The 227,116-nt window shown below is 70.6% G+C and carries 212 protein-coding genes and 2 pseudogenes (2 of these 214 running past the window's edge); 106 read left to right on the top strand and 108 right to left on the bottom strand.

What is annotated here, in order from left to right:
* From JKJ07_RS36550 to JKJ07_RS36585, 8 genes are all read right to left on the bottom strand, one after another.
* A protein-coding gene (locus JKJ07_RS36550) for a tetratricopeptide repeat protein (protein ID WP_202996544.1) crosses the window boundary here: on the bottom strand, positions 1-760 show its 5' end (the start). Its footprint begins 1,775 nt before the window's first position; only the first 760 of its 2,535 coding nucleotides appear in the window; its start codon is at positions 758-760; its stop codon lies off the left edge, out of view.
* Positions 761-902: 142 nt separating this feature from the next.
* The gene (locus JKJ07_RS36555) at positions 903-1,721 is read right to left on the bottom strand and encodes a MetQ/NlpA family ABC transporter substrate-binding protein (RefSeq protein ID WP_202996545.1); all 819 of its coding nucleotides are present in this window, start codon (positions 1,719-1,721) and stop codon (positions 903-905) included.
* Between the two features lie 12 nt (positions 1,722-1,733).
* Positions 1,734-2,390 (bottom strand): methionine ABC transporter permease, encoded by a 657-nt coding sequence (locus JKJ07_RS36560; RefSeq protein ID WP_202996546.1) that lies wholly within the window; start codon positions 2,388-2,390, stop codon positions 1,734-1,736.
* Positions 2,387-3,379 carry a methionine ABC transporter ATP-binding protein gene (locus JKJ07_RS36565; protein WP_307834589.1) on the bottom strand — a complete coding sequence of 331 codons (993 nt, stop codon included), beginning with the start codon at positions 3,377-3,379 and terminating at the stop codon, positions 2,387-2,389. The genes JKJ07_RS36560 and JKJ07_RS36565 overlap by 4 nt, the downstream gene beginning before the upstream one ends.
* 184 nt (positions 3,380-3,563) lie before the next feature.
* Entirely contained in the window at positions 3,564-5,159 is a 1,596-nt protein-coding gene (locus JKJ07_RS36570; RefSeq protein ID WP_202996547.1) for an SLC13 family permease, read from the bottom strand.
* Positions 5,160-5,212: 53 nt separating this feature from the next.
* The gene (locus JKJ07_RS36575; protein ID WP_307834590.1) at positions 5,213-6,184 is read right to left on the bottom strand and encodes an ArsR/SmtB family transcription factor; all 972 of its coding nucleotides are present in this window, start codon (positions 6,182-6,184) and stop codon (positions 5,213-5,215) included.
* A gap of 517 nt (positions 6,185-6,701) precedes the next feature.
* Positions 6,702-7,022, bottom strand: a complete 321-nt coding sequence (locus JKJ07_RS36580; protein ID WP_202996548.1) for a DUF3817 domain-containing protein — start codon at positions 7,020-7,022, stop codon at positions 6,702-6,704.
* A 125-nt stretch (positions 7,023-7,147) separates the two neighbouring features.
* Positions 7,148-8,242, bottom strand: a complete 1,095-nt coding sequence (locus tag JKJ07_RS36585; protein ID WP_202996549.1) for a ScyD/ScyE family protein — start codon at positions 8,240-8,242, stop codon at positions 7,148-7,150.
* A 233-nt stretch (positions 8,243-8,475) separates the two neighbouring features.
* Here JKJ07_RS36585 and JKJ07_RS36590 point away from each other — a divergent pair, with 233 nt between their 5' ends.
* Positions 8,476-8,901: a hypothetical protein gene (locus tag JKJ07_RS36590; protein WP_202996550.1), complete on the top strand. Its 426-nt coding sequence runs from the start codon at positions 8,476-8,478 to the stop codon at positions 8,899-8,901.
* On the opposite strand, the gene JKJ07_RS36595 is transcribed toward JKJ07_RS36590, so the two are convergent.
* A complete protein-coding gene (locus JKJ07_RS36595) occupies positions 8,898-9,578 on the bottom strand; it encodes an MBL fold metallo-hydrolase (protein WP_307834591.1) in 681 nt (226 codons plus the stop codon). The genes JKJ07_RS36590 and JKJ07_RS36595 overlap by 4 nt on opposite strands.
* Positions 9,579-9,875: 297 nt before the next feature.
* Between JKJ07_RS36595 and JKJ07_RS36600 the strand changes: the two genes are divergently transcribed.
* From JKJ07_RS36600 to JKJ07_RS36610, 3 genes are all read left to right on the top strand, one after another.
* Positions 9,876-10,751, top strand: a complete 876-nt coding sequence (locus tag JKJ07_RS36600) for a Sco1979 family transcriptional regulator (protein ID WP_236030501.1) — start codon at positions 9,876-9,878, stop codon at positions 10,749-10,751.
* A gap of 53 nt (positions 10,752-10,804) precedes the next feature.
* Positions 10,805-11,596 carry an SAM-dependent methyltransferase gene (locus JKJ07_RS36605; protein ID WP_202996553.1) on the top strand — a complete coding sequence of 264 codons (792 nt, stop codon included), beginning with the start codon at positions 10,805-10,807 and terminating at the stop codon, positions 11,594-11,596.
* A 140-nt stretch (positions 11,597-11,736) separates the two neighbouring features.
* Positions 11,737-12,471, top strand: coding sequence for a hypothetical protein (locus JKJ07_RS36610; RefSeq protein WP_202996554.1), 735 nt, complete (start codon positions 11,737-11,739; stop codon positions 12,469-12,471).
* 153 nt (positions 12,472-12,624) lie between these two features.
* On the opposite strand, the gene JKJ07_RS36615 is transcribed toward JKJ07_RS36610, so the two are convergent.
* Positions 12,625-13,374: an SAM-dependent methyltransferase gene (locus tag JKJ07_RS36615; protein ID WP_202996555.1), complete on the bottom strand. Its 750-nt coding sequence runs from the start codon at positions 13,372-13,374 to the stop codon at positions 12,625-12,627.
* Positions 13,375-13,435: 61 nt separating this feature from the next.
* Here JKJ07_RS36615 and JKJ07_RS36620 point away from each other — a divergent pair, with 61 nt between their 5' ends.
* Both JKJ07_RS36620 and JKJ07_RS36625 read left to right on the top strand, forming a co-directional pair.
* Positions 13,436-14,071, top strand: coding sequence for a TetR/AcrR family transcriptional regulator (locus JKJ07_RS36620; RefSeq protein ID WP_202996556.1), 636 nt, complete (start codon positions 13,436-13,438; stop codon positions 14,069-14,071).
* Positions 14,068-14,508, top strand: a complete 441-nt coding sequence (locus JKJ07_RS36625) for an acyl-CoA thioesterase (protein ID WP_202996557.1) — start codon at positions 14,068-14,070, stop codon at positions 14,506-14,508. Before JKJ07_RS36620 ends, JKJ07_RS36625 begins: the two co-directional genes overlap by 4 nt.
* Before the next feature lie 99 nt (positions 14,509-14,607).
* Here the strand turns inward: JKJ07_RS36625 and JKJ07_RS36630 are convergent, their stop codons facing one another.
* The 3 genes from JKJ07_RS36630 to JKJ07_RS51335 are packed head-to-tail and all read right to left on the bottom strand — an operon-like array spanning position 14,608 to position 18,010.
* Complete coding sequence (locus JKJ07_RS36630) at positions 14,608-15,483, bottom strand: phosphotransferase enzyme family protein (protein WP_202996558.1); 876 nt, start codon at positions 15,481-15,483, stop codon at positions 14,608-14,610.
* A gap of 25 nt (positions 15,484-15,508) precedes the next feature.
* Positions 15,509-17,824 carry a putative bifunctional diguanylate cyclase/phosphodiesterase gene (locus JKJ07_RS51985; protein ID WP_202996559.1) on the bottom strand — a complete coding sequence of 772 codons (2,316 nt, stop codon included), beginning with the start codon at positions 17,822-17,824 and terminating at the stop codon, positions 15,509-15,511.
* Positions 17,825-17,881: 57 nt separating this feature from the next.
* Positions 17,882-18,010 carry a hypothetical protein gene (locus JKJ07_RS51335; protein ID WP_268919353.1) on the bottom strand — a complete coding sequence of 43 codons (129 nt, stop codon included), beginning with the start codon at positions 18,008-18,010 and terminating at the stop codon, positions 17,882-17,884.
* Between the two features lie 90 nt (positions 18,011-18,100).
* Here JKJ07_RS51335 and JKJ07_RS36640 point away from each other — a divergent pair, with 90 nt between their 5' ends.
* Positions 18,101-19,741 carry a glycoside hydrolase family 43 protein gene (locus tag JKJ07_RS36640; RefSeq protein ID WP_202996560.1) on the top strand — a complete coding sequence of 547 codons (1,641 nt, stop codon included), beginning with the start codon at positions 18,101-18,103 and terminating at the stop codon, positions 19,739-19,741.
* Here JKJ07_RS36640 and JKJ07_RS36645 read toward each other — a convergent pair.
* A complete protein-coding gene (locus JKJ07_RS36645; RefSeq protein WP_202996561.1) occupies positions 19,717-20,319 on the bottom strand; it encodes a TetR/AcrR family transcriptional regulator in 603 nt (200 codons plus the stop codon). The two genes, JKJ07_RS36640 and JKJ07_RS36645, sit on opposite strands and share 25 nt — an antisense overlap.
* Positions 20,320-21,007: 688 nt before the next feature.
* Here JKJ07_RS36645 and JKJ07_RS36650 point away from each other — a divergent pair.
* A complete protein-coding gene (locus JKJ07_RS36650) occupies positions 21,008-22,888 on the top strand; it encodes an MMPL family transporter (RefSeq protein WP_202996562.1) in 1,881 nt (626 codons plus the stop codon).
* On the opposite strand, the gene JKJ07_RS36655 is transcribed toward JKJ07_RS36650, so the two are convergent.
* The 5 genes from JKJ07_RS36655 to JKJ07_RS36675 all read right to left on the bottom strand — a co-directional run bounded on the left by JKJ07_RS36655 (position 22,872) and on the right by JKJ07_RS36675 (position 27,551).
* Positions 22,872-23,921: a hypothetical protein gene (locus tag JKJ07_RS36655; protein WP_202996563.1), complete on the bottom strand. Its 1,050-nt coding sequence runs from the start codon at positions 23,919-23,921 to the stop codon at positions 22,872-22,874. The genes JKJ07_RS36650 and JKJ07_RS36655 overlap by 17 nt on opposite strands.
* Positions 23,922-23,923: 2 nt before the next feature.
* Complete coding sequence (locus tag JKJ07_RS36660; protein WP_202996564.1) at positions 23,924-24,415, bottom strand: RNA polymerase sigma factor; 492 nt, start codon at positions 24,413-24,415, stop codon at positions 23,924-23,926.
* A 501-nt stretch (positions 24,416-24,916) separates the two neighbouring features.
* A complete protein-coding gene (locus JKJ07_RS36665; protein WP_202996565.1) occupies positions 24,917-26,632 on the bottom strand; it encodes a sodium:solute symporter family protein in 1,716 nt (571 codons plus the stop codon).
* Positions 26,629-26,829, bottom strand: coding sequence for a DUF3311 domain-containing protein (locus JKJ07_RS36670; protein ID WP_307834612.1), 201 nt, complete (start codon positions 26,827-26,829; stop codon positions 26,629-26,631). Before JKJ07_RS36670 ends, JKJ07_RS36665 begins: the two co-directional genes overlap by 4 nt.
* A 236-nt stretch (positions 26,830-27,065) precedes the next feature.
* Positions 27,066-27,551: a hypothetical protein gene (locus JKJ07_RS36675; protein WP_202996567.1), complete on the bottom strand. Its 486-nt coding sequence runs from the start codon at positions 27,549-27,551 to the stop codon at positions 27,066-27,068.
* A 1,084-nt stretch (positions 27,552-28,635) separates the two neighbouring features.
* Between JKJ07_RS36675 and JKJ07_RS36680 the strand changes: the two genes are divergently transcribed.
* A complete protein-coding gene (locus JKJ07_RS36680) occupies positions 28,636-29,850 on the top strand; it encodes a CobW family GTP-binding protein (protein WP_202996568.1) in 1,215 nt (404 codons plus the stop codon).
* A 13-nt stretch (positions 29,851-29,863) separates the two neighbouring features.
* Here the strand turns inward: JKJ07_RS36680 and JKJ07_RS36685 are convergent, their stop codons facing one another.
* Positions 29,864-30,628, bottom strand: a complete 765-nt coding sequence (locus JKJ07_RS36685) for an ElyC/SanA/YdcF family protein (protein WP_307834592.1) — start codon at positions 30,626-30,628, stop codon at positions 29,864-29,866.
* Between the two features lie 241 nt (positions 30,629-30,869).
* Between JKJ07_RS36685 and JKJ07_RS36690 the strand changes: the two genes are divergently transcribed.
* Positions 30,870-32,237, top strand: a complete 1,368-nt coding sequence (locus JKJ07_RS36690) for a cellulase family glycosylhydrolase (protein WP_202996569.1) — start codon at positions 30,870-30,872, stop codon at positions 32,235-32,237.
* 45 nt (positions 32,238-32,282) lie between these two features.
* Here JKJ07_RS36690 and JKJ07_RS36695 read toward each other — a convergent pair whose 3' ends face one another.
* Positions 32,283-33,044, bottom strand: coding sequence for an SDR family oxidoreductase (locus JKJ07_RS36695; RefSeq protein WP_202996570.1), 762 nt, complete (start codon positions 33,042-33,044; stop codon positions 32,283-32,285).
* 104 nt (positions 33,045-33,148) lie between these two features.
* Here JKJ07_RS36695 and JKJ07_RS36700 point away from each other — a divergent pair, with 104 nt between their 5' ends.
* Positions 33,149-33,574: a ribonuclease FAU-1 family protein gene (locus JKJ07_RS36700; protein ID WP_202996571.1), complete on the top strand. Its 426-nt coding sequence runs from the start codon at positions 33,149-33,151 to the stop codon at positions 33,572-33,574.
* Between the two features lie 21 nt (positions 33,575-33,595).
* On the opposite strand, the gene JKJ07_RS36705 is transcribed toward JKJ07_RS36700, so the two are convergent.
* The 3 genes from JKJ07_RS36705 to JKJ07_RS36715 all read right to left on the bottom strand — a co-directional run bounded on the left by JKJ07_RS36705 (position 33,596) and on the right by JKJ07_RS36715 (position 37,171).
* Positions 33,596-34,966: a glycoside hydrolase family 43 protein gene (locus JKJ07_RS36705; RefSeq protein WP_202996572.1), complete on the bottom strand. Its 1,371-nt coding sequence runs from the start codon at positions 34,964-34,966 to the stop codon at positions 33,596-33,598.
* A gap of 14 nt (positions 34,967-34,980) precedes the next feature.
* A complete protein-coding gene (locus tag JKJ07_RS36710; protein WP_202996573.1) occupies positions 34,981-35,850 on the bottom strand; it encodes a family 43 glycosylhydrolase in 870 nt (289 codons plus the stop codon).
* A gap of 169 nt (positions 35,851-36,019) precedes the next feature.
* Complete coding sequence (locus JKJ07_RS36715) at positions 36,020-37,171, bottom strand: AI-2E family transporter (protein ID WP_202996574.1); 1,152 nt, start codon at positions 37,169-37,171, stop codon at positions 36,020-36,022.
* An 81-nt stretch (positions 37,172-37,252) separates the two neighbouring features.
* Here JKJ07_RS36715 and JKJ07_RS36720 point away from each other — a divergent pair, with 81 nt between their 5' ends.
* The 6 genes from JKJ07_RS36720 (at position 37,253) to JKJ07_RS36745 (ending at position 45,782) form a co-directional block, all read left to right on the top strand.
* Complete coding sequence (locus tag JKJ07_RS36720) at positions 37,253-37,963, top strand: siderophore-interacting protein (protein WP_202996575.1); 711 nt, start codon at positions 37,253-37,255, stop codon at positions 37,961-37,963.
* Positions 37,964-37,975: 12 nt separating this feature from the next.
* Positions 37,976-40,807, top strand: a complete 2,832-nt coding sequence (locus JKJ07_RS36725) for an ATP-binding protein (RefSeq protein ID WP_202996576.1) — start codon at positions 37,976-37,978, stop codon at positions 40,805-40,807.
* Positions 40,808-40,816: 9 nt separating this feature from the next.
* Positions 40,817-43,258, top strand: a complete 2,442-nt coding sequence (locus tag JKJ07_RS36730) for an excinuclease ABC subunit UvrA (RefSeq protein WP_202996577.1) — start codon at positions 40,817-40,819, stop codon at positions 43,256-43,258.
* A 187-nt stretch (positions 43,259-43,445) separates the two neighbouring features.
* Positions 43,446-43,916: a hypothetical protein gene (locus tag JKJ07_RS36735; RefSeq protein ID WP_202996578.1), complete on the top strand. Its 471-nt coding sequence runs from the start codon at positions 43,446-43,448 to the stop codon at positions 43,914-43,916.
* A gap of 82 nt (positions 43,917-43,998) precedes the next feature.
* Positions 43,999-45,003 carry an ATP-binding cassette domain-containing protein gene (locus JKJ07_RS36740; protein WP_202996579.1) on the top strand — a complete coding sequence of 335 codons (1,005 nt, stop codon included), beginning with the start codon at positions 43,999-44,001 and terminating at the stop codon, positions 45,001-45,003.
* A complete protein-coding gene (locus JKJ07_RS36745) occupies positions 45,000-45,782 on the top strand; it encodes an ABC transporter permease (protein ID WP_202996580.1) in 783 nt (260 codons plus the stop codon). Before JKJ07_RS36740 ends, JKJ07_RS36745 begins: the two co-directional genes overlap by 4 nt.
* Positions 45,783-45,948: 166 nt before the next feature.
* Here JKJ07_RS36745 and JKJ07_RS36750 read toward each other — a convergent pair whose 3' ends face one another.
* Positions 45,949-46,293 carry an MmcQ/YjbR family DNA-binding protein gene (locus JKJ07_RS36750; protein WP_202996581.1) on the bottom strand — a complete coding sequence of 115 codons (345 nt, stop codon included), beginning with the start codon at positions 46,291-46,293 and terminating at the stop codon, positions 45,949-45,951.
* Positions 46,294-46,416: 123 nt separating this feature from the next.
* Here JKJ07_RS36750 and JKJ07_RS51990 point away from each other — a divergent pair, with 123 nt between their 5' ends.
* Positions 46,417-47,109 carry a DivIVA domain-containing protein gene (locus JKJ07_RS51990; RefSeq protein WP_202996582.1) on the top strand — a complete coding sequence of 231 codons (693 nt, stop codon included), beginning with the start codon at positions 46,417-46,419 and terminating at the stop codon, positions 47,107-47,109.
* Positions 47,110-47,334: 225 nt separating this feature from the next.
* Positions 47,335-48,048 (top strand): hypothetical protein, encoded by a 714-nt coding sequence (locus tag JKJ07_RS36760; RefSeq protein WP_307834593.1) that lies wholly within the window; start codon positions 47,335-47,337, stop codon positions 48,046-48,048.
* Here JKJ07_RS36760 and JKJ07_RS36765 read toward each other — a convergent pair.
* Positions 48,045-49,481 carry an aldehyde dehydrogenase family protein gene (locus JKJ07_RS36765; RefSeq protein ID WP_202996584.1) on the bottom strand — a complete coding sequence of 479 codons (1,437 nt, stop codon included), beginning with the start codon at positions 49,479-49,481 and terminating at the stop codon, positions 48,045-48,047. The genes JKJ07_RS36760 and JKJ07_RS36765 overlap by 4 nt on opposite strands.
* Before the next feature lie 148 nt (positions 49,482-49,629).
* On the opposite strand from JKJ07_RS36765, the gene JKJ07_RS36770 reads away from it, so the two are divergent.
* On the top strand, positions 49,630-50,316 hold the full coding sequence (locus JKJ07_RS36770; RefSeq protein WP_202996585.1) for a S1 family peptidase: 687 nt from the start codon (positions 49,630-49,632) through the stop codon (positions 50,314-50,316).
* Between the two features lie 9 nt (positions 50,317-50,325).
* On the opposite strand, the gene JKJ07_RS36775 is transcribed toward JKJ07_RS36770, so the two are convergent.
* Positions 50,326-50,991, bottom strand: a complete 666-nt coding sequence (locus JKJ07_RS36775; RefSeq protein WP_202996586.1) for a class I SAM-dependent methyltransferase — start codon at positions 50,989-50,991, stop codon at positions 50,326-50,328.
* A gap of 384 nt (positions 50,992-51,375) precedes the next feature.
* On the opposite strand from JKJ07_RS36775, the gene JKJ07_RS36780 reads away from it, so the two are divergent.
* Positions 51,376-52,614 (top strand): LCP family protein, encoded by a 1,239-nt coding sequence (locus tag JKJ07_RS36780; RefSeq protein WP_202996587.1) that lies wholly within the window; start codon positions 51,376-51,378, stop codon positions 52,612-52,614.
* On the opposite strand, the gene JKJ07_RS36785 is transcribed toward JKJ07_RS36780, so the two are convergent.
* Entirely contained in the window at positions 52,586-53,383 is a 798-nt protein-coding gene (locus JKJ07_RS36785; protein ID WP_202996588.1) for a methyltransferase domain-containing protein, read from the bottom strand. The genes JKJ07_RS36780 and JKJ07_RS36785 overlap by 29 nt on opposite strands.
* 156 nt (positions 53,384-53,539) lie before the next feature.
* On the opposite strand from JKJ07_RS36785, the gene JKJ07_RS36790 reads away from it, so the two are divergent.
* Positions 53,540-54,037: a hypothetical protein gene (locus JKJ07_RS36790; protein WP_202996589.1), complete on the top strand. Its 498-nt coding sequence runs from the start codon at positions 53,540-53,542 to the stop codon at positions 54,035-54,037.
* On the opposite strand, the gene JKJ07_RS36795 is transcribed toward JKJ07_RS36790, so the two are convergent.
* On the bottom strand, positions 54,034-54,990 hold the full coding sequence (locus JKJ07_RS36795; RefSeq protein ID WP_202996590.1) for a TIGR03885 family FMN-dependent LLM class oxidoreductase: 957 nt from the start codon (positions 54,988-54,990) through the stop codon (positions 54,034-54,036). The two genes, JKJ07_RS36790 and JKJ07_RS36795, sit on opposite strands and share 4 nt — an antisense overlap.
* Positions 54,991-55,120: 130 nt before the next feature.
* On the opposite strand from JKJ07_RS36795, the gene JKJ07_RS36800 reads away from it, so the two are divergent.
* The 3 genes from JKJ07_RS36800 to JKJ07_RS36810 all read left to right on the top strand — a co-directional run bounded on the left by JKJ07_RS36800 (position 55,121) and on the right by JKJ07_RS36810 (position 57,601).
* Positions 55,121-55,852 (top strand): MBL fold metallo-hydrolase, encoded by a 732-nt coding sequence (locus JKJ07_RS36800; RefSeq protein WP_202996591.1) that lies wholly within the window; start codon positions 55,121-55,123, stop codon positions 55,850-55,852.
* 216 nt (positions 55,853-56,068) lie between these two features.
* The gene (locus JKJ07_RS36805; protein ID WP_202996592.1) at positions 56,069-56,527 is read left to right on the top strand and encodes a hypothetical protein; all 459 of its coding nucleotides are present in this window, start codon (positions 56,069-56,071) and stop codon (positions 56,525-56,527) included.
* Positions 56,528-56,641: 114 nt separating this feature from the next.
* A complete protein-coding gene (locus tag JKJ07_RS36810; RefSeq protein ID WP_202996593.1) occupies positions 56,642-57,601 on the top strand; it encodes an ABC transporter substrate-binding protein in 960 nt (319 codons plus the stop codon).
* On the opposite strand, the gene JKJ07_RS36815 is transcribed toward JKJ07_RS36810, so the two are convergent.
* On the bottom strand, positions 57,602-58,591 hold the full coding sequence (locus JKJ07_RS36815; RefSeq protein ID WP_202996594.1) for an AraC family transcriptional regulator: 990 nt from the start codon (positions 58,589-58,591) through the stop codon (positions 57,602-57,604).
* Positions 58,592-58,699: 108 nt separating this feature from the next.
* On the opposite strand from JKJ07_RS36815, the gene JKJ07_RS36820 reads away from it, so the two are divergent.
* Positions 58,700-59,464 carry an esterase/lipase family protein gene (locus JKJ07_RS36820; RefSeq protein WP_307834594.1) on the top strand — a complete coding sequence of 255 codons (765 nt, stop codon included), beginning with the start codon at positions 58,700-58,702 and terminating at the stop codon, positions 59,462-59,464.
* On the opposite strand, the gene JKJ07_RS36825 is transcribed toward JKJ07_RS36820, so the two are convergent.
* Positions 59,403-60,431, bottom strand: a complete 1,029-nt coding sequence (locus tag JKJ07_RS36825; protein ID WP_202996595.1) for a LacI family DNA-binding transcriptional regulator — start codon at positions 60,429-60,431, stop codon at positions 59,403-59,405. The two genes, JKJ07_RS36820 and JKJ07_RS36825, sit on opposite strands and share 62 nt — an antisense overlap.
* Positions 60,432-60,579: 148 nt before the next feature.
* Between JKJ07_RS36825 and JKJ07_RS36830 the strand changes: the two genes are divergently transcribed.
* From JKJ07_RS36830 to JKJ07_RS36850, 5 genes are read left to right on the top strand one after another with little or no spacing between them, the layout of a single operon-like run.
* On the top strand, positions 60,580-61,872 hold the full coding sequence (locus tag JKJ07_RS36830) for an extracellular solute-binding protein (RefSeq protein ID WP_202996596.1): 1,293 nt from the start codon (positions 60,580-60,582) through the stop codon (positions 61,870-61,872).
* A 9-nt stretch (positions 61,873-61,881) separates the two neighbouring features.
* Positions 61,882-62,835 (top strand): carbohydrate ABC transporter permease, encoded by a 954-nt coding sequence (locus JKJ07_RS36835; protein WP_202996597.1) that lies wholly within the window; start codon positions 61,882-61,884, stop codon positions 62,833-62,835.
* Positions 62,832-63,662: a carbohydrate ABC transporter permease gene (locus tag JKJ07_RS36840; protein ID WP_307834595.1), complete on the top strand. Its 831-nt coding sequence runs from the start codon at positions 62,832-62,834 to the stop codon at positions 63,660-63,662. Before JKJ07_RS36835 ends, JKJ07_RS36840 begins: the two co-directional genes overlap by 4 nt.
* Before the next feature lie 12 nt (positions 63,663-63,674).
* Positions 63,675-64,901 (top strand): ABC transporter ATP-binding protein, encoded by a 1,227-nt coding sequence (locus JKJ07_RS36845; protein WP_202996598.1) that lies wholly within the window; start codon positions 63,675-63,677, stop codon positions 64,899-64,901.
* Positions 64,898-66,430 carry a glycoside hydrolase family 13 protein gene (locus JKJ07_RS36850; RefSeq protein WP_202996599.1) on the top strand — a complete coding sequence of 511 codons (1,533 nt, stop codon included), beginning with the start codon at positions 64,898-64,900 and terminating at the stop codon, positions 66,428-66,430. Before JKJ07_RS36845 ends, JKJ07_RS36850 begins: the two co-directional genes overlap by 4 nt.
* Positions 66,431-66,439: 9 nt before the next feature.
* Here JKJ07_RS36850 and JKJ07_RS36855 read toward each other — a convergent pair whose 3' ends face one another.
* Positions 66,440-66,997 (bottom strand): hypothetical protein, encoded by a 558-nt coding sequence (locus JKJ07_RS36855; protein ID WP_202996600.1) that lies wholly within the window; start codon positions 66,995-66,997, stop codon positions 66,440-66,442.
* 71 nt (positions 66,998-67,068) lie between these two features.
* Here JKJ07_RS36855 and JKJ07_RS36860 point away from each other — a divergent pair, with 71 nt between their 5' ends.
* The gene (locus tag JKJ07_RS36860; RefSeq protein WP_202996601.1) at positions 67,069-68,706 is read left to right on the top strand and encodes a calcium-binding protein; all 1,638 of its coding nucleotides are present in this window, start codon (positions 67,069-67,071) and stop codon (positions 68,704-68,706) included.
* 5 nt (positions 68,707-68,711) lie between these two features.
* On the opposite strand, the gene JKJ07_RS36865 is transcribed toward JKJ07_RS36860, so the two are convergent.
* Complete coding sequence (locus JKJ07_RS36865; RefSeq protein WP_202996602.1) at positions 68,712-69,347, bottom strand: TetR/AcrR family transcriptional regulator; 636 nt, start codon at positions 69,345-69,347, stop codon at positions 68,712-68,714.
* Positions 69,348-69,437: 90 nt separating this feature from the next.
* On the opposite strand from JKJ07_RS36865, the gene JKJ07_RS36870 reads away from it, so the two are divergent.
* Positions 69,438-70,127, top strand: coding sequence for an SDR family NAD(P)-dependent oxidoreductase (locus JKJ07_RS36870; protein ID WP_202996603.1), 690 nt, complete (start codon positions 69,438-69,440; stop codon positions 70,125-70,127).
* Positions 70,128-70,310: 183 nt separating this feature from the next.
* On the top strand, positions 70,311-70,757 hold the full coding sequence (locus JKJ07_RS36875; protein ID WP_202996604.1) for a DUF6918 family protein: 447 nt from the start codon (positions 70,311-70,313) through the stop codon (positions 70,755-70,757).
* A gap of 42 nt (positions 70,758-70,799) precedes the next feature.
* Here JKJ07_RS36875 and JKJ07_RS36880 read toward each other — a convergent pair whose 3' ends face one another.
* The 3 genes from JKJ07_RS36880 to JKJ07_RS36890 are packed head-to-tail and all read right to left on the bottom strand — an operon-like array spanning position 70,800 to position 74,996.
* Positions 70,800-72,164, bottom strand: coding sequence for a sensor histidine kinase (locus tag JKJ07_RS36880; protein WP_202996605.1), 1,365 nt, complete (start codon positions 72,162-72,164; stop codon positions 70,800-70,802).
* On the bottom strand, positions 72,161-72,847 hold the full coding sequence (locus JKJ07_RS36885) for a response regulator transcription factor (protein ID WP_202996606.1): 687 nt from the start codon (positions 72,845-72,847) through the stop codon (positions 72,161-72,163). The genes JKJ07_RS36880 and JKJ07_RS36885 overlap by 4 nt, the downstream gene beginning before the upstream one ends.
* A gap of 13 nt (positions 72,848-72,860) precedes the next feature.
* Entirely contained in the window at positions 72,861-74,996 is a 2,136-nt protein-coding gene (locus JKJ07_RS36890; RefSeq protein WP_202996607.1) for an MMPL family transporter, read from the bottom strand.
* 128 nt (positions 74,997-75,124) lie between these two features.
* On the opposite strand from JKJ07_RS36890, the gene JKJ07_RS36895 reads away from it, so the two are divergent.
* Positions 75,125-75,724, top strand: coding sequence for a TetR/AcrR family transcriptional regulator (locus tag JKJ07_RS36895; protein WP_202996608.1), 600 nt, complete (start codon positions 75,125-75,127; stop codon positions 75,722-75,724).
* Here JKJ07_RS36895 and JKJ07_RS36900 read toward each other — a convergent pair.
* The 3 genes from JKJ07_RS36900 to JKJ07_RS36910 all read right to left on the bottom strand — a co-directional run bounded on the left by JKJ07_RS36900 (position 75,711) and on the right by JKJ07_RS36910 (position 81,769).
* Positions 75,711-77,258, bottom strand: coding sequence for an ABC-F family ATP-binding cassette domain-containing protein (locus JKJ07_RS36900; protein ID WP_202996609.1), 1,548 nt, complete (start codon positions 77,256-77,258; stop codon positions 75,711-75,713). The genes JKJ07_RS36895 and JKJ07_RS36900 overlap by 14 nt on opposite strands.
* 114 nt (positions 77,259-77,372) lie before the next feature.
* Positions 77,373-78,068 carry a GNAT family N-acetyltransferase gene (locus JKJ07_RS36905; RefSeq protein WP_202996610.1) on the bottom strand — a complete coding sequence of 232 codons (696 nt, stop codon included), beginning with the start codon at positions 78,066-78,068 and terminating at the stop codon, positions 77,373-77,375.
* A gap of 971 nt (positions 78,069-79,039) precedes the next feature.
* Positions 79,040-81,769, bottom strand: coding sequence for a DNRLRE domain-containing protein (locus JKJ07_RS36910; RefSeq protein WP_202996611.1), 2,730 nt, complete (start codon positions 81,767-81,769; stop codon positions 79,040-79,042).
* Between the two features lie 1,146 nt (positions 81,770-82,915).
* Here JKJ07_RS36910 and JKJ07_RS36915 point away from each other — a divergent pair.
* The 3 genes from JKJ07_RS36915 to JKJ07_RS36925 all read left to right on the top strand — a co-directional run bounded on the left by JKJ07_RS36915 (position 82,916) and on the right by JKJ07_RS36925 (position 85,192).
* The gene (locus tag JKJ07_RS36915; protein ID WP_202996612.1) at positions 82,916-83,314 is read left to right on the top strand and encodes a VOC family protein; all 399 of its coding nucleotides are present in this window, start codon (positions 82,916-82,918) and stop codon (positions 83,312-83,314) included.
* Positions 83,315-83,406: 92 nt separating this feature from the next.
* Entirely contained in the window at positions 83,407-84,432 is a 1,026-nt protein-coding gene (locus JKJ07_RS36920; RefSeq protein ID WP_202996613.1) for a hypothetical protein, read from the top strand.
* A 118-nt stretch (positions 84,433-84,550) separates the two neighbouring features.
* Positions 84,551-85,192 (top strand): hypothetical protein, encoded by a 642-nt coding sequence (locus JKJ07_RS36925; protein WP_202996614.1) that lies wholly within the window; start codon positions 84,551-84,553, stop codon positions 85,190-85,192.
* Here JKJ07_RS36925 and JKJ07_RS36930 read toward each other — a convergent pair.
* The 3 genes from JKJ07_RS36930 to JKJ07_RS36940 all read right to left on the bottom strand — a co-directional run bounded on the left by JKJ07_RS36930 (position 85,189) and on the right by JKJ07_RS36940 (position 87,409).
* A complete protein-coding gene (locus JKJ07_RS36930) occupies positions 85,189-85,692 on the bottom strand; it encodes a cupin domain-containing protein (protein ID WP_202996615.1) in 504 nt (167 codons plus the stop codon). The genes JKJ07_RS36925 and JKJ07_RS36930 overlap by 4 nt on opposite strands.
* A 104-nt stretch (positions 85,693-85,796) precedes the next feature.
* Positions 85,797-86,741 (bottom strand): S-adenosylmethionine:tRNA ribosyltransferase-isomerase, encoded by a 945-nt coding sequence (locus tag JKJ07_RS36935; RefSeq protein ID WP_202996616.1) that lies wholly within the window; start codon positions 86,739-86,741, stop codon positions 85,797-85,799.
* Positions 86,738-87,409, bottom strand: coding sequence for an SDR family NAD(P)-dependent oxidoreductase (locus JKJ07_RS36940; RefSeq protein WP_236030505.1), 672 nt, complete (start codon positions 87,407-87,409; stop codon positions 86,738-86,740). The genes JKJ07_RS36935 and JKJ07_RS36940 overlap by 4 nt, the downstream gene beginning before the upstream one ends.
* 123 nt (positions 87,410-87,532) lie before the next feature.
* Here JKJ07_RS36940 and JKJ07_RS36945 point away from each other — a divergent pair, with 123 nt between their 5' ends.
* Positions 87,533-88,636, top strand: coding sequence for a GAF domain-containing sensor histidine kinase (locus JKJ07_RS36945; protein WP_202996617.1), 1,104 nt, complete (start codon positions 87,533-87,535; stop codon positions 88,634-88,636).
* On the top strand, positions 88,629-89,255 hold the full coding sequence (locus JKJ07_RS36950; RefSeq protein ID WP_307834596.1) for a response regulator: 627 nt from the start codon (positions 88,629-88,631) through the stop codon (positions 89,253-89,255). The genes JKJ07_RS36945 and JKJ07_RS36950 overlap by 8 nt, the downstream gene beginning before the upstream one ends.
* On the opposite strand, the gene JKJ07_RS36955 is transcribed toward JKJ07_RS36950, so the two are convergent.
* On the bottom strand, positions 89,246-89,908 hold the full coding sequence (locus JKJ07_RS36955) for an SDR family NAD(P)-dependent oxidoreductase (RefSeq protein WP_202996618.1): 663 nt from the start codon (positions 89,906-89,908) through the stop codon (positions 89,246-89,248). The genes JKJ07_RS36950 and JKJ07_RS36955 overlap by 10 nt on opposite strands.
* A 58-nt stretch (positions 89,909-89,966) precedes the next feature.
* Between JKJ07_RS36955 and JKJ07_RS36960 the strand changes: the two genes are divergently transcribed.
* Both JKJ07_RS36960 and JKJ07_RS36965 read left to right on the top strand, forming a co-directional pair.
* Positions 89,967-90,824, top strand: a complete 858-nt coding sequence (locus JKJ07_RS36960) for an MmyB family transcriptional regulator (protein ID WP_202996619.1) — start codon at positions 89,967-89,969, stop codon at positions 90,822-90,824.
* Positions 90,788-91,600: a phosphotransferase gene (locus JKJ07_RS36965; protein WP_202996620.1), complete on the top strand. Its 813-nt coding sequence runs from the start codon at positions 90,788-90,790 to the stop codon at positions 91,598-91,600. The genes JKJ07_RS36960 and JKJ07_RS36965 overlap by 37 nt, the downstream gene beginning before the upstream one ends.
* Here the strand turns inward: JKJ07_RS36965 and JKJ07_RS36970 are convergent.
* Entirely contained in the window at positions 91,593-92,009 is a 417-nt protein-coding gene (locus JKJ07_RS36970) for an SMI1/KNR4 family protein (RefSeq protein ID WP_202996621.1), read from the bottom strand. The genes JKJ07_RS36965 and JKJ07_RS36970 overlap by 8 nt on opposite strands.
* 160 nt (positions 92,010-92,169) lie before the next feature.
* On the opposite strand from JKJ07_RS36970, the gene JKJ07_RS36975 reads away from it, so the two are divergent.
* Positions 92,170-92,598 (top strand): SMI1/KNR4 family protein, encoded by a 429-nt coding sequence (locus tag JKJ07_RS36975; RefSeq protein WP_202996622.1) that lies wholly within the window; start codon positions 92,170-92,172, stop codon positions 92,596-92,598.
* Positions 92,599-92,613: 15 nt separating this feature from the next.
* Here the strand turns inward: JKJ07_RS36975 and JKJ07_RS36980 are convergent, their stop codons facing one another.
* Positions 92,614-93,162, bottom strand: coding sequence for a hypothetical protein (locus tag JKJ07_RS36980; protein WP_202996623.1), 549 nt, complete (start codon positions 93,160-93,162; stop codon positions 92,614-92,616).
* A 245-nt stretch (positions 93,163-93,407) separates the two neighbouring features.
* On the opposite strand from JKJ07_RS36980, the gene JKJ07_RS36985 reads away from it, so the two are divergent.
* Positions 93,408-93,704 (top strand): hypothetical protein, encoded by a 297-nt coding sequence (locus JKJ07_RS36985; RefSeq protein ID WP_202996624.1) that lies wholly within the window; start codon positions 93,408-93,410, stop codon positions 93,702-93,704.
* Positions 93,705-93,767: 63 nt separating this feature from the next.
* On the opposite strand, the gene JKJ07_RS36990 is transcribed toward JKJ07_RS36985, so the two are convergent.
* Positions 93,768-95,201: an LVIVD repeat-containing protein gene (locus JKJ07_RS36990; RefSeq protein ID WP_202996625.1), complete on the bottom strand. Its 1,434-nt coding sequence runs from the start codon at positions 95,199-95,201 to the stop codon at positions 93,768-93,770.
* A 143-nt stretch (positions 95,202-95,344) separates the two neighbouring features.
* Between JKJ07_RS36990 and JKJ07_RS36995 the strand changes: the two genes are divergently transcribed.
* From JKJ07_RS36995 to JKJ07_RS37010, 4 genes are all read left to right on the top strand, one after another.
* Positions 95,345-96,007 carry a DUF305 domain-containing protein gene (locus JKJ07_RS36995; RefSeq protein WP_307834597.1) on the top strand — a complete coding sequence of 221 codons (663 nt, stop codon included), beginning with the start codon at positions 95,345-95,347 and terminating at the stop codon, positions 96,005-96,007.
* A gap of 9 nt (positions 96,008-96,016) precedes the next feature.
* On the top strand, positions 96,017-97,129 hold the full coding sequence (locus tag JKJ07_RS37000; RefSeq protein WP_202996626.1) for an NAD(P)H-dependent flavin oxidoreductase: 1,113 nt from the start codon (positions 96,017-96,019) through the stop codon (positions 97,127-97,129).
* Positions 97,130-98,638 carry a TLP1 C-terminal extension domain-containing protein gene (locus tag JKJ07_RS37005; RefSeq protein ID WP_202996627.1) on the top strand — a complete coding sequence of 503 codons (1,509 nt, stop codon included), beginning with the start codon at positions 97,130-97,132 and terminating at the stop codon, positions 98,636-98,638. It abuts the gene before it with no gap.
* A 146-nt stretch (positions 98,639-98,784) separates the two neighbouring features.
* Positions 98,785-100,860, top strand: coding sequence for an MMPL family transporter (locus JKJ07_RS37010; RefSeq protein WP_202996628.1), 2,076 nt, complete (start codon positions 98,785-98,787; stop codon positions 100,858-100,860).
* Here the strand turns inward: JKJ07_RS37010 and eno are convergent.
* Positions 100,857-102,119 carry a phosphopyruvate hydratase gene (gene eno, locus JKJ07_RS37015; RefSeq protein WP_202996629.1) on the bottom strand — a complete coding sequence of 421 codons (1,263 nt, stop codon included), beginning with the start codon at positions 102,117-102,119 and terminating at the stop codon, positions 100,857-100,859. The genes JKJ07_RS37010 and eno overlap by 4 nt on opposite strands.
* Before the next feature lie 126 nt (positions 102,120-102,245).
* Positions 102,246-102,671, bottom strand: coding sequence for a TOBE domain-containing protein (locus JKJ07_RS37020; protein ID WP_236030506.1), 426 nt, complete (start codon positions 102,669-102,671; stop codon positions 102,246-102,248).
* A gap of 48 nt (positions 102,672-102,719) precedes the next feature.
* Between JKJ07_RS37020 and JKJ07_RS37025 the strand changes: the two genes are divergently transcribed.
* Positions 102,720-103,118 (top strand): NUDIX hydrolase, encoded by a 399-nt coding sequence (locus tag JKJ07_RS37025; protein WP_202996630.1) that lies wholly within the window; start codon positions 102,720-102,722, stop codon positions 103,116-103,118.
* Here the strand turns inward: JKJ07_RS37025 and JKJ07_RS37030 are convergent.
* A complete protein-coding gene (locus tag JKJ07_RS37030; protein ID WP_307834598.1) occupies positions 103,088-103,555 on the bottom strand; it encodes a hypothetical protein in 468 nt (155 codons plus the stop codon). The two genes, JKJ07_RS37025 and JKJ07_RS37030, sit on opposite strands and share 31 nt — an antisense overlap.
* Positions 103,556-103,641: 86 nt before the next feature.
* On the opposite strand from JKJ07_RS37030, the gene JKJ07_RS37035 reads away from it, so the two are divergent.
* Positions 103,642-104,559, top strand: a complete 918-nt coding sequence (locus JKJ07_RS37035; RefSeq protein ID WP_202996631.1) for an RNA polymerase subunit sigma-70 — start codon at positions 103,642-103,644, stop codon at positions 104,557-104,559.
* Positions 104,556-104,933 carry a DUF6069 family protein gene (locus JKJ07_RS50495; protein ID WP_236030507.1) on the top strand — a complete coding sequence of 126 codons (378 nt, stop codon included), beginning with the start codon at positions 104,556-104,558 and terminating at the stop codon, positions 104,931-104,933. Before JKJ07_RS37035 ends, JKJ07_RS50495 begins: the two co-directional genes overlap by 4 nt.
* Positions 104,934-105,115: 182 nt before the next feature.
* Here the strand turns inward: JKJ07_RS50495 and JKJ07_RS52320 are convergent.
* A pseudogene (locus JKJ07_RS52320) lies at positions 105,116-105,337 on the bottom strand (CPCC family cysteine-rich protein); the annotation flags it as partial.
* 85 nt (positions 105,338-105,422) lie between these two features.
* Between JKJ07_RS52320 and JKJ07_RS37045 the strand changes: the two are divergent.
* Both JKJ07_RS37045 and JKJ07_RS37050 read left to right on the top strand, forming a co-directional pair.
* A complete protein-coding gene (locus JKJ07_RS37045) occupies positions 105,423-106,856 on the top strand; it encodes a hypothetical protein (RefSeq protein ID WP_202996633.1) in 1,434 nt (477 codons plus the stop codon).
* 181 nt (positions 106,857-107,037) lie between these two features.
* Positions 107,038-107,796 carry a phosphotransferase gene (locus tag JKJ07_RS37050; RefSeq protein WP_202996634.1) on the top strand — a complete coding sequence of 253 codons (759 nt, stop codon included), beginning with the start codon at positions 107,038-107,040 and terminating at the stop codon, positions 107,794-107,796.
* 3 nt (positions 107,797-107,799) lie between these two features.
* Here JKJ07_RS37050 and JKJ07_RS37055 read toward each other — a convergent pair whose 3' ends face one another.
* Positions 107,800-109,926: a beta-glucosidase gene (locus JKJ07_RS37055; RefSeq protein ID WP_202996635.1), complete on the bottom strand. Its 2,127-nt coding sequence runs from the start codon at positions 109,924-109,926 to the stop codon at positions 107,800-107,802.
* Positions 109,927-110,173: 247 nt separating this feature from the next.
* Here JKJ07_RS37055 and JKJ07_RS37060 point away from each other — a divergent pair, with 247 nt between their 5' ends.
* From JKJ07_RS37060 to JKJ07_RS37075, 4 genes are all read left to right on the top strand, one after another.
* The gene (locus JKJ07_RS37060; protein WP_307834599.1) at positions 110,174-111,340 is read left to right on the top strand and encodes a zinc-dependent alcohol dehydrogenase; all 1,167 of its coding nucleotides are present in this window, start codon (positions 110,174-110,176) and stop codon (positions 111,338-111,340) included.
* Positions 111,341-111,392: 52 nt separating this feature from the next.
* Positions 111,393-111,779 (top strand): DUF6394 family protein, encoded by a 387-nt coding sequence (locus tag JKJ07_RS37065; protein ID WP_202996636.1) that lies wholly within the window; start codon positions 111,393-111,395, stop codon positions 111,777-111,779.
* Positions 111,780-111,787: 8 nt separating this feature from the next.
* Entirely contained in the window at positions 111,788-113,539 is a 1,752-nt protein-coding gene (locus JKJ07_RS37070; protein WP_202996637.1) for a potassium channel family protein, read from the top strand.
* Between the two features lie 164 nt (positions 113,540-113,703).
* Positions 113,704-113,940 (top strand): hypothetical protein, encoded by a 237-nt coding sequence (locus JKJ07_RS37075; RefSeq protein WP_202996638.1) that lies wholly within the window; start codon positions 113,704-113,706, stop codon positions 113,938-113,940.
* Here the strand turns inward: JKJ07_RS37075 and JKJ07_RS37080 are convergent, their stop codons facing one another.
* On the bottom strand, positions 113,941-114,933 hold the full coding sequence (locus JKJ07_RS37080) for a chemotaxis protein CheB (RefSeq protein ID WP_202996639.1): 993 nt from the start codon (positions 114,931-114,933) through the stop codon (positions 113,941-113,943).
* 118 nt (positions 114,934-115,051) lie between these two features.
* Between JKJ07_RS37080 and JKJ07_RS37085 the strand changes: the two genes are divergently transcribed.
* Positions 115,052-115,258, top strand: coding sequence for a hypothetical protein (locus tag JKJ07_RS37085; RefSeq protein ID WP_202996640.1), 207 nt, complete (start codon positions 115,052-115,054; stop codon positions 115,256-115,258).
* A gap of 51 nt (positions 115,259-115,309) precedes the next feature.
* Here the strand turns inward: JKJ07_RS37085 and JKJ07_RS37090 are convergent, their stop codons facing one another.
* Entirely contained in the window at positions 115,310-115,939 is a 630-nt protein-coding gene (locus JKJ07_RS37090; protein ID WP_202996641.1) for a DedA family protein, read from the bottom strand.
* A 69-nt stretch (positions 115,940-116,008) separates the two neighbouring features.
* The gene (locus tag JKJ07_RS37095; RefSeq protein WP_202996642.1) at positions 116,009-116,803 is read right to left on the bottom strand and encodes a CPBP family intramembrane glutamic endopeptidase; all 795 of its coding nucleotides are present in this window, start codon (positions 116,801-116,803) and stop codon (positions 116,009-116,011) included.
* A gap of 72 nt (positions 116,804-116,875) precedes the next feature.
* Here JKJ07_RS37095 and JKJ07_RS37100 point away from each other — a divergent pair, with 72 nt between their 5' ends.
* From JKJ07_RS37100 to JKJ07_RS37110, 3 genes are read left to right on the top strand one after another with little or no spacing between them, the layout of a single operon-like run.
* A complete protein-coding gene (locus tag JKJ07_RS37100; RefSeq protein WP_202996643.1) occupies positions 116,876-118,600 on the top strand; it encodes a sensor histidine kinase in 1,725 nt (574 codons plus the stop codon).
* The gene (locus JKJ07_RS37105) at positions 118,591-119,256 is read left to right on the top strand and encodes a response regulator transcription factor (protein ID WP_202996644.1); all 666 of its coding nucleotides are present in this window, start codon (positions 118,591-118,593) and stop codon (positions 119,254-119,256) included. The genes JKJ07_RS37100 and JKJ07_RS37105 overlap by 10 nt, the downstream gene beginning before the upstream one ends.
* Before the next feature lie 9 nt (positions 119,257-119,265).
* Positions 119,266-120,393, top strand: coding sequence for a winged helix DNA-binding domain-containing protein (locus tag JKJ07_RS37110; protein WP_236030508.1), 1,128 nt, complete (start codon positions 119,266-119,268; stop codon positions 120,391-120,393).
* A 165-nt stretch (positions 120,394-120,558) separates the two neighbouring features.
* Here the strand turns inward: JKJ07_RS37110 and JKJ07_RS37115 are convergent, their stop codons facing one another.
* Together JKJ07_RS37115 and JKJ07_RS37120 are read right to left on the bottom strand one after the other, a co-directional pair.
* Entirely contained in the window at positions 120,559-120,972 is a 414-nt protein-coding gene (locus tag JKJ07_RS37115; protein ID WP_202996645.1) for an RICIN domain-containing protein, read from the bottom strand.
* Positions 120,973-121,049: 77 nt separating this feature from the next.
* Complete coding sequence (locus JKJ07_RS37120) at positions 121,050-122,090, bottom strand: EamA family transporter (RefSeq protein ID WP_202996646.1); 1,041 nt, start codon at positions 122,088-122,090, stop codon at positions 121,050-121,052.
* A gap of 86 nt (positions 122,091-122,176) precedes the next feature.
* Between JKJ07_RS37120 and JKJ07_RS37125 the strand changes: the two genes are divergently transcribed.
* Both JKJ07_RS37125 and JKJ07_RS37130 read left to right on the top strand, forming a co-directional pair.
* On the top strand, positions 122,177-122,758 hold the full coding sequence (locus JKJ07_RS37125) for a CGNR zinc finger domain-containing protein (RefSeq protein ID WP_202996647.1): 582 nt from the start codon (positions 122,177-122,179) through the stop codon (positions 122,756-122,758).
* Positions 122,759-122,767: 9 nt separating this feature from the next.
* The gene (locus JKJ07_RS37130) at positions 122,768-123,133 is read left to right on the top strand and encodes a helix-turn-helix domain-containing protein (protein ID WP_202996648.1); all 366 of its coding nucleotides are present in this window, start codon (positions 122,768-122,770) and stop codon (positions 123,131-123,133) included.
* A 28-nt stretch (positions 123,134-123,161) separates the two neighbouring features.
* Here the strand turns inward: JKJ07_RS37130 and JKJ07_RS37135 are convergent, their stop codons facing one another.
* Both JKJ07_RS37135 and JKJ07_RS37140 read right to left on the bottom strand, forming a co-directional pair.
* Positions 123,162-123,857: a response regulator gene (locus tag JKJ07_RS37135; protein ID WP_202996649.1), complete on the bottom strand. Its 696-nt coding sequence runs from the start codon at positions 123,855-123,857 to the stop codon at positions 123,162-123,164.
* Complete coding sequence (locus JKJ07_RS37140) at positions 123,854-124,690, bottom strand: sensor histidine kinase (protein WP_202996650.1); 837 nt, start codon at positions 124,688-124,690, stop codon at positions 123,854-123,856. The genes JKJ07_RS37135 and JKJ07_RS37140 overlap by 4 nt, the downstream gene beginning before the upstream one ends.
* Before the next feature lie 100 nt (positions 124,691-124,790).
* Here JKJ07_RS37140 and JKJ07_RS37145 point away from each other — a divergent pair, with 100 nt between their 5' ends.
* The 3 genes from JKJ07_RS37145 (at position 124,791) to JKJ07_RS37155 (ending at position 127,194) form a co-directional block, all read left to right on the top strand.
* Entirely contained in the window at positions 124,791-125,492 is a 702-nt protein-coding gene (locus tag JKJ07_RS37145; RefSeq protein ID WP_202996651.1) for an ABC transporter ATP-binding protein, read from the top strand.
* Entirely contained in the window at positions 125,489-126,244 is a 756-nt protein-coding gene (locus JKJ07_RS37150) for a hypothetical protein (RefSeq protein WP_202996652.1), read from the top strand. The genes JKJ07_RS37145 and JKJ07_RS37150 overlap by 4 nt, the downstream gene beginning before the upstream one ends.
* Before the next feature lie 347 nt (positions 126,245-126,591).
* Positions 126,592-127,194, top strand: a complete 603-nt coding sequence (locus JKJ07_RS37155; RefSeq protein ID WP_202996653.1) for a hypothetical protein — start codon at positions 126,592-126,594, stop codon at positions 127,192-127,194.
* 605 nt (positions 127,195-127,799) lie between these two features.
* On the opposite strand, the gene JKJ07_RS51995 is transcribed toward JKJ07_RS37155, so the two are convergent.
* Positions 127,800-128,573 carry a class I SAM-dependent methyltransferase gene (locus JKJ07_RS51995; RefSeq protein WP_202996654.1) on the bottom strand — a complete coding sequence of 258 codons (774 nt, stop codon included), beginning with the start codon at positions 128,571-128,573 and terminating at the stop codon, positions 127,800-127,802.
* Between the two features lie 78 nt (positions 128,574-128,651).
* Here JKJ07_RS51995 and JKJ07_RS52000 point away from each other — a divergent pair, with 78 nt between their 5' ends.
* Positions 128,652-129,218, top strand: a complete 567-nt coding sequence (locus JKJ07_RS52000) for a hypothetical protein (RefSeq protein ID WP_202996655.1) — start codon at positions 128,652-128,654, stop codon at positions 129,216-129,218.
* On the opposite strand, the gene JKJ07_RS37170 is transcribed toward JKJ07_RS52000, so the two are convergent.
* Positions 129,215-130,147: an alpha/beta fold hydrolase gene (locus tag JKJ07_RS37170; RefSeq protein ID WP_236030511.1), complete on the bottom strand. Its 933-nt coding sequence runs from the start codon at positions 130,145-130,147 to the stop codon at positions 129,215-129,217. The genes JKJ07_RS52000 and JKJ07_RS37170 overlap by 4 nt on opposite strands.
* 63 nt (positions 130,148-130,210) lie before the next feature.
* Between JKJ07_RS37170 and JKJ07_RS37175 the strand changes: the two genes are divergently transcribed.
* Entirely contained in the window at positions 130,211-131,185 is a 975-nt protein-coding gene (locus JKJ07_RS37175) for a helix-turn-helix transcriptional regulator (RefSeq protein ID WP_202996656.1), read from the top strand.
* 34 nt (positions 131,186-131,219) lie between these two features.
* Positions 131,220-133,109: pseudogene (locus JKJ07_RS37180) on the top strand (endo-1,4-beta-xylanase); the annotation flags it as partial.
* A gap of 158 nt (positions 133,110-133,267) precedes the next feature.
* On the opposite strand, the gene JKJ07_RS37185 reads toward JKJ07_RS37180, so the two are convergent.
* Genes JKJ07_RS37185 through JKJ07_RS37210 form a run of 6 tightly spaced genes read right to left on the bottom strand, consistent with a single transcriptional unit; the run spans position 133,268 to position 140,873 of the window.
* Positions 133,268-134,542 (bottom strand): LLM class flavin-dependent oxidoreductase, encoded by a 1,275-nt coding sequence (locus JKJ07_RS37185; protein ID WP_236030512.1) that lies wholly within the window; start codon positions 134,540-134,542, stop codon positions 133,268-133,270.
* The gene (locus JKJ07_RS37190; protein ID WP_202996657.1) at positions 134,539-135,618 is read right to left on the bottom strand and encodes an LLM class flavin-dependent oxidoreductase; all 1,080 of its coding nucleotides are present in this window, start codon (positions 135,616-135,618) and stop codon (positions 134,539-134,541) included. The genes JKJ07_RS37185 and JKJ07_RS37190 overlap by 4 nt, the downstream gene beginning before the upstream one ends.
* Positions 135,615-137,498, bottom strand: a complete 1,884-nt coding sequence (gene nikE / locus JKJ07_RS37195) for a nickel ABC transporter ATP-binding protein NikE (RefSeq protein WP_202996658.1) — start codon at positions 137,496-137,498, stop codon at positions 135,615-135,617. The genes JKJ07_RS37190 and nikE overlap by 4 nt, the downstream gene beginning before the upstream one ends.
* A complete protein-coding gene (locus JKJ07_RS37200; RefSeq protein WP_202996659.1) occupies positions 137,495-138,340 on the bottom strand; it encodes an ABC transporter permease in 846 nt (281 codons plus the stop codon). The genes nikE and JKJ07_RS37200 overlap by 4 nt, the downstream gene beginning before the upstream one ends.
* A 2-nt stretch (positions 138,341-138,342) precedes the next feature.
* Entirely contained in the window at positions 138,343-139,272 is a 930-nt protein-coding gene (locus tag JKJ07_RS37205) for an ABC transporter permease (protein ID WP_202996660.1), read from the bottom strand.
* Complete coding sequence (locus tag JKJ07_RS37210; RefSeq protein WP_202996661.1) at positions 139,269-140,873, bottom strand: ABC transporter substrate-binding protein; 1,605 nt, start codon at positions 140,871-140,873, stop codon at positions 139,269-139,271. Before JKJ07_RS37210 ends, JKJ07_RS37205 begins: the two co-directional genes overlap by 4 nt.
* A 114-nt stretch (positions 140,874-140,987) precedes the next feature.
* On the opposite strand from JKJ07_RS37210, the gene JKJ07_RS37215 reads away from it, so the two are divergent.
* The 7 genes from JKJ07_RS37215 to JKJ07_RS37245 are packed head-to-tail and all read left to right on the top strand — an operon-like array spanning position 140,988 to position 148,109.
* Positions 140,988-142,358, top strand: a complete 1,371-nt coding sequence (locus JKJ07_RS37215) for an MFS transporter (RefSeq protein WP_202996662.1) — start codon at positions 140,988-140,990, stop codon at positions 142,356-142,358.
* Between the two features lie 40 nt (positions 142,359-142,398).
* Entirely contained in the window at positions 142,399-143,280 is an 882-nt protein-coding gene (locus tag JKJ07_RS37220; protein ID WP_202996663.1) for an amino acid ABC transporter permease, read from the top strand.
* The gene (locus JKJ07_RS37225; protein WP_202996664.1) at positions 143,277-143,993 is read left to right on the top strand and encodes an amino acid ABC transporter ATP-binding protein; all 717 of its coding nucleotides are present in this window, start codon (positions 143,277-143,279) and stop codon (positions 143,991-143,993) included. Before JKJ07_RS37220 ends, JKJ07_RS37225 begins: the two co-directional genes overlap by 4 nt.
* Positions 143,994-144,009: 16 nt before the next feature.
* The gene (locus JKJ07_RS37230; protein ID WP_202996665.1) at positions 144,010-144,981 is read left to right on the top strand and encodes an ABC transporter substrate-binding protein; all 972 of its coding nucleotides are present in this window, start codon (positions 144,010-144,012) and stop codon (positions 144,979-144,981) included.
* Positions 144,982-144,983: 2 nt separating this feature from the next.
* Complete coding sequence (locus JKJ07_RS37235) at positions 144,984-146,096, top strand: LLM class flavin-dependent oxidoreductase (protein ID WP_202996666.1); 1,113 nt, start codon at positions 144,984-144,986, stop codon at positions 146,094-146,096.
* On the top strand, positions 146,089-147,423 hold the full coding sequence (locus JKJ07_RS37240) for an NtaA/DmoA family FMN-dependent monooxygenase (protein WP_202996667.1): 1,335 nt from the start codon (positions 146,089-146,091) through the stop codon (positions 147,421-147,423). Before JKJ07_RS37235 ends, JKJ07_RS37240 begins: the two co-directional genes overlap by 8 nt.
* Positions 147,420-148,109 (top strand): GNAT family N-acetyltransferase, encoded by a 690-nt coding sequence (locus tag JKJ07_RS37245; protein ID WP_202996668.1) that lies wholly within the window; start codon positions 147,420-147,422, stop codon positions 148,107-148,109. Before JKJ07_RS37240 ends, JKJ07_RS37245 begins: the two co-directional genes overlap by 4 nt.
* Here the strand turns inward: JKJ07_RS37245 and JKJ07_RS37250 are convergent.
* Genes JKJ07_RS37250 through JKJ07_RS37285 form a run of 9 tightly spaced genes read right to left on the bottom strand, consistent with a single transcriptional unit; the run spans position 148,098 to position 158,526 of the window.
* Positions 148,098-148,796: an endo alpha-1,4 polygalactosaminidase gene (locus tag JKJ07_RS37250; RefSeq protein WP_202996669.1), complete on the bottom strand. Its 699-nt coding sequence runs from the start codon at positions 148,794-148,796 to the stop codon at positions 148,098-148,100. The genes JKJ07_RS37245 and JKJ07_RS37250 overlap by 12 nt on opposite strands.
* The gene (locus JKJ07_RS37255) at positions 148,793-149,749 is read right to left on the bottom strand and encodes an NAD-dependent epimerase/dehydratase family protein (RefSeq protein ID WP_202996670.1); all 957 of its coding nucleotides are present in this window, start codon (positions 149,747-149,749) and stop codon (positions 148,793-148,795) included. Before JKJ07_RS37255 ends, JKJ07_RS37250 begins: the two co-directional genes overlap by 4 nt.
* A complete protein-coding gene (locus JKJ07_RS37260; protein ID WP_202996671.1) occupies positions 149,746-151,041 on the bottom strand; it encodes a nucleotide sugar dehydrogenase in 1,296 nt (431 codons plus the stop codon). The genes JKJ07_RS37255 and JKJ07_RS37260 overlap by 4 nt, the downstream gene beginning before the upstream one ends.
* Positions 151,042-151,053: 12 nt before the next feature.
* Positions 151,054-151,920 (bottom strand): glycoside hydrolase family 191 protein, encoded by an 867-nt coding sequence (locus tag JKJ07_RS37265; RefSeq protein WP_307834600.1) that lies wholly within the window; start codon positions 151,918-151,920, stop codon positions 151,054-151,056.
* Between the two features lie 8 nt (positions 151,921-151,928).
* Positions 151,929-152,765 (bottom strand): NAD-dependent epimerase/dehydratase family protein, encoded by an 837-nt coding sequence (locus tag JKJ07_RS50510; RefSeq protein WP_236030513.1) that lies wholly within the window; start codon positions 152,763-152,765, stop codon positions 151,929-151,931.
* Positions 152,762-153,490 carry a sugar phosphate nucleotidyltransferase gene (locus JKJ07_RS50515; RefSeq protein ID WP_236030514.1) on the bottom strand — a complete coding sequence of 243 codons (729 nt, stop codon included), beginning with the start codon at positions 153,488-153,490 and terminating at the stop codon, positions 152,762-152,764. Before JKJ07_RS50515 ends, JKJ07_RS50510 begins: the two co-directional genes overlap by 4 nt.
* 26 nt (positions 153,491-153,516) lie before the next feature.
* Positions 153,517-154,920 (bottom strand): hypothetical protein, encoded by a 1,404-nt coding sequence (locus JKJ07_RS37275; RefSeq protein WP_202996672.1) that lies wholly within the window; start codon positions 154,918-154,920, stop codon positions 153,517-153,519.
* Positions 154,917-156,407, bottom strand: coding sequence for a GT4 family glycosyltransferase PelF (gene pelF / locus JKJ07_RS37280; protein WP_202996673.1), 1,491 nt, complete (start codon positions 156,405-156,407; stop codon positions 154,917-154,919). The genes JKJ07_RS37275 and pelF overlap by 4 nt, the downstream gene beginning before the upstream one ends.
* A gap of 7 nt (positions 156,408-156,414) precedes the next feature.
* Positions 156,415-158,526, bottom strand: coding sequence for an Agd3-related carbohydrate-binding protein (locus JKJ07_RS37285; protein WP_202996674.1), 2,112 nt, complete (start codon positions 158,524-158,526; stop codon positions 156,415-156,417).
* 644 nt (positions 158,527-159,170) lie between these two features.
* Between JKJ07_RS37285 and JKJ07_RS37290 the strand changes: the two genes are divergently transcribed.
* From JKJ07_RS37290 to JKJ07_RS37300, 3 genes are read left to right on the top strand one after another with little or no spacing between them, the layout of a single operon-like run.
* Positions 159,171-160,400, top strand: coding sequence for an alpha/beta hydrolase family protein (locus JKJ07_RS37290; protein WP_202996675.1), 1,230 nt, complete (start codon positions 159,171-159,173; stop codon positions 160,398-160,400).
* A 9-nt stretch (positions 160,401-160,409) separates the two neighbouring features.
* Positions 160,410-161,729: a sensor histidine kinase gene (locus JKJ07_RS37295; protein WP_202996676.1), complete on the top strand. Its 1,320-nt coding sequence runs from the start codon at positions 160,410-160,412 to the stop codon at positions 161,727-161,729.
* A 6-nt stretch (positions 161,730-161,735) separates the two neighbouring features.
* On the top strand, positions 161,736-162,341 hold the full coding sequence (locus tag JKJ07_RS37300; RefSeq protein WP_202996677.1) for a response regulator transcription factor: 606 nt from the start codon (positions 161,736-161,738) through the stop codon (positions 162,339-162,341).
* 10 nt (positions 162,342-162,351) lie between these two features.
* On the opposite strand, the gene JKJ07_RS37305 is transcribed toward JKJ07_RS37300, so the two are convergent.
* From JKJ07_RS37305 to JKJ07_RS37335, 7 genes are all read right to left on the bottom strand, one after another.
* Complete coding sequence (locus JKJ07_RS37305; RefSeq protein ID WP_202996678.1) at positions 162,352-163,104, bottom strand: hypothetical protein; 753 nt, start codon at positions 163,102-163,104, stop codon at positions 162,352-162,354.
* Between the two features lie 20 nt (positions 163,105-163,124).
* Positions 163,125-163,445, bottom strand: a complete 321-nt coding sequence (locus JKJ07_RS37310) for a cold-shock protein (protein WP_202996679.1) — start codon at positions 163,443-163,445, stop codon at positions 163,125-163,127.
* A gap of 29 nt (positions 163,446-163,474) precedes the next feature.
* Positions 163,475-163,930: a GNAT family N-acetyltransferase gene (locus JKJ07_RS37315; protein WP_202996680.1), complete on the bottom strand. Its 456-nt coding sequence runs from the start codon at positions 163,928-163,930 to the stop codon at positions 163,475-163,477.
* 28 nt (positions 163,931-163,958) lie between these two features.
* Positions 163,959-164,552 carry a DUF8108 domain-containing protein gene (locus JKJ07_RS37320; protein WP_202996681.1) on the bottom strand — a complete coding sequence of 198 codons (594 nt, stop codon included), beginning with the start codon at positions 164,550-164,552 and terminating at the stop codon, positions 163,959-163,961.
* A gap of 123 nt (positions 164,553-164,675) precedes the next feature.
* Positions 164,676-165,047, bottom strand: a complete 372-nt coding sequence (locus JKJ07_RS37325) for a hypothetical protein (protein ID WP_236030515.1) — start codon at positions 165,045-165,047, stop codon at positions 164,676-164,678.
* Between the two features lie 1,382 nt (positions 165,048-166,429).
* Complete coding sequence (locus JKJ07_RS37330) at positions 166,430-168,094, bottom strand: serine/threonine-protein kinase (protein ID WP_202996682.1); 1,665 nt, start codon at positions 168,092-168,094, stop codon at positions 166,430-166,432.
* Positions 168,095-168,184: 90 nt separating this feature from the next.
* Entirely contained in the window at positions 168,185-169,252 is a 1,068-nt protein-coding gene (locus tag JKJ07_RS37335; RefSeq protein WP_202996683.1) for an FAD-dependent monooxygenase, read from the bottom strand.
* Positions 169,253-169,310: 58 nt separating this feature from the next.
* On the opposite strand from JKJ07_RS37335, the gene JKJ07_RS37340 reads away from it, so the two are divergent.
* The 5 genes from JKJ07_RS37340 (at position 169,311) to JKJ07_RS37360 (ending at position 174,883) form a co-directional block, all read left to right on the top strand.
* Positions 169,311-169,910, top strand: a complete 600-nt coding sequence (locus JKJ07_RS37340) for a TetR/AcrR family transcriptional regulator (protein WP_202996684.1) — start codon at positions 169,311-169,313, stop codon at positions 169,908-169,910.
* A 30-nt stretch (positions 169,911-169,940) separates the two neighbouring features.
* Positions 169,941-171,155 carry an FAD-binding oxidoreductase gene (locus JKJ07_RS37345; protein ID WP_202996685.1) on the top strand — a complete coding sequence of 405 codons (1,215 nt, stop codon included), beginning with the start codon at positions 169,941-169,943 and terminating at the stop codon, positions 171,153-171,155.
* A 101-nt stretch (positions 171,156-171,256) separates the two neighbouring features.
* A complete protein-coding gene (locus JKJ07_RS37350; RefSeq protein WP_307834601.1) occupies positions 171,257-171,856 on the top strand; it encodes an ArsR/SmtB family transcription factor in 600 nt (199 codons plus the stop codon).
* Positions 171,853-173,091 (top strand): MFS transporter, encoded by a 1,239-nt coding sequence (locus JKJ07_RS37355; RefSeq protein WP_202996686.1) that lies wholly within the window; start codon positions 171,853-171,855, stop codon positions 173,089-173,091. The genes JKJ07_RS37350 and JKJ07_RS37355 overlap by 4 nt, the downstream gene beginning before the upstream one ends.
* 61 nt (positions 173,092-173,152) lie before the next feature.
* On the top strand, positions 173,153-174,883 hold the full coding sequence (locus JKJ07_RS37360) for a sugar phosphate isomerase/epimerase and 4-hydroxyphenylpyruvate domain-containing protein (protein WP_202996687.1): 1,731 nt from the start codon (positions 173,153-173,155) through the stop codon (positions 174,881-174,883).
* On the opposite strand, the gene JKJ07_RS37365 is transcribed toward JKJ07_RS37360, so the two are convergent.
* Entirely contained in the window at positions 174,850-175,773 is a 924-nt protein-coding gene (locus JKJ07_RS37365; RefSeq protein WP_202996688.1) for a CPBP family intramembrane glutamic endopeptidase, read from the bottom strand. The two genes, JKJ07_RS37360 and JKJ07_RS37365, sit on opposite strands and share 34 nt — an antisense overlap.
* A 92-nt stretch (positions 175,774-175,865) precedes the next feature.
* Between JKJ07_RS37365 and JKJ07_RS37370 the strand changes: the two genes are divergently transcribed.
* The 4 genes from JKJ07_RS37370 to JKJ07_RS37385 are packed head-to-tail and all read left to right on the top strand — an operon-like array spanning position 175,866 to position 179,639.
* Complete coding sequence (locus tag JKJ07_RS37370) at positions 175,866-177,758, top strand: histidine kinase (RefSeq protein WP_202996689.1); 1,893 nt, start codon at positions 175,866-175,868, stop codon at positions 177,756-177,758.
* Positions 177,758-178,405: a response regulator gene (locus tag JKJ07_RS37375; RefSeq protein WP_236030516.1), complete on the top strand. Its 648-nt coding sequence runs from the start codon at positions 177,758-177,760 to the stop codon at positions 178,403-178,405. The genes JKJ07_RS37370 and JKJ07_RS37375 overlap by 1 nt, the downstream gene beginning before the upstream one ends.
* A 30-nt stretch (positions 178,406-178,435) precedes the next feature.
* Positions 178,436-178,699, top strand: a complete 264-nt coding sequence (locus JKJ07_RS37380; protein ID WP_202996690.1) for an STAS domain-containing protein — start codon at positions 178,436-178,438, stop codon at positions 178,697-178,699.
* A 22-nt stretch (positions 178,700-178,721) separates the two neighbouring features.
* Positions 178,722-179,639, top strand: coding sequence for an endonuclease/exonuclease/phosphatase family protein (locus JKJ07_RS37385; protein WP_202996691.1), 918 nt, complete (start codon positions 178,722-178,724; stop codon positions 179,637-179,639).
* Here JKJ07_RS37385 and JKJ07_RS37390 read toward each other — a convergent pair.
* The gene (locus JKJ07_RS37390; protein ID WP_202996692.1) at positions 179,626-180,594 is read right to left on the bottom strand and encodes a HEAT repeat domain-containing protein; all 969 of its coding nucleotides are present in this window, start codon (positions 180,592-180,594) and stop codon (positions 179,626-179,628) included. The two genes, JKJ07_RS37385 and JKJ07_RS37390, sit on opposite strands and share 14 nt — an antisense overlap.
* A gap of 71 nt (positions 180,595-180,665) precedes the next feature.
* Here JKJ07_RS37390 and ligA point away from each other — a divergent pair, with 71 nt between their 5' ends.
* From ligA to JKJ07_RS37410, 4 genes are all read left to right on the top strand, one after another.
* Complete coding sequence (gene ligA, locus JKJ07_RS37395; protein WP_202996693.1) at positions 180,666-182,636, top strand: NAD-dependent DNA ligase LigA; 1,971 nt, start codon at positions 180,666-180,668, stop codon at positions 182,634-182,636.
* A gap of 19 nt (positions 182,637-182,655) precedes the next feature.
* Positions 182,656-182,847, top strand: coding sequence for a hypothetical protein (locus tag JKJ07_RS37400; protein ID WP_202996694.1), 192 nt, complete (start codon positions 182,656-182,658; stop codon positions 182,845-182,847).
* Positions 182,848-183,004: 157 nt separating this feature from the next.
* Positions 183,005-184,006, top strand: a complete 1,002-nt coding sequence (locus tag JKJ07_RS37405; protein ID WP_202996695.1) for a hypothetical protein — start codon at positions 183,005-183,007, stop codon at positions 184,004-184,006.
* Positions 184,007-184,149: 143 nt separating this feature from the next.
* A complete protein-coding gene (locus tag JKJ07_RS37410; protein WP_202996696.1) occupies positions 184,150-185,553 on the top strand; it encodes a hypothetical protein in 1,404 nt (467 codons plus the stop codon).
* Positions 185,554-185,592: 39 nt separating this feature from the next.
* On the opposite strand, the gene JKJ07_RS37415 is transcribed toward JKJ07_RS37410, so the two are convergent.
* Positions 185,593-188,535, bottom strand: coding sequence for a TIM-barrel domain-containing protein (locus JKJ07_RS37415; RefSeq protein ID WP_202996697.1), 2,943 nt, complete (start codon positions 188,533-188,535; stop codon positions 185,593-185,595).
* Between the two features lie 57 nt (positions 188,536-188,592).
* Entirely contained in the window at positions 188,593-189,315 is a 723-nt protein-coding gene (locus tag JKJ07_RS37420; RefSeq protein ID WP_202996698.1) for an SDR family oxidoreductase, read from the bottom strand.
* A 92-nt stretch (positions 189,316-189,407) separates the two neighbouring features.
* Between JKJ07_RS37420 and JKJ07_RS37425 the strand changes: the two genes are divergently transcribed.
* Positions 189,408-189,938 carry a TetR/AcrR family transcriptional regulator gene (locus tag JKJ07_RS37425; RefSeq protein WP_202996699.1) on the top strand — a complete coding sequence of 177 codons (531 nt, stop codon included), beginning with the start codon at positions 189,408-189,410 and terminating at the stop codon, positions 189,936-189,938.
* 74 nt (positions 189,939-190,012) lie between these two features.
* Positions 190,013-190,399: an HPF/RaiA family ribosome-associated protein gene (locus JKJ07_RS37430; protein WP_202996700.1), complete on the top strand. Its 387-nt coding sequence runs from the start codon at positions 190,013-190,015 to the stop codon at positions 190,397-190,399.
* A gap of 43 nt (positions 190,400-190,442) precedes the next feature.
* On the opposite strand, the gene JKJ07_RS37435 is transcribed toward JKJ07_RS37430, so the two are convergent.
* A complete protein-coding gene (locus JKJ07_RS37435) occupies positions 190,443-190,649 on the bottom strand; it encodes a hypothetical protein (RefSeq protein WP_202996701.1) in 207 nt (68 codons plus the stop codon).
* A gap of 107 nt (positions 190,650-190,756) precedes the next feature.
* Here JKJ07_RS37435 and JKJ07_RS37440 point away from each other — a divergent pair, with 107 nt between their 5' ends.
* Complete coding sequence (locus JKJ07_RS37440) at positions 190,757-191,443, top strand: DUF6928 family protein (protein ID WP_202996702.1); 687 nt, start codon at positions 190,757-190,759, stop codon at positions 191,441-191,443.
* A gap of 3 nt (positions 191,444-191,446) precedes the next feature.
* On the opposite strand, the gene JKJ07_RS37445 is transcribed toward JKJ07_RS37440, so the two are convergent.
* Together JKJ07_RS37445 and JKJ07_RS37450 are read right to left on the bottom strand one after the other, a co-directional pair.
* Positions 191,447-191,920 carry a hypothetical protein gene (locus JKJ07_RS37445; RefSeq protein WP_202996703.1) on the bottom strand — a complete coding sequence of 158 codons (474 nt, stop codon included), beginning with the start codon at positions 191,918-191,920 and terminating at the stop codon, positions 191,447-191,449.
* Between the two features lie 233 nt (positions 191,921-192,153).
* Positions 192,154-193,410: a hypothetical protein gene (locus JKJ07_RS37450; protein ID WP_202996704.1), complete on the bottom strand. Its 1,257-nt coding sequence runs from the start codon at positions 193,408-193,410 to the stop codon at positions 192,154-192,156.
* A gap of 127 nt (positions 193,411-193,537) precedes the next feature.
* Here JKJ07_RS37450 and JKJ07_RS37455 point away from each other — a divergent pair, with 127 nt between their 5' ends.
* From JKJ07_RS37455 to JKJ07_RS37465, 3 genes are all read left to right on the top strand, one after another.
* Entirely contained in the window at positions 193,538-193,936 is a 399-nt protein-coding gene (locus JKJ07_RS37455; RefSeq protein WP_202996705.1) for a hypothetical protein, read from the top strand.
* 89 nt (positions 193,937-194,025) lie between these two features.
* Positions 194,026-194,808 carry an RNA ligase family protein gene (locus JKJ07_RS37460; RefSeq protein ID WP_202996706.1) on the top strand — a complete coding sequence of 261 codons (783 nt, stop codon included), beginning with the start codon at positions 194,026-194,028 and terminating at the stop codon, positions 194,806-194,808.
* On the top strand, positions 194,798-195,925 hold the full coding sequence (locus JKJ07_RS37465) for an AAA family ATPase (RefSeq protein ID WP_202996707.1): 1,128 nt from the start codon (positions 194,798-194,800) through the stop codon (positions 195,923-195,925). The genes JKJ07_RS37460 and JKJ07_RS37465 overlap by 11 nt, the downstream gene beginning before the upstream one ends.
* Here the strand turns inward: JKJ07_RS37465 and JKJ07_RS37470 are convergent, their stop codons facing one another.
* Positions 195,926-197,008, bottom strand: coding sequence for a hypothetical protein (locus JKJ07_RS37470; protein ID WP_202996708.1), 1,083 nt, complete (start codon positions 197,006-197,008; stop codon positions 195,926-195,928).
* Positions 197,005-197,544, bottom strand: coding sequence for an RNA polymerase sigma factor (locus JKJ07_RS37475; protein ID WP_307834602.1), 540 nt, complete (start codon positions 197,542-197,544; stop codon positions 197,005-197,007). The genes JKJ07_RS37470 and JKJ07_RS37475 overlap by 4 nt, the downstream gene beginning before the upstream one ends.
* 216 nt (positions 197,545-197,760) lie before the next feature.
* On the opposite strand from JKJ07_RS37475, the gene JKJ07_RS37480 reads away from it, so the two are divergent.
* Entirely contained in the window at positions 197,761-198,726 is a 966-nt protein-coding gene (locus JKJ07_RS37480) for a pectate lyase family protein (RefSeq protein ID WP_202996710.1), read from the top strand.
* Between the two features lie 43 nt (positions 198,727-198,769).
* Here the strand turns inward: JKJ07_RS37480 and JKJ07_RS37485 are convergent, their stop codons facing one another.
* The 4 genes from JKJ07_RS37485 to JKJ07_RS37500 form a co-directional block, all read right to left on the bottom strand.
* Positions 198,770-199,609 carry a patatin-like phospholipase family protein gene (locus JKJ07_RS37485; protein WP_202996711.1) on the bottom strand — a complete coding sequence of 280 codons (840 nt, stop codon included), beginning with the start codon at positions 199,607-199,609 and terminating at the stop codon, positions 198,770-198,772.
* Between the two features lie 27 nt (positions 199,610-199,636).
* Positions 199,637-200,860, bottom strand: a complete 1,224-nt coding sequence (locus JKJ07_RS37490; protein WP_202996712.1) for an FAD-binding oxidoreductase — start codon at positions 200,858-200,860, stop codon at positions 199,637-199,639.
* A 69-nt stretch (positions 200,861-200,929) separates the two neighbouring features.
* Complete coding sequence (locus JKJ07_RS37495) at positions 200,930-201,748, bottom strand: helix-turn-helix transcriptional regulator (RefSeq protein WP_202996713.1); 819 nt, start codon at positions 201,746-201,748, stop codon at positions 200,930-200,932.
* A gap of 11 nt (positions 201,749-201,759) precedes the next feature.
* Positions 201,760-203,358, bottom strand: coding sequence for a methyl-accepting chemotaxis protein (locus tag JKJ07_RS37500; RefSeq protein WP_202996714.1), 1,599 nt, complete (start codon positions 203,356-203,358; stop codon positions 201,760-201,762).
* A gap of 129 nt (positions 203,359-203,487) precedes the next feature.
* On the opposite strand from JKJ07_RS37500, the gene JKJ07_RS37505 reads away from it, so the two are divergent.
* The 5 genes from JKJ07_RS37505 to JKJ07_RS37525 are packed head-to-tail and all read left to right on the top strand — an operon-like array spanning position 203,488 to position 208,048.
* Positions 203,488-204,489, top strand: coding sequence for an efflux RND transporter periplasmic adaptor subunit (locus tag JKJ07_RS37505; RefSeq protein WP_307834603.1), 1,002 nt, complete (start codon positions 203,488-203,490; stop codon positions 204,487-204,489).
* Entirely contained in the window at positions 204,486-205,178 is a 693-nt protein-coding gene (locus tag JKJ07_RS37510) for an ABC transporter ATP-binding protein (protein WP_202996715.1), read from the top strand. Before JKJ07_RS37505 ends, JKJ07_RS37510 begins: the two co-directional genes overlap by 4 nt.
* A complete protein-coding gene (locus tag JKJ07_RS37515; RefSeq protein ID WP_202996716.1) occupies positions 205,175-206,449 on the top strand; it encodes an ABC transporter permease in 1,275 nt (424 codons plus the stop codon). The genes JKJ07_RS37510 and JKJ07_RS37515 overlap by 4 nt, the downstream gene beginning before the upstream one ends.
* Positions 206,450-206,459: 10 nt before the next feature.
* Positions 206,460-207,224, top strand: a complete 765-nt coding sequence (locus JKJ07_RS37520; protein ID WP_202996717.1) for an arylamine N-acetyltransferase family protein — start codon at positions 206,460-206,462, stop codon at positions 207,222-207,224.
* Complete coding sequence (locus tag JKJ07_RS37525) at positions 207,221-208,048, top strand: glycosyltransferase family 2 protein (RefSeq protein WP_202996718.1); 828 nt, start codon at positions 207,221-207,223, stop codon at positions 208,046-208,048. The genes JKJ07_RS37520 and JKJ07_RS37525 overlap by 4 nt, the downstream gene beginning before the upstream one ends.
* A gap of 228 nt (positions 208,049-208,276) precedes the next feature.
* Here JKJ07_RS37525 and JKJ07_RS37530 read toward each other — a convergent pair whose 3' ends face one another.
* Positions 208,277-209,098: a DUF998 domain-containing protein gene (locus JKJ07_RS37530; protein ID WP_202996719.1), complete on the bottom strand. Its 822-nt coding sequence runs from the start codon at positions 209,096-209,098 to the stop codon at positions 208,277-208,279.
* Positions 209,099-209,152: 54 nt separating this feature from the next.
* Between JKJ07_RS37530 and JKJ07_RS37535 the strand changes: the two genes are divergently transcribed.
* A complete protein-coding gene (locus JKJ07_RS37535; protein ID WP_202996720.1) occupies positions 209,153-209,923 on the top strand; it encodes an SAM-dependent methyltransferase in 771 nt (256 codons plus the stop codon).
* An 846-nt stretch (positions 209,924-210,769) separates the two neighbouring features.
* Here JKJ07_RS37535 and JKJ07_RS37540 read toward each other — a convergent pair.
* The 5 genes from JKJ07_RS37540 to JKJ07_RS37560 all read right to left on the bottom strand — a co-directional run bounded on the left by JKJ07_RS37540 (position 210,770) and on the right by JKJ07_RS37560 (position 219,252).
* Positions 210,770-212,167, bottom strand: coding sequence for a M28 family peptidase (locus JKJ07_RS37540; protein WP_236030517.1), 1,398 nt, complete (start codon positions 212,165-212,167; stop codon positions 210,770-210,772).
* A gap of 190 nt (positions 212,168-212,357) precedes the next feature.
* Positions 212,358-213,128 (bottom strand): NmrA family NAD(P)-binding protein, encoded by a 771-nt coding sequence (locus tag JKJ07_RS37545; RefSeq protein WP_202996721.1) that lies wholly within the window; start codon positions 213,126-213,128, stop codon positions 212,358-212,360.
* Positions 213,125-214,465, bottom strand: a complete 1,341-nt coding sequence (locus tag JKJ07_RS37550; protein WP_202996722.1) for an FAD-binding oxidoreductase — start codon at positions 214,463-214,465, stop codon at positions 213,125-213,127. Before JKJ07_RS37550 ends, JKJ07_RS37545 begins: the two co-directional genes overlap by 4 nt.
* A 41-nt stretch (positions 214,466-214,506) precedes the next feature.
* Complete coding sequence (locus JKJ07_RS37555) at positions 214,507-217,383, bottom strand: ATP-binding protein (RefSeq protein ID WP_202996723.1); 2,877 nt, start codon at positions 217,381-217,383, stop codon at positions 214,507-214,509.
* A 546-nt stretch (positions 217,384-217,929) separates the two neighbouring features.
* Positions 217,930-219,252 (bottom strand): AI-2E family transporter, encoded by a 1,323-nt coding sequence (locus JKJ07_RS37560; RefSeq protein ID WP_236030518.1) that lies wholly within the window; start codon positions 219,250-219,252, stop codon positions 217,930-217,932.
* 260 nt (positions 219,253-219,512) lie between these two features.
* On the opposite strand from JKJ07_RS37560, the gene JKJ07_RS37565 reads away from it, so the two are divergent.
* Positions 219,513-220,247, top strand: a complete 735-nt coding sequence (locus JKJ07_RS37565; protein ID WP_202996724.1) for a hypothetical protein — start codon at positions 219,513-219,515, stop codon at positions 220,245-220,247.
* 82 nt (positions 220,248-220,329) lie between these two features.
* Here JKJ07_RS37565 and JKJ07_RS37570 read toward each other — a convergent pair whose 3' ends face one another.
* The 7 genes from JKJ07_RS37570 to JKJ07_RS37600 form a co-directional block, all read right to left on the bottom strand.
* A complete protein-coding gene (locus JKJ07_RS37570) occupies positions 220,330-222,384 on the bottom strand; it encodes a PQQ-dependent sugar dehydrogenase (RefSeq protein WP_202996725.1) in 2,055 nt (684 codons plus the stop codon).
* A 9-nt stretch (positions 222,385-222,393) separates the two neighbouring features.
* Entirely contained in the window at positions 222,394-223,275 is an 882-nt protein-coding gene (locus JKJ07_RS37575; protein WP_307834604.1) for a LamG-like jellyroll fold domain-containing protein, read from the bottom strand.
* Positions 223,276-223,341: 66 nt separating this feature from the next.
* Positions 223,342-224,082: an ABC transporter ATP-binding protein gene (locus tag JKJ07_RS37580; RefSeq protein ID WP_307834605.1), complete on the bottom strand. Its 741-nt coding sequence runs from the start codon at positions 224,080-224,082 to the stop codon at positions 223,342-223,344.
* Positions 224,075-224,803 carry an ABC transporter ATP-binding protein gene (locus JKJ07_RS37585; RefSeq protein WP_307834606.1) on the bottom strand — a complete coding sequence of 243 codons (729 nt, stop codon included), beginning with the start codon at positions 224,801-224,803 and terminating at the stop codon, positions 224,075-224,077. Before JKJ07_RS37585 ends, JKJ07_RS37580 begins: the two co-directional genes overlap by 8 nt.
* The gene (locus JKJ07_RS37590; protein WP_307834607.1) at positions 224,800-225,786 is read right to left on the bottom strand and encodes a branched-chain amino acid ABC transporter permease; all 987 of its coding nucleotides are present in this window, start codon (positions 225,784-225,786) and stop codon (positions 224,800-224,802) included. The genes JKJ07_RS37585 and JKJ07_RS37590 overlap by 4 nt, the downstream gene beginning before the upstream one ends.
* 40 nt (positions 225,787-225,826) lie before the next feature.
* A complete protein-coding gene (locus tag JKJ07_RS37595; RefSeq protein ID WP_202996729.1) occupies positions 225,827-226,702 on the bottom strand; it encodes a branched-chain amino acid ABC transporter permease in 876 nt (291 codons plus the stop codon).
* Positions 226,703-226,709: 7 nt separating this feature from the next.
* A protein-coding gene (locus JKJ07_RS37600) for an amino acid ABC transporter substrate-binding protein (RefSeq protein ID WP_202996730.1) crosses the window boundary here: on the bottom strand, positions 226,710-227,116 show its 3' end. Its footprint extends 823 nt past the window's final position; the window shows 407 of its 1,230 coding nt (coding positions 824-1,230); the start codon falls outside the window, past its right edge; the stop codon is at positions 226,710-226,712.

The following is a 227,116-nucleotide window of genomic DNA, read 5'->3' on the forward strand; positions in this document are numbered from 1 at the left end:
GGGTGGCGGGCAGCAGCGGGCGCACCTGGTCGGCGGTCGCCGCGTTGTCGAGCACCACCAGCGCGCGGATGCCGGCCAGCTGTTCGCGGTAGAGCTCGGCCCGGCCCGCCAGGTCGTGCGGGATCTGCTGGCCGGGCACGCCGAGCAGGCGCAGGAAGCCGTCGAGCACGGCGGCCGAGTCGGCGGGGGGCTGGGCCGGGTCGGGGTGGAAGCCGCGCAGGTTGACGAAGAGCACCCGCTCGAACGGCTCCTCGCGGTGCAGCAGATGTCCGGCGTGCACGGCCAGCTGGGTCTTGCCCACGCCGGCCATGCCCTCGATCGCGGAGATCACGACGGCGTCGCCGCGCCGCAGGGCCCGGCGCAGGCGGTCGAGCTCGCCGGTGCGGCCGGTGAACGCGGACGACTCGTCGGGCAGGCTCGAGCGCACCCGCACCTGACCGGCCGCCGCGCTCTCGCCGATGACCACGCGCAGGGCCTGGCGCCACTGGCCGACGTAGCCGGGATCGGGGTGCAGCGTCTGGACGACCGCGGCGATCAGGTCGGCGTTGAGCCGGCGCCGGCCGGTGCGGAAGCAGTCGGCCACCGTCGACTTGCGGGTCAGCTCGGCGGCCGGCCAGCCGGCCTCGGTCCAGGCCGCGTTGACCCGGGTCTTGATGGTCTCGTACGACGGGTCGCCCGCCCAGATCTTGAGCTGTCGCAGCGCCTCGACCAGGTCGTCGAGGCTGCCGGCGCCGGCCGGATCGGGAGGCGTAGTGCTCACCGTCAATTTATACCGGGGCCGCGCACGGCATCGGGTGCACCACCGCAGCCGTACGGGCGAGCGGCTGGTATCGGCTGGAGCTGCGCTGGTGCCTGCCGGGCAGCGGCGGCGGGATCGCCTGACCCCGCCGCCGGCTGCCGGATCAGAACGCGGCGAGCACCGAGCCCTGGTACTTGTCCTCGATGAACTTCTTGACCTCGGCCGAGTGCAGCAGCTTCTCCAGCTTCACGACCCGCTCGTCACCCTCGTCGCCGGTGCGGACCACGACCAGGTTCGCGTACGGGTTGCCCTCGCCCTTCTCCAGGGCCAGCGAGTCGGTGGCCGGCTTGAGACCGGTCTCGATCGCGTAGTTGCCGTTGATCACCGAGACCGCCGTGTCCTCGAGGCTGCGCGGCAGCTGGGCCGCCTCGAGCGCCTTGAACGTCAGGTTCTTGGGGTTGGCCGTGATGTCCTTCTCGGTGGCCTTGACCCCGACGCCGTCCTTCAGCGTGAGCAGCCCGTTGGCGGCGAGCAGGTTGAGCGCGCGGCCCGAGTTCGACGGGTCGTTCGGGATGCCGACGACACCCCCGGCCGGTACGTCGTTCAGGCTCTTGACCGTCTTGGAGTACACGCCGAGCGGCTCGATGTGCACGGGCTTGAGCGCCGTGAACTTGTAGCCCTTGGACGCGACTTCCTCGTCCAGATAAGGGATGTGCTGGAAGTAGTTCGCGTCGAGCTGCTTCTCCTGGAGGGCGACGTTGGGCTGGATGTAGTCGTTGAACTCGACGATCTCCAGCTTGAGGCCCTCGGCGGAGGCCAGGTTGTCGGCGACGTACTTGAGGATCTCACCGTGCGGCACGGGGCTGACCCCGACCTTGAGGGTGTCGTCCGCGCCCGCGGCGTCGGAGGAGGACCCGCCGCACGCCGCAAGCCCGAGCAGCAGGGTCGTGGAGGTGAGGACGGCGGCAAGGGAGCGGCGCATGGTCGACCTTTCCTATTTGTGGGAGAGCCGGCGGACGAGGACGTCGCCCGCCATCTGGATCAGTTGGACGAAGACCACGAGGACCACGACGGTGGCCACCATGACCTCGGTCTCGAAGCGCTGGTAGCCGTACCGGATCGCCAGGTCGCCGAGACCGCCGCCGCCGACCACGCCGGCCATGGCCGAATAGCCGACCAGCGCGATGACGGTGATGGTCAGGCCGGCCACGAGACCGGGCCGGGCCTCGCGCAGCAGCACCTTGCCGACGATCTGGGTGCGGGTGGCCCCCATGGCGGTGGCCGCGGCGACCACGTCGGGCGGCACCTCGCGCAGGGCGGCCTCGACGATGCGGGCGAAGAACGGGATGGCCCCGATGGTCAGCGGCACGATCGCGGCGTCGGTGCCGATCGTCGTGCCGACCACGGCCCGGGTGAACGGGATGACCGCGACCAGCAGGATGATGAACGGCAGCGAGCGGGCCACGTTGACGACGAAGCCGAGCACCGACGAGACGACCGGGGCGGCGAGCAGGCCGCCGGGCGCGGTCAGCACGAGCAGGACGCCCAGCAGCAGCCCGCCGATCGCGGTGAGCACGGTGGAGACGCCGACCATCCAGGCCGTCTCCTGCAGCCCCACGAGCAGCAGATCGGACAGTTCGGACCAGGTCACGACGACGCCTCCGCGACTGCGACGACCGCGCCCCGCGAGCGCAGGTGATGGATGACCGCCGCGCCGTCGCCGGGCACCGCGAGCCGCCAGCGACCGGCGCGGCCCGCGGCCAGGGTCTCGACCGAGCCGCTGAGCACGCGCACGTCCACGTCGAGGGTGCGGGCGACCTCGGTCAGCAGCGGAATGTCCGCGTCCTCGCCGCTGACCGACACGTCGACCACGGTCTGGCCGGGGAGCTCGGCGAAGGGGTCGAGCGGGAACAGGTCGCGGGCGAGCTCGGACTCGGGCCGGTGCAGCAGGTCGGTGACCGCGCCCGACTCGACGAACCGCCCGTCGCGCATCACGGCGGCGGACCGGCAGATCCGCTTGACGACGGTCATCTCGTGGGTGATGAGCAGGATGGTGAGGCCGAGCCGACGGTTGAGGTCGAGCAGCAGCCGCAGGATCGAGTCGGTCGTCTCGGGGTCGAGCGCCGAGGTGGCCTCGTCGGAGAGCAGCACCTTGGGCCGGGCGGCGAGCGCACGGGCGATGCCGACGCGCTGCTTCTGACCGCCGGAGAGCTGGCCCGGATAGGCCCCGGCGCGCTCGCTCAGCCCGACGAGGTCGAGCAGCTCGGCGACCCGGGTGCGGCGCTCGGCCCGGGGCACGCCCGTGACTTCCAGGGCAAAGGCGACATTCCCAGCCACCGTACGGGAGGAGAGCAGCGCGAAATGCTGGTGGATCATCCCAATCCCGTGGCGGGCCGCGCGCAGCCGCCGCCCGTTGAGCGTGGTGAGCTCGACCCCGCCGACCGAGACCGTGCCGGCGTCGGGCCGCTCGAGCATGTTGACGCAGCGCAGCAGGGTGCTCTTGCCCGCGCCGCTGCGCCCGAGCACGCCGAACACGTCGCCCTCGCCGACGCTCAGGTCGACGCCGTCGACCGCCACGACCTGCGGGTCGCGCCGCCCCTTGGCCCCGTACGTCTTGCGGAGGCCCTTGATCTCGATCACACCGCTCCCGATCCCTTAAAACCCATAAGTCCTATAGGTTTAAGACATCGACACGCTAGCGCGTCCGAGGCTCAGGCTCCACCCGCTGTAACGACCGTCACCGCTGTCGGCCCTGACCGGCGGCTCCCGCCCAACGTTAGCTACCGCGGCGCCGATCCGGTCGTGACACCGCTCACCAGGAACGTCAGCCCAGGCCCACCGCCGCGACCATCAGGGGCAGGAGCAGCAGGATGATGATGGCCCCGAGTACGTCGAACGAGATGCCCGAGCGGATCATCGTGGTGATCGGCACGACGCCCGAGCCGTAGACCACCGCGTTCTGCGGCGTGGAGACCGGCAGCATGAAGCCGAACGACGCCGCGAACGTGGCGGCCAGGGCCGGCACCAGCGGGTTGATCCCGGCCGCGACCGCGATCGGGATGATGATGGGCACGACGACGGCCGCCGACGCCGTGTTGCTGGTCGTCTCGGAGACCACGATCGCCAGCACCACGGCGAACGCGGTGATGGCGAACGTCCCGCCCAGGCCGAGGGCGTCCGCGCTGGACGTGCCGATCGTCTCGGCCAGCCCGGTGTCGGCCAGCAGCGAGCCGAAGATGATGCCCGTGCCGAACAGCACGATCGTGCCCCAGTCGATGCGGGCGGCGTCGCTCCAGTTGAGTGTGAACTCGCGCGCCCGCCACGACGTCGGCAGCAGGAACAGCAGCGACGCGCCCAGCACGGCCACGACGCCCTCGTTCAGCCGCGCGCTGACCGTGTCGTAGACCGCCGACTCCGTGCCGGCCACCACGGCCACGATGCCCGGGAAGATCCACAGGCTGACCGTGACGACGAAGGCGATCAGCGTGTTGCGCTCGGCGGCCGAGAACTTGCCCAGGCGCCCCCGCTCGGCCGCCACGTACTCCTCGACGCCCTCGATGCGGCGGATCTCCGGCTTGTTCAACAGCAGCAGGACGACCGCCAGGACGACGAACATGAGCAGGCAGATCGGCGCGGCGATGCCCATCCATTGCGCGAACGAGATGCGCTCGCCGGTGGCCTCCTCGATCAGCCCGCGGCCGATCAGGTTGGGCGGGGTGCCGACCGGGGTGAGCAGCCCGCCGACCGACGCGCCGTAGGCCAGCATCAGCATCAGCGCCGCCCCCACCCGCAGCCGGGTCGGGTCGAAGCCGGGCTCGACCAGGCCCCGGTCCTGCAGCAGCTTGGCGATGACGGACAGGATGCCCAGCGCCGTGGGCAGCAGCATCGCGACCGTGGCGGTGTTCGACACGAATGCCGACAGCGCGCACGTCACGACGCCGAACGCGATGATGACCCGCGCGGTGGACCGGCCGACGCCGGGCAGCGACAGGATGCGGAACGCGAACCGGCGCGCGAGCCCGTGCTTGAGCATGGCCTGCGCGAGGATGAAGGCGCCGATGAAGGTGAACACCGTGGACGAGCCGAACGGCGCGAGCACGTCGCTCGCCTCGGCCACCCCGAACACGACGATCAGGGCCACGCCGATCAGCCCGCCGACGGGGATGGGCACCGCCTCGGTGACCCACAGGACGATCACCCCGAGCAGCAGGCCGCCGAGCACCTGCTGGCTGGGCGGGATGCTGAGCGGCAGGGCGAGGAAGACGAGCACGACGGCCGGGGCCAGGAACAGGCCGGCCGTGCGGCGGCCCCGCTCGAAGCGCTCCTCGGCCGGGGAGAGTTGCTGCTCGCCCAGGCTGCGATAGGTAGCGCCACCGAGCAGGCGATTCTCGACATCGGTCTTGGCGGGTGCATCGGTCATGACGATCTTGCCCCCTCGATCGAGTGATCTACATCACTCGATGGTAAGGGTCGTCAGGGCGAATCACCCAGAAGGGCCTTGCCGAGCGGGGTCAGCGTGTGCACGACGGCCTTGCCGGCCCGGCTCGTCTGGATGAGCTGGGCCTCCCGCAGCACCGCGGTGTGCTGGCTGACCGACGCCGCGCTGACCCCGACCCGGCGGGCGAGCTCGGAGGTGGTGCGCCCGTCGCCCAGCGACTCGAGCAGTGACGTGCGCGTGCGGCCGATCAGCGCGGCCAGCGAGGCGCCGTCGGCCGGGCGCACGCCGGGCCGCAGCGTCAGGTCGTGCTCGATCGGATAGACCAGCACCGGCGGCAGGGTCGTGTCGCGCAGCGTGTCAGGCGTGCCCCACGACAGGTAGGACGGCACCAGCAGCAGGCCCCGGCCGTCGAGCTGCAGCGTCTGCTCGAACGGCGTGTCCACCTCGAGCACCGGGCGCTCCCAGCGCATCATCGGCCGGAAGCTGTCGAGCAGGCCCTCGGCGCCCTGGTCGAGCAGCACCCGCGCCCGCCGCGACCGCTCGGCCTCGATGTGTGCCCGCGCCTCACCCCAGAACGGCGAGATCGCGCTCTCGTACTGCGACTGCAGCGCCCCGGCCAGCCGCTCCAGGATCTCGGTGTCGCCCGCGGCGAGCAGGCTCATCCACGACGGCTTGGGCCCGGCGTAGCGGACCAGCTCCTCCAGCTCCTCGCGGAGCCGGGTGGCCGGCGTCGACTTGATCGCCTCGATCGCGGCCTGCAGCCCCGACGAGCCCTCGGCCGGCGTCAGGAAGTCGGGGTAATAGGCACCGCGGACCAGCGGCAGCAGCAGCTCGAGGTCGTCGCGGCGGCTCGCCTTGATCGCGTGCTCGCGCCAGCGCCCGTAGATCAGCTCGGGCCCGGGGCGGCGCAGGCGCCACACGCTGAAGATGGTCTCCCACATCGGGTCGGGTTCACCCGCGATCCGCACGCGGCCGATGTCCTCCGGCGTGAAGTGGATGCGCAACACGTCGGCCCCCTGGTTGCCATCTAGCAAGCATTCACGGCGGGGAGTCTATCCGGCGGGCGCGACACCGGGAAATCAGATCACGACAAAGGTCCGTACGGCCACATTTGCCGTACGGATGGGCGGGCGTCGCCACGAGCAGCGTCCACGATTCGAGCAGCGAAGGATATGCACCCCCGATAACGGCATATCCGACAAGGACTGACTCACGTCGACCCGGCTCGTGGCCGACCCGGCCCGAAGACAATCCCTGCCGGGCGGGGGCACCGACAAGACGTTTAATCTGTCCCTGAAATGATGTCCCCGGGTTCACCCGAACGGCGGAGGCGCGGATCGCCGATCAGCCCGATAAGGACAAAAATGCAAATTCCCGGAATGTACGACGCCACGGGGCTGAGCAAATTCCCGAGGGGCCCCCGCAACTGACGTCCAAGAAGCGCCGAAATGCGACCTCGGCCCGTACGTGCTCGCAACTGACCACCGAGCTCGCCGTCGACGCGACCGACGGCTCCGCAAGACCTCAGCTAGCGGTCGTAGGCTCCGCAACCGCCTCAGCCGGCCGCCGCCGCGCCACCCACCGCTCGAAGATCAGCGACGTGAACGGCGGAATCGACGCTGCCAGCCCGACCAGCGTGCGCAGCAACGACCACCGCTCGGCCCGCGCCACCCAGATGGCGGCCACGACGTAGGCCACGAAGAGCGCCCCGTGCAGCCGCCCGAACAGCCACACGCCCATATCGGTGACCTCGGCGACCCGCTTCAGATACATGCCGACGAGCAGGCCCGCCCACGAGAACGCCTCGGCCACGGCCGTGATGCGGAAGATGCGATACGGCTGCACGATGTCGACGCCCCCTGGTGATCCTTATCAGACGAGGCGTCCGATCGTACAAAAGGCCTGAACTGCCCGGACAGGCGCGATCGCCGGGATGAGAAGCAGCTCACCCCGGCGACCGCTGGGAACCGCTAGCGGAATGCCGACGGATTCACCTGGACCAGGCGCCCGGCGTGCTTGACGCCGAAGTTCCCGGCGATACTGCCCGACGTGGAGTAGAGCTTGCCGCCGGCGAACTCGATGCCGGTCGGGGTCGGGACCGCGGCGTGCGTGACCCGGCGCCCGTCGATCCGGGTCAGGCGGCCCACCTTCGACGGGTCGCTGGCCTGAGGAGGGCCGGCGGGCGCGCCGAAGAGCACCTCGGAGGCGAACAGCGTGCCCCACGGGCTGACCGCGACGCCGGTGAGCGACGTGAACCCGCCGTACTTCTTGAGCACCCTGCCCGTACGGCCGTCGAGCTTGTAGATCGCCGCCGCGCCCGGCTGCTCGGCGCCGAGCGTCGACACGTAGACGTGCCGCCCCTGCACCGCGATCCCGGTCGGCACCGAGTCGCACCCCTTCGTGCCCGGGTTGGCCTGCGCCCCCTTGGCCAGGCACTCCTTGGTCCGCGGGTTCGGCGGCACGAAGAACGTGGACACCTTGCCGGTGCGCGGGTCGACCCGCAGCACGTCGTTGGCCCCGCCGTCCGCGACCAGCAGGCCCCACCGGGTGGCGGTCAGGCTGAACGGGTTGGACAGCGCGTCGTACGGCTTTCCGGCCTTGTCGAACTGCTTCTGGCCATCCGGATTGTGCTTCAACTCGTATTTCAGAAGATCGGCCAGAACGCGAACGTGCTTACCATTCCGGTCGGCCACCAGCACCGAGGCCGGCGGATATTTCGAAGGTGGCGGCGGGGGGCCTTCCGGGTTGGGCCCGCCGAGCACGGCAAAGATCTTTCCCCGGTCCGCGGCGACCCCCGCCACGCCCGGCAATTTCGAGATCAATGTGGTGCGGGCTCCGGTTCTGAGATTGACCGCCGTGACTTCGCCGCTCTCCGACTCCGCGACCAGCGCGGCGTGCGGCGAGAGCACGTCGAGACCGAACGGCCCGTCGAGCCTCGTAGTGATCGTCCTGATCGGCGCCGGGCTGGAGTGGCCGCCGCCGGCGTGGGCCGGAGCGCTCGCGACCACCGTGAACGCGCCCGTCCCCACGGCCGCGACCACTTTCAGCGCATGCGTGAATTTCATCCTGTCCCCCTCGACAGATGCGCTAGATCGTTAATTCCCAAACGGAATCAGCAAACTCAACCTAGGAACGTCAATGGCGCCCGGCAACCATCCGTTCGGCCGAGCCCGGCAGAAAAAGGGTTCACCGATTCGGGGGTCTGTTAATCTGACTTTATTGCTGATCACTTCCGGTCGAATGTGCCAGATTTCAGCATCTGCTCGTCCGCCCCCACCCGCGGTTCTACAGTCGACTCATGGAGTTGCGGTGGTGGTCGATCGAGGTCCTGGACGGGCCCCGGGGCACTGCGCGCGCTTGGCGCGAGTCGCTCGGCAACAACCTGGTCGAGGCGGCCGTGACCAACGGTGCGTATCGCTGGGAGTGGACCGTCCATCAGTGGGGCGTGCTGTTCGAGATCGCCTTCCACACCGACGAGGCCTGGTCGGCCTATCGTGCGCTTCCCGTCGTCTCGGCCGCGCTCGACGCGGTGCCCGACGCGGCCCACGGGCTCTACGTCTATCCCGGTCGCGGCGGCAGCGGCGGCCGCACCGAGCCGCGCACCACCCGCCCGATCTCCGGGGGCGGCGCCGCCGAGATGCCCCTGCCCGAGATCCGCGAGCTGCTGACCCTGCGCGACGGCCGCCGCCCGGCGTTCACACTGGGCATCCACCAGCTGGTCTAGCCGTGGTCGGCGGCGTATTCCCGGAAGCGCTCCACCGCGTGCCCCGAGACGGCCTTGCCGTGCCCGAAGACGGCGTGGTCGAAGTCGAAGGTCGCCAGCTTGGCCAGGCTGCGCCCCTGCTCGGCCGGGTCGGCGGAGACCTGGGTCGGCCCGAGCGTGACCTTGCCGTCCTTCGTCCCCGAGGCCGTGTCGCCCGCGAACAGGATGCCGCCGGCCCGGTCGAGCAGGAACGACACGTGGCCGCGGGTGTGCCCGGGCGTGTGCAGCGCCGTGAAGCCGGCCAGCGGCTCCGACTGCTCCCCCGTGATCAGCTGGTCGAGCTTGGTCGGCTCGGCCCGGCCGATCAGCCGGGTCGCCAGCTTGGCCAGCCCCTTGGGCTCGGGCCCGGTGATGCCCCCGGTGATGATCGCCGCATCGGCCGCGTGGGCGAAGACGCGCGCACCCGAGCGGCGGCGGACGTCCGCGACGTTGCCGACGTGGTCGAAGTGGTGGTGGGTGAGCAGCACCGCGGTCACGTCGCCGATCTGCTTGCGCAGCCCGGCCAGCGCGCGGTCGATCCGCTTGGCGTTGCGCGGCAGCCCGGTGTCGACCAGCACGACCCCGTCGTCGGTCACCACCAGGTGCATGTTGACAAAGCCCAGGCTCAACTCGAAGACGCCGTCCACTACTTCTCGCACGGGAGCCATTCTGCTGCATCACCCGGAGGAAGTTCGGGCAGAAGGCCACGCTAGGCGTTTTGTCCGATCGGGGCGGGAACCGCCGATGCATCATGCGGCCGTGGCCCGGCGCCACCTGCTCCCACACGGATAGTCGCAGCTTACCAGCGGCCGTTGAGCCGGAAGAAACAACCGGAGAGTAGGCGCGGAGCGACGCGGGGTGCGGTACTGTCCCACCCCGGCGACGTTATGATCGCGATCGCCGTTCGTAGCGGATCCACACTGGACGCTGGGGTCCACCGAGGTGAGGATGTTCGCTTGACCGGGCGTGGGGACATCGGTGGGTCGACCGTGCGTCGGCTCCAGCTGGGTGCCCGCCTGCGCGAGTTGCGCCTCGCCGCCGGGGTGAGCCGCGAGGCCGCCGGTTATCGCATCCGCGCGTCCGAATCCAAGATCAGCCGGATGGAGCTGGGCCGCGTCGGCTTCAAGGCACGCGACGTGACCGACCTGCTCCTGCTCTACGGCGTCGAGAGCCCCGAGGAGCACGACCGCCTGCTCGAGCTGACCAAGGCGGCGAACTCGCCCAGCTGGTGGCACACGTACGGCGATGTGCTGGAGAACTGGTTCCACAGCTATCTCGACCTCGAGCAGGCGGCCGAGCTGATCCGCACGTACGAGATCCAGTTCGTGCCGGGCCTGCTGCAGACCGAGGGGTATGCGAGCGCGGTCATCCGCCTGGCCCACACGAACCCGAGCAAGGCCGAGGTCGAGCGGCGGGCCAAGCTCCGCATGACCCGTAAGGAGACCCTCGAGCGGCCCGACGCGCCGACGTTCTGGGCGGTGCTCGACGAGGCCGTGCTGCGGCGGCTGATCGGCGGCAAGGAGGTGCTGCGCGAGCAGATCGTCGCGCTCCTCGAGGCCTGCGACAACCCGAACATCCGGCTCCAGGTGATCCCGTTCGACTCGGGCGGGCACGCTGCGGCCGGCGGCGCGTTCAGCATCCTGCGCTTCCCGCACTCCGAGCTCGACGACGTCGTCTACATCGAGCACCTGACCAGCGCCCTCTATCTGGACAAACGCGAGGACGTGGACGACTACGCGGCGGCCTTCGGGCGGCTCATCATCGAGGCCGCGCCCCCGGCGCGCACCCCCGACATATTGAAGGCCGTCATCGCCAATCTGGACGCTTCCTGAAGATCCACAATGGGCGCTTGCGCAACGCATGCCGGGCCGATAGAAACTTCCCCATGACGGACCAAGAGGCCCCCGCCGAGCTGCAGCCCGACGTGCCCCACGCGGCGCGCATGTGGAACTACTGGATGGGCGGCAAGGACAACTTCGCCGCCGACCGTGCCGCCGGCGACGCCGTGGCCCAGGTCTATCCCGAGATCGTGGTGATGGCGCGGCAGTCGCGCAAGTTCCTGATCCGGGTCGTCCGCGCGCTGACCGCCGAGCTGGGCGTGCGCCAGTTCCTCGACATCGGCACCGGCCTGCCCACGATGCAGAACACGCACGAGGTGGCCCAGGGCATCGCCCCCGAGTCCAAGATCGTCTACGTCGACAACGACCCGATGGTGCTGGCCTACGCTCGGGCCCTGCTGGTCGGCACGACGGCCGACGGCACGACGACCTATGTCCACGCCGACTATCACGACCCCGACAAGATCCTGGTCGGGGCGGAGGAGGCGCTCGACTTCACCCAGCCGGTGGCCGTCATGTTCATGGGCGTGATGGGTTACGAGCCCGACCTCGCCGAGATCCGCCGCATCGTCGACACGGTCATGGCCCGCGTCCCCTCGGGCAGCTATCTGGTCTTCTGGGACGGCACCGACACCTCGCAGGCGGTCGTCGAGGGTGCGGAGCGGCTGGCCCAGGCCGGCGGCGTGCCCTACATCCTGCGCAGCCCCGAGGAGCTGGCCACCGTCTTCGAGGGCCTCGAGCTGGTCGAGCCCGGCCTCACCCAGATCAGCGAGTGGCGCCCCGACGGCGACGGCATCGAGCCCATCGAGGCCTACGGCGCGGTCGGCCGCAAGCCCTGAGCGTCATGGGTGGGGCCGCGCCCCACCCATGATCGCCTTCTCCCCCGTTGATGCCACAGACCCGCCGGCGCCGCCCCGAGCGCCGCCGGGTCCGCGAAGCTTCTCCTCAGCAAGGCAACCCCCACCTTGAGGAGATTCTCGTGCGTAACGTTTCCCGGCTCGTGCCCACCGCCGCCGTCCTGTCCGGGCTGCTGCTGACCTCGGCCTGCGCCGGCGGCGACGACACGAACGCGGCCGCGCCCGGCGCCTCCTCCCCCGCCGCCGCCTCGCCCAGCGCATCGGCCGACGGCTCCTCGCCCTCCCCGTCCTCCTCGCCCACCACCGAGGCGACCAAGAGCGCGACCAAGCCCCCGTCGAAGGGCAGTGGCGGCGGCGACGGCGGCGTCTTCAGCGGCACCCGCCAGGTCCTGCTGCTCCCCAAGAACAGCGAGTCGACCCTGGGCGTGGTGCAGAAGGGCAAGATCGGGCTCTCCGAGAAGTTCGGCGACAACGAGCTGTTCGTCATCAAGCCGCTGACCCCCGGCGGCGACCAGTACTGGATCCAGACCGCCAAGCTCCGCAGCGGCCCCGCGCCCTACTGCCTCTCGGCCAAGCTCGGCCCCGGTGGCAAGCCCGCCGCCGTGACGACCACGGACTGCGACGCCGCCAAGTCCGACCAGAAGTTCCGCTTCCGCAAGGTCGGCGAGTCCAACGGCAAGCCCACGTACACCATCTACACCGGCGCGGACACGTTCATCATCCGCGACGAGACCGGCGAGATCGCGCACACGGGCACCGGCGTGGCCGCCGTCCAGATCGGCGAGGGCACCCCGGACATCGACACCCCGTTCGTGCTGGCCGACAAGGGCAGGGCCACCGTGCCCGCCCTCGACTGACCCGCTGAAGATCAAAACCTCACAGCAAACGTACGCGGTGTGGCCGTCCACAACCGCACCAAGCCCGAACCCGCCGCTCCTCGCGACCACAGCGGCCGGCCAGGCCGTAGCGCGAGCATCCGGCCGTGGCGGGTGGTCAAGCCCCGCAAAAGATCAGCGCGGCTCACGGCGGAGGACCAGGGTGGCGAAGCCGAGGATGCCCCGGTAGCCGCGCAACCAGTTGCTGCGACGGGTTCGGGCCGTGTGCATCAGGTCGGCGGCGTCCGGGTGGCCCGGGTTGTCGAGGGCCCACTCGAGCAGCGAGCCGGTCCTCGACCACTCGTAGTCGTCCCACTCGGCGGGGTCGCTCACGTGGGCGTAGATCGGGTGCCAGCCCGCGTCGGCCGCCGTGTCGAGCAGGCCGGCCAGGTCGGTGAGGTCGGTTGGCTTGACGTCGAGCGCGGTCAGGGCGTCGGCGGCCGGCGGGGCGTCCCAGAACCGCTCGCCGACGATCAGGATGCCGTGCGCGTTCGCGTGGCGGCCGGCCAAGTCGAGCGTCTGCGCGAAGCCGCCGAACACGGGGGTGGACCCGACGCAGAGCACCAGGTCGTAGTCGCCGTCGGGAACGTACGTGCGGGCGTCGCGTTCGTGCAGCGTCAGGCGGTCGGCCAGCTCGCGCATGGTCGCGGCCGCCTCGGCGCGTTCCAGCGCGTACGGGTTGGTGTCGACCGCATCGGCGTGACCGTCGGGGCAGTGCGCGAGAGCCTGCATCGCCCACGCGGCCTGCCCGCAGCCCAGGTCGAGGATGCGCGCGGCCGGTCCGCGGCCCGCCCGGCGCAGGAGCTTGTTCACGTTGACGCCGGCGACCGGGGCGGCGATCGGGTGATGCGTATGGGCGATGGCGGTGACACGGTGCGGATCCACGTGGTCCAGTCAACACGAGAACTATATTTACGAACGGTCGGTCGTTTTGTAGGGTCGGGGCATGACTCAGGACGGCAGGCTGATCCGGGGTGAGCGGACGCGCGTCGCCGTGCTCGACCGGGCCCTGCAGCTGGCCACCACGGCCGGGCTCGACGGGCTCTCGCTCAGCCAGGTCGCCGATTCGCTCGGCGTGAGCAAGTCGGGCCTGTTCGCGCACTGGCGGTCCAAGGAGGCCCTGCAGCTCGCCGTGATCGAGCACGCCCGCGCCCAGTGGACCGACCAGGTGATCCGGCCCGCCCTGCGCGAGCCGCGCGGCGTACGCCGGCTGTGGGCGCTGCACGATCGCCGGCTCGGCTTCTATCAGGCCGAGATCCTGCCCGGCCGCTGCTTCTTCGCCAACGCGCATTTCGAGTTCAACGCCCGCCCCGGGGCGGTGCACGACCGGCTGGCCGCCGAACTCCGGGAGTGGATGGAATTCCTGACCAGCCTGGCGACCGACGCCGTGGCCACGGGCGAGGTGCGCGAGGGCACCGATCCGGGCGATCTCGCGTACGAGGTCGAGTCTCTGGGGGTGTGCGCCGTGATGCAGGCGCCCGTCCTGGGGGCCGAGGCCACCTTCCGGCATGCCCGCCGAGCCTTGCACGACCGGCTGCGCGCCGTAGTCACCGACCCGACGACCCTTCCGGAGCTGACATGACCACCACCGCCGTCCACAGCCAGGGCGCCGCAGTCCCCCAGCCTGTGCACTTCGACGATCTGGACGCCATGGGCATCCTGCACAACTCGCGTTACGCCGTGCTCGTCGAGCGGGCCATCGTCACTTGGTGGACCGAGCGCGGAGTCTCGTTCTCGGGCGGGCGCCCCACCACGCCCGACGCGTTCAACGTCGTCCGCGAATACCAGATCACGTTCCACCACCCGGTCCGCGGCACCGGCGCGGTCGAGGTCCGCTTCTGGCTCGACCGCATGGGCACGACCAGCGCCGACTACGCCTTCCAGGTCACCTCCCCCGACGGCGCGACGGTCCACGCCGAGGGCCGCCGCGTCAACATCCGCCTCGACCCGGCCACCATGCGCCCGGCGCCCTGGACCGACCACGGCCGCGCCATCGCCGCCACCCTGCTGCGCAGCTGACCCACCACAGCCCGGCCACGCCAAGCCGAAGACACCAGGCCCGGCCCCGCCAAAACCCAGCCCCGCCAGGCCGACCCCACCAAAACCCCACCCCACCGATCACAGCCAGGCGAAGGCGTCGGCCAGGCCTTTCTCGTTCTCCGCCGCACTGGCGACGCCAGTCAGGTCGTTGGTGACGATGCGGCGCGCGAAGTAGTCGGCCTGCACCGCCCATCGGAAGCGGAGCATCACCCCCAGCGCCCGCTCAGCCTCGGCCCTCGGCATGACGCCCTCGTCCAGATAGGCCTCGACCAGGGCGCCACTGCGGTCGAGGCCACCGGCGTACATCACGGCCGACGCCACGTCGTACAAGAGCGGCCCGATCATGGCGGTGCTCCAGTCGATCATGCCGCAGACTCCCCGCGCCCGGTCCATCCGGAACGCGTCGAAGGCGGGATCGGTGTGCAGCAGCCCCCACGACAGTGTCTGCGGGTCGAGCTCGTCGTACGCCGCCACAGCTCGCGCCACGGCGGGACGCACCCACGGCCGTACGTCGAGGTGTTCGCTTTGCGGGTCGACCCAGTGGAACCGCTCCGCATCGGGAACCGCCACGCCGGCCAGCGCCCGGTGCACCCGCGCGAGAACTGCGCCGATCAGCCGCTGGTCGCCGGGGTCGGTGCTCGTCAGCTCCTCGCCGGGAACCCAGGTCAGCAGGGCCAGGGGTGTTCCGTCGACGTCGACGACGCGTTCTCCCTGGCGGGTCGCCATCGGCGCGCCGGCCGGAACCCCGGCGTGCTGGAGCGCGGCCGCGACCGCGAGGCCGGACGTGAAGGATCGGCGCGCGGCCGGATCGACCGCTTTCGCCACCCAGCGCTCGCCCCGATCGGTGACGAACCACGTGCTGGAATTCATCCCGCCGTCGTGCCGCTCGACGACGGGTTCCGGCAGCCCCCACAGGTCCATCAAGCCTTGACGAAGTCGCTCGACGCCGATCATGCCTCGCAGTCAAGCAGCCGCTGGGCTAACCGGCCACCGAGTTGTCCACCCGGCCGCTCAGCCAGGCCGAGCCGATCTCGGCCGGGGGCAACGGGCGGGCGAACAGGTAGCCCTGGCCGAAGTGGTAGCCCAGATCCTCCAGCAGGGCCCGCTGCTCGACGGTCTCGATGCCCTCGGCCACCGACGCCAGCTCGAGCGAGGCGGCCATCTGGCTGACCGCGTTGGCCACCGCGGCCTGCCGCCCGACGGTCGTGATCGACTCGACGAACGAGCGGTCGAGCTTGAGCGAGGTGACCGGGGTGGTCAGCAGCAGGCCGAGCGACGACGCGGCGGTGCCGAAGTCGTCCAGCGACAGGCGCACGCCGTGGCCGCGCAGGTCGAACAGCACCTCGGTCGACTCCTCGTCGTCGAACACGGCCGTCTCGGTGACCTCGATGTTCAGGCAGGACGCGGGCAGGCCGGTCTCGGCCAGCACGGCGTCGACCTCGTCGACGAAGCCCGGTTCGCGCAGCTGGCGGCCGGCCACGTTCACCCCGACGACCAGGTGCTGCGCGGCCGGGTGGGCCCGCCGCCACTCCGCGGCCTGGCGGCAGGCCTCGCGCAGCGCCCAGCGGCCGATGGCGACGATCTGGCCCGTACGCTCGGCGACCGGGATGAACTCGCTCGGCGCGATCAGCCCGCGGGTCGGATGGTTCCACCGGATGAGCGATTCGACACCGGTCAGCGCGCCGTCGCCGAGGCGCACGATCGGCTGGTAGAGCAACGTGAACTCGCCCCGCTCGACGGCCTGGGCCATCTCGCGGCTGAGCAACGCCTCGGCGCTGATCCGCGCGCCCATCGCGTCGGTGTATTCGACCCACATGCTCTTGCCGCGCCGCTTCGCCTCGTACATGGCGATGTCGGCGTTGCTGAGCAGCACTGACGGGTCGTCGCCGGGTCGCGGGCGGGCCACGCCGACGCTGGCCCGGGTGACCAGCACGTGCTGGCCGACGTCCATGGGCTCGGAGAGCCGGCGCTGGATGTCGTCGGCGACCCGGCCCGCCGCGGCGGCGTCGGCCCCGAGCAGCAGGATGGCGAACTCGTCGCCGCCGAGCCGCGCGACCACGTCGTCCGTACGCACGGCTTCGCGCAACCGCGCGGAAACGCTCACCAGCAGCGCGTCGCCCGCGGCGTGCCCGAGGGTGTCGTTGACCGTCTTGAAGTCGTCCAGGTCGATCAGCAGCACGGCCACGCCGTCCGGGTCGGCCAGGCCGTCGGCCAGCAGGGCCGAGAAGCGGGTGCGGTTGGCCAGGCCGGTCAGCCCGTCGGTGGACGCTTGTGCGCGCAGTTGCGCCTCGTGCCCGCGCACCTCGTCGAGCGCCACGTCGAGGCGGTCGATCAGCTGCATGTTGTCGTGGAACGCGACGAGCTGGCGCCCGGCGACCAGGCAGCTGGTCACGACGACACCGATGGCCGCGCCCCAGAGCTGGGACGAGGCGTGATCGGGCAGCATCGCGAAGAAGATCACGAACGTCAGCCCGATCATCCCGTACGGGAGCAGGCTGTAGGGACGGCGCTTGACGGCGCCGGCCGTCCGACCGCTGCGCACCACGATCGCCTGGATCCACGGCCCGGCCGCGATGAGCAGCGACGGGGCGAGCCGGATCGTGAAGACGTACGGGTGGCCGGTCTCTTGGAAGTCGCCGGGCAGGAACGTGGTGATGCCCTGGATGCCGGCGGCGGCCACCATCGGCCAGGCGGCGATCCGGGCCATCGGCGGCACCTTGATGAGGGCGACCTTGGTGGCCGCGAACGCGGCGACGACGACGAGCGCCGCGGTCAGGCCGGCCGTCACGCCGTCGGTGTGGGCGCTGCCGAGCGGGTTGACCGCGAAACACCACGCGGTGACGCCGCCGCCGACGATGACGGTGGTCGCGTCGAGCCAGAAGATCGACTTCTCACGCCGCGTTGTCAGGCCCTGCGGGAAGATCAAACAGGCGATGACGTTGCTGCTCATGCCGACCGCGAAGAACGCCGTCTGCACCAGCCCGCCGTTCATCGACGGAATGCCCGGCGCGAGCAGGCTGAGGATCGTCTGGGTCGTGTCGCCGACGGTGAAGCAAAGGCCGGCGAACGTCAGCATCGACCAGAACCGCCGGAACCGCTCGGGCGCGATCGCGCGCAGGCGCCAGGAACCGAGCGCGAGCGCGGCGTCCAGCGGGACCTGGAACGCCCAGTACGCCTGCACCTGGCGTACGGGATCGCCGTCGAGCAGGAAGAAGAGCGCACAACCGAGCAGGGTGATGCCCGTGAGAACGCGAAGGGTGGTGTCACGCCACAACAGGCGGGCCGCAGTCTCCACCTGACCTCCCGTCTTCATCGGGAGGAAAGATCGGACGATCGGCGGCCGACTTCAGGATTACCGGGGTGCGGCCTTCGGCATGAGACGCTTCTCGCCGGTGTCGGCCATCGAGTGCAGCACGCCCGCGGTGACCGGGATCAGCCGGGCGCCCGCGGCCCGCCAGGCGGCGACTGCATCGTGATCCATCTCTACAGGGTGGCATCGCGGCGCCACCCCGTACGGCCGGAACTTGCGATAGAGTCCGGAAGTTGCGGCCCAGCGTCGAGGGGACCATTCATGACCATCGCCAGGACGGCGCTGCGCCAGATCAGCAACCCGGTGCTGCCGGGATTCCACCCCGACCCGTCGATCCTGCGCGTGGGCACCGACTACTACATCGCCACCTCGACGTTCGAGTGGTTCCCGGGCGTACGGGTGCATCACTCGGCCAACCTGGTCGACTGGACGCCGCTCGGGGGCGCGCTCAACGAGAAGCGGCTGCTCGACCTGACCGGCACCGGCGACTCGAACGGCGTGTGGGCACCCAACCTCTCGTACGCGCACGGCGAGTTCCACCTGCTCTACTCCGACGTGGCGACGTTTGCGGGCGGCTATTGGGACCCGCAGAACTACCTGGTCACCGGGCCCACGCCGACCGGGCCGTGGTCCGACCCGGTGGTGCTGCACGGCCGCGGCTTCGACGCGTCGCTGTTCCACGACGACGACGGCACGACGTGGATGCTGTCGATGGTGGCCGACTGGCGGCCCGGCCGGAACCGCTTCGCGGGCATCTCGATCCAGCAGTACGACCGGGCGGCCCGCAGGCTCGTCGGCCCCGAACACCTGATCTTCACCGGCACGTCGGCCGCCGTGACCGAGGCGCCCAACCTCTATCGCAAGGACGGCTGGTATTACCTGGTCACCGCCGAGGGCGGCACGAGCTGGGCGCATCAGGTCACGGTCGCGCGCTCGAGCCACCTGCTCGGGCCCTATCTGGCCGACCCGTCCGGCCCGATGCTCAGCTCGGCCGGCGACCCGTCGCTCGAGCTGCAGAAGGCCGGGCACGGCAGCCTCGTCGACACCCCCGACGGCCAGTGGTATCTGGCGCATCTGGTCGCCCGGCCGTATTCGCCGCTCGGCCGGTGCGTGCTCGGCCGCGAATCGGCCATCCAGGAGGTGACCTGGACCGCCGACGGCTGGCCATGCATCGCCGACCAGGTGCCGGCCACGTCGGTGCCCGCGCCGCGCGGGGTCGAGGTGCCCGAGACCCGGCCGGTGTCGTCGGAGCAGCACGAGGACGACCCCTTCGACGACCCCACGCTGGGCGTCAACTGGTCGACGCTGCGCCGCCCGGCCACGCCCGACTGGGTGACGCTGACCGAGCGCCCGTCGCATCTGCGCATATACGGCGGCTTCTCGCCGATGGGCCGGCACAAGCCGAGCCTGGTCGCCCGGCGGGTGGTCGCCACCGACTGCGCGTTCGAGGCGACCATGCAGTTCGAGCCGCGCAACTATCGCCAGCTGGCCGGGATCACCGCCTACTACAACTCCCGCAACTGGTATTACCTGCACGTCACGGCCGACGACGACGGCACCCCGGTGCTCGACCTGCTCGCCTGCGACAGCGGCAACGTGACGATCGTGCCCGGCGTGCGGGCCCCGATCCCCGCGCCCGGCCCGGTGCACCTGCGCCTGCACCTCGAGGGCCCGGCCCTGACGTTCGCGTACGCCCTGCCCGGCGCCCCATGGCAGGCAACCGGCCCGATCCTCGACGCCACAACCCTGTCCGACGAGTATGCGGCCCGAGTCATCGACGGCGAGCCCGCCGCCTGGGGGTTCACCGGCGCCTTCGTGGGGCTGTGGGTGCAGGATCTCGGTCGCGAGGGCGCATACGCCGACTTCGACCAGGCCTCCTACCGCTCCGCCGACTCGAGGTAGCCGACCAGGGCCCGCTTGAGCTCGGCGATCAGGGCCGCGCGCTCGTCGCCCTCGGCGGCCACGATCGGGCCCATCAGGGCGGCCACGATCTGCACCGCGACCATCGCCGTACGCTCGGCGTCGGGCAGCGGCAGCTCCGGTGAGCGAGCGCGGATGATCGCCGCCACCCGCCCGGTGACGGCCGACTGCAGCGGACGGCTCCCGGCGGCCAGCGCGGCCGGCATCGCGGCGTTGCCGAAGAGCGCCTTGGCCCCCGGGTGGGCCACGTTGAAGGCGACCAGCGGGTCGACCACGCGCGAGATCAGCTCGGCCAGCGGCAGGCCGGTCACGTCGGCCTCGCCGAACGCCGTCGTGTGAGCGGCCCGCAACTCCTCGACCAGACGCTGCGACAAGGCCTCGGCGATGGCCTCCTTGTTCGGGAAGTACTGATAGAGCGAGCCCGGCGACATCCCGGCCCGGGCGGCGATCGCATTGGTCGAGGTCTTCTCATAGCCGACCTCGGCGAACAGAGCCAGCGTCGCATCCAGAACGTCGGCGATGCGGCGCTCACCGCGAGCCTGGCGGCGGACAGGCGGCATCTCACCCCCTTGACGAATACGAGCGATCACTCGTAATCTCCGGAACACGAACAGTCGCTCGTATTTTCGTAGCCCCGGAGAGGCTAACATGCCGATCTTCCGCCACCGCCGCTTGATTCTCGCCCTCGGCCTGCTCATCACCGTTGTGTGCGCGGTTGTGGCCGCAGGCGCTCTGAGCTCTTTCGTACTGAGCCGCTGGGAGGCCCCCGGCACCGAATCCGTTCGCGCCCAAGAGCTGCTCGCCCGCAACTTCACCACCGGCAACGCCAACCTCATCCTGTTGGTTACTACCGACTCCACGGCTCCCACCACCCCTGGCACATCCCTCGCTCCGACCGCCCCCGGCCCTACCACCGCGCCGGCCACTCCCGGCGCCTCCGGCGCCTCCGCCGCCCCCGCACCCGGCACTGCCGGCGTTCCCCCTGCTTCCGCCGCCCCCGCCCCCGCCGACCCTGCACCCCCGACACCCTCCGATTCCGGCGCTCCCCGCTCTCCCGCCCCTGTTGCTTCTGGCGCTTCCACGCCTGACCCTTCGGCTAGCCACACTTCCCCCGCACCAGGCACTGCCGCCGCTCCCCCTGCTTCCGCCGCCTCCGCAACCGGCGTCCCCGCATTCAGCGCCCCCGCCCCCGCAACCGGCGCACCCGCACCCGCACCCGGTGACTCCGCCGCTACCGATGCTTCCCCTGTGGACGGCCCGGACGTGCGTGCGGCGGCCGCACGGGTCGAGGCCCGGCTGGCCGCGGAGGACCGAGTCGCCGATGTCTGGTCGTACTGGTCGCGCGGCAACGACCCGACGATGCGCAGCCCCGATGGTCAGTACGCGGTCATCCTCGCGCACGTCGAGGGCGACGCCACCACCGCGCGCACCTGGATCCGCGAGCACGTCCTGCCCGCGTACACGACAAGCGAGGGCCCGATCGCGGTGCGCGTAGGGGGCAGCGAGGCCGTCTCGAGTCAGGTGAGCGAACGTGCGGCTTCGGACTTCCTGCGCGCGGAGGCGTTGATCGTACCGCTCATGTTCGTGCTCTTGATCTTGCTCTATCGACGGGTGCGGCTCGCCCTGCTGACGCTCGGGGTCGGCCTGTTCGCGGTGTTCGGGACGCTCGCCCTGTTGCGCGTTCTTGCGCGTTTCACCGAGGTGTCGACGTTCGCCGCGAACATCACGCTGGTCATGGGGGTGGGCCTGGGCATCGATTACGGGCTGTTCGTGATTGCGCGTTTCCGCGAGGAGCTGACCCGGGGCGCGGCCGTCGATGAGGCCACCGCGATCACCGTACGCACGGCGGGCCGGACAGTCGTGTTCAGCGGGCTCACGGTCGCGGCCTCGCTGTCCGCGCTGCTCGTCTTCCCGTTCGCGTTCCTGTGCTCGTTCGCCTACGCCGGCGTCCTGGTCGTGATCATGGCCGTGCTCGGCGCGCTCACGATCCTGCCCGCCGCGCTCGCAGTGCTCGGTCCGCGCGCCCTGCGCCGCAATCCGCCACCGGTGGACAACAACGGCTTCTGGTATCGGCTCGGCGCCCGCGTGATGCGCCGCCCGATCCTGTTCGCCGCGGCCGGCCTGGTGCTGGTCGGCGTGCTCGGCGCCCCCGCCCTGGGCCTGCGGATCGGCCTGCCCGACGACCGCGTGCTGCCGCCGACCGCCTCGACCCGGCAGACCTACGACCTGCTGCGAGCCCACCTCCCCACCGAGCCGAACGACGCCCTCCAAGTGATCGCCCCCATCGGCACCGACCCGGCCCAGCTGGCCTCGTCGCTGTCCCGGATCCCGGGGATCGCGCAGGTCAACTCCCCCGCGGGCGTGTTCACCGCCGGCGCCTACCGACGCGCGTTCAGCGATCCGGCCGCGCTGACCAGCCCTTCCGCCGTACGGCTGGAGGCAGTGCCAACCCGGGAGGCGCTCGCCGGCACCGACGTTCCCGAGCTAGTCGCCGCCGTACGGGCATTGGCGCCCGGCGCGACAGTGGGCGGCTTCCCGGCCGAACTGAGCGATTTTCGCGCATCTTTGACCAGCCGCATCCCGATCGTGGCGGTGCTGATCCTGGCCATTTCGTTCGCCGTGTTGTTCGCGATGTCGCGCAGTTTGCTCATCCCGGTCAAAGCGACGGTGCTCAACCTGCTCAGCCTGGCCGTCATGTACGGGGTGCTGGTGACCGTCTTCCAGAACGGCGCGTTCGCGAACCTGCTCGGGTTCACCCCGATCGGCACGCTCGACCCCGCGTTCCCGATTCTGATGTTCTGTGTCGCGTACGGGTTGTCGATGGACTACGAGGTCTTCCTGCTCTCGCGCATCAAGGAACGCTACGAGCGGACGGGCGACAACACCCGCGCGGTGCTCGAGGGACTGCAGCGCAGCGCCCCGCTGGTCACCGCGGCCGCCGCGATCCTGGCCGTCTCATTTTCCCTGTACGCGACCGGCGAGGTCATGTATCTGCAGATGATCGGGGTGGGCACCGCCGTGGCGATCATCGTGGACGCGACGATCATCCGCGGGGTGCTCGTGCCGTCGCTCATGCGTCTCGCCGGCCGCGCGAACTGGTGGACGCCGTCGTTCAGGTGGGGATCGTGAACGGCTTCAGGACGTGCAGTCCGGGTCCGCTCGGGACGGCCACCACGCTCAGATTGCGCTCGTCCAGCCACGCGGCGTCGACGGTCACCGGCTTGGCCTTGCCACCGATCGTTGCCGCCGCACGATCGGCCAGGATCTTCCCGTCCTCGGTGCTGAGCACGGCGACCCGTACGGCGTTGCTTGTCCGGTATGTCACGGCGACGCGCCCGGTCGACGGCGACAAGCGCAGCGCGTCGAGACTCCGGCAGCCCCGCGGGAGGGGCAGGACCCGCTGGGCCGACAGCGACACCAGGTCGAAGGTCATCGGGCGGCAGGGCCCGGCCGACTCGGCGGCGACGAGTTTGTCCCCCACCACGTCGGACGCGGCGATCGACTCGGACAAGGAGTGGATAACCAGCCTTTCCAGGCCGCTGGTGAGGTCGAACGCGACGAGGCCCTGCGGCCGCCACAGGTAGGCCGTGGTGCCGGTCGCCGCGACCAGGCTGACCTCTTCGCCCGCGCGCCGGATGTCGCGCTGCACTCCATCCCCGCCGGGCAACTCGACCTCGAGGAGCGTCTGGCCCTGGGCGGCGTTCTCGCCGAGCGCGACCATCCGCCCGTCGGGCAGCACGATCGCCTTGTCGTAGTCGTCGACGCCGCTGACCTGGTGCGGGACGATCCGGCCGTCGGGGGTCAGCTCGCCAACGACCAGGCCGCCGCCGAGCTCGATCGGGTCGCTCTGCTGCGCGGTGACGTACTGGCCGGCGGCTCCGGAGAGGACGAGCCGCTGGGCCGGGCCGCTGGGCGTGGGCTCGACGGGAGGCCGGTGGGCGGGCTGGAGAGCGGGTGTGACCTGGCTGTGCTGCCGCACGGCGAGGCCACCGCCGACGAGCCCGGCCACCACGGCGACCGCGCTGAAGGCGGCCGCGGCCCGGCGCTTGGCGCGACGACGGCGAGCGCGGCGGTAGACGGCGGGCAGCTCCCCCGCGTACGGGCGGCTGTTCTCCCCCGCGGCGCGCACGGCGACCTCGACGTCGGACGGGATCCGGTCCATGCTCACTCCTCGATGCTCAGCTCGGTGCGGAGGGCGGCCAGGCCACGGGAGAGCCGGCTCTTGACCGTCCCCTCGGTCAGCCCGAGGGCCTCGGCCGTCTCGGCGGTGGACAGGTCGAGCAGGATGCGACACGTTATGACCGCGCGTTGCGGCAACGGCAGCGCGGCCAGGGCCAGCAACGTGCCGTCGGGTGCCGCATCCGCGACCGGGTGGTCCACGCCGTCGATCGGCGGGGTCTCCCGGCGGAGTTTGCGCCACCACGAAGTCGCCCAGTTCAGCCCGACCCGGAAGACCCAGCCGGCCGGATTGTCGAGCGTGGCGACCGTGGACCACTTCGCGTAGGCCCGGGCCATGGCCTCGTCGACGGCCTCCTGCGCCAACTCGTCGCGCCGCAACGTCACCGCCAGCGCACGATACACCCGGTCGACGTTCGCCCGATAGAACGCCTCGAACTCGCGAATCTCACCGGCCGCGAGCGGCTCTGCCGGGGACATCGTCGGAACCACCATGCCCGATACACGCACCCGCACCGTGCGAGGTTCCCAGAGATCCTAACTTTTCCCAGCCGCCCGCTTTGCAGGCCGCTCGCCCCCGCCGGACTCACTTCCGGCCCGCACGCCCTCAATCACCCCCACGCCCTCGCTCATCCGATCGCCACCCGCGCAACCTCGCTCAACGCCTGCGCACACCCCACCGCCACGGCGCACCCTCGCCCATCACGCGCGCACGCCCGACCGCCACCCGCGCAACCTCGCTCAACGCCCGCGCACACCCCACCGCCACCGCGCACCCTTACGCATCACGCGCGCACACTCGACCGCCACCGCGCAACCTCGCCCAACGCCCGCGCACACCCGACCGCCATCCGCGCAACCTCGCTCAACACCCGCGCAACCTCGCTCAACACCCGCGCAACCTCGCTCTACACCCGCTCACCCTTGCTCAACGAATTGCGCATCCTCGCTCGTCAGCTGCGCACCCCGCATCTCGGGTTTTCACAGGCGGGGATAGGCCCTGCGCGACGGATCGTCATCCTGCGCCGACGGCGTCCCCCGGCGTGGGCCGACCGGGGTGAAGAACGACGTCGGCTTCTCCTCGGGGACCGGCTCGCCGTCGATGATCTCGGTCATTCGCCGTACGGTCGGATCGCCCTCGTCGGCGACGTAGTCGTGCTCCCTCGTCAGGTCGCGGCCGTCCGCAACACCCAGGCCGCGCAGCACTGGGGTAGCAGCAACCGCGACGAGCAGGTTGACCGCGAGCGCGACGATGCCGACGTAGATGGCCGCCTGGGTGTCGAAGCCGAGGTTGTCCAGCGGCCAGGCCGAGCCGCCGAAATGCTCGCGGACGACCTGACGACCGTCGGCGCCGCCGAGCTTGGGCACCTGCCAGAGCATGAACAAACCGAGCACCAGCCCGGCGCCCATCCCGAGACCGAGCGCCCACCGGTGGAACCAGTTCGTGTAGAGGCCGAGCGCCACCGCGGGCAACGTCTGCATGATCACGACCCCGCCGATGAGCTGCAGGTCGATCGCGAACTGCGTGTTCAGCAACAGCAGAATGAGCAGCGCACCGAACTTGACCGTCAAAGAGACAGACTTGCTCACGTACGTCTCCTCGCGTGCTGATGCGTACGGGCGCAGATAGACGCGGTAGATGTCGCGCGTGAACAGGTTGGCCGCCGCGATCGACATAATCGCGGCGGGCACCATGGCCCCCACCCCGATCGCCGCGAAGGCCAGGCCCGCGCTCCAGGCGGGTGCGTTCTCGTTGAACCATTGCGGCACGACGGTGTTCGCATTGCCGCCGACCGGTTGGACGCCGCTGTAGAGGGCGGCGAACCCGACCAGCATCAGCACGCCGAGAGTGAGCGTATAGATCGGCAGGACGGCCAAGTTGCGCCGCAAAGTGCTCCGATTGCGCGAAGCGAGCACTCCGGTGAGCGTATGCGGGTAAAGAAACAACGCGACCGCCGAACCGAGCGCCAGGGTGACGTAATTCAACTGGCTCTGGACGGGCAACACCAAACCGTCATCCGTACGCGGGGTGATCGCGTACCGGTTCTCCGCGATCCGGAAAATGGTGTCCCACTGCCCCGGCGTCATCGCGACGATCATGAGCACCGCCAGCACGGCCCACAGGATCAGCGCGTCCTTCACGATGGAGACGAGCGCCGGACCGCGCAGCCCCGAGTTGAACGTGTAGAGCGCCAGCACGACAAAGGCGAGTGTGAGCGGCCAGCCCTTGGGCAGGCCCATGACCTCGAAGACGGCCTCCATGCCGATCAACTGCAGGGCGATGTACGGCATGGTCGCGACGATGCCGAGCAGGGCGACCGCCGTCCCGATGCCCCGCGAGCCGAACCGCGCCCGGACGAACTCGGCCGGCGTGACAAAACCGTGCACGTGGCAGACCGACCAGAAACGCGCAAGAACCACGAACAGCATCGGATAGACGATCACGAGGAACGGCACCGGGAAGAACCCCGCCGCCCCCATCCCGTAGACGAGGGTCGGCACGGCCACGAAGGTGTAGGCCGTGTAGACGTCCCCGCTGAGCAGGAAGAACGTCACCCAGTTGCCGAACGCGCGGCCGCCCAGTCCCCACTCCTCGAGCGTGTGAATCGAATCGGGCCGCCGCCACCGCGCCGCCGCGAACCCCATCACCGCTACGGCACCGAACACCACCACGAAGACGGTCAGCTGGGTGCTCATCCGACCCTCTCACCGGCCGTGGCGACCGTCTTGCCGCCCTGCTTCCTCGCCGCGGTGACCTTCTTGTGCACGAAAGCGATCACTCCACTGGCCAGAAACGCGAAGCCGAGCTGACACCAGTAGAAGAACGGCATCCCCAACAACGTCGGATCGACCCGGTTGTAGATGACCGGCATGAGCGGCAACACGATCGGCACCAGCAACAACCAATGCCACCGGCTCTTGTCCTGCCTCCCCTCACCGAACGCAGCCCTCCGCTCCCGCCGATCACGCACGGTAGGCCACTCCCCACTACGGTGCCGGGCAATGGTCCGCTCCACCGGCAGAACCCGCGCCCCGGTCGCAGCCGTCCCCCGCACCCATTCCCCACCCCGAAGCCCGGAGACCCGCGCGGCGGCCCCACCCACGACCGGGGCCGCCGAGCCTTCCGCCCTCACGGGGATTCCGCCTCCGAACCGGCCCGCCGGACTCCCTGCGCTGATAGAGGCGGCGCTTCCAGGACGGACCGCCGGACCCCCTGCCCCAGCAGAGGCGCCGCCTCCAGGCCGCACCGCCGAACCGCGTCCGAGCTGATCGGCCGAGCCGTCCGCGAGCCGAGCCGCCCCTTCCGCGAAGCGAGCCGCAGCCCCACCCGCCAGCCGCGCCGCCACCCCTCCCCCGGCCGCCACGCCTCCCCGCGCCGCCACGCCTGGCTGCGCCGCCACGCCCGGTTGCGCCGCCACGCCTGGCTGTGTCGCGACGCGTGGTTGCGCCGCCACGCCTGATTGCGCCGCCACACCTGATTGCGCCGCCACGCCTGATTGCGCCGCAACGCCTGATTGCGCCGCCACGCCTGATTGCGCCGCCACGCGTGGTTGCGCCGCAACGCCTGGCTGCGCCGCAACGCCTGGCTGCGCCGCAACGCCTGATTGCGCCGCAACGCCGCCCTCCGGCGCCAGGTGGCGTCGGCTGCTTGTGGTCGCCGCCTGCCCGCCCGCCGCTCCCATCACAGGGGCGGCCGGCCCACCCCGAACCCGGGACTCATCCACCGGTTCCTGCTGCGAAGCTGCCGGATCTGCCTGCATCCCGGCGATCCAAGCCGCTCTGACGCCGGCGAGCCGTGACGGTCGCGGCCCCGCCAGCCGATCCTCGGGCGGATAGGGCGGATCGCTATCGGGCCGCCGGGCCCAAGCCGGCAGCGGCGGTTCGTGCAGGGGCATGGTCGGTCGGCGACCGAGCGGCACATCCGGGCGAACACCCGGCGGCGGCCACTGCGCGGATCCCGCGTCTACCGGCGGGTCAGCGCCGGGCCGTTTCCACGGAAGACCCTGACGTGGCATTCGGTCATCGACGGTCCATGGTGGAGCCGCCTGCGATGCCCCGGGGGCAAGCGAAGCATCGGTAGCGGGCGCGACCTCCCCAGCACCCGAAGCATCGGTGGCGGGCGCGACCTCCCCAGCACCCGGAGCATCGGCGCTGAGCGGGCGGTCGGCGGGTGAGCGTGATGGGTGCCAATCGGGCGGTACGTACCGAGGGTGCGCCATAGCTGCCTCCGGAGCGTGATCACGCGGTCGCTGCGCACTTTGACACGTGATCCAGATCACTCGCATCGGCCATTCGGGTGAATAGATCTCCTTCACATCAGATCGCGCGGGACGCCTCCCATCACGACGGGGCGCGGAGGGCGCGGGGGCGCGGAGGCGCGGGAGGCGCGGAGGGCGCGGAGGGCGCGGAGGGCGCGGAGGGCGCGGAGGGCGCGGAGGGCGCGGAGGACGCGGAGGACGCGGAGGACGCGGAGGACGCGGAGGGCGCGGAGGACGCGGAGGGCGCGGAGGACGCGGAGGGCGCGGCGGTTCTACCGAACAGACAGCGGTCATCGATGCGCGCGCCGACGTCGGCTGGGGATGCTCGCCGAGGCCACCAACCAGGGACGCCACAACGGACAGCGGTGCTGCGCCACGCCGTACGGGCATGGCGGGGGTTGATGACTTGCTAATGGGAATCATTTCCAACAAGATGAGGGCATGACCGATCCACGTCCTCGAGTGACTGTTCTTGCTGGGTTCTCGTCGGCCGCCACGGCTGCGGCCGCTCGGGTGTTGCTGCTGGCCGATCCGGCGCTGTTGCTGCTGGCTCACGACCTTTCCGGCGTACGGGAAGGGGTTGTTCGGCGCAGTGTGCGCGATGCTGCGCGAGTGCTCGAGAACGCGCAAACCCGGCTGGTGCACGGTTGTGTGTCGTGCACGCTGCGCGAGGATGTGCTGCCCGCTCTCGTGCGACTCGCGCGGGAACGGCCCGGTCGCGACATCGTGCTGGCGCTCCCGTCCGTGGTCGAGCCCGAGGCGCTGGCCGCGGCCTGTGCCGCGTCGACCGAGGTGAGCGAAGCTGTTCGTTTCGATTCGTTCGTGACCGTCGTCGAGGCGGCCACCTTCCTCGACGACCTGTCCAGCATTGAGCGTTTGCGCGATCGTGGCCTGCATTCGTCAGCGAACGATCGTCGCCGGGTGGCCGATGTGGTCAGCCGGCAGGTCGAGTTCGCGGACACGCTGCTGGTGTGGGATCGGCCGGGCAACGACGCGTTCGCGGCCGGGCGGGTCGACTCGCTGCTGCACCGGCTCGCGCCCTGGGCGGTGCACGTCCGGGTCGGTTCGACACCTTCGATCAACGTGACGGCGCTGGCGGCCTCGCTGCGCCACCGCGGACGGCACGATCCGGGCGTGCCGGGCATCCTCGCCCGCGCGATGTGCGGCTTCCCGATCGGCATTCACGACCCCGAGGGCGAGTACGGCGTCAACGCCATGCTGTTCCGCAGCCGCCGCCCGTTCCACCCCGAACGGCTGCACGACGCCCTGGCATCCGTCGCCGGCGAGGCGCTGCGCGGTCGTGGCCAGGCCTGGATCGCGAGCCAACCCGACACCGTGATCGGCTGGGAGTCGGCCGGCGGTGGCATCGTGCTCGGCGGGCTCGGACGCTGGCTGGCCGCGCTGTCCGAGGACCGCCGGCACGAGGCGAGCGGTCTGCGCCGGCTGGCCGCCGACGTCGACTGGGACCCGTACTACGGCGACCGCCAGACGGTCCTCTCCCTGGTCGGCCTCGGCCTCGACGTCCCGCGAACGACCCGCCTCCTGACGGCCTGCCTGCTGGACGACGGCGAGCTCTCCACCGGCGAAGAGGCCTGGCGCCACCTGCCCGACCCGTTCGCCGGCCTCCTCGCCCCGGCAACCGCCGAATCCGACTGACACATTCCAGCGGTCAGGTGTCGGCCCAGCGTTTGTCGGCGGTGCGCGGGGTGGCGATGTCCGCTGCCCGCAGCGCGTCGTAGGCGCTGGTCACTGCGGCGGGGATGTCGACGTGGGCGATGAAGCCGTGGCCGGCCGGGCCGTAGCCGGACTCGTTGTCGGCCAGGCGGGGGATCTCGCCCATCAGCAGGGAGAGGTAGCGGGCCGGCGGCCACATGCCGATCGGCGGGGACGAATAGTCGAGCTCACCGTCGGCCTGGGTGACGTGGGTGCGGTGGGCGGCGTAGTTGACGATGTGCGCGTCGGGAGCGTGCAGGCGGAAGCCGGCGTCCATGCGGCGCTGCATCGAGGCGTCCTGGATGATCAGGATCCGTCGGTGCGGTATGCGCGCGGCAGCCAGAACGGCCAGGGCGTTGCGGACGTTGCTGCCGCAGTTCGTCGACTCTTGTTCGAGCAGGTCGACGCGGATGCCGTGGCGGTCGCGCAGGTATCGGTCGAAGAGTGCCGCCTCGGTCCGGCCTTCGAGGTCGGTCCAGCCGAGCTCTTGCCGCAGGGCGTCGCGCAGGGCGTCGGTGGAGTGGCCCACGCCCCCGACGATCATGTAATGGTTGGCCACGTTGGCTGCGACCGCCTGGGCCAGCACGTCACCACCGGCGAGGATGCTGCCGCCGAAGAGGATGGCCATGTCGACGGATTCGCGGGTCACGGTGTCGACGTCGCGCAGCGCGCAGAAGTCCACCAGCGTGTTGATGTCGGTCACGGCCGCCGGATCGATCACGACAGCGAGCGTATCCGGGTGCTCGGAGGCGACCGCAAAGCATTGATTGATTGCGATGGAGTGCGGCGGGCATTACGGTGTTGTCACCGCAACCGTGCCGCAGACCGTACCGGGCCGGGCAGGGTGGCGGTGAACGGCGCGATGCGCTGCACCGGCCGGGGCACAACCCCGTCAGAGCTGGTCAGGCCGCATAAGTGGGCGCGCTGACGGTAGGTCACGTCCCCCCACTTTGAGGTAGGTCATGAAGAGGCAACTCACCGTCCTCGCCAGCGCACTGCTCACCGCCGCCGCCGCGGTTCTGTTCTTCACCGGCCCCGCCTACGCGGCCACCGGCCTGCACGTCGTCGGCCGCAACATCGTCGAGGCCAACGGGTCGACGTTCGTCATGCGGGGCGTCAACCACGCCCACACCTGGTACACGAACCGCACCGGCTCGTTCGCCGACATCAAGGCGGCCGGGGCCAACACCGTACGGGTGGTGCTGAGCGGTGGACGCTGGACGGCGAACACGGCGGCCGACGTCACGAACGTGATCGCGCTGTGCAAGCAGAACAAGATGATCTGCGTCCTGGAGAATCACGACACCACCGGGTACGGCGAGGACGGCGCCGCGTACACGCTCGATCAGGCGGTGAACTACTGGATCGGCCTCAAGAGCGTGCTGGTCGGCCAGGAGGACTATGTCGTCATCAACATCGGTAACGAGCCGATCGGCAACACCAACCCGGGCCAGTGGACGGCGGCGACGGTGGCCGCCATTCAGAAGATGCGCACGAACGGATTCGAGCATCTGCTGATGATCGACGCGCCCAACTGGGGCCAGGACTGGACGTACGTAATGCGCGACAACGGCCAGACGATCCTCGACGCGGACACGAGGAAGAACACGGTGCTGTCGATCCACATGTACGCGGTGTTCAACACGGCCAGTTCGATCGTGAACTACCTTGACACGTTCCAGAGCAAGGGCTGGCCGCTGGTCATCGGCGAGTTCGGCTGGCAGTTCGCGTCGGGAGAGGTGGACGACGCGACGATCCTGTCCGAGGCGGTCAAGCGCAACCTGGGCTATCTGGGCTGGTCGTGGTCGGGCAACACCGACCCGATCCTGGACATGACGACGAACTTCGACGCCACTCAGCTCACCACGTGGGGTCAGCGGATCGTGAACGGCCCGAACGGGCTCAAGGCGACCGCCAAGCAGGCCACGATCTTCGGCAGCACCCCGCCGACGACGCCGCCCACCACCTCGCCGACGACGCCACCGACCACTCCGCCCACGACGCCACCGACCACCACGCCCCCGCCGACCGGCGCCTGCTCGGCGACGTACGCGGTGACCGGGCAGTGGGGCGGCGGCTTCCAGGCGGACGTCAAGGTGACCGCCGGCAGCAGCGCGATCAAGGGCTGGACGGTCAGTTGGACGTACGGGAATGGGCAGACCGTGTCGCAGGCCTGGAACGCGACCGTGACCAGCAGCGGGTCGGCCGTGACGGCGCGCAACGTCAGCTACAACGGCAGCCTGTCCGCGGGCGGCTCCACGCAGTTCGGCTTCCTCGGCTCGTGGAACGGGACGAACAGCGTGCCGACGCTTTCGTGCAGCGCGAGCTGAGCCTTGGTTGAAGGGCGGGTCCCGTACGGGGCCCGCCCGGCACCCTCAATTGATCGGCGAGATCATGCCGCCGTTGCAGTAGATCGTCTGCGCGGTGACCCAGCGCGTCTCGGGCGCGACCAGGAACCGCATCACCGGCACGATGTCCTGCGGTTCGCCCAGGTCGCCGTTGATCGTCATGCTCTTGAGCCAGGCGATCGTCTCGTCGTTCTCGACCTCGTAGAAGAAGTTCGTCTTCTGCGGTCCCGGCGCGATGCAGTTGACTGTCACGCCGCGCGGCCCGACCTCCTTCGCGAACGCCTTGGTGAAGTGCTCGACCGGAGCCTTGCTGCCCGCGTACGCCGAATAGGTCGCGGCCGTGACTGCCACCTGCGTCGTGACCAGGTTGACGATCCGGCCGTCGTCGGCCATCCGCCGCCCGGCCTCGGCCATCAGGAAGAACGGGATCTTCGCGTTGATGGCGAACGACGCGTCGTACTCCTGCTCGGTCGTCTCGGCGAGCGGCTTGCGCACGATGATGCCCGCCGTGTTCACGAGGATGTCCCACTGGCCGAACCGCGCGATCGTGGCGTCCACGAGCGCGCCGATCTGCCCCGGGGCGGTGAGGTCGCCCTGATGCGCGATCGCCTCGACGCCGCGCTGCTCGAGGCCGGCCACGACCGCCTCGGCCTCGGCCTTGCGGCGCGGACTGTTGTAGTGCACGACGATGTTCGCCCCGTCGTCGGCCAGCGCCTCGCCGAACAACTTCCCGATGTTGGCCGAGCCGCCCGTGACGACGGCGACCTTCCCACTCAGCTTTCCTGTCATGCTTCTTGTCTTGCCCGCAAGATCGCGGCCCGCTGACCCCGGAATTGCGGTTGGCGCGCCCGTTATTGCTGTTCGAACTCGCCCATGGCGGCTACTGTCACGCCATGCCGTTCACTTTCGGTCAAATTGTCGTGCGCAGATATTGGCGGGACGGGCGCAACACGTACGCCAAGCCGATGTTCGTGGTCGCCGACGACGACGCGGGGCTGTTGCTGTGGATGGCCGCCGGGAGCGAGGTCGCGATCCTGCACGATGCGGACGGGCGGACCCTGCACGATGTCGCGCTCGACGAGATGCGCGATCCCCGGCTCGTGCGTGACCACTTCCGCGACAACGACATCCTGGTGCTGATGCCGGCCGGGGCCGCCCACTCGGTGTGGTGGTTCTTTCGCCACGGTACGTTCCACGGCTGGTACGTGAACCTCGAGGCACCCTTCACCCGGCGTGACGACGGCGTCGACACCACCGATCACGTGCTCGACGTGGTGGTGGCGGCCGATCGCGGGGGACCACTCACCCTTCGATCGTGATCTGGGCAGGAAGCGCCGGGGTCAGTAGCCGATGCGGAAGGTGGCGTCCTGCTTGTCGGTGGTGGCGGAACTGCTGGTGATGGGGTCGATCCGCAGGACGTAGCCGGAGTGGCGCAGGTAGCGGTCCGGGAAGTTGTACGAGCGGAACGACGTCCACGACGAGTCGGCGAACCCGGCCGACTGGTAGAAGGTGGCGTCGGCGCGGAAGGTGGCGGTGCCGTCGTTCGCGGCCAGCACCATGGCGTAGTTGGCGTGGCGCAGGTAGCGGTCGGGGAAGTTGACCGAGCGGAATGACACCCCGGCCGAGTCGGCCAGGCCGGGCACCAGGGTCCAGAGCTGGTCCTGATACGGGTCGAAGGGGTAGACGTCGATGCGGGCCACGTTGCTGGCGTGGCGGACATAGCGGTCGGGGAAGTTGTACGACTTGATCCGGCGCCACGACGGGGTCCCGTACGTGGAAGTCAGGCCGGAAAGCTCGGTCGCGGTGATCGGCGTGATCCCGAGGTGCTTGGAGTTGAGCGGTTGCGTGTAGGAGCGATCGTTCAGCAACGACCAGGAACCGCCGGCCACGTTGGTGGTCTGCCAGCAGAAGAAGCGGCCGTTCGGGCTCCACGTGTCGCCCCACATGTGCCACGTGTTGGCCGTGTTCGACTTGACGATCTGCGGGGCCTCGACGCCGCGGCCGGGGCCGATCGCGCCGGTGTAGACGCTGAAGCTGCCGGGGTTGAACGACGACGAGCGGGTGCCCAGCAGTGTGCTGTTGGTGTTGTTCTTGTAGTACATGTAGTTCACCCCGCTGACGGTGACGAAGTTGCCGTCGATCGCGTCGTAGCCCGGGTCGAAGAAGACCTGGCCGGTGGTCGCGGTGACGAAATCGCTCGTGTAGCTGACCATCAGGACGTTGTGGCCGCCGACGACCGCGGAGTAGACGACCGCGTACTGGCCGCGGGCCGGGTCCCAGACCGCCTCGGGCGCCCAGGCGTGGGTGGCCAGCGAGTGCACCTTGAGCAGCCGGTAGTTGCGGAACGAGCGCAGGTCGGCCGAGTCCCAGACGTGCAGATACTGACTTTGGTACGCCCAGTCGGTGCCGTTCAGGTCGGTCGCGATCACGACGAACGTGCCGTCCTGCTTGCGCAGGATGAACGGGTCGCGCAGGCCGCCGCTGCCCTGGGTGGGGTCGGCGACCGGGTTGTTCTGGTTGAGCGGGTTCCAGTTGAGGCCGTCCGAGCTGACCGCGAGGTGCAGGTTGTAGCTGGCGGCGGCCATGGTGGGCGATTCGGTGAAGTAGGCCATCGCGTAGCCGGTATAGGTGGCGGCCTGCGCGGCGCCGGGACGCAGGAGCGCTCCTACGCCGGCGGCGCCGGCCGCGGTTAACAAGGTGCGACGCTTCATGTGCTCTCCCGGGTTTACTTGGGGATGGCCGTGCCGTGGCGGCAGCCGGAGCAGCCCACGGAGGTCAGGCCGGTCCACGTGTTGAGGTCGGTGCTGGTGGCCGTGTAGATGCCGCCGCCGGTGCTGTAACGGTCGACGTAGATGCGCCAGCTGCCGTTGTCGAGCCGGACCAGGGACGGGCCCTCGTAGCCGGACGACCACAGGCGCCCGCGGTTGACCCAGCCCTCGGTCAGGTTGGCGGTGGTGGTCCAGTGCTCGATGTACTTGCCGGTCTCGTCCTTCGTGAACGCGTGCCACGTGCTGCCGGACTTCACGACGTACGTGTCGATGTGGTTGGTGCCGAGGCCCCACATCTGCGCCGGCCCGCTCCAGGACGTGAGCGCGGCGTTCTGGGCGGTGTACACGTACGGGCGGAAGCAGTTGGAGCACGTGGTGGCGGCGACGCTCGCGATGACGCGGACGGTGCCGCCCTCGACGTAGAACTCAGGCGCCCACGTGAAGCGGGTGTTGGCGATGCCCGACGGGATGCTCGCGATATTCGTCCAGGTCGTCAGGTTCGTGCTGCTGGCGATGTTGAAGTAGGTCGAGTTCGTCGTCCAGGACTGCACCGTGTACGCGATGTAGTAGCGCCCGTTGTGCTTGAGGATGCTCGGATCGCGCAGGACGCCGGTCGGGCCGTGGAAGTTGGTGTCGGCGAGCACGCTGTAGCTCGTCCCGCCGTTCGTCGACTGGTAGAGCCAGAGCTCCTCGTCGGCCTGGGCATCGCCCTTGAAGGTGGCGTAGACGAGGGTGGTGGCGGCGCTCGCCGGGGTGGGGACGACCAGAACGGCGGCCGCGCCGAGAAGGGCGGCCAGCCAGCGGGTGAGCCGTTGCCGAATCTTCATGGCACTCCTCGCGTTTGTTATCGTTAACACGCGAACTCAAAGCCTGATAAACATGATGATGCTCGGAAGACAGCGAAGTTGCTGAATGATTGCGTTAACGTTGCCAGGCTGTCAAGACGGCACGAGAAAGGGGCACGCCGTGGTGGCGTGCCCCTTGCCGGGAAGCTGGTCAGACCATCGAGGGCTGTTCGCCGTCGGGGGCCGGATCCGTCGGATGGTCCGGCTCGGGCTCGGGCTCGGGGTCGGGCGGCGGGGGCTCGTCGCTCAGTTGTTCGCGGACGTAGCGGTAGATCACCGAGACCAGGGCCGCCACCGGGACGGCCAGGAGGCTGCCGATGATGCCGGCCAGGCCGCCGCCCAGGGTCACCGCCAGCAGCACCACGGCGGCGTGCAGGCCCAGGCCCCGGCTCTGCACCATGGGCTGGAAGACGTTGCCCTCGAGCTGCTGCACGGCCACGATGATGGCCAGCACGATCAGCGCGTCGACCCAGCCCTGGGTGACCAGCGCGATCAGCACGGCCACGAAGCCGGCGAAGAGCGCGCCCACGATCGGGATGAACGCGGTGATGAAGGTCAGCACGGCCAGCGGCAGGACGAGCGGCACGCCGACGATCCACAGGCCGAGGCCGATGAAGACCGCGTCGAGCAGGCCCACGAACGCCTGCGAGCGGACGAACGCGCCGAGCGTGTCCCAGCTGCGGGTCATCACCGTGGGGACGTCGGTCGCGAGGCGGCCGGGGAGCTGGCGGCCCAGCCACGGCAGGAAGCGCGGGCCGTCCTTGAGGAAGAAGAACATCAGGAACAGCGCCAGGACCGTGGTGACCACGCCGCTGACCACCGTGTTGAGGCCGGTCAGCGTGTAGTTGACGATGCTGCTGGCGCGGCTCTGCAGCTCGGCCACGACCGTGTCGAGGGTCTGACTGATGTCGTCGTCGCCGAAATTCAGGGGCGGGCCGGACGCCCACTCGCGCACCTGCTGGATGCCGTTGACCACGCCGTCGGCGAGTTCGCCGGACTGGTTGGCCACCGGCACGATGATGACGACCAGGACGCCCGCCATGATCACGAGGAAGAGCACGGTGACGACGCCGGCGGCCAGGGCGGGCTTCCAGTGCCAGCGGTTGCGCAGGAAGCGGGCGACGGGCCAGGTCAGCGTGGTGATCAGCAGCGCGATCACCAGCGGCCAGATCACCGACCAGGCCGCGCCGATCACCCGCAGCAGCACGTACGCCATGGCCAGCACGACCAACGTCTGCGCCGACAGCACGGCCGTAGTGCGTAACGCGGACTTGGTCTTGTCCGCATTCAGAGAGGCAGGCATGCCGATCACCTTAGAGAGGGCAGGCCCGCCGCGCCGGGCGACTCCCCCATGATCACGCGAGTTGGGACAGGACTGTGACGGGTGACGCTGACCGGTGACGAGCTCGACCGGTTCGAATACCTGGCGCCCGATCACCTGGTGCGCATCTTTCTGCCGCGCGACGGCGTGCTCGAGCTGCCCGATTCCGAGCAGTGGTGGCCGGCTCTGCAGGCGATCCCCGAGGAGCGGCGGCCGTTCTGCCGCAACTACACGGTCCGGCGCATCGATCACGCGCGCAAGGAGCTGGACATCGACTTCGTGCTGCACGGCGACGGCGGCCCGGCCAGCGCGTGGGCCCTGAAGGTGGCCGCGGGCGACCGGATCGGCGTGCTCAGCGACAGCGCCGACTACGACCCGCCCGCCGACACGACGTGGCAGCTGCTGATCGCCGACGAGACCGGGCTGCCCGCGATCACCGCGACGCTGGAGGCGCTGCCCCCGGGCATGCCCGCGATCGCGCTGCTCGAGGTCGACTCCTCCGCCGACGAGATCCCGGTGCGGGTGCCCGAGGGCTCGACGCTCACGTGGCTGCACCGTCGAGGGGACGCTCCGGGAATGAGTGACGTCGTCATCCGTACGGTGAAGGATCTTGATCTGCCCGCCGGAACGCCGTACGCCTTCGTCGCGGGCGAGTCCGGCATGGTCACGACCGTGCGCCGGCATCTGGTCAAGGAACGCGGCCTCGACAAGGAGCGCGTGTACTTCTGCGGCTACTGGAAGCTGGCCGCCTCACTCATGGAGACGAGCACCTAGAACAATGACCTCATGCCGTACGGGGTCCTGGGTCCGACGCTGGCCGGCCGGTCCGCGGCGACCGGCGGTGCGCGGCAGCGTGCGCTTCTCGCGCGTTTGCTGCTCGATGCCGGCCGGATCGTGCCGCTCCCCCGGCTCATCGACGACGTCTACGGCGACGATCCGCCGGCCGGTGCGGTCAACGCGGTGCAGTCGGGCGTCTCCCGGTTGCGGCGTGACATTCCCATCTCGTACGACGGTTCCGGGTATCGCCTCGACGTCGAGCCGGACGAGGTCGACGTGCACCGGTTCGCCCGGCTGGCCGCGGCCGGGCGCGAGGCCCTGCGCCGGTCCGACTTCGCCGCCGCGAGCCCGCTGCTGACCGACGCGCTCGCGCTGTGGCGGGGCGAGGCCCTGGCCGACGTGCGGTCGGCGCCCTTCGCGGCCGAGGCGGCCGACCGGCTCGAGGAGTCGCGGCGGCAGGCCGTCGAGGACAGGGCCGAGGCCGAGCTGGGCCTGCGGCCGTCCGGCGACGCCATCGACGAGTTGCGCACTTTGCTCGCCGCGGCGCCGTTGCGCGAACATGCGTGGGCGTTGCTCATGCGCGCACTCGTCGCCGGTGGCCGGCCGGCCGAGGCGCTCGCGGTGTTCGAGGAGGCGCGCCGCACCCTGGCCGAGGAGCTCGGTGCCGACCCCTCCCCCGAGCTGACCGCCGTGCACGCCTCGGTGCTGCGCGGCGGCGTTGCCGCCAAGACCCGCCTGCCCGCCCAGCTGACCAGTTTCGTGGGTCGCGACGACGAGCTCTCGCTGGCGATGAGCTCACTCCGCACGGCCCGGCTCGTGACCCTGCTCGGGCCGGGCGGCGCGGGCAAGACCCGGCTGTCGCTCGAGGTGGCGGGCCGGCACCCCGACGCCTTCCTGGTCGAACTGGCGGCGACCGGCCCGGCCGACGTGCCGCGGGCCGTGTTCGACGCGCTCGGGCTGCGCGAGACCGGCCTGCGCGACCGGAGCAGCGACGGCCCCGACACCGTCGAACGGCTGCTGGCCGCGCTCTCCACCCGCGACGTGCTGCTCGTGCTGGACAACTGCGAACACGTCATCACTGCCGCGGCCGCCCTGGCCGGCCGGTTGCTCGCGGGGTGTCCGAGGTTGCGCGTTCTGGCCACCAGCCGCGAGCCGCTGGGCCTGACCGGCGAGGCGCGGGTGCCCGTCTCGGGGCTGCCGGCCGACCCGGCCGTACGGCTGTTCGCCGATCGCGCGGCCGCGGTGGCGCCCGGGTTCACGCTGGACGCGAGCACCGAGCCGGCCGTGCGCGACATCGTGCGTACGGTGGACGGTTTGCCCCTGGCCGTGGAGCTGGCCGCCGCCCGGTTGCCCGTCATGGGAGTCCACGAGCTGGCCCGGCGGGTCGACGACCGGTTCCGCGTGTTGTCGCGTGGCAGCAGCACGGCCGCCGAACGCCATCGCACGCTGCGCGCTGTTGTCGCCTGGAGCTGGGATTTGCTGACCGAGCAGGAACGAACACTCGCCGCGCGGTTCACGGTGTTCCGGGGCGGCGGCGGGCTCGACGCGATCGAGCACGTCTGCGGGCTGGGCCCCGACACGCTCGACGTGCTCGACGGCCTGGTCGGCAAGTCGCTGATTGAACGTGACGGCTCGCGCTATCGCATGCTGTCCACCATTCGCGCGTTCTGCGCGGAACAGGTGAGCGAACCGAGCATGGTCGTGCGGGCCCACGTTGCGTACTTCCGTTCGTTCGCGCAGACCGCCGATGCTCATTTGCGCGGTCCCGAGCAACTCGAGTGGCTCGACCGGCTCGACGCCGACCGCGACAACCTGCACGCCGCCGTGCGCCACGGCGGCGTGAGCGACGGTCTGCGGCTGGTGGCGGCGCTGTCGTTCTACTGGTGGCTGCGCGGCGCCCGCGGCGAGGCGTCGGCGCTGGCCCGCGAGCTGCTCGACCGGGTCGGGCCGGTCGCGCCGGGCGGGCTGGCCGAGGAATACGTGCTGTGCACGCTCAACGCCGGGCTGGCCGGCCCGGCCGTCCCCGGCGAGCATCCCGCGCTCTACCTGGCCGGCCTGGACCGCCCGCCGGCCCAGCCGTTCCTGCTCTACCTGTCGGCCGTCGCGGCCGGACCGCCCGCCGAGTTTCGCGACAACCTGTTCGAGGTGCAGGACGCCCTGATCGCCCGGCTCCGCGCGTCGCCGTGGAGCGAGGCCCTGGCCGGGATCGGCGGCGGCTGGCTGGCCCTGTTCGACGGACATCCCGAACGGTCGACGCCCGAGTTCGAGAAGGCACTGGCCGGTTTCCGGTCGCTCGGTGAGCGGTGGGGCATGATGCTGGCCCAGTCCGGGATCGCCGAGATGGCCGTGATCCGCGGTGACCACGCCGCCGCCCGCGCGCCCATGGACGAGGCGCTCCGCCTGGCGGCCGAGCTGCGCTCGTCGGTCGACCTGGCCGACCTGCTGCGCTCGCGGGGCGACGCCCGCATGCTGACCGGCGACGACGACGGCGCGGCGGCCGACTTCGCGCGGGCGATGGCCCTGGCCGCCGAGTGCGGCGCGACCGAGATGGTGGCGGCGGCCCGGGTGGCCGAGGGCCGGCTGGCCCTGCGTGGCGGCGACGCGGCCCGGGCCCGCGAGCTCTGCCTGACCGCGCTGGCCGAATGCCCGTCGGGCTGGTATTCGGCCGACGGCACCCGGCTGACGATCTATCTCGCGCTGGGCCGGGTCGCCGAGGCGCTGGGCGACCCCGCGGAGGCGGCCGGCTGGTATCGCCGGGTGGCCGCGGACGCGGGCGGGCCCGACGAGGCGAACGCTGTGGCCGAGGCCACGAAGGCCCTGGCGGCGCTCGACTTGGGCTAGAAAAGAATCATGGAGCTGCCCCCGACACTGCCCCGTTTCATCGAGGCCCGCGGCGTGCGGCACAACACGCTGCGCGATCTCGACGTCGACGTACCCCTGTGGCGCACGGTCGTGATCGCGGGTGTGTCCGGGTCGGGCAAGACGTCGCTGGCCATGGGCACCCTGTACGCCGAGGGCCTGCACCGGTTCCTCGAGGGCCTGAGCACGTACAGCAGGCGGCGGCTGACCCAGGCCCAGCGGCCCGACGCCGACCGGATCGACCACCTGCCGCCGGCCCTCGCGCTGCGGCAACGACCGCCCGTGCCGGGGCCGCGCAGCACGGTCGGCACGATGAGCGAGGTGCTCAACGTGCTGCGGCTGACCATGTCGCGGCTCGGCACGCACCGCTGCCCCAACGGGCACGACGTGCCGCCGTCGATCGCGACGCAGGCGATGGAGATCGCGTGCCCGACCTGCGGCGTGCGCTTCGAGGCGCCGGGGGCCGAGTCGTTCGCCTTCAACTCGTACGGGGCCTGTCCGCGCTGTGAGGGCCTGGGGACTGTGCACGAGGTCGACCCGGCGACGCTCGTGCCGGATCCGGGCAAGACGATCGCCGAGGGGGCGGTGCTGCCCTGGAACGTGGGCGGGCGGCGGTTGAGCATGTTCGCGGCGGGTGAGCTGGGCGTCCGGCTCGACGTGCCGTACGGGGAGCTCTCCCGGCGGGAGAAAGAGCTCGTCATGGGCGGCGAGGCGGTGAAACAGCTGGTTGTCGTCTCGGGGCGCGACGGGCGGCCGGTGCAGCTGAATGTCACGTACGACAATGCTGTTGTCGCCGCCGCCAAGTCAGACAAGTCCTCCTATTTGAGTTCACATGTCTGCCCGGTGTGCCATGGCTCTCGACTCAATCCGGCCGCTCTGGCCTCCCGGCTCGACGGGCGCGACCTTGCTTTCATCTCCGCCATGCGCCTCGGCGATCTACTCGGCTTTGTCGGCGAGCTGCCGTCACTGATGCCGGCGTCGTTGGATCGGCTGACGACCGGACTGGTCGGCGAACTGACGGGCGCGATCCGGCCGCTGCTCGACCTCGGGCTCGGCTATTTGTCGCTGGATCGGGCCGGCAGCACCCTGTCGACCGGCGAGCGGCAGCGGATCGAGCTCACCTCGACAGTCCGCGCCAACACGACCGGCATGCTCTATGTGCTCGACGAGCCCTCGGTCGGGCTGCACCCGAGCAACGTGGACGGGCTGCGCAAGACGATCGGGGCGCTCGCCGCCAACGGGAACTCGGTGGTGATCGTCGAGCACGACCTGGACGTCATCAGGACCGCCGACTGGATCATCGAGATGGGCCCCGGAGCCGGTCGGCTGGGCGGGACCGTCGTCGCCACCGGCACGCCGGCCGCCATTATGTCGTCACGTGAGTCGATCATCGGGCCGTTCCTGGCCGGTCGAGCCGGGGTCTCGCGAGTTCTACGTGGTTCTTCCGATTCGGCCGCCAAGATCACCGTCAAGAGCCTCTATAACCTCCGCGACGTCACCGCCGGCTTCCCGATCAACCGGCTGACCGGGGTCGCCGGGCCGTCCGGGGCGGGCAAAACCGCGCTCGTGCTCGACAGCCTGATCCCCGCCGCCCGGGCGCGACTCTCCGGTTCGGTGCTGCCCGCCCACGTGAAATCGCTCGACCTGGGCCCGCTGCGCCAAGTGGTGGAGATCGACGCGACCCCGATCGGCCTCAACGCGCGCTCGACGCCGTCGACGTACTCCGGCGCGTTCGACGCGATTCGCGCGCACTTCGCCGCCCACTCGAGCCTGGGGGCCGGGCACTTCTCGTTCAACACCAAGGACGGGCAGTGCCCCACCTGCAAGGGCCTCGGCTCGATCGACCTCGACGTGCAATACCTGCCCGACATCAACGTGGACTGCCCCACCTGCCACGGCGCCAGATTCAACGACCAGACCATGGCCGTACGGGTGGACGACCTGACCATCGCCGAGGTGCTCAACCTGACCGTCCGGGAGGCGCTCGACCTGTATTCCGAGGTGCCCGCGATCGCCCGCCCGCTGCGCCCGATCGTCGACGTGGGCCTCGACTACCTGCGCCTGGGCGAACCGACCCCGTCGCTGTCGGGCGGCGAATCCCAGCGGCTGCGCATCGCCGCACGGTTGCGCAGCAGCCAGCGGGATGTGCTTTACGTGCTGGACGAGCCCTCGACCGGTCTGCATCCGGTCGACATCCGCACGCTGGTCGGGGTCTTCGACCGGCTGCTGGACGACGGGGCCACCATCGTCGTGATCGACCACGACCTGGACGTGCTGGCCGCGGCGGACCACGTGATCGACATGGGCCCGACCGGCGGCCCCGACGGCGGCCGCATCGTGGCCGAAGGAACCCCGCACGCGGTAGCCACCAACCCGAACAGCGTCACAGGCCCCTACCTGGCCCGGCACCTACCCCCAGTGGATCACCCCTAACTTCACAACCCACCCTCCCTTGGGGGCCCCCAGCCAGGGCCAATTCTACCGTTCGGGGGCGATCTTCACGGGTGCCCCTGTGGACAACCCGGGATTGTGGATAACCCAGAGGATCTTCGCGAAGTCGGTACCGTGGCGGCCATCCAGCAGACGGGAGCGACCGATGAGCTCAGAGCACGAAACCGCAGTGAAAGCCTTGGTACGCAAGCCTTTCCCGGAGGGCGCGTACGGGCGCCGGGCCGCTTTCGGCAACGTGGACCATCACGTGGTGCGGCTGTCGGCGAGTCAGGAGTTCTGGGAGGACCGGAGCGAGGAGGTGGTCGGGCCGGCCCGGGCGGCGATCGAACGGGAGCACGATCTGCTGGCGCGAGCTCTCAGCCAGCGGTGGGGGCCGGCCGAGACCGTGCAGCTGGACGACGACGGGGGTGCGGTGGCCGCGTTCTTCGGCGACGGAGCGGAAACGATGCTGGCGTGGTCGTGCCCCGAGTTCGACCGGTGGGTGGGGCTCGCGGTCGTCCAGGCCGATGCGGAACTGCCGTACGAGTTGTTCGCCGGGGTGAGCCGCGGAGTGGACTGGCCGGGACGTGGCGCCGAACCCGGGAGCGGGGGCGGGAACGAGGACGGTGGGGCCGGCGACGGCGAGGGCGGCGGGCCGTGAGCACCGCCGGCTGACGGTCGTGCACCAGGGCGGTCAGCGGTTCGTGCGTGGGTGGTCAGCGGACGGCGGCAAGCTCGGCGGCATGACAGAGACCGCGATCGTGGCCGAGGGGCTGCGCAAGACGTACAAGGGCGTGGCCGCGCTCGACGGGTTCGGGCTGAGCGTGCCCGCGGGGACGGTGTGCGGGCTGCTCGGGCCCAACGGCGCGGGCAAGACCACCGCCGTACGGATTCTGGCCACGCTGCTGCGATTCGATGCGGGCCGGGTCGAGGTGGCCGGGGCGGATGTGTCCCGGCAGCCGGAACTCGTACGCGATCGGATCGCCCTGACCGGGCAGTATTCGGCCGTGGACGGGTCGCTCAGCGGGCGGCAGAATCTCGTGCTCTTCGGCCGGCTGCAGCATCTCGGGCGACGGGCCGCGAAGGAGCGGGCCGAGGAGTTGCTGGAGCAGTTCGACCTGACCGGGGTGGCCGACCGGTCGGCGACCGAATACTCCGGGGGCATGCAGCGGCGGCTCGATCTGGCGGCCAGCCTGATCCGGGCGCCGCAGGTGTTGTTCCTCGACGAGCCGACCACCGGGCTGGATCCGCGCAGCCGCAACCAGGTGTGGGACACCGTACGGAAGCTGGTCGCGGACGGCACCACCGTGCTGTTGACCACGCAATACCTGGACGAGGCGGATCACCTGGCCGACCGGATCTCGGTGGTCGACACCGGGCGGGTCGTCGCCGAGGGGACGCCGGACGAGCTCAAGGCGCGGATCGGCGCCGACCGGCTGGAGGTCGTGATCCGCGATCAGGGCCGGCTGGCGGAGACGGCCGCGCTGCTGAGCCGGGTGGCGGGGGCGCCGGCCGACGCCGACCCGGACACACGGCGGCTGCGGGTGGCGGTCACCGACCGGGTGGACGCGCTGGTGGAGTCGGCCCGGGCGTTGCGTGACGCCGGGATCGCCGTCGACGACCTGGGCATCCGGCGGCCGACGCTCGACGAGGCCTTCCTGCGCCTGACCGGCCACCGAGCCGACGAGAAGGAACTGACCGGTCACCGAGCCGACGACGACACGATCGTGAACGGGGAGATCCGATGACTACCGCTTTGGCCGACGGGTGGGTCATGACCGGCCGCTACCTGCGGCACGTCGTGCGCGAACCCGAGCAAATCATCCTCTACTTCTCGTTGCCGATCATGTTCACGCTTGTCTTCGGGTATGTGTTCGGCAGCGGCATGGCCGTGGGCGGGGTCAGCTACCGCGAGTTCCTGCTCCCGGGCGTGTTCGTGATGACCCAGCTGTACGGGCTGGGCGCCACCGCGACGGCCATCTCGCTCGACATCAACCGGGGTGTGGTCGACCGGTTCCGTTCGATGCCCACGGCCCGGTCGGCGCTCATGGTCGGCCGGAGCACTGCCGATCTCGTACGGGCCCTGATCGAGATGGCCGTGCTGCTGACCTGTGGCGTGCTCGTCGGGTGGCAGGCGCACCGAGGGATCGGGATGGCGCTCGCCGCGATCGGGCTGATCCTGCTGCTGCGCCTGGCCCTGACCTGGGTCGGCATGTATCTCGGCAGCGTCGTGCCCAACCCGGACACGGTCAGCCTGATCGTCTTTCCGCTGGCGTTCCCGCTGACCGCGCTGTCCAACGTCTTCGTGGCGCCGGAGCAGATGCCGGCGTGGCTGGGCGCGATCTCGCAGTGGAACCCGATCTCGGCCACCGTGGCTGCGGCCCGGGAGCTGTTCGGCAATCCGGGGCTGGGCAGTGACGCCTGGCCGGCCGAGAACGCGATCCTGCTCGCCGTCGTGTGGCCGCTGGCGCTCATCGCGATCTTCGCACCGCTCGCGGTCCGCCGCTACCGCCTGCTCGGCAAGTAGCCCCCGCCTGAGGGTGCAGAGACGCCGCCGGGCACGGGGCCGGCGGCGCTTCGGCTTGGGCGGGGACGACGACGTGAGGGCCGGGTGGAGGACGACGACGTGAGGGGCGGGCGGAGGACGACGTGAGGGGCGGGGCGGCGATGCGAGAGTGGTCAGCGGTTGCGAACTATTCGGGTGGGCGTCTCATGTCCCAGGCGTCTGTGATCAGTTCCTCCAGCCGCGCCACGGTTACTTCGGGGAGCCGGCACATCACCAGGGGTAGGCCGTCGTAGGAGGGGACCGTGAAGAAAAGGTCGGGTTCGCCGAGCACCAGCGCCTGTTTCTCAGCCTCGTCGCCGACGTACAGGACGGCCACGTCGACCCGGATGACGCGGGGCTTACCCGGCTCACGCTGCGGATATGACCAGACGAAGCCCTTGTTGGCGACCCGGAAGTCGAAGCCGTCGCTGTCGATCTCGACCGTGCCCGGCAGGGCCAGGGCCAGTCGGCGTACGTCGTCGGCGTCGGCCACCGCAAGATCCTCCTGTGCCTGTCTGCTCGGCGACTGATGTTATGGCACCGGAGGCGCGACCCCAGGATCTGTGCGTACTATGCGGCGGCACAGTTGTAACAGTAGGGAAAGCCGAGGAGCACGATGCCGCTAACGCCAGCCGACGTCCACAACGTGGCTTTCAAGAAGCCGGCGATCGGCAAGCGCGGGTATGACGAGGAGGACGTCGACGCGTTCCTGGACGAGGTCGAGCAGGAGCTGATCCGCCTCCTCGAGGAGAACCGCGCCCTTCAGGACCAGGCGCAGCGTCCGGGTCCGGCCGGTCCGGCCGCGTCGGGGCCGAACAACCGCGCGCTCGAGGCCGAGCTGAACGACCTGACCGCGCAGCTGGGCCGCCTGCAGGAGGCGCGGGCCCGCGCCGAGCAGAACGCCCGCAGCATGCAGACGCAGCTCGAGCGGGCGCGGCGCGAGACCCCGTCGGCCCCGCCGCCCTCGGTGAGCGACGGCGCCGACTCGCCGGTGCTGATGATGGCCCGCCGCACGGCCGACGACCACATGCGCGACGCGCGGGCCGAGGCCGAGACGTTGATAGAGAATGCCCAGTCCGAGTCCGACAAGGTCACCAGCGACGCGCAGCTGACCGCCAGCACGATCGAGAGCGACGCCCGCCGCAAGCACACCGAGGCCATGAACGGCCTGGTCGACAAGCGGAATGCGGTGCTCGACGAGATCGACAAGCTGGGCCGGCTGGCGCAGACCTACCAGCAGGCCCTGGGCGACCACGTCCAGCGCCAGCTGCAGGAGCTGGACAGCGCGTCGGGGCGTGACCTGGACTGACGCGCCGCGTCGCCAACGGCGGCCACCGCCCCCGGCCAGGTATGTTTTACGGCCATGAGGACGGTGAGCCGCCGCCTTGCGCTCTGGCGGTCAGATCTCGAGGGCGGCGTGTGCGCGGCCCCGGAAGAGGCCGCCTCCGAAAAGCCCGGAAAGCCCAGAAAGCGCGGAGAGCCCGGAGAGCCCAGTAAGCCCGGGGAGCCGGAGGATCCGGAAACGCGCGTACGGGTGGCGATCGAGCACCGCGGCGACCGTACGGAGTTCGACAGCCCCCTGCGGCAGGACGTCGAGTGGCAGTTCACCGACCTGACGTGGCCCGCCGACATCCCGCCGGGCACGTTCGTCACCGTCGAGTGGCACGAGCGCAAGGGCGAGGCGATCATCCGCACCACGCCGCTCGAGGAGCCCCTGCGCGTCGACGGCGTCGAGTATTGGCACGAGTACGACCCCAAGGTCGTCACCCGTGACTCCCGGCCCGACAAGTCGAACCGGGGCGCGGTGCTGCACACCGTACGGAAGCTGGGCCGGGTCTTCGACGACGGCAGCGCGGTGCTGACCGAGGAACTGCTGGCCAAGCGTTCCGGGCTGGGCCGGGGCCAGAAGGGCGCGTTCCTGCTCAAGAACGCGATCGACCAGCTGATCCGCGAGGGTTTCCTGACCCGGGTCACCGGCAGCGTCGACTCGGCCGGCCACCCCTCCTATCCCCCGGCCGACGGTCAGGCCACGGCCGACATGGTGTTCTACGCCCCGATGGTCGAGCCGATCCCCACCGAGTCGCATCGCAACGAGCATTGGGTGACCGGCTTCATCCGCAAGCTGCCCCGCGGCTCGCAGCCCACCCAGAAGCAGCTCGACCTCTATCACCAGGCGTCCCAGTTCCAAGACATCGGCCCGCTCAAGCCCGGCTACACGTTCGTCCAGAAGCATCACCGCAACAGCTAGCCGATGATCACCGTCTGCAGCTCGGTGAGCGCCTCCATGGCGTGGCTGCCGCCGACCCGCCCCAGCCCGCTGCCGGAACCGGAGCGCCCGCCGAAGGGCAGCTGACTCTCCCAGTAGTTGGTCGACTCGTTGATGTTGACCCACCCCGTACGGACGGAGTCGGCGAACTCGAGCCCCACTCCCAGATCGCGGGTGTAAATGGCGGCGAGGAGCCCGTACGGGGATGAATTGGTCAAATCGATGGCCGCGGCCAGCGAGTCGATCTCCACAATCGGCGCGACCGGCCCGAATGTCTCCTCCACAGCCACCAGCGAGTCGGGCGAAACACCGTCCAGCACGGTCGGCTGCCAGTACAAATCGGTCGAAAGCCCCGACGAGCGAGCGCCACCGGTCAACAGAGTCGCTCCCCGCCGCAAGGCGTCAGAAACGTGAGCGTCCATCTTGTCGGCGACCCCGGCATTGTTCAGCGGCCCCATGGTCGTCGCGTCGTCGAACGGATCACCGAGCCGCACCCGATCCCGCACCGCGGCGGTCAAAAGAGCAGCAAATTCCTCCCGTACGGCGTGATGCACGAGCAATCGCTCCCCCGCGGTGCAGCTCTGCCCCGCGCACAGGAAGCAAGCAGTCAGCGCCCCCTCGACCGCCCGCTCGAGATCCGCATCGGCCAGCACCACCAACGGCCCGTTCCCGCCCATCTCGAGCAGCGTCGCCTTCCCCGCGGCGGCCGACGCGACCAGCCGCCCGGTCGCCGTCGAGCCGATGAACGCGACCGCGTCCGTCCCCGGGTTGCGCGCGATCTCGTCGCCCACCACCGGCCCGGGCCCGGTCACCAGGTTGAGCACCCCCGGCGGCAGGTCGGCCTCGGCCACGCACCCGGCCAGCGCGACCGCGGCGACCGACGTGGACGGCGCGGGCGTCCACACCACCGTGTTGCCGGCCGCCAGCGCCGGGGCGATCAGCTCGGCCGGCATCGTGTACGGCCAGTTCCACGGGGTGATCACGCCGACCACGCCGCGCGGCCGCCGGATCAGCAGGGCCCGCTTGCCCGCCGAGACCGAGTTGGCCAGCTGCCCGCCGAGCCGCTTGCCGTCCTCGGCCGCCATCCGCCAGTGCGTGACCAGCTCGTCCACTTCGTCGTAGGCCTCGGCCCGCAGCGGCTTGCCCTGGTCGAGCGTAAGCGTGCGGGCCAGCTCGTCGCGCCGCGACTCGATCACGTCGGCCACCCGGTGCAGCAGGGCGGCCCGGTCGAAGGCGGACAGCCGCGCCCAGCCGTCGGTGGCCCGCCGCGCGGCCTCGATCGCGGCCCGCGCGTCGTCACGATCACCTTCCGGTACGCGGCCCAGCGTCTCGCCGGTGGCCGGGCTGGTCGCCGTGGTGGTCTCGTGCGAGCGGGCGGGCGTCCAGGCCCCGCCGACGAACATCAGGTGGTCCACGCGTCCACGCTATCGGCGGTCATCACACGGTGATAGGTACGAACTGAGGTTGCGCCGAGCGCGCCGGGCCGTCGTACCGTACTTCGACAGCCTTCGATCCGGCGCCGCACCGGGGCCCCGGCCGAACGACCCCCCGAAAGGAGTCGGCGTGCGCATCCGCATCGTCGTCGCTTCCCTTGCCACCGCCCTCACCGGAGCCCTCGCCATCCCCTCGGCCGCGCTGGCCGCCGCCGAGGACCCGGGCACCAACATCATCGGCGGCGGCACGGTCTCGTCCGCGCCGTGGGCCGCGGCCGTGCTCAGCAACGGCAGCTTCACCTGCTCCGGCACGATCATCTCGGCCAACTACGTGCTGACCGCGCGCCACTGCATCTCGGGCACGATGTCGGTGCGGGTGGGCAGCGTGAACCGCACGTCGGGCGGCACGACCCGCGCGGTCAGCAGCACGTCGACCCGCTACGACCTGGCCCTCATGCGGCTCGCGTCGCCGATCACCACGTCGTACATGCCGCTGTCGAGCGCGTACCCGCCGGTCGGCTCGACCAACAACATCTACGGCTGGGGCATGACCTGCTACAGCGGCTGCAGCGCGTCGACGACGCTGAAGACCGCGACCGTGCAGGTGACCTCGACCAACCAGACCGACGCGTACGGCGGCCGCGCGATCGGCAGCACCCGGATCAACGGCAACGCGTGGCGGGGCGACTCGGGCGGCCCCCAGGTCTACAACGGCGCGCAGGTCGGCGTGGCCTCCACGGCGGACGGCACCGCCCGCCAGTACTACGGCAGCGTCGCCTACAACCGCTCCTGGATCACCTCGGTCGCGGGCGTCTGACGGCTTCACCTACCCTGGTGGCGCGCCAGGAGCAGATCGGCGCGCCACCAGGTAGCCCTGTGGCACCGTCTCGGTGCCCTCGGGCGGCCGGCCACCCTGGAACACCAGTGAGAAGCCGGACGCGTCCAGACGTTCCATCATCTCCGCGGCCGACATCCAATACGCGTCGAACTCGATACCGATGTTCAGCGAGAGCCCGCCCCGGCGCCGCTCGCCGTCACCGTCCTTGAAGGCGCACACGAAGTAGCCGCCCGGCCTGACGACACGGGCCAGCTCGCCGAATGCCGCCCCGCGGGACTCGGGCGGCAGGAAGATCAGCGAGTACCAGCAGACAACACCGGCCAGTGACGCGTCCTCGAAGGGCAGGGCCCGCACGTCCCCCACCTCGTACGGGAAACCGGGGTTGTCCCGGCGGGCCACCTCGATCATCCCCGGCGCCAGGTCGACCCCGCGGGGCGTGACGCCTCGACCGGCCAGATAGGGCAGCAGCCGGCCCGTCCCGCAGCCGATATCGGCCACGTCGCCGCCGAGGTCCGCCGCCAGGGTCAGCTCGCAGAACAGGTCGAGCACGGCCCGCTCGATCGGCATGCTCTCCAGCAAGCCGACGAGCCGTTCGGAGTACCACTCGGCCAGTTTGTCGTGCGCGTCCCGCAACTCGTCGGTCTGTGCATCCATGCCGGAACCGTACCGGCCCCCATTCGCTGCAGCGCGCCCAGCCAATTCCCAGAAATGGCTACGAAAGCCATTTGGCATCGCCCTCCGCGAATGGCCTCCAGGATGAGCGCGGAAACCGAAAGCGGCCGAAATCGGGCAGCGGGCAGGCAGTTGTTCGATCTCTGTCGAAGAATGGACGGGACCGCCCGACGCGATCGGATCGCTACCCTGCGTACGGAAATTGGGGCTTTTGAATCCGAAACGTCGTCGTGTGGTCACCGCTTGTCCAGCGGGGTTGACTAACAGATCTCGAACATATATCTGTTCTCACGGTGTTGAGCCCGGCGCGGGCGGCCTCCGTACCAAGGAGTGCCGAACGCCCGTGTCACGAGGGAGCTTTTACGTATGCCGCCACAGACCGCCATGCAAGGCGATCGGGTAGTCCGTCAGGGCCGCAGCAATACCTATGGTGGCGGTGGCGGCGGTGGCAGTTACACATCCGGCAACAAGGGCGGCGCGGGCAAGAAGAAGTCCAAGCGCCACAAATCGCCTATGTGGGCCAAGGTGCTGACCACATTCGGCGTGATCCTGGCCCTGGTCGGCGTCGGCGGCATCGTCGTCGTGAAGTACTTCCTCAACCAGCTGACGTCGAACATTCAGACGACGTCGAGCGTGCTCGACAACGAGGGGCTGGGCAACAAGACGGTCGCGGCGGGCAAGCTCCCCGACGGCGCGATGAACCTGCTGATGCTCGGTCTCGACACCCGCACCGGCTGGGGCGACGGCGAGTCCCGGTCCGACACGATCCTGATCCTGCACATCACCGCCTCGCACGACCAGGCCTACATGATCTCGATCCCGCGCGACACGGTGGCCAAGATCCCGGGCGACGACGAGATGGGCATCCGCGAGCAGACCACCAAGATCAACGCCGCCTACCTTTTCGGCTCGCAGGGCGGCCGAGGCTGGCAGGGCGGCGCCAAGCTGGCCACCAAGGCCATCCATGAGCTGACCGGCATCGAGTTCGACGGCGTCATGGTCATCGACTTCAACGGCTTCAAGGGCATCCTCGAGGCGATGGGCGGCGTGCACCTCTGCGTCGACAAGCGCATGTGGTCGAGCCACTACGTCGTCAACAACGGCAAGGTCGAATACGCGCACGGCGCCGACCCCAAGTCGCCGCCGCGCAACGCGCTCTGGTTCGAGAAGGGCTGCCGCAACATGCAGCCGTGGGAGGCGCTCGAGTTCTCCCGGCTGCGCCACTCGACCAACGGCGACTACGACCGCCAGCGCCACCAGCAGCAGCTGCTGCGCGCGATGGCCAAGAAGGCCAGCAGCTCGGGCGTGATGGGCAACCCGCAGAAGGTGTCCAAGATCCTGGCCGCGGCCGGCAAGTCGCTCAAGATGGACACGCACGGCGTGCCGGTCGACAGCTTCATCTTCGGCCTCAAGGGCCTGGCCGCGGGCGACCTGATCCCGATCAAGACCAACGGCGGCACGTTCGCGGCCGGCGAGAGCGGCGGCGAGGGCATCACCGACGACACGCGCAAGCTGTTCGAGGCGACCTCGGCCGACCGGCTGCCCGAGTTCCTGGGCCGCCACCCCGAGATGCTCATCAACGACTCGACCGCCGCCTCCTCCTGATCACCGCACGCCACGCGGGAATCCGCTGGACCGGCCCGCCAGGCTCCAGCGGAACCCCGTAGACCTCGGTCGGGCCCTGCTCGACGATCTCCCACGCGTCCCGGGGGAACACCGCGGCGGTCTCCCCGGCCCCGAACCGCCGCGGCGCCCGCACCCCGGCCCGGATCAGCCGATCCACCAGCGGCGGCAGCCGGGTCGGCCGGGCACCCTGGTCGAGCAGCAGGTCGAGCGGGTCGCCGGCGTGATCGGTCTCGGTGAAGCAGAGCGTCCCCCGTGCGCCGAGCAGCGCCGCCACGTTGCGGGCGACCGCCTGCCGGGACGCGTCGTCGAGCAGGTGCAGCACGCCGCGGATGTGCACGTTGGCGTCGCCCAGCTCGTCGTGCAGCCGCTCCCCCAGCCCGGCCGAGCCGATGTCGGCCACCCGGAACGTGATCCGGCCGTCCTCGGCGCCGGACGCGCGGGCGATCGCGGCGGCCGATCCGTCCACCCCGATCACCCGCGGGGCGAAGCCGGCGAGCTCGTGAGTGCGGCGACCGGACCCGCAGCCGAAGTCGACCATGGGCAGCTCGAGGGCGGCGTGCTGCCGCAGGGCCGCGGCCAGGCGCTCGTGCTCGGCCGGCTCGTCGGCCTCCCACAACACATCACCGCCGGGACCCGTACGGGTGATGGAGGTCCAATAGCGATCCCAGGCGCGGGTCTGGTCGCGGGGCGCGCCGAGCGCGGTGAGGGTCAGGCGGGGAATCAGCAGATATTTGCGCCATGAGGTCACCCCCGTCATCCTTCCCGGCGTCGGCGGGCCGGGGAAGGCGCCGGAAACGGTGCTTGATCGATCTCTCTGCGAGTGAATCCGTTGTTGCGGAGGGCTATGAGAGATGATTACGCACCGAGATCAGACCGTAACAATGCGGGGGTACGGTCCCGTCCCATGATTCGGCGGAGTGGCCTGGCCACGGTCGGTATGGCGATAACGCTCACCCTGACGGGCTGCGGCTCGGACAGTGACAACGAGATGGTGTTCGGTGGCGACCCGGTGACGCAGTGTGTGCGCCTGCCGCAGGACGCCTCCATGGTCATCGGCGAGGTGGTGCGCGCGCCGGCCGGCGCCGATCTCGTCGTCAAGAAGATCGGCCTGGTCGACGCCAAGAACGTCGACACCGACAAGGCCTTCATCGTGCCGCTCGGCAGCGGCCGGCGTCCCCTCTCGAGCGCCGCCTATCCCCCGGCGGCCAACTCGACCTGGGCGGCCCGGATGCCCGCCGAGAACGCGACGATCCGGGCCGGCGAGGAGGCCAACCTGCTGCTCGTGGTGAGCCGCAAGAGCGCCCTCGACGGCTCGGCGGCGGGCATGCAGATCGACTGGCTCGGCGGTTCCAAGGCCAACACGACCACGTACGAGTTCCGGGCCGACTGCGCCGGGGCCTAACGCAGCGCCGGCAGGACCTTGGCCCCGAACGTCTCGATGAACGGGGTCAGGTCCTGCCCGACGTGGTGCAGGTAGATGCGGTCGAAGCCCAGTGCGGCGTATCCGCGCAGCTTCTCGATGTGCTCCTCGATGTCGGCCGAGATGTTGACGACCTTGCCGACCTGCTCGACGGTCACGTTCTCGGAGACGACGTCGAAGTGGTCGACGGTCTCGAGGTCCCAGCACACCGGCGGGGCGAAGATGTTGCTGCGCCACTGGTCGTGCGCGATCGCCTCGGCCTCGTGCTGCGTCGGCGCCCAGCTCAGGTGCACCTGCAGGCAGACCGGCCCGCGCCCGCCCGAGCCGCGGTACTGCTCGATCATCGCGCGCAGGTGGTCGTCGGGCGCGTTGACCGTGACCAGGCCGTCGGCCCAGCGCGCGCACCAGGCCGCGGTCTTGGTGCTCACCGCGGCGCCGATCAGCGGGGGCGCCGTCTCGGGCCGGGTCCACAGCCGGGCCCGGTCGACCTTGATCAGACCGTCGCGGGTGACCTCCTCCCCGGCCAGCAGGTCGCGGATGACGCCGACGCTTTCCAGCAGCCGAGCCTCCCGTACGTCCTTGCGCGGCCACGGTTCCCCGGTGATGTGCTCGTTGCTGTATTCACCGCTGCCCAGGGCGGCCCAGAACCGGCCCGGATACATGGCGCCGAGCGTCCCGATGGCCTGCGCGATGATCGCCGGGTGGTAGCGCTGACCGGGCGCGTTGACGACCCCGAACGACAGGTTGGTCGCCTGCAGCGCGGCACCCAGCCACGACCAGGCGAACGCCGACTCGCCCTGCCGGCGGCTCCACGGCGAGAAGTGATCGGAGCACATCGCCGCGTCGAAGCCGGCGCGTTCCGCGGCCACCATGGCGGCCAGCAACTCGGCGGGCGGGATCTGCTCGTGCGAGGCGTGAATGCCGTACTCCGTCATTTCTTGGCCTTACCCCGCATCCCCGCCGGGAAAGCCTGCAAACTTCCTGGGAACCGGCGAGACGGACTCGAATCGGATACGAACGGCGCAACCGGTGGCGATCATCCGCGGCGCCGGACCAGCATCGGGTATGCGTGACGTGCGGTTCACCCGAAGGCTTCTGTTCACCGCCGGCTCCGGAGTGCTGGGCGTGGCGATCCTCAACGCCTGCTCCTCCTCGTCGTCGGAGGACAGCCCGCCGGCGGCGAGCACGTCCCCCTCAGCGCCGAGTGCGGGCACCGGCGGCTGGGAGCGGGTCAACCTCTCCTTCGTGTCGGCCTATCTGCTCGTCCGGGGCAACGACGCGGCGATCGTCGACCTCGGCACGGGCGGCTCGGCCGACGCCATCGGGCAGGGGCTCACCGCGGCCGGCAGCAGCTTCTCGGCCGTACGGCATGTGATCCTCACCCACAAGCACGAGGACCACGCGGGCGGGCTGGCCGGGGTCTCCGCCGAGACGCCCAACGCCAAGATCTACGTCGGTCAGGCCGACCTCGCCGAGGTCATCGCGGAGAAGCAACTGACCTCGATCAAGGACGGCGACGAGGTGTTCGGGCTGCGGATCGTCGGCACGCCGGGCCACACCGCCGGGCACATCTCCGTCTTCGACCCGTCGACCGGCACCCTCGTCGCGGGCGACGCCCTCAACAACAACAGCGGGCTGGCCGGCTCCGACCCGCAGTACACCGCGGACGAGACCCAGGCCGCCGCGTCGGTCAAGAAGCTGGCCGGGCTCGACGTCAAGGCGATCCTGCCCGGCCACGGCGACCCGATCACCTCCGGCGCCGCCGACGCCCTGCGCAAGCTGGCCGAGTCGCTGTAAGGCCTGTTTTTCAACTGGGGTGGGTGCGAGGAGCGGTCCAGATTTCGTCTGGTGGTGGCCCGTGGAAGCCCGGCTCCCGGGGTTGGAACCGGGTTTTCGCGGGACGCCGCCAGGCGGGATCTGGGCCCCTCCGCAGCCCCGGCTCAGTTGAAAAACAGGCCTTACGTTCATGTGGCGGTTGCGTGGGCGCCGCTCGGCAAAACGTAGTGTCGGCGCGTGACGACATTGACCGAGGAGCGGGTCTCCGACATACGCCGCCGGGTGACCTTCGCCGAGCAGGACGCCGCCGCCCGCCACGCCGGATTCGCCGAGGCCATCCATCAATCGTTCGACCAGCTGCGGGTCGGGCTGGAACGGGCGCACGCGACCTGCGGCCGGGTCGACGAGACGGACTGGGCCTCCTATGTGACCGGGCTCGACCGGGGTCTCGACGAGCTCCAGCTGGAGCTGACCCACGCGGCCGACGTCCCCACGGCCGAGGGGCGGCTGCTGGTCAAGGCGTCCAAGCTGGAGCTGGCCGGCTGGCGCCTGCGGTTCAGCCTGCCCGGCGCCGGCGACGCGGAGGGCGTACGGGAAAGGCTCTCCGCGGCCGAGTCCGAGGTCGACGCGTACGCCGCCGGCTCGTCGACGCCCGAGGCGGTGCGGGGCCACCTGGAGACGCTGCACCGGCACTGAGGCGGAGCCGTCCGGGCAGACATTGAAATTTCCCTTTACGCCCGACCCCGGAGCGCTATTGATCGTGTACTTTTCGCGGGCGGCAGTTGCGCCGCGTAGCCCGAGGAGCACACCATGCGCCGGATTCTGGCCGCCGCGACCGCCGTCGTCCTGTTGATCAGCACGGCGGCCTGCACCGACAAGACCGACGACGAGGCGGTCGCGGCCGGCGCGGCCACCAAGGTCACCGTCGGGGTGATCCCGATCATCGACGTCGCGCCCATCTATCTCGGCAAGCACAAGGGATTCTTCGCCCGGCGCGGCATCGATCTGACGCTCTCGCCCGAGCAGGGCGGCGCCCCGATCGTCGAGGGGGTGCTCGGCGGCAAATACCAGTTCGGCTTCAGCAACGTGACCTCGTTGCTGGCGGCGCAGGCCGGCGGCGCGCCGCTGAAGGCCGTGGCCGCGGGCGTCTCCTCCAACGGCCGGCCCGGCCGCGACTTCTCGGCCATCGTGGTGGCCGACAACAGCCCGATCCGCTCGGCGCGCGAGCTCGGCGGCAAGAGCATCGCCGTGAACACGCTGAAGAACCTGGGCGACACGACCGTGCGGCAGTCGGTGCGCCGGGCCGGCGGCCAGGCCGACGGGCTGCGGTTCAAGGCGATGCCGTTCCCCGACATGCCGGGCGCGCTGCAGGGCGGCAAGGTGGACGCGGCCTGGGTGGTCGAGCCGACGCTGAGCGCCGTGCTGACCCAGGGCGGCCGGGTGCTGGCGTCGAACTTCGTGGACACCGCGCCCGACCTCACCGTGGCCCTCTATTTCACCAGCCAGGGCACCATCACGGCGAAGTCGAAGCTGGTGGCCGACTTCACCGAGGCGATCCGGGAGTCCCTGCGCTACGCCGGGTCGCACCCCGAGGAGGTGCGCGACATCGTGGGCACGTACACCCAGATCAACGACACCGTACGGATCGCGATGATCCTGCCGACGTGGCCCGAGGAGATCAACCGCAACTCGATCGCGCGGGTGGCGGCGCTGGGCGAGCGGGACGGCATCTTCAAGAAGCCGCCGGTGCTCGACCAGCTCCTGCCCTGATCAGCCGACCCGGGGCGGCTCGCCGAACGCGTCCCGGTAGGCGGCGGCGAAACGGTCCGCTCGATGGAAACCCCAGCGGCCGGCGATCGCGGCCACAGTAGTGCCGTCGCCGGGGCTGGCGTCGCGCAGGTCGGCGCGGGCCCGTTCGAGCCGGACCCGGCGCAGGTAGGCCAGCGGGGCGACCATGGCGTGGCGGCGGAACGCGGCCTGCAGCGCCCGCGGGCCGACCTCGGCCGCGGCGGCGATCTCGGCCACGGTCAGGGGACGCCCGGCGTTGGCGTCCATGAAGTCGGTGGCCCGCCGCACCACGGCGGGGCTGCTGCGGCCCCCGGACGGCACCCGGGCCACGGTCATGGTGGTGTTCGGGAACACTCGCAGCAGCGCGGTCGCGGTCAGCCGCATCATCTGCTCGGCCAGCAGCGGCGGGATCTCGCGCCCGGGATCGTGCAGGTGGTCGGCGAGAAACTCGCTCGTGGCCGACCAGTTGGCCCGCTTGCTCTCGGTCAGCGGCCGGGCCGAGAGGAAGTGCAGGTCGGCGGCGGGCAACCCGGTCAGCTCCTCGGCGACCCCGGCGACATAGGCGGGCGGGAGGCGGACGAGGGTCTTGTCCGGCTCGACGTTGTCGAAATGCAGCGTGCGACCGATCGGATAGATGAAGGCGTCACCGGCGCCCATGGCGACCTCCTCCGGGCCCATCCGGAGCACCCCGTGCCCGCCGCGCCACACGCCCGCGATCAGCGACGAGGACGGCTCCAGCACCGAGCCGTAGCGGATGCCGGTGAAGGTGACCCGCTCGGTGCCCCACTCCGGCAGGCCGGCCGAGCGCACGGAGAAGCCCACGGCCGCGGGGTCGATCACCTGGACGCGTGGCCGGTGCACGGCGATCCGCATCATCGCCTCGACCGCGGCGTCCTGGTCGGTGGTCAGTACCTCGCTGCGCACCGGGCCGTCCGGCATCGCGATCCCCTCCCGGGTTCGGGGTCCCGTCATAACGTTTCACCCACCGCTCCGGTATTCAAACGATTGCCCCTGTCGACAAGAAGCACGATTGTCGAGAGATTGCCCGAGCGGGCGGCGGCGGTGCGGCATGCTGACCTCGTGCGGTTTTGGCTGCTCGGCGGGGCCGGGCTGGTGGCCGTGGCGCTGCTCGTGCTCGTCGGCGTCCGGCTTCTCGGCGGCGATCAGGACGACGGGCCCCGGCCCGATCAGGCCCGGCCCGGGACGATCTTGCTGGTTCCGGGTTACGGCGGCAACCGCGCGGCGCTGACCGAGCTGGCCGGGCGGCTCACCGCCGAGGGGCGTACGGCTCAGGTGCTGACCCTGCCCGGCGAGGGCACCGGAGCCCTGGAGGAGCAGGCCGGCGTGCTCGACGCCGCGGTCACCGACGCCCTGGCGGGCGGGGCGCCCAGCGTCGACGTGATCGGGTATTCGGCGGGCGGGGTCGTCACGCGGATCTGGGTCAAGGATCACCGCGGCGCCGAGAAGGCCCGCCGGGTGGTGTCGCTGGGCTCGCCGCTGCACGGCACCCGGCTGGCCGGGCTGGGCGCGTCCTTCGCCCGCGCGCAGTGCCCGGCGGCCTGCCAGGAGCTGGTGCCGGGCAGCGACCTGCTCGACAGCATCGACGACCGGCTGCCCGCGGGGCTGCCCTGGCTGTCGATCTGGACCACGAACGACGAAACCGTGCAGCCGCCCGACTCGGCCCGGCTGGACGGCGCGATCAACCTGCCGCTGCAGACGCTCTGCCCGGCCGCCCGCACCACCCACAGCGGGCTGCCGACCGACCCGTACGTGACGGCGCTGGTCATCGAGGCGCTCGGCGACGACCCGCTGACCGAGCCGGCGAGCTGCCCGGCGGTGCGGTAGAGCCCCGCACGACCAGGCGCGTCGGCACGATGCCACCCGGGGCGTCCCCACCGGCCAGCAGCGCCAGCACCACTCGGCCGGCGGCCACCCCCTGATCCCGTACGGGCTGGGCCACCGTCGTCAGGTCGGCCAGCTCGGCCATCGGGTGGTCGTCGATGCCCACGATCGAGATGTCCTCGGGGATGCGCAGCCCGGTGCGCCGCAGCGTGCGCATCGCGCCGAACGCCACCTCGTCGGAGTGGGCGTAGACGGCCGTCGGCGGCTCGCGCAGGCTGAGCAGCCGGCCCATCGCGTCGGCGCCGTTGAGCCCGCCCCAGGGCACGGTGACCACCAGGCCGGGGTCGACGGGCAGGCCGGCCTCGGCCAGCGCCTCGTGATAGGCGCGGGCGCGGCCCGGGTTGGCCGGCCAGCCGGGCTCGGTCGGGTCGACGGCGGCGATCATGCCGATCCGGCGGTGGCCGAGGAAGAGCAGGTGGTCGACGGCCTGACGGCCGGCGGCGGCGTCGTCGATCGAGACGAAGGGGTAATTCTCCACCTGGCCGCCCGCGGCCACGATGTGCACGCCCATCGACTCGAGCCGGTCGCGCTCGCCGTCGGCGATCGGCATGCCGAGCACCACGACCGCGTCGACCTTGCGCCGGGCGGGCAGCCGCTGGAAGAAGTCGCGCCGGTCGGCCTCGTCGCCGACGTGATAGAGCAGCACGTCGAGGTCGGCGTCGCGCAGCACCGACTCGAGCCCCTCGAGCAGCGACGCGAAGAACCAGCGGGAGATGTGCGGCACGACCACGGCGACGCGGTCGGTGGCCCCGCCGGCCAGCCGGGACGCCTCGGGCGAGATCACATAGGACAGCTGCTCGGCGGCGGCCAGCACCCGGGCCCGGGTCTCCTCGGCGACGTGCGGGTGGTTGCTCAGCGCACGTGAGGCGGTCGCCATCGACACACCGGCGCGGCGTGCGACATCGGCCATGTTGACCCTCGTGTGGGGCGGCACAGCGATGAGCGTAGCAACGTATGGAAGCGTTTCCGAACACGCAGAGCATGCACATAGTGACTCTTGACATGAGACGCAGATCACAAACAGGGTGAAGTCTGCAAGCGGTTCCAAAGGAGGCGCCGTGTTCAGAAAGACATGTGTAGCCAGCTCCGCCCTCGTCCTGCTCGCCGCCGGCCTGTCCGGGTGCGGCGGCGACAGCGGCGGGTCCACCACCCTGACCTACTACATCGCCGACGCCGCCCAGGAGGACGTGGCCACCCGCTGCGCGTCCGAGTCCGGCGGCGCCTACGCGTTCAACATCCAGCGATTGCCCAACACGGCCGCCGGCGGACGCGAGCAGCTGCTGCGCCGGCTGGCCGCCGAGGATCGCTCGATGGACATCGTGAGCGTCGACCCGCCGTTCATGGCCGAGTTCGCGAACGCCGAGTTCCTGCGGCCGTTCACCGACAGCGAGCGGCAGGAGTTCTCGCGGGGCGTGCTCGAGGGCCCGCTCCTGCAGTCCACGTTCCGCGACACGCTCTACTCGGCGCCGCTCTACGGCAACACCCAGCTGCTCTGGTATCGCAAGTCGGTGCTGGCCAAGGCGGGCGTCGACCCGTCGAAGGGCCCGGTCACCTGGGATCAGCTGATCAAGGGCGCGACCCAGGCCGGGGTCACCCTGGCCGCGCAGGGCCGGCGCAACGAGAGCCTGATGGTCTGGGTCAACGCGCTCGTCTCGTCCAGCGGCGGCTCGATCCTGCAGGCCGGCTCCGAGAACCTGCCGGCCGCCGAGGTCAAGGGCGGGCTCGACAGCCCGGCCGGCGCCGCGGCCGCCCGCATCATGCACGACCTCGCGGTCTCCCCGGCCGCCCCGGCCGGCTTCAGCACTGCCGGCGAGGAGGACTCCCGGGCCGCGTTCCAGGCCGGCAACGGCGGCTACATGGTCAACTGGCCCTACGTCTGGGCTGCCTTCGACTCGGCGATCGAGGAGGGCACGCTCCCGGCGAACTTCAAGGACGACGTCGGCTGGGCCGCCTATCCCCGCGTCGAGGCGGGCACCGAGAGCGCGGCGCCGTCCGGCGGCCTCGGCCTGTCGGTCAGCGCCTTCAGCCGCCGGCAGGATCTGGCGGTCGAGGCGATCCGCTGCCTCGTCTCGGCGCAGAGCCAGAAGGAATTCATGATCAAGGCGGGCAACCCGGCCGCCCTGGCCGCGATCTTCGACGACCCCGAGATCCGCGAGAAGTTCCCGATGGCCGACGAGATCCGCACCGGCCTCGACGCGGCCACACCCCGCCCGGTCAGCCCGTACTACGGCGACGTCACCGGCTCGATCCAGACCGCGTTCCACCCGCCGGACGCGCTGTCGCCCGGCACCACCCCGCGGGAGGCCAACCAGCTTCTCGAGGACGTCCTGTCCAACAAGCGACTGATCTAGGGAGCGGCCATGAGCACAACCACCTCCGCCGCGCCTCCCCGAGCGCCCAAGGAGACCCGCGCGGCCCGCCGAGTCCGGCTGACCGACCGTACGCGCAAGGAACGCAACCTCGGGTGGATGCTGGCCGGGCCGGCGTTCATCGCGATGGTGGCGGTCACCGGCTACCCGATCCTCAACGCGATCTGGTTGTCCCTGTTCGACTTCCGCCTGACCGACCCGTCCGGGCGCGAGTTCGTCTTCCTGGGCAACTACCTGACGATCCTGACCGACGGGCTGTTCTGGCAGCAGTTCGGCATCACCTCGCTGATCACGATCGTCACCGTGTCGGTCGAGCTGGTGCTCGGGTTCGGGCTGGCGATGGTCATGCACCGGGCGCTGTATCTGCGCACCGCGTTGCGCACGGCGATCCTCATCCCGTACGGGATCATCACGGTCGTCTCGTCGTACGCGTGGGCCTACGCGTTCAGCAACACGTACGGCTTCGTCAACGGCGTCTTCGGCCTCGGCGAGTACGACTGGTTCGGCGGCACCTGGTCGGCCCTGTTCACCGTGTGCGTGGCCGAGATCTGGAAGACCACGCCGTTCATGTCGCTGCTGCTGCTGGCCGGCCTGGCCCAGATCCCCGACGACTATCTGGAGGCGGCCAAGGTCGACGGGGCCACCGCCTGGCAGCGCGTCAAGCGGGTGATCCTGCCCAACATGAAGGCCGCCATCATGGTCGCCCTGCTGTTCCGCACGCTCGACGCGTTCCGGATCTTCGACAGCATCTTCATCATGACCGCCGGCGCGCAGAACACCGAGACGCTGTCGTTCCTGGCCTACCGGCAGACGATCAGCCGGGTCATGGTCGGCCTCGGCTCGGCCGTCAGCGTCATCCTGGCCATCCTGGTCGTGCTGATCGCGGTGATGTTCGTCAAGGTCTTCAAGACCGACCTGTCCCAGCAGAGGGGGGACAAGAAGTGAAGGTCAGCCGCAGGACCCAGGCGTTCTGGATCGCCGGCGCGATCCTGATCATCGCGTACGCGATCATCCCGGTGCTCTGGATCATCTCGCTCTCGTTCAAGGAGGGCGACGACATCACCAACAAGTCGTTCCTGCCGAGCACGTGGAGCTGGGAGAACTACAAGACGGTCTTCGCCTCCGACCTGTTCACCACGGCGCTGCGCAACTCGGTCGGAATGTCGCTGATCGCCACCACGATCTCGGTCATCCTGGCCACCCTGGCCGCGTACGCCATCTCGCGGCTCGACTTCCCGGGCAAGCGCCTCGTGCTCGGGGTGGCCCTGGCCATCACGGTCTTCCCGGTCATCGCGATCGCCACCCCGCTGTTCGACCTGTGGCGCAACATCGGGCTCTACGACACCTGGCTGGGCCTGATCATCCCGTACCTGTCGTACTCGCTGCCGCTGTCGGTCTACGTGCTGGCCGCGTTCTTCCGCGAGATCCCGTGGGAGATGGAGCAGGCCGCCCAGGTCGACGGGGCCACGGCCTGGCAGGCGTTCCGCCGGGTGATCGTGCCGCTGGCCACCCCCGGCGTCTTCACCGCGGCCATCCTGACCTTTTTCGCGGTGTGGAACGACTTCGTCTTCGGCATCACGCTGACCTCCAGCGAGGCGGCCCGCCCGGTGCCCGCCGCGCTCGCGTTCTTCCAGGGCGCCTCGCAGTTCTCGCAGCCGACCGCCCCGATCGCGGCCGCCGCCGTGGTCGTCACCATCCCGGTCGTCATCCTCGTGCTGCTCTTCCAACGCAAGATCGTCGCCGGTCTCACCAACGGCGCCGTCAAGGGCTGAAAGGACGTTTCCATGGCAGCCATCGAGATGCGCAACATTGTCAAGGAGTACGGCGACGGCTTCAAGGCCGTCAACGACATCAGCCTGAGCATCGCCGACGGCGAGTTCATGATCCTGGTCGGGCCCTCCGGCTGCGGCAAGTCGACGCTGCTCCGCATGATCGTCGGGCTCGAGGACATCACGTCGGGCGACATGGTGATCGGCGACGACCGGGTCAACGAGAAGGCGCCGCGCGACCGCAACCTGTCCATGGTGTTCCAGAACTACGCGCTCTATCCGCACCTGACCGTGTTCGAGAACATCGCCTTCCCGCTGCGGCTCAACAAGAAGATCGGCGAGGACGAGATCAAGCGGCGGGTCAACGAGGCGGCCGACATGCTCGAGCTGCACGAGCACCTGGAACGCAAGCCGGCCAACCTCTCCGGCGGGCAGCGGCAGCGGGTCGCGATGGGCCGGGCGATCGTCCGCCAGGTCAACGCGTTCCTGTTCGACGAGCCGCTGTCCAACCTGGACGCCAAGCTGCGCGGCCAGATGCGTACGGAGATCTCGCGGATGCAACGCCGGCTGGGCACCACGACCGTCTACGTCACCCACGACCAGACCGAGGCGATGACGCTGGGCGACCGGGTGGCCGTGCTCCGCCGCGGCTTCCTGCAGCAGGTCGCCTCGCCCCGCGAGCTGTACGAGCAGCCGGTCAACATGTTCGTGGCCGGGTTCATCGGGTCGCCGCCGATGAACTTCCTGCCCGCCGTCGTCAGCGGGCAGCGGCTCAAGCTGCCGTTCCTCGAGACCGACCTGCCGGCGATCGCCTCCGGCAAGGTCACCGACGGGCAGCTGCTGATCGCGGGCATCCGGCCCGAGCACTTCGAGGACGCCCGCCTGCTCGACCCGTCGAAGCGGGACCGCGGGGTGACGTTCCGGGCCAAGGTCGACGTGACCGAGTGGCTCGGCGACTCGCAGTACGCGTACATCCCGTTCGAGGCCAACGAGGAGGTCACCAAGCAGCTGGCCGACCTGGCGGCCGAGCTCGACAGCGAGGCGCTGCGGACCCAGCTGATCATCTCGATCGACGCGATGAGCCGGCTCCGCGAGAACCACGAGGGCGAGTTCTGGGCCGACACCAGCCGGATGCACCTGTTCGACCCGCGTACGGGCGAGAACCTGACCCGCGACGAGGCGGCCGCGGCCGACCTGGCCAGCTACGAGGAGGAGGAGTTGCGCGAACGGACCGCTCAATGAGCTGGTGGCGCCGCGCGGTGTTCTACCAGGTGTACGTGTGGAGCTTCGCCGACTCCGACGGCGACGGGATCGGCGACCTCCCCGGCGTCCGGTCCCGCCTGCCGTATCTGCGCGACCTCGGGGTCGACGCGGTCTGGCTCAACCCGTTCTATCCGTCCCCGCAGGCCGACAACGGCTACGACGTGGCCGACTATCGCGACGTCGACCCCCGGTTCGGCACGCTGGCCGACGCCGACACGCTGATCCGCGACGCGCACGCGCTGGGGCTGCGGATCATCATCGACCTGGTGCCCAACCACACCTCGGCCGAGCATCCGTGGTTCCGGGCGGCGCTGGCCGACGGCCCGGGCAGCCCGGCACGCGGGCGCTACCTGTTCCGCGAGGGCCGGGGCCCCGGCGGCACGCAGCCGCCCAACAACTGGACCAGCAACTTCGGCGGCCGGGCGTGGACCCGAGTGCCGGACGGCCAGTGGTATCTGCACCTGTTCGCGCCGGCCCAGCCCGACCTGGACTGGACGTCGGCCGAGGTGCGCGAGGAGTTCCACTCGATCCTGCGGTTCTGGCTCGACCGCGGGGTGGACGGCTTCCGCATCGACGTCGCGCACGGCTTGGCCAAGGACCCGCAGATGCCCGACCTGGGCGCGGACCTCAACCGGACGGGCGCCTGTCACCCGCACTGGGACGTCGACGAGGTGCACGACGTCTATCGGGGCTGGCGGCGGGTGCTCGACACCTACCCCGGCGACCGGATGTTCGTGGGCGAGGTCGTGGTGCAGAGCGTCGAGCGGCTGGCGCTCTACCTGCGCCCCGACGAGCTGCACACGGCGTTCAACTTCGCCCTGCTGATGGCCCCGTGGGCGGCGGCCGCGCTGCGCCGGGCGATCGACGACAGCCTGACCGCGCTGGCGCCGGTCGGGGCCCCGCCGACGTGGGTGCTGTCCAACCACGACGAGACCCGGCACGTGACCCGCTACGGCGGCGGCACCCTGGGCGCCCGCCGGGCCCGCGCGGCCATCCTGCTGATGCTCGCCCTGCCCGGCGGCGTCTACCTCTATCAGGGCGAGGAGCTGGGCCTGCCCGAGGTGGAGAACCTGCCCGACCGCGTACGCCGGGACCCCGTCTTCTTCCGTACGGGCGGCGGGCAGCGGGGCCGTGACGGCTGCCGGGTGCCTTTGCCCTGGTCGGGCACGACCCCGTCGTTCGGTTTCGGGCCCGGGCACGAGACGTGGCTCCCCCAGCCCCCGACGTGGCGGGCCATGACCGTCGAACGCCAGAACACCGACCCCGCCTCGATGCTCAACCTCTATCGCGCCGCCCTGACCCTGCGCCGGCAGATCCCGCCGACGGCCCCGCTGACCTGGCTCCCCGCCGGCGACCAGGTGCTGGCCCTGAGCCGCGGCCCCGATTTCACCTGCATCGTCAACTTCGGCGACACCCCGGCCCCCTTGCCCGCCGGCGCCACGGTCGTGCTCGCCAGCGGCCCGCACACCGACACCCTGCCCGCCGACACCGCGGTCTGGCTCGGCTAGGCCCCAGCTTCACGTCGCTTCCAGGTCGAGCAGATAGCCGAGCGTCATCCGGCGCAGATCGTCGAACCGCATGGCCGCCACCTCCCGCCCGCGCTCCGCCGACGGCGGCCCGGGTGCGTCCAGGCGCACGATCCGGTGGACCCGCCAACGCCGTACGGCTCGATTCAAGAGCTCGTCCGCGGGCTCGAACATCCCGGTCTCGTAGTCCTCGGCGATGCCGAGCCGGCCACGGACCCGCACCCAGGCGCCGGACCGCGGAACGGGAATCGGCGGATCCGACCCGGGTTCCCGGCTCTCGGGGCTGATCCGCGGGCTTTCGGTGCCCACCTCGCTGACATAGATGCCGAGCCCGCCGACATCGAGCATCCAGCCGTCCGGCCAGCTGCTCCGGACCTCGACCACCTGACCCACCAGATCATGACCCGATCCGGGCGCCTCCTGCGCGCTCGCCGGGACCCGATATCGGCAGCTCAACGCCAGCGGCATCACAACCGTGCCGCCGACCTCGGCGGTCAGCCCGTCGCTGCCCACAACACTGCTCGACACGAAGACGTCACGCCACAGCATGCCCCTGATCATCGCCTGAGCTCAGTTCGCCGCGTCCGCAACCGACTGGATACGTGGAGGGAGGGCCTCTCATGCGGCTGCGCTTCTTGATGCCGGTGGTGGCCGGTGGTCTGGCCGTGGCGCTGACCGGCCCGGTTCCGGCTGCGGCGGCGGTGCCGACCACTACCGTCGGCGGGGTGCGCCGGACCTGCACGGTGGTCGGCACCGACCGCAACGACCGCCTCCGCGGCACCGCCGGCAACGACGTGATCTGCGGCCGAGGCGGCAACGACATCATCGAGGGCGCCGGCGGCAACGACGTCATCGACGGCGGCCCGGGCAGTGACTCCATCACCGGCGGCGCGGGCAACGACGTGGTCGCGGGCGGGACGGGCAACGACACCATCAACGGTGGCTCGGGCAACGACGTGGTGGCCGGCAGCGCCGGCAACGACCGGATCAGCCTCGAGACCGGCAACGACCGCGCGACCGGCGACGCGGGCGACGACCGCATCGACGGTGGCCCCGGCGACGACCGGCTCGAGGGCGGGGCCGGCGCCGACTATCTCGAGGGCGGCACCGGCATCAACACCTGCCTGCGCGACGCGGCCGACACCTCGCCGGCGACCTCGTGCTCGGACCTGCAGGCGCCGGTGCTGCACGCCGGCACGGCCCGCTGGGACGGCCCGGCCACCCTCGACAACTCGGCCGCCCGGACCCTGCGCCTGCTGATGCGGGTCACCGACGACCGGGCCGGTCTGCGTTACGCGATGCTGCACTACCGTAACGGCCCGATCGAGGTCCGGTTCATCAGCCAGAATCTGCTCTCCGGCACCGGCAACGACGGTGTCCACGAGTTCCGCGCCACCGTGCCCGCGTACGCGCCGACCGGCGAGTATCGCGCGATCGGCGCGGCGGCCGAGGACCGGGTCAACCGGCAGACGTCGACGATCGACCTGACCGCGCTGCCCTCGTTCACCGTGACCGGGGTGTCCGACCTGACCGGCCCGGTGCTCGACGTGCCGTCGGCACAGTGGGCCACGCCGACCACCCTCGACAACGGCACGGCACACCCCGTACGCCTGCGGATGCACCTGACCGACGACCGGTCGGGCGTCGCCTCGGGCTACGTCATCCTGAGCAACAACCAGGGCGGGCCGTCGATCTATCTGCGGCAGTACCGGCTGATCTCCGGCACCGCCACGGACGGCGTCGGGGAATTCTTCGGTGACATGCCCGCGCACGCCACGACCGGCGAATGGCTGGTCAACTCGGTCGTGCTGGTCGACCGGGCGGGCCGCGAGTCGTCGGGCGGGACGGTGGACGCCCCGCTCACGGTGACCGGCGTCGCCGACACCGCCGACCCGGTGGCCGACCTCGGCAGCGCCCGCTGGATGACGCCGCGGACCTTCGACAACGGCGCCGACCGGGCCGTACGGCTGCGCCTGCGCCTCACCGACGACCTCTCCGGAATCCCCACCCCGAACATGTGGACGCTCGCGCTCTCCCCGGTCGGTGACCCCGGCTCCAGCGCGTACATGTCGAGCATGCGGCTGGTGTCCGGCACGGCCACCGACGGCGTCTGGGAGTTCGCCGGCTTCATCGAGGCGTCGTCACCGGCCGGGGTCTGGCACGTGCGCTGGCTCTCGTTCCGCGACGGGGCCGGCCACGCCGTGGTCCTGACCGACGTAGACGAGATTCCGACGCTCACCATCACCGACGCCCGCTGATCCGCCTAGCGCGCTCTGCGAGGGCCCAGTCCGATCATGGCCAGTTTCACCTGCTCGTCGGTCATCGCGGCCACGGGCAGCGGGTGTGCGGCGCCGGGGCGCAGGCCGTCGAGGGCGAGCGCCAGCGACCGTCGCCATGCCAGGGGGGCGATGCCCGCGGTGGCCCGGACGATCGCCGCCGTCGACCAGAGCAGGAACGCCATGTCCTGCACGGCGAAATCGGCCCGCAGCGACCCGGCCGCCTGCGCCCGGTCGATCAGGCCCCGGGCCCGGCCCATCTGGGCGTCACAGATCTCGGTGAGGCGGGCCGCATCGGGGAAGCGGCGGCTCACCGCGTCGTTGAGCGCCGGGTCGGTCGCCTGCATCTCGCACAGCGACGTCACGTAGGCCGCGAAACCGTCCCACGGATCGGGCACGGCCAGCGCCCGCTCCATCATCTCCTGGATGCGGGCCTCGATCAGCTCGGGCATGACCGCGTCGATCAGCGCGTCACGGCCGCCGAAGCGGTTGTAGACCGTGCCCGGGCTGACCCCGGCCCGCTGGGCGATCTGCTCGAGCGGCACCTCGAGCCCGTGCTCGCGGAACGCGGACACGGCGGCCTCGCGCAGCCGCTCGATGTTGCGCTGGGCGTCCTTCCGCATGCCGGCGATCCTATCCCGCCCGGCCGACATCTTGATGCTGCCTCAAGTTCCACGTAACTTGATGGCACCTTCAATTTCTGGGAGACCCGCATGAGCAAGACGATCGCGATCCTCGGGACCGGCACCGGCCTGGGCACGTCGGTGGCCCGCCGCTTCGGCCGCGAGGGCTACCGGGTGGCGCTGGTCGCCCGCACCCGCGAGCGGCTGGAGGCCCTGGCCGCTCAGCTGACGGCCGAAGGCGTCGAGGCCGCCGCCTTTCCGGCCGACCTGAGCCGGCCGGCGGACGTCCGGGCGGCGCTAGCGGCGATCGGCCACGTCGACGTCCTCGAATACGCGCCGATCACCACGGAGGGTTTCACCGCGGCCGCCGAGCTGACCGTCGAGAAACTCCGCCCGTACGCCGACACGTACTTGTTCGGCCTGGTCGAGGCGGTACAGGCGGTGCTGCCGGCCATGCTCGAGCGCGGCGACGGGGCGATCCTGGTCGGTCAGGGCGTCTCGGCCGTGCACCCGCGGCCCTACCTGAGCGGCCTGGGCCCGGTCATGGCGGCGGCCCGCAACTACGTGCACTCGCTGCACGCCGAGCTCGCCGACCGGGGCGTCTACGCGGGTGTCGTCCACGTCGCCGCATTGATCAAGCGCAGCGCCGGGGAGGCCAGCCTGCCGGCCGGTATCGATCCGGCGACGATCCCGTCCATCGACCCCGATGACATCGCCGACGCGCTCTGGTCGATGGCTACGAAGCGTGACGAGATCGAACGACTTCTGCCCGAGGCCTAGCAGACCTGCTCGGCGGGCGCGACCCCGAAACGCCGCCCGGACGGACCATCCGCATCGACGATCAGGCGGAAGATCCTAGCCACGGCGGGGCATCTCACGTGACGGGAGAGGCAGGAGTTGAAAGTGTTTCCTCATTGAGTAGTCTGCGTGCCGTCGTCTTGTTGATGAGGAGCGCGCACACCCATGGTTTCCAACCTTCTTGACCTTTCCGCGAACCCGGCCACGAAGGAGGCCATCGTCAAGGACGCCCAGGCGCTGGTCGAGTCGGAACTCGCCAACAAGTCGGGCATCTCGGCCGGTGCCGTCAAGCTCGCCTACAAGGCGGTCACCTCGTTCGCGCCGGGCTACTACACCGAGACCCTGAACATCCTGGTCCCCTCGATGCTCGAGGCGCTCCAGCCGTTCTGGGCCGACTTCCAGCTGGCCGGCGGCGGCTCGTTCGGTGACTACCTGGTCAAGCGCCAGGACGAGGTCACCCCGGCCCTGCTCAAGGTCACCGACGACATGGCTCACTCCTCGGAGAAGGCCGTCGTCGTCAAGGCCTACAACACCGTTCGCGGTGGCGCGTCGAAGCACATCGAGGCCGCCCTGCCGGCCCTCGGTGGCCTGGTGGAGAAGTACGCCGCCTGATCGGCTCGTAAGAAGGGCCGCCCTGATAAGGGCGGCCCTTTTTCATGGCAGGTGCAGGCTGACCGTGGTGCCCTCCCCCGGTGCCGACCGCACGGTCACCCGGCCGCCGTGGGCGCGGACGATGGCCTGCACGATGGCCAGGCCCAGGCCCGACCCGCCGTAGTCGCGGCTGCGGCTGGCCTCGGCCCGCCAGAACCGGTCGAACAGCCGCGGCAGGTCGCCGGCCGGGATCCCCGAGCCGTCGTCGGTGACGTCGACACGGGCCTCCTCACCGTCGCGGGCCAGCGTCAGTCGGACCCGGGTGCCCGGCGGGTTGTGCTGCACGGCGTTGCCGACCAGATTGCGCAGCACCTGCTGCAGGCGGGCGGCGTCGCCGAGCGCGGGCAGGCCGTCCGGCGGGGCGGTCAGCGCGATGTCGAGCCGGGCGTAGATCACCTGCGCGTCCTCGACCACGCTCGCGGCCAGCGTGGCCAGGTCGAGCGGCCGCCGGTCGAGCGGCCGGCCGGTGTCCAGGCGGGCCAGCAGCCCCAGCTCCTCGACCAGCAGCCGGATCCGGCCCACCTCGTCCTCGATCCGGGCCACGGCCTGCTCGACGTCGTCGCCGCCGATCCCGCCCTGCCGATAGAGCTCGAGCCAGCCCGAGATCGTGGCCAGCGGGGTCCGCAGCTCGTGCGAGGCGTCGGCGGCGAACGTCCGCGCCCTGTCCTCGGCGCGGGCCTGTGCGTCGAAAGCCCGGTTGACCGCGGCCGCCAGCACGTCGGTCTCGGCACGCGGACGCGAGACCGGCAACCGCTCCTCGCGGGAGCCCTCCGCGATGGCGTCGGCGGCCTGCGCCATCTCGGCCAGCGGCCGCAGGCCGAAGCGCAGGACGAGCACGGCCAGCCCCATGAAGGCGACCACCGCGGCCAGCCCGACCAGCACCAGGCTCCGGATGAAGCCGGCCGTGGCCGTCCGGTCGATGTTCGGATCGTTGACCAGGATCAGGTGGGCGACGTCGTCCACGGGACGGTCCGCGTAGACCATCCGCATGCCCGGGGTCGGCACGCGCACGGCCACGACGTCGTCCCCGGTCTCCAGGATCGCGCCCGGGGCGGCCCGGCCGGCCAGCCGGGCCAGCTCGTACTCCCGGCCCGCGCTGGATCCGATGGCGAAGAGGATGTCGCCGCCCGCGTCCTGCCCCATGATGCCCAGCGGCGGGCCGAGCATCGTCTCGAACTGCTCCGCGTTGATCGTCTGCGGGCCCGACGCGACCAGCTCGACGATCCGGCGCTCGTCGTCGCGCAGCTTGGTCACCGAGCGGTCGGAGACGTAGTCGTGGACGAGCCAGGCGGTGATCGCGCCGCTGACCCCGAGGGCGAGAACGAACAGCACGAGAAACCCGGCCAGCAACCGGCCCCGGATGCTCATCGGTCCCCGGCCCGCAGGGTGTAGCCGACGCCCCGGACGGTGTGGATCAGCGGGTCGTGCCCGTCGTCGATCTTGCGGCGCAGGTTGGAGATGAACCGCTCGACGACGACCGAGTCCCCGCCGAAGTCGTACTGCCAGACCGCCTCGAGGATCTGCGCCTTGGACAGCACCTGCCCGGGCCGCGTGATGAGCAGGTGCAGCAGCTTGAACTCGGTCGGCGACAACGACACCGTACGGTCGGCGCGCCGGACCTCGTGCCGCCGCGGATCCACCGACAGGTCGCGGAAGGTCAGGGCCGCGTCCTCGGGCACCGCGGCGCCACGCGAGCGCCGCAGCAACGCCTCGATCCGGGCCCCGACCTCCACCACGCTGAACGGCTTGACCACGTAGTCGTCGCCGCCCAGTTGCAGGCCGCGCACCCTGTCCTCGACGGCGTCGCGGGCGGTCAGGAACAGCACCGGCACCGCGATCGAGCGGGCCCGGAGCATCGTCAGGACGTCGAACCCGGTGCCGCCGGGCAGCATCACGTCGAGCACGATGACGTCGGGCGGCGAGGCCAGCACCCGGTCGAGCGCCTGGGGGATGTCGGCGGCCACGTCGACCTCGTAGCCGGCGAAGCGCAGCGCCGAGGTCAGCAGCCCCCGGAGGCCGGGGTCGTCGTCGACTACGAGGACGCGGTCCATCTCGTTCTCCTACCTATCCGACCAGCTCGGGGACCCGTACGGGGGTCTCGGGCTCTTGCATCTCGTGGCCCTCGACGTCGACCTTGGGCACCACCCGGTCGAGCCAGCGCGGGAGCCGCCAGGACCGGTCGCCGAGCAGCTTGAGCACGGCGGGCACCAGGGTCAGGCGTACGAGGAAGGCATCGACCAGCACCCCGAAGGCCAGCGCGAAGGCGATCGGCATGACGTTGGGGTCGTGCGAGAACAGGAAGCTGACGAAGACCGTGATCATGATGACCGCCGCGGCTACCACGACCCGCCCGGCGTTGCGGCTGCCGGCCCGGATCGCCTCGTGCGCGTCGCCGTGCCGGCTATAGTGCTCACGCATGGCCGAGACCAGGAAGACCTCGTAGTCCATGGCCAGGCCGAACAGCACGGCCATCACGATGATCGGTGCGAAGCTGGGCACCGGGCCGACCAGCGGCACCCCGAGCAGGCCGGCCAGCCAGCCCCACTGGAAGACGGCGACCATCGCGCCGAACGACGCGCCGAGCGAGAGCAGGAAGCCGGCGGTGGCCTTGAGCGGGACGGTCCAGGAGCGGAAGGCGATCAGCAGGAGCAGCAGGGAGAGGCCGACCACGACGACGCCGAACGGGAGCAGGGCGCCGTTGAGCTTGTCGACCGCGTCCAGGCCGACCACGGTCAGGCCGGTCACCGCCACTGACGCCCCGTACGGCTCCAGCGCCGTACGCAGGTCGGTGACCAACTCGATCGTGGCGCTGTCGCGGGGGCCCGTGGCCGGGACGATCGCCACCAGCGCGGCCTGCTTGTCCTGAGCGAGGATCGGGCCGTTGACTCCGGCGATTCCGGGCATCGCCTCGACGGTGCCGATGACCCGTTCGGCCGTGGCAGTGGGGTTCGGCCCCTCGACCAGCACCGCCAGCGTGCCGTTGGCGCCGGGACCGAAGGCGCCGGCGATCAGGTCGTACGCCTGCCGGGGCTCGGAGCCCGGGGCCGCGGAGCCGTTGTCGTTGAGGGCAAGTTGCAGCTGCGTGGCCGGGACGGCCAGCACGGCCAGGCCGAGCACCATGGCCACGACCACCTTGCGGGGGTGCCGGATGACGAGGTCGATCCAGCGGGTCGCGAGGTTGGTCGGCCGGGCCGGGCGAACCCTCGTACGGGGGCGCAGTTTTTCGCCGGACAGGGACAGCAGAGCGGGCAGGGCGGTCAGGGCGAGCACAACGGCGACGGCGACCGCCCCGGCCGCGGACAGGCCCATCGAGGTCAGCATGGGCACGCCGGCCAGGGTGAGACCGGCCAGCGCGATGATCACGGTCAGCCCGGCGAACAGCACCGAGCTGCCCGCGGTGGCGGTGGCCAGGGCGATCGACTCGGCCACCCCCATGCCCCGGGAGAGCTGGGCCCGATGCCGCGAGACGATCAGCAACGCGTAGTCGATGCCGACGGCCAGGCCGAGCATGAGGGCCAGGGTCAGCGCGTTCTGCGAGACGTCGAACAGGTTGGTCGCGAGCAGGATGCCACCGGCCGTGCCGCCCACGCCGAGCGCCGCGGTCAGCATCGGGATGCCGGCCGCCAGCATCGAGCCGAAGGTGACCAGCATGACGAGCAGGGCGACGGCGATGCCGATCGTCTCGGGGACGCCGAACGGCTCGAGCTCCTCCTCGAAGGCGTCACCGCCGAACAGCACCCGGCCGCCGTAACCCTCCCCCGCCGCCCGTACGGCCTCTTGCAGGGCCGGCTCGACCTCGGTGCCCGCGGGCAGGTCGAACCCGATCGAGGCGACCGCGATCCGGCCGTCGTCCGAGACCTGGTCGAGCGGATCGCCGACCTCGGCCACGTGCTCGACGGTCCGCACCCGCTCGAGCACGGCGGTCATCTGCGTCTTGACCGAGTCGTCGTCGATTCGGGCGCCGTTCGGGGCGACGAACACGACGTCACCCTCGACGCCGCTGCCGCCCGGGAAGTGCCGGTCCAGCTTCTCGAGCGCGACCTGGCCCGGGGAGCCGGGGATGGCGTGACCGGGCGAGAACGAGCCGGCGAAGCCGAACGCCAGGATCAGGGTGGCGGCGAGGACGGCCAGCGAGGTGGCGAGAAAGAGGAGCCGGCGACGGGCCGCGAGGGCGCCGAGCCGGTAGAGGACCTTGGCCACTGGACTGCCTTTCGTAACGGGGTGCTGAGTCCCGTTCAGCCTCGGTTCCACGGTTGACGGGCGGCCCGCTCCGAACTTGACGACTTCTTGATGATCTGGACAGTGTGAGTATGCCAGGATCATGGCCCATGAAGCGCGCGACGTATCACCACGGCGATCTGCGGGCCGCGCTGCTCGAGGCCGGGCTCACCCTGGCCCGTACGGGCGGGCCGCAGGCGATCGTGCTGCGCGAGGTGACCCGGGCCGTCGGCGTCGCCCCGAACTCGGCGTACGGCCACTTCGCCACCCTGACCGCGCTGAAGTCGGCGGTCGCCGAGCGGGCCCGCGTCGAGATGGCCACGGCGATGGACGGCGGGATCGAAGCGGCCGACCCCGTCGCCCGCCTGCGCGAGGTCGGCCGCGCCTACGTCCGCTACGCCCTGACCGAGCCGGGGCTGTTCCGCACCGCGATGGGCGGCGACCCGGCCGGGCTGCGCGAGCCCGCGGCGTTCGAGGACGACGACCTGCCCCGCCCGCGCCGGCATCTGCAACGCGCGCTGGCCGGGCTGGTCGAGGCCGGTCTGCTGCGGCCGGAGGACACGCCCCGGGCCGCCCTGGCCTGCTGGGCCACCGTGCACGGGCTGTCGATCATGCTGCTGGACCTGCTGCCGCAGCTGACCGCCGACGAGCAGGACGCCGCCGTCGACGACGCCCTCACCGTCCTGATCGCCGGGCTCAGGGCAGCCTGATCGTCCTCTCGATCCCGATCTCGTCGAGGAACCGCTGGTCGTGGCTGACAACCACAAAAGCGCCCCGGTACGCGATCAGGGCCGACTCGAGTTGGGCCACGCTGTCGAGGTCGAGGTTGTTGGTCGGCTCGTCGAGCAGCAGCAACTGCGGCGCGGGCTCGGCGAACAGCACACAGGCCAGGGTGGCCCGCAGACGCTCGCCGCCGGACAGCACCCGTACGGGCAAATGGGCTCTTGACCCTCGGAACAGGAACCGGGCGAGCAGGTTCATCCGCTCGGCGTCGGGCAGCGAGGGCGCGAAGCGGGCCAGACTCTCGGCCACCGTCGCGTCGTCGTCGAGCAGGTCGAGCCGCTGCGACAACAGGGCCACCCGCTGCGCGCCCCGCACGATCAGCCGCAGCAGGCTCGACTTGCCGGCGCCGTTCGGGCCGAGCAGCGCGATCCGCTCCGGCCCCCGGATGATCAGCTCGTCCATCAGCGGGCGGTCCAGGTAGGGCACCTTCAGATCGCGGCCCGAGAAGACGGTGCGGCCGGCGGGCACGGTCGTCTGCGGCAGGTCGATGACGATCCGGTCGTCCTGCTTGGCGGCCCAGCTCGCCTCGTCGTAGCGGGCCTGCGCGCCGGCCACTCGCGACGCCTGCACCTCGCCGCCGCGGGCCGCCGACACCTGCGCGTTGTTCTTCAGGTTGCCGGCGTGGATGCGCGACAGCCCCGCGCTGCCCAGGTTGCGCGCGGCGGTCGACATGCGCCGGGCCGACCGCTCCCGCGCCTGCTGCGCCTCACGTTTCTGCCGCTTGAGATCCTGCTCGGCGTTGCGCACCTGCCGATCGGCCACTTCTCGCTCGGCCTTCATCGCTTCCCCGTACGCCGTGAAGTTGCCCCCGAACCAGCGGATCTCGCCGTCGTCGAGGGCCGCGATCCGGTCCATCTCGTCCAGCAGCGCGCGATCGTGACTGACGACAATCAAACAGCCCCCGTACGTTTTGAGGACCGCGCTCAGCTTCTCCCGGGCGCCGGCGTCGAGGTTGTTGGTCGGCTCGTCGAGCAGCAACACGTCGGGCCGTTTGAGCAGCTGGGCGGCGAGCCCGAGCGAGACGACCTGGCCGCCGCTGAGCGTGCCGAGCCGCCGCTCGAGCCCCACATCGTCGAGGCCGAGCCGGTCGAGCTCGGCCCGGCTGCGCTCCTCGACGTCCCAGTCGTTGCCGACCACGGCGAAATGCTCCTCGGCCGGATCGCCCGACTCGATGGCGTGCAGCGCGGCCACGATCCGGTCGACGCCGAGCACCTCGGCCACGGTTTGATCGCTGACGAAGGGCAGGTGCTGCGGGAGGTAGCCCAGCGGGCCGCCCAGGGTGATCGAGCCGCCGGCCGGGGTGAGGTCGCCCGCGATCAGGCGCAAGAGAGTCGTCTTGCCCGTGCCGTTAGCGGCGACGAGGCCGTTGCGCCCCGGCGGGAACGAGACGGTCAGCTCGTCGAAGACCGGGGTGTCATCGGGCCAGGAAAAGGACAGAGTGGTGCACACGACAGAAGACATGGGAAAGCTCCGCAGGAGTGCGTCGGGGTAGGAAACGGCTTCTCACGGGCTTTCACCCTGAGATGTCGTCGTCTCCCAACACCGGTCTCTCCTCTGCCCTTGCTTTGGGGAATCTTAGCGCGTCGCTATCCGATACGCATGGAAGTTAATGTCGCGCCGATGCCGGAACCCCATGGCCAGATAGAGCCGGATCGCGTTGTCGTTGTTGCCGGCCGCGTGCAGGAACGGTCGCTCGCCACGCTCCTGGATGCCCGCCGCTACGGCCCGCACGAGCCGGTTGGCCAGCCCTCGACCACGGAAGGCGGGGTCGGTGCAGACGGCACTGATTTCGGCCCAGCCCGGCGGTCGCACTCGCTCACCGGCCATGGCCACGAGCTTGCCGTCGTGGCGAATGCCCCGGTAGCCACCCAGCTCGAGCGTGCGCGGACCGAAGGGGCCGGGCTTGGTGCGGGCCACCAGGTCGAGCATCTCGGGCACATCGACCGCACCGAGGGTGACCACTTCGGGGTCGGGGGCGGCGACCAGATCCTCGCCTGTGAGCTGCACCCCCTTGCCCCCGCCGACCAGCTCCCAGCCGACGGCCGGGCCCTCGTCCGGCGCGCCGGGCATCAGGACCGTGGTGCCCGGCTCGACCAGCTCGGCGAGGTCGGCCCAGGCGGCGGGGTCGGCCGCATCGGCAAGAGCCACGAACGGGGACACCTCGGGCTGATAACGCGCGGCCTGCCCTTTACTGATGGCGAACCTTCGCTGCGGGCCGGTCAGGGCGCACCACACGGGATTGTCGAGCACCACCCGATCCACGGTCGTCATGGGGACCCCTTCCGCCGCCTGCAGTCCTTCCTACCGCCCCCACGCGCCGAACGAGCACCGGAAGCCTCGGAGTGTGACCGGAGGCATAAGACAAACCCGGCCCATCCCAACCGGTCCCACTTAACGCAGTGCACTCTCATGCCGAGATGAGGATGTCGCGGCTCGAAACTCCTAGAACCAAACAAGACGCCCCTGCGCCCAACGAGAGCCGTGGAGCCGACACCCTAGACGTTCACAAGGTATGGGCAGGCCGGAGTTGAGTCGGATCAAATGTTAACGCCTCCGCCCGACGGTTGACCATGCGCCTTCTAAACGGCGAGCCGTCATCGTTGCGCGGCGATCACATCTGTACCGGAGCGTACCGAACTGCCGACACATCGCTTTCCCGAGGCCACCGTAGACTGCTCAGCCGCCTTGAGAAATTCGAGCGCCTGTGCAACATCTGGTGCCGTCCAAAAAGTCTCAAACTAACGACGACTCACCGGCCGAGGAATACGCTCATCGGTCGTACCTAGGATTCGCTACCAAACACGAGCGTCAATCAATGGGACGCCGGAACTAGGGATCCGACTCTCGCGGAGTCGGATCCCTAGCTCGAGCAGAAACGACGGGCCTATTTCCCCACCTGCGGCGTCAACTAGAACGGACTGGGACAACACCGTGGGGCTCAATTACGAAAATCAATTCCTCAGGTTGGCGAACAGCGATGGCTTCATCCAAATGTTCATAAAACAGCCACCACCCACGTTCTCGTATGATCGTCTTCTTCTTTCCGAAGGCGCGGACTGCAGCAGCGGCATCCGCGTCTATGGTCGAACTGAGCTCGTCAGGCGTCGTGTACAAAGTCAGCGGGGGGACGAAGGTCTCGTCACCCCACCTTCTGATGAGAACGCCATCAATAGAGCGCTCCAGCTGACCTGAGCCGGCGAACCGATCCAGGAGTTCGTCGATTGAATCCACTGCACCGCCAGTCACTTAGTTTTGCGCTTATTCGTAGGTAGCGCGGTGATGATGTTCTTGGACTGGTGAGCGACGCTGACGAAACCGTACATAACCTTAACCGTCTTCCCAGTCTTTTTGTCAATCAAGTACAGAGAGCATGTAAATCCCCAAGTATTGTTGTCGGCACGGTAGAAGCTGGTTTCTGGGAACCATAGGGTATTCCAGATTCCCCAATCTGCCGCGTCTCGCCAATTCCGACCAACAAAATTTGAGATGTATTGCCAGTCGGCCAGATGCCTGTCCTTAATGTGACGATATCCCCATTTTCGGTCCCCGCATTTCAGGCGCGATATTCCGCCACCGAAATTATATACACCTGAGCGGTCGTAAGACCTGACGACCTTCTGATCATCTGTGAACATGCCGCAGGCCGCCCAGACAATGGGGGGCCAAGGCTGGGTTGTATTTATGCTGGAAGCTGATACCCCAGCGTTCGGGTTTGAGACAGTTCCACCCGTTTCTGAAACGATATCTGAGTCGATGTTCGCTGATTGCTCGACGACCGTGTTCATCTCAATCGAGAAGTCCGAGTTCGGTTCCCCTAACTCAGATAGCGCTTGCTCATCTTCTGCGTCGCTGCTTGGTGTCGGAGCGTTTTCTGGCGATCCAACATTGAAAGTATATATAGTTGTTGGTGATTCATTTCCGGCTCGATCTAGGGAGCGAACATAGAGTGCGTGAGGTCCGTCGGCGGCGGGCGCGATGTTGACGTTCGCGGTGCCACCGAGGCTCGAGGCCGCGACTCGAGTGCGCGGATCGTCATCATCCAATCCGTAAACGTAAGCGGCAATATCAGATATTCCGCCGGCTGCGAAGCTGAAGCTTCCCGCCAACCCTGCGCTGCCGTTCCATCCGCTTTCGGGGTAAGCCATAGATATTACCGGTGGGGCAGTTGCTGGGGCGGAGGTATCGACCGTGAACTCGCAGGGGTCTGACCATGGTCCCCAGACAGTCGAATCGAAGGCCCGGGCACGCCAAGAATACGTGCCCCCATTCACAAGAGAACTCGCTGGAACTCGCGCTCCAAAGTAAGTCCCTGGCGCTTGTCCAGGCAAAGGCGTTGCGCTGCCGATGCGGGATCCAGAGCTGCTGTTCCATTCAATCTCTGGGCGTACTGATGTCCCATCGATGTCGTCCACCTTGACACGGAGGACCGGAGTCGCCGTGTTGATGTACGGTCGACTGGAGCCGACCGTACACATGGCGGCAGGCGAAGTATCTCTGCCGCCGATAGTAGGAAAGGCGGTATAGCTGATTGAGACGTACGGGTTGTTACTCAATTCCTTGTAAGATCGCAGTCCACTCTCATCCGGAGAGCGCAAGCCATAAGTCAAGTTTCCCCAAGAGCCGTCGGCCGCCGTTTGAACGTGAGATGTCACGTCAAAACTAATACTGGCAGCCGGATTACTGCTATTGCAGCCCGCGAGCGAGGTAACGGTACCCTGCTGAGTAGACCAGGTTGGCTGATTGTTCCATGTAGTGGACCCACCGGCATAGCTAGTCGACCACAGCTCGATCGCGCGCGCTTCGCAGTAGAGAGAGTAATTCTGTTGAACTACGAACCTAGCCTCGTTGATGTGCTTCTTGGCGATTTGAGCCGATCCCGCATCCAGATTGAAGAACGATCTGTACTTATTGTTCGAAATATTTGTCCCGCCCACCTGCGCCGCTCCGGTTGAATTCCAATACGACGTAGTTGGATTGAGCGAATTTACTTTTGTCCAGCTAGACCGAGCGGCCGTAACACCTGGATCGATATAGACTGGATATCTCGTCTTCGGATCTTCCAGCATCCTCCTGTCAGGTGTGACCAACAGCCTTTTTCCAGACAAGAGTGTCTCCATTCTTTTAATTCTGCCGGAAGAGCCTCTATCGGAAAATGGTTGTGTCGAGTTCACAGTCCGCTGCGAGGCATCCCACATTTCTGGAGCGTTACCGGCGAATCGGGGCTTGCCAGTCAAGTCTATCGCGCGCAGATTACCTTCACCGTCGGAGGTTACATTCAAGCCATTTGTGCTTATGGGAAATTCTAGCCTTGAGATCCGGGGATTACTTGCAGCCGCACGATCCTTCACGATTAACACTTGAGAGAAGCCGTCGACGTCAGCTTGCAACCGGACATCAACTCCGGGTAGGACCTCTCGATAGGTTGCAGTGCTGCCGTCAAGGACGGGAACCGGCAAGCCCCCGAGCGGAGACCCTAACCGCATCGTTTTACGGTCCTCAGTGATGGCGACCATTGGCCCTAAACCTCCGCCGGAAAACTCTAAATCGACCGCGGCAGCAATAGGTTTCACCGTGCCGTTCGGCTGTAAAGTGAGCGTAGTATCGACGGGAATCCAATTATCGACGCGCTTTACTCGTACAGGTCTGTAATGATGATCCCATCGCACCTGGCCGTCTGGCAGCGCCACGGCCCAGTCATATTCGTTAGTTCGGGAGGAAATTTCTATCTCTACACCACACCTCCGAGCCATATCTAGCGCCGCCGCTTCCTCAGGTTGAACGTTCGGGCAAGACCATTCATTGTTAGTTGATGGTGATGCGAAGGTTGGCTTTGCGGAAAATTGAACTAGAGTACCCACCGCAGCTATGACAGTAAGGCCGGCAACGATCCTTGAAGGTCGAACTTCGGCAATCATTTGCGGAGGCTTCGGACTTCTTTTCAAACCTTCTTGTGTTCGCATTCCATCTCTCATCCTATAGCTCCAATTGACTAGCTTCTCTACGGGCGGTTGGCAATCTTGGCGAACCCTCAGTGGACGCTTACCTCAGCCGTATCGTGTTCGCGAGCACGAAAAGCTGCGAGTGCCCAACCGAAGCCATGGTTTTGTCCGCTTGAGGATTGCTGGCTAGATTTCTAGCAGTATTATTGAGCACTCTCACAAAGCCTTCGGGCTCGTCCTGTGAGCGATTAGAGTAGTTCGTGGCTACCAAATCTCGGACATCTGATGCGGCTCGCCTTGCCTTTCTATCGACTCCTAAGCCCAGAGCAGAGTTACGCTCCGCCTGAAGTCTAATGCGCATGCTTGCTGCGCCGTTGTGAATTTGCTTCAAGCGGTTGGATTGCAGTTACGCAATAGAATCCGTGATATTTAAGAGGCTACTGTGGCGTTTGCGGCGGAGGGTTCGAATCAGCATGCTCTCCGGCCGCGGCGGCGATTTTTCGAGACTCATGTTCGGTGTCTGCACCAGGTTAGTTACTTGTTTCGCTAAGGTTTAACGTGGTCTCGCTTGTAGTCGAATTAGTCGAGCGTAAAAAGAGCGAGATATGCAACTTGCCGGCCAGTGAATCCGTCACCTTCAAGGATTCCGCTACCGTCAGCTTCGTCTCCTGGACGGCTGTGGCATCCTGCTTCGGGGTGCATCTTCCGGGATGCTTCGATCCTGTCGGTGAGTTCGCCCTATATCAACCACAGGAGTTCCGGCAATCGCTGATGCCTGCGATTGCCGCCGGAAATACGTGTTCGCGATTGGCATGATGTTCATCAGGCATCCTCACCCCCTTAGGAATCTGCAGCTCGGGCGTCTCGAGCATCCGGATCTGCCGCGATCCGTGCTTGCCGGGTCCTTTAGCGGCCCGTTCGACCAAGTGCGCTGATCCGTTGAGACCAGGGCGTTCCTGGCGCCGGGTGACAGCCGCTTCGAATGTGGTCTCGGACTTGACTATCGAGTTTGCTGTGGATGGCGGACAGTAGGCGAGGCGGCGCGCGACGCGCGTGTCGGAGGAGGGGCTTGGCCGGCTTCATGGCGGTCGAGGTGACAGCCGTCATCGGTGCGTTGGCGGTAGTTCGTCGTGGTCGGGCGGTGGAGTAGCGGGTCGGTGGCGGGGGTAACGGGGACTCGTGTCCTTGAACAGGTTTCCGCTGAGAGCGTCGATCGCCGTCTCTGACATTGGGGCTGCGGTGGAGTTTTACGAAGGCAAGCTGGGATTGCAGGCGTTGCAGTCCGGGCCTAGCGCCACCATCGTCGACGGTGGGCGCGTCTATGGCTCGGCGGGCCGGCCGGCGCTGAACGTCTACCAGTCGGCCACGGCCGGTAAGTCGCCGGCGACGCTGGTCACCTGGTATGTCGACGATTTGGATCAGGTCGTCGACGAGCTCACCGCGGCCGGGGTCGAGATCGTTCGCTATGACGGGCTCGAGCATGACGCGAGGGGCATCACCCCGCGCGCCGGCGGCGGCCGCATCGCGTGGTTGCGGGATCCGGACGGCAACATCTTGGCTGTCGAGTCCGACTTCTGACCGGGCTGGTGGCGTGGTCTCGCTCGTCGGTCGTTGAAGTTAGGTGTTCGTTGCCGATGCGGGGCTGGTTCGGCGGTGGGCAGGGTCGGCGTATGGCTTTGAACATTCGTCGTGCTCATCTGGTGGGGAGTTTGCCTGCGGGCGATGCGGCCGAGGCGATGCGGTTCGCGCTCGACCATCTGGGGCCGCACCTGGATCATCTGCCGGACGGGGAGACCGGGGAGCGCCGCCAGTGGATTATGAACGTGCTCGACGGGTTTCGTCGGCATCCCGCGTTGGAGACAGCCAGGGATGGGGACTTCTCCGGGTATGACACGGTGCCGCGCTATCGGGTGCGGCGCGGCGAGCGGCTCTACGGCGCGACGCTGGACCTGGGGATCGCGGCCGCGGCCGAGGTAGCGTTGCCGATCTATCGCGCCGCCCGAGAGGCGGCCGGCAAGCCGTTCCCCACGTTCCAGGTCGGCATTCCCGGCTCACTTGATCTGGCGTTGTTCGCGTTCGGGCCGGGCGGCGTGCTGCGGTACGAGAAGCCGTTCGCCGAGGCCTTGTCGGCCGCCATGCACCAGGTGGCCGGCGCGGACGTCTTGTTCCAGATGGAGATTCCGGCGGAGTTGGTGCTGACCGCGCGGACGCCCAAGCCCGCGCGCAAGGCGATTGCCGGGTGGCTGGCGAGCCGCGTCACGGCGCTCGCGCTCGGGGCTCCGGCGGGTGCCCGGTTCGGCGTACATCTGTGCCTGGGGGATCTTCATCATCGGGCCTTGGGGCGGATGGCTGATGCCGAGCCACTTGTCAGGCTGGCCAATGCGCTGACCCAGCGCTGGCCGGGAACGCGGCCGCTGCAGTATGTGCATGTTCCGCTGGCCGCGGGCGCGGAACCGCCGGTGGTGGATCCGGCGTTCTATCGGCCGCTGAGCGAGTTGCGGCTGCGGGGCGCTCGGTTGGTCGCCGGGTACGCGCACGAGCGGCAGGACCTGCAAGCCCAGTTGCGGATCCGGGGTCACGTCGAGGAGGCGGTCGGCGCGCCGGCCGATGTGTCGACGAGTTGCGGGCTCGGGCGCCGCGACCGGGCCGGTGCCGCCGCGGCTATGGAACGCATCAAGACCCTGGTCGAGGATTGACGATCGCACCCGAGTTGCACCCGGATGGGAGACGACCTGGATCTCAGCGCGGCCCGGGAAAGGCCGAAGAGGCAGGTCGAGCCTGGATCGCGGGCCCACCTCGGGGGAGGAACCACGGATGTCGCACTACGACTACGGCTATGGAACGCCGGCGCCGAAGCGCTCGAAGCTTCCGTACGTCCTGGGCACCGTGGGCGCCCTCATCGTCTTCATGGTGGGCGGCACCGCCGTCGTCGGGATCGCCGCCGGCACGATCGGTGGTCCGGTGATCGAGATCGTGGCGGCGCGTCCCGCCGAGGCCGTGCCCACGACCGCGCCGTCCGCGCCCGCAACCGAGGAGCCCGTCGAAGTCGTGGACGTGAAGGTGAAGGAGCCGGCCGCTACCCCGACTACCACGACGCCGAAGCCCAAGAAGACCACCAAGTACGAGACCTTGACCCGCCGGACCTGGATGAAGATCACCAAGAATCCCGACGCGTACGCCGGCGAGCGCGTGCTCGTCTACGGCCGCGTCGGCCAGTACGACGAGTTCACCGGCCGGGACCGGCTGCTGGCCAACACCAACTACATGCCGTTCCAAAACGCCGCGGCCACCGCCGTCTTCTTCAGCGGCGACGCCAAGCTGCTGGCCGACTACAAGGAGGACGACCTGTTCCTGGCGAAGGCCGTCGTCGTCGGCACCTTCACCTACGACCTCGAGAAGGGCGGCACCGCCACCATCCCCGAGCTGCGCGTCACGTCGATGCAGAAGATCGCCTAGGTGGTCAGCCCGAAGCGCTCGACGATGCCGGGCAGCCACTCCGGGTCGCCGAAGCGCAGGCCGTAGCGCTCCGCGAGGTCGCCGCCCTGACCGGCCGCCGCCGGGCCGGCCGCGATCAGCTCGGCCACCTCGCGGAAGAAGTGCTCGAAGCCGGCCGGGCTGATGATCTCGATCATGCGGGCGGGACTCGTGCCCGCGTTCCACATGGCGTGCAGCTCCCCGCGCGGTTTGACGATGTAGCCACCCGGCCCGAGCACCGCCTCCCGGTTGCCCGAGCGGAAACCGATCTCGCCCTCGGTGACGATCGAGATCTCGTCCTCGCGGGTGTGCAGGTGCGGCGCCACCAGCGCGCCCACCGGGAACGGATGCTCGACGATCGCCAGCGCGCCGCCGGTGTCCTCGCCCCACACCTTGAACTGCACGCCGATGTCGCCGAGTTCTCCTACGCGCCCGCCGCCCGGCTGCACCACGGTCAGCGGCGGGGGTTCCGATGTACTCATGCGACGTGCATACCGTATCGCTTACCTGGCGGTCAGGTGTTTTTGTCCAGGGGCGCCATCCGGCAGAGCGGGTCGATCACCGCGCGGGGCCGGGTCTTTATCGATCAGCGCAGAAGCAAATGGACGTCGCCGAATTCGTGCCATAGGTAGTGTTCGCGGAGGGCCTCGGTGTAGCTTTCGCGCAGGGCGTCCTCGCCGGCGACGGCCGTGAGCATCATCAGGTGTGAGGCTCGTGGCTCGTGCAGGCCGGTGAGCAGGCCGTCGACGACGCGAATCGGGTGGTCCGGCGAGATCACCAGGTCGGTCCAGCCCTCGCCGGTCCCGGTCTCGAGGGCCCGCACCACGGTCGTCCCCACGGCGATCACCCGGCCGCCCGAAGCGCGCACATGCGAGATCAGGCCGGCCGTCGACGGAGGAATCCGGAACCACTCCGGGTAGGGCGGCTCGTCCACCTCGGCCGAGGCCACGCCCGTGTGCAGCGTGATCGGGGCGACCAGCACGCCCTGGCCGGCCAGCGCGGCGAGAACCGCCCCCGTCAACGGCCTCCCCGCGCTGGGCATCTCGGCGCTGCCGGGCACCGTGGCGTACACGTTCTGGTAGGTCTCGATCGGCCAGTCGCGATCCGTGTAGCTGTACCGGATCGCGCGACCGTGCCGGGTCAGATACGACACCCGATCGCCCGGCACGTCGGCCGCGGCCACCCACAGTCGCGACGTGAACGGGCGCAGCAGGGTCAGCGAGCCCTCGGGCACCCGCAGGCGCAGACCCGTACGGGCGATGTCGGTGTCGCGCAACTCGACTAGCCAGGAGCCGTCGGGCTGCGAGGTCGAGACGTGAACCAGTACGCCGTCAAGGGTTTGCAAGGCGGCCGGCAGCGTGCCCGAGTTGTTGACCACGAGCAGGTCACCCGGGTCGAGCAAGTGAGGCAGCTCCGTGAACCGGTGGTGGCTGACCGACGTGCCCCGGCTCACCATCAGCCGTACGCCGTCACGGGGTTCGGCCGGAGTGCGAGCCTCGAGGGCCGGCGGTAAAGAAAACGTCACGGTCATCGGGCCACGTACCTTCCCGACTCCCGCTGCGAGGCGATCAGATCCAAAAAGAACGGAACTACCGTCGAGGGCAGCGGCCGGTCCGAGATGTCCTCCCCGGGGTAGGCCTGCTGCTGCAACCGCGTCCGCAGGTCACCCGGATCCACCGACCACACCCGCAGGTCCGGTTCCTCCTTGGCCAGCACCCGGCTCGCGTGATCCAGCGCGGCCTTCGCGGCGCCATACCCACCCCACCCCTCGTACGCCTCCACGGCCGCGTCCGAGCTGAGGTTGAGCACCGCGCCGCGGGCCGATTGCCGCAGCTGGGGCAGCACGAGCTGGGTCAGCGCGATCGGGGCGAGCACGTTGACCTCGAACGTGTCGAGCAGCGCGGGCAGCGGGAAGTCGCCCAGCGCCGGTGGTGGGCTGCCGCCGAGCGTGGACGCGTTGTTGACCAGCAGGTCGGCCCCGCCGAGTTTGTCCGCGGCCGCCGCCAGCTCGGCCCGGTGCTCGTCGTCGACGACGTCGCCCGCGATCGCCACGACGTTGGACAAGGAGGCCGCGACCAGTTCAAGATCCTTCCCCGTACGGGCGTCGAGAACGAGATTCCACCCGGCGCTCGACAATCCCCGGGCCAGGGCGGCGCCGAGCCCCTGGGAGGCTCCGGTGATCACTGCTGTCTGTGTCATGCCTCGACCCTGCTCGCCGCCACCCCTCGCCGGCCTCGGGCCAGGGTCGCCTTCCCCGCGGGACCTTGGTCCTAGGACCATCGGCTCAGGCCGCCTCGCCGGCCCGCGATTATCGTGGGGCGCGTGGAGCCCCTGCACACCGCGCGCCGGCTGTCGGCGGCCGTGCTGGCGGTGAGCAACCAGCTCACCGTCCCCGAGGTGCTGCAGACGATCGTCGACACCGCCCGCGAGCTGGCCGCGGCCGAGTACGCCGCGCTGGGGGTGCCCGACGACGACGGCTCGTTCGCCCAGTTCCTCGTCTCGGGGGTCTCGGCCGAGCAGCAGGCGGCGATCGGCCCGCTGCCCCGCCAGCACGGTTTCCTGGCCGTGATGCTGACCGAGCCCGTGACCCAGCGCCTCGACGACATCCGGGCCGACCCGCGCTTCGACTGGTGGCCGGCCGCTCATCCGGTGCTCAAGGCGTTCCTGGGCGTGCCGATCACCAGCGGCGACGAGATCCTGGGCGCGCTCTACCTGGCCAACAAGCCGGGCGGTTTCACCGACGAGGACACCGAGCTCGTACGGGTCCTGGCCGCGCACGCCGCGATCGCGCTGACCCACGCCCGCCTGTACGCGCGCAACCGCGAGCTCACGATCGCCGAGGAGCGGGCCCGCATCGCCCACGATCTGCACGACGCGGTGGCCCAGCGGCTGTTCGGGTTGCGCCTCACCGCGCAGGCGGCCGACCTGCTGATCGACCGTGATCCGGCCGCCGCCCGGGCCCGGCTGGCCGAGGTGTCGGCGCTGGCCCGCGAGGCCACGGAGGAGCTGCACGCCGCTGTGCTCGAGCTGCGACCGGCCCGGCTGGCGGAGGACGGCCTGCCCGACGTGCTGCGCAAGCAGGTGCAGATCCTGGACCGCGCGTCCGGCCCTGCGCTGGTCTTCCACGAGGACAACCCGGTGGTGCTGCCCCCGGCTCAGCAGGCGGTGATGCTGCGCGTGGCCCAGGAGGCACTGCACAACGCCGTACGGCACTCGGGCGCGAGCCGGATCGAGGTGCGCCTGGCGGGCACGGTCTTGGAGGTGGCCGACGACGGGACGGGCTTCGACGTCGACGCGACCATCAAGGCGGGCCGCAGCCTGGGTCTGCGCTCGATGCGTGACCGGGCCTGCCAGGTGCGCGGCAAAGCCACGATCACGTCGTCGCCGGGCGGCACGACCGTACGGCTGGAGGTGCCCGGTGCCTGAGATCCGCGTGCTGATCGTCGACGACCATCCCGCCGTACGGCGTGGTCTGCGCACTTTCTTGGAGCTGGCCGGGGACATCACCGTGGCCGGGGAGGCGGCGGACGGCCCGGCGGCCCTCGAGCTGGTTTCCAGCTTGGCACCCGACGTGGTCCTGCTTGACATGGTGCTGCCCGGCCTGGACGGTGTCGCGGTGCTGCAAGAACTGCGCCAACGCGGTCTGCCGGCCAAGGTGCTGGTGGTCACCAGCTTCACCGACCGTTTGCGACCGGCGATGCAGGCGGGCGCCCGCGGCTACCTGTCCAAGGACGTCGACCCGCATGCACTGGTGGCCGCCGTCCGCTCGGTGCACGCCGGCCACCTGCTGCTCGAGCCGGACGTGGCCGCCACCCTGCTCGGCACGCCCGCCGGCGCTCCGGTGCTGACCGCCCGCGAGCGCGACGTGCTGGCCCTGATCGCCGAGGGCCGCTCCAACCGCGAGATCGCGCGGGCCCTGGTCGTGGCCGAGAAGACGGTCAAGACCCACGTGTCCAGCATCCTGATGAAGCTCGGGCTGGCCGACCGCACCCAGGCCGCACTGCACGCCGTACGCTCGGGGCTGGTCGCTGACGATCACCAGTGATGCGGCGTCAGCCCGTCCTGGAAGAACCCGGCCGTGGGTCCGTACGGTCCGAGGGTGGCCAGTTCGACGGCGATCGCGGCCGCCTCCTCGACCGGGCGGCCGACGTTGCCCGACAACTCGGTCGCGGTCAGGCCCGGGTCGGCCGCGTTGACCTTGAACCCGTCGTTGAGCAGCTCCTTGGCCAGCTTGACCGTGAACATGTTGAGGGCCGTCTTCGACGCGCAGTAGCCGGCGTGCCCCACGTTCCAGTTCTCGCTGCGCAGGTCGACGGTCTCGGTCAGCGACCCCAGGCCGCTGCTCATCATCACGATCCGCGGCGCTTCGGAGTGGCGCAACAAAGGCAGAAACGCCTGCGTCACCCGTACGGGACCCAAGAAGTTGATCTCGAAGGTGGCCCGCATGTCGTCGACGGACTCGCCGCTGGGACCCTGCTCGGGCCTGAAGTTGACGCCGGCGTTGTTGATCAGGATGTCCAGTTGCTTGATTGTTTGTGCCGCCTTGTCGACGCTTCCTTGGTCACTGACATCGAGCTGGATCTCGTTCTGCCCGCTTTTGCGGCTTCCCCGCCATACCTTGATGCCGCGCGCTTCGAGCTGCCGCGCGATCTCCGCTCCGATTCCCCGGTTCGCCCCGGTGACAAGTGCCGTAGTCATTCGCCGAGTCTGGTTGCGCGCCCCGGCGGCCGGGTAGGAACGCCAGTACCATTCAGGCGTGCCCGAGCTCGCCGAACTGCTGCGTGCCTGGCGCCTGCGCCTGACCCCCGCCGACGTCGGCCTGCCACCCGGCGCGGGGCGCCGTCTCACGGGCCTGCGCCGCTCCGAGGTGGCCGTGCTGGCCGACCTCTCCACTGATTACGTGGTGCGTCTCGAACAGGGCCGCTCCGACAGCCCGTCCGCCCCCGCCGTGGCCGCCCTGGCCGAGGCGTTGCGGCTCACCCCGCAGGAAAGCGGGCAGCTGCACGCGGCCGCCGGCCTGCCCGCGCCCCGGCCCGCCCGGGTGCCGACCTATGTGCCGCCCGTAGTGCGCGGCCTGCTCGACAACATGCCCGGCGTGGCCGTCGGTGTCTACACGCTGCCCTGGACGATGCTCGCCGCCAACCCGGCCTGGGTCTCGCTGTTCGGCCCGGTCACGCCCGGCAACCTGGTGTACGAGCAGTTCACCGGCACCGCCCCCACCCCGCTCCGCCCGGAGGCCGACACTCGCCGTTTCGAGCGCGCCCTGGTCACCGACGTGCGCGCCGCCCTGCTTCGCTACCCCGACGACCCGTCGCTGCAGGCGCTGATCGCGTCTTTGCGCCGCGAGAGCCCCCGCTTCGACACCATGTGGTCCGAGGGCGTGGTCACCTCCCACCGCAAGGGTCCCAAGACGTCACCTCCCACCGCAAGGGTCCCAAGACGTTTCCCCGGTCCGGGGCCGCCCCGATCACCGTCATGTGCGACACGTTCACGGTCGCCGACGCCGACCTCCAGGTGGTCACCTACACGCCCGCTTAATCGGCTGCCGCGTCGGGCCGGCTCGGCTACGGTACCCCGATGCACGCGGACGCGACCCAAGCCGCCGTTGCGGTAGCCGAATCACTCGGCCTGACCGTGCACGCGGCCGTCACCCTGCACAACTCGAACAAACTCACCCTGCGCCTGCAGCCCTGCGACGTGCTGGCCCGAGTGGCCACGGTGACGGACAAGAGCCCCCAGTTCGAGGTGGACATCGCCCGGCGGCTGGCGGAGGCCGGAAGCCCGGTCGCCACGCTGATCAGCCCCGAGGTCTTCGCCCGCGACGACTACGTGGTCACCCTGTGGACCTACTACGAACCGGCGACCACTCAACCGATCCGACCCGCCGATTACGCCGCAGCGCTCGCGCAGCTGCATGCCGGGATGCGCCAGGTCGACCTGCCGACCCCGCGCTTCACCGACCGCATCGCCGAAGCGCAAGCATTGGTGGCCGACCCCGCCCGCACCCCGAAACTGCCCGACGCCGACCGGACCTTCCTCGCCGCGACGCTCGAACGCCTGGGTCGAGCAGTCAGCAGCAGCGGCCGCCCCGAACAACTCCTGCACGGCGAACCCCACCCAGGCAACCTGCTCGCCACATCGACAGGCCCGCTGTTCATCGACTTCGAGACGTGCTGCCGAGGCCCCCTCGAATTCGACGTGGCCCACGCCCCCGAGGAGGTCGCCGACCACTACCCGGACCTCGACCGCGACCTGCTCCGGGACTGCCGAACCCTCGTGCTGGCGATAATCACGACGTGGCGCTGGGACCGCGACGACCAATTCCCCAACGGCCCCCAACTCGGCATCGAATGGCTGAACGACCTTCGCCAGGCGACCACCGTCAGGTGAGCTTCTTCGATTCGTTGAGCAGCAGCGACTCGAGGAAGCTTTTGAGATCGCTCGCCACCATGTAGTCCAGCTCGCCGTCGTCCATCGCGTCGACGAAGAAGACCGCGCCCGCGTCCAGCACATACGTGTTGCCGTTCCCGTCGCCGGCCACCGGGATCCAGCCGCGCCCGGCCCATTCGGGATGAAACCCCGACACGGCCAGCACCATCTCGACGCCGAACAGACCCCCCGGCCCCGCGACGGATCCGTTGCAGACGCGCAGCCATTGGACGAATTCGCCGGGCAGCGGAAGGTGGCGCAGCCGCTCGATCTCGGCGTCGTCGGCGCCCCGGATCGTCTCGCCCTCCGGCGGCAATGGCACCTGCTTGAGCAGTCGGAGCACGCCGGAGAAGTCGGTCTCAGCGGTCACGCCAGCTCCTCTTCACGAACTCATTGTGAGCGAGACTCGTGAGGTCACCGCGATCGGCACGGGAGGGCCCGCGTACGGACCAGATCCACGAGCACATCTTGGTGCAGAATGACCGGCGTGGCCTCTCTGACGCCGCCGCTGTAGGACAAGGAGCGACACCATGGTGAACTGGGTTGACGGGGCACTCGATGACCCGCGGCCGGCGTCGGACACGGCGGCGCGAGAGGCGCAGGACGAACTCGAGGTCGAGCTGCCTTCGGAATTCCTGGCCGTCGCCAAGGCTCATCAGGGCGCCACTCCGGTTCCCGCCGGGATCGACCTGCCCAACGGTTTCGGCACCGCGGTCGATCACCTGCTGCATTTCGCCGATTCGCCGTTCACCAGCAACATCGTCGCCGCCATCTTTCCCCTGCTCGACGTGCTGGACGAGGGAATCATCCCGTTCGCCGCCGACGTGGGCGGCGACTTCTTCTGCTTCGACTACCGCACGGACGTCAAACACCCGTCGGTCGTCTTCTGGAGCGTGGACTGGGGCGTCGTGCCGCTGGCGCCAGACTTCGCCGGCTTCCTGACCATGCTGCGCCCCTAGGTCGGCCGGCTTAGATCAGGCGAAACGTTCCACGATCACCGGGATCAGCCCGAGGCCCTTGGCGTCCGCGGTCAACTCGTGCAGCAGCGCGCCAACGGCGTCGTCCGCGCCGGTCAGGAGCACCGTGACGTCGAGGGCCCAGGCCACGCCGCCGCCGACTCGGTGCAGGTGCCAGACGAATTCATCGCCCGCCCCGCTTATGAACTGATCGGTGGCGGGCTCACCCGCGAACAGGACGCGATAGACGCGCCGTTCCCGGAAACCGTCCGGCACCGGTTCGTCCCTCAGCCGCAGGACCGGGGCGCCACCGATTGCCACATACTCCCCGGGCAGCTGCCTCTCATCCGGCCACTCCCCCGGGTAGGCCGCCGCGGCCGCGTCTCGATCGACCGGCGTCACCGCGGCCAGCAGCTCCGGGTCGTTCCGCCACTGCGGCCCTGAGATGCCACGCCACTCCCCGTCACGCCACAACGAGCTCCGCAGCCCCACCGTCGTGTGATCGCCCGCGAGCTCGAACGCCTCGACGATCACCCCACCACCCTCGATCAGGTAGTAATCGATCATGGTCTCCTGCTCAAGCTCGAGGACCGGCAGCCCGGCCAAACTCCGCCCGTCAATGTCCTCATGAACACGCGCGACATCCACGAACGAATACCGAACCAGCTCGATATCGGCGAACACACCTTACGCACAGCCTCGAACAACTCTGCTGAGGCCGCCCCCACGGTAGCGGCGTTCACATATTGCCCCGGCCTCCTCCACTTGCAGCACCTTTGGGCCGCCGAACTGATGCATGCGAATAACGGTTGTTGTCACGCGGACTGCCGCTGTTCGACGCGGCTGGGACGCGCTACGTCGACGGACCGGGCGCTTTCCCCTTCGCGGCCGTCGCGCAGCCCACGGCGTACGAGGTCGCCGAGTCCTATCTGCGCGAGGCCGTGCTGACCTACACCTGCCCCGGCCTCCCGAAGGACTGCATGACCGTGCAGGGCGGGTTGACGTGCGGCGCGGAGGCCGAGTCGGTGCAGGCGGGCGGCGGATTCACGCGCGACGACCTGATTCGCTTCGTCGACCAGGCCCTGCTGCTGTGGCCGAGCCGGCCCTGAGGTCGTTCGCGCGCGGGAAGCCGGTGCCCGCCCGGGAAGCCGGGCGGGCACCGGGTCACTGCCTTACCAGCGCAGGAAGTTGTCCTGGGTCTGGGCGTTGAACGTGTCAGTGCGGAAGAACTTGGCGATCGCTGTGCGGTAGTCCTTCAGCTCCAGCACGTCGATGCCCTTGGTGATGTCGTTCGAGTAGATGTAGCCGTTGTACCAGTACGCGGACCAGGAACCGCCGCCCATCAGCTGGGTTGTGGAGAGCGGGCCCCGCTCCCAGAAGGCGATCTCCTTGGGCCGGCGGGAGTCGGTGAAGTCCCACACCGAGACGCCGCCGAGATACCACGCCTGGACCATGATGTCGCGGCCCGGCACCGGGATGAGCGAGCCGTTGTGGGCCACGCAGACCTCGGTGTCCGCGTTGTAGCGCGGGATCTTGAAGTAGCTGCGGAACTCCAGCTTCTTCTTGCCCTTCTTGGTCACGATGTCGTAGATGGCGTCGGCGCCACGGTTCGGGCCGACCTCCTCGTTGCAGGTGGCCGCGCCGCCGCCGCCGAGCTCGTCGGTGAAGACGACCTTGGTGCCGCTGTTGTTGAACGTGGCCGAGTGCCAGAAAGCGAAGTTGACCTCGTCGCGGACCGACGTGATGACTGTCGGCTTCTCGCGGTTCTTGATGTCGAACAGCACGCCGTCGCCCATGCAGGCGCCCGCGGCCAGGTCCTTCTCGGCGTACACGGTGATGTCGTGGCAGCCGGTGGTCTCGATCTGCTCCGGGTTGTCGCTGCCCGGGAAGCCGCCGTCGGGGAACACGACCGGGGTCGCGACCACGGCCGCGGCCGTCGGGTTGCGCAGCGGCACCTTGACGACCGAGATCTTGTCGTGCGGGAGCGCGCAGTTCGGCACGTCCGCGCCGGCCAGGTTGTACGACGACACGTACAGGTAGACGTTCTTGTCGCCGCGCTTGCCGGGCACCAGGGTCTGCGTGTGCGAGCCGCAGTCCGTCTTGACCGACTTCAGATACTTCGGCGTCAGCGGGTTGCTGATGTCGAAGACCTTGATGCCTTCCCAGCGGTCGCCCGGCACCGCGGTCGTCGACGCCGCGTTGTCGCAGGTGTCGTTCGTGCGCTGCGAGTCGGTGCCGAGGAACAGCAGGTTGCCGGTGACGGAGATGTCGTTCTGCGAGCCCGGGCAGAGCACCTGCGCCGCGACCTTCGGCTCCTTCGGCTTGCTCACGTCGTAGACGTAGAAGCCGTTGTAGTTTCCACCGTATGCGTACTTGCCCTGGAACGCCCAGTCCGTGTTGGTGCCCGTGAGCGGGCCGGACTTGTCCAGGTGGGCGACCTGCTTGAGGTTCGGGCTGCTGACGATCTCGTCGACGCCCGGAATGGTGCCCGGATCGGCGGGTGCCGCGCTGCTCGCCGGGGCCGTCATCAGACCGACGACCAGCGTGGCCGCGCTGATCGCGGCCAGGCGCTTCAGCATCCGCCCTCGTGGGACAGTGTGCTTCATGGGGCTCCCTTCCATTGACGCATCCCCCGCGGTGTGAAGGTGAGCGCGCAACGATGCGTATTCATCTTTGTCGCTACAGTAGTGGCCGGATCGCGTTCCGGGAACATACCGACTGATCTATATAGGAGGTGCCGGTGGGCCGGGTGAGGACATCGACGCTCGTGGCGGCCTCAGTGGTCGTGGCGGGAGCGGTCACCGTGGCGGTCGCGGCCCGGATGGGGTCCGACGAGTCCGCGGCGGCGCCCCGGCCGAGCGTGAGCGCGCCTCCGCCGCAGCGTGTGGTGCTTCCGGGCGGCCCCGGCGACGAGGCCGTGGTCAGCGACACCGACCAGGTCAAGGCGCCCGACGGGTCCACCTTCAACGGCATCGACACCACCTTCGTCCAGATGATGATCGCGCATCACGAGCAGGCCATCACGATGGCAAATCTGGCGCCCGCCCGCGCCCGGAACGAGAAACTGGCCGCGCTGGCCGAGCGGATCAGCGCCGCCCAGCCCTTCGAGATCAACTTTCTCAAGGGGTGGCTGAAGGAGCGTGGGCTGCCCGAGAACGACCCGAGCCACAACCACGCCACGATGCCGGGCATGCAGACCGAGGCCGACCTGGCCGCGCTGACCGCCGCCCAGGGGGCCGCCTTCGACACCAAGTTCGCGGCCATGATGACCGCCCACCACCGCGGCGCCCTGCAGATGGCGGGCGACGTGATCAAGGGCGGCAGCGACGAGAAGCTGCGTGAGGTGGCCAACGAGATGGCCGTCGAACAGGGCAGCGAGATCCGGCGCCTGCGGCAAGTGACCGGCGGGTAACGTGTCGGCATGCGTACGGCTCTGACCGAACTGCTCGGCGTCGAGCACCCCATCGTCGGATTCAACCGATCGCCGGCCGTCGTCGCCGCGGTCACCAACGCGGGCGGGTTCGGCGTGCTCGCCGCCTCCGTCTACGGCGCCGAGGAGCTCGACGCCCAGCTCACCTGGATCGAGGAGCAGGTCGGCGGGAAGCCGTACGGCGTGGATCTGCTCGTCCCCGAGAAGTTCGTGCCCGGCGACCCGGCCGACCTGGTGGCCAGCATGCGGGCCCAGATCCCCGAGGAGCATCTGGCGTTCGTGCGCGGGCTGCTCGAGAAGTACGACATCCCGCCCGCCCCCACCGTCGACCACCAGCACGTCGCCGCGTCGCTGACCACGCCGGGCGCGGTCGCGCTGCTCGACGTCGCGTTCAAGCACCGCATCTCGCTGATCGCCAGCGCGCTCGGCGCCCCGCCGCCCGAGCTGGTGGCGCGGGCTAAGGCCCAGGGCATCGTCACGGCCGCGCTGGTCGGGCAGGGCCGGCACGCCGAACGGCAGCTCGCGGCCGGGGTCGACGTGCTGGTCGCGCAGGGCACCGAGGCCGGCGGGCACACCGGCACGATCGCCACGATGGTGCTCACGCCCGAGATCGTCGACATCGCCGGTGACCGTCCGGTGCTGGCGGCCGGGGGCATCGCGGACGGCCGGCAGATGGCCGCGGCCCTGGCGCTCGGTGCGGCCGGGGTGTGGTGCGGCTCGGTCTGGCTGTCCAGCGCGGAGGATGTCGCGGTGGCGGCCATCAAAAACAAGTTCCTCGCCGCGAGCAGTGCCGACACGTTGCGCTCCCCCACCCGTACGGGCAAACCGGCGCGACAGCTGCGAACGGCTTGGCACGACGAGTGGGACGCGGCGGGCAGCCCGAAGCCGTTGCCGCTGCCCCTGCAGCCCATGCTGGTCGACGACGCGTGGCAGCGGATCGACGCCGCCGCCGAGGCCGGGCACGAGGGCGCGCTCAAGCTCGAGTCGTTCTTCGTCGGGCAGGTCGTCGGGTCGTTCCGCGACATCCGGCCCGCGGGCGAGATCACCCGGCAGATGGCGGCCGACTGCGAGCAGCGCATCCGTGAGCTGGCGGGGCGTCTCTAAATGACCATTCCTTCCCGTACGCCGGTGCTGGTCGGAGTGGGTGAGGTGAGTGAGCGCCTCGGCGAGCCGGGTTATCGGCGGCGCTCGCCCGTCGACCTGGCCGCCGACGCCGCCCGTGAGGCGCTGCGGGACGCCGGAATCGACGCGTCCACGGTGGACACCGTGGCCGGCGTGCCGCAGTTCGAGATCTCCCTGCCCTGGGCCACTCCCCTGCTCGGCGCGTCGGACAACTTCCCGCGCTCGGTGGCCGGCCGGCTCGGTGCCGATCCGCGGCGCGCAGTGCTCGAGACCGGCGGCGGTCAGGCCCCGCAGCGGCTGGTCAACGAGTTCGCCGCCACCATCGCGGCCGGCGACGCCGATGTGGTGCTGTTGTTCGGTTCCGAGGCCATTTCGACGATCACGGCATTGGCCGGGTCGGACGATCGCCCGGATTTCACGGAGAGCCCCGGCGGCTCCCTCGAAGCGCGCGGCTCCGGGCTCGACGGCATCGTGTCGATGCATCACGTGGCGCACGGGCTGTCCGACACGCCGTCGCAGTATTCGCTCATCGACAACGCGCGCCGGGCCCGGCTGAAAATGTCGCGGGCCGAATACGCGTCGGCCATCGGACGGCTTTTCGAGCCGTTCACGGCGGTGGCCGCGGCCAATCCGCATGCGGCCGCCCCGGTTATCCGTGACGCCGCCGAGCTGATGACCCCGACCAGCGCCAACCGCCCGATCGCCGACCCGTACACGCGTTTGGTGGTGGCGCGGGAGAAGGTGAATCAGGGTGCCGCGGTCGTGCTGATGTCGGCCGAGGCGGCGCGGCGGCACGGCGTACGGGAAGAGCAGTGGATTTATCTGGCCGGGCACGCCGACCTCGACGAGCGCACGATGGTGGAAAGGGCCGACTACGGCAACTCCCCCGCGGCGGTGCGGGCCGCGCAGCACGCGCTCGAAATAGCCGGCATCACGTCGGCAGAACTGTCCACGATCGACCTCTACAGTTGTTTCGCCGCGCCCGTGTTCATCGTGGCCGAGGCGTTGGGCCTGGCCACGGACGACCCGCGCGGGCTGACGGCGACCGGTGGGCTGCCGTTCTTCGGCGGGCCGGGCAACAACTATTCGATGCACGCGATCGCCTCGGTCGTCCGGCAATTGCGCGCGGCGCCCGGCACCTACGGCTTCGTCGGGGCCAACGGCGGCATCATGAGCAAGCATTCCACGGGCACTTACACCACGATCCCGTACGAGTTCAAGCCGTCGGACAGCGAGCGGATCCAGGCCGATCTGGACGCCGTTCCCGCGCCGGAGGAAGCGATCACCGCCGACGGTCAGGGCGTCGTGGAGACGTACGCGGTCAAGCATCTGCGCGCCGGCGAACGAGAGGGAATAGTGCTCGGCCGCCTCGACGACGGCCGCCGTTTCGTGGCCCGCGCCAACGCCGTCCTCGACCTGCTGACCGACGGCGAACCGGTCGGCGAACGCGTCACCGTGCGCTCCTCACCGGACGGGAACGTCATCGCGTAGCTGAGCCTCAGCGGGCTCTCGGACGCGGTTCCGCAGACTCATCGGCGTCAAGAAAGTGCGCTTGCAACGGGCTTTAGGCCGATCGCAAGTGGGTCGCAAGCGGGGCACGTGAGGGTTTCCTCCGAAACACTACGGAGGAGAAACTCATGTCCCGCTTGCTCGGCCGGCTCGGAGGCGCGGCCGCCGCCCACCCCTGGCGAACCATCGGCGCCTGGCTGCTTGTTCTGGTTGCGCTCACCGGGGTGTCCGTCGCTTTCGGTGGTACGCCGCAGGACGACTACAACGTGCCCGGCACCGAGTCGCAGGCCGGAACCGAATTCCTGCGCGAGCACATGCCGCAGCTGTCGGGGACCGAGGCCCGGGTGGTCGTGCACTCGGACCGGCCGATCGACCCGGCCGCGCTCGACACGCTGAACGCCCGGCTCGTGCAAGTCGAAGGGGCCGCCGTCGTCGCGCCGCCGCGGATGTCGGCCGACGGGGACACGGCGCTCGTCGTGGTGCAGTACGACGTCCCGGTCACCGACTTCCACGGCACCGAGGGTGTCGACGCGCTGAAGCGGGCCATCGGACCGCTCGTCGAGCAGGGCCTGCAGGTCGAACTGGGCGGGCAGGTGGCCGAGAACGTACAGGCGCCCAGCGGCACGGCCGAGCTCGCCGGCATCGTCGCGGCGCTGCTGATCCTGGCGTTCGCGCTGCGCTCGGTGGTCGCGGCCGGGCTGCCGATCGGGGTCGCCGTGGCCGGGCTCGCGGCCGGCGCGGCCTGCGTCGCGCTGCTGGCCCGGGTGACCGACGTCAGCGGGATCGCGCCGACGATCGCCACCATGGTCGGGCTGGGCGTCGGCATCGACTACGCGCTGCTGCTGGTCGCCCGGCACGTCGAGGGGCTGCGGGCCGGGCTGTCCCCGGTGGCGGCGGCCGCCCACGCGAACGCCACGGCCGGTCAGTCGGTGGTGATGGCCGGGCTGACCGTGCTCGTGTCGCTGTTCGGGCTCAAGCTGTCGACCCTGCCCGCGTACTCGTCGTTCGGGTACGCCACGTTCTTCGCGGTCACGTCGGTGATGGCGGCGGCGCTCACTCTGGTGCCGGCGCTGTGCGGGCTGGCCGGCGGGCGGGTCCTCCCGCGATCGCGACGGCCGGTCGATGTCTCGCTCGCCGAGCGCTCCGGCCGCGCGCACAAAGCCACCATGACCGCCCGCTGGGCCGCGCGGGTGTGCCGTCGCCCGGTGCTCGCCACGGTCGGGGCGCTGCTGGTGCTGGCCGTGCTGGCGGCGCCGATGCTGGGCATGCGCACCTGGCCTCAGGACGCGGGCAGCCAGCCCGAATCGAACACCACCCGGCAGGCGTACGACCTGGTGGCCGCGGAATTCGGGCCGGGCGCGAACGGTCCGCTGGTGCTGGCCGTGGACCGCACCCGCGCGCCCGACCTGGGGGCGGTGACCTCCGCCGTACGGGCTGAACCGGGTGTGGCGGCCGTGGCCCAGCCGATCGTCGAGGGCGACGCCGCCGTGATCCTGGTCGAGCCGGCGACCGGCCCGCAGGACGAGGCGACCACCGAGTTGCTGCACCGACTGCGCGACGACGTGCTGCCCGACGGGGTGCTGGTGACGGGCCTGGTGGCGGTGTTCGCGGACATCTCCGACCGGCTCGCCGAACGCTTGTGGATCGTGGTGGTGTTCGTCGTCGCCCTCTCCCTGGTGCTGCTGACCGTGCTGTTCCGCGCCCCGGTCGTGGCGGTGAAGGCGGCCGCCATGAACCTGCTCTCGGTCGGGGCCGCGTACGGGATGCTGACGTTGATCTTCCAGAACGACGGCACCGCCCGGCTGGTCGGGCTGCCGCACGCGGTCGCGGTGTCCAGCTGGGTGCCGGTGCTGCTGTTCACCGTACTGTTCGGCCTGTCGATGGACTACGAGGTGTTCCTGCTCTCCCGCGTCCGCGAGGACTGGCTGCGCACCGGCGACGCCCACGGCAGCGTGATCCGCGGCCTCGCCGCCAGCGGCCGGGTCATCACCAGCGCGGCCGCCATCATGGTCGCGGTCTTCACGGGTTTCGCCCTCGACCCCGACGTCACCGTCAAAATGATCGGTCTCGGCATGGCCACCGCGGTCCTCGTCGACGCCACCGTCATCCGCCTGATCCTGGTCCCCGCCACAATGACCCTGCTCGGCCGCCACAACTGGTGGACACCCCGCCTCCGCTCGCGCACGCACGAGCTGGTCGGCTAGCTACCGGCGTAGCGGGCCTGGTTGCCCAGTTCTTCCTCGATGCGGATGAGCTGGTTGTATTTGGCGGTGCGGTCGGAGCGGGACAGCGAACCTGTCTTGATCTGGCCGCAGCCCAGGCCCACGGCCAGGTCGGCGATCGTCGTGTCCTCGGTCTCGCCGGAGCGGTGGGAGATGACGACCTGGTAGCCGGCCTTGTGGGCGGTGTCGACCGTACGCAGGGTCTCGGTCAGCGTGCCGATCTGGTTGACCTTGACCAGGATCGCGTTGGCGTAGCCGCCCTCGACGCCGTCGAGCAGCCGGTCGGCGTCGGTGCAGAAGACGTCGTCGCCGACCAGTTGCAGGGCGGGGGCGGCGGCCGCGGTGAGCTTCTTCCAGCCGGTGATGTCGTTCTCGGCCATCGGGTCCTCGATCGACGTGATGGGGTAGCGCGCGGCCAGGTCGAGCAGATAGGCGATGTGCTCGTCGACAGACCGATCAACCCCTTCCCCGCCGTACGAGTAAAGGCCGTCCCGGAAGAACTCGGAGCTCGCGGGGTCGAGGCAGATCGTGATGTCCGTGCCGGGGCGGTAACCCGTCTCCTCGATGGCCCGCACGACGAATTCCAGAGCCTGGTCGGCAGTGGCGAAGGTCGGGGCGAAGCCGCCCTCGTCGCCGACGTTGACGCTGTGCCCGGCCGCGGCCAGCGAGCGGCGCAGCGTGTGAAAGACCTCCGACCCCATCCGTACGGCCTCGAAGAAGCTCGCCGCCCCGACCGGCGCGATCATGAACTCCTGGAAGTCGAGCGGGTTGTCGGCGTGGGCGCCCCCGTTGACGATGTTCATCATGGGCACCGGCAGCAGGCGGGCGCCGACCCCACCGACGTACCGGAAAAGGGGTTGATCGTGCGCCACGGCGGCGGCCTTGACGGTGGCCAGCGAGACCCCGAGCAGCGCGTTGGCCCCGAGGCGGCCCTTTTCCTTGGTGCCGTCGAGCGCGATCATCGTCTCGTCGACGCGGGCCTGATCCTCGGCGTCGAGCCCGGCCACCGCGTCCGCGATCTCCCCGTTCACCGCGGCGACGGCCTTGCTCACCCCCTTGCCGTGAAAGCGGGCCGGATCCCCGTCACGCAACTCGACCGCCTCGGCGGCCCCGGTGGACGCCCCGGACGGCACCGCGGCCCGCCCCCGCGACCCGTCGACGAGCGTCACATCAACCTCGACACTCGGATTCCCCCGGCTGTCAAGAATCTGCCGCCCGATCACCCGGCTGATGGCCGTCATGGTCGTGCCCCTGTCTCTCGGCGTTGATAGCCGGGCCAGACTGGCACAACTCGAGGGCCCCGAACGGCCCCGAAAGCCGCGACAAGGAACACCTTGACCCACCCCCTGAGGTGCGGGTTTAGGGTGTCAGCCCACCGCTAGGCTGACCTCGGTCGCCTTGACCAGAGCGGTCACCTCGGCCCCCGGCTCGAGCTTGAGCTCCTCGGCCGCGTCCCGGGTGATCGCGGCGGTGATGGTCTCGCCGCCGGGGGTCTCGATCCGCACCGTGCTCATGGCGGCGCCGGAGCTGACGCTGGTGACGACCCCGGGCAGCCGGTTGCGGATACTCAGACCCTCCACCGCACCCGTGGCCACGGCGACCTCGGTCGACTTGACCATCGCGCGCACCGGGGTGCCCTCGGCCAGCTTCAGCTCACGGGCCGAATCGGTGGTGATGGCCGAGGTGACCTCCTGGCCGCTGTCGAGGCGCACGGTGACCGCGCTCATCGCCTCGCCGGACGCCACGGAGACGACCCGGCCCGGAAACTGGTTGCGCGTGCTCAGCTGCATCATTCAACCCACGCTACTGCGCTCCGGGCCGCTGGCATTACGGTTCGCGGGATGGAGATCGCGGCCACGAGCAGCACTGTTGTGTATCGGAATCGGTGGATGACGGTCCGGGAGGATCGGACCGTGCGGGTGGACGCCGACCCGATCGAGCTGGCGCGGGGTGAGCTGGCCGAGGAGACCGGGCTGCGGGCCGCCACGATGACGCCGCTGGGGCACCTGTTCGAGGCGTACGGATATTGCGACCAAGGCTTTCACGTCATCTTGGCCACCGGGCTCGAGGCCGGGGAGCAGCGGCTCGACGACGAGGAGGCGGGGCTGATCACGCGCTGGTTCGCCGAGGACGAGCTGTGGGGGCTGGTCGAGGCGGGGCGGTTCAAGGATGCGCCCTCGCTGGCGGCGTTGGCGCTCTTCGGGCGGTATCAGGGCAGGCGGCCGACTGCCTCGGCGTAGTAGAGCGACTCCTCGAGGTGGAAGGCGACCTGGCGGATGGACCAGGCGTCGGAGTCGCGGTGGTCGAGTTCGACTTCGGAGAGCAGGCGTAGGCGGACCTCGAAGATCTGGCTGAGCCGGGTCAGGCGGCTGCGGGCCTCGTCGAGGTCGAGCGGGGTGAATTCGGCCAGGTCGGCGGCGGTGGTCGTGGCGGAGGCGTGCCAGCGGTCGGGGATCGTCGGGACGCCGGCCAGCCGGGCCTCGATCTCGGCCAAGTGGTCGATGAGGTGGTCGGTGACGCGGCGGATCGCCTTGTGCGGGGTGTAGACGCGGTCGTCGGCGGGCAGCGGCACCCCGTTCCACCGCGGCCACGTCTGGGCCAGGTCGAGCACCTGGGCGATCATGCCGGTCACTACGGCGGCGGGGTCACGGTCGTCGGTTACCGGGGTGTCGGACACCGCGCGAGGGTAACGCGGGTGATGAGTTTTCGCGGTCCTGCCCGTCATATCTACGACCGGACACGACGAGGATCGAGGATGACGTGATGACCGCGGACACCCAGCTGGACTTCGAGCGGCACCGGCGGGAGCTGCACGTGCACTGCTACCGGATGCTCGGCTCGTTCGAGGACGCCGAGGACACGGTGCAGGAGACGTTCCTGCGGGCCTGGCGCAAACGGGAGACGTTCGAGGGGCGGTCGACCGTACGGGCCTGGCTGTATCGGATCGCCACCAACGCCTGCCTGGACCGGCTGGCCCGCACCCGGCCGGAACCGGCGACCGGCGGCGAGGTGCTGTGGTTGCAGCCCTACCCGGACCGGCTGCTCGACGAGCTGCCGGCGGGTGACGCGGACGGGCCGGAGGCGATGGCGGTCGCGCGGGAGACGATCGAGCTGGCGTATCTGGTGGCGGTCCAGCATCTCGCGCCGCGCCCGCGGGCCGTGCTGATCCTGCGGGACGTGCTCGGCTGGGCCGCGAAGGACGTGGCCGAGCTGCTCGGGGATTCGGTCAACTCGGTGAACAGCGCGCTGCAGCGGGCCCGGGCCGGCATGCGGGAACATCTGCCCGCCGAGCGGCAGGACTGGACGGGCGGCGAGGAGGACGCTTCGACTCGCGAGCTGGTGCGGCGCTTCACCGAGGCCAGCGTGGCCACTGACGTTCCGGCGCTCGCGGCGATGCTGCGCGAGGACGTCCGGTGTTCAATGCCGCCGACGCCGGGGCTGTTCGTGGGCCGCGACGCTGTTGTCCGGGATTGGACGGAGGGCGGCTTCGCCGAGATGCAGGGCCTGCGCGGCATCCCGGCCGCGGTGAACCGGCAGCCGGCCGTCGCCTTCTATCACTGGGGCAAGCCGTTGACCCTCGACGTGCTGCGGATCAGCGACGGGGTGATCACCGAGATCACCACGTTCCCGGCCGATCGGTTCGCCGGGCTCGGGCTGCCTGAGCGGCTGGATGCGGAATGAGGCGCATCATCTTGGCCGTCGTCGGGGCCACGGCGGCCACCGCTGCGGGTGCCGCGCTGGCCGGCGCGGCCGGGATCGACTTCGAGGTGGTCGACGGCGAGGCCATCCCGGTGGCCGGGTTCGCCGTGGTGACCGCGTTCTTCTGCCTTGTCGGCGTGGTGATTGCCGCGGGTTTCCGGCGGTGGAGTGCTCGGCCGGTCGAGCGATTTGGGTGGACGGCGGTGGGGCTGACCGGGGTCTCGCTGATTCCGCCGCTCCTCTGCGGGGCGGCGGCAGCGACCGTGGCCGCCCTGATCGCGTTGCACGTGATCGCGGCGGCGGTGATGATTCCGGCTTTGGTGCGAAGCCTGCAAGCTCGGGGGCCGCTGCCGTGATCAGAAGTCGGGTGGTCGCGGTTCAGCCCCCCCCCCTCGAACCAGGCGACCGATCTGTTGCGCCACCAGTAGAGGACCGTCCGGTTCTCGGGCCAGGGGCGTAACTGCAGGCTGGTGGGCTCGAAGCGGTCCCGGCGGGGGTCGATGGGGCGCCAGCCGGGGATCACCGCCTCGCTGTCCTCGGGGGCGCGGACGAACTGGCTTCCGTGCTCGTCGCAGGCGCCCAGGGAGCGGAAGTTCTGTTGGGCCTCGATCAGTGAGACGCGGTTGGCCCCGGAGGGCAGGTTCGGCCACCTGAGCTGGGTTACGTCGTCCTCCCAGAAGCAGATGGGGCAGATCGCCCACGAGCCGGGTGGTTCCGCCATGGTTTGGTGGCCGCAGCAGACGCAGGGATAGGCGATCACCCGTGCACGATATTCGGTCGACGGGGTGGGGCGGGCGGGTCGATACTGGTCGGCTGGTCACCCCGATCGGCGGACGGGGATCGACATGTCGGAGATGGACGTGCTGGTGCGGCTGCACCGGGGGTTGAAGGAGCGGCGGGCGCCGCAGGCGGTGGCGGTCGATCTGCTGGAGCTGGGGGCCGAGAAGTGGCTCAGCGCGGTCGGCGTACGGGATCTCTATCGGATCGTGCGATACGAGCAGGCCCACCCGAAGGAGCTGCGGATGCCGGAAAACTGGCGGCGGCATCCGGGGCTGAGCCGCGCGTACGAGGCTGCGGCGGGAGCGGTGGCCGGGATAACAACTATCAAACCAGCCGACCCGGACGACCCGGAGTCGCTGCGGCGGTGGCTGGACGGCGCGCTCGAGCTGCTCGGGCTTCCGCGTGACGAGCCCCCGGCGGCGCGGGCGACCATCCCTCGCCGGGCGCGCGGCCCCTATCGGCGGCTGCCCAAGCCGCGTGGCGCCCGCGGTGACCACGGCGGGCACGCCGACGCGAGGGAACGCATGGACGCCGCGACCCGCCGGGAGCGGCTGCCCGGCGTTTCCGTGCGGACGTACCGGCGCGCGGTCCGGGCCGTGCTGCATCTGCAGCAGCGCACCGAGGTTCTCGCCCAGGAGCGGGATCGGGAGGCGTCGATCGCGTTCGGCAAGGCCCGGCTCGCGCATCTGGTGTCCGAGGCGGAGTTTGCCGCGTGCCCGGCGACGGCCGCGTTCACCGCGTACTACGTGGCCCGGCTGAACATGCGGACCCAGTTCACCAGCGGGAGCCAGACCCGGCCCATGGACACGCTCGCCGAGGAGTTGCTGGCGGGTGCGCTGGCCGCGCGCACCTGCCGGCCGGCCGTGCTGGCGTCGGTGCTGACCCGGTGGAGTGTGCTCGATCGGCTCAGCGACGTGCAGTGCGGCGAGCTGCTGGGCCGCTACTACGAGCAGCTCGCGGCGTCGGCCCGGGCGTTGCAGCGCAGCTATGACATCCGGCGCGACCCGGCACACATGGTGGTGCGGGCGGGGGACGACTCGTCGACGTGGAACGCGGCCAGCCGTGCGTTCAACCAGGCCCGTACGGGATGGCTGAATGCGACTCTGGCCCTGGGTTACGACGACGTGGTCGAGGCGAGCTGCCCGGGCAAGGTGCCGGCCCTCGTCGCGTCCGACGTCGCGGCGTGGCATCAGTTCGACGGCGGCGAGCAGCACACCGACGTACGGGTGTGGGCCGCCCTGCCGCTGCCGTGGGAGGTCGTGCTGGGCGAGGACGACTGCCCGGCCGAGCTCGTGCGCGAGGTGTGCCGGCATTTCGGGATCGACGCCGAGGCCACGGGCTGGACGCAGCCCTACCGGCAGGACAAGACCGAGCGGCCCGAGCCGGCGCCCGAGCTGGTGCACGGCGTGACCGTGTCCTCTCCCCTGCTGGCGCATGTGCTGCGCAGCAACGGGATCTTCTCGGGACAGAGCCAAAATTACGTTGTGGGCGAGGCGTAAAGTGAGATCCGTACGGCGATAGCTCAGAGAGCCGGAGGAGGCTCCGGCCAGGCAGAGCGGGCGGCTCACTGACCTTCCGCCCCGACCCCGTTTCGACCACGGGTCGCCGCACATGCGTCCGAGCCGGGTGCCGTCGAGATATCGGCGGCATCCGGCGACGATAGCGGTTACCGTCGCGGCCATGGTCGATCATGAGATGTTGCAGGACAAGCCGCATCGCAACGTGGTTCGCATCGGCGACACCGTGCGGCGGCCGTTGCAGCCGTGGTCGTCCAGCGTGCACGAGTTGCTGCTGCATCTCGAGCGGATCGGCTTTCCGTATTCGCCGCGGTTCAAGGGCATCGACGACGAGGGGCGCGAGGTCGTCACGTTCCTCGACGGCGACTCCGGTCCCGACGGGTGGGCCCGGGTGGTCGACGAGCGCGGCCTGGTCAACATGGCTCGCCTGCTGCGGGAGTATCACGACGCCGTACGGGGATTTCGCCCGATCGCCGAGGCGGGATGGGCCGGTTATGACGGGGACGGCGAAATCGTGCTGCACGGCGATTTCGGGCCGTGGAACCTCGTCTGGCACGGGGTGCAGCCGGTCGGGATCCTCGACTGGGACTACGCGTGGCCGGGGCGGCCGGTGCACGACGTCGCGTACGCGCTGGAATATGTGGCGCCGTTCCGCGACGACGCCATGTGCCTGGAGTGGCTGGCCTATCCGGAGCCGCCGGACCGGCGCCGTCGCTTGGAGACCTTCGCCACGGCGTACGGGATCGAAGTGGAGGGTCTGGTCGACGAGGTGATCGCCCAGCAGGAGGCGGTGTGGCAGCGGGCGCGACGGCTGGCCGGCCAGGGCATGCAGCCGCAAGCCGAGTGGCGGGAAACCGGCTTTCTCGACCGGACGGCCGAGCGGATCGCGTGGAGCCGGGAGAACCGCCACCTGCTGGAGTGAGCATCAGAGGCGGAAGTCGGCGCGCCGGCCGCCCACCTCCACCCGATACGTGCCCTTCGCCGTCTTCCAGCCGCCCGACCAGTACTGCAGCAGGTGCAGGTCGGACAAGTCGGAGCGCGAAAGCGTCAAATCGACCGTACGGCTCTGGCCCGCCCCGAGGGTGACCCGCTCGAAGCCCACGAGACGCCGCGGCGGCTCCCCGGTCGAGGCGGGCAGGGTCGCGTACGCCTGGGCGACCTCGGTGCCGGCCCGCTTGCCGGTGTTGGTCAGCCGCACCTTGATCCGTACGTCTCCGTGCGCCGACGAGACCTGCAGGTTCGAGTATTTGAAGGTCGTGTAGGACAGGCCGTGCCCGAACGGGAAGAGCGGCTCGATGCCCTCGCTGTCGTACCAGCGGTAGCCGACCTTGAGCCCCTCGTTGTAGTCGACCTGGCGGATCCCGTCGGCGACCACGCCCGGATATTGCGCCGCGCTGCGGGCCGTGGGGGTGTCGGCGAGCGACTTCGGGAACGTCATCGGCAGCTTGCCCGACGGGTTGGTGTCGCCGAACAGCAGCGACGCGATCGCCGGGCCCATCTGCTCCCCGGCATACCAGGTCTCGAGCACGGCCGGCACCTGCGACAGCCAGGGCATCTCGACCGCGCTTCCGGTCTGCAGAACCACCACCGTACGGGGGTTGGCCGCGGCCACCGCCGAGACGAGCGCGTCGCCGTTGCCCTGCAGCCTCAGGTCGGTCAGGTCGTTGAACTCGCCCATTAGCACGTACGCGAAGACCACTGCCACGTCGGCCGCCCTCGCCGCCGCCGCGGCCGCCGCCACGTCACTGCCGTTGTCGAAGCTGACGGTCGCGCCGTTCTTCGCGGCCCGGGTGCGCAGCCCCTCCTCGGGTGTCACCAGATCTTCGCACTGCAGCGTGGCCGGGTTGCCGAAGCGCCAGGGCAGGCTGCACACCGACGAGGCGCTGACGCCGTCGGTGGGCGTACGGGAAGCTGTGGCTCCGATGACCGCGATGTCGTCACCCTTGCGCGGCTTGAGCGGCAGCAGGCCGGTGTTCTTGAGCAGCACCGACCCCTGCTCGGCCGTGGCCCGCGCGATCGCCTTGTGCGCCGGCGTCGACGCGTCCTCGACCGGCGTGGCGGGCAACGCACGATCGAAAAGACCCCCACGTACGTACGACCGGACGACCTTGAAGGCGGCCGCGTCGATCTGCTTCTGGGTGATCTGCCCGGCCGCCAGCGCCTCGTCGAGCCGGGCCGGGGTGAACCAGATCGGCCGGTTGAGCTCCTGATCGAGACCGTTGACCAGGCTGGGCGCGGTCGAGTGGACCGAGCCGAAGTCGCTCATCACATAGCCGTCGAAGCCGATGTCGTCCTTGAGCACCCGGTTGAGGCGCTCGTTCTCGCAGGCGTACACGTGGTTGATCTGGTTGTACGAGCACATGACGCTCTCCGGGCCGCCGCGCTTGACGGCGATCTCGAAGGGCAGGTCGTAGATCTGGCGCAGCGTGCGCTCGGTGGCGTTGGACGAGCTGGTCTGCCGGTCCAGCTCCTGCTCGTTGGCGACATAGTGCTTGAGCGTGGCCAGCACCCCGCGGCTCTGGATGCCCTTGACGCCGGCGGCCGCCATCACCCCGGTGAGCAGCGGATCCTCGCCCAAGTATTCGGGCGTGCGCCCCGACAGCGGCGTGCGGCCACTGGCCAGGCCCGGCGCCAGCAGCACGTTCTTGCCCTTGTCGAACGCCTCGCTCGCCTGGGCCGCGCCCTTCGCGTACGCCAGGGGCTGGTTGAAGGTGGCCGCAGTCGCGATCGTGGCCGGGAAGGCGGTCACGCCCGGGGTGAACCGCACGCCGTCGGGCCCGTCGGAGTAGACAACCGTCGGCGTGCACGGCACCTGCACGGGATAGACGACGCCCCCGGTCCACTCTGTCTGCTGCGGGCTGTTGGCGGGCTGCTCGACGAGCCAGCGGTACTTCTGGTGCTGGGTGCTGGCCGCAAGCAGCGCCTGAGCCCGCCTCTCGGGCGACTTGCGAGTGTCCATCCACGGGTAGGACTTGCAGTCGGCGGCGGCTTTGTCTGTGGCCGCGGTCAGGGCGAGCGGGGCCAGCAAGGCGAGGACGAGGAGTCGCTTCATCGACGATCCCTTCTTTGATACGTTTCATTCTTGTGGCGAGAACGTTTCGGGCTTGGTCCACATCGTGCGATCGCATTGACGGACGCCGCTAGGACGAGGTGCACGGCAACTAGCACAGAACACACCTGAGCCCGGGTGTGGTTGGATCGCGACTGATGGAACTCCTCTCGCTGACCGGCCCCGGCAGCCACCGGCTGAAGCGCGAACCCGCCGACTCCTGGTTCGACACGGCCCGGGACTTCTAGCCGTGCGCGCGGTCGTGGCCAATCTGTCCGTGCCGCGCTATCTGCTGACCGCCGCCCATCAGCGGCTCGGGGGCATGCTTTCGCTGCGGGACGACTGGCCCGAGCCCGCGCTGCCCCAGGCGCCCGGCTGGGTGCGGCTGCGGCCCGAGCTCGCCGGCATCTGCGGCAGCGACGTCGGGGTCGCCCGGGCCAAGTCGTCGCTGGTGCTCAGCGCCTTCTACGCCGCCCGCCACCAGATCCTCGGGCACGAGATCGTCGCCGTCACCGAGGCCGGCGAGCGGGTCGTCGTCGACCCCATCGTGTCCTGCTTCCACCGCGGGTTCCCGCCGTGCCGCTCCTGCCGGGACGGTTTCCCGTACGTCTGTGAGCGCTTCGACCAGCCCGGTGTCACCGGTTGCCACGCCCCGTCGCTCGGTTTCGACGCCACGCTGGGCGGCGGCTGGGGCGAGGTGCTGGTCGCCCACGAGTCGCAGCTGCACCCGGTCGGCGACCTGCCGTCGCGCCGGGCGGTGCTGGCCGAGCCGGCCTCGATCGCGCTGCACGCCGCCCTGCACTGGCCGCGCCGCGGCGACCGGGCCGTGGTCATCGGCCCGGGCACGATCGGCCGGCTCGTCATCGCCGCCCTGCGCCGCCTGCACCCCGGCCTGGACATCACCGCCGTGGGGCCGGGTCCGACCGAGGCCGACCGCACCCTGCCGCCCGGCCCGGGGGTGGTCGAGACCCTGGCCGAGCTGCACGGCGGCCGGGTCATCCGCCCCCGCCTGACCAAGGTCCCGCTGCTCGAGCAGGGCGTCGACGTCGTCTTCGACTGCGTGGGCCTCGCCTCCACGATCGACCTGGGCCTGCACCTGCTGCGCCCGAGCGGCATGCTCGTGCTGGTCGGCGGGGCCGGCAAGCAGCCGGTCGACTGGTCGCTGGTCTGGAACCGCCAGCTCACCGTGCAGGGCAGCGTCAACTTCGGCCCCGAGCCCGCGCTCGACGGCCGGCACACCATGGCCCAGGTCGTCGAGTGGCTGCACGATCCCGCCTACCCGGTCGACGACCTGGTCACCCACACGTTCGGCCTGCCCGAGTGGCGCACCGCGCTCGCCACGGCCGCCGCCGGTCCGCGGGCCGGGGCGGTGAAGGTCACTCTGCGGCCCGACCCCCGTTTACCGTTGATCCACTAGGAAACAAGACAGGAGTTGGTCGCTGCACTAGCGTGTGTGCCGAGGTGAGCGCGTGAGTCTGGAAAAAGTGATCTTCGGCTTCTTCGTCCTGCTGGCCGCGACGCTCAACTTCGGGTTCTTCATCGGGGACATCTCCGACGCGGCCCTGCACAACGAGTACGAGCTGTTCGCGGCCGTGGTGGTCAATCTGATCGCCACCGTCCTCAAGTTCGGCGACCGCACCCAGATCGGGGCGGTGCACCTCGCGACCAGTCTCGTGGCCGACCTGCAGCTGATCGCGGCCACCATCACCTGGGTCTACGCCACCCAGATCTCCGGCGCGGGCATGACCCCGGAGAACACGGCGAGCGTGGTGTCGCTCTCGGGCGGCGCGCTGCTGGCCAACCTCGTCTCGGTCGCCCTGCTGGTGATCGAGACGACCACGTTCCGCCGCCGTTAGGCCGCACCATGAAAAAGCACAGACCCCACCGCCGTACGAGGATCGCCCGCCCCACCGAGAACTCGTCGACCGTCTTCCTGGTGCTGCGGCGGATGCGCGCGCCGCTGATCGTGCTCATCCTCATCTTCGCGATCAGCGTGTTCGGCCTGACCCTGATCCCCGGCCAGGACGCCGACGGCAACCCCGTACGGATGGGGTTCTTCGACGCGTTCTACTTCATGAGCTACACGGCCACCACGATCGGGTACGGCGAGATCCCGCATCCGTTCACCGGGGCGCAGCGACTCTGGGTGACGCTGACCATTTATCTGACGGTGATCGGCTGGGCGTACGCGATCGGTTCACTGCTGGCCACCCTGCGCGACCGGGCGTTCCGCGAGGCGCTGGCCCTGCGCCGCTTCACCGGCACCGTCCGGCGCCTGCGCGAGCCGTTCCTGCTGGTCGTCGGGTACGGCCAGACCGGTCAGATGCTCGGGCAGGCCCTCGACGCGCTGGGCCGGCGGTTCGTCGTGGTCGACAACTCGGCCGAGCACGTCGACACGCTCGACATCGACCCGTACGTCGCGGACGTGCCGGGCCTGGTCGCCGACGCGGCCAACCCGCACACCCTGGGCGTGGCCGGGATCGAGCACCCGGCCTGCGAGGGTGTCGTCGCGCTGACCGACAACGACGAGGTCAACCTGATCGTGGCGATGACCGCCGCGCTGATCCGCCCGGGGCTGCCGGTCATCGCCCGTACGGTGTCGCCGGCGATCGAGCACCGCATGCACGCGTTCGGCTCGCCCACCGTGGTCAACCCCTTCGACCGGTACGGCGATCACCTGCGCCTGGCGCTGCACGCTCCCTCGGCGTACCTGCTGATGTCGTGGCTGGTGCGCGGCGAGGGCGCCGAGATGCCAGCCCCGGGCCGCCCGCCGGCGACGGGCCGCTGGGTGGTGTGCGGCTTCGGCCGGTTCGGGCACAAGCTGATCGAGGATCTGCGGGCCGACCACCTCGAGGTAACCGTCATCGACCTCAACCCGGAGGCCGAGCCGGGGCTGACCATGATCGAGGGGGACGCGTCCGAGCCGTCGGTGCTGGCCGAGGCCGACCTCGCGACCGCGGCCGGCTTCGTGGCCGGCACCGACAACGACGCCACCAATCTCTCGCTGGTCGCGGCGGCCCGCAAGGAGAACCCGGCGCTGTTCATCGGCGCCCGGCAGAACCGGCCGCCCAGCGCGCCGCTGTTCGCGGCGATGGAGATCGACTGGCTGCTGGTGCCGAGCGAGATGGCCGCCCGCGAGATCTACGCGCGGCTGAGCACGCCGCTGCTGTGGCGGTTCCTGCAGGAGATGCCCGAGCTGGGCGAGGAGTGGGCGGCCGACACGCTCGAGCGGATGCAGGCGTACTGCGGCATGCGGCTCGGCCCGGTGTGGAAGGTCAACCTGACCGAGCAGGAGGCTCCCGGGGTGCGGCCGTGGCTGGGCGCCGGCATCACGCTCGGCGATCTGCTGCGCTCGCCCGGCGACCGGGAGCGGCGGCTGGACGCCGTGCCGCTGATGCTGCTGCGCGACGGCGAGACGACGCTGCGGCCGGACGACGACGTGACGGTGACGACCGGTGATCAGCTCCTGCTGGTCGGCCGTGGACGCACGCCACGCGCGCTGCTCGACACGCTGACGAACCGGGTCGTGGCCGAATACGTCCTGACCGGACGGCACATCCCGGCGGGCTGGGTCGCGCAGCGGGTGACCGGCCGGATCCCCGCCTCCCCGGACTGACCGGGGCGTTCGTCGAGCGATTCTGGACGATCGTCCAGATTTTCACTTGCAAGCGCACTTGCACGTGCAGATGCCCTTGTGCAGCTGCAATGGACAGCGCAGGATGGACGCCAGCGTTCCAGATCCCGTCGCCCATGACCAAGGGCCCGGCCCGGTGAGGTGAGATGACCATCGACGACAGACCCGTGGGGACCGTCTGGACCTTCGCCGAGGAGGACTACCGCTACGGCATCGGCCCGCTGCGCATCCGCCTCGACCGGGTGCTGGCCGGCTCGCCGCTGCAGCACGACGGCGACCTCTGGTACGAGGTGGAGGGAGTCGAGATGAGCGACCAGGGGCTGGTGGTCGGGCCCCGGCGGGTCACCGTCCGGGCGTCCCGCCTGCCCACGATCCGCCGCTAGCTAGTTCTCGAGGACGATGTCGGGGAAGTGCTTGCGGATCACGTCGGCCGCCCCGCGGATCTCGTCGGCGGCGGCCCGCTGGTGGTTCACGCTGATCCCGCCGGCGCCGCGCGCGGCCAGGTCGTCGTAGACGCGGGCCTGCTCCTCGAGGATGCTCAGCGCGGTCCACAGCCCCTGCTCGATCTTGTCCTGCTGGGCGGCCACCAGGCTCTGCGGTGACCAGATGTGCCCGATGTGGCAGGTGTAGTGCACCGCCGCTCCGGACTCGACGATGTTCATGCCGCCGGAGCAGTCGGGGCAGCTCAGCGCGGCCGGCCGGCCGGGCTGGCGGCGCTCGGAGATCTCCAGTTTGTGCTCGGCCATGTCAGTCTCCGCGATCAGGTCCGCGTCGGGGCTCGGCGCCGCCGCGGGGACCGGCTCGCCGAGCAGGGTCTGAATGCCGCGACCGATCTCGGCCACGGGCAGCGCCACGGCGTGGGGCACGACGTCCAGCGCCGACTGCGGCATGCCGGGGCAGATCGCCGTGCCCGGATCCTGCACGATGCAGGCGCCTCCCGCGGCGTCGACGGCGGCCAGCCCGACCGCGCCGTCGTCCAGGTTGCCGGAGAGGACCACCGCCACCGTACGGGCTCCGCGCCAGCGGGCCGCGCTGCGGAACAACGCGTCGATCGAGGGACGCGCGCGATTCTGCTTCGGGGCCCCGCTGAGCAGCATGTGCCCGTCGCGCACGAGCAGATGCCGGCCGGGCACGGCCACCCACACGTGGCCGGGACGCAACTGCGCGCCGTCCTCGGCCACCGACACCGGCAGGGACCCGCTGCGGCCGAGAATCGCCGCCAGGTTGCTCGGGCTCTGGGCGGGCATGTGCAGCGCGATCAGCACGGCCGCGGGCAGATCGGCCGGCAGCCCGGCGACGACAGCGCTCAGCGCCTCGACACCACCGGCCGAGCCGCCGAGCACCACAAGGTCACGCCGGCCCGCCGCATCAGTCATCCGAGCGGTATCCCCGATCGGCGCCCCGCTAAACGGCGTCCGGAATCGTCCGAACTTGAACCACCCTTACCGACGTCGGCCGACCCTCGAACCATCGGCCGACAGGATCGGGGGAAACATGAGAAGAACGAGTCGGGTCGTCGCGCTCATCGGCGCCGGCCTGGTCGCGGCGACGGCGGCGCCCTTCGGCTTCGACGAGACCGGACGGGTCAACGACACCAACAGCCAGGGCTTCGCCACGATCCAGAACCGCCAGTGGGGCCAGGACAGCTGGGCCGCGATCGACCTGAACACGAGCACTGCACGCCTGGACGAGCACTTCTGAGCATCTCATCGGGCCTGCACGGCGTTCTGCCTGCCGCCCGCGCGGGCCTGATCAGGCGGGCACGGCGGCCGGGCGGCGCAGGCGGCGGGCCAGGAACGGGACGACGCCGAGGCAGGTCGCGCCGACGGCGGTGAGCACGAGCCCGAGGCCGCCCGTGGCGTCGGCGCCCGCGGTGAGCAGCCCGACCCCGGCGAAGGCGCCCACCCAGAGCGCCGTGCCCAGGCCCGACCAGAGCACGAACCGGCCGAACGGCATGCGCACGACCCCGGCCACGATCGGGACGACCGCGTGCACGACGGCGACGAAACGAACAGCCACGAGCGCCGGTGCGCCCTTGTCGCGCAGGTAGCTCTCGGCCCGGTCGAAGCGCTCGGCCCCGATCCGGCGGCCCAGCCGGGTGCCGCGCAGGCGCGGGCCGAAGGCACGGCCCACCGCGTATCCGGCCATCTGACCGGCCAGCGCCCCGGCGGTGCCCACGGCCAGCACGGCGACGAAGCCCGCGGGGCCGTCGGGCAGCGAGCCGGCCAGCATGACCACGGACTCGCCGGGCACCAGCAGGCCGGCCAGGAACGTCATCTCGACGGCGGCGGACAGGAACGTGAAGACCAGGACCGTCCATCGGTCGAGCGTGGACAGCCAGTCGACGAAGGCGGTAGCGGCGTTCAACAGTTCGGCGAGCACGGGATCAGCCTGCCGGTCCCGCGCCCGCCGAGCCATCGGGGCCGCACCCCTAGTTCACCCTGAGAATATTCAGGGCTGCACGATAGGGGTCGTCAGGGCCTCCCGCGGGGGTCGCCCGGCCGGGGCCTCGGGCGGCCGCACGCGCCAGGCCCCGCGGTCGAGCACGATCAGGGCGAGCGCGATCACGGTCCAGGTGACGCAGCCGAGCGTGAGCAGCCGGTCGACGTCGTCGCCCGCGTAGCCGAAGGTGCCGGGGACGATCGTGCCCTGCGTGACGTGGAACAGCATGGTCAGCAGCACGCTGCCGCCGGAGCGCCGGAACAGCCAGCAGTAGACGAACGTGATGACGAACGTGGTCACGATGCCGATCGGGCCGACCCGGTTGCCCATCTCGGTGAACAGCAGCGGCAGGTGCCACACCGCGACGACGGCGCCGAGCACGGCCGCCGAGACGAGCGGGGCGTGTCGCGTGTCCAGGCGGGGCAGGGCGAAGCCACGCCAGCCGGGTTCCTCGCCGAGCGGGCCGTCGAGCGGGTTGACCCAGCGCAGCGCGAACAGGATCGCCAGGTCGGCCCACGCGAACCGCCACGAGCCGCCACCCATGATCGCGGCGGTCGAGAGGATGACGAGCAGCGGCAGGCCGATCGCGGCCAGATAGCACCACCACGGCACCCGCCAGCGGATCATGCGGCGGCCGAGGTCGCCCAGGGTGCCGGTGACGGCGGCGACGATCAGCGCGGCGAGCAGCGGCGAGACGGGGAACATGCCGCCGCCGAACGGCCACGGCGCCCAGCCGATGACGAAGGCGAGCACGAAGAACGAGACGAGTGGGTGGCGGCGGATCGCCACGGCAAGTGTGGTCATGCCCTCACGGTCGTCCGGCGGCGGGGCTGTGGACACCGTGCCGGCCAGTCGTTCACAGGCCGGTTTTCTGGCATGTTCACGGCCGGTCGGCCCGCCTATCCTGCTGGCATCGAGGGGCACAAAGTTCCCAGCCGTACGCTGCGGATCGCCCTGGCCTCGGCCGGTGCGGGTGCGGCGGCGATGTCGGTCGCCCTCGCGCTGCCCGCCGGCCGGATCGAGCAGGCCGCCCTGTTCGTCTGGATCCTGCTGGCGTACGTGTGCTGTGGTCTGCTGGCCTGGACGCGCCGGCCCGCGAGCGCGTTCGGGCGGCTCATGGTGCTGGTCGGCTTTGGCGCCGCGCTGTCGAACCTGGCCTGGTCGCCCCACCCGCTGCTGTTCACCGCCGGGCTGGCGCTCGACCTGCTGGTCGTCGTGCTGTTCCTGCACGTGTTCCTGGCCTTCCCGACCGGCCGGCTGAGCGCCCCGGCCACGGCGCTGGTCGGGGTGGCGTACGCGGTCTCGATCGGTTTGCAGCTGACGGCGATGGCGCTCGGCGCGTTCGGGCCGGGCAACCTGCTGCGGGTCGTCGACGCGCCGCGGGCCGCCGACGTCGTGCACACGGTCCAGCTGGTCTTGCTGAGCGCGCTGCTGCTGGCCGGCGTGGTGCTGCTGGCCGTGCGGCGCCGGGCCGACAATCTGCCGCTGCGGCGCTCGGTGCGCTGGCTCGTCGACGCGTTCACGCTGGGCCTGGTGTCGCTGGCCGTCCTGCTCGTGATGGGGGTGCTGTCGGCGCCCGGGTTCGCCGTGGTGCAGGCGGTCACGCTCGGGGTGCTCGGCCTGGCCCCGGTCGCGTTCCTGGTCGGGCTGCTCGACGCGCGGCTGGCCCGGGCCTCGCTGGGCGAGCTCATGGTGGCGCTGCGCTCCGAGACCGGCGACCTCTCCCCCGCGCTGGCCCGGGCCCTGCGCGACCCGACCGCCCACCTGCTCTACTGGCTGCCGCAATACCGCAGCTGGGTCGATCACGAGGGCGCCCCGGCGACCCTGCCGGAATCGGTCACGCTGATCCGGCGGGGCGGCGAGCCGGTGGCCGCGATCGCCCACCATCCGGCCGTGGCGGCGGAGCGCGACCTGCTCGAGGCGGTCGTGGCGGCGGTCGAGATGGTGATCGACAACGGCCGCCTGCGGGCCGAGCTGCGGGCCGGGCTGGCCGAGGTGCGGGGCTCGCGCGCCCGGGTGGTCGAGGCGGGCCGCCGCGAGCGCCGCCGGCTCGAACGCGATCTGCACGACGGCGCGCAGCAGCGGCTGGTCGGGCTCTCGCTGCGGCTGAGCCTGCTCGAGGCGCAGCTCGGCGACGACCCCGCGGCCCGGCGGGCGCTGGCCGAGGCCCGGGACGAGGTGGCCACCTCGCTGAGCGAGCTGCGCGACCTGGCCCGGGGGCTCTATCCGGGCGTGCTGACCGCGCACGGGCTGGCCGTCGCGGTCGAGTCGATCCGGGCCCCGGTGCCGCTGCGGCTCGACGTCGGCCTCGACGGGCGGCTGCCCGAGGCGATCGAGGTGGCGGCCTACTACGTGGTCTGCGAGAGCCTGACCAACGTGGGCCGGCACGCGGGCGCGTCGTCGGCCGGGGTGTGCCTGCGCCGGGCCGGTGACCGGTTGGTGGTCGAGGTTGACGACGACGGGACGGGCGGCGCGGACACGAGCCGGGGCAGCGGGTTGCGCGGATTGGCCGACCGGGTCGAGGCCCTGGGCGGGACGCTGCGGGTGTGGAGCCCGGCCGGCGGCGGCACCCGGGTGCGGGCGGAGCTGCCGTGCGGGTAGCCATCGCGGAGGACAGCGTGCTGCTGCGCGAGGGCGTGGCCAGCCTGCTGACCGGGGCCGGGTTCGAGGTCGTGGCCCGCTGCGGCGACGCGTCCGCGCTGCTGCGGGCCGTGGCGGCGCTGCGACCCGACGTCGCGGTGGTCGACATCCGGATGCCGCCGACGCACACCGACGAGGGGCTGCGAGCCGCCGTCCAGATCCGAGCAGACCATCCCCGTACGGGGGTGCTGGTGTTGTCGCAGCATGTCGAGCCCGCGTTGGCCATGCGGTTGTTCGCCGGCTCGGCGGCCGGGGCGGGTTATCTGCTCAAGGACCGGATCGGCGACGTCGCGGAGTTCGTCGACGCGCTGCGCCGGGTGGCCGCGGGCGGCACGGCGGTCGACCCGGTGATCGTGTCGGCGCTGGTGTCGCGGCCCCGGCCCGACGACCCGCTGGCCGCGCTGACCCCGCGCGAGCGTGAGGTGCTGGAGCTGATGGCGACCGGCCACTCCAATCAGGGCATCGCGGACCGGCTCTACCTGACGGTGCGCGCGGTCGAGAAGTACGTGTCGAGCATCTTCGGCAAGCTGGGGCTGCCCGCCACCGGCGGCGAATCGCGGCGGGTGCTGGCGGTGCTGCTGTTCCTGCGGCCGGAAAGTGACCGCAATCGTCGTTAGCGTGGCGCTATGGGATTCAGTTGGTCCTCGATCATCGCCCGGCGGGTGGCGCGGAACTACCTCGGCGAGCCCGGCACCGACGCGGCCGACGTCGTGGGCGCCATGTGCGGCGCGCACGCCCAGGTGATGTCGGCGGCCTCGCTGTCGGTGGCGCTGCGGCTCGACGGGGGCACCCTTGACGCCGTACGGGATGCGGTGTGGGAAGACCGGACGCTGGTCAAGACGTGGGGGCCGCGCGGGACAGTGCACCTGCTGCCCGCGCGGGACCTGGGGCTGTGGGCGGGAGCGCTGGCCGCGCTGCCGCACTCGGCCGTCTTCGGCGCCGACGTACGCATGACGCCGGCGCAGAACGCGCAGGTGGTGGCGGCGCTGGACGATGCCGTGCGGTCGGCGGACGGGCCCCTGAGTGTCGACGAGCTCTCGGCCGAAGTGGTGCGGCGGACCGGGTCGTGGGCCGGTGACCTGGTGATGCCCGCGTTTCAGACCATGTGGCCGCGGTGGCGGCAGATCGTCGGGTCGCCGCTGACTCAGGGCGTGTTGTGTTTCGGAGCCCCGCGCGGGCGGAAGGTGACCTATACGAGCCCGGCGGTGTGGGCGCCCGGGTTCACTTCGTGGGAGCCACGGGCGGCGCTGGCGGAGCTGATCAGGCGCTATCTGTGGTCGTACGGGCCCGCCACGCCGGCCGAGGTCGCGCGGTGGCTGGCCGCGCCGGTTCCCTTTGTGACCACCGTTATGGCGGGCCTCGACCTGGACCGGATCTCGGCTGACGCCTACCTGGTCGCCGGGGACGACGCGTTTCCCGATTCTGTCGGCGGTCTGCGGCTCCTGCCCTATTTCGACGCGTACGCCGTGGGCTCGCACCCGCGCCGCGTGGTGTTCCCGGGGCGGGCCTTCGAGCGGGCGCTGGCACGGGGGCAGGCGGGCAACTATCCGGTGCTGCTGATCGACGGCCTGGTGGTGGGGGTCTGGCACCAGCGACGCTCGGGCCGCCGGGTGCACGTGACGGTCGAACCGCTCGAACCGCTGTCGCGGGCCCGGCTGTCCGCGTTGGACGACGAGGTGGCCAGGCTGGGCCTGGCCCAGGCGGCCACCCCGACGCTGACGATCGGCGCCGTCACGGTCGGCGCGCACGCCTGACAGTCACTTGATGTTCCACTGCTGACTCCACGAGCCGTAGCAGTCCCACATGTGCAGCTTGGCCCCGGTGACCTGCGACGGCCCGGGGATGTCGAGACAGCGCGGATATTCGAGGTTGCGCAGCTCACGCCAGTTGCCGTTGCTCGCGCTGGTCCGGACGGCGTACTAGAGCTGATTGTCCCGCGGCGTGGCGAGGTCGTCGCAGGTGAACTGGTAGACCCGGTTGCCGTTGGCGTTCGGCGCGTCCAGCGACTTGTCGAGGCACTTGCCGGACTTGGCGTTGACGATCTGGACGACGTCGCGGCCCTGGTTCTGAGGGTCCGGGAAGACCACCCGTACGGTCCAGAACTGGTTGAGGTTGCCGTTGTAGCGGGCCAGGATCGCGTCGGCCCGGTTGTCGGTGCGGGCGCCGTCGATGCCGAGCACGAAGCGCTGGGCGCTGGTGGGCTGGGTCGAGCCGGGGTTGAGCACGCTGATGTAGACCGCGGCGGCCAGGGCCGGAGTGGCCGGAGCCACCGCCACGGCGACCGCGGTGAGGATGATTGCCGAGAGTGCCGCCAGACGTGGTCTTGTCCTCATGTGAGCCTCCCTTTTTCTGGGAAGCTTGCGGATTCGCCTTGCCGGGGCGGCGGTTTCCGGACGATCCCGGACGGGGGTCAGCCGGTGATCACTGCACGCTTTGTTTCCGCCGGCTCGTCGCGAGGCTCGGCCTGTGCGGCTGCGGGCGGCTCGGCTGCTGCGGCCGCGGGCGGCTCGGCTACTGCGGCCGCGGGCGGCTCGGCTACTGCGGCCGCGGGCTGTTCGCCGGGGATCGCGGCGATGCCGGCCAGGATCAGGGCGCCGCCGAAGATCTGGAGCAGGGTCAGCGACTCGCCCACGACCAGCCACGCGAAGATCGAGGCGAACACGACCTCGAGCAGGCCCAGGAACGACGCCAGGCGCGAGCCCAGCCGCGACGAGCCGGCGATCCCGGTGGCGTACGCGATGGCCGTGCCCGCGACAGCGACGACGCCGAGCGGAACCCACCAGGGAGCGGTGGCGCCGAGCAGCGGAACCGTGCCGCCGACCGTCTCGAACGGGATCGCGCCGGTCAGCCCGACCAGGGCCAGCACGACACCGCCGAGCAGCAGGCCGGAGCCGGCCAGGGCCACCGGCGGCAGACCATCGGCGGGGCGGGCCGCGACGACGAAGTAGACGGCGCAGCCGATGGCGGCGGCGAACGCCAGCAGCAGGCCCAGCGGGTCGACGGCCTGCAGCGCGCCGGGACCGATGACCAGCACGAGGCCGCCGACGGCGAGCACTGAGCCGAGCAGCACGGTCGGGCGCGGCATGCGCCGGGTGGTCGCCCAGGCCCAGAGCACGAGCAGCAGCGGTGCCAGATATTCGATCAGCAGGGCCGTCGAGACCGGGATGCGGGAGATCGCGGCGAAATAGGTGAGCTGGGTGAACGCGACCGCGATGACACCCATGCCGAGCACCCGCCAGCGGGCCCGCCACAGGGCCGACCAACGGCCGCGCAGCGCGAACAGCACGAACGGCAGCAGCACGACACTGCCGGTCAGGGCGCGTACGGTGACGGCGGCGGCCGGGGACCAGCCGGCCTCGAGCAGCGGCTTGATGAAGGCGCCGGACGTGCCGAACGAGACCGCGGACAGGATCATCGCGATCAGCCCGACGTGCTTCGGTGCGAGCCTCATGGGTGCCGCCTCCCTGGTGCCGCGTGCCGTCATGGGTAAAATTCCGTACGCCCCTGACGCTAGGCCGCACTCAGTGAGGAGTCAAATTGCTTTTTGCCCCTGACACCGAGGAGTCGCTGAACTTTGTCGTGGCGTTGGGCAACACGTCGCCCGGCAGTTCCCGCAGCGGCGAGGACGAGCTGTCGACGACCGGGCAGCTCGCGGCCCTGCTGACCAAGTGGACGTACACGGGTCGCATCGACCACGACGAGGCCGAGCTGCGCGAGGTGCGCGACACCCGTACGTTGTTGCGGTCGGTCTGGGTTTTGGAACGCGACGAGGCGGTCGAGGTCGTCAACGGCATGCTGCGCGACGCCAAGGCCCTGCCGTTCCTGACCCGCCACGACCAGCTCGACTGGCACATGCACGCCACCTCCCCCGACGCGCCGCTGGCCGAACGGATCCGGGCCGAGGTCGGGCTGGCGTTCACCGACGTGATCCGCATGAACGAGACGAGCCGCCTGCGCATCTGCGAGGCCGACGACTGCGACGGCCTGGTGCTCGACCTCTCCCGCAACGGCTCCAAACGCTTCTGCACGGTCCGCTGCGGCAACCGGATGAACATGATCGCCTTCCGGGAACGCAACGGCTCTTCACTCGGGAACGCGAGGCGGGCGCGTAACGGCTAGTGTCGGGTCATGATGCTGCGGGAGCTGATCGGGCAGGTTCTTCGTCGCACGCGCCAGGCGCAGAATCGCACGCTGCGCGAGGTGGCCGACGCGGTCGGCATGTCGATCGGTCACCTCTCCGAGGTCGAGCGCGGCCGCAAGGAGCCGTCGTCCGAGCTGCTGGCGGCCATCTGCCGCGCCCTCGGCCTGACGATGGCCGACCTGCTGCTGGCCGTCCTGCGCGACCTGACCACCCAGCAGCCACACCTGGGCCGCTCGCCGGCTCACATGGAGCTGGCCCGGATGGAACTGGCCCGCCTTGAGCTGGCCCGGGCGCAGCTGGCTCGGCTGCGGGCCCGCTCCACCCGGCGGATGGATTTCGAGCTGGCTGCCTGATCGCCGCCGGCCCTCTCTCCCGCAGCGGTCATCGGTCGCCGCGGCCGGGTCCGGGCTGGACGGCCCGGGGCCGGACCAGGCCGGAGTCGTACGCCGCGATCACCAGCTGGGCCCGGTCGCGGGCCCGCAGCTTGGCCAGCAGGTGGGTGAGGTGGGTCTTCACCGTCTTGATCGAGATGACCAGGGCGGCGGCGATCTCGTCGTTGGACAGGCCGGTGCCGACCAGCGTGAGCACATCGACCTCACGGACAGTCAGGCCGCGCAGGGAGGGGCGCTCGCGAGTGACGCCGGCCGCGGACACGAAGTGGTCGACCAGCCGGGTCAGGATCGACGGCGCGAACAGCGACTCGCCACGGTGGGTGCGGCGGACGGCGTCGAGCAGCTCCTCGGGGTGAGCGTCCTTGAGCAGGAAGCCGGAGGCGCCCGCGCGCAGCGCCTCGTGCACGTATTCGTCCAGCTCGAACATGCTGAGAACAAGCACCCGCGCCTGGTCGAGGGCGGGGTCGCGGCAGATCCGGCGGGTGGCCTCGAGACCGTCGACGCGGGGCATGCGGACGTCCATCAGGATCACGTCGGGCCGGGCCTGGTGTGCGCGCTGCTCCGCCTCCGCGCCGTCGCCGGCCTGCCCCACCACCTCGAGGTCGGGCTCCTTGTCGATGATCATCGCGAGGCTGTGCCGGAGCAGCGGCTGGTCGTCGACGAGCAGCACCCGTACGGGGGTCACGCCGCGACCTCGTCCGGGATGCGCGCGGTGAGCTGGAAGCCGTCGTCCTTGGCCCGGGCGGCCAGCGTGCCGCCGAGCGCCGTGATCCGTTCGCGCAGGCCGACCAGTCCGTGCCCGGCGCCGGGGCTGCGGCGCCAGCCGGGGGCCGATCCGGCGTCCACAACGGAGATCACCACTGCCTCCTCGTCGCGGCGCACCACCACCCGTACGTCGGTGGGGCCGGCGTGACGGGCAGTGTTGTTCAAGGCCTCCCGTACGGTCTGGCAGATCGCTTGCTGCACTCCGGGTGACACCGCGCCGAGGTCGGTCACGGTGAGTTCCGTACGGAGGCCGGTCTGCTCGGCGGCTCGGACGATCTCCGGCAACGTCGCCAGATCCGAGGCCGGACTCTTCGGCGCGGCGTCCGACTTGTCACGCAGGACCGTGAGCATGCGCCGCAGCTCGGCCGTGGCGCTCCGGCTCACCTGTTCGATATCGGTCAGCGCGCTCGCCACCTCGGCCGGCTTCGCCAGATGACGGGTCGAGGCGGCCCGTACGGTGATCAGCCCGAGCCCGTGCGAGACGATGTCGTGCAGGTCGCGAGCGATCTTGAGGCGCTCCTCGACGACGGCCCACTCGGTCAGGCGCCGCTCGTAGGCGCGGCGGTCGGCCCGCCACCGGCGCACGGCCCAGACCGCGGCGGCCACCGCGGCCCCGACGAAGACGAACGGCACGACCGTGGCCGCCGTGCCCTCGGCGCCGGTGGTCATCATCGCCATGACGGCCACCGCGGCCACCGCCACCAGCACCGGCACGGCCCTGGAACGCCACTCCGGACGACCGCTCCCACTCATGCCGCGACTGTAGTTCTCCAACCAGGGTCCTAGACGGGGCGGCGAAAAGATGGACCCGTGGTTTGACGCTTCGGCGGACCGGATCCGGTTGACTCCTCGCATGATTTCGATCGACGCCGTCAGCCGCCCGGGCATCCTGCACGACGTGTCCTTCGAGGCCAGACCGGGCCGCGTGACCGGCTTCCTCGGCCCCAACGGCGCGGGCAAGACCTCCACGGTCCGCATCCTGCTCGGCCTCGACCGCGCGTCGAGCGGCACCGCGTTGATTCGCAACCAGCCGTACGCGTCCTGGCCGCGCCCGCTGACCGTCGTCGGCGCGCTGCTCGACGGCAGCGGCTCCCACCGTTCCCGCTCGGCGCGGGCCCATCTGCGCTGGATGGCCACGAGCAACGGCCTGTCCCGCTCGAGGGTCGACGAGGTGCTGGCGATCGTCGGGCTGGCCGGCGAGGCGGGCAAGCGGGCCGGCAAGTTCTCGCTCGGCATGAGCCGCCGGCTGGGCCTGGCCGCCGCCCTGCTCGGCGATCCCCCGGTGCTGGTGCTCGACGAGCCGATCAACGGTCTCGACCCGGCCGGCATCCGCTGGATGCGCACGTTCCTGCGCCAGTGCGCCGCCGAGGGCCGCACGGTGCTGCTCTCCAGCCACCTGATGAACGAGCTCGCCTCCACCGCCGACGACGTGGTGGTCATCGACCGGGGCCGTGTCGTCGCCCGCGGCACGGTGACCGAGGTGACCGCCGGCCACGACACGCTGGAGGACGCGTTCATGTCGCTGACCGGCGAACCCTCCGAGGCGGCGTGGTGAGCCGGCACCTGGTCGTGGCCGAGCTCCGCAAGCTGCTGGGCCTGCCGACGGCGTGGGCCGGGCTCGTGTTCGGGCTGATCGCCGCGCCCGCTCTGGTGTTCGTCAACGCTCCCGCGCTGCGTCGCGCCGCCGAGACCGGGCAGCTGGTCAACGCGGCTGACGTGGGCTATCAAAACCTCGGGATCGGCCTGCTCGGCGCGCTGATCCTGGGCGTGGTCGCGGTCAGCAGCGAATACACGTCCACGGGGGACGACTCCCCCGGGGCCCGCCAGCTGACGTCGACCCTGCTGGCCATGCCCGCCCGCCACCGGCTGCTGGCCGCCAAGGGCGCGGCGCTGGTGCTGGTGGTGGCCGTGCAGGGGGCGTTGACCGCCCTTGTGACGCTTTGGCTGACCGGCCTGCTCATGCCCGACTACGCCCCGCCGTTCTCGGCCGTCCGGGTCGGCGCGGCGGTCCTCTACTGGGTGCTGCTGGCCCTGCTGGCTTATTCGGTGACCCTGATCTTCCGCAACGGCATCATCACGCTGACGGTCTTCATCGTGAACAGCTCGGTCGTCTCAGTGTCGTATCTGCTGACCAAACTCACCCCCGCGGCCGCCTACCTCCCCGACATCGTGGGCGCCCACATGTTCCTGCGCTCGCAACCCGCCGACATCACCATCCCACCCGTCACGGCCGGCCTGACGATGACGGCCTGGGTGACCGCCCTGCTGGCCCTGGCCGCCTACCTGTTCCACCGGCGTCCCGCATGACGGCCCAGCGCACCCCCGAAGGCGCCGACCCCACCTCCACGATGCACAGCGCCGACGCACAGCCTCCCGTCGCGGCCGTCCCCCCTGTACGCACCCCCGTCGCCGGCGCCGCCGCCGACGTGCCTGAATCCTCGGCCGGCGCCGCTTCCACCAGCGTCGCCTCCACCGGGCACGTCTCCTCCAGCGCCGCTTCCTCCAGCCCCGCCTCCACCAGACACGTCTCCTCCAGAGCCGCTTCCACCAGCCTCGCCTCCACCAGACACGTCTGCTCCAGAGCCGCTTCCACCAGCGTCGCCTCAACCAGGCACGTCTCCTCCGGAGCCGTTTTCTCCGGGCCCGCCTTGCCCGTGCGGGCCGAGCTGGGCAAGCTGGCGTCGTTGCCGGGGCTGCGCTGGACGGCGTCACTGACCTGGGCCGCGACCGCCCTGCTGGCCTTCGCCGCCCACCGTGCCGTGCCGGCGGAAGACCCGGTGCTGACAGCATTGCGCTGGACGCAGGTCGGCTTCCTGATCCTCGGTGTCCTCGCCGCGACCCAGGAATACGAGGCGGGCGGCCAGATTCGGGCCACATTGCTGGCAGCCCCGCGGCGTAATCGGCTGGCCGCCGCAAAGGCCATCGCCGTAGCGGTCGCCTCCGTCGTCATGGCCGCACCGATCGTCCTGGCCCCGCCGGCACCGCTACGACCGAGCTGGGCGGCATACCTCGTCGGCGTAACCCTGATCGGCGTCGCCGCCGGACTGCTGTTCCGCAACGCGCTGGCCGCGACGACCGTGCTGCTGACCACTTATCTGGTCGCGTGCCCGCTGCTGCGTTCCTACGCTCCGGCCTCGTCCCCGTGGCTACCCGACACCGCACTACTGGAGCCGTCGCGAGGGGCTGCCGCCGCCACGCTGTGGCCCCTGGCCCTCCTTACGGTCGCGGCACTAGCGTTCCGACGCCGCAATGCCTAGCGCTTCGGTGAGCCCATCTTCAGCCCTACGACGCTGCCAGCTGAAGCCGCTGCCCGGCGGGTCCCCGTGCCGACCGACGCCACATCCCAACCAGTGCCGCGCCAACCGGGGCCACACCTCAACCGAGCCACGCCCCCGCCGGGCCCGCGCGCAAACCAAGGCCGCGCGCCGACCAAGACCGCGTGCCGACCGGCGCCACACCTCACCAGCGCCGCGCGCCAACCGGGCCACACCCCGCCGGGCTCGCGCCCCAACCGGAGGCCGCATGCCGACCAGCGCCACCTCAGCGCCGCGCGCCAACCGGGCGACACCCCAACCGGGCGACGCCCCGGCCGGGTCCGCGCGCCACCCGGGGCCATGCCGATTGGCGCCACACCCCAACCGGGCCACGGCCCCGGCGGGGCCGCGCGCCAACCGAGGCCGTGCGCCGATTGGCGCCACACCCCCGCCCGAGGCCGTGCGCCGACCAGCGCCACACCCCCACCCGAGGCCAAACTCCACCAGCGCCACACCCCAACCCAGCGCCACACCCCACTCAGCGCCCCACCCCGCCAGGCATCACACCCCACCCCACCCGGGGCCGGCGCACGTCAAGGCAGGCGGGACTAGTCGTTGCCGGGCTTGGTGGCCTTGATGACGTAGTAGGCCGGCAGTGCCTCGGCGGCGGGGCCCAGGCCGGCGTACAGCGCGGGTTCCGGGGCCTCGGTGAACTCGTCCAGCCGGAGGCCGGCGCGGATCAGGGCCATGACGACGTCGCTCACGGGCCAGATGAAGGTCGAGAACTGTGGGGCGTCGGACTCGCCGCGGGCGCCCTGGGGCAGTTTGGCGTCGTCCTGGTCGGTGTTCGGGCGGCCGCGGCCGAAATAGTCGCCCACTACTGCCAGGTGGTTCTCGGCGCGGACGGAGAGCACCTCCCAGGCGGGGTGGTGGTCGCACAGCAGCACCGAGCCGCCGGGGCGAAGCCGGGTGGCCAGGGTGCTCGCGAAGGCGGCGAGGTCGGGCACCCAGCAGATCGCACCCCAGCTCAGATAGATCAGATCGAGCTCGACGAGGTCGGCCGGCGGATCGAGCATGTCGGCCCGGCGGAAGTCGGCGCTGATGCCGGCCTCGGCGGCCCGCCTCTTCGCCGCGGCGATCGCGACGTCGGAGATGTCGACACCCGTGGCCCGCGCGCCGAGGGTGGCCCAGGAGAGCACCTCATCCCCGTACGAGCAGGCGAGGTGCACGACGTGCCGCCCCGAGACGTCACCGGCCAGCCGAAGCTCGAAATCCTCCAGGCTGACCTCGCCCGCCCGGAGCCGCTCGACGGCCACACCGGAGCGACGATGCGCGATGAGGTTCCAGCTCGCGCGATTGGCCTCGGTGACAGACTCCTCCACGGCGATCAACCTAGGCCTTCGCCGGGCGCGCCTCCACCGATTTGCGGCGGACGCGCCCCGGCATGCGAGAGTCTTCGGGTGAGTGTCGACGACGAGATCGCCCGGATCGACTGGGCGCGCGTTCAGACCTACCTGGGCCACGCCGAGATGATGCCGGAGGCCCTGCGCCGGCTCGTCGAGGCGACGGAGGACGTCGAGGCGACGCGGCTCGGGGCCTGGATCGCTCGCATTCTGCTGTCGGAGGCCGGCCCCTGCGAGGGCTGCGCGCCCGTCGCCGGCGTCCTCGTCGCCGCCCTGCCCGTGATGACACCGGCCGGGCACAGCGCCGCCCTCGACGTCCTGTCGCTCATCGCCGCGGCCGAGATCAGCGGGCCCGCGCACGAGCAGATCGGCGCGGTCGACGCCGCCGAGATCCGGCGCGCGGTGGCCGGCGGCTTCCCGCATTACCTGGCCGTTCTCCAGTCGGAGTCGTCGCCCGTGGCCGACCTCTACTCCTGCGTCGACCTGCTGGACGTCTTGGCGTTCCACGACCGCAGCCTGGCCCCGGCCGCCGTCGCGGCGCTCGCGGCGGCCCGGCCCGCGATCCGCGACGACGACCTGGCCACGGCGATCGACAACACCCTCGCCGAGCTGGCCGGCTCCTAAGACCGATCAGCCTCCAGCCACTTGAGAATCGCCTGGTTCGTTTCTTCCGGCTTCTCCTGCTGGATCCAGTGACCGCAATCCAGGCTGATCACTTCCACGTTCGGAACGAAGTCGGTCAGCCTTTCCGACCGCGCGACCACGTCACGATCGCCATAGATCATGAGCGCGGGTTGCCGGATGACGGGGTCCGCCTTCGCCAGCAAATGCCAGTTGCGGTCGAGGTTCCGATACCAGTTCACACTGCCCGTGAACCCCGTCGACTCGAAGGCGGTGACGACAACGGCCAGCTCGCTGTCGCTCATGACGGGCTCACCGAGCGGCTTCTCCGCCCGGGCAAGATTGATGAACGCCATGCCCGGCTCGGGCTCCTGAGGGGGCACGTCCTTTCGGAACAGGTTGCGAAGGAACTGGGCGGCGTTCTCGTCGAACACGGCGTCGGCGACACCCGGCCGGCGATTGAAGTGGACGAAATAGTTGTCGTCGCCGAACACGTCGGCCATGAACTCGATCCACGGCCGCTCGCCGCGCTCGAAATAGGGCACGCTCAGGTTGATCACCCTGTTCACTCGGTTCGGGTGCAGCAGGGTCAGGCCCCAGACGACCATCGCCCCCCAGTCATGACCGACGAAAGTGGCGTCCTCATATTCGTAGTGGTCGAGCAGCGCGACGAGGTCGCCCGTCAGGTGCTCGATGTCGTAGTCGGTCACCGCGGCCGGTACGGAGGAATTGCCGTACCCCCGCTGGTTCGGAACGATGACGTGGTAGCCCGCCGCGGCCAGAGCCGGCAGCTGATGGCGCCACGTGAAGGCGTGCTCCGGCCAGCCGTGACAGAGCACGATGGGCCTTCCGGCATGCTGTCGTCCGGCCTCGAACACTTCGAGTTCCACGCCGTTGACGGACACCAGGGTGGGCTCGGGAAAGATCGTCATTTCGCTATCGTGCCGACCGAAAGAGGCCATCCCCTGACCGGTTTTCGCGGAAATGTTGCCGGGATGAGAGCCGACCGCCTGATGGCCATCCTTCTGCTGCTGCAACAGCGCGAGCAGCTGACCGCGGCCGAGGCCGCCCGCGAGCTTGAGGTCTCCGAGCGCACCGCCCGCCGCGATTTCGAGGCACTGGCCGTGGCCGGGGTGCCGGTCTATTCGATGCAGGGCCGGGGCGGGGGCTGGCGCCTCGTGGGCGGCGCCCGCACCGATCTGTCCGGGTTGACCGCGAGCGAGGCGCGCGCCCTGTTCCTGGTGGCCGGGCCGGCCTCGGCCGCGACCCCGGCCGTGAAGGCGGCGCTGCGCAAACTCGTCCGGGCCCTGCCGGAGCCCTTCCGGGCGCAGGCCGAAGCGGCGGCGGCGTCGTTGGTCATGGACCCGCAGCGCTGGGGGTCGGGCCGGGTCGAGCGCCGGACGCCGCGCTTCCTCGACGCCTTGCAGGACGCGGTGATCCGCGGCGTGCAGGTGCGGCTCGGCTACGTCGACAGCACGGGCGCCGAGACCCGGCGAACCGTCCACCCGCTGGGCATCGTGGCCAAGGGCCCGTGGTGGTATCTCGTCGCCCAGACCGAGGCCGGCCGGCGCACCTTCCGGATCGACCGCGTGTCGGCCGCCGACCCGACCGGCGAGCCCGCGGACCGGCCCGAGGGTTTCGACCTGGCCGGGAGCTGGCGCGAGATCGCCGACGAGGTCGACCGCAGGCGAACGCCCCTCGAGATCCGGGCGCTGTGCACGCCCGACGGGCTGGACAAACTTCAGATGGGCTTCGGCGATCGGCTCGAGGTGGGCGGGTCCACGACCGACGGCCGCGTCCAGGTCGTGATCCGCGGCTACGACGAGCACACGCTCGCCGGCGAGCTGGCCGGGCTGGTCGAGTGGATCGAGGTGACCGGCCCTCCGGGCGTACGGGAGCGTTTGGCCTCGATCGGCAGCACGCTTGTCGAGCGCTATGACCCCCATTGCGATGGGAGCGCTCCCATGTAACTATGTTCATCAATTTCTTACTTAGGGACGTGCTATGCGTGCTTCTCTGCGACTGGCTGTGGTGTCACTCGCGGCCGCCCTGCCCGTGGCCGCCGCCATAGCGGTGACCGGCAATGCCGACGCGGCCGCCGAACCCACCCCGATCACCGTGCTGACCAGCACGTTCGAGGACGGCACGAGCCAGGGATGGGCGGCCCGGGCCGCGGAGACGGTGGCGCCCAGCACGGCCGTGGCGCACGGCGGGACGGGCAGCCTCGCGGTCACCGGGCGTACGGCGGCCTGGCAGGGACCCTCGCTCGACGTGCTCGGCACGTTCGAGAAGGGCACGGCGTACACGATCTCGGCCTGGGTGCGGATGGCCGAGGGCTCCGACAACGCCCGGCTCAGCGTCGAACGACGTACGGGAGGGGTGGCCTCCTACGACCAGGTCGTGGGCAACACCGCAGTCACCAGCGGCGGCTGGGTCAACCTGACCGGGCGATACACGCTGGCCACCGACGTCGAGTTCCTGCGCCTCTATGTGGAGACGGCCTCGACCACGGGCGGGCTGTACATCGACGACGTGACGGCGAGTTACGTGCCGGCGCTGCCCATCCAGACCGACATACCCTCCGTGAAGAACGTGGTGGACGAGTTCCCGGTCGGCGCGGCGATCACCGGGGCCGAGATCATCGGCGAGCACGGGCAATTACTCGACAAGCATTTCACCAGCGTCACGCCCGGCAACGCGCTCAAATGGGACGCCACCGAACCGTCCGAGGGCAATTTCACGTACGGGCAAGCGGATCCTTTGATCTCCTTTGCCAAGGCGCACGGCATGGCCGTCCGCGGGCACACGCTGGTCTGGCACAACCAGACGCCGGCCTGGGTGTTCACCGGGGCGGACGGGCAGCCGATGACGGCGACGGCCGAGGACAAGGCGCTGCTGCTGGAACGGCTGGAAAATCACATTCGTGGTGTCGCCGCGCATTACGGCACCGATATCGGCGTGTGGGACGTGGTCAATGAGGTCATTGACGAAAACCAATCCGACGGTCTGCGCCGCAGCACCTGGTTCACCGTCACCGGCCTCGATTACATCCGTACGGCTTTCCGGGTCGCTCGCGAGGTCGCGCCGCACGCCAAACTGTTCATCAACGACTACAACACGAACGTCCCGGCCAAGCGCGACAAGCTGTACGCGCTGGTCGCGCAGCTGAAGGCCGAGGGCGTGCCGATCGACGGTGTCGGGCACCAGATGCACATCAACGTGAGCTGGCCGACGATCTCCGAGACGAAGGCGATGCTCGACAAGTTCGTCGCGCTCGGTGTCGAGCAGCAGATCACGGAGATGGATGTCAGCATCTACACCAGCAACGGAGAGTCGTTCCCGACGCCGCCGGCCGACCGGCTGTTGCAGCAGGCGTACGTGTATCGGGACATGTTCGCGCTGTTCCGCCAGTACGAGGGTGAGATCACCTCGGTGACGCTGTGGGGGCTCGCGGACGACAACACGTGGCTCGACACGTTCCCGGTGACCCGCAAGGACGTGCCGCTGCTGTTCGACACGCGGCTGCAGGCGAAGTCCGCGTACTGGGGTGTGGTCGACCCGAGCAAGATCGGCACGACTTCCTCGCCCACCGTTTCGCCCACGGTCTCACCCACCGTTTCGCCCACAGTCTCACCGACGGTTTCGCCGACCGTGCGTCCGACTCTCAGCCCGACGCCGGGGACGGCGGCCTGCACGGTCAGCTATCGGGTGACCGGTTCCTGGGCGGGTGGGTTCCAGGCCGACGTCCGCGTGACGAACACCGGCAGCACGGCGTGGACCACCTGGACGCTCGGCTGGCAGTTCGGGGCCGGTCAGACGATCACCCAGCTCTGGAACGGGTCCGCGACCACGGCGAACGGCCAGGTCGCGGTCACAAACGCCGCGTGGAACGGCTCGGTCGCCCCGGGCGCGTCGGCTTCGTTCGGATTCCTCCGGCTCGTGGAACGGCAGCAACCCGGCGCCCACGTCGTATTCGCTCAAGGGCACCATGTGCGCCATGGCGTGACGCACGGCCGGCCCCCGTCGCCCCATGCCCGACGGGGGCCGCCGCGTCAGGCGATCCACTCCTTGGCCAGCAGCTCGAACGAGCGGACACGGTCCGTGTGGTCGTGCGTGATGGTAGTGACGAGCAGTTCGTCGGCCGCCGTCACGCGGCGCAACGTCTCCAGTCGCTCGGCCACGGTCCGCGGCGAACCCACGAAATGCGTGTCCAGACGGTCGGCGACCAGGTCGCGATCCTCGTCCGTCCACACGTGCGCCAGCGCCTCGTCGACGCTCGGGTACGGGATGGCGCCGGTGCCGTTGCGGATGCTGCGCACCCACAGCCCGTACGGGATCGCCAGGTTTTTCGCCGTGTCGTCGTCCTCGGCCACCACGACGTCGGCGCTGACCAGCACGTGCGGCGCCGACAGCGTCTTCGACGGGCGGAACGCGGCCCGATAAGCCTCGACGGCCTCGAGCACCTTGGCCGGCGCGACGTGATAATTCGCCGCGAACGGCAGGCCCCGCGCCCCGGCCACCCGGGCGCTCTCACCACCGCTGCTCCCCAGGATCCAAAGCTCGAGATCAGACCCTTCCCCCGGTACGGCGTGGGCCTCGTTGCCCAGTCCGTCGGTGTAGGGGCCCGCGATCAGCGTCTGCAGGTCCTCGACGACCTGGTCGAGGTCGAGCGGCTCGGCGTGGGGCTGCTTGAGCAGCTTGCCGAAGAGGGCCGCGCGGGGCGACGTGGCCAGCGGCGTGAAGTCGAAGTGCTTGGGGATGAGCAAGCCGTCGACGACCCGCGCCTCGGCGTGACCGGCTGAAGCACCTGTGGACGAACCAGCAAGCGCGACCCCACCTGTGGACGAACCAGCGGGCGCGACCCCACCTGTGGACGAACCAGCAAGCGCAGCTCCACCTGTGGACGAACCAGCGGGAGCGGCTGGCTCGGCTGTGGACGGGACGGACGTGGCGGGCTGTTCGGCCGCGGCCGACAGGGTCGAGGTGCGGCGTTGGGCCGAGCGGCCCAGGCCCAGGTCGAAGCGGCCGGGATAGAGTGCGTCGAGCAGGCCGAACTGCTCCAGCACGGCCAGCGGGGTGAGGTAACCGGTCTGCACGGCGCCCGACCCCAGGCGGATGCGCTCGGTCACGGCGGCGATCTGACCGAGCAGCAGGGCCGGCTGGGAACTGGCCACCCCGGCGGTCAGGTGATGCTCGGCCACCCAGTAGCGGTGGTAGCCGAACTGTTCCGCCTTGCGGGCCAGGTCGAGCGTGCGGCGCAGGGCGTCCCCGACGGTGCCGCCGGAGACCAGCGGCGCCAGATCCAGGATCGACAGCGGAACGGTCATGAGGGTCCTCCCGGGGAACTGGTGACGACGGATGCCTCGATGTCCAGCGGCTCGGGGAACGCGCGGCTCGGGATGTCCCGGCGCAGGATCGGGGCGACCTCGGACTGGAACAACTCCAGCGAGGCCCGGTGCTGCTTGTCGGTCAGCCCGTCACCGTCGGCGTGCAGGTGCATGACCTCGTGGCCGAACTCGGCGTGGTAGCGGTGCACCTTGTCGATGATCTGCTGCGGGCTGCCGACCAGGATGGAGCTGCGCTCGACGGCGTCCTCCAGGGTGGGGAAGACTGGCTCGACGCCGACCTGGCGGAACAGGGCGATCCGGGCGTCGTACAGGGGCCGGTACGTCTCGATCGCCTCCTGTGAGGTGCGGGCGGCGTAGAACCCGGCGCTGCCCGCCCCGACGAGCGCGTCGGCCGGGTCGTGGCCGTAGTGCGCCCACCGCTCGCGGTAGTAACGGATCAATTCGGCGTACGGCTCGATCGGGTTGGTGACGTTGGCCGAGAACAGCGGGTCGCCGAAGCGTGCGGCCAGGTCGACCGACTCGCGGCTGGTGGCGCTGCCGTGCCAGACCCGGATCGGCTGCTGCAGCGGGCGCGGCCAGGTCTCGGCGTCGGTCAGCGAGGGGCGGAAGCGGCCCTCCCAGGTGACCTTCGGCTCGCGCCACAGGCGGCGGAACAGCTCGTAACTCTCGCGGTTGCGATCCCACTGGTCGTCGGCGGTGACGTGGAAGAGCTTGGCCTGGGCGGCGCCGTTGCCCTTCCCGATGATCAATTCGAGCCGGCCGCCGGAGAGGTTGTCGAGCGTCGAATAGTCCTCGAACGCCCGCACCGGGTCGAGCAGGCTGAGCGTGGTGACCGCCGTGAACAGCCGGATCCGCGCGGTGACGGCGGCGATGTGGCTGAGCACGACGGGCGGCGAGGAGGAAAAGAACGGTCGTTCGTGCCGCTCTCCCACGCCGAAGCCGTCGAAGCCGAGCTCCTCGGCCAGGACGGCGTTGTCCACCACCTCCCGCAGCCGCTCGTGCGCGGGCCGCTGCGCGTTCTTCTCGGCGATCAACGTGATGAGCAGAAACTTCATCGCGACACCTCCAGGGCCGGCACCGCGTCAATGAGCGCGCGGGTGTATTCGTGCTGTGGGTTGTGGAAAACGTCGTCCACAGGCCCTTGCTCGACGACGACGCCGTCCCGCATGACCAGCACCCGATCGGCCAGGTGATGGATCACGCCGAGGTCGTGCGAAATGAACAGCAGCGCGGTGCCATCGGTGTCCCGGATATCAGCCAACAGATCAAGAACCTGCGCTTGCACGGACACGTCAAGCGCCGAAACCGGCTCATCACAAATGATCAGACTCGGCCGCGGCGCCAGCGCCCGGGCGATGGCCACCCGCTGCCGCTGCCCACCGGAGAGCTGCCGCGGATAGCGATCGAGAAGGTCGGCCCCGAGCCCGACGCGTTCGAGCAGCGTCTGTACGGCGTCGGAGCGGCCCCGGCGTCTCCGCGTGTCCTGGTCGACGATCGACGCGGGCAGGGCCTCCGCGATGATCCGGCCCACCGTCCAGCGGGGGTCGAAGGCGGACAGCGGGTCTTGCGAGATGAGCTGGAGGCGGCGGCGCCGCGGGCGACGCCGCCGCTCCGTGAGCCCGGTCCATGGCGCGCCCTCGAACGCCACGGAACCGGACGTCGGTGGGGTCAGCCCGAAGAGCAGCTGGGCGACCGTGGTTTTGCCGGACCCTGACTCCCCGACGAGCCCGACAATCTCGCCGCGGCGCACGGTGAGGTTCACGTCGTCGACAACGATGTGCGCCCCGTAGCCCTTGCGCAGCCCAGTCGCCTCAATGACCACCCCGGACGGCAGCTGGTCGGAGTCGCTTGTGGACGGCGCCTGCCCCGCCCGCACGCCTGTGGATGACTGCGGCGCGCGGGTTTGTGCTGTGGATGACCGCGGCGTGGAGTTGGGGGTTGTGGACGACTGCGGCGGGACGGGGTTGGGGGTTGTGGATGGGGCGGGCTGGTTGGGTGCGGTTGTGGACGAGGCGGTTGGTTGGTGGGAGAGCCGGCGGCCCCGGGAGGCGGCGGAGGGGACCGCGGCGAGGAGTTGTTGGGTGTAGGAGTGGGTGGGGGCCGAGAGCAGGGTTGCGGTGGGGCCGGATTCGACTATGTGGCCGTTGCGCATTACCAGGACTCGGTCGGCCAGGCGGGAGACCACGGCTAGGTCGTGGCTGATCAGGAGGAGGGTTTCGCCGGCGGCGTGGCGTTCGGCCAGCAGGTCGAGGATTTGGGACTGGACGGTCACGTCGAGGGCGGTGGTGGGTTCGTCGGCGATCAGCAGGGGTGGGCCGGCGGCCAGGGCCGAGGCGATCAGGGCCCGTTGGCGTAGGCCGCCGGAGAGTTGGTGCGGGTGCTGGCGGGCGCGGCGGTCGGGGTCGGGCACGTGGACGGATTCGAGCAGGGCCCGAACACGTTGCTCACGGCCGCCGATCCTGTGGACACGCAACACTTCAGCGATCTCGGCGCCGATGGTGCGCAGCGGGTCGAGCGATACGAGGGCGTCCTGGAGGACCAGTCCGGCGAAGCCGCCGCGCAGGGTGCGCCAGTCGAACGGGCCCGGGCGGCCGTCAATCTCGAATCGCGAGCTGCGGACCTGGGCGTTCGAGCCGGCGAGGCCGACGAGCGTGCGGGCCGTAACGCTCTTGCCCGACCCCGATTCGCCGACGATGGCTACGCACTCGCCCTGGTGGATGTCGAGGTTGATCCCGCGCACGGCATGCACGTCGCCCCGGCGGTGCGGGAACGTCACGTGCAACTCGCGAACAGAAACGAGCAACGTGCGCGCATCCGGCCCGGCATCGCGCGTCTCGTCCGCTGCTGTGAGCGGGACATGTTTGCCGTTGAGGGAGGCGGGCAGGGCTTGGGGGTCGGGGGTGGGGGTGCGTGGGTGGACTCTCGAGTCGGTCATGGGTGCCTTCCCTCGAAGCGGCGCTGCAAGTGACGGCCTACGACGGTCAGGGAGATGACCAGGAGGGTGACCACGACGCCGGGCAGGACGGTCGTCCACCATGCGACGCTCAGGTAGCCGCGGCCCTCGGAGAGCATCGCGCCCCACTCGGGTGAAGGCGGCTGGGGGCCCATGCCGAGGAAGCTCAGGCCGGCCGCCGCCAGGATGGCTTCGCCCAGGCCGATCACGGCCAGGACGGGGATGGGGCCGAGGACGTTGGGCAGGACGTGACGCAGCACCAGGCGGGTGCGGGAATGGCCGAACGCCACGGCCTGGGTGACGTAATGTGCCTGGCGGACGACGAAGGTCTGGCTGCGGACGACCCGGGCGTAGTGGGGCATCGTGGCGATGCCGATGGCGACGACCAGGCCGACGGTGCCGGGGCCGGCGACGGCCACGAACAGCAGGGCGAGAAGCAGCAGCGGGAAGGCCGAGAGCGCGTCGAACGAGCGGCTCAGGGCCTCGTCGGCGTATTTGTGGGTGAGGCCGGCCAGCAGGCCCAGCAGCAGGCCCGCGGTGACGGCGATGAGGGTGGCGACGACGCCGATCAGCAGGGAGTGCCGGGCGCCGTGCACGACCCGGTCGAGGACGTCGCGGCCCAACTGGTCGGTGCCGAACCAGTGGGCCGCGCTCGGCCCCTCCAGCACGTGCAGCGGGTCGGCGGCCAGCGGGTCGCCGGCGAGCAGGCCGGGCAGCACGGCGGCCACGAGGGCCAGGGCCAGGAAGCCGGCCGCGGCGAAGACCCCGGCCCCGGAGGGACGGCGCAGGCGTACGGACAACGGGCGATCGAGGGCGAGGGCCATGTCTACGCTCCCGTCGGGGTAGCGGGGGCAGGACGCAGGCGGGGGTCGATGAGCAGGTAGGAGAGGTCGGCCAACGTGTTGATGACCACGTAGACGAAGGCCGAGAACACGACCACGGCCAGCACGACGGGCATGTCGGCGCTGTTCACCGCCTGCAGCGTGACCTGGCCCAGGCCGGGCCGCCCGAAGACGGTTTCGATGATCACCGCGCCGCCCAGCAGGATGCCGAAGAGCCAGCCGGTGAGGGTCACCGCCGGGAGCAGGGCGTGGCGCAGCGCGTGGCGGACCAGCACGGCCCGCTCCCCCAGCCCGCGGGCCCGGGCCGTCACGACGAAGGGCTCGTCCATGGCCCGGTCGATGCCGTCGCGCAGCACCTGGGTCAGCACCCCGGCCACCGGCAACGCCAGCGTGACCGCGGGCAGCACCAGCGAAGCGAACCCCTGGCCCCCGCTGACCGGGAACCAGCCCAGGCTGAACGAGAAGATGCTGAGCAGCACGATCCCGATCAGGAACGGCGGCGTCGACACCACGACCAGCTCAAATGTCGAGCTGACCCGGCGGGCCCACGGGCGCCGGGTGGTCACGGCCAGCGTCAGGGCCAGCAGCGCACCCAGCAGGGCGGCCGCCACGGCCAGGGTCAGCGTGGGCCCGATCTGGTCGGCGATCACCTCCCGTACGGGCCTCTGCAGCAGATAGGACCGGCCGAGGTCACCCTGCGCCGCCCGCCACAGGTAGTCCAGGTATTGCACGACCGCGGGCCGGTCGAGGCCCCACTCCTGAATGATCTGGGCGCGGATCAGCGGCGTGTCGGCCCCGTCGCCGATGATGCTGTCCACCGTGGAGCCGGGCGCCGCGAGCAGCGCCAGATAGGCGGCGGTCGCGGCGGCCCAGAGCACCACGAGCCCGGTGAGCAGCCGCCGGACGACGATCACTTGCTCAGCCAGAGGTTGTAGGCGCTGGCCGGCACGCCCGCGGTCGGCTCGAACGCCAGCCCGCCGACCTTCTTGGAGGCAGCGATCTGGTCGGCCGGCGCGTACAGCGGCTGGATCAGCGAGTCCTCAGCGACGACCTTCTGCTGCAGCGATCGATAGATCTCAGCACGAGCAGCAGGGTCACCAGAGGCTTGTCCGTTGGCAAGCAGTTTGTCCACGCCGACGTCCGAGATGCCAAGCCGGTTGATCGCACCGGACGACGAGAGCAGCAGGTTCAGAGCAGCCCCGGCGTCGGTGTCGGCCCGGGAGTTGTCGAAGACCTCGTACTCCCCCTGCTCCAGCGCCGCCGTCGCGGTCCCCTGATCGACGACGGACACGTGCAGGTCGATCCCCGCGCTCTGCTTGACCGCGGCCTGCACGGCCTGGGCCAGGATGTCGCGGCGGTCGCGGACGAACGGCGCCGACTGCACAAGCCGTACGGTCAACCGCTTGCCGTTCTTGACCCGGAAGCCGTCGGCGTCACGCTGCGTCCAGCCCGCCGCGTCCAGGGTCGCGTTGGCCCGGGCGGGATTGTTGCCGTACGTGCCCTCGAGCGTCTTGTCGTAGAGCGGGCTGGTCGGCCCGATCACGCTCCAGGCCCGGGTCGCGGTGCCGCGGTAGACCCCGTTGAGCACCGTGTCCACGTCGAGCGCGTCGCGGAACGCCTGCCGCACGCGGATGTCGTCGAACGGCGCGTGCGTGACGTTGAAGTAGTACGAGTACGCCGAGCCCGAGTTGAGCCCCTTGCTCAGCGTGAGCGCCGAGTTCCCGGTGATCTGCGCCTGGTCGGTGGCCGGCACCCCCTCGATCACCTGCACCTGGCCCGAGGTCAGCGCCCCCACCCGTACGGAGGACTCCTTGAGGAACCGGTAGGTGACCTCGTCGAGGTAGGCCGCGCGGTCCCGGTACGACGGGTTGCGCTTGTAGTGCAGCTCCTGGCCGGGCGTGTACCGGTCGAGGATGAACGGCCCGGTTCCCGCCAGATCCGGGCCGCCCGCCTTGAGGTTGGCCGCCTCCTTGAGCGACTTCGGCGACACGACCGCACCCTGGGGTGACGACAGGAAGTCCAGGATCAGCACGTCGGGGCTGGTCAGCGTGTATTTGACGGTGGCCGGGTCGACCACGTCGACGGATTTCAAGTTCTTCAGCTGTACGGCGGCCACCTGCGGGGCGTAGCCGTCGGCGCGCAACTGGTCCACGTTGGCCTTCACCGCGGCCGCGTCGAACGGGGTGCCGTCGCTGAAGGTCACCCCCGTACGCAGTTTGACCGTGTACGTCAGCCCGTCCGGCGACACCTCGTAACCGCTGGCCAGCCAGGGCACGTAGCCGCCCTTGTCGTCGTGGGTGAGCAGCGCCTCGAAGTTGTTCCAGACCAGCAGGCGGGCCTTGGCCTGGGCGTACTGGTGCGGGTTGAGCGTGATCGGCTCGGTCTCGACGGCCCAGGTCAGGGAGCCGCCGGAGACCGGTTCGCCGGCGGCGGCGGAGTCGGTGCCACCGCCGCCGGAGCAGCCCGCGACCAGCACGGTTGCCACGGCAGCGATCAGCAGGGAACGGCGACGCATCTCCACCTCCAGATGTTTCGGACTCCCTTTTTCCTATAGCCGAACTAGGATATAAGCAAGAGGTCAATGACTTTCGTCCCAGATAGCGGGGAAGACCCGGAGAAGCGGGGAAGCATGCATCGTCGGGCGATCACCCTTGCCCTCTGCCTGGCCGCCGCGTTCACCACGCTGCTCGATCAGTCCAGCCTCAACACCGCGGTCCCCGCTCTGCGCGCCTCACTGGGCGCGGGCGAGAGCGAGGTTCAGTGGATCATCGCGGGCTATTCGCTGACGTTCGGCCTGGCCCTGGTGCCCAGCGGGCGCCTCGGTGACGCGTACGGTCGCAAGTGGCTCTTCGTGCTGGGAATCGCCCTGTTCAGCACGGCCGCGATCGTCGCCGGCACCGCGCAGGAGGCGTGGGTCGTGGCGGTCGCCCGGCTGGTGCAGGGCGTCGGCGCGGGCACGGTCAACCCGCAGGTGCTCGGCATCATCCAGGAGCTGTTCGACGGCCCCGGCCGGACCAAAGCGCTGGGCGCCTACGCCATCGTGGGCGGGGTGGCCGGGGTGATCGGACCGCTCGTCGGCGGCCTCTTGATCGACACGTACGGGTGGCGCAGTGTGCTGTTGCTCAACGTGCCCTTCGGGCTGGTCACCGTGCCCCTGGCGATCAAATGGTTCCCCCGTCGAAAGCCGCGCGAGCACCGGCATGCCAGTCTCGATCTGCCCGGGTTGGCGCTGCTGGGCGGGGCCACGCTGTGCCTGCTGCTGCCGTTCACCGGTGCCGACCAGCGGGCCTGGATCGCCGGAGTCCCTCTGCTGGTCGCCGCGCTGATCGCCTGGGAGCGCCGGTACGCCCGCCGCGGCGGCACCCCGATCCTGCTGCCGGCCCTGCTGCGCGAGCGGGGCTATCGGACGGGCACCCTGATCGCGACGTTCCAGTTCGGCGCCTCGCTGTCGGTGTCGCTGGCCATCACGCTCTACCTGCAGGAGAAGCTCGGCTGGCCGGCCCTGCACGCGGGCCTGACCGTGCTGCCCGGGGCGCTCGGGTTCGCCCTGCTCTCGGCCATCGGCTGGCGGGTGGTGGGCCGCCACGGCCGGCGCGGCATCTTGTGGGCGCTGGTCGGCTCGCTGGGCGCGGTCACCTCGACGATCGGGGTGCTGCACTGGGTTCCGGGGCGCTGGCTGGGCCTCGGGCTCGGGCTGACCCAGCTCGCGAGCGGGGCCGCGTCGGGGCTGATCATCTCGCCCAACCAGGCTCTCACGCTGCTGCACGCGCCGCCGGGGGCGGCCGGGCTGGCCGCCGCGTTTCTGCAGCTCGCGCAGCGGATCTCAGCCACCGTGGGCACGGCCGCGGTGGCCGGCGTGGTGCTCGGCGGGTCCGGGCCGGGACCGATCACCGGCGGGTTGGCGATCTGCGCGGGCATGCTCGCGGCGGCCGTCGCGGTGGCCTGGCGTGACCTCGCCCGGGAGTCGTTGACAGGTTCGTTAAACATATACACCCGATAGGTATTGAGGGTTTTAGGGTCGCGACCCTAGCGTCATCGGCGTGAGCCTTCTGTCGCGTACCACCGCCTCGCCGCCCGGCGTGACCGAGCCGCCGAGCGACAACCTGGTCGTCGTGCCGGCCCGGCACCCGTGGCGCTGGATCGCGGCCGCCGCCGTCCTGATCGTCGTGGCCCAGTTCCTGCACGGCCTGATCACCAACCCGGGCTGGGACTGGGCCACCTTCTTCGGCTACTTCTTCGAGAAGTCCGTGATGGATGCCCTGCTCATCACGCTGGAGCTGACGTTCGCGGGCGCCGTGCTCGGCTTCGCGGGCGGCATCGTGCTGGCCCCGATGCGCATGTCCAAGAATCCGGTGCTGGCCTGGGTCAGCTGGACGTTCATCTGGGTCTTCCGGTCGGTGCCGCTGATCGTCCAGCTGCTTTTCTGGGCCAACCTCGGCTACCTGTACGACCGGCTGCAGATCGGCGTCCCGTTCGGCCCCGGCTTCCTCCACTTCGAGACGTCCACGCTGGTCAGCGCCTTCGGGGCGGCGTTGCTGGGCCTGGCGTTGCACGAGGCCGCGTACGCCGCCGAGATCGTCCGCGCCGGCATCCTCTCGGTCGACTCCCGGCAGCTGGAGGCCGCGGCCGCCCTGGGCATCCCGCGGCTGCGCCAGTTCCGCCGCATCCTGCTCCCCCAGGCCATGCGCGCGATCCTGCCCAACGCGGCCAACGAGCTGGTCAACCTGCTCAAGAGCACGTCGGTCGTCTACGTGCTGGCCATCGGCGAGCTGTTCTACCAGGTGCAGGTCATCTACGGCCGCAACGGACGGGTCGTGCCGCTGCTGCTCGTGGCCACGGTCTGGTACGTGATCCTGACCGCCGCCCTCTCGGTTCTGCAGCACTACGTCGAGCGTCGTTATTCGAGGGGGTACGTCCGATGATCGAGCTCAGCGGTGTGCACAAGTCGTTCGGCACCCTCGAAGTGCTGCGGGACGTCACCCTGACCGTCCCGGCGGGCAGTGTGACGGTGATCCTGGGGCCGTCCGGGTCGGGCAAGTCGACCCTGCTGCGCTGCATCAACCACCTGGAGAAGGTGGACCGCGGGCGGGTCCGGGTCGACGGCGAGCTGATCGGCTACCGCCGGGCCGGCGACAAGCTGTACGAGCTCAGCGAGCGCCACATCCTCAAGCAGCGCGCCAAGATCGGGTTCGTCTTCCAGACGTTCAACCTCTTCCCGCACATGACCGCGCTGCAGAACGTGGCGGAGGCCGGCGGCGGCATCGAGCTCCTCGAACGAGTCGGCCTCGCGCACAAAGCTCATTCCTATCCCCGCCAGCTCTCCGGCGGCCAGCAGCAGCGGGTCGCCATCGCCCGGGCCCTGGGCCGGCAGCCCAAGCTGATCCTGTTCGACGAGCCCACCTCGGCCCTCGACCCCGAGCTGGTCGGCGAGGTGCTCGACGTCATGCGCGACCTGGCCCGCGCGGGCACCACGATGATCGTCGTCACCCACGAGATCGGCTTCGCCCGCGAGGTGGCCGACACCATCGTCTTCCTCGACGAGGGCCGCCTGCTCGAACAGGGCCCGCCCACCGAGGTCCTCGACAACCCCCAGCACGAGCGCACCCGCGCGTTCCTGTCAAAAGTTCTCGTCTGAAGGAGCAAACCTCTCCATGCGTACGAAATCCGCTCTGCTCTTGGTGGCCGCGCTGGCGGGACTCGCCGCCTGCGCCGCGCCCGACGAGAAGCCCGCCGCCGGCGCCGACGTGCAGCAGGCCGCCGCGGTCACCATCAACGACGGCCCCGACCAGCAGCGCATCATCCCGGCCAAGGTCGACGCCGCCGCGGCCCTGCTGCCCGAGGCGATCAGGCAGAAGGGCACGCTCACGATCGGCGTGGGTGCGGCCGGCGCCGGGTTCGCCCCGCTCGCCTTCACCGCCACCGACAACAAGACGCTGATCGGCAGCGAGCCCGACATCGCGGTCGCCGTGGCCGGCATCCTCGGCCTCAAGCCCGACCTGCAGAACACCAGCTGGGAGAACCTGTTCATCGGCCTCGACAGCGGCAAGTACGACGTCGGCGCCTCGAACATCACGGTCACCGAGGAGCGCAAGCAGAAGTACGACTTCGCCACCTATCGCAAGGACGAGCTGGCGTTCGAGGCCAAGAAGGGCAGCGGCCTCAAGGTGACCGGGCCCAAGGACGTGGCCGGCAAGAAGGTCGCGGTCGGCTCGGGCACCAACCAGGAGAAGATCCTCGTCGAGTGGAGCGAGGAGGCCGTCAAGCAGGGCCTGCCCAAGGTCGACATCAAGTACTACCAGACCAACCAGGCCACCTATCTGGCCCTGGGCTCGGGGGCCATCGAGCTCTACCTCGGGCCCAACCCGACCTCGGCCTATCACGTGGCCAAGGCGGGCGAGACCGAGATCGTCGGTACGTACTCCGGCGCCGGCTCCACGCTGCAGGGCAAGATCGCGCTGACCACGAAGAAGGGCAGCGGCCTGGTCGAGGCCTACAAGGCGGCCCTGGACGAGCTGGTCAAGTCGGGCGACTACCAGAAGATCCTGGACCGCTGGAACCTGGCCAACGAGACAGTCGACGCGCCCGAGATCAACCCGCCGGGCCTGCCGATCGAGGGGAAGTGACCATGACGAACTTGCATCTGGCGGTGGCCCTGGACGGCGCCGGCTGGGCCCCCAATGCCTGGCGTGAGCCCGACGCGCGGCCCGCGGAGCTGTTCACCGCCCGCTACTGGATCGACCTGATCGCCGAGGCCGAGGCGGGCAAGCTCGACTTCGTCACCATCGAGGACGGGCTGGGCGTGCAGACCGACGACCCGGCCCAGGTGCAGGGGCGGCTCGACGCGGTGCTGATCGCCTCGCGCGTGGCCCCGCTGACCCGGCACATCGGCCTGGTCCCGACGGCCACGGTCACGCACACCGAGCCGTTCCACATCTCCAAGGCGATCGCGACCCTCGACTACGTGAGCCGGGGCCGCGCGGGCTGGCGGGTTCAGCTCTCGGCCAAGTCGGCGGAGGCCGCGCACTTCGGGCGGCGCCAGATCCCCGCCATTTCGCCCGACAAGATCAACGACCCTGACGTACGGGCGGTGGTGGCCGATCTGTTCGACGAGGCGGCCGACTACGTGGAAGTCGTACGGCGGCTCTGGGACAGCTGGGAGGACGACGCCGAGATCCGTGACGCCGCCACCGGCCGGTTCATCGACCGCGACAAGCTGCACTACATCAACTTCGAGGGCCGCTTCTTCACGGTGAAGGGCCCCTCGATCACGCCCCGGCCGCCGCAGGGCCAGCCCGTCGTGACCGCCCTGGCCCACAATGACATCCCGTATCGGTTCGCCGAGAAGTCGGCCGACGTCGTCTATGTCACGCCGAAGGACGCCGCCGACGCGCACCGGATCGTCAACGACGTCAAGGTGCAGCACGTCTTCGCCGACCTGGTCGTGTTCCTGGAGCCGGTTCAGAACGCCGCGATTCTGAGCGACGCCAGAGTCTTCACCGGCACCCCCGCCCAGCTGGCCGATCTGTTGCTCGAATGGCAGGAGGCCGGCATCACCGGGTTCCGCCTGCGCCCAGGACGCCTCCCGTCCGACCTCCGCGGCATCACTCGCGGCCTGGTCCCCGAACTGCAGAGACGAGGCGTTTTCCGTACGGAGTACGAGGCGGACACCCTGCGCGGCCTGCTCGGTCTAGGGAAGCCCGCCAACCGCTACGCCGCCGAAGGAGTCCGAGTTGCCTAAGCAGATCCACCTCGCCGCGCACTTCCCCGGCGTCAACAACACCACGGTCTGGAGTGACCCCGCCGCCGGCAGCCACATCGAGTTCGACTCCTTCGTCAAGCTCGCCCAGACCGCCGAACGCGCCAAGTTCGACTTCTTCTTCCTGGCCGAGGGCCTGCGGCTGCGCGAGCAGGGCGGCCAGATCTACGACCTCGACGTGGTCGGCCGCCCCGACACCTTCACCGTCCTCGCCGCCCTGGCCGCGGTCACCGAGCACCTCGGCCTGGCCGGCACGATCAACTCCACCTTCAACGAGCCGTACGAGGTGGCCCGCCAGTTCGCGTCGCTCGACCACCTCTCCGGCGGCCGGGCCGCGTGGAACGTCGTCACCAGCTGGGACGCCTTCACAGGGGAGAACTTCCGGCGCGGCGGCTTCCTGGCCGAATCCGACCGCTACAGCCGGGCCACGCAGGCCCTCGAGACGGCCAAGGAGCTGTACGACTCCTGGCCCGCCGACGCCATCGCGGCCGACAAGGAGAACGGCGTCTTCCTGCGCCACCCGGACGCGGGCACGTTCCAGCACACCGACCAGCACTTCGACATCTCCGGCCGGTTCAACGTGCCCCGCAGCCCCCAGGGCGGCCCGGTCATCCTGCAGGCGGGCGACTCTGACGCGGGCCGCGAGTTCGCCGCGGCCACCGCCGACGCCATCTTCAGCCGCCACGGCACCCTGGCGGACGGCCAGAAGTTCTACACCGACGTCAAGGACCGCCTCGCGAAGTACGGCCGCGAGCGCGACTCGCTCAAGGTGCTCCCGGCGGCGACGTTCGTTCTGGGCGATACGGACAACGACGCGCAAGAACGCGCAAGAGTGGTGCGGCGCCAACAGGTCAGCGGGGCGACCGCGATCAAGTTCCTCGAGCAGCTGTGGAACCGCGACCTCTCCTCGTACGACCCGGAGGGACCGCTGCCCGAGATCGACCCCGACGTCTCCGACGAGCACATCGCGCGCGGCCGGGCCAGCGTTCGGATGCACCGCGACCCGATTGCCGTGGCCAACGAGTGGCGGCAGAAGGCCGAGGCCGAGAAGCTGTCGATACGCGACCTGATCATCGAGGTGACCGGCCGCCAGACGTTCATCGGCTCGGCCACCACGATCGCCGACAGCATCGACCACCTCGTGCAGGAGGACGCGAGCGACGGCTTCATCCTGGTGCCGCACGTGACACCGGGCGGCCTCGACGAGTTCGCCGACACGGTCGTCCCGCTGCTGCAAGAAAAAGGCGTTTTCCGTACGGAGTACGAGGGCTCGACGCTCCGCGAGAACCTCGGCCTGGCGCCCCGATGACCACGGTCCAGGCCGGCCTCGACGACCCGGTAGTCGCCTCTTTGCGGGGCGAGCACTCGAAGTTCGCCCAAACGTACGGGCGGGCGATCCGTTACGACCCGCAAGTTGCACCCTTCCACGCCGTCGAGGACCCTGACGATCCGCAGGCGTGGGCCGACCTGGCCGCGCTGACCGGTCCGGGTGCCGAGGTGGCGGTGGCCGGGCCGATCCCCAAAAGGCATCCCGGCTGGGAGATCGCGGGCGAGGTGGCCGGCGTCCAGTTTGTCGACGAGTCGCTCGCCGCGGCGCCACTCGCCAACGCGCAACAACTGACACCAAGCGACGTCCCCGAGATCCTCGCCCTGATCGAGCTCACCCAGCCCGGTCCGTTCCGTCAGCGCACGATCGAATTGGGCACCTATCTCGGCGTACGGGAAAACGGGGTTTTGATCGCGATTGCCGGGGAGCGCCTCCACCCGCCCGGCTGGACCGAGATCAGCGCCGTCTGCACCCACCCGGCGTTCCGCGGACAGGGCCTCGCCACACGCCTGGTGCAAGCGGTCGCGTACGGGATCAGGCAGCGCGGCGAGGTCCCGTTCCTGCACACGTCGGCCGCGAACGCGAACGCGATCCGCCTCTACGAGTCGATAGGTTTCCGGCTCCGGAAGCGGACCACGTTCGCGGTCTACAAGACGTCAGACGCGTGACAGCGCCCGATCGCTGACGATGCACTGCATGCCGAACTGCCGGGCCCGGCGGACAGCGAAGTCCGTCAGGCCCGGGTCGTCGGCGTAGTCCAGCGCGTACAGGTCGAGCTGCAACCGCAGCAGTTGCTCGGCGATCTGCGCGTGGAATTCGAGGGTGTCCGCCGGCCAGGCCGCATAGCCCTCCTCGGTCCACCGGGCCGAGAACGACTCGAACACCACCCCGTCGACCAGCTCGGCCAGCCGCGGCAGCATCCCGAAGCCCCGGTTGGCCAGGATGTACGCCGAGCCCGCCTCGGCCCGCAGCGCCGCCACCAGGGTCAGCAGGTGCGGCACGTCCTCGGGGAACGTGAGCTCGACGTTGAGCGTGTCGAGGAACAACCCGTCGAACCCGGCCGCCAGCGCGTCGCGCGCCTGACCGACCACGTGCGAGACCCAGTCCGGGTGCCCGACGTGCACGAACTTGCCGCCCCAGTCGGGGTTGACCTCGGTGCGCTGCCACTCGGCGGGCGGCCCGGTGTCCTCCGACAGGGTCAGGTACGCCAGCACGTGCACGCCCTTGCCCTTGAGGTAGGCGATCTCCTCGGGCTTGTAGAAGTCGGGCTGCAGCACCACGCGCGGGTACTCCGCGAGGTCGATCAGCTTGCCGTTGCCGTAGTAGAAGCAGATCGGCGCGCGTTCGTCGGTCATGACGGTCTCCCGTGCTCGGCGTACCACGCGAACGTCGTACGGACGCCTTCTTCGAGCGTGACCGTCGGCTCGAAGCCGGTCAGCTCACGCAGCTTGGACAGATCCGGGCAGCGCCGGCGCACCGATCCGGACGGCGCGGCGGCGGTTTCCAAACCGGGGCTGACCTCGGCCACCCGCAGCACCAGCTTGGCCAGGTCGCCGATGTTGGTCTCCTCGCGGTCGTTGCCGATGTGCACGATCTGCCCGGCCGCCGCGGGCGTGGCCATCAGCCGCACCATGGCCTCGACCGCGTCGTCGACGTGGCAGAACGCGCGGAACTGGTCGGCCCCGGGCACCCGGAACGGGTCCTCGCCGCCGCGCGCCCGCAGCGACATCTCCGGGATCACGTGGTCGGCGCCCATCCGCGGCCCGTACACGTTGTGGAACCGCCCGACGACCGCGTCGAAACCGCGGGCACGGGCGGTGTGCAGGAACGCGGCCTCGCCGAGCAGCTTGCTGACCGCGTACGCGAAACGGGGTGCCGTGATGTCCGAGATCATCGTCGGGATCGCCTCGGGCGTGGGCACCGGGACAATGCCGGCGTCGACCCCGCCCGCGTAGACCTCGCTGGTCGAGGCGAAGAAGACGCGCTCCCCCGGCTGCAGCCAGTCGAGCAGGTGCATCGCGACGAGCGTGTTGACGCGGACGACGCGGGCCGGGTCCTTCTCCACGTTGCGCACACCCACGACGGCAGCAAGCAGGTAGATCTGGTCCCAGCCGTGCTCCAGACCCGCGTAGAAGGCCGGGTCGGTCAGGTCGCCCGAGACGATCGTCGCGCCCAGCTCCTGAAGATCAGTGTCGGAGCGGCCCCGCGAGAAGTCGTCGACGATCGTGACGTCGTGGCCGTCGCGCACCAGGCGCCGGGCCAGGTGCGCGCCGATGAAGCCGGCGCCGCCGAGCAGCAGGGCCCTCATGCCGCCACCAGGCCCAGGCCGGCGTAGCGGATGCCCGCGGCGCGAACGGCGTCCGCGTCGAGGATGCGCCACGAGTCGAAGATGAGCGCCGGCCGCGCGTCGCCCAGCATGGCGTTCACGTCGACCGCCCGGTAGTCGGGGTGGTCGTTGATGACCAGCACGGCGTCGCTGTCGGTGAACGCCTTGTCCAGGCTGACCGGGTCGCCGCCGTACTGCCGCACCACTTCGGCAGTGACCATCGGGTCATGCCCGGTGACGGTGATGCCGGCCGCCGAGAAGATCGGCATCATGGTGGCGATCGGGGTGCCGCGCATGTCGTCGGTGGGCGGCCAGCCCTTGTAGGCCCAGCCCAGCACGGCCAGCCGCAGCCCGCGGGTCTCGCCGCGGATCTCGCGCAGCAGCCGTACGACGATCTCGGCCACGTGCTTGGGCAGGTATTCGTTGAGCGCGCGGGCCTGCCCGACCAGGAACGGCGTGTAGTCGCCGGCGCTGTCGAGCATGATGTACGGGTCCTTGGAGAGGCAGCCGCCGCCGACGTAGCCCGGCTTGGACAGGTCGGGCCGCGGGTAGTCGACGTTGGCCGCCTTGATGACCTCGAGCGGGTCGAGGCCGTGCTGCTCGGCGATCAGCGCGATCTCGTTGCCGAACGAGTAGATCAGGTCGGTGTGGCAGTTGTTCGACAGCTTGACCAGCTCGGCCGTCTCCAGGTCGGACACCGGCACGACGGTGTTGGCCAGTCCGCCGAAGAACTCGAGACCGGCCTGCAGCGACGCGTCGTCCAGGCCGCCGACGACCTGCGGCAGCTCGACCAGCTCGCGCAGGGCCTGACCCTGGATCGTCCGCTCGGGCGCCATCACCAGCTTGACATCGTCACCCCACGCGGCCTGCAGCTCCGGCAGCACCACCTTGCGGCTGGTGCCCACCGGCACGGTGCTGCGCACGACCACCAGGGTGCCCGGCGCGCACGTGGCGGCCACGCTGCGGGCGGCGGCGGCCAGGTTGGCAAGGTTGGGCCGGCGGGTCTGCTCGTCCACCGGGGTCGACACGCTGATCACGGCCACGTCGACGGTGTTGTTCGGCAGCGTCTCGGCGACGTGGACGGTCTGGCCGACCTTGGCGGCGAAGATGTCCTCGACACCGGGCTCGAAAATGTGCGAGCGCCCCTGCGAGAGGGTGTCGAGCACGTGATGCGACACGTCGGCGCCGTGCACGGTGTAGCCCATGTCGGCCAGCGCGGCGGTCAGCGTCAGACCGACGTAGCCGAGGCCGACGACTCCGATCGTCTGGGGCATGCGTTTCTCCTTCTACGGACAGGGTTTTGCGGGTCGGTCCAGCTCCAGCACCGTGACGGTGCCGGTGAAGCGTTCGGTGGCGTAGTGCTCGCAGGCGGCGCGCACGTCGTCCGCCTTGGTGGCGTAGTCGACGCTGAGCACGAACTTGCCCGCGTCGCGCAGGGCCCGGGTGTCGGCCAGGTTCTCGGCGCACCAGTCCTCGTCGCAGCGCTCGTCGGTGGCCCGGAAGAACAGCTCCTCCATGCCGATGCCGTCGATCGCGGCGGTGTATCCGGGCTGGTGCCGCAGTTCCGGCGAGTTCTGCGGCACGATCAGAAAACCAGGAACCCGGCCTTTCCCGTACGCGCTGATCCGCTCGACGAGCGTGGCCATGTCGGCGGCCAGCTTGTCGCGGTCGCGCCCCGGCACGGCGTCCAGCGCGATTTCCTCGTACGCCAATGGGGTGTCGAGATAAACGCCGTCGAACCCGGCCCGGACCGCCCGGTCGACGCGGGGTTTGACGACGAGCTCCCACCAGCGGTCGTCGTAGTAGCGCACGAAGAACTCGCCCGGCCAATCCGCCCACTCGTTGCCGATCAGGTCCTTGGGCAGGTTCTTGTATTCGGGCCGGAAGTCCTCGATGCTGCCGATCTCGAAATACGCGAGCACCCGCTTGCCGGTCGCCCGGACGGCGTCGACCTCGTCGGCGGTGAAGAAGTCGCTGTGCGCGTCGCGGGCGAGGTCGATCACGACGGTCTGATAGGGCCCGGCGGCGAGCTCGTCGAGGCGGTTGTCCTTGTAGTTCTGCAACTGATAAGCCCACGCATTTTTCTCAGCGGACGGCGAGGGCGACGAAGGCGTGCAGGCGGCGACGGTCAGCGCCGCCAGCAGAACCGTCACCGCCCTTCTCACGCGTCTTCCCAGATGCTCTTGATAGAGGCGCTCAGGTCGTGCGCGGGCGCCCAGCCCAGGTCCTTGGCGGCCCGGGTGATGTCGGCCTGGATCCAGTTGACCGCGGCCGAGCGCTGCGGCCCGGCGCCCTGCTCGCGGACGGGCCCGGTGAACCCGGCCACGCGGGCCAGCATTTCCACGGCCTCCCGTACGGTCACCGCGCGCCCGCTGCCGGCGTTGTAGACGGGATGCGGCACGTCGTCGGCGACCACCACCGCGCGGATCAGCGAGGCCACGTCGCGCACGTCCACGAAATCCCGGTACGCGCCGAGCGGCCCCAGCGACAGCTCGGTGTGCCCGGCCCGCAGCTGCGCGGCCACCCGGCCCAGCACGTTCTCGGCCGGCTGACCCGCCCCGATCGGGTTGAACACGCGCAGCGACACGGTGTTGCCGGCCAGCGCGAACAGCCTCGTCCCGGCGGCGTGGCTGACCCCGTACGCGCCGACCGGTTCGAGCCGGTCGTCCTCGGCCACGGCGTGCCCCTCGGGGACGACGCCGTACTCCCCCGCCGAGCCCAGCCGCACGAGACGCGCGTCCGGGGCCGACTCGAGCAGCTTGGCCGCCACCATCGCGTTGGCCCGCATCAGCTCGCCGGGCGTGCCGGTAAGCGCGCCGACACAGCACACCACCGCATCCGGCCGTTCCACCCGGACCAGCGCCTTGAGATCGTCGAGCTCGCCGTTGATCAGGTCGTACCGGTCCCGGCCGGGGCAGATCAGGTCGCCCGCGTCCTCGAGCGCGTGGCGGACATGCCGCCCGATGAACCCGGACGAGCCGAAGAGGAGGATTCTCATACGGGCTCCCCCGCGCGGTCCCGGAGCAGCTTGGGCCGCAGTTCCTCGAAGCTGCGGTTGGCCTCGTCGTAGTCCTCGGGCCGCCCGATGTCGAGCCAGAACCCGGTGAACGGATAGGTGGCCGGGTGGTCGCGCCGGGCCAGCAGGTCGAGCACCAGCTCGTCGAAGCCGAACGAGCGGCCGGCCGGGTAGGGGGCCAGGGTGCGCCGGCTCATCCCGTACACGCCCATGCTGACCTGATAGCGCAGGCTGGGCTTCTCGCGGAAGCCGATGATGCGCGACTGCTCGACGTCGAGCACCCCGAACTCGACCTTGTGGGTGCGCTCGGCGATGGCCACGGTCAGCCCGGCGCCGCTCAGGGCGTGCTGGTTGAGCAGGTCGGCGTAGTCGAGGTCGGTCAGCACGTCGCCGTTCATCACCAGGAAGTGCTCGGGCAGGGTGTCCTTGAGGCCGAAGAGCGGGCCCACGGTGGACAGCGGCCGGTCCTCCTCGATGTAGTCGACGCGCAGCCCCCAGCGGGCCCCGTCGCCCACGAACGCCTTGATGAGCGGGCCGAGATGGTTGATCGCGAGCGTCACGGAGGTGAAGCCGCATCCGGCGAGCTGGTCCAGCACGATCTCGAGGATCGCGTGCTTGTCGCCGATGGGCATCAGTGGCTTGGGCAGCGTGGTGGTGTACGGCCGCAACCGCACCCCCTTGCCGCCGGCGAGAATCACCGCGTGCATGCAGATCTCCCCCTTTTCCGGTTGACCTACCGGTAGTGGCGTACCTGGCGGACGGACGGAGCCAGGCCGAGCAGGAACAGCGCCAGCAGCGCGAGCACGCTGCCGGCGAACAACACCGTGTCGATCAGCGGGGTGACCGCACGGCCGAGCAGGAACACGGCGCCCAGGTGCAGCGCCAGAGCGGCGAGCAGCGACGCGCAGAGCCGGCCGAACCGCTCGAACCCGGCCAGCAGGAACGCGACGTAGTAGGCGCCGGCCAGCAGCACGTGGGCGACGACCATGACCATGACCGCGGGATCGGTCGTGCGCAGCACCGCCACGAGCGCGACGCCGAGCACGGCCGGGACGGCCAGGCAGAGCAGGATCTCGTGGCCGATCACGCGGGCCAGGTGCACTTCGAAATCGGCCGGGCGGCGGCTGGTGCGGGTCAGGCCCACAGCCTGGCCCCGGAACCGTTCGGCCCGCCACTCGACGAAGCCCATCGACAGGATCAGCGGGGCCACCGCGACGGCGATGTCGAGGCGGCCGGACAGATAGGGCAGGGCCGCGTGCAAAAGCAGAAGAGCCGAGAGCAGCCCGTACGCGGTGACGCCGCCCAGCGCGCGCCAGGGCAACCGGGCCGGCGGCTCACCGGCTCGCCCCTTGCGGAACGTGCACCAGAGCGCGGCCGAGAACGCGAGCAGGACCCCGGCCCCGGCGGCGATCAGCGCGGCGTCGCGGGCCCGCTCGTCGAGCAGGTAGGCGACGCCGGCCACGACCGCCGTGGCCATCGCGAGCGCCTGCCACAGCTCGCGGCGATAGAACATCAGGACCGTGCCGGCGAGCTGGTAGGTCAGCTGACCGGCGGCCAGCAGCACCAGGGCCCAGCTGCCGATGGCCGCGCCGATCAGGCCGCCCAGCAGCGGGGCGGCCAGGGCCGAGAAGCGCAGCAGGCGGGCCGCGCGGTGCGGGCGGTTGGCGCCGAGCAGCTTGTACGCGGCGAAGGCGACCGTGCCCGCGTACGCCCACCCGGCGACCCCGGCCAGGGTCAGCGCGAGCACGGCGTGGCGGTGGCCGAGGACCGCCAGCACGGCCGGGAAGACCGCGCTGGGCAGGGCGTACAGGGGGCCGTGGAGCAGCAGGCGCAGGGTCTGGCGGCGGCCGTGCCCGGTGGCGACCGGGGCCGGCGGGTCGTCGGCGGGCGGGCCGAGGCGGCGGAACACCTCGGACGACAGCGCGAACACGTCGGGGAAGCCGTACTCGACCCGGGCGATGCGGTCGGTGACGCCGTCGGCCTCGAGCGCGGCGGCGACCTGAAGCGCTTCGACGGCCCGCGCGAGGGCGGGTCGCATCCGGTCGACGAGCATGTCGAGCGGGTCGGTCGAGATGCGTGGCAGGACGACCGGGTGGGTCGGCGGGGCGGTGGCTTCCGCCTGGTCCTCGACCGTCATCGCATGCCCAGCCAGGCCGGGGCGGCGGGACGCAGCCGGGGTGCCGGGATCGCGCCCTCGAGCGGGCGGGCCAGGCGCTCGTAGACGTCGCGGTACATCTGCAGCGACTGTGCGAGCGTGAAGTGCTCGAGCACCCGCTGCCGGGCCGCGTACCCGAGGTTGAAGCGCAGGTCGTCGTTCTCCAGCAGCTCGATGCAGGCCTCGGCCACGGCCGCGTGATCGCGCGGCGCCACGACCCGGCCGGTGTCGGCGACCGCCTCGGCCACCCCGCCCACGTTGGTGCACACGCAGGGCCGCCCGCAGGCCATGGCCTCGACCACCGTGTACGGGAAGCCCTCGGAGATGCTGGTCAGCGCGACGATGCTGCCGGCGTGGTAGGCGTCGACGGCCCGCTCGATGCGGCCCTCCAGCTTGGCCGAGTCCTCGAGGCCGAGCTCCTCGATCAGCCGCTGGCACGACTCGTGATACGTGCGGTTGACCGCGGGGGTGCCGCCGAAGATGCGCAGCCGGGCGTTCGGGATCTTGTCGCGGACGATCGCGAACGCGCGGATCAGCGTGTGCAGGTCCTTGAGCGGGTCGACCCGGCCCATGAAGGCGATCGTCGGCACGTCGGGCTCACTGGTCGCGGCCGGGAACTCGGCCGGCTCGACGCCGTTGTACATCGTCCACATGCGCTCGGGGTCGGCCCCGTTGTGCAGCTGCCACCGCCGGTTGTAGGACGAGTGCGGCGCGAGCACGTCGGTGATCAGGTACGCCGCGCCGGCCAGCGAGCGGAAGAAGCTCAAGGCCATCACCCGTACGGCGTGGGGTGCGTCGTCGTGCAGGTAGGACATGTAACGCTCGCGCAGGTAGATGCCGTGCTCGCTCATCACCAGCGGGGTGCCGTAGCGCCACTTGGCGACCATCGCGACCAGCATCGACAGCCCGTTCATCGAGCAGTGCACGATGTCGGCCTGCACGGCGGGGGCGCTCAGCGGCCGCAGCATGTGCTCCAGCAGCCAGGTCGCCTGCACGGCGTCGGCGACCGTGGGGGCCGGGGCGGTCTGCTCGACGCGCAGCGCGCGCCACGCGTCGAGCATCATGGTGACCGCCTCGTTGCCGACGAGCGCCTCGCCGAGGTTGCCGCCCGACTCGGCGTACTCGTACAGGCCGCGCAGGGCCAGCAGGAACAGCCCGCGGCCCTGCTCGGGCTGCAGCGTGTCGACCGGCGTGATCAGGGCCCGCAGAAACATCTCGTACGGGCCCGTGAAGGCCGGCCCGGGGCTTTTTGTGAAGCGGCCGCGATCATGGCCGCCCCACAGCGGCACGGAGTGCACCCGGTCCAAGTTCGCCGGTTCGGCGAAGACCGACTGCTCGGAGCCGTCGACGGTGAGCGCGACGACCTCCCAGCGGTAGTCGGGCATCCCCTTGATGAGCTGCTCGCACCAGATGCTGACGCCGCCCATCGCATAGGGATAGGTCCCCTCGGACACGAGTGCGATCCGCATTGTTCGGTTACGCCCTCGGCTGGGCGGTGACGGTCACCGCGGTGCCGGCCGTGAGCGCCAGCGGTGCGGTGACATCGGAGCCGTACGTGGTCGAGGTCGCCGCCTGCACGCCGCTGACCTGAACGGTTCCGGCCGCCGGGGACGTCACCGTCACCTCCCCGGTGGACCGGTCGTAGACCGCGTCGACCCCGGCCGCCAGCTGGTTGAAGTGCTGAGTGCGGACGCTGGTGTAGGCCCCGATCTCGGCCCAGTCCTGGTTGAGCAGCGGCACCGAGTAGATCGCCCGGTACTTGCTGACGACCGCCTCGACCCAGTCGGTGGCCAGCGTGCGGCCGTTGCCGTAGTCGCGGACGTTGGCGATGTGCAGCGTGTGCGTGTTGATGCCGCCCGCCGCCACGTGCTGCAGCGCGATCTGAGTCTCGTAGTCGAGGATCTGCTCGTACGTGCGGTTCGTCGGCCAGTACGGGAACTTGCCGTTGGGGCCGTAGAAGGAGTTGTAGAACGCGGTCTCCTCCTCGGGCGTCGTGCAGAAGTAGGCGAAGTTCGTCGGCCAGTCCGGCACGACCTCGACCGCGGGCTCCATCGGGTGCACGAGCGAGGCGTTGAAGTGCGCCGGCTTGTGGCTGGCGAACGACATGTTGCCGTGCAGGTAGCGGATGTTGAGGTCCTTGGCCGCCTGCAGCAGGTTCGGGTTCGAGCCCTCGAGGCCGTGGTCGACCGGCACGCCGGTGTCGTCGTCCGGGTCGACCGTGTAGACGCCCAGCCCGGAGTATTCGGGGGTCTTGAGCACCCCGGCCGACTCGGTCAGGCCGATGCCGGCCCCCGCCGTACGGTTCTGCAGGATCTCGTTGCGCGTGGTGGCGTAGCTCGTGTGGTTGAGCTCGGGGTGGTTGAACGTGTGGTTCAGCCACCGGAAGTCGTTCGCGAGACACTTGGTCGTCGCGGTGAGCTCGTTGATGCCGCCGTTCGGGCTGCACTGGTTGCCGGCGAACGGGTCGATGTCGGCACCGTTGAAGGCCAGGTTGAACTTGAACCCGAGGCCGAGCGCGTCCTGCCGCTGGTCGAGGTTGACCATGTCGTGCGCCGAGACCTGGAACCCGGGGTCGTATTCGATGTGCCCGTCCGGGTAGTAGTGGTCGGCGGTGTTGAACCAGTCGTCGATGTCGACGTTGAGGTGGTGCCGCTGCTCGCCGAGGAACAGGCCCTTGGTGGCCCAGCGCACGAGCCCGTAGACCAGCACGTCGGACTGCAGCAGATACTGGTTGAGCGTGAACGTCAGCGCGAGCCGCTCGCGGCCGTCGGCCGAGGTCGAGCGCACGCCCAGCACGTTGGTGCCGTCGGTGGCGATGGCCTCGGCGGCGCAGCCCGGGGCGATGCTCGTCTTGTAGACGTACGACTGCACGACCGGGATCGCGGCGTCGGCCTTGAGGTAGTCGAACACCCCGGCGCCGGCACTCGTGAGGCTGACGTTGAGCGGGGTGTCACCGACCGAGGTCTCGCCGGCCGAGCGCAGGCAGTAATCCTCGGGCCAGGCGCCGTAGCTGGTGTAGAGCGCGGCCTGGCGCACCCCGAAGTTCCGCTCGTACGCCCAGAGCGTGTTCCACTCGTTGGCGTCGAGCCCGTTGAGGTAGTTGGCGCCGTCGGCGTACACGAGCATGGTGTTGGTCAGCAGGATCGCGTTGTACTTGCCGGTGCCGTCGGCCCGCAGCAGGGTGTCGACGGTCAACGGCGTGTCGGCGCTGTAGAGCACGTCGTACGAGGCGCCGAGGCGGTCCAGCGTCGTCTTCCACGTCGGGACGCCGAAGTCGTCCTGATTCGTGGCGACGACCAGCGCGCGCAGGGCGACCTTGTCGTTGAGGCCCGCGGCCTTCGCTGTGGGCTTCTGGAAGCTTTGCCCGGCGGCCTTGTTGAGAGCGACCTTGCCGGAGCGCTTGGGCAGGGGCTTGGGCGGGGTCACCCGGGGCGGGGCGACCTGGCCGTAGCCGGGAATCTGGGGTGGGGTCTGGGGTTTGGCGGGCTTCGCGTCCGCGGGCGCCGCCGCCACGATGGTCCCAACGACCAGGGCGGCGACTATAGCGCTTACCGCACGGCGGTAGGCGGGCATGCGGGCAGCGGCCATCGAGGAACCTCCACGGTGGACGGGAGTGGGGTGGGGCGGGGCGTGCCGACGGCGAGTCTAAGCAAGATTTAAGGATTGCCGGGGCGCTATCGGCCTGTCCGCCGCACGACCATTCCCGACCGTTGACGCCAATCGACGGCAGTGATAACCCGGTCGCGATTCGACAGGTTTCAAACCACCGTTACGGCTCGGTTTTCTCGTGCTGACAAGCCATTTCCCCCCGTACGGGTAATGGTCCGTTAACAATCCGTCCGGTCCGGCCGCCGCTCGCCGGCAGCTCGGATTATCGCGCAAGATCCTTATACGCCCGATGTGCGCGTGTTGCCGGGATGTGCGGTCGCGGCGCAATCGGTCTGGTTTAGACGGTCGACGATGGACACAGCGTGGCCGCGCACCGACTCCCCGCCCATCTCGGTGATTGAGACGTATCAATAGGAAATGGCGTTTCCCTTACGGGCCCGGCGGCCCCCGAATGCCCTCGCGACATGTCCGCGAAATGTCCGGACCGGAGTCGGCAAATTACCCGCGGGTAAATACGGGCGGGCCGTTTATGACAGATGTCACCGATGCGTCGTGCAGCCTGCACCCGAACCGATGAGCCACCGCACTGCCCCCGCCTCCCCCGCCCGGAAACCCTTGTCCGTATGACGATTGCCGCTCTCGCCCTGGCCGCCGCCCTCCTGCCGGGCCCACCCACACCGGCACCCTCCTTGCCGGCTCCCACCTCGCTCCGGCCCTCACCGCCTGCCTCCGCCTTCGCCTGGCCCGCCTCTGTCGTGCCGGAGTCCTCTTCACCGTCTGCGTTCGGACTCGCCGACGTCGACGTGCAGCTCACCTTGCCTGCGCCCACCGGCCGGCACCCCGTAGGCACGGTCTCGCTGCATCTGATCGACTCGTCCCGGCCGGACCCGTGGGTCCCCGCCGAGAAACGGCGCGAGCTGATGGCCCAGATCTGGTACCCCGCCGCGACCGTCCGCGGCTACCCCCGCGCCGACTGGGTGTCGCCACAGATCGCGGCCCGCATGGCCCCGTCCGGCTCCGGCGCGGTCCTGCCGGTGACGCACGGGCATGTCGGCGCCCCGGCCGCCGCCGGACGCCGTCCCGTCGTGCTCTGGTCCCCCGGCCTCGGCATGGAACGCACCTCCAGCACCGCCCTGGTCGAGGAGCTCGCCTCACAAGGATTCGTCGTCGTCACGATCGACCACACCCACGACGCCAACTTCGTCGAATTCCCCGACGGCCGCCTCGCCACCCTGGCGATCCCCATCCCCGCCACGCCGGCCGAGGAGCAGACGATGCTGGCCAAGGCCCTCGCCGTACGGGTGGCCGACACGCGCTTCGTGCTCGACCAGCTCACCCAGGGCCGCCTCGTCCGATCGTTGCCCCATGGCCTCGCCGCGGCCCTCGATCTGCGCCGCATCGGCATGGCCGGGCACTCGATGGGCGGCGCCACCGCGGCCGAGGTCATGCGCGTCGACCCCCGCGTCCGGGCCGGGGCCAACCTCGACGGCACCTTCTTCGGCTCGCCCCTCACGACCGGCCTCCACCGCCCGTTCCTCATGCTCGGCGCGGGCGTCGACGACTCCTGGACCACGATGTGGGGCAAGCTGCGCGGACCGCGCTACTGGCTGCAGGTCGACCACACGGCCCACCTGTCGTTCACCGACCTGCAGACCCTGCTGCCCCAGCTCGGCACGCCCGCCCCGGAGCGGGAGCAGCTGATCGGTAGCATCGACGGCGAGCGGTCCATCGCCGTCCAACGGCCGTACGTGGTGGCCTTCTTCGACCGCCACCTGCGCCACGGCGACGCCCGGCTGCTCGCCGGACCGTCCCCCCGCTTCCCCGAGATGCGCTTCTACCCGAACTTCCCCTAGCGAGACGCCATGCGCAGCCAGACGGACCGGTTCGAGCTCTACATCAAGGTCACGCTCTACAGCAACGTGCTGCTGGTGCCGCTGATCGCGGGCGGGGCCATCCTCTCCCGGCCCCGCATCGGCCCCGAGGTGCTGCCGGTCATCGCCGCCACCACCATCCACGTCCTGCTCTGCGTCCTGCTGATGCGCGCGGGCATCGCCTCCTACCCCACCGCCGGCCCCCGCCCCGTACAGCCGGCCGGCGGCCCCGTACAGCCGGCCGCCGGCCCTCGCCTCCTACAGCCGGCCGCCGGACCTCTCGCCGGTCGGCCCGCGGTTGGCCCTCGCCCCCTTCGGCTGATCGCGGCCGGGGCGGTGTCGACCGCGATCGCCTGCGCCACCGCCGTTGGTGCCTACCCTCGCCCCGCCGCCGGCGATCCCGACAGTCCCACCGCCGCCGTCCTGCTCATGGTCATCACCCTGTACGCCGTGGCGCTGGCCACGGTCGTACGGGCCGCGGTCGTGGTTTGTACCCTCGGCCTGGCCGGCTGCACCACTCTGGCCCTCGTGGCCGGCCCCGGCTCCGCCATCGCGCTGGCCGCGGTGCTGCTCGTGCTGGCCCCCGCGGCCCGGGTCACGCTGTGGACGCTGGGCCTGGTGCGCGAGCTCGACGAGGCCCGCCGCGTACAGGCCGGCCTGGCCGTCACCGAGGAGCGCCTGCGCATCTCGCGCGACCTGCACGACGTCCTCGGGCGTACGCTCTCGGTCGTGGCTCTGAAGGCCGAACTCTCGGCACGCCTGGCGCAGCGGGGCCGCCCCGAGGCCGCCGACGAGATGCTCGAGGTGCGCCGCATCGCGCAGGACGCCCTGGTCGACCTGCGCGCCGTGGTCGGCTCCTACCGCACGGCCGACCTGCCCACCGAGCTGGCCGGCGCCCGCTCGCTGCTCGAATCGGCCGGCCTCACCTGCCACCTGACCGGCGACGCCACCACGCTGCCCGCCCCGGCCCAGGCCGCCCTGGGCTGGGTGGTCCGCGAGGGCACCACCAACGTGCTGCGCCACAGCGAGGCCACCACCTGCCAGATCACCCTGACCACCACCCCCGGCACGGCGACGTTGACGATGGCCAACGACGGCGTCCCGGCCGCTCCGGGCGCGGTGCGGCTGGGCAACGGCCTGACCGGGCTCAACGAACGCATCGCCGCCCTGGGCGGCACCATGACCGCCGCCCGTGTCCAACCCGCCGGTTTCTTGCTGACGGCTCGTCTCCCCGTCGCCCCGCCGGGCCCGGGCCGGGTGAGACGCCGTGATCGGAGTGCTGTCCGACCCCTCGATGCCTCGGCCGGGTGAGACGTCGTGATCCGCGTGCTGCTGGCCGACGACGAGCACCTGATCCGGGGCGCGATGGCCGCCCTGCTGGCGCTGGAGGACGACCTCACCGTCTCGGCCCAGGCCGCCACCGGCGCCGAGACCCTGTCGATGGCCCGCGCCCTGCACCCCGACGTGGCGATCATCGACCTGCAACTGCCCGACATGGACGGCGTACGGGTCGCCGAGGTTCTGCACCGCGAATTGCCCACCTGCCGCACGATGATCGTCACCAGCCACGGCCTGCCCGGCCACCTGCGCCGCGCCCTGGCCGCCGGCGTCCGCGGCTTCCTGCCCAAGACGGCCGCCGCCGAGGTCCTGGCCACCGTCATCCGCACGGTCGCCGCGGGCGGCCGCTACGTCGACCCGCAACTGGCCGCCGAGGCCATCAGCGCCGGCGACAGCCCCCTGACCACCCGCGAAACCGACGTGCTGACACTGGCTGCCACGGGCGCCCCGATCGACGAGATAGCCCGCCGCGCCTCCCTCTCCCCCGGCACGGTCCGCAACTACCTCTCCGCCGCCGCCGGCAAACTGGGTGCCGCCAACCGCCACGAGGCCGCCCGCCGGGCCCGCGAACAAGGCTGGATCTAGCTTCTCTTCGCTACAGCGGCAACAGGTCGCGGACCAGCCGGAACCGTACGTCCCACTGGTTGTCGTCGCCGGACGGCCAGGGAAAGCCGCCCTCGGCGAAGACCCAGTTCAGGTACGAGACGAACGGCATCGTGGTGTCCCAGCGGAAGAGACCGTCGACGCAGCCGTCGGGCAGGACGAAGCCGTACGCGTCGCCGCCGCTGGTGTTGTCCTTGTGGAAACGATCGGGCGCGGCCGGCAGCACGAACAACCCGTTGTCGGGTTCGTCCGCCTGTCGTTCGTTCCAGTCGTCCCACTCGTCCTGGATGTAGTCGCGGATCGGGTGCTCGGCGGGGTAACGGGTGCACTCCAGCTCGATCACGAGCGGGTCCGCGCTCGCCGCGACCTCCCACTCGGAGTGCGTGCCGACCAGCCAGACGTCGCCCACGATCCGGATCCACGAGGACAGCGTCATGGGTACGGGGCCGAACCGCTGCTCGAGCCACTCGACGTAACCCTGCGCGTCCGGGGTCGGCGGGATGTGGGCCGGCACCGGCGTCTGGTCGTCGTCGTTGCTGTGGAAGCGGTAACCCTCGCTCGTCAACCGTTCGACGATCACCTCGACGTTCTGCCGGGCCCGGCGCGCCATCTCGTCACAGACCAACTGCGCCTCGTACGCCTGATCGGACTGCCGGTCGATGCTGCCGAGCTGCCGCAATTCGTGCCAGACCTGGTCGCGTTGCCCGTCCTGATAGCGGCGCAGCCATCCCGGCGAGGTCGTCATGGCGGTGATCTTGCCACGGGCTATTCGGTGCCGTCGTCCGGGTGGGGCGGGTCGAAGGTCAGGGTCAGCCGGCTCTCGTACGCCCCCGACGAGGCGGCCGGGATGGGGGCGTCGACGGGCTCGTCGGGGCCCGTCCAGACCTTCAGGGCCCGAAAGGCGAAGCCGTCCTGCTGCGCCGCCTCGGCCGTGAACGTCACGGGCTGCCCCGGGGTGAGCATGCGGAAGCCGTCCATGGCGAGGACGGAGAAGTGCACCCAGCACCCGCCGGGCACGTCCGGGCCGTCGATGACACCCCAGCCCTCGTCGACGTCGAAGGTGCGCACCGTGCCCACGCTGCTCATCGGGCCAGTCTGCCCGACCGCCCCCGCGTTCAGAGAACGAGTTTCAGCCGTGGGGCCTTCGTGTGCGCGAAGCCGAGCCGCTCGTACAGGCGCTGCCCCTCCGGCGTGGCGCTCAGGTCGACACGGTCGGCCTCGATGGAGCGGGCCCACTCAAGCACGTCGAGCACCAGCGCCGAACCGAAGCCGCGGCCGCGGTGGGCGGGCAGCGTGATGACGTTGGCCAGCCGCACGGTCCGGCCGCGGACGCACTGAGGGTTCGGCACGCCGAGCTCGAGGGTGCCGACGGCCGTGGCGACGATCGCGCCGTCGTCCTCGATCACGGGGAAGCGGGCGGTGTCCGGGTCGTCGACGTAGCGGGCGAACCACTCGGCCGCATGCGTGCGCCACGGCGCCTCGGCGTCCCGTTCGTCGAACAACAACGCCCACAACTCGAGCAAATCGTCGCCGTCAGACTTGGTCGCGACCCGAAGGCGCCCAGCGTTCATCGCCGTCACGGTAGCCGGGGCCGACGGGTCAGAGGCCCCGCTTCTGGTTCCAGTTGATGACGTACCAGGCGTACAGGATGTTGCCCAGGCCGGCGGTGAAGAAGAACAGCAGCACGTGCAGGCCGAACGACTGGCGCTTGCGCAGCCCATGTCCACCCGCGAACGCGGCCGCACTCATATTGTTGTTGATCACGACCTGGGGCGCGGGCTGCGGCGCGTACTGCTGCACATGCCCCTGCGGCGCATAGGCCTGCTGCAGGTGCTGCTGGCCAAAAGCCTGCTGCGGGTACGAGTGCTGTGGATACGGCTGTTGCTGATACCGCTGCTCCTGGTATGGCTGCCCCTGGTACGACTCCTGATGCCGCTGCCCCTGGTACGGCTGCTCCTGGTACGGCTGCTCCTGGTACGGCTGGTGCTGGTACGCCCGGCCGTACGGCTGGGCCGGGGCCGGCTGGTTGCCGTATTGCTGCGGATACGGCTGCACCCCGGAGCCCGGCGCGGGAGCCGGCGTGTACGGCGGCCGGCCGGGCGGCGACGGGTAGGCGGCCGGGCTGGCCGGGTGGGCGCTGTGGGGCGTGTAGCCACCGTAGGAGGGCTCGTCTGACGGGACCGGGTGTGACACGGTGGCACTCCAGTGGATCTTTTGAACTTGAAGCAGCAGATTAGTTGATCTTCTAGGCCCCGGACGGTCGTCCTGACGGCTACTTCGGCCCGGTCGAACAGCCGGGAGAATAGGACCCGCAGGTCAGCTGGCCCGGCAGCGGTACGACACCGCGGTGCCCGAGCTGACCGGCGCCGGTTCGACGATGTTGACCGTGGCCGTCTCGGAGGTCGAACCAACGCCGCTGAACGTCCAACGCAAGGTGAGAGTGGCAACGCGCTGCCCCCGGCCGACCCGCTCGGTCAACACGGCCCCGGGCGGCGCATCCGACCGGAACCACTGATAGCGAATCACCCCGCCCCGCCCGTTGGTGCGCACGGTGGCAACCACGTCGACGGTCACATCACAGCGACTGACGGCCGGCCGCGGCACCGCCACCGTGACCCCCTCCAGCTCGAGCGGACTCAGCCGCTGCCACACATAAAGCCCGGCCACAACGATCAGCGCCAGAGTCACCAGCCCCGACAATACCGACACAACCCGCCGCCCCCACCGCCGCGGCCGCGCGGGAGCCGGCCACGCGGGCGCCCCCGCCGGAGCCACCACCGGCACCCCCGGCCCAAAACGCACCTCACCCCCAGCCCGGTCCGCCGGATCCCCAAGCACGGCGCCACCACCCTCAACCCGGTTCGCCGGATCCCCAAGCACGGCGGCACCACCCTCAACCCGGTTCGCCTGGTCCCCAAACACAGCACCACCCTCAGCCCGGTTCGCCAGGTCCCCAAGCGCGGCGGCATCACCCTCAGCCCGGTTCGCCAGGTCCCCAAGCGCGGCGGCACCAGACCATGGCCCCGCCACGGGCCCGCCCCGGCTCGCCCCAGACCGACCCGCGGTCGAAGTCGGCCCGCCCAACCGAACCGTCGAGTCCAACGCGGCCGAGCGACCAGCGCGTTCGGCCGAAGGTGAATACGGGTTCGGCGCGGGCGGATAAACAACCGGGCTCGACCCGGACGAACGCACGTTCGGGCCCGCGGTGTGCGGACGCACCGCCGGGTTCAACGCGGACGAATGTCCGGCCGTCCCGGGTTGGGACTGGCCCGCGGTCGGGTCCAAGGCGGGCGGACGCCCGGTCAGGCTCAGCGGAACTTGGTTCACCGTCGCGTCCAAGGCTGGCGTATGCCCAACCGGATTAGGGGGAGACTGCCCCACCGTCGGGCTCGAGGCGGACGAACGCCCGGCCGGGCCCGGCGGAAACTGGCGCAAGGTCGGGTCCGAGGCGAACGGACGCCCGGCCGGATCAGGAGGGATCTGACGCAGCCTCGGATCCGAGGCTGGCGTATGCCCGACCGGATTCGGCGAAGACTGATCCACCGTCGGGTCCAAGGCGGACGGACGCCCGGCCGCGCTCGGCGGAACGCGGCGCACCGCCGGATCCGAGACTGGCGGCTGTCCGAACGGACTCGGCGGAGACTGACGCACCATCGGGCTCGAAGCGGACGGGTTGGGTGGGGTCTGGCGCACTGTCGGGTTCGCGGCGGGCGGCGGCGTCGCTGGGTTCGGCCACGGCGAGCGTGAGACGGGCGGCGTCGCTGGATTCGGCCACGGCGAGCGTGAGACGGGCGGCGTCGCTGGATTCGGCCACGGCGGGCGTGAGGCGGGCGGCGTCGTTGGGTTCGGCCACGGCGGGGGTGCGGGTGGCGGAGCGGCCGGGCCTTGCGGCCACATGACGGCGGTTGCCTCGGGGTCGGTGCCGAGGTGCACGGTTGGGGCGGGGCGGTTGATGGTGGCCCACGGGTCGGCCGGGGGCGTGCCCCAGTCGTCGGCGGGTTCCTCCGGGCGGGTCACGAATGGCCGCCCCGGGCCGGGCCGCGCCGCAGTGATGCCGCCACGACATGCTCCTAACCGGGAGTGCAGGTGTTGGTGAGGGCCACCACAGCCGGGGACGGCGAGCGGCCCGTGTTGCCGGCGGCGTCGACCGCCACAACTGTGATCGTCATGCGGGTGGCCGCGCGCGGCATCGGGAGCGGCCCGAGCGTGCCCTGGAAGGCGCCCCGCCCGGCCGAGCTCATGGCGACGGTCGAGGTGCTGCCGCCGAGGGTGTAGGTGAAGCTGGCCTCGAGCCCGCCCCCGTCGTCGGTGACGGTGGCCGTGATCGTGCTCGTGCGGACGCCGTACTGGCATTTCTCGCCCTCCAGCGCCCGCTGGCTGGACCTGACCGCACCGACCACCGGCGCGCTGGTGTCGGCCCGCGGCGACGGTGACGGGCTCGGCGTGGCAACGGTCGTGGGCGGAGGCAGCGGCACGCCCGTGGCAGGGGACGGCGTCGCCGAAGCCAGGGCAGTCGGCGACGAGGTGACTGTCGGCGAGGGCGACTGGGAGAACGAGGGCGACTGGGAGAGCGACGGCGACTGGGAGAGCGACGGCGACTGGGAGAGCGACGGCGACCGGGAGAGCGACGGCGAGGCGGTCACGGACGGGCCGGCCAAAACCGAGTTGGCGCGAGCCTCCACACTGGCCGGAGATTCGGCGGCCGCGTAGCGATAACCCGCCCCGCCGATGAGCAGAGCCGCCACCGCCGCACAGCCGGCCAGCGCCACTCCCCGGCGACCGCGGAGACCGCCCGGACGGCCACGCGGCACGGAACCGCCGACCGTCGTCGACGCGACGCTCGTGGCGCCCCCGCTGCGATCCGGATAGGGCCACAGCAGGGCGAGCAGCGCGGCCCGGCGACCCAGCTCCCGCAGCCCGCGCTCCTCCCAATCCGGCCCGTACGCCGGGGCGGCCACCCGTTCCAGCAGCTCCAGGAAGGCCAGCGCGTGCTGCGGCCGGTCGGCGGGCTGCTTGGCCAGGCCGTGCCGCAGCAGGGCGTGCACCGGCGCCGGGGCCGGGTCGGTCGGGATGGGCGCGTGGGCGTGCTGCTCGTAGAGGACGAAGAGGCTGGGCCCGTCGAACGGCGGCCGGCCCGTCAGGCACTCGAAAAACGTGGCCGTGGCAGCGTAGATGTCGCAGGCGGGTGTGGGCGGGACGCCCGTCCACTGCTCGGGGGCCATGTAACGCGGTGTGCCGGAGACGACGGTGTCGGAACCCTGCCCGACCGGCGCCGCGATGCCGAAGTCGGCCAGCTTGCTCAGGCCCTCCCCGGTGACCAGCACGTTTTCGGGCTTGTAGTCGCGGTGCACCACGCCGTGGGCGTGCGCCGCGCCCAGGCCGGCCAGGGAGCCCTTGAGCACGCACAGCGCCGACTCGGGAGTGGTCGGGCCGTGCTCGCGCAGCATCTGCCGCAGCGACACCCCGTTGACCAGCTCCATCACGATCGCCGCGCCGCGGGCCGACTCGACGTATTCGTAAAGCCGGGAGACGTTCGGGTCGTCGATCTGCCCGAGCAGCTCGGCCTCGCGGCGGAAGGCGGCCCGGAACGAGGCGTCGTCGCCCAGGCCCGGCACGAGATATTTGATCGCCACCGGGGTGCCGGTCTTGTCGTGGGTGGCGAGCACGACGCTGCCCGACGCACCGGCGCCGAGCGGCCGCACCGGCGTGTAGCCGGAGACCTGCCACCCGCTCATTCGAGGCACCCGGCCATTCTGGCCACGCATCGACGACTGAGGATCCGCGCAACGGCTGCTTTCGCCGACCGGACGGGCGACCCCGATCGTTCATGCCGCGGGCTGCAGCAGACGGGCGCCCGCGTTGCGCAGGCCGATGCCCCAGCGCGTGGTGGGCACGAGCAGATGCGAGGTGGCGCCGACGGCATGCTGTTTCGGCTGCACCAATCGGCGATGCCGGGCCTCGTACGACCGGAGCGCGGCCTCGATCGGCAGCCGGCCCAGGGCGTCGGCGAGGGTGAACGCGCCCGCCATGGCCATCGTCGAACCGTCGCCGAACAGCGACACGCACGTGGCCGCGTCACCCAGCAGGGTCACCCGGCCCCGCGTCCACGCCGGCACCCGCACCCGGCTCACCGCGTCGAAATAGAAGTCGGTGGCGGCGCGCAGGCGGTCGAGCAGCTCGGGGGCGCGCCAGCCCATTTCCCCGTACGCCGAGACGACCAGCTCGACCGGGTCGGGCGCCTCGGCCTCGGGGTGGCGGAAGATGAACGCCGCCAGCTCCTGACCGCGCCCGGGATGGACGCTGAGCAGGCGGCCGGGCGCGTTGAGCAGCTGCACCTCGTGGGGCGCGCGGGCCGGCTGCCCCAGCGGCAGGGTGGCCACATAGAGGCCCTGGTGGTCGACGAAATCGCTCTCGGGGCCGAACGCGATGCGCCGCACCGCCGAGTGCAGCCCGTCGGCGCCCACCACCAGATCGAAGCGGCGTGGCGCGGACCGGGCGAACGTCACCTCGACCCCGGCCGCCCCCGGCGTGAGCGCGGTGACGGTGTCGCCCAGGATCAGCTCGGTGCGGTCGCGGGCGGCCTCGAACAGGATCCGCGCCAGATCGGCCCGGGGGATCTCGGTGCCGGAAGGAGCCCGTACGCGGGCCCGGGTTTGACCTTGCTCGTCGATCAGCCGCAGGGACGTGGCCTGGGTGCGGGCGTCGTGGAGGCGGCCCATGACGCCCATCCGCTCGGCGACGGCGACGGCCGGACCCCGCACGTCGACCGGATTGCCGCTGGAGCGCAGGCCGCCGGACAGCTCCACAATGGTCGGTTGCCAGCCCCGCTCGGCCAGCCAGTAGGCCAGGGTGGTGCCCGCGACCCCGGCACCGGAAATCAGCACTGTTCTCATGCCGACAAGGATTACTGCACTCAGTGCGGAAATGCAATGAGTGCGGTATTGTTGGCACGTGTCCCTCCGAGAACGCAAACGCGCCCGCACCCGGCAAGCCCTGGTCGACGCCGCCACCCGCCTGTTCGAGACCCAGGGCTACGAGGGCACGACGATCGCCGACATCGCGGCCGCCGCCGAGATCGGCACCCGCACGTTCTTCAGTTACTTCGCGACGAAGGAGGATCTGCTCTTCCCCGAGGCCGAAGACCGGCTCAGGGCCGCCCTCGACGCGATCGCCGCCCGCGACCCCGGCGACCGACCGGCCGAGGTGCTGCTGATCGCGCTGCGCCACGTCGGCGAGGCCAGCGACGAGATCGTCAGCCCGCTGGCCGCCCTGCGCCTCGAGCTGATCAGCACGGTCCCGTCCGTCCGGGGCCGCGGCCTGCAGATCCAGCAGGACGCGCAGCTCGAGATCGCCCGCCATCTCGCCGCCGCCTTCCCCGACGAGCTCGACGTGGTCGGCGCGGCCGCCCTGACCGGCGCCTTCGTCGGCGCCGTGACGGGCGCGTTGCAGGCCTTGTTCGACCAGCCCGACGGGCGCGGCCCGGCCGAGTTGCGCGCCGCGATGCAGGCCGCCGTCGCGCAGACCCTGGCCCCGTGGATGGACGAGCGATGAGTTTCCCGCCCGCGCTCGGTCCTACGGGGCATGACGACGAGCTTCCGCCCCGGCGACCCGGGCTACGACACCTATCGCAAGGCGCTCAACCCCGCCCTCGACCCCCGCCCGGAGCGCGTCGTGCGCGCCGAGCGGCCGGAAGACGTACGGGCAGCCGTTCTTACCGCCCGCCGCGAGGGCCTGCCGCTGGCGGTGCAGGCGACCGGGCACGGCACGCACTGGGCGCACGACGGCGCGCTGCTGCTCCACACCGGCGCCATGACCTCGGTCCTCATCGACCCCGGCCGTCGAGTCGCCCGAGTCGCACCCGGCGCCCGCTGGCGTGACGTGCTCGCGGCGGCCGCCCCGTTCGGGCTCGCGCCGCTCTCCGGCTCGTCGCCAGACGTCGGCGTCACCGGCTACACGCTGGGTGGCGGCCTCGGCTGGCTGGCCCGCGCGCACGGCCTGGCCGCCGACAGCGTGCTCGGCGCCCGCATCGTCACGGCCGACGGCGAGCTCCGCACGGCCGGCCCCGACCTGCTGTGGGCGCTGCGCGGCGGTGGCGGCTCGTTCGGCGTGGTCACGTCGCTCGAGTTCCGCCTCCACCCGGTGGCCGACGTCTTCGCCGGGGCCGTGACGTTCACCCGCGACCGCGCCGCCGAGACGCTTGCCTGCTATCGCGAGTGGATCGGCCGCATCCCCGACACGCTGAGCACCGCCGTGGTCCTGACCAAAGACAACACCATGACGATCAAGGCCCTGTACGCCGGTGACGCCATCACCGGAGCCCGCCTGCTGGAGCCGCTGTGGCGCACGGCCGGCCCCGCGCTGACCGACACGATGACAACCCAGCCGTACGCGCGGGCCGCGATGGGCGGCACCTTCGCGCGCACGTTCGACCAGTTCCCCGGCCTCGGCGACGACCTGATCGCGGCCCTCGTGAGCGAGCCCGGCTGCACGGTCGAGATCCGCCACTGGGGCGGCCGCATCGCCCGCGACTCGGGGGCCGCCGCCCACCGCGACGCCCCGCTGTCGATCATCCTCGACCGGGTGCCGACACCGGCCACGCGCGCGGCCCTGGCCCGCACCGGCCGGGGCACCAGCCTCCTCAACTTCCTGAGCGACCCCACCCGTACGGCGACCGCCTTCACCGCCGACAACTGGACGCGCCTGCGCGAGATCAAGGCCGTCTACGACCCGGACAACTTCTTCCACGCCGGCCTGAACATCCCGCCCGCTCCCACCACCCTGGCGCTCGCCTCCTGAACCGCCGCGGCCCTGGCCCGGCCGGCTCGAGAGCCCCATCGCCTTCCCCGGCGAGACGTGAGAGTATTCTCTCGAAACATTCCTCTCAGGTTGGCGGAGCTGTGGCGAATCGTTATGGCGACATCGAGCTCGACGCGCACGGGATGCGGGCCCTGGCCCACCCCACCAGGCTCGCAATTCTTACCCGGCTGCAGCAGGAGGGCCCGCAGACCGCGACCGGGCTCTCGCAGCACGTCGAGGCAAGCCCATCGGTGACGAGCTGGCATCTCCGGCATCTCGCGAAGTACGGGCTGGTCCGCGATGCCGAGGCACTCGGCAACGGTCGCGAGCGGTGGTGGCAGGCAGCCTCGCGGGGCTTCCGCGTCGTCGTCGATGACGAGGCCGGGCGCCAGGCCGCCCGCGCCCTGCGCGACACCCTCGACGAGGCCGAGGGCGACCAGGTCGGCACCTGGCGCCGCGAGGTCGAACCGCACCTGGAGCTCGAGTGGCTGGCCCTGTCCGGGCTGTCGAACACCACGTTCCTCGCGACGCGCGAGGAACTCGAGCAGGTCGAGGATGCGATAGAGGAGCTGCTCGCGCCGTACGTGTTACGCAAGGACGCACCAGCCGACGAAATACCCGACGGAGCCCGCCTGGTCCGGATCCGGCGCCACGTCCTGCCCGCGGCGGCCGAGCAGGACGGCGAGAACGGCCCGGCATGACCCAGCTGTACCGTGACCGCCACTTCGCGACGTACTGGATCGGACAAGCCGCCTCGGAATTCGGCGACCGGGTCTCCGAACTGGCGTTACCGCTGATCGCCATCACCGTCGTCGGCGCCTCCAGCATCGAGGTCGGCGTTCTTACTGCTGCCGTCTGGGCACCCCAGTTGCTGTCGCTGTTCATCGGCGCCTGGGTCGACCAGCAGCCGCGAAAGCGCAGGCTGCTCATAGTCAGCGACCTGCTGCAGGCACTGGCCGTCGCGACCCTGCCGCTCGTCTGGTGGCTCGGCTCGCTGACCCTGGTCCAGCTCGTGGCGGTCGCACTCGTGGCGGGCATCGGCCGGACGCTCTCCCATGCGGCATACGCACCCTTCTTCGCCTCCCTGGTCGCACGCGACCGGTACGTCCAGGCGAACTCGCTGCTCAGCGCCACCCGGTCGGGCTCGTTCGTCGCCGGCCCGGCTCTCGGTGGCGCGTTGATCCAGACGCTCGGCGCGCCGGTGGCGATGATCGTGGACGCGGCATCGTTCGCCTTCTCCGCGCACATGACCGGCCGCGTCCGGGTGACCGAGCGACCACCCGCCGATCACTCCGGCACCCTGGTACGCCGGGCAGCCCATGGCTTCCGCTATCTCTGGCGCCACCCCTACATGGCAGCGTCCCTGCGATGCTGCACGACGCTCAACTTCTTCAGCTTCGTGGCGATGGCACTGGTCCTCCTCTACGCCAGCCGCACCCTCGGCCTCTCCGCCGGCGCGATCGGGCTGGCCTTCGGCGCGGGCGCGGTGGCCGGCCTGGCCGGGGCGGTCCTGGCCGGGCGGATCGCCCGCTGGATCGGCGCCGGCTGCACCATTGCGGTCGGGGCGGTGCTGTTCAGCGCGCCGTACGCTTTGCTCCCGCTGGCCTCCGGCCCCGGCTGGGCGAAGGTCGCGGTGCTGGCTTTGGTCGAGGCGATCAGCGGATTCGGCATCATGCTGTTCGACATCAACCTCAACGCCCTGCAGACAGCCGTCGTGCACGACGACTTGCGAAGCCGCGTCTCCGGCGCGTTCGCCACGGTCAACTACGGCATCCGCCCGCTCGGTGCCCTCGTCGGCGGCGTGCTGGGCAGCGTCGCCGGCATCGGGCCGACGCTGGTGATGGCCGCGGTGGGGGGAACGCTGTCGATCGGGTGGCTGGTCAAGTCGCCGATCCTCGGCACACGAGCGATCGAGGATCTGAGACCGGTCGATTGACGCTCACCCACCCGCACCCTACGGTGAACGTACCGGTTCGTACATTAGGAGGACGACGGGCATGACACGCACGAGCATCGCCACCGTCTGTCTCTCCGGAACCCTCGAGGACCGCCTGGAGGCGGCCGCCGCCGCGGGCTTCGACGCCGTCGAAATCTTCGAGAACGATCTGATCGCCTCGTCCGATTCCCCCGAGGACATCCGCCGCCGGGTCGCCGATCTGGGTCTCACCATCGACCTCTATCAGCCGTTCCGCGACGCCGAAGCCGCTCCCCCGCCCCGCTTCGCCGCCGTCGAGCGCCGCTTCCGGGCCAAGCTCGACCTGATGGCCCGCCTCGGCACCGACACGATCCTGGTCTGCTCGTCGGTCGCCCCCGACACGGTCGACGACGACGCCCTGGCCGCCGACCAGCTGCGCCACCTGGCCACCCTCGCCGCCGAGCGGGGCATGCGGATCGCGTACGAGGCTCTGGCCTGGGGCCGGCACGTCTCGACCTGGGAACACTCGTGGGAGATCGTGCGCCGCGCCGACCATCCCGCGCTCGGCCTCTGCTTGGACTCGTTCCACGTGCTGGCGCACACGGAGGCGTACGGGGAAATCGCCGCTCTTCCCGGTGACCGCGTCTTCTTCCTGCAGCTGGCCGACGCACCCCGCCTCGACATGGACGTCCTCCAGTGGAGCCGCCACCACCGCCTCTTCCCGCTGCAGGGCCGCCTCGACCTGGCCGGTTTCACCCGCGCCGTCCTCGCCACGGGCTACGCGGGCCCGCTCTCGCTCGAGGTGTTCAACGACGTCTTCCGCCAGGCCGACCCCCACCGTACGGCCGTGGACGCCCGCCGCTCCCTCATCGCGCTGGCCGCCGATCTCACCCCCGCGCCTCACCTCGGCGGCATCGCGTTCGCCGAGCTGGGCGTCGAGCCCGGCACCGGCCCGCAGCTGGAGGCCCACCTGCGGACGCTCGGCTTCGCCCACACCGGCCAGCACCGCTCGAAACCCGTGCAGCTCTGGGAGCAGGGCCGCGCCCGCATCCTGCTCAACGCCGGCGCCCCCACCGCCATCCGCGCGTTCGCCCTCGAAAGCGACGACCCCACCGCCAGCGCCCGCCGAGCGTCCGAGCTCCTGGCCCAGCCCCTCCCCCGCCGGCGCCGCGAGAGCGAGGCCGACCTCACCGCCGTGACCGCCCCCGACGGCACCGAGGTCTTCTTTTGCAAAGGCCCGGCTTGGCGCGGCGACTTCCTGCCGACCGGCGAGAACGCGGCCGGGCGCCTGATCAAAGAGATCGACCATCTCGGCCTGGCCCAGCCGTTCGACCGCTACGACGAGGCCGCCCTCTTCTATCGCAGCGTGCTCGGCATGACCGACGACGAGGCGGGCGAGTTCGCGGCGCCGTTCGGTTTGATGCGCACGCTCGCCATCCGCAACGAGGACCGCAGCGTGCGCCTCTCGCTCAGCGTCCCCCTGCTGCGGCGCGGCGACTGGGCCCCGGCCGTGCCCCACCCGCAGCACATCACCCTGCTGACCAGCGACATCACGGCGATCGAGCACACGGTCCCGATCCCGGCCAACTACTTCGACGACCTCGCCGCCCGGGGCGTCCGGGAGACCACTGCCCTGTACGACGAGGACGGCCACGGCTCGTACCGGCAGCTCTTCACCCCCGTCGTCGGCAGGCGCGTGTTCTTCGAGGTCGTGCAGCGGGTCGGCGGCTACCGGGGTTACGGCTTCGCCAACGACCCGGTCCGCATGGCCGCGCAGCGTCACGAGCGGATGGCGTCGGCCAGCGGCGGCTGAGCGAGCACGACCGGCTCGGGCGTCTTCGGGGCCAGCTGCACCACCACGATCGCGTACGCGGTGAGGACCACGACGTCGACGGCGGCCATCTGCCACGGCATGTCGGCGGCCGTCTCGGTGATGGTCAGCTGCCCGTAGGCGGCCGCCACCCCGGCGCTGACCAGGTTGTTCATGACGTGCAGGGCGATCGCCGCCTCGAGCCCGCCGGTACGCACCGTGAGCCAGCCCGCGACCGCCCCGAACAGGAACAGGTCGGCGAAGCCCCACGGCGTGCCCCAGCCGTGCGCCGCCGCGAACACCAGCGCCTGGAACGCGATCGGCACCCACGGGCCGCGGAACCACACGCCGGTCGCCTGCAGCAGCCAGCCGCGGGTGAAGTACTCCTCGGCGGCGGCCTGCGGCGGCACCACGACCAGCAGCAGGAGCATCGAGAGGGCGAACGGCCCCCACCCGGCGAGCTGGTCGTCGAGGCCGGCGTCGTCCGCCCCGCCGGTCAGCATCGACAGCCCGACGCCACCGGCGATCAGCACCACGATGGCGATCAGGGCGACCGGCAGCAGTTTCAGCAGGAAGCGCCAGCGCAGACGGCCGGTCACCGACGACAGCGTGCCGGCCGGGCGGCGCTGGATCCAGCGGGCCGCGAGCAGGCTCAGCGGCAGCAGCACGGCGATCATCAGGAACGCGATCGCCAGGTCGGCGTGCTCGCCGAAGCTGGGCAGGCCCTCCGGGTTCTCGGGGCGCCCGGCGAGCAGGGCGGCCAGGGTGACGACCAGGTAGCCGGCCACCATCACGAACGCGGCCGCGGCCAGGATGAACAGGGTGCCGAGGACGGGCCGCCACCAGCGGTGGGCGGGGGTCCGGGCGAGGCGGTGATACTGCGTGGCTGACATGCGGAAAGTCTGTCGATTTTCCGGCGCCCGCGAATCGGGCCGCGGACGGACCGCGATCCCTGCCCCAGGGCATAGCTAAGCTGTCGACCATCATGGCCCGCTGGAAGGTTTGGTTGCTGCCCGCGCTCGCCGCGGTGGCTCAGCTCGCCTATTGGCCGGGTCTCGACTTCTCCGTACGGGCGGTGACCGGCATCGCCGTCGTCGCGGCGGTGACGGCCGGTCTCTGCCTGCGCCGGAGCCGCCCGGTGGTGGGCGCGGCGATCGTCACCGGCGGGCTCGCGCTCGGCACCTGGGCCCTGCCCCAGCAGGAGTATTTCGTCCCCGGCGACGCCCTGCTGCTGATCTCGCTGATGGAGTCGGTCGCCCTGTTCAACGTGGCGCTGCGCTGCTCGCGCCGCACCACCGTGCTGGTCGTGCTGGGCATGCTGGCGGTGCAGGTCGTGCTCCTGATCGGCGACGAGCCGCTCGACCTGCTCGTCGCCCCGGCCCTGTACGCGGTGGTCACCGCCCTCGGCCGGGTGCGGCGGCGCTGGCACGAGGACCGTTCCGCCGCGGCCCACCGGCTGGCCGAGGCCGAGGCGGCCCGGCGCGACGCGGCCGCCGCCGAACAGCGCCGCCTGGCCCGTGAGCTGCACGACGTCACCGCGCATCACCTCACGTCGATCGTCGTCAACGCGACCGCGGCCCAGTTCGTCGGCAAACCCGAGCTGGCGGCCGAGGCCCTGGCCTTCGCGGCCCGCACCGGGCGCGAGACGCTGGTCGCCCTGCACCAGCTCGTCTCGGTGCTGCCGGCCCCGCCCGAGACGACGACGCTGGCCGACCTGGCCGACGACTTCCGGCAGCTGGGCCAGGTGGTGCGGCTGTCCGAGACCGGTTCGCCGCCGCCCGCGCAGGCCGAGGCGCTGCACGGCATCGCGCGGGAGGCGCTCACCAACACCCTGCGTTATGCGCCGGGGGCGACGGTCGCGCTTTCCCAGACGTACGACGAGACCGGCGCGACGCTGGTGGTGGCCGACGACGGCCCCGGGGTCGCCTCGGCCGCGGCGAAGGGGCTGGGCGGCGGGCGCGGGCTGAGCGGCATGCGGGATCGCGCGGCCGCGTTCGGCGGGACGGTCATGGCCGGCCCCCGCGAGCCGGGCGGCTGGGAGGTGCGGGCGAGCCTGCCGGCCGGGGCGGCGCCCGCGCGGCTGCGCGTCTGGTTGCGATCCCAGGTCGTCCTGGACGCGGGTTTGCTGCTGCTGGCCCTGGTGCTGCCGCTGACCGGGGTGGCGCTGATGGTCGAGGAGGACGGGGTCGCGCCCACGGCCGCCACTCTGACCCTGCTCGCGGTGGTGGCGCACGCGGCGCCGCTGCTGTGGCGCCGGCAGCGGCCGTGGACGGCCCTGATCGCGGTGGCGCTGACCGGCTGGCTGGCCCCGCTGCTGGTGGCGACGTCGGTGCTGCCGCCCGCCGAGGCGTGGATCTTCCTGTTCAGCACCGGGGCGGACCTCGCGGCCGTCTACGCCGTGGCCGCGTACGGGAAGAAACCGGCGTTGACGTGGATCGGGCTGGTCGGCGCCCTGTTCTCGGCCGCGCTCGTGCTGGCCGGCCTGCTGGTCACCGCCGACGACATGGGCGTCGACAAGGTGGCGTTGTTCCTGTTCACGGCGGTGTTCGGCTGGTTCGGCCTGGCGCTGCCGTACGCCGCGAGCTGGATCGCCGGGTACGCCACCCGGCGGCGGCGCGAACGACGGCTGGCCGGCGAGGAGAGCGCGGTGGCGGTCGTGTCGGCCGAGGCCCAGCTGCGGGCCCGCGACGAACGGGCCCGGGTCGCGGCCGGCCTGCACGCGACGGTGCTGACCGCCGCGGCCCGGGTCCCGCGGGCGGCCGAGCAGAATGACCTCGACGGCGTGATCGAGGCGGCCCGGGAATCCCTGGCGGCGATGCGCGGGCTGCTCGACGGCCTGCGCCCGGCTCAGGAGGTGTCATCATCACCATCCGCGTGATGGTCGTCGACGACCAGGCGATGGTCCGCGCCGGCGTGTGCGCGATCGTCGGCTCGCAGGCCGACCTGACGGTGGTGGCCGAGGCCGCCGACGGCGCGACCGCCCTGACCATGGCGGCCGAGGCCCGGCTCGACGTGGTGCTGATGGACGTGCGGATGCCCGGCATGGACGGCCTGACCGCCACCGCGCAGCTCACGGCGGCCGACCCGGCCCCGCGGGTGATCGTCCTGACCACGTTCCACCAGGACGCGTACGTCTATCAGGCCCTGAAGGCGGGCGCGTCCGGCTTCCTGCTCAAGGACTCCGATCCGGCCACGCTGGTCGCGGCGATCCGCACGGTGGCCGCGGGCGAGGCCATGCTCAGCCCGGCGGTGACGAAACGCCTGATCGACGCGTTCGCGACCGGCGTCGTGTCGTCGGCCAACCAGGACGACCCGCGGCTGGCCCGGCTGACCCCGCGCGAACGGGAGGTCCTGACCGAGCTGGCCAAGGGCCTGTCGAACGCGGAGGTGGGCGCGGCCCTGGGCATCGGCGCGGGCACGGTCAAGGCCCACGTCAACGCGCTGCTGCCCAAGCTCGGCGCCCGCGACCGGGTGCAGGCCACGATCGTCGCGTACGACTTGGGCCTGGCCCGGCCCCGCGTGTAACGGCAGGACGGTCTCGCGCGCTCTTCATACATGACGACACTCCATGTGCGAGGTGAGGTCGACCTGACGAACCGGGAAGCCTTCGAGGCGGCGATCGCGACCAGGGTCGACACCGGCCACGACCTCGCCATCGACCTGAGCAAACTGACCTTCATCGACGCCGGCGGCCTGCGCGCCCTGGCCCGGGCGGCCGTCCGGCTCGAGGGCCAGGGCCGGCTGCTGCGGCTCGACCGGCCGTCCCGGCACCTGCGCCGGCTGCTGCTCCTGGTCGGGTTGGCCCACCTCACCCGGTGACAGGCCGAACTATCATGGCGCCATGGCGATTGGCGGCGCGGCCTGGCGATCGCTGGCCTCGGTGTCATTGGTCGTCGTGAGCACCCTCTCCATCGCCGTCGCGCCGGTCGACGGCAAGGGCTCGGCGATGGACCGGGCGGCCGGCCCCGCGGCGGCCGGCGAGCTGCACGTCATGACATACAACCTGCGCTACGGCGGCTTCGCCACGCCCAACTCGTGGACCGAGCGGCGGCCGGTGATGCGCACGCTGCTGACGACCGAGCGGCCCGACCTCATCGGCACGCAGGAGGGGCTGGTCAGCCAGCTCGCCGACATCCGCACCGACCTGGGCGGCGGCTACGACTACATCGGCACGGGCCGGCTCGGGGGCCAGGCCGGCGAGTTCATGGCGATCTTCTACCGCCGGGACAGGCTGACCCCGCAGACGTCGGGCAACTTCTGGCTCTCCGACACCCCGCAGGTGCCCGCCTCCGAGACGTGGGGCGGCTGGTCGGTCCGCATGGTCACCTGGGTGCGGTTCCTCGACCGTACGACGGGAAAGCTCTTCTACGCCGTCAACACCCACCTCGACAACGCGAGCGAATATGCCCGGCAGCGATCCGCGCGGCTGATCCGCGAGCGGCTGCAAGCGCTGAAGCCGCCGCTGCCGATCGTGCTGACCGGCGACTTCAACAGCCCGGCCGAGCCCGGCAGCTTCGTGTACGACCAGCTGGTCGCCCAGGCCGGCTTTCAGGACACCTGGCTGACGGCGGCCGCGCACGGACCGTCGTACGGCACCTTCCACGGCTATCAGCCGCTGGTGCGCGACGGCCGCCGGATCGACTGGGTGCTCGTCACGCCCGGGGTCACCGCCACGGCCGCGCTGACCAACGCCTATCACCGCAACGAGCAGTTCCCCAGCGACCACCTGCCCGTCCAGGTCCGCCTCAGACTCCCCTGAGCCGGGCCGCGTCCCGCACTCGCTCATCCTCCATCGGGTCGTCCTTCAGCTCGGCCAGCCGCTCCACCACCCGCGGTTCGAGGGGCGCGTGTTCGGCGGCGAGCTCGCGCACGTCGGCCTCGCAGTCCCACAGGCCCTCGACCAGGCGGGGGCGGACGCGCTCGGGGTCGAGAATCCGCTCGGCTCGCAGGTAAGAGGCACGCTCGTACGAGTGGGGGCTGAACCACAGTTCGCGCAGGCGCGGCAGCACTTCCCGGGCGCCCAGCCGGGCCAGGCCGGTGGCGATCTCGTCGTAGCCGCACAGGTCTTCCGGACGGCTGTCGAGCCAGTCCCAGGCCTCGATCAGCGCCGGCACGTCGGTCTCGTCGCCGTGCTCGGCCAGCACCCGTTGGGCGCGCCACCGCATCGGGTGCCCCGGGGTCGCGGCCCAGTCACGGGCGGTGGGCAGCGCCGGGTCAGCGGGCCTCTCCCGCCGCGGGCGGGGCGCGGGGGCGATCGTTTCGTCGGCCATGCCCCAGAGCGTCCACGGCGCTCCGATCCGTACGACGTCGCCGGACAACCTGCTCTCGGCCACTGTCCGCAGGTCGTCCCAGAGGTCGCGGGGCCAGTCGTAAGCGATCTGCTCCAGCACACCGACCCAGCGGGGCCCGTCCGCCACGTACTTCCGCAGCGCCTCGATCGCCTCGGGATCACCGCCGCGGCCCAGCGCGACGAGCACGTCCAGGGCGTTGTCGTCGTCATCGGGACGCGCACGGAACAGCTCGACCACGGAGCGCACCGGGACCCGCGCCTTGCGGACCAGGCGCGCGAGATAGACGGCGCGGTCGTCGACGTCGCGGTCCCATCGGTAGTCGACGGCGAGGCACTGCAGGACCTGTTCGCCGGTCGCCTCGAAGGTGCCCCGGCCGAGGCCGCGTTGCAGGGCGCCCAGTGTCGTTCTCGGGTCGTCGTACATCGCAGGCCAACGTAGCCGTCTTCCGCTGCGGGCTCCACGGAATTGTCGTACCCAGGCCGTAGGTTGTCGGCATGACGTTGGACGAAGCCGGCTTCGCCGCCGCTGTCACGCAGGCCCAGGCCGCCGCCAAGTCGTATTACGACACCGGCGACGTGCTGATGACCGACGCCGATTACGACGCCCTGCTCGACAGCATCGCCGAGGCGAAGCAGGCCCACCCCGAGTGGGACGACCGCGGCATCACCACCCAGGTCGCGGCCGGGGTCTCGGGCGGCGGCGACGTGCGGCATCCGGTGCCGATGATGTCGCTCGAAAAGATCAACGGCGACGACGGCGTACGGGCTTTCGTGGCGAGCCTCGGCGGTGAGCCCTGCCTCGTCGAGGTAAAGCTGGACGGGCTCGCCATCCGGGTGGAATACGAGTCGGGCCGGCTCGCCCTGGCCGCGCTGCGCGGCGACGGCAGCACAGGTGAGAACGTCACCGCCCAGGTGCTGCGCGGGGTCGCCGGCCTGCCCGCCCGGCTCGCCACCGCGTGGACGGGTGAGGTCCGCGGCGAGGTCTACATGACCGTTGCCGACTTCGAGGCGGCCGGGGCCAACCGGGTCGCCGCCGGCGGCAAGCCGTTCATCAACTCGCGCGGCGCCGTCGCAGGTTCGATCCGCACGGTCGACCGGGCGTACGAGGCGCCCATGACGTTCGCGGCCTACGACATCTCCGGCAGCTTCGACTCGCACCGCGAGCGCATGGCCCGGGCGGTCGAGCTCGGCTTCCCCACGGCCGGGCGGCTGGCCACCGGCGAGGTCCAGGTCTGCGACGACGCCGAGGCCGCGCTGGCCGCCGTCGCGCGGGTCGGCGAGCTGCGCCGCGATCTCGACTTCCCGATCGACGGCGCGGTCCTCACGGCCGACCTCGAGTCGACCCGGCGCCGGCTCGGCTCGGGCAGCCGCACCCCGCACTGGGCGGCCGCGTTCAAATATCCGGCCGACACCGGCTCGACGGTGCTGCGCGACATCGAGGTCCGCGTCGGGCGCACCGGGCGCATCTCGCTGCGGGCCGTGCTCGACCCGGTCTTCGTCGACGGCACGACGATCACCTACGCGACGCTGCACAACCCCAAGTTCGTCGAGGATCAGGGCCTGGCGATCGGCCAGACCGTCGCCGTGTGGCGGGCCGGCGACGTCATCCCCCGGGTCACCGCCCCGATCGGCGAGCAGCCGCACGGCCTCACCCCGTGGACGCCGCCCGAGACCTGCCCGCAGTGCGGCGAGCCGTGGGACAAATCCAGCCTGCTCTGGCGCTGCCACACCGCGTCGTGCAGCGCCGTCAACGCCCTGGAATATTGGTGCAGCCGCGAGGCGCTCGACGTCGAGGGTGCGGGCGAGGCGCTCTGCGTGGTGCTGGTCAACACCGGCCTGGCCACCGACGTGGCCGACCTCTATTCGCTGACCGAGGAGCAGCTGGCCGAGCTGCCGGTCGGCAACACCAAGGCGGGCGGCGTGGTGCTGCTCGGCAAGCTCAACGCGGCCAAGGTCGTCGCCTCGCTCGAACGCAGCAAGAGCCAGCCGTTCAACCGCGTCATCACCGGCCTCGGCATCCGGATGACCGGCCGCAGCGTGGGCCGCTGGCTGGCCGCCCGCTTCAAGACGATGGAGGCGTTGCGCGCCGCCACGGTCGAGGAGATCGCCGAGATCGACAAGATGGGCCTGATCAAGGCACAACACGTGGTCGACGGCCTGGCCGCGATGTCCGACGTGATCGACCGCCTTGCCGCCGCCGGGGTCACGATGAGCGTCCCCGAGACCGAGGGCGAGAAGCCGTTCGAGGGCCGCACGTATGTGGTCAGCGGCAGCGTCCCCGGCTACACCCGCACCACCGTCAGCGAGCGCATCGAAGAGCTGGGCGGCCGAGCCAGCGGCAGCGTCTCGGCCACCACCACGGCCCTGATCACCTCCGAGACCACCACGGCCAAGGCCACGAAGGCGGCCAAGCTCGGCATCCCCATCATCGACCCGGCCGAATTCGCCGAGATGCTCGCCGACTGACGGGCCCCGACATGCAACGATGACCGTCATGGACCAGCACAGCACGGAGTCCGACGAGGCCGGCACCGCCCGCCAGGCCCGCTTCGGCAAGCTGCCCCCACGCATCCGCCCCGAATCCATTGTCGAGTCGGTCGACACCGCCACCCCGCAGGAACGACCGGGCCCGTCCGGCACCGAGGCCCAGCGCCAGACCCTCCTCGCCGGCGGCTGACGACACCTCGACCGACCGGCGGCTTACCGCGCCCGGCTCGGCCGGCCGCTGACGGCGCCTGATCGGCCGGCGGCGGTCAGCGGCGATGGCGGCCAGATGGGCTGCCGATTCTGCCGACTTCGGTGGCCCGGCCGCGGGATCTTGAGATCCTACGATCATGCTGGTCGAGGTGTTGCTGGATGTCGGGATCAACGTGCACTACGGGTTTCTCAGCCTGTGCAGCGCACAGACCGAGGACGACGACGAGACCCTCGTGGACGCCTTCCGGGGGCAGGCGAACGGCCTGGTCGGCGCTGCGGTGCCGGAGATGCTGCGGATTCGCACCGCCACCCACACCGGGCGGGTCGAGGTGCGCATCGAGCTGCACGACGGTGAACCGGAACCCGGCGACGCCGGGGCCGAGGTTGTCGAGGTAACCTTCGCCAGCTGGGTGGACGACCTCACCCTGAGCGCGTTCGAGGAGTTCGACGGCCCGGTCTCCCTCCCACCTGGCAGCTATCAGGTTCGCTACTCCGGCGTGAGCGAAACCGCGGGCCCCGAACAATGTCTGCTCCAGTTCTGGCCGGCCGCCGCGACCGACCGCATCGTGCGGCAGACCGCGCCGTACGCGGTGGCATGGCACCGCGAAGGCCGCACCGCGTCGTGGACCGCCGCCGAGTTGTCCGCCCGGATCGAGGAGCTGCGCCGGAACCGCGAGGCGGCCGACGACGAGCCGGAGCACCTGCCGGTCGGCTGGCCCCACCACCACCTGATCCGCAGCCTGGGCTGGGACGGCCAGGAGGTCGGCGCGATCGACCCCGCTTTCGCCGTGCACCTGACGACGGCGGCACCGGAGACCCTCCGCACGATTGCCTGCTGGGCCGCCGAGCAGGCGATCATCATGGCCGGCATCCGCGACCGCCCGGAGGTCGGCAAGGCGCTGGCGGCGGCCCGTCGCGGCGAGGACCTGCAACCAGGTCTGGGCCTCCCGTCGTCGGACGCTCCCGAGGCCGTCCGGCTGGAGGCGATCCGGCTGCTCTACCGGGCGGCGGCGAACCCCGGCATGGACCAGACCTGCTCGATCCTGCTGACCGCGGGTCGTCTCACCGGCGGCGACCCCGGCTGGATCGTGGCGGCCGCCCGCCAGGTCTTCCCTCAGGTGGTGCCGACCGGCCGTTGACCGTCATGCGCCTTCGCTGCGGTCTTGCCTTCTGCGCCGCGCTGGATCATCAACGACCGGCGCGACGCCTTGAAAACTCAGGCTGTCGTTCATGATGGCGGTTTGGCACGCTTGACTTCCCGACGCCGGTGCCGGAGGCAACCATGAGAATGTCCTTCCGGGAACTCGGATCCTCCGAGAACCTGTCGCAACGCGAGCAGCCGCACAAAGAAACCCCCGTGGCGCCGGAACCGCCGAGGCGGCGCCCACCGGACTTCGGCTACCCGAGCCTACGTGCCCACGTCGACGGCAGGCCGTGGACTGACGACGCCGACGAGACGGTCCCGCTTACCCCGTTCGATTCGCGGGCAGCGGACGATCTCGATGGCCGGATCATCCCTCCTGCGACCGTCAGCCGGGGATCATTATTCGGCACCTACGAACTCCTCGACTCAGGGTTCGAGCCCACGGCGGCTGCCGCTGTCGAGACGCCCACAAGAAATATTCTTGGCAAGCTTGCGGACCGGCACGAACCGAGGACGGACGACCCTCCCGATCATGCGATTGTTTCGTCGGACCCTTCCACCGACACACTGCTGAGCAACGAGGCACACGATGCCGACTCTCCTCAAGGGGTCGTCGAACAACTCGAGCGGGACCACGGGGACTCGGGCGTCGCGGATCGGCCTGTCGTCGACGCAGAAAGCTCCGAAAGCGGCGACCCGCCGACGACGGCGCCGGTAGAAGTCGTACCGGAAGGGAAAGACCTTCCGGCGGAGACCGCGATCGAATCGGGGGGCGAGCTGCCGGATGCCGGCAGTCCGGAGGCTCCGCCGCAGCCGGCAGACCGGGAGGCGACCCTCCCGCCGGCAGAGCGGGAGGCTGTGCTCACCGACGTGCCGGCGGAGGTCCGTGATCTCGTCACGCTCCGGGAGGAGCACCGGCGCGAGGACCAGCCGTCGACGATCGTGCCCCTCGACTGGCTGGCCGGCCACCTGGTGGACGTGGGAGCCACCGGCCTGGAGAGTGCCCTGTGGAAGATCGGGGAGGAGACGGCAGAACATTTTCAGGAGTCCGGCCCCCAGGTGGTTCGGGGTTTGTATCTGGCCAAGCAGCTGGTGACGGTGTTCTCCGGACTGCGTTCCGGCGACGGGTTCTACCTCAAGTTCTCCGTTCCCGACCTCGACCTGCCGGCGGGCTTGCAGGTGGTCTTCCGCCTTCGCCTCGGCTACGTCGGTCACCACCCGGAGGGGTTCGGGTTCCGCGCCGAGATCCAGGTGTTCGAGCCGTGGTTCCCTGATGTGGATGTCAAACGCGATCTGCCCGACACTGCTCGAAGGATGGCGTCCGGCATTCCCCCGGTGCACACGCCCGCGCAGCGGACGGACGATCCGTGGCGCGTGTGGCTGGGGCTGCTCGGGGACGACCTCATCCATCATCTCGCGTCGACCCTCGCGGCGGCCACCCACATGTCGTCGCACGAGGTGCTGACCCGCCTGAACTTCGAGCGTGCCGTCGGTCGGGGCAAAGTGCGGGTGATCCCGGACGACGACCGGAAGGCAGCGTAGCCGCGGCCGAGAGGACCGCAGATCGGTGCGATGACGTCGTCAGGGGGCCGGGGTTATCGACAGGCTGTCCAGGTTGCCGCCGCTCGCGCCGGTGGCTGTGGCGCGGATGCGGACGGCGGTGCCGGCGGGCAGGGAGACGGTGGCCGAGGCGGTGCGCCACGTCTTCCAGTCGCCGGTGGGCAGGAAGGCGACCGTGGTCACCGCGGTGCCGTTGACCGTGATCTTCAGCGGGCGGTTGGCCGTGCCGCCGTTGGTGTAGCGGAAGCCCAGCACGTACGAGCCGGTGGTGGTGACGGGAACTGTCCACTCGACGTAGTCGCCCGACGGGTTGGCGTAGTCGACGTAGCCGCTGCCGGTGTAGCCCGCGTGCTGGGAGCCGAGGGTCGGGCCGCTGCGGGCGGCGTCTTCGGCCTCGTGGACCGTTGTCGGTGACACGGCGGGAAAAGCGGCGCCGCTGGGCTCTACCGTCACCGCGAGGCCGCCGCCGGTGACGAGCGGGGTTACCGGGGTTACGACCGTGAGGATTTTGCGGGTGGCGTTCCAGACCTGGCCGCTGCCGTGCAGGAGGGCGGCCGACTCGCTGGTGAAGGCGGGCAGGGCGGCGACCCCGGAGACGCGCATGCCGACCGCGGCGGGGAGGCCGTGGAAGCGTACGAGGAAACGCCTTTGACTGGGCGCGCCGCGGTAAGTGCCGGCCGGGTGGGCAATGGTGACGCGCAGGGCGGCGTCGGTGAACGTAAGCGCCGTCGTGCTGGCCGCGCCCGTACGGTAGTCCTCGGTGACGCCGTCGTCCTCGTACAGGCTGAACTGGCCGTCCCGACCGGTGTAGACGTCCATTTCGAGGTGCGTCTTGTCGAGGAACTTGGTGCTCTGCGCGTATTTGTATTTGGGCAGGATGCTGCCGGCGCGGACGTACATGATGATCTCGCCGGTGCTGGTGACGTAGCTCTTCTCGACCGTGTCCGAGCCGACATTTTTCGCGTCGGACCAGAAGTTGTACCAGGTGTCGCCGGCGGGCAGCCAGACGTTCTGGGTGGCGCCGCCCGTGTCAGTCGTCACCGGCATCACGATGATCGACGGGCCCCACATGTATTGCAGGTCGTGGCTGTACGCCATCGCGCGGTCCTGATAGTCGATCACCATGGCGCGGGCCATCGGCATCCCGGTCGCCGACGCCTGGCGCGCGACCGTGTAGACGTACGGCATCAGGGTGTATCGGACTTTGCTGTATTTGAGGAAGTCGGCCTGCTCGGTGCCGCCCTGGTCGATCGGCCAGCGCGACCCGGCCGGCCCCTGCACGTCGGTGTTGCCGTTGGAGTGCGGCCGCCACACCGGTGACACGCTCGACCAGGCGGCCACCCAGTTGCGATACATGCCGCTGGAGAGCACCGCGCCGAAGAAGCCGCCGCCGTCGATGTTGGCGAACGGGAAGCCGCCGATCCCCGCGTTCTGCATGCCCCGGATCTGTTCCCTCATTTCCCCGTACGTCGATTCGATGTCCCCGGTCCACAGATGTCCGTAGCGTTGCTGCCCGGCCGTGGCGCCGCGCGTGAAGATCCACGGTCGTTCGGTGCGGCCGCGGTCCCAGCCCTCCTGCCCGGCCGCCTTCTGGCAGTACAGGAAGAACGCGTTGCGCAGCTCCGACCAGCGCTGCCCGTTGGCCGCGAGGGCGCCGTACGGGATCGGGCCCATCTCGTCCGGCTCGTCGATCCACAGCGCGTCGCCCGGGAAGCCCAGCGCCGGGTTGAGGGCCTTGGTCCAGAACACGTTCCACAGCCAGGCTCGCGTGGCGGGGTTGCTCCAGTCCGGCACGGCGTCGCTGTCGCTGACCCCGGTGACGTCGGCCGGGTTGAAGGCGTACGAGGGTGACCAGCCGGCCATTTCGTTGGAGTTGTTGCGGTTGTAGTCGAGCGTCGTGAGCACGCCCTGCTCGTCGGCCCAGCGCTTGAAGGCGGCCGGGTCGGGCCAGCGCTGCGGGCTGAACTCGAACCACGAGCCGCCCCAGGCACCGGTGCCGGCCCGCCAGCGGTTGTCGTTGACCGCCACGTCGAACGGGAACCCGGCGTCGCGCAGCGCCGTGATCCGGGTCGTCCACCAATTCTGGTCGCTCGTGCTGGGATGGTTCTTGTCGGAGAGTTGCAGCCCGAAGACGCCGAGCCGCGGGAAGCGGGGGCGGCCGGTCAGCTGGGTGTAGCGGTCGAGCAGCTGGGCGAACGTGGGCCCGCCGATCACGAAGTAGTCGAGCTGCGGCGTCGCGCCGGGTGCGCCGTGGCCGTCGGCGAAGAACTCGTACGTACCGGCGTTGCCGAAGTTGAATGTGGTGTCGAACGTCGTGTTGAAGAAGATCGCGTAGCCCCGCGACGACAGGTAGAGCGGCACGATTGCCGGCGCCTGGTCGACGTGGTTGGACTGCAGCCCGTAGTTGTGCGACACGATGTCGCCGGTGCGGTCGACCTTCGGGGCCCGGCCGTAGAGCCCGTGCCCGGCCTTGACGAAGCGTTCTCCCGCCGCGGCGGCCGTGAAAGTCTGCCGGACGATGCTCCCGCTCCAGCTCAGGCTGTGCGTGGCGTCCTCGCCGGCGAGCCGGGCCCCGTCGCCGCCGAAGAACTCCAGCCGCAGCGGATCCTTGCGCAGGATCACCCGTACGGCGGTCGTGGCGATCGCCAGCTGGTCACCGGTGTCATTCACCGACAGCGACCCGCCCAGCCCGGCGTGACTGGCGGGGTCGACCATCTCGTAGCGCCCGTCGGCAAAGAACTGCTCACCACTGCGGATCGCACGAACCCTGACAATCCCGTTCCCGTACGCGGTGAGCCTGAGCTGCTGCCCGGAGGCGCTGGTCACCGTGACGCTGCGCTGGTCGCTGGTGTGGCTGCGATAGCTCGTGAGCGTCTCGTCGGCGTCGAGCCCGGCCGGGCCCGGGACGGCCCGCAGAGCCACGGTCGCGCCCGCCATCTTGAGAAGGTCCCGCCGAGACGTCATGCGTTTATATCTATGTCCGTCAATGCCCAACGTCAACGGCCATGCCCGTACGGGCCATCAGTCCTGCACGGTCGGGCGGATGGTGAGCGAGCCGATCTCGACGTCGTGCGGCTGCTCGATGGCGAAGCCGATCGCGCGCGCCACCGCCTCCGGGTCGAGCCCGAAATCGCGCATGCCCGCCTGGATCTGCTCCCGCGCGCCGGGCTCCATGCCGTCGGCCAGCTCGGTGCGCACGAAGCCGGGCGAGATCTCGGTCGTCCGCACGACACCGTCGGTCGACTCCGCGCGCAGCCCCTCCATGATCGTGCGGGCCGCGTTCTTGGTCGCCGCGTAGACGGCCATGGTCGGCGTGATTTTGAGGCCCGCGGTCGAGACCGTCGTGACGACGTGGCCGTGGCCCTGCTCGCGGAAGACCGGCAGGACCGCGGCCAGGCCGTGCAGCAGCCCGCGGACGTTGACGTCGATCATCGTGGCCCAGTCGTCCAGGCCGGCCTGGTCGAGGCGGCCGAGCCGGGCGACACCGGCGTTGTTGACGAAGACGTCCACGCCGCCGAAAGTGTCGACCGCGGTGCGGACCAGGTCGCGTACGTCGTCGGGATCTGTCACATCGGTGGCCACCGCGACGGCTCGCCCACCGGCCGCGGTGATCTCGCCGGCCAGGGCGTCGATGTGCTCGCGGCGCCGGGCGGCCAGCACCACTGCGTCCCCGCGCGAGGCGAGCAGTTCGGCCGTCGCGTGGCCGATGCCGCTGCTGGCGCCGGTGATGATGACGGTTCGCATCGGGTCTCCTCCTGAGATAAGTTGACACGTGTCCGGTTAAGCATGCCGCCGATCCGGACACGTGTCCACTTTTCTCGAGGGGGATCCGTCACATGGCCGAGCGCCGCACCCGCGCGGACGCCGTCAGCAACCGGGCCCGGATCGTGCAGGTCGCGCGAGAGCTGCTGACCTCGACATCCGAGCTGCCGATGAACGCGGTCGCCAAGGCAGCGGGCGTCGGGCAGGGCACGCTCTATCGCAACTTCCCGACCCGGGAGGCGCTGCTGGCCGAGGTCTACAAGGCCGACGTCGACGTGCTGGTCGCCTCCGCGCCGGATCTGCTCGCGCAGCACGACGCGGCCGCGGCGTTCCGGCTCTGGCTCGACAACGTGGCCGACTACGCCCGGGTCAAGCGCGGGGTGCTGGCCGCGCTCGAAGGCGGGGAACTCGCGGCCGGGCACCACGACCCGATCGCCGGGGCGATCGACCGCCTGCTCGCAGCGGGCCGCGACGAGGGCACCCTCCGCGCCGACGTGGGCGCCCAGGACGTGCTCCTGCTGCTCGGGTTCCTCTCGCGCCCGGAGGCCGCCGAACGGGCCCATCACGTACTGGATCTGATCTTCAACGGCCTCCGGGTGCGGTGAGTGGTTTTAGTTTTAGCCGTCACCGGACCGGGGAAGAAGATCGCGGACCGTTTCATCCGATTCGAGGAGATGTGATGAGTGCTGTGACTGATCCCGCCACCGTCAGCGAGTGCCTTCGCGCCGGGGCCGGCTTCTCGCAGGGCGATTTGAACTGGATCGCCGAGCAGTTCGGCACGCTCGACGCGCGGCTGGCCGCCTTCCACGCCGACTCGACCGAGCTCGAGGTGTCGGTCAAGGACCGCGAGGCGCGCGGGCAGAAGGTCACGCTGGAGTGCTGGATCGCCGGCCGGCAGAAAATCGTCACCACATCGACCGAGGAGGACCTGCGGGCGGCGCTCAACGACGTCCGCGACGACCTGCGCCGCAAGCTGAACGACTCGAAGACCAAGCAGGAGCCGCGCCACAACCGCCACCTGCGCGAGGGCGCCGAGGTCGAAACCGACGGCGAACTCGTCGAATAGTCTCCGCCCCGGCCGGCCACCGCACGGCCGGCCGGGGTCACCCTCACAACCGTCCGCGCTTGATCCCCAACGGAATCCCGACGGCCAGCAGCACGACGAACACAATGCCCAGGATCAGCATGTTCCGCCCCCCGCGATCACCCCCGGCGGCCGAGATCCCACCCCACACGAGGAAGAGAACCGCGAAAAGCCCGGTCAGTCCCCCGAGGGCACGCATCTTCTTCCGGCTGTACGGACCCGGCTCGGCCACAGCTTCTCCCGTCGCTCACAACGCGCAATCCGCCGACCCGTACCCGTGACGCGCAACGCGAAAACTCCTTCGTTATCGTCTGGCGGCCTACGAAGGGGGCGTGTCCGATGGGTGCGAAGACCGCGCTGCTGGCTTTCACCGACGGCGATCTGCGGCCACGACTGCTGCGCCCCGTCCGGACGAACCCGGCGGAACTCGTGCGCGTGCTGCACCCCGGCTACGAGGTGACCCCGATCGAGGACGACGACCTCGGGGAGAACACCTATCCGCCGTACGACACCAGCTACGTGGCCGTGCTGGAGGGCGCCGAGCTGTTCTGCGACCGCCGGCTCGTCTTCGATCCCCCGTCACGGCTGCCGGCCCGGGTGCTCGAGGCCGCGGCCGGCCGCCGGGTCATCATGCACGGGATGCACTCGGTCTCCGACTGGCTGGGCTTCGCCGTGTGGGAGAACGGCGACCTCGTACGCTCGTTGAGCCTCTCCCCCGACGGCGGTGGCGGCGACAACATCGGCACCCCGTACGAGTTCGAGCTGCCGTTCTGGGCGGGCGAGCGTCCGGTCAAAGCCCCGTACCCGCTGCCGTTCCACCCCTTGGTGCTGGGTCAGGCGGCCCTGCGCGCGTTCTTCGGCTTCGTCAACGAGGGCCGCCCGTCGCCTGACGACATCAACCCGTTCGAGGTCGCCCTGCACGGCTTCCGGGTCGCCGACCCGACCGGCCGCGAGCAAGCGGAACGCGAGGCCGCACTGCAGGAGTTCCTGCGGAAAGTGGGACCACCCCGCCAATACAAGGTCTGACCCCTAGACGCCGGCCACGCCCACCCGCAGACCGGCGGCGCTCTCCTCGATCGCGACGACCACGGCCCGGTCCGGCAACGGTCTCGAGAACGTCAGCAGGCCCGATCGCCGGCTTGGGTGCGACTGCCGTCCCACGCTGTCGATGACCACGTACGAGGCGTTGTCGGCCCCCTCGACCCGTACGGCGTCGCCCGCACGGACCGCGGTCAGCCGCAGCTTCGGCGGCTCGGGATCGATCCGCTCCTGCCCGAGGCGACCGAGCGGCACCTGGGCCAGCATCGGCCACACCTGGTGCGCGCCCCCGGCGAGACGCACCAGCACAACCGCACCGGAACGCCACCGGTCGTCCACCGCGTGCCATTGACCATCCGTGCCGCCCAGTGACTTGCCGAGCCGATCGAAGACCGGCCGAAACCCTGCCACGTCCCCGTAGCGGGCGCGGGCCCCGTCGGTCAGCACGCTCCAGGCAGTCGCCACATCACGCTGCCCCACCAGGGCCTCGAATCGCGCGGCCGCATCACGCGCCGGCCCCCGCAGGTTGGGCTCGACGCTGCACGCACAAGCCGGCTCCGGCCGCGCCGCCGACACAGCAACCGCAACGGCCACCACCGAGGCAACAACCACGACGGCAAAACCCACAACGACCCTCGGGCGTAGGTGCATGCGCGCTTGGACGTCCCCCTGACAACTCCGGTTCCGAGCGAACCGGATCAGCCCAGGACGACCGCGACGACCACGTTGCCCAGGAGCCCGAGCAGCACCCCGCCGGCGAACGTCCAGAGGGCGGTGCGGTTGCCGGATCGCTGGAGCATCTCGATGTGCTTGCGGTGCTCGTCGCGGAGGTAGAGGACGTATTCCGGCAAGTGTGGTTCCTGGGCGGACGAACCGGCCGTGCTCGAACCGAGAATGCGCTGGGCGGCCCGGCCGAAGGTGACCTCGGAGTCTTCGGCCGTGGCGGCCTGGCCCAGGCGGACCGACCGGAACGCCACGACCTGGCGCAGGGCGACCAGCACAAAGATGGCAACCGCGCTGGCCGTCTCGAGGCCGTGGAGGGTCGCGCCGGAGACCACCTTCTCGTAGAACAGCACCATCGCTATCACCAGCGGCAGATAGGGCGCGATCAACGCCGGCCACTGCGTTGCCCGCGGCGCCTGGTGCCGGGACGAGCGCGCGGGCTGGAACTGCCGGGAAGCGGCCAAGGCGATCAGGAGCGGCGCCGCGAGATAGCCCAGATCCGCGGCCAGCGGATAGGCGATGGCTCCGGCCAGATAGGAGCTGAAGGCGAGATCGGACACCGCGATCAGAGTCAGACCGGCGCCGATGAGGAAGAACTGACGGAGGTTGCGCCGCGGAATGACGCGCGTCGTATAGGTCAGCAGGACCAATGCGATCATTAAAACGTCCGCGAACGACGACCAGAAGGCCGTCAGGAACTCCCCTTGGCCGGCCGGTTCCTGACCGGCCACCGTCCGATACAGCGTCATCCAGCTCAGCAGCAGGAGCGATCCCACGATCAAGAGGCCGTCGAGGACCAGCCGCGCCTCCGCGAGCATCCGGGCCCGCGCGCTGACGCCCGGCACCGGCGGCAGGCTCGCGTGCCGGGCCACGATCACCAGTGCGGCCACAGCCATCGGCAGCCCGGCGGCGTAACACAGGTCGTCCCAGTAGGCCGCGTTGGCGTGCTCCGGGTCGCCGAGCTCGTAGCCCAACCAGGCACTCTGTCCGGCGGCCAAGGTGGTGAGACCGGCCGCGCCGAGCGCCCGCCACCATCGCTCCCACCCGTGATTCCTCCAGGCGAACCATCCACAAGCCACGGCGCCCGCAGCCGCCGCCACTACCACCAGCACATTGTCGATCGTCACCGCTTGCTGCCGTGGCAAAGCCTGAATGAAAAGCTCGTACGTGGCGATCACCAGAATCGCGACCAGAATCTTGTACGTTTTGGGTGCCGCTCCCCACATACGCATTCCCTGAATCGTGATCAACAGCCCCGGCCCGTCCGCGCCAGCGAAACTTAGCAGTTCGGCCCGCCGGGACGGCCGTTCCCGCACTGGAGATCACATCCAGGCGGTCGCCGCCGCCTACACTGGGCGCGTGCGCAGGTGGATTCCGTGGCTGGCGATCGCCGGGGTCGTGCCGGCCGGGGTTGCGGGCGTCGTCGTTGTCGGGCCGCGGTTGCTGACCACCGAGACACGCCTCGAGCCGCAAACCGTCAGCCTGTTGGGCAGTGGCGGCGATCCGCTCGTGCTGATGGTGGGCGTCCGGTGGACCAAGGAGGGCTACTGCGACGGCCAGTTCACGGTCGAGGCCGTGGAGACGCCGGCCGCTGTCACGATCGGCACCGTGGTGAGCCGCGAACGGGAAGGCATGTTGTGCGCGGGCTTGGGAACCGCCGACGAGACCGCGTGGGTCGCCGTCTCGCTGCGCGCGCCGCTCGGCACCCGGGCGGTCGTTCGCGGCGCCGACGGGGTCGTGCTGCCGCTGCGGGAGTGAGGGCGACAACGGGCCGGGTCGGACCGGCCGGCGGCTGAGGCGCTCCATATTCGGTGGCCCGCGGGGTCCGTGCCCGGTACAAAAGGCGAATGATCAGCAAGTACCCCCGGACGCCGCATCTGGCCGGGTCGCGTTTGCAGGCGGGCGACGAGGACCTGTCGCAGACGCCGTTCGCCGAGCTGGCCGGGCGGCACCTGGTCGTCGAGGAGAAGCTGGACGGGGCCAACTCGGCGATCAGTTTCACCGCCGGCGGCGAGCTGCGCCTGCAGTCCCGGGGGCACTATCTGAGCGGCGGCCCCCGTGAGCGCCAGTTCGCGCCGCTCAAGTCGTGGGCCAACCTGGTCGCGCCGATTCTGCGGCCGATCCTGGGCGCGCGGTTCGTGCTCTACGGCGAATGGCTTTACGCGAAGCACACCGTCTTCTACGACGCGCTGCCCCACTATTTCTGCGAGTTTGACATCCTCGACCGCGAGACCGGCGCATTCCTGGACACCCCGGTCCGGCACGCGCTGCTCGAGGGCACACCCGTCGTCAGCGTTCCGGTGTTGCGTACGGGGAAATTTGCGACCCTCGGCGAGCTGACCACCCTGGTCGCCCCGTCAACCGTGCGCACCGAGACCTGGCGGGAGTCGCTGCGCGCGGCCGCGACCCGGGCGGGCACCGACCCCGACCGTACGGTGGCCGAAACGGACTCCGGTGACGACATGGAAGGCCTCTACATCAAGGACGAGGCGGACGGCCGCGTGGTTGCCCGTTACAAGTGGGTGCGGGCCGGGTTCACGCAGGCCATCCTCGACTCGGGCTCGCACTGGGCGGACCGGCCGATCGTGCCCAACGGCCTCGCCGACCCGGCGGTGATGTATGCCTTCTGACTGGACAGTTTTCGCCGAGTTGTGCCCGGTCGCTCCGGCGTGGACGGTGCCGTGGGCGCGGGTCGAGGCCGAGTTCGACTGGATCCGGCGGCTGCGCGGCGTGCCGCAGGACGCGGTGCATCACGCCGAGGGCGACGTCGCCACGCACACCCGGATGGCCGCCGAGGCGCTGGCCGCGATGCCCGCCTGGCGCGCGCTGCCCGAGCCCGAGCGGGTGCGCCTGTTCGCCACGGTCCTGCTGCACGACGTGGCCAAACCCGACTGCACCCGTACGGATTCCGACGGCCGCATCACCGCGCACGGCCACTCGCGTCGAGGCGATTTGGCCGTACGACGGATCTTGTGGGAGCTCGACGCCCCGCGCCCGTGGCGGGAGCACGTGGCCGCGCTGGTCCGGCATCACCAGGTGCCCTTCTGGGCCCTCGAACGCCCCGACCTCGAGCAGATCGTGCTGCGCGTCAGCCTGCTGGCGAGCAATCGCGACCTGGCGTTGCTGGCCGACGCCGACATCACCGGCCGGGTCTGCGGCGACCGCGACGAGGTCTTGGAGAACGTCGAGCTGTTCCGCGCCTTCTGCGACGAGCTCGGCGTGCTCGACCGGCCCTGGCCGTTCGCCTCCGACCATGCCCGGTTCCAATATTTCCGTACGCCGGGACGCGACCCGCGGTACGCCGCGTTCGACGACACCCGGCTCACCATGACCGTCCTGTCCGGCCTGCCCGGCGCCGGCAAGGACACGTGGGCGGCCGCCCACGCGGGTGACCGGCCGGTGATCAGCCTGGACGCGATCCGCACCCGCTTGGGCGTCAAGCCGACCGACGGGCAGCGCGCCGTCGCCGCGGCCGCCCACGAGGAGGCCCGGGAACACCTGCGGGCCCGCCGCGACTTCGTCTGGAACGCCACCAACATCTCGCGCCAGCACCGCGACCTGTGCATCGGCCTCGGCGCGGCCTATCACGCCCGGGTCGAGATCGTCGCGCTCGAGGTCCCGCCGGCCACCCTGCGCCACCAGAACGCGGGCCGCGACGCCGTCGTGCCCCCGGCCGTGATCGACCGCCTGATCGGCAAGTGGGAGTCCCCTGACGTCACCGAGGCCCACGTGGTGGTGCCGGGTTAGTCAGCAGAACTCCTGGCGGTAGCCCTTGATGTCGGCCGGGGTGGCCCGGTCGGTGGCCAGGCGGGTGGTCATCTCGACGATCGTCGTGCGCAGCGTCGAGCCCTGTCGTTCCAGGTCTTGCAGCACCGTCCAGTCCTTGCTGGTCAGCAGCGTCTTGCGGGTGGCCTCGAGCAGGGCGGCGTTGCCGTTCGCCTCGGCCTGCTGCCAGTCGGCGATGAAGCCGCACGCGACCTGCTTGGACAGGGCGCTGTCGAACTCGAACGTGCTCCCCTCGACCGGCAGGTCCTCCAGCTGCTCGTGCTCCCAGCTCTGCGGCCGGCCCAGGCCCGCGTCGGCGAAGAAGCGGTACGCCCGGTCCCCCATCTCGCCGCGCCGCGAGACGGTCCCCGTCGCCGAGGCGACCCAGGCCTCGACGCCGACCGTCTTCACCTTGGCGAGGAACGTGCGGACCGAGGCCTTGGTGTAGCCCGGCGGGAGGTCGAACGAGACAATGATCTTGCCGCCCGGGCGGGGCTCGGTCATCAGCCGGAACTGGCCGCTCTGGGGGACCATCCACGCGGTGTAGTCGCCGAGCTTCACCTTCTCCGAGCTCTTCTGCTTGTCGAGGCGCCGGTACGAATACTCGGACGCGGGATACCACGAGGAATTGATCATGCGGTCCCCCTTCTCCCACGCCATCTCGCCGCCGTCGTCGGCGAACGGCTCGAGGTGGATGATCTTCCAGCCGGGCTCGCCGATCACCAGGCGCGAACCCTGCTTGGCGGCCTTGCTCACCTTCGCCGGCTCGAGCAGCGACCCCGCCGCCGGTGGTGCGGGCATGGTCGGCTCGGGCGCGAGCGTGGGGGACGGTGAGGGCGCCGCGGGCACGGGCGGCGCCGCCGACGTCCGGTTGAGCGCGACCACCACACCGACCGCGGCGATCAGCACCGCGGCCGCCACGCCCACCACGGCCAGCCGGGAGTAGGGCTTGCGCCGCGGCTCGGCCATGATCTGGTTGAGCAGCTCCTGGTCGGCCGCGATGATCGGGCCCGGCCGGTACGGATCCGCCTCGCGCAGCATCTGGTCGTAGGCGTTGCCGGTCATCGCTGCTCCTCCTGGCCGCGCGCGGCCACCACCGTGTCGGACGGATCCACCAGCTCGCGGAACCGGGCGCGGGCCCGGGAGAGCCGGGTGCGCGCGACTGCCGGGCTGATCCCGAGGACGACCGCGGCCTCGCGCGGTTCGAGTCCCTCCCAGAACGTCAGCATGAGCACCTCGCGGTCGGGCTCGGTCATCCGCTTGAGGATGCCGCGGACCGAGAGCCGTTCCGGCACCTCCTGGCCGGGGTCGGCGGCAACCGTCTCGCGCAGCCGCTGCCGCAGCCGCTCGCCGAGCAGTTGCCGCCGGACCCCGCCACGGTGGTGGTTGGCCAGCACCCGGCGGGCGACGCCGTAGAGCCAGAGCGTCGCCTCGTCGGAGTCCGGAAGCTGCCGGCCGCGCCGCCACGCGATCAGAAACGTCTCGGCGACCACGTCCGCCGCGTCCGCCGGCTGGTCGACCCGGCGCAGCGCGTACGCCAGCAGCGGCTCGAACGAGTCCTGGTAGACCCGGCGGAAGTGATCCTCGTTCTCGATGCCCACGTAGCTTCCTATGTCCGGCCGCGGCCACATCGTGACAGGCGCACTGCAAAAATCCCCCGGCGGTTTTCACAGGTGCCACAATTCCGGCCACCTAGTGACATCGACGTTCATAGATGCCACCCTGAGTGGCGCCCAGGTAAGCGCTTACCCGGGCAAACAGGGCGCCACGCGCCTCCACCGACGCGTGGCGCCGCACCCCCACGTACGGAGGAAACAATGCCCGTAACAAAACGACGCAGGACGATCGTCTCCGCCGTCTCGGCCGGCGTCCTCATGGTCGGCGGGGTCCTCGCCGTCGGCCAGCTCGAGGCCTCCGCCGCCGAGAGCAGCCCGGTCGGCTACGCCAGCCTCAACGGCGGCACCCCGGGCGGCTCGGCGAGCACCGTCGTCACCGTCACGAGCGCGTCCGCCCTCAAGTCCGCACTCAGCGCGAGCACGTCCCAGACCGTACGGGTCAATGGGTTGATCTCGATCTCCGGCATGTACAACGTCGCGTCGAACAAGACCGTGATCGGCGTCGGGTCGGGCTCGGGCATCACCGGCGGCGGGCTCAACCTGTCCGGCGTCAAGAACGTGATCATCCGCAACCTGGTGTTCCGCAACGCCAGTGACGACTCGATCAACGTGCAGACCAACACGACCAACGTCTGGATCGACCACAACGACCTGGCCAGCGGCTACGACGGCCTGATCGACATCAAGCGCGGGTCGGACTTCATCACGGTCTCGTGGAACCGGCTGCACAACCACGACAAGTCGATGCTGCTGGGCCACAGCGACGACAACGGCTCGCAGGACATCGGCCACCTGCGCGTGACCTATGTGCACAACTGGTTCGAGGGCACCAACCAGCGGCACCCGCGCGTGCGGTTCGCCAACCCGGTGCACGTGCTCAACAACTACTACAGCAACATCGGCTCGTACGGGGTGGCGTCCACCGAGAACGCGGGCGTCTTCGTGGAGCGCAACTACTTCGAGAACGTGAAGAACCCGACGGTCACCCAGACCGGCGACTCCGACCCGGGCAATCTCAAGGTCCTCAACAACTACAAGGTCAATTCCGGTACGGAACAGGTCCGCAACGGCGCCTCGGTCGCGGCGATCCCCTACTCCTACACCCCGGAAGCCAACAACACCGTCAAGGCCACGGTGACCGCCGGCGCCGGAACCGGCAAGATCTAGCCCGTACGGCTTCCCGCCCGCACGTGGGAGGGCGGGAATCCACCTAGGCCCAGATCGCGCGAAGCCGCTCCGCCTCGGCCGCGGCCTGGGCACGACCCGCCTCGGCCGCCGGACGCCGGCGGGACGGGTCGAGCATGTTGCGGCCGATGGCCTCGCGAGCCGCGGCGTCCGGTGACACCACCGCTCCCCGCACGTGGGAGCCCAGCGCGGCGAGCTGGGCGGCGGGCCGGCCGGAACGGCGCGCCGACTGCGTGATCGGGGCCAGCACCACGACCCGCTCGCACCCCGCGGCCAGATCGACGTTGGCCACGGAGCGGACCCCACCGTCGATGTAGCGAACCTCCCCGATCGTCACCGGAGGCCACGTCAACGGCACCGCGCAACTGGCCGCGACGGCGTCCACGAGCGACACGCCGCTCGCCGCGTCGAACACCCGGGTCTCGCCGGTCAGCGCCGCGACCGCCGTGATGAGCAGGCGGCTCCGCGGCCAGTCGCCGTCGCCGATGCGGCGCGCGATCACCGCACGCCGGTCCGACTCGGAGACCGTACGGGCTCGCAACGCCTGCCGGCCCAGCCACGCCCGGCCCCGCGCCGGATCACCCGGCCAGAGCCCGGCCACCACGAACTTCAGCAGGCCCCCGACGCTCATGCGGGCGGCGATCTCCGCGCCCGCACCGGCCCGCTGCGCCTCGAAGAGCACCGCCAACGGCACACCGGACAGCACTTGGGCGGCCACCGAGGAACCGGCCGACGTCCCGACGACCAACCCGGCCGTGGTCAGATCGACGCCGTGCTCCCGCAGGCCGTGGAGCAAGCCGATCTCCCAAGCGACCCCGGTGACGCCGCCCCCGCCCAGCACCAGAGCCCTGCCATCGACCCCCATGACTGCATCTAAACACAACGCCCGGGCTCACTTGCGGACCGCGTCGATGTCGCCGGCGAACAGGCCCGCCGGGTCGGCGTCGTGGCGGATGCGTTCCACCCGTACGCGGGTGTAGTCGTCGAGGGTGCGCTGGGGCAGGTCGAAGTGGTCGACGAAGGTCGGCGCCGTGTAGCCGGTCAGGAACGGGCCGAGGGCCGAGCGCACCGCCCGTAACTCCTCCGCCGCCCCGGCCGCGTAGTAGAGCAGCGGCGCGGCGAGCCGGTCCAGCGCGCCGCCGCTGGTGGCCGGGGTGGCGAGGGCGCCGCCGAGCTGGCGCAGTTCGACGGTGAGCGCGGCTTCCTGGAGCCGGGCCCAGCCTTCCTCGTCGAGCTCCCGGATCAGGGCGGAGTCCGACTGGGAGGCCGCCGGCCGCGGCCGGTCCGGGTGAGTCAGGGGCAGCATCGCCGGAGCCCACGTGTTCGCCAGCGGTGCGGGCAGCCGGGACATCATCTCGTCCACGACGTGCCGGTCGGGCGCGACAGCAACACCGTCGAGGGCAAGCACGCGCCGGCCGGCCCGGGTCAGCAGGCGCAGGCTGGTGGTGATCTCGAGCGGGGCGGCGCGGGCCCACGCCTGCCAGAGCGGGCCCAGCCGGGGCGCGTCGGCGAGATCCCACCAGGCCGTCCCGGTCACGACGGCGGGCATGGGCACCAGCTCGATCTCGGCCGCCACGACGACGCCGATCCCGCCCCCGCCGCCGCGCAGCGCCCACAACAGGTCCGGGCGGTTCGTGGCCCTCGCCTCGACGACCTCGCCGCCGGCCAGCACGACCGTCAGCGACCGCACCATGTTCGATGCCAGGCCGAAACGGCGGCCGTAGAAGCTGACACCCCCGCCCAGCAGGTAGCCGATGACGCCGACGGCGGCCGACGCGGGATGCACGGCGGTCAGCCCGTGCCGCAGCGCCGCGGGCAGCACGTCACCCCAGGTGCGGCCGGCGGGCACCCGGGCCGTACGGGCATCGGGGTTGACCTGGACGGGGGCGTCGATCAGCGGGCGCAGCAGCAGGGAACCGGTCAGCGGGGCGGTGCGGCCCAGCGCGAGGCCGGTGGTGACCAGCCGCAGCGGCCGTCCGGCCCGGCGCGCGGCGGCCACGGCCCGGACGACGTCGGCGACCGAGCGCGCGGTGAACACCCCGGCCGGGCCGCCCGTCGCCGCGAGCGGAAAGGCGGCGTACTCGGGCGTACCGGGCGGATGGAACGGTTCGGTCACCTAGTCAGCCTGGCCGGGCCGGGAACCCGGGTGAAGGACGTGTTTATCCAGGGACAAGTAGTCTCCCGGTCAGGGCCCGCTGAGCGTCGCCAGCTTCGCGAAGCTCTCGGTGCCCGGCTTCGCCGAATAGACCAGCAGCTCCTGGCCGTGGTCGGGGTCGATCAGCCGCTGCGCGTACAGCTCGAGCTCGCCCAGCACGGGATGCCGGTAGCGCTTGAGCTCGAGGTGGTGGGTGATGTCGACCTCGTGGCGCCGCCAGACCTCGGCGAACTCGGGGCTCACGGCCAGCAGCGCGGCGACGATCTCACCGGCCCGGCCCTCGGGGTCGGCCGTGTACGCGGCCCGGATCTCCGAGGTGAAGACCCGGCCCCGCACCTCGTGATCCTCGGGCGGGAAGAGCGCGCGCTGCGCCGGGTCGGTGAACCAGCGGTAGACCAGATAGCGCGACCAGCCGGTGAACCCCATGTAGTCGCCGAGCAGGGCCACCCCGGGCGGGGTTTGCAGCAGGGCCTCACCGAAGCGGGACAGCACGATCGCCGGGGTGTCGGCCAGGCGCTCGGCCACCCGCCGCATGGTGTCGCTGACCACGTCCTCCGCCGCCGCCCGGCGCGGCGCCGAGTGGCCGCCCAGGGCGAACAGGTGGTCCCGCTCGCTCAGGTTGAGCTGCAACGCCCTCGCCAGCGCGGCCAGCATCGGCTCGGACGGCACCGGGCCGCGCTGCTGCTCGATGCGCCCGTAGTAGTCGGCCGACATGCCGGCCAGCGCGGCCACCTCCTCGCGCCGCAGCCCACCCGTACGCCGCCGCGGTCCGCGCGGCAACCCGACGTCCTCCGGCTGCAGCGCCTCGCGACGCGCCCGCAGGAAATCCGCCAGCAGTGCCCGGTCCATGGCGGCCAAGACTAATAGCGGAACCGGGCCACCAGCGCATTGAGGTCGCCCGACATCGTCGTCAGCTCCTCGGTAGCCTGCCGTGACTGCGCGATTCCCTCACTCGTACGCCGGGCCGCGCCCGCCACCCCCTCGATGTTCTCGCTGATCCGGCCCGTGCCCGCCGCCGCGTCGCCGACGCTGCGGTTCATCTCGGCCGTCGTGGCCGTCTGCTCCTCCACGGCCGACGCGATAGTGGTCTGGAAGTCGCTGATCCGCCCGATGACCTGGCTGATCTCCTCGATGGCGGTGACCGCGCCGCTCGTATCGGCCTGGATCGCCTCGACCCGCGACGAGATGTCCTCGGTGGCCCGGCCGGTCTCCTGGGCCAGATCCTTGACCTCGGACGCGACCACCGCGAAGCCCTTGCCCGCGTCACCCGCCCGGGCCGCCTCGATGGTGGCGTTGAGCGCGAGCAGGTTGGTCTGCTCGGCGATCGCGGTGATGGTCTTGATCACGTTGCCGATCTCGGCCGACGACTCGCCCAGCTTGGTCATGGTCGTCGACGTGCTGGCGGCCAGCCCGACGGCCTCGGTGGCCACCTGGGCCGCCTCGCCCGCGTTGCGCGAGATCTCCCGGATCGCCGCGCCCATCTCGTCGCTGCCGGCCGACACGGCGTCGACGCTGAGCGAGATCTGCCGGGCCGCGACCGACACCGCCTGGGCCTGCTCGGTGGACGCGTCGGCCGAGGCCGAGATCTCGGTGGTCACCCCCGACATGCGCTCGGAGGCCCCGCGCAGCGCCCCCGCCGACCGGTCGATCGTCATGATCGTCTCGCGCAGCCGGGTCACCGCCGTGTCGAGGGCCTGCCCCATCCGGCCCGGCTCGTCGCGCGAGGTCAGCCCGGCCGTCCGGGTCAGGTCGCCGTCGGCCAGCCCCTCGCAGACGTCGCGGACCCGGGCCATCGAGCGGACGATCTGCCGGGCCACGACCGCGCCCAGCGCGAGGGCGATCAGCGCCCCGGCCACGAGCAGGGCGATCGAGATCGTACGGCTGTGGTGATACCCGGCCCGGGCCGCGTCGGCGTTGGCCTTGGCGTCGGCGCTCTCGGCGGCCCGCATGCCGATCAGGTCGTTGTCGACCTCCGCCATCAGCGGGGCGAGCCGGGAGTCCCGGATCGCCTGCCAGGCCTCGATGTCGTTGCTCGCGCCCGCCGGGAACAGGCCGTCGACGACCAGTTCCTCGAAGTTGGCGAAGTCGTCCGACAATTCGGCGATGGCCGCGTCGTCGACCACCGGGTCGCTGGACCGGTAGGCCGTGAGCGAGCTCTGCAGCTCGGCGAAGTCCTGGTCGAAGGCCGTGCGGTACTTCTCCTTGCCGGCCGCCGTCGCCGAGATCATGAAGTTGGCCGCGTCCAGCCGGGCCCGGGCCAGCGACGCCCGGATGTCGCCCAGCTCGTTCACCCCGGCCACGTTGCTGGCATAGATCTTGTCGGCGGCCGCGCTCGAGCTGCCGAGCGCGCTGAGCCCAACCGTGCCCACCACGACAGCGACGAGGATCGCCACGCAGACCGCACCGAGGATCTTGGTGCGGACGCCCAGGTCCGCGATCACGCGGAGCCATCTTTCCATCACATGAAGGTATTTCGCCTTGATCCGTGGCGCTGGGACATCGACGGTTGCGCCCGCCTTGTAACCTCTGCCCGGCCGGGCCGCATCGCGTCACCGGCCGTCGGTGAGAAGTCAGGCAAAGGGGTACAGGTGGACTCACGCAGAGTGACCGGAGTGGGTGCGGCGGCCATGCTCGCCGCGGTGCTCTGCGGGTGTGACGCGGGCGGCGAGTCGGCCGCGACGCCCGGCCTCGAGGCCCGCGGCACGGTGCTGACCACGGTCAAGCCGACCCGGCAGGACCTGAGCAACCAGATCAGCCTGTCCGGCTCGGTCACGATCAACCCGGTCTTCGGCATCGTCGCGCCGACCGACGGCGAGCTGCGCTTCCTCGACAAAACCCCGTCGAAGGTCCCCGCCGTACGGCCGAAGTGGGTGGCGACGGTCTGGGACGACGAGGGCGCCCCGCGGCGGATCAACATCCCGCAGGGCTCGATCCTGGCCGGCCGGCTCATGGACGACCGCTCCGACGTCACGGCCGGCATGCCGATCATCTCGGCCAAGCACTCCGGTTACGGCATCGTCGCCGAGATCGACAGCGCCCAGGCCTACCGGATCTCCGGCGCCATCACCGATGTGCGGGCCCAGATCAAGAACGGACCAGGACCCTTCGCCTGTACGGCGTTGGGCACGATCGCGGCGCTGCCGGCCGGCTCGATCCCCGAGCCCCCGCCGCCGCCTGCCACCACGCCGACCGACAGCCCGTCCGGCGCGCCCCCGGTCGCCCAGCCCCCGCAGCAGGAGGAGACGGGCGGCGGCAGCGACGGCTCCGAGGCCACCGGCATGCGGCTGGTCTGCACTCCCCCGGGCAACGTCAAGCTGATCAACGGCGCCCAGGTCACCCTGCAGGTCATCACCGAGAAGGCGGCCAAGGTCATGGTGCTGCCGGTCGAGGCGGTGGCCGGGGTGCAGGGCAAGGGCAAGGTCGACATCGTCGGCGCCGACCAGCAGCGCAAGACGGTCGACGTGGTGCTCGGCCTGACCGACGGCAAGGTCGTGCAGATCAAGTCGGGGCTCAAGGGCAACGAGACGATCGCCGTGCCCGGGCCCGACCTGCCCGCCGCCGCGGACGGCGCCAAGGGCCCGAACGGATGACCGCCCTGATCGAGCTCGACGGCATCACCAAGGTCCTCAAGGGCCAGGAGCAGCCGCGGACGATCCTCGACGGCGTCGGCCTGACCGTGAACGCCGGGCAGAGCGTGGCCATCGTGGGCCGCTCCGGCTCCGGCAAGAGCACCCTGCTCAGCGTCATCGGCCTGTTCGACCGGCCCGACTCGGGCAGCTACCGGCTCGACGGGCAGGAGATCGCCAAGCTGCCCGAGCGCCGCGCGGCCAAGCTGCGCAGCTCCCACTTCGGGTTCGTGTTCCAGCGCTTCTTCCTGCTCAAGCACCTGACCGCGGCCCAGAACGTGGCCATGGCGCTGGTCAACGGTCAGGGCTGGCTGCCCCGCCGGCAGCGCCGCTCGCTGGTCATGGAGGCGCTCGACCAGGTCGGCATCGCGCACCTGGCCAAGAGCCGCCCGGCCAAGATGTCCGGCGGCGAGCAGCAGCGGGTGGCGATCGCGCGGGCCCTCGTCCGGGATCCGAAGATCCTGCTGGCCGACGAGCCCACCGGCGCCCTCGACATCGAGACCGGCACGCTGGTCATCGACGCGCTGCTGGCGGCGACCGAGCGCGGCTGCGGGCTGATCCTGGTCACCCACGACCGCGACCACGCCGCGCGCATGGGCCAGATCCACGACCTCGTCGACGGCGTGCTGACCGAGCGGGTGACGGTCCGATGAGGCGGCTCTCCGGCCGGTTCCGGTCCTCGCTGATCATCGGCATCCAGGGCATCCGCGCCCGCAAGCTGCGCACCCTGCTCTCCATGGTCAGCCTGTTCCTGGGCGTGCTGGCCGTCGTGGTCGTGCAGGCCGGCGCGAGCATCGCCGAACGCGCGCTGCTGGCCGACCTCGAGATCCAGCAGGGTTACGACGGCACCCGCGTGATGGACATGCCGATGCAGCAGAACGCGACCGAGGTCCTCACCGCCACCGTGCGCGGCCGCGAGGACGCGGTGGCCATGCTGGGCGTCAGCGGCATCGTCGGCGAACCCGGCGTGCTGCCGGTCAACCCCGGCGGCGCCCCGCTCGACCAGGACTGGGGCCCGGCCATGGTCTGCAACGACCAGGGCTGCGAACCCGCACCGGGCGTCAAGGGCCAGGCCGTCGAGGTGCGCCTGACCGCGCTCTCCGGCGACGTCCGCAAGTTCCGCCCCTACCGTACGGTCTCCGGGCAGTGGCTCGACTTCACCCGGATGCCGTCGATGTCGCCCAAACTCGTGCTCAACCAGCCGGCCGCCGACGCCTTCGAGCAATACCGTGTGCCCGCCGAGATGCGGGTCGGCGGCGCCGCGGCCAACGTCACGCCCCAGTTCGTCGGCGTGGTCGACGACGGCGACATGCAACCCCGGGCCTACGTACGCCTCGACGAGCTCACCACCTGGCTGCCGCCCTCGCGCATGTCCGACCCCAACACCGGCGGCGAGATGCGCCTGCTGATGACCCAGGGGTCGCCGGTCGAGCCGGTCGTCTCCGCGAAGCTCAAGGCGCTCGGCGTGGAGCCGTACGTGCAGACCATCGAGACCCGCAAGGAGCAGGAGAAACAGCTCACCCTGATGCGGCTGGTGTTCTTCTCGATGGCCGGGCTGGTGCTGCTGATCGGCGTGGCCGGCATCCTCAACGTCGGCCTGGCCACGGTCGGCGAACGCGTCGAGGAGTTCGCGCTGCGGCGCGCGGTCGGCACCCCCCGTACGCTCCTGGCCGGGATCGTGCTGGCCGAGACGTTACTGACCGGGTTGCTCACGGCCGCGGCGGCGATCGGGGCCAGCGCGGCCGCCCTCAAGGTGGTGACGATGCTGGTCGGCGACTCGCAGCCGATCCTGCGCGACGTCCAGTTCCCCTGGGAGGCGGGCGTGGCCGGCATCATCGCGGGCATCGTGGCCGGCGTGCTCGGCGGGTTCGTGCCCGCCCTGCGCGCCGCGGGCATCCCCATCGCCACGGTGATGCGCGCCTAACCTGTCCACCATGGATGTGAACGCCTACCTCACTCGGATCGACCTGGCCCGGCCGCCCGCCCCCGACGTGGCCGGGCTGCGCGAGCTGCACCGGGCCCACCAGCGCACCGTGCCCTTCGAGAACCTCAGCATCCACCTCGGCGAACGCATCTCGCTCGACCCCGCCGACCTGTTCGACAAGATCGTCCGGCGTCGGCGGGGCGGCTTCTGCTACGAGCTCAACGGCCTGTTCGCGCTGCTGCTGACCGAACTGGGCTTCACCGTCGACCGGGTCGGTGCCCGCGTGCACGGCGACCGGCTCGGCCCGCCCTTCGACCACATGGCGCTGCTGGTCACCACTGCCGACGGGGACGGTCCGTGGCTGGCCGACGTCGGTTTCGGGCGGCACAGCACCGACCCGCTTGACTTCCTTTTGCGGTCACCTCAGACCGACCCTGGCGGGGTGTTCACTTTCGTCGACGAGGGCGACGACGTGGACTTGCTCCGCGACGGCAAACCGCAATACCGCATCGAGCGGCGGGTGCGGGAGCTCACCGACTTCATCCCGACCTGCTGGTGGCACTCGACGTCACCCGACTCGCACTTCGGCGACGGCCCGGTCTGCTCCCGCCTGAAGGGCGACGGCCGGGTCTCGCTGAGCGGCCGCACCCTCATCAAGACCCAAGGCGGCCACCGTACGGAAACCGTTCTCGACACCGACGACCAGGTGCTCGCGGCGTACCGGGAGAACTTCGGGATCGTCCTCGGCCGCGTGCCTTCTCCTCCGTTGCGATGACCTTGCTGTCGGTGGTCGTGCCGGTCTACAACGAGGAAGACTTCGTCGGCCCGTGCCTCGACGCGGTGCTGGCCCAGCACGAACCGGTCCACGAGATCATCGTCGTCGACAACAACTCCACCGACCGTACGGCGGTGGTGCTCGCCCGCTACGAGGGCCGCGTGCTCGTGCTGCGCGAACCCCGGCAGGGCGTCCAGCACGCCCGCAACCGCGGCCTCGACACCGCCACCGGCGACGTGCTGGCCCGCATCGACGCCGACACCCGCGTGCCGCCCGACTGGTCCCGCCGGGTGCGACTCGCCTTCGACGACCCACGCGTCGACGCAGTGACCGGGCCCGCCGCCTATTACGACGTCGCCCTGGCCCCGCTGCTCGACGCGGGCGACGCGCTCATCCGGCGGGCGTGGAGCCTGCCGGTGATCGGCCGGATGGACTGGCTGTTCGGCGCCAACATGGCCGTCCGGGCCGGCGCATGGCAAGCAGTGCGGCCTTCACTGTGCACGGCGGGGTCGGCCCACGAGGATCTCGACCTGGGCATCCACCTACGGGCGGCGGGCCATCGCATCACGTACGCACCGGGGCTGCGAGCCGGCACGTCGGCCCGCCGGATAGCCGACCGCTACGGGGATTATCGGCGCTACCTGTTGATGAGCGAGGCGGGGTACGCGGCCCATCGGCCCCTGGTGCCTCGCGGTTCTCTGATCCGGGCCTGGGTCACTGCGCGCTTGCTGCTGGCCTTGTTTCCCCTGCTGCGGTTGCTGTTCGAGGCCCGCACGAACGGCCGGGTCCCCGCCCGCAAAAACCCGATGTCACCCCGCCCCTGACCCACAACCCACGATCCCGACCCGGTCCGCTCATCCCCCTACCGACCCATTCCGCCCGTCAGCCTTCGCGTCGTTCGACGGCCGCCGTTTGCGTCTCCCTCGGCTTTGGCCCACCTTTTCGCGCCCGACCGTCCTCACCTCTTCCCCAACCGCCGCTTACCTTCTCGCGCCCACAATTCCCGCGCGAGCCTCCCCGCCTCCTCTTCAACCGCCTCCCCGAGCGGCGACTCACCTTCCCCCGCCCACCCATTCCCGCGTGACCGTCTCCGCCTCTTTCTTTGCCGGCGAGCTGACTTCTCGGGCCGTCACCCAGCCGATCCAGCCCAGGCCGAGGAAGAGCGCGACCCGTTCCAGCAGGCCGCTGGGGTTGCCCGGAAGCACGTCGGCGGCATCGAGCAGGACGAGCACGCTGGCTGCCACAAACGTGACCGTCATAATCCCGGCAATCGCGTAGGCGACCGCACGCCGGCCGAGCAGTGCGGCGGCCCCGATCCCGGCCAGGCCGAGTGTGATCGCGACCAGTTGGTGCACGAGCCCGATCGTCGTGTGCGTCGCCTCGGTGCCGGGCGGGTAGCCGATGCCCGCGTCGGTCGGCAACACGGCCAGGGCCACGAGGCTGACGCCACACCACGCGACCAGGTTGCTTGCTCGGCGCTGGTTCTTTGGCATGGCGGCGTTGCTTGTCCGGCGCTGGGTTACGAGGGCTGCAGTGTTGCTTGTCCGGCGCTGGCTTGCGTCGGCGGCGGTATTGCTTGTCCGGCGCTGGCTTGCGTCCGCGGCGGTGTTGCTTGTCCGGCGCTGGCTCACGAGGGTGGCGGTGTTGCTTGTCCGGCGTAGGCCTGCGGCGCCGGCTAGGAGCCAGAGGCCGCACAGGGCGAGGTTGATGTTGTTGAGCCAGCCGTGCGGGCCGAGCGAGAGTTGGCTGACCCAGTTGCGGCTGGAGTCGTAGCCCGGGCGCAGCCAGCCGGCCGCCGTCACGAAGACGATCATCTGAACCGCGGCCACGGCGCAGCCCAGCGGCAGCAGGCGGGCGACGCGTTCCGGGATCACAACCGCAGCCTGTCACCCGGGAGCAAATCCTTTTGTCCACACTAGACTTCGACCATGACGGATCTCGATACCGGCGTCCCGCACTCCGCCCGGGTCTGGAACTACTGGCTGGGCGGCACCGACAACTTCCCCGCCGACCGCGCGGTGGGCGACGAGTTCGCCAAGCTCTATCCCGACATCGTCGTCGTGGCCCGCAGCTCCCGGGCCTTCCTCAAGCGGGCCGTCACCTACCTGGCCGCCGACGAGGGCGTACGCCAGTTCCTCGACATCGGCACCGGCATCCCCTCGGCCGAGCACACCCACCAGGTCGCCCACGCCGTGGCCCCCACCGCCCAGGTCGTCTACGTCGACAACGACCCCCTCGTGCTGGCCCACGCCCACAGCGTGCTCTCCGGCGAGGCCGTCTACGTGGACGCAGACCTGCGCGACCCCGACGCCGTTCTGGCCTCGGCCGGCCTCGACCTGTCCCGCCCGGTCGGCCTGATCCTGATGAACATCCTCGGCCACATCCCCGACCTGAACGAGGCCGCCGCGATCACCCAGACCCTGATGGCCGCCCTACCCTCCGGCAGCTACCTGATCACCGCCGACGGCACCAACGTCCTCGACGGCCCCGCCTTCACGGAGGCGATCAACGTCTGGAACGCCAACGCACCCCTCTCCTACCACCTACGCCACCCCGACGACCTCTCCCGCTTCCTGACCGGCCTCGAACTCCTGGAACCCGGCCTGGTCCCCTGCTCCCGCTGGCGCCCATCCCCCAACGCCACCCCAGCCGACCTCCGCGAAACCGACGAGTACGCCGCAGTAGCACGCAAGCCCTGACAACGGCCGCACAGCCTTCCGCCGCCGCCCGCCCAACCTTCCGACCGACCCACCGTCCGACTACCAGGCCGGCCCACCGCCCGACCGACCGGCCTACCGCCCACGCGCCCGACCGCCCGGCCGACCCACCGCCCGGACCGGCCCACGCCCACGCGCCCGACCGGCCGACCGCCCGAACGGCCCACCGGCGGCGGCGTCTCGCACCCGTTCACACCAACTCGGCAGGTCCCGCACCGGGCCTTTCACGTCACTCCTCGGCCAAGGCCTTCGCGAACCACAGGCGACGTCCGAGCCGGTCAAACTCCACGTCGAGGGCGGCCGGCCATCACGTCGCGCCTCGGGTGACGACCACGCCGTCGACATGACGATCGTTGCCTTGTAGCCGAGTCGTCGCACAGCCTCTAAAGCGTCCTAGGAGGCTAGGTCTATCGTGGAGCGCTCGGTGCGTACCGGCGGACAACCGCAATGCCGGTTACTGGCGGCGGACATTCGCACCGCCGGTTACTAGCAGCGAGCAATAGCAACGCCGTTAACTGGCCGCGGGCAATCAGAGCGCCGGTTACTGGCGGAGGTGATCACAGCGCCGGTTACTGGCAGCTGGCAATCACAGCGCCGGTTACTGCCAGTGGGCGATCACGGCGCCGGTTAGCGAATCCGCGCCGCGGCGAGAACCGGCCGGTGAGGGCGGCAGCACTTCCCGCAAGGACGGCACGAACAGGTTTGCACGTTGAGAAGCGGGACGGCCCCGGCTCGGGGGCCCCTCGGACTATTGGTCGGCGGGGAGAACTCGTACGGGAGCAGGAAATCCGGACGAGTCGCCGATCGACGACTCGTCCGGATCAGTTGTCAGCGGGCCGTGGTGTAGGCGGCGGAGCCGATCAGCTCGAGTGAGACCTGCAGGCGCTCCAGGCTGATGTTCTTGGCGATCGTGTCCTCGGGGCTGTGGTACGGGGGTTCAAGCAGCGCCGGCGACTCCTCGCCGCGCCAGGAGAAGTTGGCTGAGGCGATGCCGACCTCCTGGAACGACTGGTGGTCGGACGAGCCGCGCAGCGTGACCGGGCTGATGCGGGAGGCGTAGCCGAGGCGGGTGGCGGCGGCCGCGACTTCGTTGGTGGCCCGGTTGGCGAGGCCGTCGAAGGACAGCAGCCAGTAGCGGGTGGCCGGGTCCCAGCTCGTCGCGACCATGTCGTTCTGGTAGACGGCGAGGATGCGGTCGCGTTCGGGCTGCGGCAACTGGGCCACGTAGTAGCGCGAACCGATCAGGCCCTGCTCCTCCGAGCCCCACAGCGCGAACCGAAGTTGCGCGTTTGTCGGCAACTTGCGCAACACTCGCGCAAGTTCGAGGCAGAGCACGGTGCCCGAACCGTCGTCGTTCGCGCCGGGGGCGCCGATCACCGTGTCGTAGTGTGCGCTAACCATCACGACCGGGCCTGTGGACGAGCGGCGGGGCTGGTTGGCGAGGACGTTGTGCGAGGTCAGGCCGCGGTGTGCGGTCGTCGACAGAGTGAGCGACAGCTTGCGGGCGGCGAGCAGCGCGCGCAAACGGTGCTTCTGGGCCTGGGCGACGCCGACGACCGGGATGGGCGCGGGCGTGGTGGCCAGGCCGGGCAGCTGCGGGCTGAACGCGGAGGCCCGGCGGGGCTCGACCAGGTCGGCGGGCAGGAAGATGACGGCGGCGGCCTTGCGCGCGACGGCCAGGTTGACCACGGTCTCGCGGGTGTCGGCCACGTAGTCGATCAGCAGGATCTTGCCCCGGACGTCGGCCGGATAGTCGGCCTCGCCGCCCAGCTTGGCGTCGACCACGTCGCCGCGCACCTTGGTGTCGAGGGCCGCGTGGGGCGAGGCGCCGCACTGCCAGTTCAGGTCGGTGGGCAGGCCGCGGGGCGAGCCGAGCTGGGCCAGGAACTTGTCGGCGACCGGGAACGGCTGCAGGTCGACGTCGTAGCCGAGCTTGTCGAGCACGCCCGCGATGTAGCCGGCGGCGACGCGCTCGGACCGGGTGCCGCCGATGCGCGGGCCGATGCCGATCGACAGCACCTTGAGGTGGTCGAGGGCGCGTTCCGCGGACACCCGCTTCGCCACGTCGATGTCGTGGCCGGTCAGGGTGGGCGGCAGCGCGGCGCCGGGGCGTTGCCCGGTGGCGGCCCAGGCGGGCGCGGGCAGGGCGACGGTGGCCGCCCCACCCAGCGCCACGGTCAGCATGCGCCTGCGGCTCACCGATGAGCGGCGCGGTTGCGTGTCCAAGGTTCCTCCTCGTCGATCCGGCTGGTGCTCCGGCGCGGACGGACGGCCCTGGTCAGGCTGTCGATCCCCGTGACATGCAACCTAGGGGTGAAATCGCGGATCTTCAATATTGACATGTGTGAAGTCAGGCCGGGACCCGCGAGATCATCGTCGCCGCGAGCGGCGATTCGCGCAGCCGGATGCGCGGGATTCAGCCCCGGAAGACGGCGGCGTGCCCGCGCGCGAACTGAGCGAAGGTGCGCGGTTCGTGCCCGGTCAGCCGCAGGACGTCGGCGGTGGTGCCGGCCATGCTGCCCGCGCGCTGCGACCGGAAGATGGCCACGATCGCGTCGGCCAGGAACGGGGGCAGCCCGTCGTCGATCAGAGCCGCTCGGGCCTGATCGTCATGGACGTGCACATAGGCCACCGTACGACCGATGGCCCGCGACAGCTCGTCGGCGATCTGCGCGTAGGTGATCGCGGCGGGGCCGGTCAGCGTGTAGGTCCGGCCCGCGTGCCCGTCGCCGGTGAGGGCCGCCGCCGCGCAGTCCGCCACGTCCCGCGGGTCGACGAACGAGATCGCGGCCTCCCCCGCCGGCGCGAAAAGGGTGCTCGCCGGGGCGTACGCGAACAGGTTGGTCATGAATGTGCGCGGTCTGAGCAGAACGTGCGCGATCCCGGACGCGGCCAGGTGCTGCTCGATCTGTCCGTGCCACTGCTCGAAGATGAGCGGCGACTGCACGTTCGCGTCCGGGCCGGACAGCTTGACGATCAGTTTGACGCCCGCGGCCGCGGCGGCGTCGATGGCCGCGCACTCGAACGCGACCTGGTCGGGCACGTTCGCGCAGGACAGGAAGAGCCGATCGGCGCCGGCGAACGACAGGTCGCGGCCGGCGGCGCGCACCTCGGCGCCACTTTCGCTCAGTAAACGAACAACATGCGCACCGACGTTGCCGGTCGCACCGGTCACCAGGATGGTCATCGCGAACCTCCGGGGCTGGGTTTGATGTTGGGGTTGAGCCGGAACACGTTGTGCGGATCCCAGTGGTCCTTGACCGCCGTGAGCCGCGAGAGCCTTTCCCCGTACGCGGTGCCGGGGTCCTCGTCGGACAGGAACGCGGCGTACTGGCCGGACGCGTACGGGCGGAGCCGTTCCCAGCCGGCCCGCACCCACGCGCGGTGGTCGTCGCCGCCCGGTCCGGCCCAGTTCGCGATCAGGCGCAGCTCGAAACCGGGTGGTCGCGGCCCGACCGCGGTGGCGTCCGGCGCGATCCGGCTGGCCGCGCCGCCGATCAGCCAGCCGTTGAGCAGCGACTGCGGCGTGGGCAGGGTCGCGACCAGGTCGGTCAGCACGTCCGGGGGCAGCTCGGGCAGCTGGTGGGAGCGCCAGTACGAGCACAGGCCGGGCGCGGCGGCCAGGTCGAGCAGCGACTGTACGGCGCGGTACGGCATCGGCCGCACCAGGTCGGCCAGCGGCTCGCCCAGGGCGCGCAGCGGCGCCAGCACTCGCTCGCCGGTCGCGGGGTCGCCGCACCACACCGGCAGCAGGCCGAACACGGGCGTACCGGCCAGGGCGGGGATGGGCGGGGACTGGGTGGCGACGAGGGCGATGCCCAGCTCGTCGGGGGCGTCGGCGGCCCAGGAGCTCAGGAACCGGAGCACCTCCGCGGCCTGGTCGAGGGGCCAGAAGATCGGCCCGCCGAGCACCACCGGCCCGACCGGATGCAGGTCGTACTCGAACGCGGTGACGATGCCGAAGTTGCCTCCCCCGCCGCGCAGTGCCCACAGCAGCTCGGCGTCCGCCCGGACGAGGTCGCCGTCCGCCGTGACGAGCGAGGCGCCGCGCAGGTTGTCGACGGTGAGCCCGTGCCTGCGCATCAGGTGGCCGAAGCCGCCGCCCAGCGTGACGCCCGCGATGCCGGTCGAGCTGACCGAGCCGCCCGTGGTGGCCAGCCCGTGCCGCTGGGTCGCGAGGTCGAACTCGGCCCAGGTCAGCCCGGCCGCCGCCCGTACGCTGCGGGTCGCGGGATCGACCGTGACGGCCTTCATCGGGGACAGGTCGATCGTCACGCCGCCGTCGGAGACGCCGTACCCCTGCACGGAGTGGCCGCCGCCGCGCACCGCGATCGGCAGATCGTGCTCGCGGGCGTAGCGGACGGCGGTCTGCACGTCGTCGGCGCCGGCGCAGCGTGCGATCAGGGCCGGGCGGCGGTCGAAGGCGCCGTTCCAGACGCGCCGGGCCTCGTCGTAGCCCTCCTCACCGGGCCGCAGCAGCGTGCCGCGAAAGGCCTCGCGCAAGTTCATCAGTGATGTGGTCATGCCCGAGAGCGTGCGCGGGTGAGCGTTCCGTCAGCGTTCCATCATCGTCCCGCCAGGATCGCCTGGGCCTCGTGGTCCCAGATGAGCACGCCGTCGGCCAGCAGGCGTTCGGCAGTGGCGCGTTCCTCGTCGGGCAGTCCGAGCGTGCGCGCCGCCTCCAGGCGCAGGCGCAGCAGCATGGCCGGCACCCCGGGCGCGGCGAAACGGCCAGGATCGCTCAACGCGGCGTCGATCCGGGACAGGTCCGGCCCGTCCAGCAGACCGTTCAGCGCCTCGGCGAAGATCCGGATGGGCGCGGCCTCGAGCCGGTCGCCGATCAACTCGCGCGCATGGTCGCGCAACTTCGCACGGTCGCCCAGGTCCAGGTCGCACAGCGCGGCGAACAGCAACGCGCCGCCCAGAGTGAATGGATGGCCGCCCGAATGCGCAAGGTCGAGCGCTCGATCACGCAACCGGCGGGCCTCCTCGACCTCGCCGAGCCGCACCCGCACATGAGCGAGCCGCACAAGGCAGAGCACCTGCGGATCCTGCCCGTACGCGAGCAGATGCGCGGTCCGGTTCCCGGGCCGGTAGCGGGCCAGCGCCGCTGACAGATGCTCGCTCGCCCTGACGGTGTCGGCCCGCCAGGCGGCCGCCACGCCCTGCACGAAGTCGCCCTCGACGGCCAGCACGTCGTCGTCCTCGCCGAGCGCGCGCAGTTCGGCGCCGTGTCGCAGCGCCTCCTGGAACTCGCCGCGCGACAGGACGGCCATCGCCTGTGCCCGCAGCAAGGGCGCGGCGGGCGCGGGCCCGGCGATCGCGAGCGCCCGATCGAGCACGGTGCGCAGCCGCGGCGAGGCGTACCCCTCGGCCGAGCTGAGCGGCCCCGGCACCAGGGTCAGCACGGCGAGCTCGCGATCCTGCCCCCGGACGAGATCGGCCGCTCGCAGCAGCAGGCCGGCCGCCTCGGCGTCGGCGTAGACCCGCTGGGCGGCCTGCGCGGCGCGGACGAACCAGCCGGCCGCCTCGTCGCGCGCACCCGATTCGAGCAGGTGCACGGCGATCCGCCCGGCAACAGTGTCCACAGCCGGCGTTTTCTGCAGCACTTGAGCGATCAGTGCGTGATGGTGTCGCCTCAGCGCGGGCGAGAGCATCCCGTACGCAACTTCGCGCAGTTTGTCGTGGCTGAAGTCGTACGTGTCCCCGCCGCTGGTCACCAGGATCTGCCGCCGCCACAGCTCGTCGAGCCCGGCCGCCGCGCCCTCGCCGAAGACCGCCACGGGCACCGCCGAGCCGGCCACCGCGGCTATCCCGGCCAGCTCGCGGGCGCCCACGGTGAGCTGGCGCAGCCGCGCCTCGAGCACGGCCTGCACCCGCGGGGTCGGGAACGGCTGGCGACCGGCGCGCAACGCCTCCACCACGAACAGCGGGTTGCCGTCGGTCTCGGCGTGCAGCCGGTCGGCCTCCGCCGCGCCGAGCCGGTGACCGAGCCGTTCGGCGAGCTCGGCGCTGGCGTCCCGGTCGAGCCGGTCGAGGTGCAGGTCGGTGCGGCGGCCGAGCGCCCGCAGGCCGTCGAGCAGGGTGTGCGCCGGGTGGCCGGGATCCAGCTCGGCCACCCGGGCGGTCGCCACGATCAAGAGCGGACCAGGCGATTCCCGTACGAGGTAGTGCAGGAACTGGCAGGTCGCGGCGTCGGCGGCGGGCAGGTCGTCGGCGACGAGCAGCAGTCCGCCGGCCGGTGGGCGCAGGGCGCGGGTCAGGGCCTCGAACAGCCGGAGGCGGGCGGCCGGGTCGGGTGGGGCGGGGACGGCGTCCTGTTCGGGCAGCAGGGGCGCGAGGACGGCCGATTCGAGCCGGCCGACGCCGAGTTCGCGCAGCCAGGCGACGACCGGTGCGTACGCGAGCACGCCTTCGGCCGGGTAGGAGCGGGCCGAGGCCGTGGTGGCGCCCTGCCGCGCGGCCCAGTGACGGAACTCCTCGGCCAGGCGGGACTTGCCGATTCCGGGTTCGCCGCTGATCAGCACCAGCCCGGCCGTCGTGGTGGCGCGCCACAGCGTCGTCAGGCGGCGGCGTTCGTCCTCGCGGGCGACGAACACGCTGCGACCGGGTTTGCTTGCGGTGACGGTCTTGGGCACCAGGGCGGCGTACAGGGAAAGGGTTTCCTCGGACGGGGTGACGCCCAGCTCGTCGCGCAGGACGGATGCGCATTCGTGAAAGGTTCGGACGGCTCGCGCACGATCGCCCATCGCGTCGTAGAGGCGGATCAGCCGGCGGTAGGGCTCCTCGGCCAGCCGATCGAGCGCGCGATACTGCTCGGCGTAACGGATCGCGTCGACGCGTTGATCGTGGCCCCGATGTTGGTTCTCGCCCCCACCGTTTTCGAGCAGCGGCACCAACCGCGCGAGCAGGGTGACCATCCGGCGGCGGCACTCGTCGCGCGCCTCGAGCACCCAGTCGTCGTACCAGCCCTCCAGCAGATCCCCACGATAGAGATCGGCCGCGGCGCGCAACTCTTGGACGGTTTCGCCGCCGCTGAGCGCCGCCACGTCCACATTCGCGCAATCCAAAGTGAGCGTTTGCGGCGTGGCGTGCAGGTGCTTGTCCAACTCGGGCACCGAAGCGCGCAAGGTGTGCAACACGTGCCGCAGGTTCGTGCGCGCCTGCCGCTCACTCGACCCGGGCCACAAGGCGGAAGCCAACTGCGTTTTCCCGTACGGCCTCCCGCCGCCCAACGCCAGGTAGGCCAACACGGCCTGCGCCCGCACGGAGATGAGCGCCACGGGCTCGGCCCCGACGCGCAGCTCGAACGCCCCCAACAGGCGCACCTCCAGCACCCCACCATCCTCGCGCGGCCGGGCTCGCGACACCATGCTCCCGAGCGCGCCCCACGCCCAGCGCGCCGGAGTATGCGCGTCGTCGGGATGCAACTGCGCAACCATGCACGAGACTGCGCACTTCGCGCGAACCTGCACGACGATGCGCGAAGCTGCGCACTTCGCGCGACGATGCAAGACCGTACGTGAAGCTGCACACGTCGTGCCCCGGTGCACAACCACGCCCAACAGACGACGTGCACAACCTTGCCCGAGGCTGCGCACATTGGGGGACGTGCACAAGCATGAGCAACACACCGGTGCACGACCATGAGCGAGGGTGCACAGATTGCGCGACCATGCGCATCGCGCGACGGTGCATGACCAAGCGACGCGCACGCAACGTACGGAAGTGCACGACCATGCGCGGTGCACGACGGAGCACGACCAGGCAAGGCGCGCGCATTGCTCAGAAGTGGACGACCACGCGCATCGCATGACGGAGCTTGATCAGGCGACGCGCGCGCATTGCTCAGAAGTGGACGACCACGCGCATCGCACGACGGTGCACGATCAGGCGAGGCGCGCGCGTAGCGCGGAGGTGCACGAGTGTGCGTGAGGCCGTGCACTTCGCCTGGAGGTGCACGGCCATGGGTGGAGCTGCGCGGGGGGCTATGCCAGGGACGTGTGGGCCGGGGGTGGCGTGTCGGGGCCCGGCTTGGGGTCGTCGGGGGTGGAGTCCTCGGTGGGGGGTTCGGTGCCTGGGGGTTGGCGGTCGGGGGTGGGTTCGCCGTCGGGGTGGTGGACCAGGTAGCGGACGGCGGTGTTGAGGACGGCCAGCAGCGGCACGGCGATCAGGCCGCCGACGATGCCGGCCAGCACCACGCCGGCGGCGATGGCCAGGATTACGGCTAGGGGGTGCAGGGCTACGGCGCGGCCCATGATGATCGGCTGGAGTACGTGGCCCTCGAGTTGCTGGACGGCGATGACCACGCCGAGCAGGATGAGGGCCTTGACCGGGCCGACCGTGACCAGGGCGACCAGCACGGCCACGGCGCCGCTGACCGTGGCGCCGACCACGGGGATGAAGGCGCCCAGGAAGACGAGCGCGGCCAGCGGCAGGGCGAGGGGGACGCCCAGGGCGAACAGGCCGATCCCGATGCCGATCGCGTCGACGAAGGCCACCAGCACAGTGGCGTGAACGTACGAGACCAGTGTGTGCCACGAATAGTGCCCGGCGCGGGCGGTCGGCACCCGGGCTCCCCGCGGCAGCAGCCGGCACAGGAAACGCCAGATCTGGTCGCCGTCGCGGAGGAAGAAGAACAGGGTGAACAGGGTCAGGAAGAAGCCGGTGCCGACCTCGCCGACGGTGGTCGCGGTGGTCAGCGCGCCCGAGGTGAGGGCGCCCCGGTTCTCGGTGATCGAGCGCTGGGCCTGGTCGATGTAGTCGTTGATCTGCTGCTGGGAGATGTGCAGCGGGCCGCGGGCGAGCCAGTCCTGCACCTCGCGGACGCCGTCGCCGACCTGCGTGCTCAGCGTGCCGATCTGGGCCACGAAGGTGTTGACGATCAGGCCCAGCCCGCCGAAGACGACGATCAGCGCGGCGATCAGGACCAGCGCCGACGACAGTGAGCGGCCCATGCCCCGGGTGCGCAGCCAGGCGGCGACCGGCTGGAACATCGCGGCCAGCAGCACGGCGACGATCACCGGGATGATCACGACGTCGAGGTGGGCGATGATCCGCAGCAGGACCCAGCCGACGGCGAAGAACAGCAGGATCCGCCAGGCCCACGCGCCCGCGACCCGCACCGGGCGGGGCAGCCCGTCCTCGTCGCGGGGCGAGGCGTCGACCATCACCACCGGCGTGGCGCCGTCGGCCACGACGTCACCGGGGAACGGCGGCGCCCCCGATCCGCCCTTGCGTGCCTGCTCGAGCCGGGCCTGGGCCCGTGCGCGCACTTCATCTATCCAGGCCATGCCGACCCTCTTCCGCATTGATTCGACGGGAGGCGGTACCCGGGCCGCCCTAAGCGGAAACGTTCCCTTCATCGCCTTTCTCGCCTGGTGTACGAAATCGCGCGCGTACAGGTGACCGGCTGCCTCGCATACCCCGCTTGAACAGGCTTATTCGTGTCTTTTTCATTTGCTTTTCCGGCCCCCGGAAAGGTCCGCCGGAATAGCCGAAAGCGAGCGTGCGGCGCTCATTCCTGTGTTGAGCTGTCCCGGACTTGACGAAGACCCGGAGGGGATTTGAGATGCGCAAGAAATTGTCTGCCGGCGTGTGCCTGGCAGCCGGTGCCGCCCTGGCGCTCGCACCCGCGACGTCCGCGTTCGCCGCCGAACCGGACCCGGCCACCGCCGCGACCAGCTACCTGCCCGGCCCGCACGGCGGCAGCGGCGGGGAGCCGCGAATCGTCGTGGTCATCCTGGGCGACATCAAGCTTCCCGACCTGATGGGCATGCCGGGGATGCCGGGAATGCCCGCCGGCTGGCCCGCACCGGGCGGCCCGATGGGCCAGCCCCAGCTAGGCGGCCCGATGGGTCAGCCGCAACCGGGCGGCCCGATGGGTCAGCCCGCGCCCGAGCCCACCGCCACGCCGGAACCCACCACCCCGGCGCCCGCGGCCACCGAGCCGACCGCACCCACGACAGCCGCGCCAACAACCGAGCCCGCACCCACCGAGCCGGCCACCACAGAGCCCGCGCCGGCCGAGCCCACCACTGAGCCGACAACCGAGCCCACCACGGCCACCACCGAGCCGACCGCGCCCACAACCGAGCCGACCACGGCCACCACCGAGCCGACCACGGCTACTACCGAGCCGGCCACGCCGGCGACGGAGCCGACCGCGCCCGCCGCCACCGAGCCGGCCGCGCCCGTGACGGAGCCGACCGCGCCCGCCGCCACCGAGACCACCATCGGCATCGACCTGTCCGGCACCGCCACCACCCAGAACGGCACCGCCGGCACCCCGGGGGAAGCCTCCTGATCGAGGCCGCCCGACCAAGCCACCGCACGTCAGAGGGCCGACGCTCCCACCCGGGAACGCCGGCCCTCCGGGTTACAGCCAGTTAGGCGGGAGTGCCCGTGACGACCAGGTTGCGCAGCCGCCCCCGGTTGTCGAACGAGCCGAACCCGACCCGCCCCGACGTGAAGGTCGTGTCCCGCGCCGTCATCAGCGGGTCGCTCTTCCCGTCCACGTAGACCGCGATCTCCCCCGTGGCCGGCAAGTGCTTCACCCGTACGTCATGGAACTTCTCGTCCACGATGGCCGGGTTCGCCCCTCGGGAGCGGCCGTTCCACTGGTAGTCGATCCGCTCCCGGTCGGCGTTGTTGACTTTGAAGATGCCGTTGTGGGGCAGGATCGTGTTGTCCGTCGACAGGTGCGCGTAGTAGAACTGCGTGTCCGACTGGTAGCCGAAGACGATGATCACGTCGCGGTTGGTCAGCGTGACCGGTTCGTCGAGCCGCACCTGCGCCCTGATGTCGACCGACTTCCACACCGGGCCCGCGGTCAGCACGGCGTATTCGAAGGGCCGCCGCGGTCCGGGCCGCTCGCTGCCGGCCTCGGCCAAAATGACCTGCCCGTTGGTGAACTGCCACTTCGACGGGGTGACCGGCGCCCAGTTGGCGGCGCGCGGGGCCGGGGCTATCAGGGTGTGCCCGGCGGAGGCGGCGGCGAACGTGCGCGTCCCCGTCACCTTCCAGATCTTGCCGTTGGCCTTGGCCAGGATGTAGAGCTCGCCCCGCGCGTCGGTGCCGAAGCGCAGGTCGACACGGTTGGGATCGCCCGGCGCGCCGGGGGCCGAGAGATCCTGCATCCGTACGGGGGTGCCTGTCGAAGTGAAGAGGTTGAGCCGGTGGATCGTGGCCGGGGCCCGCCCGCGGCGCATCTCGGACGCCTCGGTGTAGAGCACCCGCCCGTCGACGAGGTCGCCGAAGACGTATTTGCCGCGCAGCGCCGGCACGTCCTGGCCGCGGTAGACGAACCCGCCGGCCACCGCCACGCCGACGTCGGAGGTGCAGTTCCAGCCGGGCGCCGGGTTGTGGTCGTACGCCGCGACCGGGTAGGTGTAGCCGCTGTCGTCGGCGGGCAGCGGGAACAGCCGGTCGCAGGCCGTGGCCGGGGTCTTGTCGAAGACGAACGCGCCCTCGCGCTCGCTCCAGCCCATGTTGTCGCCCGCCCGCACCTCGTAGATGGCCTCGATGGCGTGCTCGCCGATGTGCCCGAGGTAGAGCTTGCCGGTGGCGCGATCCCAGCTGAACCGGTGCGGGTCGCGATACCCGTACGAGTAGATCTCCCCGGCCGCACCGGCCTGACCCACGAAGGGGTTGGACGGCGGGATGCCGTACTTGCCGTTCGGCGAGTTCGTCCCGGCCGGGTCGATGCGCAGCAACTTACCGTGCGGAAGGGCCAGGTTCTGCGGGTCGGTGTTGTTCACGCCCTGCCCGCCGTCGCCCACGGCCAGATAGAGCTTCCCGTAATCCGCGGATCCGCGACGCGCGGTCGGGTTGAAGTTGATCTCCTGAATGCCGTGGATCTGGCCGCCGAAGCCGATCCGCAGCAGCTCGCGGTGCGTGCCGGCGAAGGTGTCGGCGGCCGGGTTCGTGGCCTTCCACTCGTTGATGACGCCGTGGAAGAGCACGTTCGTCTGGGCGTAATCGGGCACCGCGGTCGTCTGCGACGCCTGCTCGGTGTGGATCGTGTAGAAAAGGCCGTTCCGCTTGAAGTCGGGGTGGAACGCCACGTAGCCGAAGCCCTGCCCGAGCCCGCGGCCCGAGAAGAACTGCGGGGCGAAATTCGCCGCCACGTCGAGATAGACGCTGGGCACGCCGTTCTTGACGATGTAGAGGTTGCCGTTCAGATCGGGCACCGCGCGGCGGCCGGAACCGTCGGGCAGTTCCATGATGGTGTTGATCCGGGCGACCCGGTTGAGTCGCTGGTCGATCAGCGGCGGATTGGTCTCGCTCTTGGGGAACTGGGCGTATTCGGTCAGCACCAGCCCGAGCTTCGAGGTGACCGGCTCGGTCGGGATCGGGTCGTAAACGGGACCGGGATCGGCGGCATAGGCGGGTGTACCCACCAATGTGGACACCAACGCCAGAGCTAGCAGAATGCGGCGCATGACGGGCTCCTAATAGAGGCGGAACTGGTTCGCGACTTCGCGCGCCGAGAGCGAGCGGTCGAGGAACATCAGCGCGTCCATCCGGCAGTCGCACGGATTGCGTTCGAGCGTGTTCTGCGGGAAGCTCCCGCCGATCTTGATGCCGCGCGGGTCGGTCGCGCTGGTGACGTGCGGACCGGGCCCGTTGATCAGCCAGGGGTCGTCGGTGCGGGTGTAGAAACCGGGTACCGGCTTGCCGTTGCGATAGAGCGCCATCGTGCCCTTGGTGAAATCGAACGTGGCGGTCAGGTGCACCCATTTGTCCTTGGGCAGCAGCGTTTTCCAGTCCTCGTTCGCGGCGAACGTCTGCGAGTTCCCGCCGTCGATCCGCCGGCCGAGCGCGACCAGCTTGAGCTCGCCGTTCACGTCGATGAGTTCCAACAGCGCCCGTACGCCGTGACCGTCGGAATCGCCGGTCAGCACGCCCGCGAGCCCGATCGCGTTGAAACCGGCGGCCGGACCCTCCATCGAGCGCTTGAACCAGCCCATGACCGTGGTGCCCTCGACGGAGCTGAACGGCCGGAGCGTACGGATGCCGCTGGCCGAGTAAATGCCGGCCTTCCAGTCGTCGTTGCCGGTGACGCCCGGGTTGATTTGCTTGGTCTGCAGAACGCGCCCACCCCCGGGATAGGCACGGTCGGCGACCCGCATGGCGGCCCCGCCGTTGACCAGTTCGATCTCGGTGCTGGATCGGCCCTGGTCCTGTTCGAGCGCGGGGTCGCCGCGCAGCGGATGATCGAAGTCGTAGTAAGCGACCAGGTTCGGCCGCAGGGACGGATGGACGTCGCGCGGACCGTTTTCGCCGGCCGACGCGGGAGCCGCGGTGGCCGCGAGGACAGCGGCGGCAACCACGACAACTCGTCCGGTTTTTCGCATGGAACACCTCTCATCGCACAGGTGACAGGTGACGGGGCCGCCTCAAACAGCGGGCGGCTTCTCGGCGGGACGGCCGCCGAGGTAGAGCTCTCCGAGCTGGGGGTCGGCCAGAAGCTCGTGGGCCGGCCCGGAGATGTGCACGCGCCCGAGATCGAGCACGCACCCGAGGTCGGCGGTCTCCAGCGCGCGCCGGGCGTTCTGCTCCACCAGCAGCACGGCTGTCCCGGCGTCGCGCATCCGCACGACCTGTTCGAAGATCGTGCTGGTGGCCTTGGGGTCGAGACCCATGGACGGCTCGTCGAGCAGCACGACCTTGGGATCGACCATGAGCGAACGCGCGAATTCGACCTGTTTCTGCTGCCCGCCCGAGAGCAGCCCGGCGAGCGAGTGCCACCGCTCCCCCACCACCGGGAAGAGCTCCTTGACGAACTTCGCACGCTGAGCCTTGAGCGAGCGGTCGCGCAGCGTGTACCCGCCGAGCAGCACGTTCTCCTCGACGGTCATCTCGCGGAACACGCTGTGGCCCTGCAGGACCAGCGCGACCCCCTCGGCGAGCATCTTCTGCGGGCCGGCGCCGGTCATGTCCTTGCCGCCGACCATCACCCGGCCCGAGCGCGGACCCAGCAGCCCCGACGCGACCTTGAGCACCGTCGACTTGCCGGCGCCGTTGGGGCCGACCAGGCAGACGACCGTGCCGGCCGGGACGGCGACGCTGAACCCGCGCAGCACGGGCGCGGCGCGGCCGTAGCCGGCCTGGACGTCGACCAGTTCGATCTCAGACACCAAGGTAGGCCCCCAGCACTCGTTCGTCGGCGCGGATCTCGGCCGGCGGCCCCGCGGCGATCGGCCGGCCGCGGTCGAACACCACGATGTGATCGCTGATGCTCATCACGAGGTCCATGTTGTGCTCGACGATCACGAACGTGCGGCCCTCGGCGTTCAGTTCGCGCACGAGCGTGCCGATCCGATCGAGCAGCGCCGGGTTGACGCCGCCCGCGGGCTCGTCGAGCAGGATCGTCGCGGGCTCGGCCATCAGCACACCGGCCAGCTCGAGCAGTTTCTGCTGACCCCACGACATGTTGCGCGCCTCGGCCTCGGCCAGATGCTCGATGCCGAGCCGGGTCAGCCAGTGATGCGCGCGTTCGGTCTCGGTGCGCCGATGCGAACTGCGCAACCCGTGCACCACACCGCCCGGACGCACCGCCGCGAGCACGTTCTCGACCGCGGTCATGCGGGGAAACGTCCGGCACAGCTGAAACGTCCGCCCGACCCCGGCCCGCGCGATGACGTGCGGCGCCCGTCCGGTGAGGTCGCGGTCGCCGAAGACGACGGAACCGAGATCCGGCTTGATCATGCCGGTCACGCAGTTGAAGAACGTCGTCTTGCCGCTGCCGTTGGGCCCGATCAGCGCGTTCACCTTGCCCGGCAGAAACTCGACGTCGGCCCCGTCGATCGCGACCACGCCCCCGAACGCCTTCCGCAGCCCCACCGTCTTGAGCGTCACGATTTTGCTGCCTCTCGCTCGCGGCGTTGCTCGGCCAGGTCGGCGGCGGTCACCTCGCGGATCGAGCTGTCCTCCCGGTTGCGCAGCCGTTTGACGAGCGCGGTCAGCGACGGGATCACCCCGTCCGGCATGAACATCACGACCAGCCCGAGCAGCAGGCCCGTCGTCACCAGGTGCAGCGGCGAGTTGCCGAACTCGACCTTGAAGTATTCGAGCGCCACCCCGACGACGATCGCGCCGAGCACCGGCCCGTACAGGTTGCGCACGCCACCCAGCAGGGCCATCAGCACGATGTACGACCCTGTGAGCACCGAGAACTGGAACACCGGATCGAGGTCGCCGAACCACAGCGCATAGAGCCCGCCGGCCAGCGCGGTGAACGCGGCCGAAACGACGAAAACCGTCAGCTTGTACGCGAATGTCGGCGTCCCGAGCGACTCAGCCTTGTCCTCGTCCTCGCGGATGGCCTTGAGCCCCATGCCGAATCGCGACCGGTCGAGCAACCACCACGTCGCCAAGGCGAGCAGCAGCAGACCCCCGTACAGGAAGAAGAATGCCCGGTGATGATCGGGGCGCAGCATGCCCGGGAACGGCCGCGGGACGACCAGCCCACGCGACCCGCCGGTGACCGACGACCAGCTCTGGAAGACCAGCAGCAGGATCAGCACGAGCGCGATGGACACGATCACGAACGAAGCGCCACGGACGCGCAATGCCGCGTACCCGATCGGGACAGCCAACGCGGCGACCAGCACTGCGGCCACGATGAGCGCGCCGAAGCTGGGCAGGTCGGCCTTGGTGATGAGCAGGCCGGTCGCGTAGCCGCCGAGCCCGGCCAGGGCGCCGTGGCCGAGCGAGATGTAGCCGGTGAAGCCGCCGACGAAGTTCCACGCCGTGGCCAGCACCGCCCAGTTGAGGACGATCACGCCGGACGACAGGATGTACGGGTTGGGCGCGAGGCTGGGGAAGAGCGCGATCGCCACAATGAGAACGAGCGCCGGGAGACCGTACGAGAGAAGGCTTTTAGAAGCGTTGGGCAAGACGGCCTCCGAAGAATCCTTGCGGCCGGACGGCCAGCGTGGCGAAGAGCGCCACGTAGAACACGGTCTGGGCCCACGTGGCGCCCATCGGGATCTGCAGCAGGCTCTGGGCCAGGCCCAGCAGCAGCGCGGCGGCCGCGGCCCCGGGCACGCTGCCCAGGCCGCCGACCACGATGATCGCCATCAGCGGGCCGATCCAGTGCCAGTGCAGCGACGGATAGATCGTGGTGTCGAGCGACAGCGCCGTCCCGCCGACCGCGGCGGTGGCCAGCCCCAGCCCGAAGCCGTAGCCGGCCGTCCGCTCGGTGTCGATGCCGACCAGGCGGGCCGCGTCCCGGTGCTGGATCGTGGCCCGCAGCGCCCAGCCGAACTGGGTGCGCTTCATCAGCGTGTACAGCGCCGCCAGCGAGACCGCCGCGAGGGCGAACGCGATCAGCTTGACGACGGCGACCCGGGCCCCGAAGAGGTCGAAGCTGGCCGTGCCGTAGCCGAGCTGGATGCGGCGCTGAGTGCCGCTGAACGCGTACCCGAGCAGGCCTTCGATCATCAGCGCGATCGCGAACGTGATCAGCACCGACATCATCGTGAGCGTGGCCGGGCGCAGCCGCGACAGCAGTCCCCGTTGCAGCAGCACTCCCGCGCCGAAGAACAGCGGCACGGTCACCACCAATGACAGCAGCGGGTCGATGCCCAGCCGGTCGTTCGTCCACCAGGCCAGGTAGGCGGCCAGGATGAGGAACGCCGAGTGGGCGATCATGACCACCCGCATGATGCCGAAGTAGAGGGTCAGCCCCGCCGCGAGCAGGGCGTACAGGCCGCCCAGGAGCAGGCCGAGGATGACGCTCTGGAAGACAAGCATCGGCAGGTCACCAGGCCGGCTTCGGATAGACCAGGTCGGCCTCCTTGGCGTCGGCCGGCAGCACGATCTTGATGTCGTTGCCGACCCACTGCTGGATCATGTGGGCGCCCTGCGGCTTGCCGGTGGCGTCCCACTTGAGCGGGCCGACGACCGTGTCGACCGTGTTGCTGTGCAGCCAGTCGATCATCTTTTGCTGGCAGTCGCCCTGCTCGGCGCAGCCGGCCGCCTCGACCGCGGCCCCGACGACCTGGCCGGTGGTGTAGCCGTTGGCCTGGTCCTCCTCGGGCGCCTTGCCGAACTGGGCCTTGAACTTCTCGACGAACTCCTTGTTGCTCTCGTACGGCGCGTCCTGGCTGTAGCCGGTGGGCGAGAGGATGCCCTCGGTCTTGTTGCCGATCGCCTTGGCGAACTCGG

It is taken from the genome of Paractinoplanes lichenicola (assembly GCF_016785085.1).
Classification (GTDB): Bacteria; Actinomycetota; Actinomycetes; order Mycobacteriales; family Micromonosporaceae; genus Actinoplanes; species Actinoplanes lichenicola.

Coding starts and splice junctions, on each gene's coding strand:
- JKJ07_RS37285 (WP_202996674.1), bottom strand. CDS start 158,526: ATGGCCGCTGCCCGCATGCCCGCCTACCGCCGTGCGGTAAGCGCTATA.
- JKJ07_RS37525 (WP_202996718.1), top strand. CDS start 207,221: ATGACCTTGCTGTCGGTGGTCGTGCCGGTCTACAACGAGGAAGACTTC.
- JKJ07_RS37190 (WP_202996657.1), bottom strand. CDS start 135,618: ATGAAGTTTCTGCTCATCACGTTGATCGCCGAGAAGAACGCGCAGCGG.
- JKJ07_RS37260 (WP_202996671.1), bottom strand. CDS start 151,041: ATGCCCCAGACGATCGGAGTCGTCGGCCTCGGCTACGTCGGTCTGACG.
- JKJ07_RS37185 (WP_236030512.1), bottom strand. CDS start 134,542: ATGACCGTTCCGCTGTCGATCCTGGATCTGGCGCCGCTGGTCTCCGGC.
- JKJ07_RS50510 (WP_236030513.1), bottom strand. CDS start 152,765: ATGAGAATCCTCCTCTTCGGCTCGTCCGGGTTCATCGGGCGGCATGTC.
- JKJ07_RS37520 (WP_202996717.1), top strand. CDS start 206,460: ATGGATGTGAACGCCTACCTCACTCGGATCGACCTGGCCCGGCCGCCC.
- JKJ07_RS37305 (WP_202996678.1), bottom strand. CDS start 163,104: ATGACGACCTCGCCGGGATGGCTGCGCCGCTATCAGGACGGGCAACGC.
- JKJ07_RS37485 (WP_202996711.1), bottom strand. CDS start 199,609: ATGGGGGTCGATGGCAGGGCTCTGGTGCTGGGCGGGGGCGGCGTCACC.
- JKJ07_RS37025 (WP_202996630.1), top strand. CDS start 102,720: ATGGAGATCGCGGCCACGAGCAGCACTGTTGTGTATCGGAATCGGTGG.
- JKJ07_RS37215 (WP_202996662.1), top strand. CDS start 140,988: ATGCATCGTCGGGCGATCACCCTTGCCCTCTGCCTGGCCGCCGCGTTC.
- JKJ07_RS36630 (WP_202996558.1), bottom strand. CDS start 15,483: ATGATCGGCGTCGAGCGACTTCGTCAAGGCTTGATGGACCTGTGGGGG.
- JKJ07_RS36980 (WP_202996623.1), bottom strand. CDS start 93,162: ATGATCGATTACTACCTGATCGAGGGTGGTGGGGTGATCGTCGAGGCG.
- JKJ07_RS37120 (WP_202996646.1), bottom strand. CDS start 122,090: ATGAGGCTCGCACCGAAGCACGTCGGGCTGATCGCGATGATCCTGTCC.
- JKJ07_RS37410 (WP_202996696.1), top strand. CDS start 184,150: ATGAGAATGTCCTTCCGGGAACTCGGATCCTCCGAGAACCTGTCGCAA.
- JKJ07_RS37005 (WP_202996627.1), top strand. CDS start 97,130: ATGACCATTCCTTCCCGTACGCCGGTGCTGGTCGGAGTGGGTGAGGTG.
- JKJ07_RS37370 (WP_202996689.1), top strand. CDS start 175,866: ATGGCCCGCTGGAAGGTTTGGTTGCTGCCCGCGCTCGCCGCGGTGGCT.
- JKJ07_RS37515 (WP_202996716.1), top strand. CDS start 205,175: ATGAGGCGGCTCTCCGGCCGGTTCCGGTCCTCGCTGATCATCGGCATC.
- JKJ07_RS50495 (WP_236030507.1), top strand. CDS start 104,556: ATGAGGCGCATCATCTTGGCCGTCGTCGGGGCCACGGCGGCCACCGCT.
- JKJ07_RS37245 (WP_202996668.1), top strand. CDS start 147,420: ATGACCACGGTCCAGGCCGGCCTCGACGACCCGGTAGTCGCCTCTTTG.
- JKJ07_RS37225 (WP_202996664.1), top strand. CDS start 143,277: ATGATCGAGCTCAGCGGTGTGCACAAGTCGTTCGGCACCCTCGAAGTG.
- JKJ07_RS37230 (WP_202996665.1), top strand. CDS start 144,010: ATGCGTACGAAATCCGCTCTGCTCTTGGTGGCCGCGCTGGCGGGACTC.
- JKJ07_RS36620 (WP_202996556.1), top strand. CDS start 13,436: ATGACTCAGGACGGCAGGCTGATCCGGGGTGAGCGGACGCGCGTCGCC.
- JKJ07_RS36895 (WP_202996608.1), top strand. CDS start 75,125: ATGAAGCGCGCGACGTATCACCACGGCGATCTGCGGGCCGCGCTGCTC.
- JKJ07_RS37085 (WP_202996640.1), top strand. CDS start 115,052: ATGAGAAGAACGAGTCGGGTCGTCGCGCTCATCGGCGCCGGCCTGGTC.
- JKJ07_RS37360 (WP_202996687.1), top strand. CDS start 173,153: ATGACACGCACGAGCATCGCCACCGTCTGTCTCTCCGGAACCCTCGAG.
- JKJ07_RS36795 (WP_202996590.1), bottom strand. CDS start 54,990: ATGACGGAGTACGGCATTCACGCCTCGCACGAGCAGATCCCGCCCGCC.
- JKJ07_RS37545 (WP_202996721.1), bottom strand. CDS start 213,128: ATGACCATCCTGGTGACCGGTGCGACCGGCAACGTCGGTGCGCATGTT.
- ligA (WP_202996693.1), top strand. CDS start 180,666: ATGACGTTGGACGAAGCCGGCTTCGCCGCCGCTGTCACGCAGGCCCAG.
- JKJ07_RS36695 (WP_202996570.1), bottom strand. CDS start 33,044: ATGACAGGAAAGCTGAGTGGGAAGGTCGCCGTCGTCACGGGCGGCTCG.
- JKJ07_RS37295 (WP_202996676.1), top strand. CDS start 160,410: ATGCGCAGCCAGACGGACCGGTTCGAGCTCTACATCAAGGTCACGCTC.
- JKJ07_RS37480 (WP_202996710.1), top strand. CDS start 197,761: ATGCCCGTAACAAAACGACGCAGGACGATCGTCTCCGCCGTCTCGGCC.
- JKJ07_RS36680 (WP_202996568.1), top strand. CDS start 28,636: ATGACCGATCCACGTCCTCGAGTGACTGTTCTTGCTGGGTTCTCGTCG.
- JKJ07_RS36625 (WP_202996557.1), top strand. CDS start 14,068: ATGACCACCACCGCCGTCCACAGCCAGGGCGCCGCAGTCCCCCAGCCT.
- JKJ07_RS36555 (WP_202996545.1), bottom strand. CDS start 1,721: ATGCGCCGCTCCCTTGCCGCCGTCCTCACCTCCACGACCCTGCTGCTC.
- JKJ07_RS37110 (WP_236030508.1), top strand. CDS start 119,266: ATGGGATTCAGTTGGTCCTCGATCATCGCCCGGCGGGTGGCGCGGAAC.
- JKJ07_RS37130 (WP_202996648.1), top strand. CDS start 122,768: ATGATGCTGCGGGAGCTGATCGGGCAGGTTCTTCGTCGCACGCGCCAG.
- JKJ07_RS36955 (WP_202996618.1), bottom strand. CDS start 89,908: ATGACTACGGCACTTGTCACCGGGGCGAACCGGGGAATCGGAGCGGAG.
- JKJ07_RS36940 (WP_236030505.1), bottom strand. CDS start 87,409: ATGACACAGACAGCAGTGATCACCGGAGCCTCCCAGGGGCTCGGCGCC.
- JKJ07_RS37595 (WP_202996729.1), bottom strand. CDS start 226,702: ATGCTTGTCTTCCAGAGCGTCATCCTCGGCCTGCTCCTGGGCGGCCTG.
- JKJ07_RS37250 (WP_202996669.1), bottom strand. CDS start 148,796: ATGACCGACGAACGCGCGCCGATCTGCTTCTACTACGGCAACGGCAAG.
- JKJ07_RS37070 (WP_202996637.1), top strand. CDS start 111,788: ATGAAAAAGCACAGACCCCACCGCCGTACGAGGATCGCCCGCCCCACC.
- JKJ07_RS36880 (WP_202996605.1), bottom strand. CDS start 72,164: ATGAGCATCCGGGGCCGGTTGCTGGCCGGGTTTCTCGTGCTGTTCGTT.
- JKJ07_RS37140 (WP_202996650.1), bottom strand. CDS start 124,690: ATGAGTGGGAGCGGTCGTCCGGAGTGGCGTTCCAGGGCCGTGCCGGTG.
- JKJ07_RS36910 (WP_202996611.1), bottom strand. CDS start 81,769: ATGAGAGATGGAATGCGAACACAAGAAGGTTTGAAAAGAAGTCCGAAG.
- JKJ07_RS37560 (WP_236030518.1), bottom strand. CDS start 219,252: ATGCGGAAGAGGGTCGGCATGGCCTGGATAGATGAAGTGCGCGCACGG.
- JKJ07_RS37425 (WP_202996699.1), top strand. CDS start 189,408: ATGGCCGAGCGCCGCACCCGCGCGGACGCCGTCAGCAACCGGGCCCGG.
- JKJ07_RS36930 (WP_202996615.1), bottom strand. CDS start 85,692: ATGAGTACATCGGAACCCCCGCCGCTGACCGTGGTGCAGCCGGGCGGC.
- JKJ07_RS36920 (WP_202996613.1), top strand. CDS start 83,407: ATGGCTTTGAACATTCGTCGTGCTCATCTGGTGGGGAGTTTGCCTGCG.
- JKJ07_RS37430 (WP_202996700.1), top strand. CDS start 190,013: ATGAGTGCTGTGACTGATCCCGCCACCGTCAGCGAGTGCCTTCGCGCC.
- JKJ07_RS36935 (WP_202996616.1), bottom strand. CDS start 86,741: ATGACCGTGACGTTTTCTTTACCGCCGGCCCTCGAGGCTCGCACTCCG.
- JKJ07_RS36800 (WP_202996591.1), top strand. CDS start 55,121: ATGCGTGACGTGCGGTTCACCCGAAGGCTTCTGTTCACCGCCGGCTCC.
- JKJ07_RS37035 (WP_202996631.1), top strand. CDS start 103,642: ATGACCGCGGACACCCAGCTGGACTTCGAGCGGCACCGGCGGGAGCTG.
- JKJ07_RS36790 (WP_202996589.1), top strand. CDS start 53,540: ATGATTCGGCGGAGTGGCCTGGCCACGGTCGGTATGGCGATAACGCTC.
- JKJ07_RS37200 (WP_202996659.1), bottom strand. CDS start 138,340: ATGGCCCTCGCCCTCGATCGCCCGTTGTCCGTACGCCTGCGCCGTCCC.
- eno (WP_202996629.1), bottom strand. CDS start 102,119: ATGACGGCCATCAGCCGGGTGATCGGGCGGCAGATTCTTGACAGCCGG.
- JKJ07_RS37555 (WP_202996723.1), bottom strand. CDS start 217,383: ATGGTTGCGCAGTTGCATCCCGACGACGCGCATACTCCGGCGCGCTGG.
- JKJ07_RS36855 (WP_202996600.1), bottom strand. CDS start 66,997: ATGCTGTGGCGTGACGTCTTCGTGTCGAGCAGTGTTGTGGGCAGCGAC.
- JKJ07_RS37495 (WP_202996713.1), bottom strand. CDS start 201,748: ATGGACCGGGCACTGCTGGCGGATTTCCTGCGGGCGCGTCGCGAGGCG.
- JKJ07_RS36690 (WP_202996569.1), top strand. CDS start 30,870: ATGAAGAGGCAACTCACCGTCCTCGCCAGCGCACTGCTCACCGCCGCC.
- JKJ07_RS36870 (WP_202996603.1), top strand. CDS start 69,438: ATGAGCAAGACGATCGCGATCCTCGGGACCGGCACCGGCCTGGGCACG.
- JKJ07_RS37145 (WP_202996651.1), top strand. CDS start 124,791: ATGATTTCGATCGACGCCGTCAGCCGCCCGGGCATCCTGCACGACGTG.
- JKJ07_RS51335 (WP_268919353.1), bottom strand. CDS start 18,010: ATGGATCACGATGCAGTCGCCGCCTGGCGGGCCGCGGGCGCCCGGCTG.
- JKJ07_RS37400 (WP_202996694.1), top strand. CDS start 182,656: ATGACCGTCATGGACCAGCACAGCACGGAGTCCGACGAGGCCGGCACC.
- JKJ07_RS37315 (WP_202996680.1), bottom strand. CDS start 163,930: ATGAACGCTGGGCGCCTTCGGGTCGCGACCAAGTCTGACGGCGACGAT.
- JKJ07_RS36825 (WP_202996595.1), bottom strand. CDS start 60,431: ATGGCCGATGTCGCACGCCGCGCCGGTGTGTCGATGGCGACCGCCTCA.
- JKJ07_RS36900 (WP_202996609.1), bottom strand. CDS start 77,258: ATGTCTTCTGTCGTGTGCACCACTCTGTCCTTTTCCTGGCCCGATGAC.
- JKJ07_RS36860 (WP_202996601.1), top strand. CDS start 67,069: ATGCGGCTGCGCTTCTTGATGCCGGTGGTGGCCGGTGGTCTGGCCGTG.
- JKJ07_RS36845 (WP_202996598.1), top strand. CDS start 63,675: ATGGCAGCCATCGAGATGCGCAACATTGTCAAGGAGTACGGCGACGGC.
- JKJ07_RS37055 (WP_202996635.1), bottom strand. CDS start 109,926: ATGAAGCGACTCCTCGTCCTCGCCTTGCTGGCCCCGCTCGCCCTGACC.
- JKJ07_RS36990 (WP_202996625.1), bottom strand. CDS start 95,201: ATGAAGCACACTGTCCCACGAGGGCGGATGCTGAAGCGCCTGGCCGCG.
- JKJ07_RS36640 (WP_202996560.1), top strand. CDS start 18,101: ATGACCATCGCCAGGACGGCGCTGCGCCAGATCAGCAACCCGGTGCTG.
- JKJ07_RS37470 (WP_202996708.1), bottom strand. CDS start 197,008: ATGACCGGCAACGCCTACGACCAGATGCTGCGCGAGGCGGATCCGTAC.
- nikE (WP_202996658.1), bottom strand. CDS start 137,498: ATGACCGACTCGAGAGTCCACCCACGCACCCCCACCCCCGACCCCCAA.
- JKJ07_RS36715 (WP_202996574.1), bottom strand. CDS start 37,171: ATGCCTGCCTCTCTGAATGCGGACAAGACCAAGTCCGCGTTACGCACT.
- JKJ07_RS37335 (WP_202996683.1), bottom strand. CDS start 169,252: ATGAGAACAGTGCTGATTTCCGGTGCCGGGGTCGCGGGCACCACCCTG.
- JKJ07_RS36815 (WP_202996594.1), bottom strand. CDS start 58,591: ATGACGGGACCCCGAACCCGGGAGGGGATCGCGATGCCGGACGGCCCG.
- JKJ07_RS36875 (WP_202996604.1), top strand. CDS start 70,311: ATGGTTTCCAACCTTCTTGACCTTTCCGCGAACCCGGCCACGAAGGAG.
- JKJ07_RS37235 (WP_202996666.1), top strand. CDS start 144,984: ATGACGAACTTGCATCTGGCGGTGGCCCTGGACGGCGCCGGCTGGGCC.
- JKJ07_RS37460 (WP_202996706.1), top strand. CDS start 194,026: ATGATCAGCAAGTACCCCCGGACGCCGCATCTGGCCGGGTCGCGTTTG.
- JKJ07_RS36585 (WP_202996549.1), bottom strand. CDS start 8,242: ATGAAATTCACGCATGCGCTGAAAGTGGTCGCGGCCGTGGGGACGGGC.
- JKJ07_RS37385 (WP_202996691.1), top strand. CDS start 178,722: ATGGCGATTGGCGGCGCGGCCTGGCGATCGCTGGCCTCGGTGTCATTG.
- JKJ07_RS37550 (WP_202996722.1), bottom strand. CDS start 214,465: ATGACCACATCACTGATGAACTTGCGCGAGGCCTTTCGCGGCACGCTG.
- JKJ07_RS37355 (WP_202996686.1), top strand. CDS start 171,853: ATGACCCAGCTGTACCGTGACCGCCACTTCGCGACGTACTGGATCGGA.
- JKJ07_RS37290 (WP_202996675.1), top strand. CDS start 159,171: ATGACGATTGCCGCTCTCGCCCTGGCCGCCGCCCTCCTGCCGGGCCCA.
- JKJ07_RS36645 (WP_202996561.1), bottom strand. CDS start 20,319: ATGCCGCCTGTCCGCCGCCAGGCTCGCGGTGAGCGCCGCATCGCCGAC.
- JKJ07_RS37045 (WP_202996633.1), top strand. CDS start 105,423: ATGTCGGAGATGGACGTGCTGGTGCGGCTGCACCGGGGGTTGAAGGAG.
- JKJ07_RS36850 (WP_202996599.1), top strand. CDS start 64,898: ATGAGCTGGTGGCGCCGCGCGGTGTTCTACCAGGTGTACGTGTGGAGC.
- JKJ07_RS37100 (WP_202996643.1), top strand. CDS start 116,876: ATGTTCACGGCCGGTCGGCCCGCCTATCCTGCTGGCATCGAGGGGCAC.
- JKJ07_RS37080 (WP_202996639.1), bottom strand. CDS start 114,933: ATGACTGATGCGGCGGGCCGGCGTGACCTTGTGGTGCTCGGCGGCTCG.
- JKJ07_RS37380 (WP_202996690.1), top strand. CDS start 178,436: ATGACGACACTCCATGTGCGAGGTGAGGTCGACCTGACGAACCGGGAA.
- JKJ07_RS37565 (WP_202996724.1), top strand. CDS start 219,513: ATGCGCAAGAAATTGTCTGCCGGCGTGTGCCTGGCAGCCGGTGCCGCC.
- JKJ07_RS36925 (WP_202996614.1), top strand. CDS start 84,551: ATGTCGCACTACGACTACGGCTATGGAACGCCGGCGCCGAAGCGCTCG.
- JKJ07_RS36975 (WP_202996622.1), top strand. CDS start 92,170: ATGGTGAACTGGGTTGACGGGGCACTCGATGACCCGCGGCCGGCGTCG.
- JKJ07_RS36965 (WP_202996620.1), top strand. CDS start 90,788: ATGCACGCGGACGCGACCCAAGCCGCCGTTGCGGTAGCCGAATCACTC.
- pelF (WP_202996673.1), bottom strand. CDS start 156,407: ATGCGGATCGCACTCGTGTCCGAGGGGACCTATCCCTATGCGATGGGC.
- JKJ07_RS36665 (WP_202996565.1), bottom strand. CDS start 26,632: ATGAGCACCCAGCTGACCGTCTTCGTGGTGGTGTTCGGTGCCGTAGCG.
- JKJ07_RS37075 (WP_202996638.1), top strand. CDS start 113,704: ATGACCATCGACGACAGACCCGTGGGGACCGTCTGGACCTTCGCCGAG.
- JKJ07_RS36705 (WP_202996572.1), bottom strand. CDS start 34,966: ATGAAGCGTCGCACCTTGTTAACCGCGGCCGGCGCCGCCGGCGTAGGA.
- JKJ07_RS37415 (WP_202996697.1), bottom strand. CDS start 188,535: ATGACGTCTCGGCGGGACCTTCTCAAGATGGCGGGCGCGACCGTGGCT.
- JKJ07_RS36810 (WP_202996593.1), top strand. CDS start 56,642: ATGCGCCGGATTCTGGCCGCCGCGACCGCCGTCGTCCTGTTGATCAGC.
- JKJ07_RS37175 (WP_202996656.1), top strand. CDS start 130,211: ATGAGAGCCGACCGCCTGATGGCCATCCTTCTGCTGCTGCAACAGCGC.
- JKJ07_RS36745 (WP_202996580.1), top strand. CDS start 45,000: ATGACTACCGCTTTGGCCGACGGGTGGGTCATGACCGGCCGCTACCTG.
- JKJ07_RS37000 (WP_202996626.1), top strand. CDS start 96,017: ATGCGTACGGCTCTGACCGAACTGCTCGGCGTCGAGCACCCCATCGTC.
- JKJ07_RS37390 (WP_202996692.1), bottom strand. CDS start 180,594: ATGTACGACGACCCGAGAACGACACTGGGCGCCCTGCAACGCGGCCTC.
- JKJ07_RS37465 (WP_202996707.1), top strand. CDS start 194,798: ATGCCTTCTGACTGGACAGTTTTCGCCGAGTTGTGCCCGGTCGCTCCG.
- JKJ07_RS36605 (WP_202996553.1), top strand. CDS start 10,805: ATGACGGACCAAGAGGCCCCCGCCGAGCTGCAGCCCGACGTGCCCCAC.
- JKJ07_RS37310 (WP_202996679.1), bottom strand. CDS start 163,445: ATGAGCAGCGTGGGCACGGTGCGCACCTTCGACGTCGACGAGGGCTGG.
- JKJ07_RS37365 (WP_202996688.1), bottom strand. CDS start 175,773: ATGTCAGCCACGCAGTATCACCGCCTCGCCCGGACCCCCGCCCACCGC.
- JKJ07_RS36835 (WP_202996597.1), top strand. CDS start 61,882: ATGAGCACAACCACCTCCGCCGCGCCTCCCCGAGCGCCCAAGGAGACC.
- JKJ07_RS37405 (WP_202996695.1), top strand. CDS start 183,005: ATGCTGGTCGAGGTGTTGCTGGATGTCGGGATCAACGTGCACTACGGG.
- JKJ07_RS37020 (WP_236030506.1), bottom strand. CDS start 102,671: ATGATGCAGCTGAGCACGCGCAACCAGTTTCCGGGCCGGGTCGTCTCC.
- JKJ07_RS37570 (WP_202996725.1), bottom strand. CDS start 222,384: ATGCGCCGCATTCTGCTAGCTCTGGCGTTGGTGTCCACATTGGTGGGT.
- JKJ07_RS37535 (WP_202996720.1), top strand. CDS start 209,153: ATGACGGATCTCGATACCGGCGTCCCGCACTCCGCCCGGGTCTGGAAC.
- JKJ07_RS37450 (WP_202996704.1), bottom strand. CDS start 193,410: ATGCGTATGTGGGGAGCGGCACCCAAAACGTACAAGATTCTGGTCGCG.
- JKJ07_RS36885 (WP_202996606.1), bottom strand. CDS start 72,847: ATGGACCGCGTCCTCGTAGTCGACGACGACCCCGGCCTCCGGGGGCTG.
- JKJ07_RS50515 (WP_236030514.1), bottom strand. CDS start 153,490: ATGCACGCGGTGATTCTCGCCGGCGGCAAGGGGGTGCGGTTGCGGCCG.
- JKJ07_RS36710 (WP_202996573.1), bottom strand. CDS start 35,850: ATGAAGATTCGGCAACGGCTCACCCGCTGGCTGGCCGCCCTTCTCGGC.
- JKJ07_RS37500 (WP_202996714.1), bottom strand. CDS start 203,358: ATGGAAAGATGGCTCCGCGTGATCGCGGACCTGGGCGTCCGCACCAAG.
- JKJ07_RS37210 (WP_202996661.1), bottom strand. CDS start 140,873: ATGCGTCGCCGTTCCCTGCTGATCGCTGCCGTGGCAACCGTGCTGGTC.
- JKJ07_RS37115 (WP_202996645.1), bottom strand. CDS start 120,972: ATGAGGACAAGACCACGTCTGGCGGCACTCTCGGCAATCATCCTCACC.
- JKJ07_RS36660 (WP_202996564.1), bottom strand. CDS start 24,415: ATGTCCCCGGCAGAGCCGCTCGCGGCCGGTGAGATTCGCGAGTTCGAG.
- JKJ07_RS37420 (WP_202996698.1), bottom strand. CDS start 189,315: ATGCGAACCGTCATCATCACCGGCGCCAGCAGCGGCATCGGCCACGCG.
- JKJ07_RS37275 (WP_202996672.1), bottom strand. CDS start 154,920: ATGACGGTCGAGGACCAGGCGGAAGCCACCGCCCCGCCGACCCACCCG.
- JKJ07_RS37330 (WP_202996682.1), bottom strand. CDS start 168,094: ATGAGCGGGTGGCAGGTCTCCGGCTACACGCCGGTGCGGCCGCTCGGC.
- JKJ07_RS37050 (WP_202996634.1), top strand. CDS start 107,038: ATGGTCGATCATGAGATGTTGCAGGACAAGCCGCATCGCAACGTGGTT.
- JKJ07_RS36775 (WP_202996586.1), bottom strand. CDS start 50,991: ATGGATGCACAGACCGACGAGTTGCGGGACGCGCACGACAAACTGGCC.
- JKJ07_RS37345 (WP_202996685.1), top strand. CDS start 169,941: ATGACGACGAGCTTCCGCCCCGGCGACCCGGGCTACGACACCTATCGC.
- JKJ07_RS36655 (WP_202996563.1), bottom strand. CDS start 23,921: ATGGACCGGATCCCGTCCGACGTCGAGGTCGCCGTGCGCGCCGCGGGG.
- JKJ07_RS37510 (WP_202996715.1), top strand. CDS start 204,486: ATGACCGCCCTGATCGAGCTCGACGGCATCACCAAGGTCCTCAAGGGC.
- JKJ07_RS36700 (WP_202996571.1), top strand. CDS start 33,149: ATGCCGTTCACTTTCGGTCAAATTGTCGTGCGCAGATATTGGCGGGAC.
- JKJ07_RS36865 (WP_202996602.1), bottom strand. CDS start 69,347: ATGCGGAAGGACGCCCAGCGCAACATCGAGCGGCTGCGCGAGGCCGCC.
- JKJ07_RS51990 (WP_202996582.1), top strand. CDS start 46,417: ATGCCGCTAACGCCAGCCGACGTCCACAACGTGGCTTTCAAGAAGCCG.
- JKJ07_RS37255 (WP_202996670.1), bottom strand. CDS start 149,749: ATGAGGGCCCTGCTGCTCGGCGGCGCCGGCTTCATCGGCGCGCACCTG.
- JKJ07_RS36780 (WP_202996587.1), top strand. CDS start 51,376: ATGCCGCCACAGACCGCCATGCAAGGCGATCGGGTAGTCCGTCAGGGC.
- JKJ07_RS37010 (WP_202996628.1), top strand. CDS start 98,785: ATGTCCCGCTTGCTCGGCCGGCTCGGAGGCGCGGCCGCCGCCCACCCC.
- JKJ07_RS37170 (WP_236030511.1), bottom strand. CDS start 130,147: ATGACGATCTTTCCCGAGCCCACCCTGGTGTCCGTCAACGGCGTGGAA.
- JKJ07_RS37440 (WP_202996702.1), top strand. CDS start 190,757: ATGGGTGCGAAGACCGCGCTGCTGGCTTTCACCGACGGCGATCTGCGG.
- JKJ07_RS37095 (WP_202996642.1), bottom strand. CDS start 116,803: ATGACCACACTTGCCGTGGCGATCCGCCGCCACCCACTCGTCTCGTTC.
- JKJ07_RS36570 (WP_202996547.1), bottom strand. CDS start 5,159: ATGACCGATGCACCCGCCAAGACCGATGTCGAGAATCGCCTGCTCGGT.
- JKJ07_RS36590 (WP_202996550.1), top strand. CDS start 8,476: ATGGAGTTGCGGTGGTGGTCGATCGAGGTCCTGGACGGGCCCCGGGGC.
- JKJ07_RS36725 (WP_202996576.1), top strand. CDS start 37,976: ATGCCGTACGGGGTCCTGGGTCCGACGCTGGCCGGCCGGTCCGCGGCG.
- JKJ07_RS36730 (WP_202996577.1), top strand. CDS start 40,817: ATGGAGCTGCCCCCGACACTGCCCCGTTTCATCGAGGCCCGCGGCGTG.
- JKJ07_RS36905 (WP_202996610.1), bottom strand. CDS start 78,068: ATGACGACCGTGGATCGGGTGGTGCTCGACAATCCCGTGTGGTGCGCC.
- JKJ07_RS37375 (WP_236030516.1), top strand. CDS start 177,758: ATGGTCGTCGACGACCAGGCGATGGTCCGCGCCGGCGTGTGCGCGATC.
- JKJ07_RS36740 (WP_202996579.1), top strand. CDS start 43,999: ATGACAGAGACCGCGATCGTGGCCGAGGGGCTGCGCAAGACGTACAAG.